203 protein-coding genes and 24 pseudogenes (1 of these 227 cut by a window edge) are annotated in these 230686 nt (G+C 57.0%); 130 read left to right on the top strand and 97 right to left on the bottom strand.

The window, feature by feature from the left end; all coding sequences use genetic code 11:
* The 6 genes and pseudogenes from AGR7B_RS24825 to AGR7B_RS24800 all read left to right on the top strand — a co-directional run.
* Positions 1 to 657, top strand: the 3' portion of a protein-coding gene (locus AGR7B_RS24825; RefSeq protein WP_080858382.1) for an aldo/keto reductase. The gene continues 396 nt to the left of window position 1, outside the view; the window shows 657 of its 1053 coding nt (coding positions 397–1053); its start codon lies beyond the left edge, outside the window; its stop codon occupies positions 655 to 657.
* Positions 658 to 674: 17 nt separating this feature from the next.
* Positions 675 to 1721, top strand: a complete 1047-nt coding sequence (locus AGR7B_RS24820) for an aldo/keto reductase (RefSeq protein ID WP_080858381.1) — start codon at positions 675 to 677, stop codon at positions 1719 to 1721.
* Positions 1718 to 2215, top strand: coding sequence for a hypothetical protein (locus AGR7B_RS24815; RefSeq protein WP_080858380.1), 498 nt, complete (start codon positions 1718 to 1720; stop codon positions 2213 to 2215). The genes AGR7B_RS24820 and AGR7B_RS24815 overlap by 4 nt, the downstream gene beginning before the upstream one ends.
* Positions 2187 to 3062, top strand: coding sequence for an N-acyl homoserine lactonase family protein (locus AGR7B_RS24810; protein ID WP_080858379.1), 876 nt, complete (start codon positions 2187 to 2189; stop codon positions 3060 to 3062). Before AGR7B_RS24815 ends, AGR7B_RS24810 begins: the two co-directional genes overlap by 29 nt.
* A gap of 1 nt (position 3063) precedes the next feature.
* Positions 3064 to 4332, top strand: coding sequence for a 3-oxo-isoapionate-4-phosphate decarboxylase OiaX (gene oiaX, locus AGR7B_RS24805; RefSeq protein WP_080858378.1), 1269 nt, complete (start codon positions 3064 to 3066; stop codon positions 4330 to 4332).
* 88 nt (positions 4333 to 4420) lie between these two features.
* Positions 4421 to 5191 (top strand): annotated as a pseudogene (locus tag AGR7B_RS24800) (transposase); the annotation flags it as partial.
* Between the two features lie 214 nt (positions 5192 to 5405).
* Here AGR7B_RS24800 and AGR7B_RS24795 read toward each other — a convergent pair.
* Positions 5406 to 6698 (bottom strand): annotated as a pseudogene (locus AGR7B_RS24795) (IS110 family RNA-guided transposase).
* A gap of 143 nt (positions 6699 to 6841) precedes the next feature.
* Here AGR7B_RS24795 and AGR7B_RS25755 point away from each other — a divergent pair.
* A pseudogene (locus tag AGR7B_RS25755) lies at positions 6842 to 7127 on the top strand (integrase core domain-containing protein); the annotation flags it as partial.
* Positions 7128 to 7337: 210 nt separating this feature from the next.
* Here the strand turns inward: AGR7B_RS25755 and AGR7B_RS24785 are convergent.
* Entirely contained in the window at positions 7338 to 8129 is a 792-nt protein-coding gene (locus AGR7B_RS24785; protein WP_080858377.1) for an SDR family NAD(P)-dependent oxidoreductase, read from the bottom strand.
* A gap of 138 nt (positions 8130 to 8267) precedes the next feature.
* Between AGR7B_RS24785 and AGR7B_RS24780 the strand changes: the two genes are divergently transcribed.
* Both AGR7B_RS24780 and AGR7B_RS24775 read left to right on the top strand, forming a co-directional pair.
* On the top strand, positions 8268 to 9605 hold the full coding sequence (locus AGR7B_RS24780; protein WP_080858482.1) for a four-carbon acid sugar kinase family protein: 1338 nt from the start codon (positions 8268 to 8270) through the stop codon (positions 9603 to 9605).
* Positions 9606 to 9622: 17 nt separating this feature from the next.
* The gene (locus AGR7B_RS24775; protein WP_121490465.1) at positions 9623 to 10501 is read left to right on the top strand and encodes a beta-keto acid cleavage family enzyme; all 879 of its coding nucleotides are present in this window, start codon (positions 9623 to 9625) and stop codon (positions 10499 to 10501) included.
* 415 nt (positions 10502 to 10916) lie between these two features.
* Here the strand turns inward: AGR7B_RS24775 and AGR7B_RS26070 are convergent, their stop codons facing one another.
* Both AGR7B_RS26070 and AGR7B_RS24770 read right to left on the bottom strand, forming a co-directional pair.
* Entirely contained in the window at positions 10917 to 11123 is a 207-nt protein-coding gene (locus tag AGR7B_RS26070) for a hypothetical protein (protein WP_162934271.1), read from the bottom strand.
* 37 nt (positions 11124 to 11160) lie between these two features.
* Entirely contained in the window at positions 11161 to 11700 is a 540-nt protein-coding gene (locus AGR7B_RS24770; protein ID WP_080858376.1) for a hypothetical protein, read from the bottom strand.
* A 213-nt stretch (positions 11701 to 11913) separates the two neighbouring features.
* On the opposite strand from AGR7B_RS24770, the gene AGR7B_RS24765 reads away from it, so the two are divergent.
* The 3 genes from AGR7B_RS24765 to AGR7B_RS24755 all read left to right on the top strand — a co-directional run bounded on the left by AGR7B_RS24765 (position 11914) and on the right by AGR7B_RS24755 (position 14838).
* The gene (locus AGR7B_RS24765; RefSeq protein WP_080858375.1) at positions 11914 to 13107 is read left to right on the top strand and encodes an MFS transporter; all 1194 of its coding nucleotides are present in this window, start codon (positions 11914 to 11916) and stop codon (positions 13105 to 13107) included.
* A gap of 31 nt (positions 13108 to 13138) precedes the next feature.
* On the top strand, positions 13139 to 13984 hold the full coding sequence (locus AGR7B_RS24760; protein WP_080858374.1) for an SDR family NAD(P)-dependent oxidoreductase: 846 nt from the start codon (positions 13139 to 13141) through the stop codon (positions 13982 to 13984).
* Between the two features lie 134 nt (positions 13985 to 14118).
* Positions 14119 to 14838, top strand: coding sequence for a GntR family transcriptional regulator (locus AGR7B_RS24755; RefSeq protein ID WP_080858373.1), 720 nt, complete (start codon positions 14119 to 14121; stop codon positions 14836 to 14838).
* A 469-nt stretch (positions 14839 to 15307) separates the two neighbouring features.
* Here the strand turns inward: AGR7B_RS24755 and AGR7B_RS26385 are convergent.
* From AGR7B_RS26385 to AGR7B_RS24720, 8 genes and pseudogenes are all read right to left on the bottom strand, one after another.
* Positions 15308 to 15618: pseudogene (locus tag AGR7B_RS26385) on the bottom strand (autotransporter outer membrane beta-barrel domain-containing protein); the annotation flags it as partial.
* 48 nt (positions 15619 to 15666) lie between these two features.
* Positions 15667 to 15840 (bottom strand): annotated as a pseudogene (locus AGR7B_RS26380) (NTP transferase domain-containing protein); the annotation flags it as partial.
* A complete protein-coding gene (locus AGR7B_RS24745) occupies positions 15833 to 16762 on the bottom strand; it encodes an XdhC family protein (RefSeq protein ID WP_080858480.1) in 930 nt (309 codons plus the stop codon). The gene AGR7B_RS24745 and the pseudogene AGR7B_RS26380, both read right to left, overlap by 8 nt.
* A 41-nt stretch (positions 16763 to 16803) precedes the next feature.
* Positions 16804 to 19008 (bottom strand): aldehyde oxidoreductase molybdenum-binding subunit PaoC, encoded by a 2205-nt coding sequence (gene paoC, locus AGR7B_RS24740; protein WP_080858479.1) that lies wholly within the window; start codon positions 19006 to 19008, stop codon positions 16804 to 16806.
* A 5-nt stretch (positions 19009 to 19013) separates the two neighbouring features.
* Positions 19014 to 19964, bottom strand: a complete 951-nt coding sequence (locus AGR7B_RS24735; RefSeq protein WP_080858372.1) for an FAD binding domain-containing protein — start codon at positions 19962 to 19964, stop codon at positions 19014 to 19016.
* Positions 19961 to 20608, bottom strand: coding sequence for an aldehyde dehydrogenase iron-sulfur subunit PaoA (gene paoA, locus AGR7B_RS24730; protein WP_080858371.1), 648 nt, complete (start codon positions 20606 to 20608; stop codon positions 19961 to 19963). The genes AGR7B_RS24735 and paoA overlap by 4 nt, the downstream gene beginning before the upstream one ends.
* A gap of 442 nt (positions 20609 to 21050) precedes the next feature.
* Positions 21051 to 21425 carry a VOC family protein gene (locus tag AGR7B_RS24725; RefSeq protein WP_080858370.1) on the bottom strand — a complete coding sequence of 125 codons (375 nt, stop codon included), beginning with the start codon at positions 21423 to 21425 and terminating at the stop codon, positions 21051 to 21053.
* 39 nt (positions 21426 to 21464) lie between these two features.
* A complete protein-coding gene (locus AGR7B_RS24720; protein WP_121490463.1) occupies positions 21465 to 22271 on the bottom strand; it encodes an AraC family transcriptional regulator in 807 nt (268 codons plus the stop codon).
* Positions 22272 to 22703: 432 nt separating this feature from the next.
* On the opposite strand from AGR7B_RS24720, the pseudogene AGR7B_RS25740 reads away from it, so the two are divergent.
* The 6 genes and pseudogenes from AGR7B_RS25740 to repC form a co-directional block, all read left to right on the top strand.
* Positions 22704 to 23322: pseudogene (locus tag AGR7B_RS25740) on the top strand (FUSC family protein); the annotation flags it as partial.
* Between the two features lie 50 nt (positions 23323 to 23372).
* Positions 23373 to 23600, top strand: coding sequence for a diguanylate cyclase (locus AGR7B_RS26585; RefSeq protein ID WP_208616067.1), 228 nt, complete (start codon positions 23373 to 23375; stop codon positions 23598 to 23600).
* 916 nt (positions 23601 to 24516) lie between these two features.
* Positions 24517 to 25302, top strand: coding sequence for an SDR family NAD(P)-dependent oxidoreductase (locus AGR7B_RS24700; RefSeq protein WP_080858367.1), 786 nt, complete (start codon positions 24517 to 24519; stop codon positions 25300 to 25302).
* Positions 25303 to 26348: 1046 nt separating this feature from the next.
* A complete protein-coding gene (gene repA / locus AGR7B_RS24690; protein WP_080858365.1) occupies positions 26349 to 27632 on the top strand; it encodes a plasmid partitioning protein RepA in 1284 nt (427 codons plus the stop codon).
* The gene (gene repB, locus AGR7B_RS24685; RefSeq protein WP_080858364.1) at positions 27629 to 28654 is read left to right on the top strand and encodes a plasmid partitioning protein RepB; all 1026 of its coding nucleotides are present in this window, start codon (positions 27629 to 27631) and stop codon (positions 28652 to 28654) included. Before repA ends, repB begins: the two co-directional genes overlap by 4 nt.
* Before the next feature lie 201 nt (positions 28655 to 28855).
* On the top strand, positions 28856 to 30070 hold the full coding sequence (repC, locus tag AGR7B_RS24680; protein WP_080858363.1) for a plasmid replication protein RepC: 1215 nt from the start codon (positions 28856 to 28858) through the stop codon (positions 30068 to 30070).
* A 174-nt stretch (positions 30071 to 30244) separates the two neighbouring features.
* On the opposite strand, the pseudogene AGR7B_RS24675 reads toward repC, so the two are convergent.
* Positions 30245 to 31312 (bottom strand): annotated as a pseudogene (locus tag AGR7B_RS24675) (nucleotidyltransferase family protein).
* Positions 31313 to 31541: 229 nt separating this feature from the next.
* On the opposite strand from AGR7B_RS24675, the pseudogene AGR7B_RS26580 reads away from it, so the two are divergent.
* Positions 31542 to 32139: pseudogene (locus AGR7B_RS26580) on the top strand (Tn3 family transposase); the annotation flags it as partial.
* Positions 32140 to 32278: 139 nt separating this feature from the next.
* Here the strand turns inward: AGR7B_RS26580 and AGR7B_RS26370 are convergent.
* The 7 genes and pseudogenes from AGR7B_RS26370 to AGR7B_RS24635 all read right to left on the bottom strand — a co-directional run.
* Positions 32279 to 32736: pseudogene (locus tag AGR7B_RS26370) on the bottom strand (formyltetrahydrofolate deformylase); the annotation flags it as partial.
* A gap of 628 nt (positions 32737 to 33364) precedes the next feature.
* Positions 33365 to 33928 (bottom strand): hypothetical protein, encoded by a 564-nt coding sequence (locus tag AGR7B_RS24660; protein ID WP_425352637.1) that lies wholly within the window; start codon positions 33926 to 33928, stop codon positions 33365 to 33367.
* Between the two features lie 47 nt (positions 33929 to 33975).
* Positions 33976 to 34194, bottom strand: a complete 219-nt coding sequence (locus tag AGR7B_RS24655; protein ID WP_080858361.1) for a hypothetical protein — start codon at positions 34192 to 34194, stop codon at positions 33976 to 33978.
* Positions 34195 to 34906: 712 nt separating this feature from the next.
* Entirely contained in the window at positions 34907 to 36064 is a 1158-nt protein-coding gene (locus AGR7B_RS24650) for a site-specific integrase (protein ID WP_162934267.1), read from the bottom strand.
* Positions 36064 to 36351 carry a DUF7673 family protein gene (locus AGR7B_RS24645; protein ID WP_080858360.1) on the bottom strand — a complete coding sequence of 96 codons (288 nt, stop codon included), beginning with the start codon at positions 36349 to 36351 and terminating at the stop codon, positions 36064 to 36066. Before AGR7B_RS24645 ends, AGR7B_RS24650 begins: the two co-directional genes overlap by 1 nt.
* Before the next feature lie 34 nt (positions 36352 to 36385).
* Entirely contained in the window at positions 36386 to 36787 is a 402-nt protein-coding gene (locus AGR7B_RS24640) for a type II toxin-antitoxin system VapC family toxin (protein WP_080858359.1), read from the bottom strand.
* Positions 36784 to 37041, bottom strand: coding sequence for a type II toxin-antitoxin system VapB family antitoxin (locus tag AGR7B_RS24635; RefSeq protein WP_080858358.1), 258 nt, complete (start codon positions 37039 to 37041; stop codon positions 36784 to 36786). Before AGR7B_RS24635 ends, AGR7B_RS24640 begins: the two co-directional genes overlap by 4 nt.
* Positions 37042 to 37227: 186 nt before the next feature.
* On the opposite strand from AGR7B_RS24635, the gene AGR7B_RS24630 reads away from it, so the two are divergent.
* Entirely contained in the window at positions 37228 to 38370 is a 1143-nt protein-coding gene (locus AGR7B_RS24630; protein WP_080858357.1) for an RHE_PE00001 family protein, read from the top strand.
* Between the two features lie 7 nt (positions 38371 to 38377).
* On the opposite strand, the gene AGR7B_RS24625 is transcribed toward AGR7B_RS24630, so the two are convergent.
* Entirely contained in the window at positions 38378 to 40441 is a 2064-nt protein-coding gene (locus AGR7B_RS24625) for an ATP-binding protein (RefSeq protein WP_162934266.1), read from the bottom strand.
* 203 nt (positions 40442 to 40644) lie between these two features.
* Positions 40645 to 43311 (bottom strand): patatin-like phospholipase domain-containing protein, encoded by a 2667-nt coding sequence (locus AGR7B_RS24620; protein WP_162934265.1) that lies wholly within the window; start codon positions 43309 to 43311, stop codon positions 40645 to 40647.
* 241 nt (positions 43312 to 43552) lie between these two features.
* On the opposite strand from AGR7B_RS24620, the gene AGR7B_RS24615 reads away from it, so the two are divergent.
* Complete coding sequence (locus tag AGR7B_RS24615) at positions 43553 to 45169, top strand: TIR domain-containing anti-phage reverse transcriptase (protein WP_245317794.1); 1617 nt, start codon at positions 43553 to 43555, stop codon at positions 45167 to 45169.
* 294 nt (positions 45170 to 45463) lie between these two features.
* Here the strand turns inward: AGR7B_RS24615 and AGR7B_RS24605 are convergent, their stop codons facing one another.
* The 10 genes from AGR7B_RS24605 to AGR7B_RS24560 form a co-directional block, all read right to left on the bottom strand.
* Positions 45464 to 46573 carry a nucleotide kinase domain-containing protein gene (locus AGR7B_RS24605; protein WP_080858352.1) on the bottom strand — a complete coding sequence of 370 codons (1110 nt, stop codon included), beginning with the start codon at positions 46571 to 46573 and terminating at the stop codon, positions 45464 to 45466.
* Complete coding sequence (locus AGR7B_RS24600) at positions 46570 to 47520, bottom strand: TylF/MycF/NovP-related O-methyltransferase (RefSeq protein ID WP_080858351.1); 951 nt, start codon at positions 47518 to 47520, stop codon at positions 46570 to 46572. Before AGR7B_RS24600 ends, AGR7B_RS24605 begins: the two co-directional genes overlap by 4 nt.
* Positions 47510 to 49114 carry a thymidylate synthase gene (locus tag AGR7B_RS24595; protein WP_080858350.1) on the bottom strand — a complete coding sequence of 535 codons (1605 nt, stop codon included), beginning with the start codon at positions 49112 to 49114 and terminating at the stop codon, positions 47510 to 47512. Before AGR7B_RS24595 ends, AGR7B_RS24600 begins: the two co-directional genes overlap by 11 nt.
* A 400-nt stretch (positions 49115 to 49514) precedes the next feature.
* A complete protein-coding gene (locus AGR7B_RS24590; RefSeq protein WP_080858349.1) occupies positions 49515 to 50165 on the bottom strand; it encodes an Nmad2 family putative nucleotide modification protein in 651 nt (216 codons plus the stop codon).
* Positions 50165 to 50659 carry a TIR domain-containing protein gene (locus AGR7B_RS24585; RefSeq protein WP_080858348.1) on the bottom strand — a complete coding sequence of 165 codons (495 nt, stop codon included), beginning with the start codon at positions 50657 to 50659 and terminating at the stop codon, positions 50165 to 50167. Before AGR7B_RS24585 ends, AGR7B_RS24590 begins: the two co-directional genes overlap by 1 nt.
* A gap of 382 nt (positions 50660 to 51041) precedes the next feature.
* Positions 51042 to 51923, bottom strand: a complete 882-nt coding sequence (locus AGR7B_RS24580; protein WP_080858347.1) for a RusA family crossover junction endodeoxyribonuclease — start codon at positions 51921 to 51923, stop codon at positions 51042 to 51044.
* 99 nt (positions 51924 to 52022) lie between these two features.
* The gene (locus AGR7B_RS24575; protein WP_080858346.1) at positions 52023 to 52601 is read right to left on the bottom strand and encodes a poly-gamma-glutamate hydrolase family protein; all 579 of its coding nucleotides are present in this window, start codon (positions 52599 to 52601) and stop codon (positions 52023 to 52025) included.
* Positions 52602 to 52964: 363 nt separating this feature from the next.
* Complete coding sequence (locus AGR7B_RS26055; protein WP_080858345.1) at positions 52965 to 55325, bottom strand: hypothetical protein; 2361 nt, start codon at positions 55323 to 55325, stop codon at positions 52965 to 52967.
* Positions 55326 to 55474: 149 nt separating this feature from the next.
* Positions 55475 to 56053, bottom strand: a complete 579-nt coding sequence (locus tag AGR7B_RS24565) for a PIN domain-containing protein (RefSeq protein WP_064263091.1) — start codon at positions 56051 to 56053, stop codon at positions 55475 to 55477.
* Positions 56043 to 56489, bottom strand: coding sequence for a MerR family transcriptional regulator (locus AGR7B_RS24560; protein ID WP_064263090.1), 447 nt, complete (start codon positions 56487 to 56489; stop codon positions 56043 to 56045). Before AGR7B_RS24560 ends, AGR7B_RS24565 begins: the two co-directional genes overlap by 11 nt.
* A gap of 687 nt (positions 56490 to 57176) precedes the next feature.
* On the opposite strand from AGR7B_RS24560, the gene AGR7B_RS24555 reads away from it, so the two are divergent.
* The 5 genes and pseudogenes from AGR7B_RS24555 to AGR7B_RS24535 all read left to right on the top strand — a co-directional run.
* Positions 57177 to 57404 carry a hypothetical protein gene (locus tag AGR7B_RS24555; protein WP_045534684.1) on the top strand — a complete coding sequence of 76 codons (228 nt, stop codon included), beginning with the start codon at positions 57177 to 57179 and terminating at the stop codon, positions 57402 to 57404.
* 292 nt (positions 57405 to 57696) lie between these two features.
* On the top strand, positions 57697 to 57906 hold the full coding sequence (locus AGR7B_RS24550; protein WP_003519970.1) for a cold-shock protein: 210 nt from the start codon (positions 57697 to 57699) through the stop codon (positions 57904 to 57906).
* Between the two features lie 127 nt (positions 57907 to 58033).
* Positions 58034 to 58261, top strand: a complete 228-nt coding sequence (locus tag AGR7B_RS24545) for a hypothetical protein (RefSeq protein WP_034499643.1) — start codon at positions 58034 to 58036, stop codon at positions 58259 to 58261.
* 180 nt (positions 58262 to 58441) lie between these two features.
* Entirely contained in the window at positions 58442 to 58717 is a 276-nt protein-coding gene (locus AGR7B_RS24540) for a hypothetical protein (protein WP_080858344.1), read from the top strand.
* 121 nt (positions 58718 to 58838) lie between these two features.
* Positions 58839 to 59277 (top strand): annotated as a pseudogene (locus tag AGR7B_RS24535) (oxidoreductase); the annotation flags it as partial.
* Positions 59278 to 59581: 304 nt separating this feature from the next.
* Here the strand turns inward: AGR7B_RS24535 and AGR7B_RS24530 are convergent.
* On the bottom strand, positions 59582 to 59902 hold the full coding sequence (locus tag AGR7B_RS24530) for a hypothetical protein (RefSeq protein WP_035265084.1): 321 nt from the start codon (positions 59900 to 59902) through the stop codon (positions 59582 to 59584).
* Between the two features lie 13 nt (positions 59903 to 59915).
* Positions 59916 to 60203: a hypothetical protein gene (locus AGR7B_RS24525; protein WP_035265086.1), complete on the bottom strand. Its 288-nt coding sequence runs from the start codon at positions 60201 to 60203 to the stop codon at positions 59916 to 59918.
* Positions 60204 to 60506: 303 nt separating this feature from the next.
* Between AGR7B_RS24525 and AGR7B_RS24520 the strand changes: the two genes are divergently transcribed.
* From AGR7B_RS24520 to AGR7B_RS24495, 6 genes and pseudogenes are all read left to right on the top strand, one after another.
* Positions 60507 to 60848, top strand: coding sequence for a hypothetical protein (locus tag AGR7B_RS24520; RefSeq protein WP_003519959.1), 342 nt, complete (start codon positions 60507 to 60509; stop codon positions 60846 to 60848).
* Between the two features lie 145 nt (positions 60849 to 60993).
* Positions 60994 to 61275, top strand: coding sequence for a hypothetical protein (locus AGR7B_RS24515; protein ID WP_035265088.1), 282 nt, complete (start codon positions 60994 to 60996; stop codon positions 61273 to 61275).
* Positions 61276 to 61421: 146 nt separating this feature from the next.
* On the top strand, positions 61422 to 61787 hold the full coding sequence (locus tag AGR7B_RS24510; protein WP_080858343.1) for a response regulator: 366 nt from the start codon (positions 61422 to 61424) through the stop codon (positions 61785 to 61787).
* A gap of 248 nt (positions 61788 to 62035) precedes the next feature.
* Positions 62036 to 62165: pseudogene (locus tag AGR7B_RS26575) on the top strand (IS110 family RNA-guided transposase); the annotation flags it as partial.
* Positions 62166 to 62586: 421 nt separating this feature from the next.
* On the top strand, positions 62587 to 62841 hold the full coding sequence (locus tag AGR7B_RS24500; RefSeq protein ID WP_078053837.1) for a type II toxin-antitoxin system Phd/YefM family antitoxin: 255 nt from the start codon (positions 62587 to 62589) through the stop codon (positions 62839 to 62841).
* On the top strand, positions 62838 to 63260 hold the full coding sequence (locus AGR7B_RS24495) for a type II toxin-antitoxin system VapC family toxin (RefSeq protein WP_078053807.1): 423 nt from the start codon (positions 62838 to 62840) through the stop codon (positions 63258 to 63260). The genes AGR7B_RS24500 and AGR7B_RS24495 overlap by 4 nt, the downstream gene beginning before the upstream one ends.
* Positions 63261 to 63430: 170 nt before the next feature.
* Here the strand turns inward: AGR7B_RS24495 and AGR7B_RS24490 are convergent, their stop codons facing one another.
* Positions 63431 to 64321, bottom strand: a complete 891-nt coding sequence (locus AGR7B_RS24490; RefSeq protein ID WP_078053806.1) for a LysR family transcriptional regulator — start codon at positions 64319 to 64321, stop codon at positions 63431 to 63433.
* Positions 64322 to 64433: 112 nt separating this feature from the next.
* On the opposite strand from AGR7B_RS24490, the gene AGR7B_RS24485 reads away from it, so the two are divergent.
* The gene (locus AGR7B_RS24485; protein WP_078053805.1) at positions 64434 to 65606 is read left to right on the top strand and encodes an L-talarate/galactarate dehydratase; all 1173 of its coding nucleotides are present in this window, start codon (positions 64434 to 64436) and stop codon (positions 65604 to 65606) included.
* Between the two features lie 10 nt (positions 65607 to 65616).
* Here AGR7B_RS24485 and AGR7B_RS24480 read toward each other — a convergent pair whose 3' ends face one another.
* Positions 65617 to 66642, bottom strand: coding sequence for a LacI family DNA-binding transcriptional regulator (locus tag AGR7B_RS24480; RefSeq protein WP_080821247.1), 1026 nt, complete (start codon positions 66640 to 66642; stop codon positions 65617 to 65619).
* A 237-nt stretch (positions 66643 to 66879) separates the two neighbouring features.
* On the opposite strand from AGR7B_RS24480, the gene AGR7B_RS24475 reads away from it, so the two are divergent.
* The 4 genes from AGR7B_RS24475 to AGR7B_RS24460 all read left to right on the top strand — a co-directional run bounded on the left by AGR7B_RS24475 (position 66880) and on the right by AGR7B_RS24460 (position 70755).
* Complete coding sequence (locus AGR7B_RS24475; protein WP_080821248.1) at positions 66880 to 67860, top strand: Bug family tripartite tricarboxylate transporter substrate binding protein; 981 nt, start codon at positions 66880 to 66882, stop codon at positions 67858 to 67860.
* A 73-nt stretch (positions 67861 to 67933) separates the two neighbouring features.
* Positions 67934 to 68413 (top strand): tripartite tricarboxylate transporter TctB family protein, encoded by a 480-nt coding sequence (locus tag AGR7B_RS24470; protein WP_080855003.1) that lies wholly within the window; start codon positions 67934 to 67936, stop codon positions 68411 to 68413.
* A 38-nt stretch (positions 68414 to 68451) separates the two neighbouring features.
* Entirely contained in the window at positions 68452 to 69951 is a 1500-nt protein-coding gene (locus tag AGR7B_RS24465; protein ID WP_080855004.1) for a tripartite tricarboxylate transporter permease, read from the top strand.
* Between the two features lie 144 nt (positions 69952 to 70095).
* Entirely contained in the window at positions 70096 to 70755 is a 660-nt protein-coding gene (locus tag AGR7B_RS24460) for a DUF2161 domain-containing phosphodiesterase (RefSeq protein WP_078053800.1), read from the top strand.
* A gap of 498 nt (positions 70756 to 71253) precedes the next feature.
* Here the strand turns inward: AGR7B_RS24460 and AGR7B_RS24455 are convergent.
* Positions 71254 to 71478: pseudogene (locus AGR7B_RS24455) on the bottom strand (glutathione S-transferase N-terminal domain-containing protein); the annotation flags it as partial.
* 352 nt (positions 71479 to 71830) lie between these two features.
* Here AGR7B_RS24455 and AGR7B_RS24450 point away from each other — a divergent pair.
* On the top strand, positions 71831 to 72292 hold the full coding sequence (locus AGR7B_RS24450; RefSeq protein ID WP_080858342.1) for a DUF4126 family protein: 462 nt from the start codon (positions 71831 to 71833) through the stop codon (positions 72290 to 72292).
* A complete protein-coding gene (locus tag AGR7B_RS24445) occupies positions 72289 to 73656 on the top strand; it encodes an FAD-containing oxidoreductase (protein WP_078053797.1) in 1368 nt (455 codons plus the stop codon). The genes AGR7B_RS24450 and AGR7B_RS24445 overlap by 4 nt, the downstream gene beginning before the upstream one ends.
* Before the next feature lie 304 nt (positions 73657 to 73960).
* Here AGR7B_RS24445 and AGR7B_RS24440 read toward each other — a convergent pair whose 3' ends face one another.
* On the bottom strand, positions 73961 to 74854 hold the full coding sequence (locus AGR7B_RS24440; RefSeq protein WP_080858341.1) for a LysR family transcriptional regulator: 894 nt from the start codon (positions 74852 to 74854) through the stop codon (positions 73961 to 73963).
* A gap of 120 nt (positions 74855 to 74974) precedes the next feature.
* On the opposite strand from AGR7B_RS24440, the gene AGR7B_RS24435 reads away from it, so the two are divergent.
* From AGR7B_RS24435 to AGR7B_RS24420, 5 genes and pseudogenes are all read left to right on the top strand, one after another.
* Entirely contained in the window at positions 74975 to 75586 is a 612-nt protein-coding gene (locus AGR7B_RS24435) for a glutathione S-transferase family protein (RefSeq protein WP_080821278.1), read from the top strand.
* 54 nt (positions 75587 to 75640) lie between these two features.
* Positions 75641 to 77242 (top strand): annotated as a pseudogene (locus AGR7B_RS24430) (FAD-binding oxidoreductase); the annotation flags it as partial.
* 251 nt (positions 77243 to 77493) lie between these two features.
* Positions 77494 to 77694 carry a 2Fe-2S iron-sulfur cluster-binding protein gene (locus AGR7B_RS26495; RefSeq protein WP_342065058.1) on the top strand — a complete coding sequence of 67 codons (201 nt, stop codon included), beginning with the start codon at positions 77494 to 77496 and terminating at the stop codon, positions 77692 to 77694.
* Between the two features lie 502 nt (positions 77695 to 78196).
* Positions 78197 to 78505: a type II toxin-antitoxin system RelB/DinJ family antitoxin gene (locus AGR7B_RS24425; protein WP_078053757.1), complete on the top strand. Its 309-nt coding sequence runs from the start codon at positions 78197 to 78199 to the stop codon at positions 78503 to 78505.
* Entirely contained in the window at positions 78502 to 78795 is a 294-nt protein-coding gene (locus AGR7B_RS24420) for a type II toxin-antitoxin system RelE/ParE family toxin (RefSeq protein ID WP_078053756.1), read from the top strand. Before AGR7B_RS24425 ends, AGR7B_RS24420 begins: the two co-directional genes overlap by 4 nt.
* Positions 78796 to 79066: 271 nt before the next feature.
* Here AGR7B_RS24420 and AGR7B_RS24415 read toward each other — a convergent pair whose 3' ends face one another.
* Positions 79067 to 82645: an autotransporter outer membrane beta-barrel domain-containing protein gene (locus tag AGR7B_RS24415; RefSeq protein WP_080858340.1), complete on the bottom strand. Its 3579-nt coding sequence runs from the start codon at positions 82643 to 82645 to the stop codon at positions 79067 to 79069.
* Positions 82646 to 82986: 341 nt separating this feature from the next.
* Between AGR7B_RS24415 and AGR7B_RS24410 the strand changes: the two genes are divergently transcribed.
* Positions 82987 to 83229 carry a hypothetical protein gene (locus tag AGR7B_RS24410; protein WP_078053834.1) on the top strand — a complete coding sequence of 81 codons (243 nt, stop codon included), beginning with the start codon at positions 82987 to 82989 and terminating at the stop codon, positions 83227 to 83229.
* Between the two features lie 479 nt (positions 83230 to 83708).
* Entirely contained in the window at positions 83709 to 84527 is an 819-nt protein-coding gene (locus AGR7B_RS24405; protein WP_080858339.1) for an alpha/beta fold hydrolase, read from the top strand.
* Between the two features lie 66 nt (positions 84528 to 84593).
* Here AGR7B_RS24405 and AGR7B_RS24400 read toward each other — a convergent pair whose 3' ends face one another.
* Together AGR7B_RS24400 and AGR7B_RS24395 are read right to left on the bottom strand one after the other, a co-directional pair.
* Positions 84594 to 85298, bottom strand: coding sequence for an anti-sigma factor (locus AGR7B_RS24400; RefSeq protein ID WP_080858338.1), 705 nt, complete (start codon positions 85296 to 85298; stop codon positions 84594 to 84596).
* Complete coding sequence (locus tag AGR7B_RS24395) at positions 85295 to 85840, bottom strand: sigma-70 family RNA polymerase sigma factor (RefSeq protein WP_080858337.1); 546 nt, start codon at positions 85838 to 85840, stop codon at positions 85295 to 85297. The genes AGR7B_RS24400 and AGR7B_RS24395 overlap by 4 nt, the downstream gene beginning before the upstream one ends.
* Before the next feature lie 204 nt (positions 85841 to 86044).
* Between AGR7B_RS24395 and AGR7B_RS24390 the strand changes: the two genes are divergently transcribed.
* Positions 86045 to 86833 carry a DUF4394 domain-containing protein gene (locus AGR7B_RS24390; RefSeq protein ID WP_080858336.1) on the top strand — a complete coding sequence of 263 codons (789 nt, stop codon included), beginning with the start codon at positions 86045 to 86047 and terminating at the stop codon, positions 86831 to 86833.
* Positions 86834 to 87204: 371 nt separating this feature from the next.
* Here AGR7B_RS24390 and AGR7B_RS24385 read toward each other — a convergent pair whose 3' ends face one another.
* From AGR7B_RS24385 to AGR7B_RS24365, 5 genes are all read right to left on the bottom strand, one after another.
* Positions 87205 to 89520 (bottom strand): hypothetical protein, encoded by a 2316-nt coding sequence (locus AGR7B_RS24385; protein WP_080858335.1) that lies wholly within the window; start codon positions 89518 to 89520, stop codon positions 87205 to 87207.
* 171 nt (positions 89521 to 89691) lie between these two features.
* Complete coding sequence (locus AGR7B_RS24380; protein WP_080858334.1) at positions 89692 to 90819, bottom strand: Fic family protein; 1128 nt, start codon at positions 90817 to 90819, stop codon at positions 89692 to 89694.
* A 266-nt stretch (positions 90820 to 91085) separates the two neighbouring features.
* The gene (locus AGR7B_RS26360; RefSeq protein WP_080858333.1) at positions 91086 to 91469 is read right to left on the bottom strand and encodes a type II toxin-antitoxin system VapC family toxin; all 384 of its coding nucleotides are present in this window, start codon (positions 91467 to 91469) and stop codon (positions 91086 to 91088) included.
* Positions 91466 to 91666 carry a type II toxin-antitoxin system VapB family antitoxin gene (locus AGR7B_RS24370; RefSeq protein ID WP_080858476.1) on the bottom strand — a complete coding sequence of 67 codons (201 nt, stop codon included), beginning with the start codon at positions 91664 to 91666 and terminating at the stop codon, positions 91466 to 91468. The genes AGR7B_RS26360 and AGR7B_RS24370 overlap by 4 nt, the downstream gene beginning before the upstream one ends.
* Positions 91667 to 91878: 212 nt before the next feature.
* Positions 91879 to 93135, bottom strand: a complete 1257-nt coding sequence (locus AGR7B_RS24365) for an MFS transporter (RefSeq protein WP_245317792.1) — start codon at positions 93133 to 93135, stop codon at positions 91879 to 91881.
* A 472-nt stretch (positions 93136 to 93607) separates the two neighbouring features.
* On the opposite strand from AGR7B_RS24365, the gene AGR7B_RS24360 reads away from it, so the two are divergent.
* The 3 genes and pseudogenes from AGR7B_RS24360 to AGR7B_RS24350 all read left to right on the top strand — a co-directional run.
* Positions 93608 to 95329 (top strand): sensor histidine kinase, encoded by a 1722-nt coding sequence (locus AGR7B_RS24360; protein ID WP_245317768.1) that lies wholly within the window; start codon positions 93608 to 93610, stop codon positions 95327 to 95329.
* Complete coding sequence (locus AGR7B_RS24355) at positions 95326 to 96639, top strand: sigma-54-dependent transcriptional regulator (RefSeq protein WP_080858330.1); 1314 nt, start codon at positions 95326 to 95328, stop codon at positions 96637 to 96639. Before AGR7B_RS24360 ends, AGR7B_RS24355 begins: the two co-directional genes overlap by 4 nt.
* A 191-nt stretch (positions 96640 to 96830) precedes the next feature.
* Positions 96831 to 97055: pseudogene (locus tag AGR7B_RS24350) on the top strand (DUF4172 domain-containing protein); the annotation flags it as partial.
* Positions 97056 to 97412: 357 nt separating this feature from the next.
* On the opposite strand, the pseudogene AGR7B_RS26570 reads toward AGR7B_RS24350, so the two are convergent.
* The 3 genes and pseudogenes from AGR7B_RS26570 to AGR7B_RS24330 form a co-directional block, all read right to left on the bottom strand.
* Positions 97413 to 97643 (bottom strand): annotated as a pseudogene (locus tag AGR7B_RS26570) (RES domain-containing protein); the annotation flags it as partial.
* A 182-nt stretch (positions 97644 to 97825) separates the two neighbouring features.
* The gene (locus AGR7B_RS24335) at positions 97826 to 98044 is read right to left on the bottom strand and encodes a hypothetical protein (protein WP_162934263.1); all 219 of its coding nucleotides are present in this window, start codon (positions 98042 to 98044) and stop codon (positions 97826 to 97828) included.
* An 898-nt stretch (positions 98045 to 98942) separates the two neighbouring features.
* Positions 98943 to 99293, bottom strand: a complete 351-nt coding sequence (locus tag AGR7B_RS24330) for a MarR family transcriptional regulator (RefSeq protein ID WP_080855390.1) — start codon at positions 99291 to 99293, stop codon at positions 98943 to 98945.
* A 98-nt stretch (positions 99294 to 99391) separates the two neighbouring features.
* On the opposite strand from AGR7B_RS24330, the gene AGR7B_RS24325 reads away from it, so the two are divergent.
* From AGR7B_RS24325 to AGR7B_RS26600, 21 genes and pseudogenes are all read left to right on the top strand, one after another.
* Positions 99392 to 99931: a hypothetical protein gene (locus tag AGR7B_RS24325; RefSeq protein ID WP_080858326.1), complete on the top strand. Its 540-nt coding sequence runs from the start codon at positions 99392 to 99394 to the stop codon at positions 99929 to 99931.
* 2 nt (positions 99932 to 99933) lie between these two features.
* A complete protein-coding gene (locus AGR7B_RS24320) occupies positions 99934 to 100608 on the top strand; it encodes a lytic transglycosylase domain-containing protein (RefSeq protein WP_080858325.1) in 675 nt (224 codons plus the stop codon).
* Entirely contained in the window at positions 100605 to 100904 is a 300-nt protein-coding gene (locus AGR7B_RS24315; RefSeq protein WP_080858324.1) for a TrbC/VirB2 family protein, read from the top strand. The genes AGR7B_RS24320 and AGR7B_RS24315 overlap by 4 nt, the downstream gene beginning before the upstream one ends.
* Positions 100905 to 100910: 6 nt before the next feature.
* Complete coding sequence (locus tag AGR7B_RS24310) at positions 100911 to 101249, top strand: VirB3 family type IV secretion system protein (RefSeq protein ID WP_080858323.1); 339 nt, start codon at positions 100911 to 100913, stop codon at positions 101247 to 101249.
* The gene (locus AGR7B_RS24305) at positions 101242 to 103608 is read left to right on the top strand and encodes a VirB4 family type IV secretion/conjugal transfer ATPase (RefSeq protein WP_080858322.1); all 2367 of its coding nucleotides are present in this window, start codon (positions 101242 to 101244) and stop codon (positions 103606 to 103608) included. Before AGR7B_RS24310 ends, AGR7B_RS24305 begins: the two co-directional genes overlap by 8 nt.
* 32 nt (positions 103609 to 103640) lie before the next feature.
* Positions 103641 to 104306, top strand: a complete 666-nt coding sequence (gene virB5, locus AGR7B_RS24300) for a P-type DNA transfer protein VirB5 (RefSeq protein WP_121490475.1) — start codon at positions 103641 to 103643, stop codon at positions 104304 to 104306.
* Positions 104303 to 104533 (top strand): EexN family lipoprotein, encoded by a 231-nt coding sequence (locus AGR7B_RS24295; protein WP_080858320.1) that lies wholly within the window; start codon positions 104303 to 104305, stop codon positions 104531 to 104533. Before virB5 ends, AGR7B_RS24295 begins: the two co-directional genes overlap by 4 nt.
* A gap of 3 nt (positions 104534 to 104536) precedes the next feature.
* Positions 104537 to 105469, top strand: coding sequence for a TrbL/VirB6 family protein (locus AGR7B_RS24290; RefSeq protein ID WP_080858319.1), 933 nt, complete (start codon positions 104537 to 104539; stop codon positions 105467 to 105469).
* A gap of 39 nt (positions 105470 to 105508) precedes the next feature.
* A complete protein-coding gene (locus AGR7B_RS24285) occupies positions 105509 to 105790 on the top strand; it encodes a hypothetical protein (RefSeq protein ID WP_080858318.1) in 282 nt (93 codons plus the stop codon).
* Position 105791: 1 nt separating this feature from the next.
* Positions 105792 to 106463: a VirB8 family type IV secretion system protein gene (locus AGR7B_RS24280; RefSeq protein WP_080858317.1), complete on the top strand. Its 672-nt coding sequence runs from the start codon at positions 105792 to 105794 to the stop codon at positions 106461 to 106463.
* Positions 106460 to 107317 (top strand): P-type conjugative transfer protein VirB9, encoded by an 858-nt coding sequence (gene virB9, locus AGR7B_RS24275; RefSeq protein ID WP_080858316.1) that lies wholly within the window; start codon positions 106460 to 106462, stop codon positions 107315 to 107317. Before AGR7B_RS24280 ends, virB9 begins: the two co-directional genes overlap by 4 nt.
* A gap of 8 nt (positions 107318 to 107325) precedes the next feature.
* Complete coding sequence (virB10, locus tag AGR7B_RS24270; protein WP_080858315.1) at positions 107326 to 108501, top strand: type IV secretion system protein VirB10; 1176 nt, start codon at positions 107326 to 107328, stop codon at positions 108499 to 108501.
* 8 nt (positions 108502 to 108509) lie between these two features.
* Positions 108510 to 109511 carry a P-type DNA transfer ATPase VirB11 gene (virB11, locus tag AGR7B_RS24265; RefSeq protein WP_080858314.1) on the top strand — a complete coding sequence of 334 codons (1002 nt, stop codon included), beginning with the start codon at positions 108510 to 108512 and terminating at the stop codon, positions 109509 to 109511.
* Between the two features lie 787 nt (positions 109512 to 110298).
* Positions 110299 to 110997 (top strand): hypothetical protein, encoded by a 699-nt coding sequence (locus AGR7B_RS24260; protein ID WP_245317764.1) that lies wholly within the window; start codon positions 110299 to 110301, stop codon positions 110995 to 110997.
* Positions 110994 to 111581 (top strand): RES family NAD+ phosphorylase, encoded by a 588-nt coding sequence (locus AGR7B_RS24255; RefSeq protein ID WP_080858313.1) that lies wholly within the window; start codon positions 110994 to 110996, stop codon positions 111579 to 111581. The genes AGR7B_RS24260 and AGR7B_RS24255 overlap by 4 nt, the downstream gene beginning before the upstream one ends.
* A 534-nt stretch (positions 111582 to 112115) precedes the next feature.
* Complete coding sequence (locus AGR7B_RS24250; RefSeq protein WP_080855036.1) at positions 112116 to 112376, top strand: hypothetical protein; 261 nt, start codon at positions 112116 to 112118, stop codon at positions 112374 to 112376.
* A 475-nt stretch (positions 112377 to 112851) separates the two neighbouring features.
* Positions 112852 to 114990 (top strand): ParB/RepB/Spo0J family partition protein, encoded by a 2139-nt coding sequence (locus AGR7B_RS24245; protein WP_080858312.1) that lies wholly within the window; start codon positions 112852 to 112854, stop codon positions 114988 to 114990.
* 83 nt (positions 114991 to 115073) lie between these two features.
* Positions 115074 to 115319 (top strand): hypothetical protein, encoded by a 246-nt coding sequence (locus AGR7B_RS24240; RefSeq protein ID WP_080858311.1) that lies wholly within the window; start codon positions 115074 to 115076, stop codon positions 115317 to 115319.
* A complete protein-coding gene (locus AGR7B_RS24235) occupies positions 115316 to 115495 on the top strand; it encodes a hypothetical protein (protein WP_080858310.1) in 180 nt (59 codons plus the stop codon). Before AGR7B_RS24240 ends, AGR7B_RS24235 begins: the two co-directional genes overlap by 4 nt.
* A gap of 242 nt (positions 115496 to 115737) precedes the next feature.
* Entirely contained in the window at positions 115738 to 116160 is a 423-nt protein-coding gene (locus AGR7B_RS24230) for an antirestriction protein (RefSeq protein ID WP_080858309.1), read from the top strand.
* A pseudogene (locus AGR7B_RS26600) lies at positions 116160 to 116567 on the top strand (DUF5983 family protein). Before AGR7B_RS24230 ends, AGR7B_RS26600 begins: the two are co-directional and overlap by 1 nt.
* A 26-nt stretch (positions 116568 to 116593) precedes the next feature.
* Here the strand turns inward: AGR7B_RS26600 and AGR7B_RS24220 are convergent.
* Together AGR7B_RS24220 and AGR7B_RS24215 are read right to left on the bottom strand one after the other, a co-directional pair.
* Positions 116594 to 116895 (bottom strand): annotated as a pseudogene (locus AGR7B_RS24220) (type II toxin-antitoxin system RelE/ParE family toxin).
* Positions 116895 to 117176 (bottom strand): type II toxin-antitoxin system Phd/YefM family antitoxin, encoded by a 282-nt coding sequence (locus tag AGR7B_RS24215; protein WP_080858308.1) that lies wholly within the window; start codon positions 117174 to 117176, stop codon positions 116895 to 116897. The pseudogene AGR7B_RS24220 and the gene AGR7B_RS24215 overlap by 1 nt, the downstream one beginning before the upstream one ends.
* 250 nt (positions 117177 to 117426) lie before the next feature.
* On the opposite strand from AGR7B_RS24215, the gene AGR7B_RS24210 reads away from it, so the two are divergent.
* The 3 genes from AGR7B_RS24210 to AGR7B_RS24200 all read left to right on the top strand — a co-directional run bounded on the left by AGR7B_RS24210 (position 117427) and on the right by AGR7B_RS24200 (position 120425).
* The gene (locus tag AGR7B_RS24210; RefSeq protein ID WP_080858307.1) at positions 117427 to 118629 is read left to right on the top strand and encodes a DUF932 domain-containing protein; all 1203 of its coding nucleotides are present in this window, start codon (positions 117427 to 117429) and stop codon (positions 118627 to 118629) included.
* Between the two features lie 81 nt (positions 118630 to 118710).
* Positions 118711 to 119337 (top strand): hypothetical protein, encoded by a 627-nt coding sequence (locus tag AGR7B_RS24205; RefSeq protein WP_080858306.1) that lies wholly within the window; start codon positions 118711 to 118713, stop codon positions 119335 to 119337.
* An 86-nt stretch (positions 119338 to 119423) separates the two neighbouring features.
* Entirely contained in the window at positions 119424 to 120425 is a 1002-nt protein-coding gene (locus tag AGR7B_RS24200; protein ID WP_080858305.1) for a hypothetical protein, read from the top strand.
* A 128-nt stretch (positions 120426 to 120553) separates the two neighbouring features.
* Here the strand turns inward: AGR7B_RS24200 and AGR7B_RS24195 are convergent, their stop codons facing one another.
* From AGR7B_RS24195 to AGR7B_RS24185, 3 genes are all read right to left on the bottom strand, one after another.
* On the bottom strand, positions 120554 to 120763 hold the full coding sequence (locus tag AGR7B_RS24195; RefSeq protein WP_080858304.1) for a hypothetical protein: 210 nt from the start codon (positions 120761 to 120763) through the stop codon (positions 120554 to 120556).
* A gap of 92 nt (positions 120764 to 120855) precedes the next feature.
* Entirely contained in the window at positions 120856 to 122046 is a 1191-nt protein-coding gene (locus tag AGR7B_RS24190; protein WP_080858303.1) for a DUF1173 domain-containing protein, read from the bottom strand.
* 125 nt (positions 122047 to 122171) lie between these two features.
* Positions 122172 to 123392, bottom strand: coding sequence for an ATP-binding protein (locus AGR7B_RS24185; RefSeq protein WP_080858302.1), 1221 nt, complete (start codon positions 123390 to 123392; stop codon positions 122172 to 122174).
* A 237-nt stretch (positions 123393 to 123629) separates the two neighbouring features.
* On the opposite strand from AGR7B_RS24185, the gene AGR7B_RS24180 reads away from it, so the two are divergent.
* The 4 genes from AGR7B_RS24180 (at position 123630) to AGR7B_RS24160 (ending at position 131315) form a co-directional block, all read left to right on the top strand.
* Positions 123630 to 128093 (top strand): strawberry notch family protein, encoded by a 4464-nt coding sequence (locus AGR7B_RS24180; RefSeq protein WP_080858301.1) that lies wholly within the window; start codon positions 123630 to 123632, stop codon positions 128091 to 128093.
* Entirely contained in the window at positions 128090 to 129151 is a 1062-nt protein-coding gene (locus AGR7B_RS24175) for a DUF7146 domain-containing protein (RefSeq protein ID WP_080858300.1), read from the top strand. The genes AGR7B_RS24180 and AGR7B_RS24175 overlap by 4 nt, the downstream gene beginning before the upstream one ends.
* Positions 129152 to 129479: 328 nt before the next feature.
* Entirely contained in the window at positions 129480 to 130421 is a 942-nt protein-coding gene (locus tag AGR7B_RS24165) for a DUF2493 domain-containing protein (protein WP_080858298.1), read from the top strand.
* A gap of 177 nt (positions 130422 to 130598) precedes the next feature.
* Positions 130599 to 131315, top strand: a complete 717-nt coding sequence (locus tag AGR7B_RS24160) for a hypothetical protein (RefSeq protein WP_162934262.1) — start codon at positions 130599 to 130601, stop codon at positions 131313 to 131315.
* Between the two features lie 5 nt (positions 131316 to 131320).
* Here AGR7B_RS24160 and AGR7B_RS26345 read toward each other — a convergent pair.
* The 3 genes and pseudogenes from AGR7B_RS26345 to AGR7B_RS24145 all read right to left on the bottom strand — a co-directional run.
* Positions 131321 to 131524: pseudogene (locus AGR7B_RS26345) on the bottom strand (PIN domain-containing protein); the annotation flags it as partial.
* A gap of 231 nt (positions 131525 to 131755) precedes the next feature.
* Positions 131756 to 132052, bottom strand: a complete 297-nt coding sequence (locus tag AGR7B_RS24150; RefSeq protein WP_080858296.1) for a type II toxin-antitoxin system RelE/ParE family toxin — start codon at positions 132050 to 132052, stop codon at positions 131756 to 131758.
* A complete protein-coding gene (locus AGR7B_RS24145) occupies positions 132049 to 132309 on the bottom strand; it encodes a type II toxin-antitoxin system ParD family antitoxin (RefSeq protein WP_080858295.1) in 261 nt (86 codons plus the stop codon). The genes AGR7B_RS24150 and AGR7B_RS24145 overlap by 4 nt, the downstream gene beginning before the upstream one ends.
* Positions 132310 to 132555: 246 nt before the next feature.
* On the opposite strand from AGR7B_RS24145, the gene AGR7B_RS24140 reads away from it, so the two are divergent.
* From AGR7B_RS24140 to AGR7B_RS24115, 6 genes and pseudogenes are all read left to right on the top strand, one after another.
* Positions 132556 to 132822, top strand: coding sequence for a type II toxin-antitoxin system Phd/YefM family antitoxin (locus AGR7B_RS24140; protein ID WP_080858294.1), 267 nt, complete (start codon positions 132556 to 132558; stop codon positions 132820 to 132822).
* A pseudogene (locus tag AGR7B_RS24135) lies at positions 132819 to 133216 on the top strand (type II toxin-antitoxin system VapC family toxin). The gene AGR7B_RS24140 and the pseudogene AGR7B_RS24135 overlap by 4 nt, the downstream one beginning before the upstream one ends.
* 619 nt (positions 133217 to 133835) lie before the next feature.
* On the top strand, positions 133836 to 134159 hold the full coding sequence (locus AGR7B_RS24125; protein WP_080855056.1) for a DUF736 domain-containing protein: 324 nt from the start codon (positions 133836 to 133838) through the stop codon (positions 134157 to 134159).
* Positions 134160 to 134505: 346 nt separating this feature from the next.
* Positions 134506 to 134670, top strand: coding sequence for a hypothetical protein (locus tag AGR7B_RS26045; protein ID WP_162854308.1), 165 nt, complete (start codon positions 134506 to 134508; stop codon positions 134668 to 134670).
* A gap of 127 nt (positions 134671 to 134797) precedes the next feature.
* On the top strand, positions 134798 to 135067 hold the full coding sequence (locus tag AGR7B_RS24120) for a type II toxin-antitoxin system prevent-host-death family antitoxin (protein WP_080858293.1): 270 nt from the start codon (positions 134798 to 134800) through the stop codon (positions 135065 to 135067).
* Positions 135064 to 135477 carry a hypothetical protein gene (locus AGR7B_RS24115; protein WP_080858292.1) on the top strand — a complete coding sequence of 138 codons (414 nt, stop codon included), beginning with the start codon at positions 135064 to 135066 and terminating at the stop codon, positions 135475 to 135477. Before AGR7B_RS24120 ends, AGR7B_RS24115 begins: the two co-directional genes overlap by 4 nt.
* On the opposite strand, the gene AGR7B_RS24110 is transcribed toward AGR7B_RS24115, so the two are convergent.
* The 5 genes from AGR7B_RS24110 to AGR7B_RS24090 all read right to left on the bottom strand — a co-directional run bounded on the left by AGR7B_RS24110 (position 135461) and on the right by AGR7B_RS24090 (position 139522).
* A complete protein-coding gene (locus AGR7B_RS24110) occupies positions 135461 to 135724 on the bottom strand; it encodes a WGR domain-containing protein (protein ID WP_080858291.1) in 264 nt (87 codons plus the stop codon). The genes AGR7B_RS24115 and AGR7B_RS24110 overlap by 17 nt on opposite strands.
* A 678-nt stretch (positions 135725 to 136402) precedes the next feature.
* Complete coding sequence (locus tag AGR7B_RS26040) at positions 136403 to 136801, bottom strand: hypothetical protein (protein WP_162934261.1); 399 nt, start codon at positions 136799 to 136801, stop codon at positions 136403 to 136405.
* Between the two features lie 294 nt (positions 136802 to 137095).
* Entirely contained in the window at positions 137096 to 139015 is a 1920-nt protein-coding gene (gene traG / locus AGR7B_RS24100; protein ID WP_080858290.1) for a Ti-type conjugative transfer system protein TraG, read from the bottom strand.
* Positions 139006 to 139245 carry a conjugal transfer protein TraD gene (locus AGR7B_RS24095; RefSeq protein ID WP_080858289.1) on the bottom strand — a complete coding sequence of 80 codons (240 nt, stop codon included), beginning with the start codon at positions 139243 to 139245 and terminating at the stop codon, positions 139006 to 139008. The genes traG and AGR7B_RS24095 overlap by 10 nt, the downstream gene beginning before the upstream one ends.
* Entirely contained in the window at positions 139235 to 139522 is a 288-nt protein-coding gene (locus AGR7B_RS24090; protein ID WP_080858288.1) for a TraC family protein, read from the bottom strand. The genes AGR7B_RS24095 and AGR7B_RS24090 overlap by 11 nt, the downstream gene beginning before the upstream one ends.
* 223 nt (positions 139523 to 139745) lie before the next feature.
* On the opposite strand from AGR7B_RS24090, the gene traA reads away from it, so the two are divergent.
* Complete coding sequence (traA, locus tag AGR7B_RS24085) at positions 139746 to 144383, top strand: Ti-type conjugative transfer relaxase TraA (protein ID WP_080858287.1); 4638 nt, start codon at positions 139746 to 139748, stop codon at positions 144381 to 144383.
* Between the two features lie 208 nt (positions 144384 to 144591).
* Here the strand turns inward: traA and rctB are convergent, their stop codons facing one another.
* On the bottom strand, positions 144592 to 144939 hold the full coding sequence (gene rctB, locus AGR7B_RS24080; RefSeq protein WP_080858286.1) for an SMa0974 family conjugal transfer regulator: 348 nt from the start codon (positions 144937 to 144939) through the stop codon (positions 144592 to 144594).
* A 432-nt stretch (positions 144940 to 145371) separates the two neighbouring features.
* Positions 145372 to 145686 carry a helix-turn-helix domain-containing protein gene (locus tag AGR7B_RS24075; protein WP_080858285.1) on the bottom strand — a complete coding sequence of 105 codons (315 nt, stop codon included), beginning with the start codon at positions 145684 to 145686 and terminating at the stop codon, positions 145372 to 145374.
* Positions 145687 to 145958: 272 nt separating this feature from the next.
* Between AGR7B_RS24075 and AGR7B_RS24070 the strand changes: the two genes are divergently transcribed.
* The gene (locus AGR7B_RS24070; RefSeq protein WP_080858284.1) at positions 145959 to 146216 is read left to right on the top strand and encodes a FitA-like ribbon-helix-helix domain-containing protein; all 258 of its coding nucleotides are present in this window, start codon (positions 145959 to 145961) and stop codon (positions 146214 to 146216) included.
* A pseudogene (locus AGR7B_RS24065) lies at positions 146213 to 146635 on the top strand (PIN domain-containing protein). Before AGR7B_RS24070 ends, AGR7B_RS24065 begins: the two are co-directional and overlap by 4 nt.
* A gap of 77 nt (positions 146636 to 146712) precedes the next feature.
* Here the strand turns inward: AGR7B_RS24065 and AGR7B_RS24060 are convergent.
* A complete protein-coding gene (locus tag AGR7B_RS24060) occupies positions 146713 to 147633 on the bottom strand; it encodes a LysR family transcriptional regulator (RefSeq protein WP_080858283.1) in 921 nt (306 codons plus the stop codon).
* Between the two features lie 258 nt (positions 147634 to 147891).
* Between AGR7B_RS24060 and AGR7B_RS24055 the strand changes: the two genes are divergently transcribed.
* The 5 genes from AGR7B_RS24055 to AGR7B_RS24040 all read left to right on the top strand — a co-directional run bounded on the left by AGR7B_RS24055 (position 147892) and on the right by AGR7B_RS24040 (position 151719).
* Entirely contained in the window at positions 147892 to 148806 is a 915-nt protein-coding gene (locus AGR7B_RS24055; protein WP_080858474.1) for a nucleotidyltransferase and HEPN domain-containing protein, read from the top strand.
* 103 nt (positions 148807 to 148909) lie between these two features.
* Positions 148910 to 149386 carry an NUDIX hydrolase gene (locus tag AGR7B_RS24050; RefSeq protein ID WP_080858282.1) on the top strand — a complete coding sequence of 159 codons (477 nt, stop codon included), beginning with the start codon at positions 148910 to 148912 and terminating at the stop codon, positions 149384 to 149386.
* Between the two features lie 373 nt (positions 149387 to 149759).
* A complete protein-coding gene (locus tag AGR7B_RS26340) occupies positions 149760 to 149957 on the top strand; it encodes a hypothetical protein (RefSeq protein WP_245317759.1) in 198 nt (65 codons plus the stop codon).
* A 6-nt stretch (positions 149958 to 149963) separates the two neighbouring features.
* Complete coding sequence (locus AGR7B_RS24045) at positions 149964 to 150572, top strand: alpha/beta hydrolase family protein (protein WP_342587599.1); 609 nt, start codon at positions 149964 to 149966, stop codon at positions 150570 to 150572.
* 44 nt (positions 150573 to 150616) lie between these two features.
* A protein-coding gene (locus AGR7B_RS24040) for an IS3 family transposase (protein ID WP_121490460.1) occupies positions 150617 to 151719 on the top strand; the annotation gives its coding sequence in 2 pieces (ribosomal slippage) (positions 150617 to 150878 and positions 150878 to 151719; 1104 coding nt in all).
* Between the two features lie 95 nt (positions 151720 to 151814).
* On the opposite strand, the gene AGR7B_RS26565 is transcribed toward AGR7B_RS24040, so the two are convergent.
* From AGR7B_RS26565 to AGR7B_RS24010, 6 genes are all read right to left on the bottom strand, one after another.
* Positions 151815 to 151928 carry a transposase gene (locus AGR7B_RS26565; protein ID WP_425352638.1) on the bottom strand — a complete coding sequence of 38 codons (114 nt, stop codon included), beginning with the start codon at positions 151926 to 151928 and terminating at the stop codon, positions 151815 to 151817.
* A gap of 339 nt (positions 151929 to 152267) precedes the next feature.
* On the bottom strand, positions 152268 to 156728 hold the full coding sequence (locus AGR7B_RS24035) for a tetratricopeptide repeat protein (protein ID WP_121490459.1): 4461 nt from the start codon (positions 156726 to 156728) through the stop codon (positions 152268 to 152270).
* Positions 156728 to 157861 carry an ATP-binding protein gene (locus AGR7B_RS24025; RefSeq protein ID WP_162934260.1) on the bottom strand — a complete coding sequence of 378 codons (1134 nt, stop codon included), beginning with the start codon at positions 157859 to 157861 and terminating at the stop codon, positions 156728 to 156730. The genes AGR7B_RS24035 and AGR7B_RS24025 overlap by 1 nt, the downstream gene beginning before the upstream one ends.
* 380 nt (positions 157862 to 158241) lie before the next feature.
* Positions 158242 to 158952, bottom strand: a complete 711-nt coding sequence (locus AGR7B_RS24020) for an autoinducer binding domain-containing protein (protein ID WP_080858278.1) — start codon at positions 158950 to 158952, stop codon at positions 158242 to 158244.
* Entirely contained in the window at positions 158949 to 159713 is a 765-nt protein-coding gene (locus tag AGR7B_RS24015; RefSeq protein ID WP_080858473.1) for an acyl-homoserine-lactone synthase, read from the bottom strand. Before AGR7B_RS24015 ends, AGR7B_RS24020 begins: the two co-directional genes overlap by 4 nt.
* Positions 159714 to 159869: 156 nt before the next feature.
* On the bottom strand, positions 159870 to 160589 hold the full coding sequence (locus tag AGR7B_RS24010; RefSeq protein ID WP_080858277.1) for a helix-turn-helix transcriptional regulator: 720 nt from the start codon (positions 160587 to 160589) through the stop codon (positions 159870 to 159872).
* Positions 160590 to 161399: 810 nt separating this feature from the next.
* Between AGR7B_RS24010 and AGR7B_RS24000 the strand changes: the two genes are divergently transcribed.
* On the top strand, positions 161400 to 162134 hold the full coding sequence (locus tag AGR7B_RS24000) for a response regulator transcription factor (RefSeq protein WP_080858275.1): 735 nt from the start codon (positions 161400 to 161402) through the stop codon (positions 162132 to 162134).
* Positions 162124 to 163524, top strand: coding sequence for an amidohydrolase family protein (locus AGR7B_RS23995; protein WP_080858274.1), 1401 nt, complete (start codon positions 162124 to 162126; stop codon positions 163522 to 163524). The genes AGR7B_RS24000 and AGR7B_RS23995 overlap by 11 nt, the downstream gene beginning before the upstream one ends.
* Here AGR7B_RS23995 and AGR7B_RS23990 read toward each other — a convergent pair whose 3' ends face one another.
* From AGR7B_RS23990 to AGR7B_RS23940, 11 genes are all read right to left on the bottom strand, one after another.
* Positions 163525 to 164865 (bottom strand): MmgE/PrpD family protein, encoded by a 1341-nt coding sequence (locus AGR7B_RS23990; RefSeq protein ID WP_080858273.1) that lies wholly within the window; start codon positions 164863 to 164865, stop codon positions 163525 to 163527. It lies immediately after the preceding gene.
* Between the two features lie 11 nt (positions 164866 to 164876).
* A complete protein-coding gene (locus AGR7B_RS23985; protein ID WP_080858272.1) occupies positions 164877 to 165971 on the bottom strand; it encodes an ornithine cyclodeaminase in 1095 nt (364 codons plus the stop codon).
* A 121-nt stretch (positions 165972 to 166092) separates the two neighbouring features.
* Entirely contained in the window at positions 166093 to 167466 is a 1374-nt protein-coding gene (locus AGR7B_RS23980) for an MmgE/PrpD family protein (protein ID WP_080858271.1), read from the bottom strand.
* A gap of 16 nt (positions 167467 to 167482) precedes the next feature.
* On the bottom strand, positions 167483 to 168436 hold the full coding sequence (locus AGR7B_RS23975) for a carbon-nitrogen hydrolase family protein (protein ID WP_080858270.1): 954 nt from the start codon (positions 168434 to 168436) through the stop codon (positions 167483 to 167485).
* Positions 168433 to 169083, bottom strand: coding sequence for an RraA family protein (locus tag AGR7B_RS23970; RefSeq protein ID WP_080858269.1), 651 nt, complete (start codon positions 169081 to 169083; stop codon positions 168433 to 168435). The genes AGR7B_RS23975 and AGR7B_RS23970 overlap by 4 nt, the downstream gene beginning before the upstream one ends.
* A gap of 32 nt (positions 169084 to 169115) precedes the next feature.
* Positions 169116 to 169982, bottom strand: coding sequence for a TauD/TfdA dioxygenase family protein (locus AGR7B_RS23965; RefSeq protein WP_080858268.1), 867 nt, complete (start codon positions 169980 to 169982; stop codon positions 169116 to 169118).
* 110 nt (positions 169983 to 170092) lie between these two features.
* Positions 170093 to 171172, bottom strand: a complete 1080-nt coding sequence (locus AGR7B_RS23960) for an ABC transporter ATP-binding protein (protein ID WP_208616064.1) — start codon at positions 171170 to 171172, stop codon at positions 170093 to 170095.
* Positions 171169 to 171972 (bottom strand): ABC transporter permease, encoded by an 804-nt coding sequence (locus AGR7B_RS23955; RefSeq protein ID WP_080858266.1) that lies wholly within the window; start codon positions 171970 to 171972, stop codon positions 171169 to 171171. Before AGR7B_RS23955 ends, AGR7B_RS23960 begins: the two co-directional genes overlap by 4 nt.
* Positions 171973 to 171981: 9 nt before the next feature.
* Entirely contained in the window at positions 171982 to 172866 is an 885-nt protein-coding gene (locus AGR7B_RS23950; RefSeq protein WP_080858265.1) for an ABC transporter permease, read from the bottom strand.
* 10 nt (positions 172867 to 172876) lie between these two features.
* Complete coding sequence (locus AGR7B_RS23945; protein WP_080858264.1) at positions 172877 to 173917, bottom strand: ABC transporter substrate-binding protein; 1041 nt, start codon at positions 173915 to 173917, stop codon at positions 172877 to 172879.
* Between the two features lie 74 nt (positions 173918 to 173991).
* Positions 173992 to 174381: a Y4oE-related protein gene (locus tag AGR7B_RS23940; RefSeq protein WP_080858263.1), complete on the bottom strand. Its 390-nt coding sequence runs from the start codon at positions 174379 to 174381 to the stop codon at positions 173992 to 173994.
* 378 nt (positions 174382 to 174759) lie between these two features.
* Here AGR7B_RS23940 and AGR7B_RS23935 point away from each other — a divergent pair.
* Positions 174760 to 175618: pseudogene (locus AGR7B_RS23935) on the top strand (IS5 family transposase).
* 1 nt (position 175619) lies between these two features.
* On the opposite strand, the gene AGR7B_RS23930 reads toward AGR7B_RS23935, so the two are convergent.
* A complete protein-coding gene (locus AGR7B_RS23930) occupies positions 175620 to 176408 on the bottom strand; it encodes an SDR family oxidoreductase (RefSeq protein WP_080858262.1) in 789 nt (262 codons plus the stop codon).
* A 331-nt stretch (positions 176409 to 176739) separates the two neighbouring features.
* On the opposite strand from AGR7B_RS23930, the gene AGR7B_RS23925 reads away from it, so the two are divergent.
* Positions 176740 to 177654, top strand: a complete 915-nt coding sequence (locus AGR7B_RS23925) for an alpha/beta hydrolase (protein ID WP_080858261.1) — start codon at positions 176740 to 176742, stop codon at positions 177652 to 177654.
* Between the two features lie 594 nt (positions 177655 to 178248).
* On the opposite strand, the gene AGR7B_RS23920 is transcribed toward AGR7B_RS23925, so the two are convergent.
* The 6 genes from AGR7B_RS23920 to AGR7B_RS23895 form a co-directional block, all read right to left on the bottom strand.
* Positions 178249 to 179034, bottom strand: coding sequence for an SDR family oxidoreductase (locus AGR7B_RS23920; protein WP_080858260.1), 786 nt, complete (start codon positions 179032 to 179034; stop codon positions 178249 to 178251).
* 39 nt (positions 179035 to 179073) lie between these two features.
* Positions 179074 to 180024: a sugar-binding transcriptional regulator gene (locus AGR7B_RS23915; RefSeq protein WP_080858259.1), complete on the bottom strand. Its 951-nt coding sequence runs from the start codon at positions 180022 to 180024 to the stop codon at positions 179074 to 179076.
* 22 nt (positions 180025 to 180046) lie between these two features.
* A complete protein-coding gene (locus tag AGR7B_RS23910; RefSeq protein WP_080858472.1) occupies positions 180047 to 181516 on the bottom strand; it encodes an FGGY family carbohydrate kinase in 1470 nt (489 codons plus the stop codon).
* Positions 181517 to 181597: 81 nt separating this feature from the next.
* The gene (locus AGR7B_RS23905) at positions 181598 to 182566 is read right to left on the bottom strand and encodes a transketolase family protein (RefSeq protein ID WP_080858258.1); all 969 of its coding nucleotides are present in this window, start codon (positions 182564 to 182566) and stop codon (positions 181598 to 181600) included.
* Positions 182566 to 183375 carry a transketolase gene (locus AGR7B_RS23900; protein ID WP_080858257.1) on the bottom strand — a complete coding sequence of 270 codons (810 nt, stop codon included), beginning with the start codon at positions 183373 to 183375 and terminating at the stop codon, positions 182566 to 182568. The genes AGR7B_RS23905 and AGR7B_RS23900 overlap by 1 nt, the downstream gene beginning before the upstream one ends.
* A gap of 435 nt (positions 183376 to 183810) precedes the next feature.
* Positions 183811 to 184863 (bottom strand): IS110 family RNA-guided transposase, encoded by a 1053-nt coding sequence (locus AGR7B_RS23895; RefSeq protein WP_080858174.1) that lies wholly within the window; start codon positions 184861 to 184863, stop codon positions 183811 to 183813.
* Between the two features lie 154 nt (positions 184864 to 185017).
* On the opposite strand from AGR7B_RS23895, the gene AGR7B_RS23890 reads away from it, so the two are divergent.
* From AGR7B_RS23890 to AGR7B_RS23860, 7 genes and pseudogenes are all read left to right on the top strand, one after another.
* Complete coding sequence (locus AGR7B_RS23890) at positions 185018 to 186031, top strand: sugar ABC transporter substrate-binding protein (RefSeq protein ID WP_080858256.1); 1014 nt, start codon at positions 185018 to 185020, stop codon at positions 186029 to 186031.
* Positions 186032 to 186066: 35 nt separating this feature from the next.
* Positions 186067 to 187095, top strand: a complete 1029-nt coding sequence (locus AGR7B_RS23885) for an ABC transporter permease (protein ID WP_080858255.1) — start codon at positions 186067 to 186069, stop codon at positions 187093 to 187095.
* A gap of 13 nt (positions 187096 to 187108) precedes the next feature.
* Positions 187109 to 188647, top strand: coding sequence for a sugar ABC transporter ATP-binding protein (locus tag AGR7B_RS23880; protein WP_080858254.1), 1539 nt, complete (start codon positions 187109 to 187111; stop codon positions 188645 to 188647).
* Positions 188644 to 189639 carry an ABC transporter permease gene (locus AGR7B_RS23875; RefSeq protein WP_080858253.1) on the top strand — a complete coding sequence of 332 codons (996 nt, stop codon included), beginning with the start codon at positions 188644 to 188646 and terminating at the stop codon, positions 189637 to 189639. Before AGR7B_RS23880 ends, AGR7B_RS23875 begins: the two co-directional genes overlap by 4 nt.
* A gap of 23 nt (positions 189640 to 189662) precedes the next feature.
* Positions 189663 to 191126, top strand: a complete 1464-nt coding sequence (pepD, locus tag AGR7B_RS23870) for a beta-Ala-His dipeptidase (protein WP_162934259.1) — start codon at positions 189663 to 189665, stop codon at positions 191124 to 191126.
* 571 nt (positions 191127 to 191697) lie between these two features.
* Positions 191698 to 192112, top strand: a pseudogene (locus AGR7B_RS26335) (lysozyme family protein); the annotation flags it as partial.
* Between the two features lie 19 nt (positions 192113 to 192131).
* Positions 192132 to 192365: pseudogene (locus AGR7B_RS23860) on the top strand (VirB4 family type IV secretion/conjugal transfer ATPase); the annotation flags it as partial.
* A 124-nt stretch (positions 192366 to 192489) separates the two neighbouring features.
* Here AGR7B_RS23860 and AGR7B_RS23855 read toward each other — a convergent pair.
* Positions 192490 to 193309 (bottom strand): annotated as a pseudogene (locus AGR7B_RS23855) (IS5 family transposase).
* A gap of 207 nt (positions 193310 to 193516) precedes the next feature.
* Positions 193517 to 194548, bottom strand: a complete 1032-nt coding sequence (locus AGR7B_RS23850; RefSeq protein WP_080858252.1) for a LacI family DNA-binding transcriptional regulator — start codon at positions 194546 to 194548, stop codon at positions 193517 to 193519.
* A gap of 159 nt (positions 194549 to 194707) precedes the next feature.
* Here AGR7B_RS23850 and AGR7B_RS23845 point away from each other — a divergent pair, with 159 nt between their 5' ends.
* Genes AGR7B_RS23845 through folD form a run of 6 tightly spaced genes read left to right on the top strand, consistent with a single transcriptional unit; the run spans position 194708 to position 200015 of the window.
* Positions 194708 to 195790: a fatty acid desaturase family protein gene (locus AGR7B_RS23845; RefSeq protein WP_080858251.1), complete on the top strand. Its 1083-nt coding sequence runs from the start codon at positions 194708 to 194710 to the stop codon at positions 195788 to 195790.
* A gap of 24 nt (positions 195791 to 195814) precedes the next feature.
* On the top strand, positions 195815 to 196129 hold the full coding sequence (locus AGR7B_RS23840) for a MocE family 2Fe-2S type ferredoxin (RefSeq protein WP_080858250.1): 315 nt from the start codon (positions 195815 to 195817) through the stop codon (positions 196127 to 196129).
* Between the two features lie 10 nt (positions 196130 to 196139).
* Positions 196140 to 197363: an NAD(P)/FAD-dependent oxidoreductase gene (locus tag AGR7B_RS23835; RefSeq protein ID WP_080858249.1), complete on the top strand. Its 1224-nt coding sequence runs from the start codon at positions 196140 to 196142 to the stop codon at positions 197361 to 197363.
* Positions 197364 to 197383: 20 nt separating this feature from the next.
* Positions 197384 to 198181, top strand: coding sequence for a 3-methyl-2-oxobutanoate hydroxymethyltransferase (locus tag AGR7B_RS23830; protein WP_080858248.1), 798 nt, complete (start codon positions 197384 to 197386; stop codon positions 198179 to 198181).
* A gap of 43 nt (positions 198182 to 198224) precedes the next feature.
* Positions 198225 to 199109 carry a formyltetrahydrofolate deformylase gene (gene purU, locus AGR7B_RS23825; RefSeq protein WP_080858247.1) on the top strand — a complete coding sequence of 295 codons (885 nt, stop codon included), beginning with the start codon at positions 198225 to 198227 and terminating at the stop codon, positions 199107 to 199109.
* A 6-nt stretch (positions 199110 to 199115) separates the two neighbouring features.
* Entirely contained in the window at positions 199116 to 200015 is a 900-nt protein-coding gene (folD, locus tag AGR7B_RS23820) for a bifunctional methylenetetrahydrofolate dehydrogenase/methenyltetrahydrofolate cyclohydrolase FolD (protein WP_080858470.1), read from the top strand.
* A 71-nt stretch (positions 200016 to 200086) separates the two neighbouring features.
* On the opposite strand, the gene AGR7B_RS23815 is transcribed toward folD, so the two are convergent.
* Complete coding sequence (locus AGR7B_RS23815) at positions 200087 to 201022, bottom strand: IS110 family RNA-guided transposase (RefSeq protein WP_080858469.1); 936 nt, start codon at positions 201020 to 201022, stop codon at positions 200087 to 200089.
* Positions 201023 to 201535: 513 nt separating this feature from the next.
* On the opposite strand from AGR7B_RS23815, the gene AGR7B_RS23810 reads away from it, so the two are divergent.
* The 12 genes from AGR7B_RS23810 (at position 201536) to AGR7B_RS23755 (ending at position 214116) form a co-directional block, all read left to right on the top strand.
* A complete protein-coding gene (locus tag AGR7B_RS23810) occupies positions 201536 to 202477 on the top strand; it encodes a sugar ABC transporter substrate-binding protein (RefSeq protein ID WP_080858468.1) in 942 nt (313 codons plus the stop codon).
* Positions 202478 to 202875: 398 nt separating this feature from the next.
* A complete protein-coding gene (locus AGR7B_RS23805) occupies positions 202876 to 203892 on the top strand; it encodes an ABC transporter permease (protein ID WP_080858246.1) in 1017 nt (338 codons plus the stop codon).
* 334 nt (positions 203893 to 204226) lie between these two features.
* Positions 204227 to 204910 carry a GntR family transcriptional regulator gene (locus AGR7B_RS23800; RefSeq protein ID WP_080858245.1) on the top strand — a complete coding sequence of 228 codons (684 nt, stop codon included), beginning with the start codon at positions 204227 to 204229 and terminating at the stop codon, positions 204908 to 204910.
* 91 nt (positions 204911 to 205001) lie between these two features.
* Complete coding sequence (locus AGR7B_RS23795) at positions 205002 to 205889, top strand: NAD(P)-dependent oxidoreductase (protein WP_080858244.1); 888 nt, start codon at positions 205002 to 205004, stop codon at positions 205887 to 205889.
* A gap of 96 nt (positions 205890 to 205985) precedes the next feature.
* On the top strand, positions 205986 to 206414 hold the full coding sequence (locus AGR7B_RS23790; protein ID WP_183232588.1) for a carboxymuconolactone decarboxylase family protein: 429 nt from the start codon (positions 205986 to 205988) through the stop codon (positions 206412 to 206414).
* A 77-nt stretch (positions 206415 to 206491) separates the two neighbouring features.
* Positions 206492 to 206875 carry a hypothetical protein gene (locus tag AGR7B_RS23785; RefSeq protein WP_080858242.1) on the top strand — a complete coding sequence of 128 codons (384 nt, stop codon included), beginning with the start codon at positions 206492 to 206494 and terminating at the stop codon, positions 206873 to 206875.
* Complete coding sequence (locus AGR7B_RS23780; RefSeq protein WP_080858241.1) at positions 206872 to 207768, top strand: alpha/beta fold hydrolase; 897 nt, start codon at positions 206872 to 206874, stop codon at positions 207766 to 207768. The genes AGR7B_RS23785 and AGR7B_RS23780 overlap by 4 nt, the downstream gene beginning before the upstream one ends.
* Positions 207769 to 207794: 26 nt before the next feature.
* Entirely contained in the window at positions 207795 to 208961 is a 1167-nt protein-coding gene (locus tag AGR7B_RS23775) for an ABC transporter substrate-binding protein (protein WP_080858240.1), read from the top strand.
* A gap of 86 nt (positions 208962 to 209047) precedes the next feature.
* Positions 209048 to 210601: a sugar ABC transporter ATP-binding protein gene (locus AGR7B_RS23770; protein ID WP_080858239.1), complete on the top strand. Its 1554-nt coding sequence runs from the start codon at positions 209048 to 209050 to the stop codon at positions 210599 to 210601.
* Positions 210598 to 211572 carry an ABC transporter permease gene (locus AGR7B_RS23765; RefSeq protein ID WP_080858238.1) on the top strand — a complete coding sequence of 325 codons (975 nt, stop codon included), beginning with the start codon at positions 210598 to 210600 and terminating at the stop codon, positions 211570 to 211572. The genes AGR7B_RS23770 and AGR7B_RS23765 overlap by 4 nt, the downstream gene beginning before the upstream one ends.
* 12 nt (positions 211573 to 211584) lie before the next feature.
* On the top strand, positions 211585 to 212604 hold the full coding sequence (locus tag AGR7B_RS23760) for an ABC transporter permease (RefSeq protein WP_080858237.1): 1020 nt from the start codon (positions 211585 to 211587) through the stop codon (positions 212602 to 212604).
* 24 nt (positions 212605 to 212628) lie between these two features.
* Positions 212629 to 214116, top strand: coding sequence for an NAD-dependent succinate-semialdehyde dehydrogenase (locus AGR7B_RS23755; RefSeq protein ID WP_080858236.1), 1488 nt, complete (start codon positions 212629 to 212631; stop codon positions 214114 to 214116).
* A 536-nt stretch (positions 214117 to 214652) separates the two neighbouring features.
* Here the strand turns inward: AGR7B_RS23755 and AGR7B_RS23750 are convergent.
* The 4 genes from AGR7B_RS23750 to AGR7B_RS23735 all read right to left on the bottom strand — a co-directional run bounded on the left by AGR7B_RS23750 (position 214653) and on the right by AGR7B_RS23735 (position 218883).
* Positions 214653 to 215528, bottom strand: coding sequence for an N-acyl homoserine lactonase family protein (locus tag AGR7B_RS23750; RefSeq protein WP_236762430.1), 876 nt, complete (start codon positions 215526 to 215528; stop codon positions 214653 to 214655).
* 18 nt (positions 215529 to 215546) lie between these two features.
* On the bottom strand, positions 215547 to 216032 hold the full coding sequence (locus tag AGR7B_RS23745) for a hypothetical protein (RefSeq protein WP_080858234.1): 486 nt from the start codon (positions 216030 to 216032) through the stop codon (positions 215547 to 215549).
* Entirely contained in the window at positions 216029 to 217666 is a 1638-nt protein-coding gene (locus AGR7B_RS23740; RefSeq protein WP_236762429.1) for a GMC family oxidoreductase, read from the bottom strand. The genes AGR7B_RS23745 and AGR7B_RS23740 overlap by 4 nt, the downstream gene beginning before the upstream one ends.
* A 110-nt stretch (positions 217667 to 217776) precedes the next feature.
* On the bottom strand, positions 217777 to 218883 hold the full coding sequence (locus AGR7B_RS23735) for an NAD(P)-dependent alcohol dehydrogenase (RefSeq protein ID WP_080858232.1): 1107 nt from the start codon (positions 218881 to 218883) through the stop codon (positions 217777 to 217779).
* 290 nt (positions 218884 to 219173) lie between these two features.
* Here AGR7B_RS23735 and AGR7B_RS23730 point away from each other — a divergent pair, with 290 nt between their 5' ends.
* Positions 219174 to 220283 (top strand): alcohol dehydrogenase catalytic domain-containing protein, encoded by a 1110-nt coding sequence (locus AGR7B_RS23730; RefSeq protein ID WP_208616063.1) that lies wholly within the window; start codon positions 219174 to 219176, stop codon positions 220281 to 220283.
* A 284-nt stretch (positions 220284 to 220567) separates the two neighbouring features.
* On the opposite strand, the gene AGR7B_RS26330 is transcribed toward AGR7B_RS23730, so the two are convergent.
* Positions 220568 to 220924 (bottom strand): histidine phosphatase family protein, encoded by a 357-nt coding sequence (locus tag AGR7B_RS26330; RefSeq protein WP_245317756.1) that lies wholly within the window; start codon positions 220922 to 220924, stop codon positions 220568 to 220570.
* 261 nt (positions 220925 to 221185) lie between these two features.
* On the opposite strand from AGR7B_RS26330, the gene AGR7B_RS23720 reads away from it, so the two are divergent.
* The 8 genes from AGR7B_RS23720 (at position 221186) to AGR7B_RS23685 (ending at position 230546) form a co-directional block, all read left to right on the top strand.
* Complete coding sequence (locus AGR7B_RS23720) at positions 221186 to 222274, top strand: ABC transporter substrate-binding protein (RefSeq protein ID WP_080858231.1); 1089 nt, start codon at positions 221186 to 221188, stop codon at positions 222272 to 222274.
* A 56-nt stretch (positions 222275 to 222330) separates the two neighbouring features.
* Complete coding sequence (locus AGR7B_RS23715; RefSeq protein ID WP_208616062.1) at positions 222331 to 223860, top strand: sugar ABC transporter ATP-binding protein; 1530 nt, start codon at positions 222331 to 222333, stop codon at positions 223858 to 223860.
* A 9-nt stretch (positions 223861 to 223869) separates the two neighbouring features.
* A complete protein-coding gene (locus AGR7B_RS23710) occupies positions 223870 to 224811 on the top strand; it encodes an ABC transporter permease (RefSeq protein ID WP_080858229.1) in 942 nt (313 codons plus the stop codon).
* A 5-nt stretch (positions 224812 to 224816) separates the two neighbouring features.
* Positions 224817 to 225815, top strand: a complete 999-nt coding sequence (locus AGR7B_RS23705; protein WP_080858228.1) for an ABC transporter permease — start codon at positions 224817 to 224819, stop codon at positions 225813 to 225815.
* Positions 225816 to 225879: 64 nt separating this feature from the next.
* Entirely contained in the window at positions 225880 to 226983 is a 1104-nt protein-coding gene (locus AGR7B_RS23700) for an NAD(P)-dependent alcohol dehydrogenase (RefSeq protein WP_080858466.1), read from the top strand.
* A gap of 12 nt (positions 226984 to 226995) precedes the next feature.
* On the top strand, positions 226996 to 227307 hold the full coding sequence (locus tag AGR7B_RS23695; RefSeq protein WP_080858227.1) for a putative quinol monooxygenase: 312 nt from the start codon (positions 226996 to 226998) through the stop codon (positions 227305 to 227307).
* Positions 227308 to 227384: 77 nt separating this feature from the next.
* Positions 227385 to 228650, top strand: coding sequence for an NAD(P)/FAD-dependent oxidoreductase (locus tag AGR7B_RS23690; RefSeq protein WP_080858226.1), 1266 nt, complete (start codon positions 227385 to 227387; stop codon positions 228648 to 228650).
* A gap of 51 nt (positions 228651 to 228701) precedes the next feature.
* Positions 228702 to 230546: a methyl-accepting chemotaxis protein gene (locus AGR7B_RS23685; protein WP_162934258.1), complete on the top strand. Its 1845-nt coding sequence runs from the start codon at positions 228702 to 228704 to the stop codon at positions 230544 to 230546.
* The last annotated feature ends 140 nt before the right edge of the window (positions 230547 to 230686 follow it).

Genomic DNA, 230686 nt, shown 5'->3' with positions numbered 1-230686 from the left:
CAGCAGCGGTTGGGCGTGGACGGCGTCGACATCCTTTTCTTGCACGACGTCAGCAGCGAATGGCATCGCGATGACTACGATCGCTATCTCGGACAACTCCGGGGAAGTGGCTATCGTGCTTGTGACGAGTTGAGGAGTAGCGGTGCAGTCAAGGCTATTGGCTTGGGTGTCAACGAAACAGCTTCAGTTCTGCAGGTAGCCTCGGAATTCGATCTCGATTGCTCTATGGTCGCCGGGAGATACACGCTGCTGAACCACCAGCCATTGTACGACTTCTTCCCGGAAGTGGAGCGCCGCGGCATCTCGATAATCGCCGGCGGCATCTATAATTCCGGCGTACTGGCCGAGGGTAGCAAGGGCGATGCAGCCGTACGCACCTACGACTGCGTCACGGCCCCGCCGGAAATCCTAGCCCGTGTCGAAAAGCTCGAAGCGGTCTGCGCGGAGTTCGGCGTATCGCTTCCGACCGCGGCTACCCAGTTTGTCTACAACCATCCCGCCGTAACAGCCGTGGTCCAGGGCGCTCTCTCTCCCAAGCACGTTGAAAGCAACGTCGCGGCGATTTCCGAAAAAATCCCGCCAGCGTTCTGGACCGCCCTCAAGGATCGCGGCCTGATACCGGCTGAATCGATAACCGCAGCCCTCTCCGCTGCCTGAACTTGCAAGGTGATATAATGGCAAACTTGCCTCTCCGCCCCCTTGGGCAGACCAAAGTCAACGTGACATCGCTGGGCCTCGGTACCGTACCGCTGGCAGGCTTCAACGCCGACGTTTCCTACGAGGAATTCGAGAAGACCGTCCAGACCGCCTTCGACGCAGGCATCCGTTATTTCGATTGCGCTCCAATGTATGGTTTCGGCAAGGCCGAGCACTTCCTTGGACACGCGCTTCGTGTCAGAAAGCTTCGCGAGCAGGTTGTCGTCAGCACTAAGGTCGGACGCGTCCTCAAGCCGGCGAGCAAAACAAAACCACTTGAAACCGTGTATGGCATTGACTGGGTCGACCCCTTACCCTTCCTGGACACCTATGATTACACCTATGACGGTGTCATGCGTGCGTTTGAAGATAGCCAGCAGCGGCTGGGTCTCGACTACGTCGACGTCCTTCTCGTCCACGACGTCGGGACGGCGTGGCATGGCGACCAAAGCGAGTTTTACTGGAACCAACTCAGGGCATCCGGCTACAAGGCGCTAGACGAACTCCGGTCGAGCGGCAGCGTTTCCGCGATCGGCCTCGGCGTCAACGAGACGGCGTCGGTCGTACAGGTAGCCAAGGAATTCAAGATCGACTGCTCCCTGATCGCGGGCCGCTACACGCTCCTGAACCATGCACCGCTGCAGTCGGACTTTGACGAGCTTCTAAAGCGCAAGGTTTCCGTCATCGCAGGAGGCATCTTCAATTCCGGTGTTCTGGCATCGGGCACGAAGGGAGTCACCCCTACTTACGATTACGGAAAGGTGCCGGCCGAAGTTCTCGATCGTGTGAAGCGTATCGAAGCGGTTTGCGATCAGTTCGCAGTCAACCTGCCCGCTGCGGCGATGCAGTTCGTGTATGCGCACCCTGCCGTCGCGACGTTGGTCATGGGAGCAAAGAACCCACAGGAAGTCGCGACTAACACGAAGGCCATCCAGGCTAAGATTCCGTCGGAGTTCTGGGCCGCCCTTCGGGACTCCGGCGCTATTCCGGAAAACGCTCCTCTTCCGACTGGAGACGCCAAATGACCTATGGCAGCATGGAGGCATCCACCTCTTTTAGCTGCCAAGAAGTCGACGGATCAGTCGCTGACATTCGTTGGCGGCTGAAACGTCTGCTTGAGGACTACGCGGCGGTGCTGTCTCGCCTGTCCTTAGCCCATCTGAGCCAAAACGCAGACGGCATGCGTCTTCTGGAAAGTCAGCTGTTCGACACCGCGCGTCGAGACCTGGCCGAAAGCGATGACACCTTTTTCTGGCTGGCGAGCAAGAGCCTGGTGCACCACCCGGTCCGCCACATTGGCTTTGCCCGCGGTTTGTTAAAACGCGCCGTCGAAAAGATAGACGGAGCCGCCCGTGATCAAGTCGAGCCGCTCAGTCTGCTGAGGCTCGCCTCGGACGAACTGAAAGCGGCCTCGGTGTTAGCTGGTCATCCGTTGTTCGACACCAGCACATGCTGCGCAAATCACTTCCACCCCACACTGGAGCCTAAGAATGAGCGATCCTTCAATCTGGGTGCTTGAATACGCCCGTAGCCCCGTCCACCCGGTCAGCGCCGTGTTCTATGGGTCGCACAATCAGGGCACCATGAACCTGCCGTTCAGTTACGTCCTGATAAAAAGCGGCGACGTGGTCGCGCTTGTTGACGTAGGATACGACGAAAGCGACTTTGGTGGCACCATCGCGCAGTCCATCGGAGTGACGCACTACACGCCGCCACAGAAGGTTCTGTCGGAGTGCGGCGTCTCTCCGGATCAGATCACGCACATATTCGTCACCCATGGACACTTCGACCACATGGGCGGATTGCGTTTCTTCAAAAACGCGAAAGTCTTCATTCAGAAGAAAGAGCTCGAATCCTGGATGTGGATTCTCGCCAAGGGCCGTCGCTACCGAACGCTTGCTGCGGGACTGAATCCCGCGGACGTTCTCCACCTTGCTGAAATCAACCTCGAGGGACGCCTCACCCTTGTTGAGGGTGTCCTGGAGAACGCCGTACCCGGCATCGATCTCTATCCGGCTTTCAACACGCATACCGCGGGTTGCCAGTACGTTGTCGTGCGAAGCGACAAGGCAGGAAAACTGGTGCTCTCGGGCGACGTCATTTATACCTACAAAAACCTGATCGGAGGCGATCCCTCCGATCCATGCCTAGTGCCCCCGGGGTTGGCTAATGGAAGCCAGACGACGCTGATCGAATGCGCCGACGAGATGCTGGGACATGTCGACGGCAATCACGGTCAGATCATTCCGATGCACGAGGAACGGCTCGGCGAACTATTCCCGTCCCGCACGACAAGCTACGGGCTCAAGGTAGTAGAAGTGCTACTTGGCGCTAACGAACAAAGCCGCGTGGAATTCAGGTACTGACATGACAGTCTCCAACGACATCATAATGACCTACCTCATCGAGACCGACGGTAGTATTGATGACCTCGCGACGAAAATCGCAAGCGATCAGTCGACAGGCACGTTCGTCCCACTCCCGGGCGAGACGGTCGAACTCAAGGCACGGGTGGCGGCGAAAGTTCTGGAGATACGCGAGGTCGCACCAGCGACTGTCCCGTCGTTCCCTCAGGAGAAATCAGCTGGCACCGTCTACAAGAGAGCGGAAGTCGACATCGCATTTCCGTTCGAGGCGATCGGTTACGATCTGGCTGCGTTGATGACGATAGTGATCGGTGGCGTATACTCGATCCGTGGATTCACCGGGATCAGAGTAGTCGGCATGTCCTTGCCCGATGGGTTCACCAAAGCATACCCTGGACCTCAGTTCGGCGTTCGAGGAAGCCGCGCCCTCACCGAGGTCTTCGATAGACCTCTCATCGGTACGATTATCAAACCAGCGCTCGGTCTGCGACCGAATGAGACCGCCGAAATCGTCAAGGAGTTGATAGAGTCCGGAGTGGATTTCATAAAGGATGACGAGAAGCTCTGCAGCCCGCCTTACTCGTCTGTCGAGCAGCGGGTGAAGGCTATCATGCCGCTCATCAAAGACCATGAGCAGCGAACCGGGAAGAAGGTGATGTACGCATTCAATATCAATCACATCGACCTCGATGAGATGATGCGTAACCACGACATCGTGGCGGCCGAAGGTGGGAACGCGGCAGTCATTAATATCAATTCCATCGGACAGGGTGCGTTTCTTGCCCTGCGCAAGCGATCAAAACTTGCATTGCACGCCCACCGGAACGGCTGGGACATCTTGACCAGGCATCCTGGTCTTGGGATGAGCTTCTCGGTTTATCAGCAGTTCTGGCGTTTACTCGGTGTCGACCAATTCCAGATCAACGGCATCGGCTCCAAGTATTGGGAGCCGGACGACTCTTTCGTCGAATCCTTCCATAAGCTGACCGAAAACCATCCGGACGAGCTCGAGCACCCCATGCCGGTCGTCTGTTCGGGACAGTGGGGCGGCCAGGCTCCCGAGACGTATGCCCGTACCGGGCAGACCCTCGATCACCTCTATCTCTGTGGCGGGGGTGTCGTCAGCCATCCAGGTGGCCCTGCCGCGGGCGTGAGGGCTGTTCAGCAGGCTTGGCAGGCGACACGTGAGGGTGTCGCCTTGGACGAGTATGCGAAGACGCATCGGGAATTACGTGAAGCTTTGGACAAATTCGGGAAGGCTGGTGGTTAGATGGCAGTGACGTACCCCCAATAAATTAGGCCATTTAGAACTGGAATTTTCCACTTATGATCCCTGTTGGGAAGAAGAGGAGAATTCGATGAAGGCCTCGAAGTTTTCGGAAGCGCAGATCGCATTTGTTTTGAAGCAGGCAGAGGATGGCACGCCGATCGGCGAGGTCTGCCGCAAGGCAGGAATTTCGGACGCGACCTTTTACAATTGGCGCAAAAAATACGCGGGCTTGATGCCCTCGGAGAGCGGCTGCGACAGCTTGAGGAAGAGAATGCCAAGCTGAAGCGAATTGTTGCCGACATGTCGCTGGACAAGGCCATGAGGCCTGCCCGCAAGCGCAAGCTTGTCGACACGATCAAGGCGGACTGGAAGGTTTCGATCCGGCGTGCATGCTCGGTGCTGAAAGTCGACCGGTCGCTCTATGTCTACAAGTCCAGGCGTGGCGAGCAGGCCGAGCTGAAGCTGAAGATCAAGGATATCTGCCAGACGCGGGTACGCTACGGCTACAGGCGTGTGCATATCCTTATCAAGCGTGAAGGCTGGCCCGTGAACCCGAAGCGAATCTATCGTCTTTACAAGGAGATGGACCTCCAGCTCCGCAACAAGGTTCCCAAGCGCCGGGTCAAGGCGAAGCTGCGGGCTGACCGCACGGAGCCGACCCATTCCAACCATGTCTGGGCGATGGATTTCGTTCATGACCGACTGGCCACTGGTCGCAAGATCAGGTTTCTGACGGTCGTCGACACTTACTCGCGCTTCTCGCCGGCGGTCGATGCCCGCTTCAGTTACAAGGGGGAGGATTCAGACACTGGAGCGGGTCTGCCGGCAGGTCGGATATCCGACGACCATTCGCGTCGATAGCGTCCTATGTGGGCAAGCAAAACGGGAACAGGCCAACAGGTCTCCGTGCATCAGCAACTACCGATGCATCCATAAGATTGCTCCAGATGGTTTCCACCGTCAATGGGATCGTTCCCTGCCATAGCAAACACAGGATCCATCGGCATGTCACACCGTGGTCCTCACCGTCCTTAAGATGGGATACGTGCCCAGGTGGAAGGCCCGAACATTATCTACAGGGTCGCAATCGCGCCCTCACGGCACTTGCAGAGAGGGGTCCTTCCACCTGGTCTCCGGTCGTTCAACGAACGGCCGGTATTCTGTCTGTGTCTTGATGACCGCGTGAGCGACGCGTGCCATCTTGGCAGTAAGAGCTGTCATCGCCTTACGTCTGCGATCTGGATCATTGGCGTTGCCAGCCATGTATCTTCCAAGCTTGTCGCGGAAGCTGTTATCACGTTGGCGGGATGCGACTTGGGCGGCCATCCAGAAAGTCCGGCGGAGGCGAGCGTTTCCGTACTTCGATAATTTGGTCCGGCCTCGGGAGGTGCCCGACTGCGAGGTCGCAAGATCGAGGCCGCAAAACTTCCAAAACTGCCGATGGTGCCGGAAACGGCGCAAGTCACCTGCTTCCGCCAAAATGGTCAAAGCGTTAATGGGTCCTATCCCGGGGATCTTGCACAGGAGCCGATAGTCCTGATGGTCTGCCAGCAGCGACTGAGCGATTGCTCGATGCGGTTGCGTTCACGGATCAGGCTTCGCCCCTGGCCAATAATCATGCGGAACATGCTGATCGCGGCGGCCTCTTCGGCTATAGGCAGTGCTACCGATGAGCAGGCTGTCTCGAAGATATCATTGATTAATCGTGCTTTTGAGACTTTACGGCCAACGAGCGACCACGCTTCCGCAACAAACGCCTCGCGTCCGAGTGAAGTGATGCTGGTTGGTGTCGGGAAGCGTTCGATCAAAGCCAAAAACCAGTCCGACCGGCTATTGCCAGCAAAGTGGGCGATCTCGGGAAAATAGAGTGGCAGGTAGTGGTTCAGGATGCGGTGCCAGGTCTGGGTCTTGGCTTTGGAGATGACTTCGTGCGTCTTCGACAGTTCCTGCAAATCGTTGATGCCAGCTTCAAGTGGATCTACGTAAACCTGGGTGGCACCGATCCGCAGCATGTGCAGGATAACCTGCGCATCTTTCGGATCGTTCTTGTCCCAGCCGTTATGCAGTGCCTCCCGCGTTCTGGCCAAAGCAACTGAAGAGATCAGGCGCAACTGGAAACCTGCCACAAGCAGCTTATGCGCTAGGGTACGATGATAATTGCCGGTCGCTTCAAAGCCGACGACGATTGGTCGTGCCATGGAAACGAGTTCCGCGACCAGACGGTCATAGTCATCCTTGGTGGCCATAACCGTCATACGACGGCGCCGGCCACCCTCAGGCCGCTCGATAAGGACTTCCTGACGGTGCTTCGACATATCGATCGCTACCAGCACGCCGCTTGTGGGAGTAGAAAGATATTTGGTCATGGCTTGTCGCCTCCAAAGCGTTGTCTCGACAACTTCACTTTAGAGACCTGTCGGTCGGCCATGACCACCCAGTACGGCGCGCTGCGCTACGCGTGGCTTCGCGCGCCGTCGGCAATGTCAGAGCAAGATTCCCGATGTGCTATGGCAGTGAATTTATCTCCCGGGACCTTGACCTCTGGGCTTACCACAAGGGTGTCGTGCTCGACTTCTCGCGGCCTGGCAAGCCGACGGACAACAGCTACATCGAGAGTTTCAATGGCAAGTTCCGCGCCGAGTGCCTGAACGCTCACTGGTTCATGACCCTTGACGACGCGCGGGCAAAGATGGAGGATTGGCGTAGACTATAACGAGTTCCGGCCACACAGCGCCATCGGCAACAAGGTGCCGATTTCGCTCATGAACGGCTCATCGGCACCAACGCCGACATGAGCCATAACCCCGGAAAAATCCAGCTCCCGCTGGCCCAAATTCGGGGAGCACGTCAAAAAACCGCTGGAGCGAACTAAAACTGGATAAAACTTGGGGGCAAGGTCACCGTGCGCAAAAAGGAAAGCCACCGCTTTTGACACCCTCAAAGGACGGCGAATGCGATGGCCTTGTCGTCGCAGTGTCGTGCCAGCAGCACCTCGGCGTATTCTGCTACTTTTCTTCGCCGATCTTTTTTGCCGTTTTGGGGTCGAACGGGAAGAGAAGTCCAGCAGCGAGGAATCCGCCATCGACGTTCAGCGTATGACCCGTGATATAACGAGCCTCGTCACTTGCTAGGAACACTGCTGCATCAGCAATTTCCGACGGCTCGCCGTAACGGCGCTGCGGAACCAGCCTGTGGTACGCGTCACGCGTTTCCAGCGTGTGCATGGTTTTGGAGACTTCGGTCAGGATCGGGCCCGGTGCGATCGCGTTGACGTTGATGCCGTAGTCGGCGAGTTCGACAGCCATAACTTTGTTCAGAAGTTCTACACCCGCCTTCGAAGCACCATAGGCAGAGCGACCGACACCGCCCTTTTGGCCTGACAGCGAAGCGATGTTGATGATCTTGCCGCTCTTCTGGTCTGTCATCTTCCTGGCGACGGCCTGCGACATGATGAACGTGCCAGTCAGATTGATCCGAACAACTCGTTCAAACTCTTCACGCGAGCTCTCAAGGAACAGCGTGGTCGCGCCGATGCCGGCGTTATTGACCAGAATGTCGATCTTTCCAAAGCTTTCAAGGGCGCTCGACACGACCTTTTCGACGTCTGCGTCCGATGAAATGTCGCCGGCTACAGCAATTGCCGACGATCCAATCTCTTTCGCTGCGCTGACCGCGGCCGCTTCGTCACGATCGCAAATGACAACCTGGGCTCCTTCCTTCGCGAAAGCGATCGCAATGGCGTGACCGATCCCACGAGCGGCACCCGTCACAATGGCTGTTTTTCCTGAAAGTCGCATGATTTCCTCCCAATCTTTGAGAACACAAGATCATAGGTATGATGTATGACCTTGACCCGTTATGTGCTCCCTTCTAATGTGCTGTCAAGAGGCGGCTTAGAGCCGATTTCAGTCGAAGGCCCTTTGGAGGAGAAACAGATGAACATGAGGAAGCCCCTGGTGGGCTTTTATGGCGATGACTTCACGGGATCGTCGGAGAACCTGGCGCAGTTCCATCGGAACGGCTTGCGAACACGCCTTTACCTGAGAGTCCCGGAGATCGAGGTGCTGAAGACGGCGGCGGAAACGCTTGATGTGGTGGGCTTTGCTGGAACCGCGCGAGCGCTTGACCCGGTCGCCATGCGAGCCGAAGTGGAGCCGGCTTTCAACGCGCTAAAGGCTCTCGGCTGCAATTTCCTTCAGTTCAAGATTTGCTCGACGTTCGACTCAGCGCCTGCGATTGGAAACTTCGGTCTAGCCGCGGAACAGTTCACCGACGGTGGGCGGGCGTACGATATCGCGGTGTTGGCCGCCACTCCGGACTTTGGTCGCTATACGGCGTTCGGAAGTCACTTCGCTCGTTTCGGAAACGACGTCGTCAGGCTCGACCGGCACCCGAGCATGTCGAACCATCCGCGGACGCCGATGAAAGAGTCCGACCTCAAGGAACACCTGGCAAGCCTATGTTCTCTCAAATTCGGGAACATCTTCGTGCCGGAAATTCGGGACCCCAGAGTTCTCAAGGCTCGGATTGCGGAATTGTTCGCTACCAAGATAGGTGCAATTTTCGACGGCGTGGAGAACGACGACCTGCAGTTGGTCGTGGCGGAGTTGTGGGCTCACAGTCGACAGAAGCCTATGTTTGCGCTCGCTGCCCAAGGTCTCGCGCAGCTGCTTGGGAAACATCTCGCTGCCGAAATGCAGACGGGTGACCTGCAGACAGTGCATACAGAAGTCGCGCCTGCATCCAACCTCCTTGTCCTCTCCGGCAGCTGCGCGATCCAGACAGGTAAACAGATCGACGTTGCATCTCAAGCTGGCTGGGCGACCATCAAACTCGATCCATCGAAACTCGTCGACCAGCGTGCGATCGAAAGCATCATTGATTCAGTTCTCCCGAAGGTGTCCGAGCAATTGTCCAGCGGTCGACCGACCATCGTCTACACCGCTCGCGGTGACGCCATGGCCCGAGACTCGTTCGAGGATATTCCTGCTGATCAGATAGGCGACACTTATGCGCGGCTCATGGTGCGGGTGCGGAAAGCGACGTCCGTTCCTCGCGTCGTACTCGCAGGGGGAGATAGCTCCAGCTATACGGTCCGTTCCAGCGGGGCGGAGGCGCTTACCATCAAAGTGTTCGACGAAGTCCAGCACGGCCATTTGTGCGAGCTGATCGGCGGCGATGGCGGGCTGGACGGCCTCGAAATCTTGCTGAAGGGCGGCCAGATCGGCAAGGACGATTATTTCCTGCGCGTGCTCAGCGGCACGAAGCACTGACGTTATTGGAGGCATTGATGAAGAAGTTCATTCTCGAGGGGCGCATCAACGAATACGCGATGCGCGACCAAAACAAGCATGTTCCCTGGACGTCCGATGAGATCGCGGAGACGGCGGCACGTATCCGCGAAGAAGGCGCAGCAATCCTTCACTTCCACGCACGCACCGTGGACGGCAAGCCGCTGAACACGTTCGAAGCTTATGAAGAGATCATCACGAAGGTTCGAGCCAAATCGGACATTCTGATCCTGCCTACGCTGGGATTCATTTCGAACGACTCGGACGCGAAGGCCCGCATCGACACCGTCGTAAGGCTGGCTGGTACACCTGGGTGTAAGCCCGATATCGCACCGATCGATACCGGGACCGCTAACCTCGAAATTTACGATCCAACCACGAAGCAGGTATCTTTCGTCGACCGGGTCTATCAAAATACGACCGACAGCCTCCTCCATTACGCCCGGGAGCTCAAGCGGGTGAACGTAAAACCGAAGATGGTCTCTTGGTCGGTCGGATTTACCCGGCGTGCCCTGATGTTGATGGAAATGGGTATCATTGACGAACCGGGCTACATGCTCTTCCACCTGACCGACGGCCAGGTCATTACGGGGCACCCTGCGACTATCGAAGGGCTTAAGGCGCATCTGGCGTTCCTGCCGGCCGACCGACACATCGAGTGGACGGTCAACGCCCTTGGTGGAAACCTATTTGCGATGACCGACACCGTCGCTCGACTGGGCGGTCACATGGCAATCGGGATCGGCGACTACCCCTACCCCGAGCTGTCGCACCCAACGAACGAAGAGCTGATCCGCGAAACGGTCAAGGTCATCAAGTCGTCAGGCCGCGAGATGGCGACGCCTGATGATGTTCGGGAAATGTTGAGCCTTAATTAGAAGCACCGACGGCATCCCGCCCTCGTGCCGGGATGCCCACCTTTTCGGAAGTCTCTCGCGCTGAATCAGCGGCTTCAGAGAGCTCGCATCTCGATGAGGGTCGGCCAAATGCCCTCGCAAGTTGTCGCCACGTCGAACTGAGTGGCCGTCGCCTCCAATGACGAAACCACGATCCCACGTACCGTCGACCACGTATCGGCGAGCTTCCGAACCATTTCACTGACGCTCATTAGCCGTTCCGTCACGGGCACGCCGCGCGCCCATTGAAAGACATAGATTGTGTTTTTCAGCTCTAAACCAAGACGATGTGCGCCTTCAAGGATGAGGTCGCTGCCGTTTCCGGCGGACCATTTGCGGTTGGCGATAGCGCAGCTAGAACGATGTTTTCAAAATCCATCCCTAGTAGCTGCCGGCCTTAGACCTTACCGATGACGTCCGGCAACTGGTTTCGAGAACCGTCATCTTCGAAAAGCGCGTCCGGCGTGACGTGAAGATCGAGATTGGCCGCAAAGCTTTTGATCGCTTCATCACTAACGCTGCCAAGTCGACGACCGTCAGAGCGAAGGTCGCCAGCGGCCGCTAATTTATTTCCTTCATCGCAGCCGAGACGTTGAGAAGACACTCAGATGGGTCCCGAACCGCCAGCTTGTGGTCCTCGCCTATCCAGCCTGCAGCAGTGAGCTGGACCATAACGTCGCGACGTTTCGAGGAGACAAACGACGTGGGAACACGGCATCAGTGACGGCACGCATTCCCGGGAGTTTGTCGATTGTAGCGGGTGTCGTCCTGTCGAAGGGCGTCTTGAGGAATTCCGGCGCTCCAGCCGAACCATAAACATGCGCAACCAGCGCAGAACAGACGATGCCTGTGTCGGCCACCGCGGCGAGCCGTGGCGGCAACACAGAGAGAGCGGCGGCATCGAGCTTGGAGTAATCTCGTCCCACCTCAATCTGAGCCAACCTCGCCGCATGTGCTGCAACATCGGCGTCCGGATGCCGCAAAACACGAACGCGCGCGATATCATGAGGGAAACAGCGAGATAACAAGAGCGTACTCACACCAGCGTCGATAGCATTGATGAATGTCGGCGGAGCCAAGCAAATCAGTGCGTGACTAAAACGTCCAGACGTCATGCTCGTGATGATTTTCGATGCCGCCGCGCCTTTCAAACTGGTGCCGACAGCATTGAGCGTCAGCATAATGTCGCCTAGCCTCAGGTTGGCGACTTCAGGCAGAAACACGTCCGATGGCGACCATGGTGAGCAGGATTCATCGAACCGTGCAATTCCATTCACTTCTATCGTGGCGCTGAATGCTCTATCTTTAGTTCATCAAAAAAGCGCCTACGCAACCTGCTTGCAATAACGCGTCGCGGAAATCTCTCGACGCGAACGAGTACGTTTGGAGTTCACATGTCCGCCGTTCCAGCCTCAACCAGTTCAGGAAACAAAAGTGTCACCCTTCCCCAGCTCGCTTTGGCTATCGGCGGCCTCATACTCGGGACGGGTGAATTCACGACGATGGGCCTGCTTCCCGATATCGCCAATGCGGTGTCGGTGTCCGTTCCTGAGGCTGGCAACTTCATCAGCGCCTACGCCCTCGGTGTTGTCGTCGGCTCCCCGGTCCTTGCGGTAGCGATGGCGCGGATGGATCGGCGCAAGCTGCTGATGATCATCACAATGATCATGTTCGCGAGCAACGGGGCAACCGCCCTTGCCTCTCAGTATTGGTCGGTTTCGCTCGCCCGCTTCCTCGCTGGCCTGCCGCATGGTGCCTACTACGGCACCGCATCCATCGTTGCCGCCTCCATCGTTCCACGAGAGCTGCGCGCCCAGTCGATCGGCCGGGTGATGCTCGGACTTGCCGCCGCCAATTTCATCGGCGTCCCGGTAGCGACCGCGCTGGGGCAGTATCTCGGATGGCGCGCGACGTTCGTTACCGTTTCCCTGGCAAGCGCGCTTGTTACCCCGCTGATCTGGGCAATGGTCCCGAGCGTCGAAGCCGACCCCGAGACGTCACCGGGTAGAGAACTCGCGGGCCTGATGCGTCTGCAGGTTTGGTTGACACTTGGCACAGCCGCGATCGGCTTCGGTGGCATGTTCGCAGTCTACAGCTACATCACGCCCGCGATCACGGAACTGGCGCTCCAACCCGAGGCCTACGTGCCCGCATACTTGGCCCTCTGGGGCTTCGGAATGGTTCTGGGCAGCCAGATCGGGAGCTTTTTCACAGACAAGTGGCAGAGCGGCACAATCGTGGTCCTATTGATCTGGAACATCATGTTCCTTGGTCTTTTCGCCTTCACGGCCTCCAACCCGATCGCGTCAGCCGCAACACTGTTCTTCATCGGCATCGGCTTCGGTCTCGTCCCGGCCCTCCAGGCGCGTCTAATGGACGTCGCGCCGAAAGCCCAGTCCCTCGCCGCAGCGATGAACCATTCGGCCTTCAATCTGTCGAATGCTATCGGAGCCTGGACCGGAGGTCTCGCCATTGCCGCCGGCTACGGGTGGGCATCGACGGGCCTGGTTGCCGCAGGGCTGGCGCTGCTCGGCCTTCTCTTTTTCGTCGTGGCGCTCGTCTCCGAGAAGCTGCGCAACCCTGCATGACGCCCTGCGTCGTCTCTATTGGAGTGAAAAGATGACAAAGAGAATGAACAACGTGCTCGCCGCTGGCCGGGTAGCCGTTATCACGGGAGCCGCCAAAGGCATCGGGGAAGCATTGGCGCAGGCCTTGTCGAAGCGCGGCATGGAACTCGCCCTCTTCGACAGCGATGGCGAAGCGCTCGAAGAGCTTGCGAAGTCCCTCAAGAGAAAGCCGCTGTTGGTCGTCGGCGACGTCACCAGCGTCACTGACCTTTGCAGGTTGCGGGACGAGACGGTGGATCGGTTCGGCGACATCGCGCTTCTCGTGAACAACGCGGGCATCTCAGCTGGCGCAGGCCCATGGGGCGACCCGGAGGCATGGAGACGTCAACTAGACGTGAATTTCGGCGGCATCCTGTCGGCGCAGCACCTCTTCGTTCCCCAACTGCTGTCAGCGGATCAACCGTCCGCGATCGTTAACCTCGGCTCAAAGGAGGGTATTACCACCCCTCCGGGGAACGCCGCATACTCGGTAGCCAAGGCGGCTGTGAAGGTGCTGACTGAGCAGCTCTCGCATGAGCTCTTGAAGGAAACGAACGGGCGCGTCTCCGCGCACCTGCTTGTCCCCGGTTACACCTGGACCCCCATGAACGCCGCCCATAAGCCTGAAGGCTCGGCAAAACCAGACGAGGCATGGACGTCGGCCGAACTCGTGGACTACTTCCTTGATCGCTTGCTCAAGGACGATTTCTACATCATTTGCCCGGACAACGTCGTTACAACCGAGATGGACGCGAAACGCATTCGGTGGTCGACGAGCGACATGATCGAAAACCGTCCCGCTCTGTCGCGATGGCATCCGGATTGGATGGATCGGTTTGCGGAGTGGATGCGGAGCTGAAGCAGCTCGCGCCCGATAGTTTGAAGGATATCAGACCCGGCCTAGTGCCGGGTATTTTCCTATCCGTGTTGACTGACGAGCTTTTGAAGGGCAACTCTCTACGAGAGGATTCATAACAATTGAGGAACCTGCCGATGGCGTCCCAGCCCCGTGCCGCTCGATCTGTCCAGAAAGACGTCGACGACGTAACTGTTTTGACGGGGGAGAAGGTTAGCCAGGCGGAACGCGCCTACATCGAGCTCAAGCGACTAATTCTCGACAATGAGCTGCCGGCAGGCTCGCATCTCCTCGAGGCCGAAGCTAGCGAGCGCCTCGGCATGAGCCGCACGCCCACCCGCGAGGCGATGCTGCGTCTGCAGACGGAAGGGCTCGTCGAAATTCGATCCCGGCACGGAATGCGGGTCCTGCCTCTTTCGTCACGAGACGTCCGCGAGATGTACGAGATTCTGACCGGGTTGGAATCAATCGCGGCATACGCGGTGGCCAAGCGCGGTGTCTCCGACGCGGAGTTGAAGAACCTTCGCGCGGCCATCGACGCAATGGACGCCGCTCTCGCCATCGACGATCTGACGGCTTGGGCAAAGGCAGACGAGCGGTTTCATGCTCAACTGGTTTCTCTTAGCGAAAACCAGAGGCTGATCGCCGTAGTGAACCAGTTCGTTGAACAGGCCCACCGCGCGCGGATGCTGACGTTGAAACTCAGGCCGAAACCCTTGCAATCGAACCGCGATCACGAGGCACTTATCGACGCCCTCGTTCAAAAGGACTCCGAGAAAGCCAGGCAAATTCATCACGATCACCGAGAACGTGCGAAGCAGACGATCATCGAATTGCTTGAGCGCTTGGGATTCTAAGGATAGCCCCAGTCCTGGGAGCTTTTCGGCATAGTGGGTTTCGTCCTTCCGTTTGCGGAGCGTGATGCGAGGGATCGGCTTACCGATAGATGCTCGGGTCGTCGTGGTATAACGCTGGTGTCATCAGGCACCGCTCCCGGTCGGAACAGGAATCGTGATACCCGACATTGTCAAACTGATCGACATATCCCTCTAAGGACCGTGCGAGGATGAACGTTCTACTTTTGAGCGACCTTCCGAACGGATCGCCGGCATTCAGCACGGCCACGATTGGTTGTGGAAATTCCATTATCCGCGCCAAAATCGTCCCGGCCGTCTGGCTGACGGTCAGGTCTATTGCGAAGCCGTCTTTGGAAACATAGACACCATTACCGATTGTCCCAGTCGCCGTGCCTGAGGATGTGACCGTTGTAGAACCTGTACGGGTATTGATGACATATATACCGTCAATGCCGGTGATACTGCCGTCCCAGAAACGATTGCCGACACGTTGCTGCAAGGTTGGCAGTCTGTTCAGACCCAGCAATGCTCGGGGGGGTATGCCTCGTAGGTCGGAACACCGGCCTGATAAAGCGGAGCAGTCGGCGTCGGATTCGACACGGTCAATTGCGAACGCAAATACCAGTTGCCATCATTCGGTGACGAAGTGCCCCCCTGATAAAGCTGATAGGCGTAGGCGCCTGCAACGACCACCTGCCTGTCGCCGACCGTGTAGTCGCCAATGAGCGAGAAAACACCGTTGGAAGCACCATTCAATTCGATGATACGGATATCCTCGATCACAGAACGGATTTCGTCATCCAGATGTCCAGTCACTACGACCACGTTGTCACAGGCTGACCCACTCGCCGCTAGAACTGATCTCCGAATGAGCGGGATGCCATCGAATGTTGCCAACAGCTTGTGCGAGCCACCGGCGCGAGTCGATCTCCCTGCAGCAAGGACGAGCACGGCAATGGTGAGACGTCCGCTGGTTTGATCACCCCGCGTATATTCATGCATACGTGGCCAGTCTGGAAGCGGCGACATCGGCCAGGACTGACAATGCCAGCGACGTTGTATCCCTGGTCGGTCCGAACAATCCGATCGGCGCCTTGATGCGTTCTATCTCAGCTTTCGAAAACCCCGCGTGCCGCAGACGCTCCACACGCTTCCGATGGGTGCGCGTGCTTCCAAGCGCGCCAATGTAAAAAGCCTTCGAACACAGTGCACGTCTCAGGATCCGCTCCTCCGCGTCAAGATCGTGGTGCAGAAGCGCGATGGCGGTGAATGGGTCGATCGCTGGATAAGGGCCATCGCATGTTTCGCCGTTGCCCAAGACTGTCACGTCGTGTCCCGCCGCCTCCGCGATTCTTGCGACCACCAGTGCCTCGGCACCATGACCAGACACCACGATTCTGGTCCTCGGGCGGTAAACTGTCTCGAACCGTCCACACATCCAACGCGCCCGTGAAGGTGGTTCCATGCTGGCAACTGTCTGGCTGTTCGGGCAATACCGCAGTGCGGCAGGCCGACGATGTCGTACTTCGTTTATAACACCTTCCAGCGCCTTGACGTCGCGCAGCACGTGAATGGCAACCGTGATCCGCCCTCCGCAAGGAAGAACGATATCGAAGAACGGCGAGCCATCGCCATAGACCACGGTCCGGTCGCGGCCTTCAGCCATAGCCAGGATCGCTTCCGAGGCGACCGCCGCTTCTACGCATCCGCCGGAAACATAACCGCAGAAGCTACCATTTGCTGCCACAGCGACGTGCGCCCCAAGAGCGCGGGCGGCCCCTCCCCGGATTTCGACGAGCGTTGCGAGCGCTGCCCCGCCGTGCCGAAATGAGGCGATCGCGAACTCCAGGATGTCCAAAGGATCGTCGGTAGTCGACGATCTCCTCGGAACCCGCATTTCCGTCGTATCCAGCATCACGTTCATAGACCTTATTCCTGTCAAAGCCAGCCTGACGCCGAGCATGGTTACGCAAGGTCAGGCAAGCCGCCGATCAGCTTGTCCAAGGTCATTGGATAGTTCCGGAGGCGGATACCCGTCGCATTGTGGATCGCGTTCGCGATCGCTGCCGAGACGCCGCATAGTCCGAGTTCGCCAATGCCCTTCGCCTTCATCGGCGAGGAAATCGGATCGGTCTCATCCATAAACACGACGTCCTGGTGCGGGATGTCGGCATGCACCGGCACCTCGTAGCTAGCCAGGTCATGGTTGACGAAGAACCCCCGACGGGTATCAACCGCAAGTTCCTCCGACAACGCCAGACCAGCACCCATCGTCATCGCACCTATCACCTGGCTGCGCGCCGTGATCGGATTAAGGATGCGGCCGGCGGCACATACCGCAAGCATGCGGCGGATTCGACTCTCGCCCGTAGCCGCATCGACGCCCACCTCCACGAAATGCGCTCCGAAGGTCGACTGCTGATGGCTGTCCGAAAGCTTCTCCCACTCGACCTTGTCCTCGGCCACCAGTCCTTCGGCGCCCGCCGCTTCGGCAAGAGGAACCGAGCGCGAACCGGAGAGGACCCGCCCGCCCTCGAAGACGACGTCCTGTTCATTGAACCCGAGTTTCTGGACAATAGCGTCCCGAAGCTTGACACAGGCTGCATAGACGCCAGAAGTAGAACAGTTCGCGCCGAACTGTCCGCCAGAGCCTGCGGATACGGGAAAACGAGAATCTCCAAGCTGGACCGCGACCTTGCCGATCGGTAGCCCCATCATTTCCGCAGCGGTTTGGGCTATGATCGTGTAGCTGCCGGTTCCGATATCGGTCATGTCGGTCTCGACGGTGACGATCCCTTCCCTGTCCAGACGCACGCGTGCACCCGATGGGACCAGGAGGTTGTTGCGGAATGCGGCCGCCACACCGAAACCGATCATCCAGTTGCCTTCGCGACGAGAACCAGGACGAGCTCGTCCATGCCAGCCGAAACGTTCCGCTCCAAGCTTGAGACAACCGACGAAATCGCGATGCGAAAACGGGCGCTCTGGCTTCTCCGGATCCACCTGCGTGTCGTTGAGGATACGGAACTGCACCGGATCAATGCCGAGCTTTTCGGCCATTTCGTCGATGGCGATCTCGAGCGCCATCAGTCCCGGCGCCTCGCCGGGCGCGCGCATGGCGTTGCCCTCGGGAAGGTGCAGCGTCGCCAGCCGCATCGCCGTCATGCGGTTCTTGCCCGCATAAAGAAGCCGCGTCTGCATGGCAGCCGTTTCAAGCTGGCCATCGGGTTGGTCGCCGGACCAGCTTTCATGGGCGATTGCTGTTATTTTTCCATCGCGAGCCGCACCAATGCGAATGCGCTGGATCGTCGCTGGACGATGCGTCGTGTTGTTGACGAGGAACGGCCTCGGTAGCGCGACCTTTACGGGCTGCTTTGCTGCCTTCGCACCGAACGCGGCCAGAACCGCGTCGACGCGCAGGAACAGCTTGCCACCGAAGCCGCCGCCGATGAACGGCGACATGAGGTGGATTTTCTCCTTGTCGACACCAAGCGTCGTTGCGAGGTCGGACCGCCACCAGTCGATCATCTGGCTGGACGTCCACACCGTCAGCTTATCACCGTCCCAGGCAGCTATGGATGCGTGCGGCTCCATCATCGAATGCGACTGATCCGGGGTCGTGTAGGTCTCGTCCAACGTCACTTGGGCGGACTTGAACGCACCTTCGAAATCTCCAACGGCGGTATCTGGTGGAGCACCGCCTGCGTCTTTCGGCTTTACCGCCGAATCCCTCGCATCGGCGAGATCATACGTACCCTGCTCTTGCGTGTAATCGACCTTCACGAGACCTGCTGCCGCTCGGGCCTGTTCGAAGGTCTCGGCGACGATCACAGCGATTGCCTGGTGGTAATGCTGGATCTCATCACCACCGAAGAGTTTGGCAGTATTGAACTTGCCTTTTTCGCGTTTGCCGACATCAAGTGTCGTCACCACAGCAAGTACGCCCGGCGCGCGTTTGGCAGCATCGACATTCATCGAGATGATGCGGCCCCTGGCGATGGTCGATCCCACGGGATAACCGTAGGCGTAAGGCATGTTCGGATCATGCCACTCATAGGCGTACATCGCCCGCCCAGTCGTCTTGAGCTCGCCGTCGATGCGGTGGATAGGCTGGCCGACTATCTTCAGCTGGTCGATCGGATTGGTGGTTGCTGGTGTATCGAACTTCATGGCGATCATCCTCTCGCTTCGGCGATCACGGCGCCGAGTGTGCGCTCAACGAGATCGATCTTGAACTTGTTCTGCTCGGTAGGATGAGCGTCGGCGAGGAGAGCCTTCGCTGCGACCTTTACTCCCCTGGCGAGTTCTGCGTCGGCAGCTTCGAGGCGCCACGGCTTGTGAGCGACGCCACCAACTGCCACCCGCCCCGTGCCGTCCGGCTGAATGACTGCACCGACAGAGACCAGGGCAAACGCGTAGGAAGCGCGGTCGCGGACCTTGCGATAGATATGCTTTCCTCCGATCGCCGGCGGTAGCACCACTGCGGTAATGAACTCGCCCTTCTCCAGGACCGTTTCGATTTCGGGCGTATCGCCGGGCAAGCGATAGAAGTCGGCGATCTGGATTGTTCGGCGGCTGCCATCCGGCTTTACGGTCTCGACGAGCGCATCGAGTGCGCGCATGGCGATCGCCATGTCGCTCGGATGCGTTGCGATACAGGCGTCGCTCACCCCCACCACGGCGTGCTGGCGACTGAAGCCGCCGATGGCGGAACAGCCACTTCCCGGCGAGCGCTTGTTGCAGGGCTGTGCGGTGTCATAGAAATATGGACAGCGTGTGCGCTGCAAGAGGTTACCTGCGGTCGTCGCCTTGTTGCGAAGCTGGCCCGAAGCGCCAGCGAGCAAGGCGCGTGACAGGAGCCCATAGTCGCGCCTGACGGTTAGGTCGGCGGCAAGGTCGGTGTTGCGAACCAGCGCTCCAATGCGCAGTCCACCCTCAGACGTCTTTTCTATCGTGTCGAGCCCGAGACCATTCACGTCGATCAGATGTGACGGCGTCTCGATCTCGAGCTTCATCAGGTCGAGAAGATTGGTGCCACCGGCAATAAACTTTGCCTCGGAGTTCGAGGCGGCCGCCTTGGTTGCAGCCTCAATAGATGGGGCCTTTTCGTAGGTGAAGGCTTTCATGCTTTTGTCCCCGCGACTTCGACGATGGCCTCGACGATGTTGGAATAGGCGCCGCAACGACAGATGTTGCCGCTCATCCGCTCGCGAATTTCCGCTTCGCTGATCGAGGTCTGCGCATTGAGATCTCCGGTGACGTGGCTCGGGATGTTCGCCCTGATCTCCTCGAGCACCGCCACGGAGGAACAGATTTGCCCTGGCGTACAGTAGCCACACTGGAAGCCGTCATACTTGACGAACGCAGCCTGCATCGCGTGCAGATTGCCGGGTTGTCCGAGACCCTCGATCGTCGTCACTTCGTCGCCGTCGTGCATCACGGCCAGCGAAAGGCACGAGTTGATGCGGCGTCCACCGACCATCACCGTGCACGCCCCACACTGACCGTGATCGCACCCCTTCTTGGTGCCGGTCAGGTGAAGATGCTCGCGCAGAGCGTCGAGAAGGGTCGTCCGATTATCAACCTCTAGGTCGCGGATTTGCCCGTTGACCTTCAGCGATACGCTTGACGTGTGATTCATGGTTTCTCCTGCGGACTGGGCTGCCGTTGCCCTGGTGACAGTGGTGGCAGCGACGGTGGCGGCAGAAGAGATAAGTAAATTCCGGCGTGAAAGTTCAAATTGACTGGTGCCTGGCATGATCAGTTCCACTTCATCGGTTGGAGAAACCAAAGGTCTCGTATCACCGGAGCGAGATCGCGGATCACTATAAACGGATGATCGGGAGTGGGAGTTCCCCAATAGATCTTCTAGACAGGGCGCCTAAATCAGCTACCGGTTGGGACTTACGTCCCTTCCTGCGGCGCTTTGTGGGGAATCCCAGGTCGGTTGCTATGCCATTCAAGATACGCCTGACGTCGCGTAGCAGCACTGTGATCTGTTCCTGCCGCAAGACAAAGTCGCATAGCCGCCAAAATCATCAATCAGGTTTGGGAAGCTACATACCGACGACATGCTGACTGCATGTATTCTCTCTATTACTGAGGCTGGGAATGCAAAACCTCCGATACCGTATTTTAGAGGCGATCCAGACCGACGCTACTCGCCCGCTCACCTTCCAGTCCGTGATCACCAGGGGCGACGCAGAGCAACCTCATTTCAGCTGATGCGTCCGCGCGGAAAGTTTGTTTCCGTCGGGGTCGCGAAGATATGCGACGAACGCGCCGTTCGATCGCTCCGTGGGCGGGCTCTCGATTGCCATGCCGCCATGTGTGACACCAGCGGCATGCCATGCCACGACATGGTCGGGCGTCGCCGCCGCAATACCGATCGTTCCACCATTGGCAGCGGTCGCCGGCTTCCCGTCGATCGGTTTCGTTATCATCAACCGCCCTCCTTCGTGCACGTAGATCAGTCGACCTCTCGCATCCATCTCGCCGGGCTTGCCCCCTAGGGCAACAAAGGTTGCATCGTAGAATTTTCTGGATCGTTCCAGGTCGTTACTGCCGACCATGACGTGGGTGAACATGCTTTATCCCCTTTCAGGTGATAGCTGAATTTCACAATGCTATCGCTCGAAGTTACCTAAATATCTGGCTGGCGATGTGCCAAGTGCTTTCTTGAACATGGTAATAAATGCAGACACGGATTCATATCCAAGGTCGCCCGAAGCCTGCTGAACTGTCGACCCGGCCGCAAGGCTCCGGATTGCGACGATCAATTGTAGCTGCTGTCGCCAACGACCGAATGTAAGGCCGGTCTGGTGCTGGACGAGACGTGCGAGCGAATTCTCACTCATCCCGACCCGCCTTGCCCATAGCGCCATCGTACTGCGATCGGCGGGATCGTCGGCCAGCTCCGATGCAATTCGCACAAGCCGGGGCTCATCTGTAAGCGGGAGATGAAGATGCTCTATCGGCATCCGCGGCAATGCCGACAGAAGCAATGTTGCCATGAGTTCTGAATCTGCGGTCACTGCTGCGGGCTGATTAGCCATCTCAATGATAAGTTCCCGGATGAGCGGGGATAGAGACAGTGTGCAGCACCGGTCCGGCAGATCGGCGGCGCCCGGCTCGATGAACAGAAAAAACAAACGGGCGTTGGCGGTTGCCACGTTGCTATGCGGCATGCCGCCTGGAACCCAGACGCCGCAATGGGGCGGCACCATCCACATCCCGCTTGGAACGCGACAAGTCACGCCGCCCCGTGAGGCCATGACAAGCTGCCCTTTTTGGTGGCGGTGTTCAGGTGCCTCCCGTTCGTTCTGGGATACGTCGATCCTCACAGCGTGCACGCGCGCCGCGGACTTTTCTAGGTCGTGGTCGCCCAGGGCTGCAGAAAGGGATAAGGGCGGATGGTGGAATTTAGTCATCATTTGAGAGGATATCTAAATTCATCAACAGGCTTTGTCGATAGAGTCATCTCAGATAATTCGGAGAATGACGATGTCAGTGCAACATCATGAGCCTGGATACTGGTCTGATATCTTTCAGACAGAAATTCGATTGCCTCAGACGTGCGATTCCAAGCATTGCATCATGCCTTCAGACAACGTGGGGCGCAGGGTCAGCCGCATAGCTATCGCACAAATGGCCGTGAAAGCCTTCCTTGAGAGAGTTGGCGTTTGGTTTGCCCGCCGATCATGGACACCGTCGGTCGTTTCAAGCGCTGATCTGTCTGATGCTTATATGCATGCATGCTTAGCGACACCGTTTTTTTGCTATGTCTCGCCCGAACTCTACGGACTGACCACCTCCATGGGTGACAGAGGCGCGACGCAGGTCGACGCTCACACGGTGGATGACTTATGAGCGTTCGAACCTTTGTTACCCCCGGGAACGGGATCTTTTCATTGAAGACATTCCTGGCGGCAATGCTCGCTTATTACCTCGCAATAAGGTTCGATCTGCCGCGACCGTTTTGGGCCGTTTCAACCGTCTACATCGTTGCTCATCCCCTCTCGGGCGCCATCTCATCAAAATCGTTCTATCGACTGCTGGGAACGCTGATTGGGGGCGGCGCGACCATCATCATGGTCCCAAATCTCGTGAACTCACCCCCCACTGCTTTCCGCAGCGATTATCTTCTGGGTTTCGGGATGCACCTTCATCAGCCTTCTTGACCGCACACCCCGCAGCTATGTTTCCCTGCTGGCCGGATACACCGTGCTTCTCGCAGGATTGCCACTTGTCACGGCGCCGGGAAGCACGTTTGACACTGTCGTTGCGCGGGTCGAGGAGATCGGACTTGCGATCCTGTGTGCCTCGATCGTCAGCCACGTTGCTTTTCCAGTCCATGTCGGCACTGCACTGCTCGGGCGGATCGATGCTTGGATGGCAAGGGCGCAGGCGCTCCTTGCGGCAACTGCAACCGCCAAGCCGGATCAAGCCCGAAACAGAGCGGGGGCCACCGCCTTACATTGTGATTTGCTATCGGCAAGTTTTTGATCGGGCAGTTGTTGGCAACCCATGACCGAATGACTGGAATTTTCAACAAGGTGACGTTCAGTGAGCGCGTACCAAAAATGATCGCCACATCGAGACGCGGTGACCAGATCGTGCTCTTGCTTATCCTTGATTTGGATAGTTTCAAGGCGGTCAACGATCATCGGGGACATTCGGCAGGCGACCTCATATTGCAGGAGTTTTTACGCCAAGTGAGTTCCGAACTAGGAAAAAGTGACTGCATTAGGCGCCGGCGGTGACGAATTCGGCGTCGCTTTGAATGCTCACACGATCTCTTCCGCTAAAAGGCTCGCCGAGGAACTTCAGCAGCGTTTCGTTGCTATCCTTGAGCAACGCGCTCATGTGGTGACCTGCAGCACTGGGGCTGTCATCGTGCCCCTGACATCATCGTTCGAATTCCAGGTTTGATGAAGGAAGCCGACCAATTGATTTATGCAGCAGAACGTGACGGTAAAACCGCATGAAGATGGCGATCACAGGTCAAGTCCCGCGGACCAAATTTACTCCGCCGGCACTGGATAACTTTGATGATAGATCGGGCCTGTAGGCGACGCAACACCTGAAACGCTAAATAATTGAAAGAATTTGCTAAAATCAGCTTGTAAGCTACCGAAAGATCGCTAGATGAGGCGACGCCTTTTCCAACGACGCCTTGGTACTGCTCGGGCAAATGAGGCTGGCAGGACGACGATCATCCGCCAGATTCGAGGCAGGCGGAAGACGCATCGCGGATAAGACTGGCCGTAAGATCGAGGCGAGCACGTCTCATTAGCGCCAAAGGCTCCGCCTTGAAAGCAGACCGAACAATCGAGTAGGGCTTTTGATTTGATAAGCACCTGAAACGTCAATTTTTCACCATATAATATTCAAAAGAAAGTGTTTTAAGGACCTCACGGGGAGAAGCGAAACCGCAGGCGGGTTTATGAATGAATATTGATCACTGCTGCATTGAGCGACGTTCACCGCAGAAATAGAACTTTTCGACATATAAGATGATCACCGGCCATTTCGACAAATCTCCGAAAAATCGCTGATAGCCGAATCCAGAGCGCGTGGTTCTTGAGTTGGATGGCGGATTATAGCGAATGCGCTACGGCATCGTCTAACCAAGACGTGAGCGACCTCTAGGAATCTGAATTAGGAAAGGAAATTATAATGTCCAACCCATTTGCTATGGTCACCGGGGGCTCAGCTGGTATTGGTCTGGAGATTGCCAGGCTCCTAGCCCGCGACGGCAATGATCTGCTGATCTCTGGGTCCAGCGACAAGGTCTACGAGGCCGCTGATGAACTCGGCAAGTTGGGAGTCCTTGTCACACCGGTGAAGTCTGATCTCTCAACGCCAGCGGGCACCCAGATCTTGCTCGACGCCGCCAATATAAGCGGACGGGCCATCGATTTTTTGATCCTCAACGCGGGGATCGCTACAGGAGGTGCTGCGTTTGTCGATATGCCGGTCGGAAGACATCTGAGGCTTATCGGGCTCAACATCGTCTCACCGGTAACGACAGCTCATGCGATCGTACCTCAGATGATAGCCAGGGGCCATGGCCGGATCATGCTGGTCAGTTCCCTCTCGGCCTTTTCGCCGACGCCTTTCGAAGGAGTTTACGGCCCGTCCAAGGCTTTCTTGACGTCGTTCGGACATGGATTGCGAGAGGAGCTAGCTGGCACTGGCGTGCAACTTACCATTTTTCAGCCTGGCGCCACCGCTACCGAGTTTCATGCTAGGGCAGGCATGGACAAGACCGAATTTGGCGACAATACGTGGAAAGACAACCCGGCCGACATTGCCCGTCAGGCTTATGAGGCCCTGCTACGAGGCGACAACGTCGTGCCCGGCGACAATGGCATCCTCGCACAAAAAGAAGCGGAACTGCGAAAGTTGCCTGAAGAAGAAAAGGCGCGGCGTCACGCCAGAAGAACAAGACCGTCGTTTTGATGTTTTGCTCTCCGTCTGGACACGCCTGCTGATTGCGCGGTGCCCAGCCTAAAGAGGCTACTGGTGTGGCTTGCTCTTCGCCTCGTGCTTTCGATCGATTTGCCGCGAGGCTCGCACGGTTGACGGGGCGCACTTAGAGTCAATCACGACTTGGTCTGCATCACGGTAGAGCGAAGGCTGTGAGATACCTCGGCGACCTCGGTTTTTGGTCTGCGGTATACACAGCCTCATCGCGTATGTGGTAGATCGTCCGTCCTGCGGTAAAGTGCATCCCGTTCCTGCCTCATGAGCGAAGAAGCAGTTCCATCTCCCTTGGAGTTTTTTGAGAACGATGAAATCCCCAGCCTGCGTGGACTTGGAACAATTCGCCGAATGGCACGTCAGACCTCGGAATTACTTCATGCCGACGTGATGGAGGAGACAATCATTACGGCATCCCGAACGGGTGCAGCCATCAAATCACCGGAACCTGGCCTTTGGTATGTCGCGATAACCGATGAGGCCGTAGACGTAAACGCTACGCTCCAAGAATTCGGACTTGCGCGCCCAATCGTGTATCGCCTAACGAGTTTAAAACAGCGCGGACTTGCGCACCATATAGCCCGTTAATACTCTCCATACGGGGCAAGGAGTCGTCTTACCGACTTATGTGGGACGATGTCGTTGTTTTCGTTATCTACGACCTGCAGGAGTTAGGACTGCGGCGGCTATACGCGGTCTCGATGCGACCCTCTTTTCACGAACAGAGGATTAGCAGGAAATCCGCACATCTTAGAACCGGGCGGCAGTTGGTGAATCCTATAAATTCGCATTTGGATGAATCGCGCGTTTTCAAATTCTCTATGGCGCGCTGAGCGTGCTTCCTAAAAATCTTTGCCCTGTGCGATTGACCCTAAAATAAAATGAGATTTCTGCGTTGAGGGAATATTATTAACAGTCTGAAAAATAACGGTAAATATTAAGTCGCCGTTCAACCATTCCGCTCCCTGGCGATGGGTTCGCTAAGACTTTGTTAACCCTAAACGGCTGGACGTAAGGCTAGAATCATGTTGTATCTTTGGCGGGCAATGGTCGGCAAACCGAAGACTGCCCGCCAAGGGGGCAATATGGCGATAGCGAGACAGGCAGAAACGACGAGCAGTCCGAAAGAAGACGCAGGCGGAAAGATCATGCGCCATGCGGGCCTGCTGTCGCAGCAGTTGCAGCAGCTTCGCACGCGTATGTATCCTCCCAAATCGGAGAAGAGCCTGCGACCGTTCCTGACGAACGAGGTCTCCAAGCTGACCTCGATACCCGATTCGACCTTGAAGCTCATGTCGAGCGAAGGGCGCGGACCGATACCCGGCCGATTGGAAAATAATCATCGTGTCTACACACTCGCCCAGATCAACGAGTTGCGCGAGCTTTTTGCGGCCCAGAAGCCAGCCGAAGCACTGAGGTTTCTTCCGCGGCGTCGCGAGGGCGAGCATCTGCAGGTCGTGGCCATCGCGAACTTCAAGGGTGGTAGCGCCAAGACGACGACCTGCGTCCATCTCACTCATTATCTTGCATTGCAGGGTTACCGCGTTCTTGCCCTCGACCTTGACCCGCAGGCATCGTTGTCCGCATTGTTTGGCGCCCAGCCCGAATTCGATGTCGGGGCGAACGAAACGATCTATGCAGCTCTTCGTTACGACGATGCTGAACGTCGGCCGATCCGCGACATCATCCGCAAGACCTACTTCGAAGGCATTGATCTGATCCCCGGCAATCTCGAAGTAATGGAGTATGAGCACGAGACGCCACGGGTGCTCGCACAAAAATCAGGTTCAGGCGCGATTTTCTTCGAGCGGCTGAAACTTGCTCTTGCCGAGGTCGAGCAGGACTATGACGTCGTCATTCTCGACACGCCCCCATCGCTAGGGTTCCTGACGCTCAGCGCGATCTACGCTGCGACCAGTATGATCATTACGGTCCATCCTGCGATGCTTGACGTCGCTTCCATGAGCCAGTTCCTGCTGATGATGGGGGATTTGATCAGCGTGCTGAACGAGAGCGGTGCGCAACTCGACCAGGACTTCATACGCTATCTCGTCACCCGCCACGACCCCAACGACGCGCCGCAATCTCAGGTCGTCGCGATGATGCGCCATCTGTTCGGGACTGACGTCCTACTTCCTACCTTGATCGAAAGCACGGCTGTTGAGGCTGCCGGGCTCGCGAAGCGCTCGATCTACGAGCTTGAAATGGGCCAGATTGGACGTGATACCCACAAGCGCGCCCGGGAAGCCGTCGATGCTGTGAACGAGGCAATACTGAAATTGATCAATAGTAGCTGGGGGCGGACATGACCAAGTCGTCGCGCAAGTCCATCGTTGCGAATTTTGGCCTGTTGTCGGCCGAACTTGAAAACAAGCTGTCAGCAGAAACGTCCGCTGTCCCGCAACAGCCGGCTGCCCCGACCCGCGTCGGTTCCGGTGTCATCGGTGCTGCACACAGGGCCATCGATGACATCAAATCTGAACGTGATCGTCTGAAGGCGCTCGTAGAATCCGGTGGAGGCGCAATCAGGGAGCTCGATCCATCGAGGGTTGATCCGTCGCCCTTTCCGGATCGTCTTCCAGATGACGGCGCAGAAGATTTCGAAGCCTTCCGCAACTCCATTCAGTCGGAAGGCCAGAAGGTCCCGATCCAGGTCCGCAAGTCTCCCTCATCGCCGGAGCGTTACCAGGTTGTTTATGGACACCGCCGTCTGCGGGCTGCGAGGGAGCTTGGCATCCCCGTCAGGGCGATCGAAGTCGAAATCTCTGATGTCGAGCTTGTCATCGCTCAGGGCATTGAGAATGCCGACCGTCAGGATCTGACATGGATCGAGCGGGCCCTGTTTGCGCGCCGCATGGATGAGGCCGGGGTAAAGCCTCGCGATATCTATGCTGCTCTCTCCATCGATGACGCAGAACTGGCCCGGATGCGGGCAGTCTATCGCAGCGTGCCGTCAGACATAATCGAGGCGATCGGACGTGCCCCGAAGGTCGGGCGTCCGCGATGGGCTGAGTTTGCGAAGGCTTTTTCGGAAAATTCCGGGGCGATGGACAATCTTCACGGCGTGCTATCGCAAGCTGTGGAAAAGCGGATGAACTCCGATCAAAGATTTCTGGCTGTCCTGGACGTCCTGAAGCCCAAGGCTTCGCCGAAAACGTCCCCACGAGTAATCGTAAACGGTGAAGGCCGGCAACTGGGCAACTACGTTGCGTCTTCGAAGGATATTCGCATTTCTGCGGAAACGACGACTGGAGCAGAATTCCTGAAATTCATTGAAGCTGAACTGCCGGCTCTTGCGGAGCGGTTCACGCGCGAAAGACTAAAAGGTTAGGACGAAGCCAAAGGACAAGCTTCGCAGCATTTGCAAAGGAAGGGAACGAGCAAAAGAAAAAGGCCCCCTAGACGTTGCCGTCATGGAAGCCCTTCTCGATGTGTGACAACTTGAGAATCGCATTTCCATGAATCCTAGTCAAGAGTGTTTGGCACCGTTTCGGTGAGCGTTTTCCTTTTGCCTTTTTGAAGAGGCAGGACAATGGAAGATGGACAGGTAACGACGCCCTTTGGGCGGCGGCCGGTGACGCTTGCGCTGGTGAGGAGGCAGATTGCTACCGCCAGGATCAAGCAGGGCGCTTCAGCCGATAAATGGAAGGTTTTCCGGGACGCTTCGGAAGCGAGAGAGGTGTTGGGGCTACAGGATCGTAGTCTTGCCGTACTTGACGCGCTTTTGAGCTTCTATCCCGAAAACGAACTTCGCCAGGATGCTCAGCTGGTGGTGTTTCCGTCGAACATTCAGCTCTCGATCCGCGCGCACGGTATTGCGGGCGCCACCTTGCGTCGTCATCTGGCATTACTGATCGAAGCGGGACTTATTGTTCGAAAAGACAGCGCCAATGGTAAGCGATACGCCCGAAAGGATGATGACGGATCAATCGAACATGCCTTCGGATTTGATATCTCACCGCTTTTGATGCGTGCCGAAGAACTGGCCTGTCTTGCTCAGCAGGTCGCCGCAGAACGAATTATCTTCCGAAGGGCAAAGGAGAACCTTACAATAAGCCGGCGCGATATTCGCAAGCTGATTACAGCGGCGGTTGAAGAGGGCGCGCCGGGTGACTGGGATTGGATCGAGACGCGGTATCTGGAGCTCGTAAGACGTATTCCTCGCAGACCAAGCCTCGCAGACCTCCAGAATCTGGGGCGTGAGATGGACGTTTTGCGGCACGACATTATCAAGCTGCTGAATTCCGATCATTTTTCATCAAAAATGACTAGCAATGATGCTCAAATTGAGCGTCACATACAGAATTCAAATACCAATCACCCTAATGAACTTGAACCAAGCTCAAGAAACGAGCTGGGAGCGAAGCCCACGCCGGAAAATCAGACTGAACACCTGCCGATAAAAACGTTTCCCATAGGTCTTGTACTGCGGGCCTGCCCGGAGATTTCAAATTATGGGCCTGAAGGACAAATCCGAAATTGGCGAGAGTTGATGACGGCGGCCGTGGTCGTCAGATCCATGCTGGGAGTGAGCCCTTCTGCATATCAGGAGGCGTGCGAAGTGATGGGGGCAGAAAATGCGGCAGTGATGATCGCATGCATCCTGGAGCGTTGCGGGCATATCAATTCGCCCGGTGGGTACCTCAGGGACCTGACCAACAGGGCGAGGCGTGGCGAGTTCTCCCTCGGTCCCGTGCTCATGGCTTTGCTGCGAGCGGCAGGCCATCCAGTGAAAGCGGCCGGATGAGAGCGATTAATAACGTCCAGTGGCGTGGCTGCGATTTATCGGTCAGGCTCAAAGGTTAACGTGTCACTTAATAGATCTGAGATTTGTGGACAGCCCTCTTTCCCAACCTTGAGGCCAGAAGAACATCATGAGTAAATCGAATGTCAGCGACGAGAGTAAGCGCGAGACGGCGCGTCAGATCATGCGGGCCTTTTCTCTTTCATCGGCCGGTAGAATGCCGAACGTGCGATGGACCGCCGGTTGATACTGCCTCTGGACGGCATCAACACCCGCTGTGATCGCTTTTCGCCAAGAGGGGTCTCTATCCCATGCTTCGCGAAGAGCATCTGCTAGATCACGACCAGCCCCGGTTTCTTGCAATGCCTCGAACAGCATTCCGGCCTGACGCAAGTCCTTTTCCTTCTTTGCCCTTCCGCCGGCATCATCCTGACGTCTGCCAGCCAGGATCAGTTTGTGAACGGCGAACTTAAATGGATCGGGGACCACGACCGAAACACCGGCACTATGCAACAAAATCGTTTCCACCGGATCACGGATCAGGAAATCCATGTATCGGAGAGGTTCGGCAGACGCACCGGCGAGGGCAGGCATTTGCGCCGGTTGATCCGCGTATTCTTCCGATCCCCGGTTTGTCGTCAGGAACTCTACCCGGTAACCAGACGAGTTACGGAAGGCATTGAAGCAGGAGGAGCCGGAGACATGAGGCACGGCGCGGAATGACGAATCGATGGATTGAAGGAGATCGGCAATCGGTGGAATTGAATCCTCGATCTCGCTTGAAATAGCGTAATCTTGTGTCAGGCCCGTGTCACCTGTCAGGATCGCGGCCATGGGCAGCCGGATACCGAGATGGGCGGCTTAACGTTGAAACGCGACTGTGCCGACGAGGATACCACGGAGCCGGAATAAACCGGCCGATACCAACGCCTCAACAACTGTGCCTGTGAAGCGATCCGGAGCAATTAGACCCGCTTGGCGGATCAACGCCGCCACAATCTTTCGCCGGTTCTGATAATCGGCCTTTTTGCCCCTGAAGGTTTCAACTCGGTTTGTGATCTCATCATCATCGGCAGGGCCGACATAGCGCCGCTTTTGACCACCTTTGCCGTCCGGCTGGTCGAAATACCAGTATGAGCGTTTGTCGACTTTGACCAAAACAAAGCGACCAGTGGGTGGGAAATCAGCCGACCACTGCGCATCAAAAGTACGTTGCTGCAGCTCCGCGACCATCGTCCGGAACATGAGGTCGATTTTCTTAGTTTGAGCCGTCCTATAACATTTCCACAAATCTAGTATAGTCAATCGATTTGCGCAAGGTGAACACCCTGAATACGGCAGAGGTCACTCGTCACCTCCCCTCCCCTAAAAGCCCTTGTAAATGGCTCTATTGCAGATATTTCAGGGAATCAGCAAAGTCCGCTCTCTCCACGTGACCTGATCTTCGAGATTCTGGGCGAGCCTCCCGTGTTGTCTTCGCAAGGCAGTGTTGGATCAACGATTGCTTTCTTGCCTCTATGGTCTTGGCACCAATGCCGGTCTCTGGCCGGTGCCACCATCGATGCGAGCTATGAGGAGCTTCTTTATGTGCAACGCCGCTTCATTCACCCGGGTGCTTTGCGGGAAGCCTGCGCTCGGTTCGCGAACGCCAAGCTTGCAATTCGCAATGCGGCGATCTGGGGTGATGCCAGAACGGCCTGCGTATTGGTTTCCGTGAAGTTTGGTGCTTGGGATCTCAACCTGATGACCGAATAGCATTCCGTTATGGCGGGCGCGGCGTCATGATCTACCGGCATGTCGAAAAGCGCGCGGTCTGTGTCTATCCCGAGCTCAAACGATGCTCGTTATCGGAAGTCGCATCGATGATAGAAAGGGGGTTCTCTTTATTGCACTGATCTGGAAATCCAGCGGCAATATGTCGATAGCCATGGCCAGAGTGCCGTAGGCTTTGCCTTTTGCCGATTGCTCGGATTGAACGCGCCCCGCGCCTGAAGGCAATCGCTCTGCAGAAGCTCGCACTACCCTACGTGGGGTTCCGGACAAGATTGCCGCACCTGCTTCCCATTCTTTCCGAAGCGTAAGAGCCGGGACCGGGGGAAACACCACGGTTCGGCTGCCATTCAGGAATACACGACGGTGAATATGGGCGTGGATGGCACGCGCCAGCACCTGCGCCTCCACGTCGCGGCCAAGCGACACGTAATCCTCGGCCGACTGGGCATGGGTGATGCGCACGGTATCCTGCTCGATGATCGGTCCCTCATCCAGATCGGCAGTCACATAATGCGCCGTCGCGCCGATCAGCTTCACACCGCGCTGATAGGCCTGCTTGTAAGGGTTGGCCCCTTGAAGGAAGGCAGGAAGGAGTGGTGGATATTGATGATCCTGCCCGACATCGCCTCGCACATCCTGTCGGAAAGCACCTGCATGTAACGCGCCAGCACGATGAGTTCCGTAGCCGAGCTTTCCACGATCTCCATGATCCGAGCTTCGGCCTGCGGCTTGTTCTCTTTCGTCACCGGAATGTGGTGGAACGGAATATCGTGATTGACGACGACCTTCTGATAATCGAAATGGTTGGAAACCACACCGACAATATCGATCGGCAGCGCCCCGATGCGCCAGCGGTATAGCAGATCATTGAGGCAATGGCCGAAGCGCGACACCATCAAAAGAACCTTCATCCGCTCTGCCTGATCGTGCAGCGCCACCTCCATGCCGAACTTTTCCGAGATGGGCGCCAGCCCGGCCATCAAGGCATCGCGTGTCGCACCCTCCTCGGAATTTCCCGCTATACGGTTATGTACGCGGAGCAGATCGCGAACCACCGGCGTAGAGGCGATGCGCGAGTTCCCGGGTCGGGGAAGGCTCGCTGCTGTGCTTGAAATACTCCGGCGATCAGAGCCAACTGCCAGAAGGTCCTTGGATATACACACCATGATCATGACGTTATCGATCAGCCTGAGCAACAGCGTGGACGGATTATTCCCTCGCAATGATTTGAGTTCCGATCAGTTGTTAACATTGAGGAGAATGCCGAGATGGTGCGCGGTAAAATTTTTCAGGTGCGGCCAGGGCAGGGACTTTCGGCAAATAGACGCCACGGCCCGATCCGCGTCTCCCGGAATTCCTCGCCTGTTCCGTCGACATTTCAGCTACTTTTGGTAGAGGTATCGTTACAGCGTCCCTTTTCTGTGAGGCTGACTATAGATCCTGTCAGCTGACAGGATTTATTCCTCGACAGTTGGACGACTAGAATGTTCGCTCGCTCTTTACCTTTTATCGCGTAGTCCGAAACTAGAAGAACTGGAAAGGCATAGACATCATTGAAAGGGTTTGACGATCGTGTAATCCCGAATTTGCGAGGCAAAACCCTGTCAGCTGACAGGATTGATTTTCGGGTAATTGCTGACACTCCATTCTACAGGCCGCCACAAATCTCGCCGACGCCGCCTCAATTGCCGGGATAGTCGGGGGATGCATGCAATGGAGAACGCCAATGAGCGCGGTGGCCAGCACCGGGCCGACGCCGGTGACCTTGCACATTCTGTCGTGGCGCTTTCGCAGGCCGGGCGTCGCCTTGAGCAGATCGCGCATGGCGCGGTCGAGAGTGGCGATGTCCGTGTCGATGATGCGCAGGCGTACCTCCAGCATGTCGCGCACCAGCGGCTCTTCGATGGTATCGAGCTGGCTCGTCAGACCGCTCTTTTCGGCGACCAGCCTGCGCCGGTGGGCCGCCAACGCGCTCAGGCGACTGCGCACGGGATTTGGTTCATATGGAGTGAGGTGAGCGTGTACCGTTGCCAGATAGCGGGCGATCACGGCAGCGTCGATCATATCGGTCTTTGCCAGCTGCCCCATGGCTTTGGCAAAATTGCGAACCCTTGCGGGCGGCAGGATATGGACCTTCAGGCCTGCCGCATCAGGCTGTCGGCCAGCCTGCGCTCATAACCGCCGGACGCCTCCAGTCCGACGACGACCGGTCCGAGCCCCAGAAGGCGGCTCGCGAGAGCGCCGATCTGTGTCGGCGAACTGCCGGTACTCCAGCGCTTGCCGGCCGGATAGACGAAAACATCGAAGCGGGCTTTGGAAACGTCGATGCCGACGAAGAGAAGTTCCGGTATCATGGCCTTGCTCCCAGGCTTGTGGTGCGGGCGAAAGCCCGATCAACCGTTCGGGGTCAAAGGGAGCAGGCAGGGCCTTGCTTGATCTCGGCTGCGTAAACCAGTCCGGAAATACGGCCGCCTGCCTGCATAGGCCGGGATGCGCATCCCGGCCTATGCATCAAGTAAACCACAATACGTCCACACAAGCCTGGTATACGAATCCATCAATGGATACGCTCAAGAGAGCGCCCTCCCCGCGTTGCTGGGCATTTTGCACCTGCTCCGAAATGCCCCTACCCTCTTCCCCTCGGCCACGTGAGGCCACTATAGCTTCCTTGCAAGATCTTTCCCGCGGGGTTCAAGACCATATAAGGCCCGTCGAGTAAGGGGAAAACTCACCCATAGTGAGAGGACTTACGGCAGAAAGTCTTGACGATCCGCCGCTGCGTTGTTGGTCGTCTTCCGCTTCAAGAGGAGTTATCCAGAAACTCTTTTGTCCCTGCCCTGTCTGAGAGGTCTCGGCACTGAGCTCGCGCTTTAAGTACAGGGTGCCATTTGCGCGCAATCAGGCACCTTTGCTCGATGCACCCTCTTATTCAGTTGAGAGCGCGTCCATATCCTGTAGTTTGCCGTGCGGACAAAAATTCATCGAAAGAGTGAGGCGGTTTTCGGCAAATTGACGCAATTGTCTGTGGGAAGGCAGAGGATGTAGATCATAGTTGCCGAAGCGCAATCAAAGCAGCCTAGCAGCCCGGCCGTTGCGCCGCGCGGCATTGTTATAATAGCTCGATGCCTGCTGGACAGACCGATGGCGAGACTGGTCCATCGCTTCAGTAAGTGGGATACCCCGATTAGCGGCTTCAGTCAGGTATCCGGATCGCAACCCGTGTGCTGAAAACTCCCGCGGATCCAACCCCGCCTTGGCCACCCGTTGCTTAACGATATCGTTGACCGCTTTCGGATCGAGCGCCCGCAGGCTGACATTACCCCAGCGGTCAATCGCCCGAAACACACTGCCGCTGTCGATTCTCGCAGCCTCGAGCCAGGCATTCAGCGCGTCCACCGGCCGACCGTTCAGGTAGACGATCTCGTCCTGATCGGCTCCCGAGTTTTTCGTACGGCCGAGATTAATAGCGAGGCAGGGGAGGGGACTCCCGTCCTCAGAACTAACCGGTTCCTCGTTCGTGAGCTGTTCCTTGCGTAGAGTGGCTACTTCGCTGCGTCGGCGCCCGCCGGACGCAAACGCGACCATCAGGATTGCCCGGTCCCTGATATCGCGAAGATCGGAGCCGCCGCAGGTGGCCAGCAATTTCGCCAACACGTCACCGGTGACAGCCTTGGCGCTCTTGCGGCGGCGTTGCCGCGGTACGGCACGAACGGCCAGCCGAATGGCTGATTTCAGGGCAGGGGAGGCGAAGTAGCCGTCCAGACCTCGCCATCGGGTCAGTGTCGACCAACTGGCAAGCCGCCGGCGGACAGTGTCGGGCGCATGCGGCCCTGTCGTTTTCAGAAATCCCTGATCACGCAGCGATTGATCGACGTCCAGCGGCATGCCGTGAAAAGCGTCCTCCCGGCGCCGTTCTGGATCCCACAAATGGTGAGCGACGAATTTTAGAAGTAGTGCCTCGGGCGCCGGCCAGGGAAGGGTGTCGCCGGTGGACGCCAGCGACCATGCCTGCAGGTAGGCGAGATCGGATGTCAACGCCCTGAGGGTATTGTCGCCCATGCCTTCATTGACAAGGTGCCGTAGTGTTTCGACATCCCGATCCGTCAGGAGCTCGGCAAGCTCATCGCGGCGTTCGATCGGCAAGACGGCGGCAATGGTATCCAGTTCTGCGGCGCGGCGGTCAACGGCGGATCGTGGCGTTGTCGATGCACGCTGGACCTTCATTATATAGCCTCGATCTGCGGTCGCCAGCGCGCGATGATTTTTTCGATCTCGCCGCGATAGGCGTCAGGGTAGACGAGGTCTTTTTCCCGGGCGAGAAAGGTGAAGATCGTTACCATGTCCTCGGCAACATCACGATCGACATTGGCAAGGTCGGTCAGATCGAAACCGCCGTGCACCCCGGCGTTCCACCAGGCGAGCAGGAAATTGGCCACTCTATGGCCCTGGCCGGTATCCTGATGGGCGACATTCAGCAGATTTTCGAGGGCAAATCTGACGTGATCTTCCATAAAATCCTCTTGGGCTCGGTGTGGTGGCTTCTTCTCACATGGCGGATGCCGGGTGAATTTTCAGGTCGGTCTTGTTAAAATCGTTGCCCTTGAACAGCAACGGGGCTTTGACGACAATGGCGACCGCATAGGAAAAGCAATCACCCATGTTGAGCGCGGCAGAATGGCGGCCTTTGCCGAAGCGGTCGAACGCGCGTTCCGCTTCGCGATAATGTGCGTCATCGAAGGGAACGGCGGTGACGTTTGGCAATTGAACAAGCTGATCGATGATGTTTGAAGCGTTGGGAAATCCCTTGCCGGTCAGCACCATGCGCGCCTCCAGCAGCGTCGGCCAGCCGATCGCCACCGCTTCCCGTTCCAGTAACGGCGTGAAGCGTTCGGCTTCCGGCTCTGCGAGCGCCATCGTAAGAATGACCGACGTATCGACGGCGATCATCGCGGCAACCCGTTCTCGTCGTAAAGATCGTCATGCGCCGACGTGACGCCGGCCGCAACGGTCCGCCGGCCTTCGGCCATCAAGTCCGACAGAATATCGATTGGCGCTCGGGCAGACTGTTGGCGCAGCTCCCGGTCATAGCGTTCAAGCGCCAGTTCAACCAGCCGGTTGATCGGCTGACCGGTGCGGTGTGCAAGCGCATGAGCCAAGTCTCTCGCCTTGGCGCTGCGGACGGAAAGCTGTGGTTCTGACACGTTGGTGCTCCAGCTCGAAATAGTGGCTTTAATATAGTCTCGGGGAACATAGATGGCAAGAAAATCACTATTTGATGGCTAACTTCCGATAAGGGATACTTATCGATGATTACAATAGCAACCAGCAATCATACCATGTGACGAACCGAAATAATTGTATAGAGTTCCTTTAAAACATCGTTTACCATAATATCAATGGCTTACGATGTTTCCAAAATCAGCATGAGTGACTTGATGCGGCCGGCTTTCGACGCGGCCGTCGCGCTCACCCGTCTCGACGAGCGCATCGCGCGTTCGCCGGTCGGGCAGGGCTGGATCGAACGCCAAAACTTTGCCGATGCCTGCGCCTCGCTCTGGATCGATGGTGAACTTGTCCACCTTGAGGACCTCGTCCTCCACGACGCCTTTCGCGATACCCGCACCCCCACCCACGAACTCACCATCGCCCGCGACGTGCTGCGCACCCGCCGGCGGATTTCGGGGCAGTCGCCTGATTGGGCATTATCGCCGGAAGGCATTCGCACGCTCCGGCAGACATCGGAGATCACGTCGACCGGCGCGACCGAGGCAGCGGAGACGGCCAGCGTCGTGCGGCCGGCGGTCGCCGTCGACCCGGAAGGGGAGGGGGACGATGGTGATCGGGCGGAGAATTTCCCCGATGTCGACTATGCCGCCATCGATGCGCTGTTGGCCCGATCGGAGGCGGCGATAGAGCACGCGAGGCGTCCTGGGCGTGCTGATACCCGAGAACGAGATCCTCTCGTCTATGACCTTGACTGGGATGAGGATGCCCGGCTCGACGAATGGCGGGGCGTGCTGCACCAGGCCGAACACCTACCGACGGTGCTGCAGGCGATCATAGCCCTCGATGCCTGGAACGAGCTTTCCGTCCTGCAGCACGCGCCCTGGCTCGGCCGCTTGTTTTGCGCTTCCATCCTGCGGCAGGCCGGTATCACATCAGGTGCCCGTCTTGCCGCCATCAATCTTGGCCTGAAAACCATTCCGGTCGATCGGCGTCGGCATCGCGATCGCGAGACACGGCTGCTGGCCATCGCCCACGGCCTGGTCGCCGCCGCCGAGATCGGCCTCAAGGAGCACGACCGCCTGGCACTGGCGAAATCGATGATGGACCGCAAGCTGAAGGGGCGCCGGACGTCGTCAAAATTGCCGGAGCTGGTCGAGCTGGTGATGGCAAAGCCGCTGGTGTCGGCCGGGATGGTGGCGAAGACGCTGAAGGTCACGCCGCAGGCGGCGCGGCGGATCGTTTTGGAGCTGGGCCTCAGGGAGATGACGGGCAGGGGGAGGTTTCGGGCGTGGGGCGTGCTTTAGCCCTCATCTACGCTTTGCCCATTAGATTGAGTTTATCGAAGAAAACACGGTTTCGCTTCTTTGCATCCGTGAGCAGCTTCCCGTAATCGATCACCTCGAAGTAGACTGAATGGTTCTTGTGATAACCGTAGTAGCTGAGGCCGTCTGGTGTGCCCTGCGCATCTCGGTCGAGTAGGACCGAGCGCAAAGACGGCGTGATATCGCAAATTATATACGCGAAAGTCGGGACTTTTTCGTAGGCGAGCGCGATCGGGCGTCCCTTCTCGTCCTTGACCTGGCCCTTACGAATATCGCGGATCTGATCGAGAACCTGCTGAAGAGGATTTTCTTGGTCTGAATAGTCATCTCGTTGCGGTCGCTTGAACTCAACGACCACCAAGCTGTTAACCGGCTGCTGGCCTTCCTCACCTTCGGTAAAGGAAATTTTACGGTCAAATATGAACAAGTCGGGTCTGAGGGAAGACGTAGATTGATAATCGTCGAGCCGCTTCAGAGGTTTGTCCGATGATAGGAACCAATGATACGTCAATCTTTCATCGATCATCCAAAGATTGTGTTGTGAGTACAGGGTATCTCTGTCGGTGGACCGCATCGGAAAAAGAAGATTGTGAACCGCTTCTTCCAATGGATACTTCTCGCTCTTCCGATCGGCCGAAAGGGCCTTATCGAAAAGCTCGATGACAATTTTTCTATGCATGACATACTGAGCAAGAGCACTGGCGCCCAGTTCGTTGGATTGCTCCAGAAACTCGGCCAAGCGATCCCGATATCCATCGTAGTCTTTCAGCTTCGCTGCCTCGACCAAGATTTTGCCGCTCTCCCGTTTGAGCGCCACCTCTCGACGATGTAGTTCACGGTGCAATGCGAACTCGATATCTGTCTTAGTGGCGTTTGGAGCAATGTCGCGAATGAAGGACGGCAGGTAGCGCAACAGAGGCTTGTACTGTGGGGCGTCTGTCTGGACGAAGGTCATCACTCGCTGGGTTTTGATCTCGTTCAACGTCGCGATCAGGTACGCTAGATCGTGCTCGATGAAATCGATTGATGCATCCCTGATTTCCGACCGTCGGATTTCCCCCGTGACCACACCGAGGAGCTCTTCCTCGGTGTCCTCGCTCATTTCGAAGTCAGTACGGAAGTTGTTCACCTTGTCGTTAAGATAATCACCTTGAACGACAGCTAGGTAGGCGAAACTTTTTCCGTCGACATTCTGCAATTTCGTCGAAAGGTTGGGTACAAACTTGTCAAGCATTTCAGATAGGACGCCGCGCGAATTCGCCGCGTAGATCAACTTGTGCCGGGTGGCACGCGGTGCGGTTAGTCGGAAGCCGTGAATCGTGAATGTCCTGTCACGGATCGTGAAGGTGCTGTCGGAAGCATATTTCTCGAAGTGATCTCGATAAACTTTGTTCAGGGATGTCTTGAAACTGCCATCGATGATATCGACAGCCGGACAATCTCGATTCATCAGCACGAGGATAAAATGCTCGGCGAGGCGAAGGGCCAACTGGTCGACATCGCGAGGGCAATCCTCATCGTAGGGACGCCTGAAATTTTCTAGGCGAACGACGGTCTGCACCTCGACAGACCCGGCTTCGGTAAGGGAAGCGAACTCAGGATCGTATTCAAAATCGAACGTAAACGCCCGCCTCCACCGTGATAGCTCACCGCCATCATTTGCTTGAAAAACACTGGCGACGTGAACGCGATCAAATGCTTTGAGCCACATGAAGCGCCCAAGGCCTTTTCCACCGCGGTCGTACTTGTGCTCGGAGTACGCGGTGTTGAAGGACTCGAAATTCTCGTCGTCGAATCCGACCCCCGTATCGGTGATGACGAAACTCTTGACGGCTGAAACCTCGTCTTTGAACAGGCCGGGATCCTCACGTTCGATTTCAATCGTGATGCGGTGATCCCGATCGACGTTCGAGTCTTGGATTGCTTGAAATGAATTCATCACCGCTTCGAAGAGCGGCAAAAGTGATTTCCACTTGGGGAGGGGCGTCTGCCTGATCTGGTTCCGCAAATTTGTGCGGAGCATGCCGGCTTGCGTTGGCTTTATCTGGTCCACTATCAACACCCCCGAATTAGGATGTGGCCTTCTAACAGGTGGAGGCTTTTTTTTCTACATTGCCGGCAAGCAGAGCACGTTTCATTGCCTATACCACCTGGCATTTTCACCGACCTGTAGGATCGGCTGCGAGATCTGGGGTAAACACCGCCATACCGGATGTTGACAGCCTCGGCGTATTGTATCCCGTTAAGGGCCGAACGTCACAAAGCCTTTTCAAGTTTTCCCGCCGTTAGTGGGTCCAGAAAGCTGAATCCAAGACCGAGGAACCATTCTTCTAGGTCGACATTGTTTCCGTCCGGAAATCCAGTAATGGCAGGCAGGAACATCTTGTCTCCGACGTGCTCGCCTAAAGCGCGGTAGGCCTCGAACTGAACTTCCGTGAAGAACTGGTTTGCGGTTGAGTGGTGCGGGAACGCTGGTTCGTCAAACTTGTAACGCCTGATAAATTCACCCTCGTTGCCTGTGAGTGAGAGCTTCAAATAAATCAGATATCCTATTTCCTCGCTGCGATCCCCGGCTCCAGAAGGGTATCGAATCCGGCAAAAGCGAAAGTGAGATCGGCTCAATCCGTTTTCGCCTCTGCGGAGGTCATCGAGGTTGGCGTCGATAATGATTCCATGATCAATGTAAGCCAAGCGCTGCAGATTGGTCAGCGCGTGGAAGGTCATCTGGCTGTCGTTCTCTCCATCGACCGCCACGATGAAACGGCAGCGACGTCGCAGCAATTCATAAACGCCCAGATTTTCGATATGCCCACCATCGGAGATATTTAAGAAAGCGCCATTTTCGTCAGCGGAGGCGAAGAGTTCCTTTTGGAGATTCCAGATGTTGGGAAACAACTTGAGATGAGCTTTGGAACGCGGATTCTTCAGCCAAAGGCTTAGCCGAAGATTTAATAGAGTCAGCCAGAAGCTTCCGTAACGATTAGTCTTCAGTCCCATTTGTGGTGATACCGCCGCACCGGAGAGCGCCATCACGGTCGCAAGATCCAGTTGCTTTCCGTTGACGCTTTCCCAGGCTGCCATCCCCGAATGCCCAATTAAATTGGCCCCCGCGCTCACGGGTGTAAACGAGAAAAGATCAGCTTGCCGTCCGCGCATTTCAGGCGTTTTCGAATTGGGTACGTTCAAGGCGCAGTTGATTATCGGAAACATAGCTCGCTCGGCTTGGAAATCGGTCAGCTTCATTGGAAGCGCGGGTTCTGCCTCCGCGTCCAGGAGAAAAGCCTTTGCAAGTTTTGTTCGGTAGTAGTGGTGCAAGGACGTCGAGTTCACGCTGAACGTCAAGAACAGGACGGCGCCGGTCGCAACGATTGGGACCATGATTAGCAAAATCTGACCGTAGTCTTGTCCGCCGTTCAAAATCTGAAAGAAAAACCCTTCGCCCAGCACGATGAATATGATCGTGAAGACGCTCATGAGCGCAGGACGAATTCGACTAAAACCTATGAAGAGCGCACATCCGACCGACAGGGCAGCGCCCAATATAAGCAGGAATACAAAGGCATAGCCCAAAAGCAGTGAGCGGTCGGGGACCAGTGTCTCCCTAGCCCAAGTCGCCCAACCGTTCGCAGCTTGGGTGAGTGCCCACAACGGTGCAAGCAAGAGAATCGCGCATATCCAAGGGTTTAATTCATTGAGCAGTTGACGAAAAGTTGTCAGGAGGCTTCGACCAAGCTGTAGTAATATCGCCCAAACACAAAATCCGATGAGGCAGCTGCGCGCGAGAGTCATGTTGAGGTCCGCCGGGACGAATTGAGCCACGACAATCTGTGCGTTAGCTATGAGGGATATCAGCAGAACAAGTAGAAGAAGGTTGATGAAGATCCCCTGAGCCTGGAACATCGCGACGGAAAACCTTTCCCAGGCGCCTCCGGAAAGGAAGCTGGCGCCGTGGCGGAGGCGCTGCAGCAGGAGTGATTCCCCTTCTTCACGCTTGAATGGAAGATCGGATGCCCGAAGCGATACTTTCGAATCGACATTCGGAGATCCGAGTAATTGCGTGAGAAAGGAGCCGGAGTATCCTCCTCCGGACACCGTCGAGAGATAGTCGAACTGCGGTAGCAGGTTCCTTCGCGCCAATGAGACGAGGACGCCCATGGCGAACGTCGCGCTCCTAATGCCTCCACCCGACAGAGCTAGTCCCGACGACCATTCCTCGTCCTTGACCTTATAGAAGTTGCGGCGCTTTTTGATGAACTCCCTTTCGCTCAAGCTTAATTGCTGCAGCTCGGCCGCATATTCCTCCGTTCTGGGCCTAACCACGGCCACGGACGAGGGCTCGCCCATCGGCTTCCATATCGCTTGCTTCAGCGTGGCGATTTGGTCCGACATTTCCTCCTTGATCGCGTCGCCGCCCGGGCGCGAAATTGCGCTCGCGTCAAACCATTCCGCACCTACGATTTTCGCGAGAAGACCGTCTAATGCTAGCAGCTTTCCTTGCACCGTCCGCAACTCTTCCCGGAAGACGTCGCTGCTGTCCAAGGCCCTAAGTTCTCCGGAATTCGCTTTCGCGTGCCACTTCGCGGTGAATGGTCGAACATGGGTGTTGAGGACGTGCCAAATGATAGTCTCAAAAGTGTAGGCGCCAGCGGCAGCCTGTGTCAGTGCCCGAGCGGTAGCAAACAGACTATACACGCTGTCAAGGGCGGCCTTCTCGTCGCCTTCAGTGTACCCCAGCGGCTGTGTAGTGATCCGAGAGATCAACTCGACATGCAGTGAATATGCGGCGGTGCCGTCTCTTTCAGCGAACACTTCCCACTCGCGATGCCCGTAAGCCGCAAGGAACTTGGCATCAAAAAGCGAATCGCTTCCACTCCAGTCGGATAAGGCGTCACGCCACATCACTCTCCCGATTTCGTTCGTCATTGAAGGCCTGTCCATCCTCTAAAATACCATTGGATAACAACATCGATTCTGAACCCATCGCAACCAATCCTTCTTGACGGTCGGAAAATGATTGATGTTTTTTCTCCAAAATGAATAAGCAGCCTTGCGTGACCGGAGCGGATCGTGAGCGGATCAAAATTACCCGTAGGGAAGTTGCACAAGCGCTTGACAAGATTGCCAGCTTTGAGGATCCTCAGTGTGAGGCTTGACCCTCTAGTTGGTGCCGGTGAATTCACGGCAACTCGCTGAAACGTCAGTACACAACCGCGCGGGCCGGGCGATTGCTCAAACGTTGCGCCACGGGATGGTAAAGAGCGAGGGTCAAGCCTTGAATGTCGTCGCTTCCTTCCTCGACGACCCCATCCTCCCGTTGAAGCTCGCTCACTCTGTGCAGGACGTCGCGGCCGCGCTAGGTCTGGATGCGGGTAAGTTCTTTTATGTCGTCCAAAACGCTGACAACGGCAGCTACTACAAGCAGTTTCAAATTCCCAAGAAGAAAGGAGGAATGCGGGACATCGCGAAGCCCGTAAGGGGCCTGGCCCTGGCGCAGGATCGCTTAGCCGCTATACTTGCCCAAAAATACACCCCAAAGCAATTCGTTAAGGGCTACGTAAAGGGTGAATCATTTCTGACTAACGCGCGATACCACGAGCGCCAGAGATGGATTCTCAATATCGACATCAAGGATTTCTTCCCCTCGATCAATTTCGCGCGCGTGCGGGGCCTTTTTATGTCAAGTTACTTCGGTTTCAATGACCGGGTAGCGACCATCCTAGCGAGGATCACGACGTTTAACGATGGGCTCCCGCAAGGGGCTACGACCTCTCCTATCATCGCCAATCTAATCGCGCACAATCTGGACAAAAAGCTTTTGTCGATAGCGATCAGTGAGAGGCTTCTTTATTCCCGATATGCCGATGACATAACGTTCTCTTCGAACCAACGGGCTGTTCCTGCCTCTGTAATCAAGGCGTGGGAGCCTCTGCATGGTGAGCGCACAATTGAACTGGGGAATGCCGTACGTGAGGCCTTTCGATCAGCTCGATTCGAGATAAACGAGGAAAAAACAAGAATCCTGTTTTCGAGTGAGCGTCAGGAGGTAACCGGCCTGATTGTGAACCGAAAAGCAAATGTCTGGAGACGAGATATTGCTCTATTGCGGATGAAGCTCCATTCCGCTCGCGTGCACGGGGCCCAAAAAGCAGCTAAGCTCTGGCTCAAGAATACGGACAATCCCGACCATTTTTGGCGTCATATCGAAGGCTGGTTGGCTTACATATCTCAAGTTCGGGGACAGGACGACCCCGTCACGGCCAAGCTTTGCAAAATGGCGGTCCTCAGCGGCCTGAGCGGTGCTGAGTGGATTGAAAGTTATGCAGATATGGTTCGAGAATTCGACGTCTTCTTATCTCATGCTACAGAAGACAAGCCGATTGTATTAAAGCTAAAGACCAAGCTGGAGAGCCTCGGCTTAAAGGTCTTTTTTGATGCGGATAGCATTAAATGGGGCGACTCTATCGTTGAAAAAATCAATCATGGGCTTCTTAAGTCAAGCTTTTTTGTTCCATTCCTGTCCGACACCTTTTCCGCGAAAGGATGGACCAACAAGGAGCTGAATTCTGCAATAGCGATGAACATAAGCCGAAAAGGCCGAATATTGCCGATCTGCGAATCCAGCTTTTCCATTGCGGACAACTATCCGCTCTTGAATGAAATTCTTTATAAGAGATGGCCCGCGGACACAGCTGAGGAGGCTACGTTCGTCACTACCGTCGCAGACGAGATTCTGAAGATCGTCCAGGATGAGCAGAAAAAGCCTAATGATCTTAGTGGCTGACCAGCGGTTCGGGACATTCTATAGGCAAGATAATCAGCAAGGTAGGGCGTTTCTCAGAATGCTTGACTTGGACGACGTCGGACACCCTATGCGCGTCGGCAGCAAAAAAATCGGCCGGATGCTTCGTGACCATCCTGGCGAAAATTTTGTTGCCGACTTCCCCTAACGCTGTCACCAGAGCTAGCTTATAAGCGCGGACAAGGAGGGGAGCAGGTTACTGAATGCTGCAACCGGTCGGGGTGTTGTTGAAATGGGGCCATTCATCCGAAACGGGTTGTATCCAGTCGAAGTGCGTTAAGCAAAAAGATCGGCAATGGCCAAGTCTTCTCGACCAGCTTTGGGAGATTTGGACGACGCGACCGTCGTCCGCTTGCCGTCTCGCGCGTCCGACATAGGTTTTGGCGCGCGAACAACACCTGACGAAGGAAGTTGCCATTTCGGAGGGAAAAACAGCTCTATATCCCCCCCAGATCCAGAATATTTTGCTTTAATCCGGCTGCGCGCGCTGGTCAGTTCGGGAACCGCCTCGCGGCAATATTTGTCGAGTTCGCAGAACAGGCCCTGGCAGTCGATGCCATGCAGCCTGCGGCCGAACAAACCTCGGAAGGGCAGCCCCAGGCGTCGGAATTCCTCCTCCTGCCGATCCACCATCCAAAGGATGGTGTCCGCGGGCGAGTAGTCTCCAAGGTTTGTGAAGGCCTTCTTCAAGCCACGCAGCGCACCTGGGCCCGCCTGGGTATAGTCATTCTCGCTGAAGTCGAGCAGTTCGGAGTAATTGAGGTCGATCGCGGTCTGGTAAGCCATGAACGGCCCCATCAATGGAAAGCTTTGCAATAGTTCGACCACGGCCTCCAGTGATGGTGCCTGTAGTACCCGTTCGGCACAGGCGTGATCGAGGAACATGTGCTTGAACAGCGCCACGTGGTTGCGGTGCTTCTCGTCGAAACCGAACGCCTTGTTGGCGCAAAGGATAAACGCACCGGTGTAGAGGCCGCCGTTCTGCGCCTTGACCCGATCGAGAGCCTGCTCGAATTCGCCTGAGCGCAGATGATCAAGGCGCGGTGCTCCGCCGAGTTCGGAGGTCACGGATCCCCATGTGGTGATGTTGCTGAAGGTGCGGAAGGCGGTGATCTGGAATACCCGGTCACGGGCGGTGGTTTCGGCGTCCTGGCCGTACGCCACGTCCTTGATCATGAACTGGGAGACCCGGTCAGCCGCCCGAAAAACGTTGCAGAACTTATAGACTTGCAGGATTGGGTCGGGAGTCCAGGGCTGGCTCTGTCCGGCCAGTCTTGCCTCAAAGGCGGCTTGTCTCCGTGAGGCGAACGTCCAATACAGCTCGTAAACACCCTTGCGTATTTCGGGCGGCGTGCGTCGGATGACGTAAGTCGGGAACTCGTTCATAGCTGCCTCAAGAATACACCGGTGCCGTGCAGGTTGAAGTATCGCGTGTCGGCCGCAAGTCTTTTCGCGGCTATCCTCTCACCAATAGTGTCAATGTGACGATCGTGTCCCGTCCAATGGTCAAAAACGATCGCACCCCCGATTTGGGTCCGGTCCGCTATGACACGGATGATCGCCTCTGCCGACGTGAAATTGTCGGTATCCACGAAAGAAAGCACCAGATCTTCTGCAGCAAGGCGTGACACGGTCTCCACCACGTCACCCTCGACCACCTCCACGTTGCGCCCGGCGAAGACGGCTCTGACCATGTCCACATCGAGGAACACGCAATCGGGATGGTGATACATGTCGAGCGGGCTGCGCTTATCCGGGAAACCGTTGAACGTATCGAACCCATACACTTTCCAGTCGGCCCCGAGCGCCTCAATGAAGCGCGAGATCAGCATGGTGGTGCCGCCCTTGAACATGCCGAACTCCGCCACGCAACCCTTCAGGCCCCGGCGGCACGCGTTCTGCAGGCACTGGTAGATGTGGACGAGGCAGTGTTGATAGCCATTGGCAAAGGACGGAATGAACAGATCGCGCTTGATCTCGTTAAAAACAGGATCGCTGAATTCAAAGTGCGAGAAGCCGCTGATCAGGATTTTCGTCTTGGCCGGCAGCGTTAAAGCGATGGCTTCGAGTATTGGCTCCTTCCCTGCGTCCTCGGCGATGACGAGGATGTCTGGAGAGTGGGTGGATAGGTCTATGAGCGGTTTGACCGACGCTCCGCCTTCCCCGGCAAAAATGCCTATCAGCTCGGCAGCACCTGAGGTGAGAACCGGGTCCGCCGCAATGTCGAAGGCAGCCGCAGACCAGCCCGCAATGGCCACTCGCGAACCCGGCTGGCGCTCGGTCACGGCCTCGCGCAGCTTTGCCTTGAGTTTTGCGAGGTTTTCAGGACTCATATGAGGCTCCGAATTGAAGAAAGGCATTCAGAGCCTGCCTGTTGCCGTGAATAAGCAGTGCGAGTAGTTCAGCCGCGTATTCCGAAAGGGTTCTCACCAATTCGAGCCTTTCCTCAAGTGGAGCGTGTTCTTCGGCCCTGCGCCAGCAAGACTCAAAAGCCGAATTCACGTCTTTGATTATCTCGACGAGGAGGCGAGTGGGTGGCTTCAATTCTAGCCAGTCGATCAAGGTGTTGAAGTTCTCCTCGTGACCGCTGAGCGGGACGGGCGCGTCTGTCGGCAGCAGCGCGCCAGCAGGAAGGCTCTCGGCGAGGAAAAGGCGGTATTTCTCCACGTAGACGAGCAAGTCCACGGCGGTATCCAGGCCCGTCTCGCCGGTGAGGCTCGCACCGGTCGCGCACAGTGCGTCGAGTCGGTCCACCTTGCGGGCAATGTTCGGCTGGATGCTGACCAGCTCGCCTCGTTTTTTCCAGGCTCCGCCATAAGCGCGATCCTTCTCCGCATGCAGTCTTTTGACGGCCGCCTTGAAGTCGCCAACCATGTCGGCGCTACTGCGCGACCGCGCCGCAAGGAAGTCGGCAATGGGTCGCTGCGGGACCGTTTGCAGAAGACTGGGATACATGCGGCCGTACCGCTCGTAAAGCGCGGCCACATAGTCGCAGGCAGGCAACTGCGCCAGTTCACTGGCCAATCGCCCTTCGTCCCACAGAGTGTGCGCTTGGGCGACATGGACCAGCGTCAGGCCGCTGTCGAGCAACAGGTCGCCCACGTGTCCGAAGCTTCCAAGTGGCGCGTCAGGTCGCGCGGAAATCTCGGCCTCGATCGAAAACCAGCGGTCGAGCTTCGGCTGGAAGTCATCCCAGGACGTCGCGAACACCGCCCGATCTACGCCGAAATCGTAAGGCGAAAGCCCCTGGAAGCCAGCCACCATTTGTCCGCCGCGGTCGAAGTGGTCGGAATAGAGGTGAAACGACATAGCGAGATAGTCTGCCTGCCCGACCTCCGCATTCAACCAGTAGGCCAGCATCTCATGCAGAATGCTCCATTCGAACGCGTTGGCTCCCGAAAAACCCCACCACACGTCGTTGCTGCGCAGCGCCGCGGACATATGCAAGCGATCTTCGCGGATGATCCAGCCAAGCCAGTTATTGCAGGGGATGTCTTTGGATTGAGCGTAGTCAAGCGCGGGGTCAAACAGAGTCATGACAGCCTGGCGGCTCGTACGATCAGCTAGCAAAAGCCTTCGCACCGCGTCTATCTGGTCGACGCTACCCCAACGTCGCAGGCGCGGGCCATAGGCGCCCCTCCATGTTTCACCGTCATCAGAAAACAGTGGTGCGCGCGGGAGGTATTTCTTGAGCCAGACGATGTCATTTCTGCCCGCCAGCACCCACATGCTTTCCGCGAATTGCGCAACAATGTCGTTATGGCGTTTCGGGACAAACAAGTAACGCTCAAGCGGCCGTTCAAGTCGCGTATTCCTTGCAATAAGCTCTTTCGTCTGGCGCTCTTTGACAATGACGTCCGCTCCATTGAGCAAAAGCTCCTGAACGCTACAGACCGAAGCAAAACTGATGTTTCGATAGGACGGCATGTCGATTGCGTCATTTCACTTGTTGGAACGGAATTGTATCGACGAGAACGCGAGGAATCAGGTAACGCCCGAAACCCTAGGTTAGATTAGGCAACAGGAAAGTAAAGGTTCACGCTTGTCCCAGTTCTCTCACCTGCCAAGCAAAACGAACTTACCCACAAGTTCCTCGATGCTGATGATTTTTGGCCTACCATAAGAAGAGTATGAACTAAGTCTGCCCAGGAACCGAAGTCTTCCGGTCGCGCAGAGATCATGGCCTATACGGGCCAAACCGGCGATCCGGTTCTTCGAGCGGCTGACGATCAGGCCGCACTGATACCCCGTAGCCGTCAACTGCGAGGGCGATTGTATTATAGTTCTCAAAAAAGACTGCAACACTCTAGGCGTGGTGACTGCGCGTTCAGATCATGCGCTGGAGCGTCGGTGAGAAACGCTTAGCGCTTGACGCGAAATCACAAGGATCGGCAAGGACCTGGTTAGGATGCGCAGTAATCTCGGGAGCGAGCCAATCTATGAGCGGCTTGCCCTCGACAGCATCGAATTTACGATAGTCTCGCGGATTTCGAGAATACTTTAGCGCGTCACGGACTGTTTGCGGCATTACTGGAGCAGACGCGCCAAAATAAACGAACTGATTGGATAACAGCACTCGGTTGATCCGCGTGTCATGCGCGGTATTGAGCGGGCATTGGGTGCCGTCCACCTGACTGTGAACTGAATCCTCCTGAAGCCATGGGGAAGCAGGTTCGTCGCGATGGTAAATATTGTCACCAACCTGTTTCTTCGGCGTCCCGTTGCGCACTGGACGCCGAGTGGTGAAATCAGGATGCGACCAATATTCGTCAAAAGTGGTCGTACTTGTGACGATCATCGCGAAGACACAGCGCATAGCGGGTTTGATCTTGACGCCAGTTAACCCAATGATCCAGTCGCCATCGACAGCCTTCTCACGGATCTTCGGTTTGCAGCACGCCAAGCTACAAAGCCCGCCAAATGGATTGGGGGCAAAACCTAGGTCATAACTCACCGCATAGACATAAATGCTCATCATCAGGCAGCGCAGTTACTGCGGGGAGTATTGTTGGCAGGCTCGCGCGGGCCGCCGTCTGGTTTCTCAAACGGATCGCATTTGCCTTCGATTGCATCGATCACGCTCTCCGAGTTCCAACTGACCAGTGCATCGCCATACTTATTGAAGGCATCAGGCACGTCATTTTCGGTGCCGCCACGCTCATAAACGCCAACAATTCGCTTACCGAGCTCGTTCGCCTTCTTAATTTCCCAGTCGACCCAAGGACGCTGGTGTGTATCTTTGCCGATCAGCACCACAACAGTGGATGCCCAAGACATTTTCATGCGCAACAGGCGCTTGAGCGTGCGGTCCGGAATGCGCCCTTCATCCAGACGGCGTTGATTAGCCGGCTTGGCGCGAATCGAACTGTTGCGAATCTCGTAACCAGATCGCGCGAGCATACGCGTGAGCCCTGTAACACGCGCATCATCCGCATGGTGATGGCTGATGAAGATGTGACGCCGACCGGCCATTGGAAGCTTTCCTATCACAGAAGATCTATTGCTTAGATTGCTAACACCAGACGAAGTTTTGACGCAATGTACTTACTTTGTTCCTGTTTTGCAACTATCGTGTGCAGAAAGCGGCCTCGACGTCTGAACGATGCACTGGCCGACGTGCGGAAGCGCGAGAAACAGGTCAGGTGTAGGATTCGCCGATTCTTGGCCCGATGTCACCGGTAAGGGTGCCATTCAGTCAATGAGCGGTGCGGATTATGCACAACTGCTTAGAATAACATGAATTTAGTCCGCCAATGTGCACTGCTCGTTGCCTTGGCTTTTCGCGATACGCGGAAGTGAGCTTAGCCGCCCCCCGCATGACTACTTCACCTCGTCCCACCGCAGATCAGTACTATCAGGTGAGAGTCTCGATCATCCGATCATGCGAGTCTTTCATTTCGCGTAGAAGATCTTCGATCTTCCGGAACGCGCCTGCATCGCTCTCGCTCCATTTTGCGCGCTCTGCCTGCCATTCGCGACGCGGATGCATCGGAAACTCGCCTTCAATACGGCTACGATGAAAACCTCGTGCAGAAGTCGAGACGTGGCGGCCTATCTGGTAAGCTCGCCGCCGGTTCGCGCCAGCCTTTCGTGCTTCTGCGCGAATTCTTCGCTGGGTCGAACTCATCAGCTCGATAATGGACAGCCCGGCATAGTGGTTGGAATCCGAAACAGTCTGTGCATGCCCATCGGTCCAGAACACGCGCCCGTGCGGATACCAGAGTCCGTCCGGCATCTCATAGAACTCCTGTGGCTTGAGCAAGAAGTCGTCCGGCGAACTTCTTGCCGCAACGGTAAACGAGGGCTGGCCGTACCCATCGATCCAGCTGATGGCAAGCGCCTGCACCTGCGTGTCATCGATCATGATGCCGTTGGGACCTTTGAGGCCGTCAAGGATTGCCTTTGCGTAATTGTCGAGGTCGGCGGTTTCGTCCGTCTCTAGCGTGGTTTGCACGTCCACATGCAACGTGATCTCAAGATTGACCGCATTCGCGTAGAGCCACCGGTTGGTTAGCGCGGCTTGGATCGCGGCGCGAAACTCTCCCCGCTGGACTGCACCATTGCCGTATGGCACCGGCGCGAATTGGAAATGGTGCTGCCATTCGCCAAACATTGGGTTGATGCCCGCCAAAACCCCCTTGCGCTCCATTGCGAGCGGATCGTCAAAAGTGAAAGCCTGCGTCTCCAGAGCTTCCTGGGCGTTGGGCTTTGCGGCGTCGGTCCGATCATTATCCATGTTGTGCTCTTTTCCTCACGCTTGGAACAGTAAAGCCAGCCGGCCTTCGTGGCAGCGAAACCGCCCATTAAACCGAAGAAAGAATTCGGAAAGTGGCTTCTACAACGCTGATCGAACGGCCGCGACAAATTTGTTGTAGGCGGTCGCATCCCGCTTCATCATCACTCGAAGCCCGGCATGGATTTCGAGTTGCACGCCCGCGCGGGCGCTTCCGCGGTTGCAGATATTCTCCGGTTCCATACCGCCATATGCGCCGTCTGTCACGACTTCGCTGTTGAAGCCGGCGCCTTGCAGGGCTTCGTGGATACGGCTGCGCAGTGCCTCGTCGCGTCCGCCTATCTGCAGGGATCGGGCGTCCCCATCCAGACCATGAATGGTGACCACTTTTTCGCAAGGCTCGATCAGCGCCACTGCGCGCTCCTCGTCAAAGCGGTGAGAGGTGATGTGCAGAACCTTGTTGCCGTTTTTCTTGAGACCTCTCAGAGCATAAAAATTATGGTCATTTCCGGCGATGGAATCTGCGAGTTCGGCTGTTAGAAATTCGATCCCGCCGCCATGTGGCGCGACAATTGCCACCTTGCTGCCGTCGGCGTGGCGCGCGGTTACGCTGTAATCGACTTCTTCCCGTTCTTTCAGGCGGAGCTCTTCGAAGCTCCTGTATTCATCCTTGTGCGTCACTGTTCCCTCTCGCTGGCGCCACTTTCCGTCCTGTTAGGGAGGTCATACCATTAAAAGCATCGGATTTGACGCTATCATCATCCGCATAACCTGCGGGCGGCGCGAACGACGCACGCTGAATCGACATGTATAAAGACCTCCGCTAGCGTAGACAGTAGACTTGGAGCTGCCTGTCAGCTTCCGCGGCGAATTACAGCCAAGCTAAATTCTTGGCTCGCCTAGAGAATCTATTACAGAGAAAATTTGAAATAACAGGGGCGTTGGTTCTAATCCCTTCAAGAGCTAGAGACGACGGCAGTCGCGCGACGCATGCGGGCATTTTACGTTCATGCCTGCAATGGGCTGAGAGACTAAACCATCACACTATGCGGCCTCCCACACTTGATTGAGGATCCGGGCCGCCAATGCTGCTTTGTCCTGTGGCAGAAAGCGCCCATAGTGCTGCTGCACGACGTCTGGCGTGTCTTGGATGGCATAACTTGCCTGCTCGTAGGATCCAGTCTGCTTCAGGATGTGAGTAGCGAGCACGTCTCGGACATTGTGAGGACCATGAGGAAGGAGCCCCTTGATGGCGCCGCGGCCGGTATACGGATTGTAAATGCCATAGCGCTGAATCACCAACCGCCAGGCCTCGTAAAACGTCGTCTGATTGTAAGCGGCGTCAATGCTGGTCGTCTTAACTGTCTTGACGAACAGCGTGCCGGGATCGGATGCGCGACCCAAGAGCACCTTCCGATGCCGTTCGATATAGGCATTGAGGTAGGTGTAGAGATCAAGAAGATCCGGCAGCACCAGGCGAAATGGCTTCTGCCCGAAAAAGGAGGAGCCCGAATTCTTGAAAGCGTTGGATGGGATGAAGACTTCCCACCCACGCTCGCGTTCGTTCCAGCGCAGTTCACCGCACTTCATGTCTTCGAGCCGGCGTTCCGCCGTGGGGAACTGTCCGCGTGGGCAGACCAGCAGTTGCCGAAGGTTTTTCTGCCTGAGGCCGAGATGTAAGCCAAGCCTCAGCATAAGAAACGAACGGACGGCCTCAGCGGCCGCTCTCGGGTAGCGGTGCTCGTCGGGCATCCGCTTCAAGATCTCCTCGGTGATCTTCCGGTATTCAGCGAGCGGGCTCTGCGCTTCCAGCACGCACATGATCGGCTCGAATGGATCGCGGTGGACCCGCATCACCCGCTGGATTTCTTTTGAACGGTTGGCGGCATGGCGATGGAAGTTTTCGCATGCGCCATGCCAGTCCCGACGAGCAGACTCGATCTCGTCTGTCGTGAGCAGTCCTTCGATTGGCTTCACGTTGCGCAGGAGTTCGGGATGTTGGCGAATCCAGCCGACTTCAGCGCGAGTAAGGGCCATGGCCACCATCAGCATGTCGTCTTCCCATTTAGTAAAGAAGCCGCGACGGCGCTCGCGCCACTGCAGATACCAATCCCACACGCCCGGGAAGATCAGGAGGCCGAAGGTAAGTTGATTGAGCGGCACGCCTCGGCCTTTGACAACCCCGTTCGGGGATGCCGCAAGTGCCCCAAACATCAGGCCGAGATGTTCGATTTTCTGGCTGGCTGTCTCCTCATTCCAGACGCCATTTCTGCGGAAGCCGATCTCGGTGAGAGTCGACGTTTTGAAGCGGATGAGATCTGCCATCTCCATCGCAAGCCGAGGGGGTGCATCGACGACGCCGGAGAGCAGGTCTGGATCCTCGAACGCCTCGGTCGAACACCCTTTTTTGTCCTCATCTCGCAGCCAGCTAGAAGCCGCTGGTCGAGGGGTGAGTGCACTCCCGCCATATGTGATCCCGGGGAACCGGATTGCGTAGCGCTGCTTCGTCGCTGCCGCTTGGAAACGCCTGTAATCGGTCGATCCCGAGATAATGACGCGCCGGACCCATTCCAGGATCTCTTCGCGCTTCGAAAAAGGCAGGCTGCCGAAGTCGTCGGGAAGATGCCAGGCAAGCCGGCGCCGCTCCGCCGGGCTGATGTCTTCCAGATCGTGGCCATATAAGGACCTGGACTGATGTGGCAGTTTCGCTTTGAAGTAGCCGTTCGGCAGGCCGTATCTGCGCTCAATGCGGCCGAGGATGTCGAAGCTTGCGACCGAGCGAGGTACACGCTGGCCCTCTATCCACGAAAGCAAGGTTTTTGCATCAAAAGATTCGTCTATCCGAACGACCGCTCTATGGAGTTGCCAGTAACTCTCGCCAAAGCGACGCATTTGATAGGCGAGGGCATCTTTGAATGAACTAGGATCTTCGTTCGCCTCGAACAAAGGTTCTGGTTTGTCAGAAACGCGCCTCGGCTTAGGGCCGGGGCGGCCAGTTAAACGGGAGCTGCCGACCTCTTCAACTCCGTGATGCTGGTCCATCGGGGAGGGGGCAAACTTGTTCGTGGCACGAGCTTTGGGTCTCGCTTGCGGTCTTTTACCTTTCTTGGCGTCGTCTTCTACAGGCGGCTCCTTCAGCCAGCGCATGATCGCATCCAGTGCTGGTCGCAGTTGCTTCTTCAACGCTGTCGTCAGCGCTTCATCGATCCCGCAATCGTGTGCGATCTGCCGCCAGTCATAGCGGTTGTTTGCAAGAGCCGGCGTCGTTCGAAACGCGATTAACGCCAGAAGGTAGGCGCGGAGGTTGTCCACTACCCAATCCGGCGCAACGGGAACAATGCGGACATCGCAGTAGGTCGAGATCTTTTTCTGGAAATGGCGTTTGGAAAGGTCTTCGTTTGGCATGTGTCATCCCATATTTTCTCGGGGCCTCAGGCCGAGGGCGTGCGGAATTAGGGGCAGACGGTTAAGAAACCGTAAAGTTCATAAGGACGACCCTATGACCCAAGAATGTTGTCGGGCGGTCTCGTCAATTTTTCAAGGATTGCGCGGGCTCACGTCAATCCGGTTATGTTCCGGCGAAGCATCCCTGAAAACTTCTTCAACCCGCCTTGATGAAGCGCGTCGACGAACGCCTCAACCGATGGGATCGACTTTCGCAGATTATGTCTCGCACTTTTGACACTGGAGATTAGCGCTTCCGGAAACGCCGCATGGAGATCGGTGAGGAAATCATCTGGCGACTTGCTGGTCACACCATGGGCGAGAAGGTTTCTTGCGGGAAAGTCCTTCAGGTTCCAGGTGACGATGACGGAGGCTTTGCCCGCGATGGCTGCCGCGAGGACATGTCGATCGTCGGGATCCGGTAGCGTGAGATCTGCAATAAGCGGGCGATGGTCCCCGACCGCTGCCTCCGGGAGGACCGCGTTCATCCGGTCGCGCGTAGCTTCCAGGCGGTCGATGGACAAACCTGGTGTGTTGACGGCGAGATTGCGCATCCACTCATCATGTATATCATCGGTCCAGCGCGCCTCGACGAGACCGTCGAAGGCGCATTGGATCAGAATGTTGCGGAGGTGGAAGGGGTAGAGGACGCAGGCGTCGTAGACCGCGACGGGCGGATTAGAGGCCATAGGTCTCGATCAGGTCCTCTGTGTCCTCGGCAAGGGCCTCCATTGCCGTCTGTCGTTTGTCGAGCTTCGACTTCAACGCGAGCACATCCTTCAGGAGGGCGCGGCGGTGTTTGCCGACGTAGCGGAATGGCAGATCGCCCCGGTCCATGCGCAAGACGACGAGCGGACGAGAGATGCCGAGGATGGCTGAAGCGTCACTTGGGCTCACTTCCTGGTCCTCGGCCAGCACTGCAACGCGCTCCCCGCGCAGCATATGCGCCAGAAGGGCTTCGACAGCTGCGGCGGCCGAGGGTGGTATCGGGAGCGTGCGCGCCTTGCCGCCTGCATCACGAACGTGGAGTTCCAGCCTGTCGCCGGCAACCAGCTTTGGCAAGGGCGTAGCAATTTTTCGATCGCAATCTGACAGTCTGGCGAAATGAACAATTTGGCTGGCCATGGGATATCTCCTTAGCCATGAAATATAGCGAAAAAGACCTCTATCTGCAATAACTGAAAGTGTGGGTTGGTTGCGATGGCGGTGATGGGGCGGTTCTACGGAACGCCGGTTCGATTCCGATCAAGGCGAAGACGCTCGCAAGGCATCTTGCTCGAGCTAACTGTGGTTCATTCGCAACGACGGCTCTGCGCCTTCGAAGCAGTCGTTGTTCGTTATCCACGGATAAAGCTGCTTTGCCCCCTTCATTCCAGACGTAAGCATAGCAATTACACGCTCCCTAAAGCAGTCTTTTCGCTTATCAGGCCTTCAACGATCGTTAAGGGATGGGAAATTGACTGGCAGGTTTCGGGCGACGGCGGCGGGAAAGCTGCATCCCACCGGGCCAGCGAGCTTTGGGCGGCAGTGCACTTACATCGCCACTCCTTCATTCCTGCCGCTCCTCAGGAGTGAACATCGCGTGTATCGATGGAGGGTCAAATTAGCCCTCGTTCTTTGATATTAACGGTTTTACAGAACGCAAATATCTGTACGGGTTGGCTTCGAAGCTATCCCGCCCCCAAATGACCTTAATTGAAGGATTGCTAAACAGGCGAGCGAGCCTCATCATCGTGACCTCGGCAGCAATTGCAACGGGCGCTGCCGCCGGGGGCTTTAATGCCCGCGCCCGCAATCTGAAAGGAGGACACCATGTCTTCCAGCGTTCACGCCGTCGATTTCGATCCCGGCAGCAATCGTATTCTCAACCAGATGCTTCATAAGGCCGGATATGTAACGGCGAGGATGAAACCGCTGTCAGGAGCGCTTTCAAGTCAATCGCGCACTGTGTTGCTCCGGTTCATGTCCGGAGTCATTCGCCAGCGAGACGATGGTTTTCCGTCGGGACCGGAGTCCATTTCTGCTTTCGGACGACCGTGACTCCATAGGTGAACCTCGTGTCTGGTTACGCTCCCAGCTCCGTTTCCGCAGTCGAGGCTGTGAAACGGCTTAGGAACTACAACTAAATGCTGAGAATATTGGTGAGAAAAAACTAAAAGTTGACAATCGCATATGAGCGACCTATATGTTGATTGTCGATATTTGCTTGCTTAGCTTTGGTTATCGCGCGTCTGGCACCGTGCCCTGAACGAGCCTTTTCTCTCAAAAATCGCTATCGCATCTGCAGCGCCGCAGGCGTTGTGGTCCTCTTATTGCTATGAAAGGGTTCATCATGACCACTGGCACAGTTAAATGGTTCAATTCCACGAAGGGCTTTGGCTTCATCCAGCCTGACAATGGCGGCACCGACGCGTTCGTGCATATCTCGGCCGTCGAGCGCGCCGGAATGCGCGAACTCATTGAAGGCCAGAAGATCGGCTACGACCTTGAGCGCGATAACAAGTCGGGCAAGATGTCGGCTTGCAACCTCCAGGCCGCTTAATCATCCCGGTATCCGCTCTCCGTTGACCACGGATGTACTGGCACTGGCGAGAGCATGATACCAGCAAGGTCAGGCAGATTGCCTGACCTTTTTTTGTTGCCACGGCGGCGTTCAATCTGGAAAAGCCATGTCACAGACACACAGCAAATCCCGGCAGAAGGCGGAGATTGCCTTCGCCAATACTCAATCGCAATTCTTCGCGCGTAACAGCGCCGTCGAGGAACTCGATTCCCTCGTTCTGGCCCGCGAGGAAAAGACGAGGCGGCTTCGTGAAGCGCGACTTGCGAAAGAATTGAAGGACCGTGAGGCGACGACAGCCTCTCTTCTCACGAAACGACGGGCCAAGACGGTCTGATCTGCCCAGGAAGAGTGGGGCGCGGACGGATAAAACACGACGAGGCCGCCCGCAATCGGCGGTACGCCAATCGCAAGGCAAGGCGGTTATAGCAAATGGCTTGGTCACGTGAGATCATCAATCAGGCTCTGTCCGCAGTTTCTTTCAAACCGTTGCACTCCGCAACCGAAAGGGATACCTATGGCAGACAGTATCGGCGAACTTCAGGCACTCAACACGGCATGGCAGATCGCAATCCAGGAAATCCTGCGGATGGTGATCCGAGACATGTATCATGCGGCCGGAGAGGAAGCCTTTCTGGCGAACATCAAGCGGATCGAAGAGGCCGCCGTCGACAGCATTTATGCAGACCTGCGGCTACGCGGGACGAATGAATGGACGGAAGCGCTTGTCAAGGATAATGCGAGTAACCTTGTAACCACGCTGCTGACATCGTTCACATATGATCGAATCTAGTGGAAGATCGGGCCGTGAGCCGCATCGCTGCTGTTTCGTATGAGCATGTTGATAAGTTCGCCTTTGCGCGCGGCAAGTCGCTGGCGAGCGTCTGCTTTCAGGAATTATATGGGAGGCTCACGGCCCTAACGTCCGAACGGACGCCTATGGCGGCAAGATGGAAAACCGCGCGCGTCTGATACTCGAGGTCACGGCCACGGTGGTGCAGGAAATCGGCGGCGAGCGCACGGGTGTGCCGGATTTCGCCAGTTTCGCCTACAAATAGTATTTCCTGTAGCGGTCCCCAGACGCAATACGAGTATATCATCAATCGACTTGATGTTCTCGGCATCACCTGCATTCACGTCGTTGAAGGCGCGACGGGCCGCCCGCGCGACGTCGCACCCTTCGAATACGGATCGCTCCGCCGCCGCTTCAGCAGGACATATATCGCCAATAATCGCTGTGACCTCGACCTTGCGACGCCGCATCGGGCCCATGGCAAGGCAGATCTGATCGCCTTCGGACGCCCGTTCGTCGCCAATCCGAATCTCGTCGAACGACTGCAAAGCGACCCCGGCTGAGATCCGGTCATGCTGTATGGCGGCGGCGCTGCGGGTTATATCGATTATCCCGCTTCATCGGGACTTCCGGCAGTGAGCCATCAGGGGGCGTACTTCGGGGGAGCTCCTGCGATATCGATCATCATCAATCTCCGATAATTCCCAAGGCTGCGTAGCCGGATGCCGCGCCATATCAAAAAATCTCTGGCCACCGTCGCCTCAAAGGACACCTGTCCGCACCCATGATCCATAGCACAGAGTGAAAACAGAGAGCATCAAGTTTTGTGATGGGGTTGATGAAATCAAGGGCGGAGTCTGCAGGCTATTTTTCGTCGGGGAAAAATCTTATGAGCTGTGTCTTCGTAAGCGTATCTCGACTCGCTGTATCAGAGGAGATGCAATGTTCAATATTTGCGCGTAAATCTGCCGGCACTTCTGGTCCGCCGGCTTTCAAGAGCTTGTCGCTCATCGCGAGAAGAGTCGCCAGTTCCACACCGCATCGAGACGCAGACATAACTACTCCTCCGGCCGGACTGGATCGCATTTCTTCAAGGTCTTTGCTGCCGGTATAAAGCGTCAACAAATACCAGATCAGAAAGAAAGCGGACCAAAGCACCATACTTCCAAGAACATACGCGCGCACAGGTGTTTCCCCGCTATCTGCCGAACCCCGGAAGACCTTGGATTGCATATCTCGGGAGTGGTCTGCGAGATGGCACACGTTCCCGTTTCTGTACCCCGAACAGGAACAGCATCTCTCCTTTGAGTTTGGAAGGGTCGGTCATTCCACCCTGAAAAAGATCGATTATCTTGCGGGTGGCCTTGTTGAATGACCGGTCGTCAGCCGAGCGCGTGTCGATTTCAAAGCCGGCATCTGACAACAGGGACAGCAACATATTCAGATCGTGAGACGAAATCGGGCCGTATTCTTGTGTGGAAGACATCGTGTCCTCCTTTCGTTGGGGCCAAGGGATTTCACCTTGAAGCGGTAACGCCCTTTAAAAAAGCTACCGAAGGAACGAGCCTGCGCGTTTTGAGGTTCATTAGCAAGGGAATTCCAATGTGCTAGAACGCAGCCGCCGCTCAATAATGACCAGCGAATGGCTGGTGAACTTCGCTGGAGCTTTCCAAAACCGTATTCGCTTGCGTCTTAAGCTATTCAGGCGCACTGTAAGGCGTCGGTAGCGATGTCACGGGCACTACTGGTTGAGGGTCGGTTACCCTAGCCCCAACGAGAGGAGGACATTATGTCTTCCCACCCCAGTTTTGCAGCCATCTCCCCCAAAGAGATGGAGATGATCCAGTCAGTTTTGAAGAGTGCGGGCTATAACGCCACATTGCTGGGCAATGACCAGCGACAATTCAACACGGCCGCGTTTCTTGTAATGAGACTGTTTCTTGCGGGAGAAACATCTGCCGATGCTCTCGCAGCACAATTGAAACGCCGTCTTGGGAATGCGGACTCACTCAATCAATCCTACCAATCACGGCCTGTCCTTGAGACCATCAGAAGTGTCCCGCGCAACACGATATACGTCCTCAGCTTTTTCAGGAAGGCCAGTGGTCGATCAATTGGGGCTAATGAATAGCCCTGGAAGAGCGAAGCCGGCGCGCTATAGGCAATCTCTTTGTTAATCCTTCTCAGGGGGTCGAAATCCACTTAGTGGAGAGCGATGACGGTCAAGGATAAACGTTGCGGCGCGGTGTGAATGTGTCAGGAAAGAGTTTAAGGGTATGAAAGAAAGAACGACATACAAAGAAATCACCTTCGCGAATCCGTTCGTATTGGATGGATTAGTAGTACCTTTGGAAGCTGGAACATATCGTCTGGTCGTTGATGAACAGCTCATTGAAGGTCTCAGTTTTCCTTCGTATCAACCCGTCGCAACACACCTTGAGATACCTGCTATCTCCGCACAATTAGTGAAGCGCCAGTTTTTGCAGGTGTCCGCGGAGGAAATAGAAGTGGCGCTGCAAAAGGATATCGAATCGCAATGCGGTGAGTCAGACCAGTGATCAACGTTTCACAAGTTGGCCGGCGATTGCGCTGGTCAGTTATGGGCAAGCGGTAATACAACGCCAATTGCGCCGCTTAGTTTTCTCCAGCAGAAATCTATCTCTGGCGTAGCACGGGCGAGCGCAGAACGAGTAGGGATATTCCTGTGTTACGCGCCTTCAGAGGCAAGAAGCTGATAGTGGTAGAGCGGCGTCCGTCGTTGACGGCGGCGTGCCATGCGCAACTTACTGCCGCCGGAGCCACCGTTGCAGGCCCTGTTTCTTCTGTCGAGCAAGTCTTGAACCTGTTGGAAGCCGGCGATGTCGACGGGGCAATTATTGACGTCAAAGTTGACGTAGAAATGATGTTACGCTTAGCCATGCTACTGGAATCAATGGCGACGCCGTTCGTTTTCGCATCTTTCATCGATGTGAACTCGGAAGGCTACTCTTTTGGTGGTGATAGGAAGCATCTCCGCAAGATAGCCGACGTTCTTTTTGGCTCGCCTGGACCGGCGTCAACCCTCCATTAACGTGGTCCCGTTGCATAGATGGTGTGGTTGATGGTACACGCACCCCGCACGTTCTTGTCAGAGGATGGCCGGATTAAACCCAACGGGTGAAAGGACGGCGGCATGACATCCAACACTATGAGTGGGAGCGATTTCGCGAAGAACGTTTTCCAAGATTCATGGAGCTTCGCTTTCCGGAGAGGTCAGGTTTCGGCGGAAGCTATCCCGGCAGCATTTCCTAGTTTGTATCCGGGCAGGGCGTTTCGATAGTCGTAATGGAGGCTTGCGGGATGGCTCATTACTGGTCACGCGAACTGCCGAAACTCGGCCATGAAGTACGGCTGATAACACCACAGTATGTGTCCATTCGTAAAGCGCGAGAAGAACGATGCTGTGGATCGCACTATGACCTCTATGACAAACCGGAGCCGGTCGAAAAAGCGTTGGCGAAACTGATCCCTTTCTACACGGAAAATCTCTGAGCATGGCCAAATTGCCGCCATGTTACAACGGCGGCCCCTCTGCATGCGTAAACGAGCGGCATCAGACGTCTGTTTGGAGGTCTGGTAACTGAACGACAGCTATCCGATAAATGCGTCCAACACCGGACACTCCGCTCCCGGCCTCAAACCGGCCACTCCGGCAAGCAAACTGTTGCCCGGATCGGCAAGATGCTGCCAATAAAACCCACTAAACTGCGGGTCGGTGGTTCGACTCCCTTCAAGAGCTTAAAAGGCTGGCAGCCACGCGGCGCAAGAAAGGGATTGCGAGATTAAAATGAAAGCGTTATATGTAGATACGTTCCTACATGGAGGCGACTATGGCTACGACTAACTTGACCAGCCGCGAACTGAATCACGATGTTGGCAGAGCGAAAAAAGCTGCTGAGGCAGGGCCTGTCGTCATCACCGATCGAGGCAGACCTTCGCATGTGTTGATGACGTACCGTGAGTTTGAGCGTCTGACAGGTAAGCGTCACAATCTTGTCGATGCGCTTTCAATGCCAGGATTGTCGAATATCGATTTCGATCTGTCTCGGTCGGTCATTGCAACTCGCGAAGTTGATCTCTCTTGAAATACTTGCTCGACACAAACGTTGTCTCCGAGCTCCGTAAAGTGGGTGACGGTAAGGCTGATCTGAACGTGACGACTTGGTTAGGTGCCAAGGATTCTCGTGATCTGTATATTTCTGCCATAACAATTTTAGAGCTTGAGCGCGGGATACTCAGCATCCAGCGCCGTGACATCGAGCAGGGCTCTCGCTTACGAACCTGGATGGATAGCCGAGTTCGACCGGAGTTCGCTGAGCGCATGATCTCTATCGATGAAGCAATTGCGACGCGATGTGCTCACTTGCATATTCCGGATCGCCGCAATGAAGCAGATGCACTCATTGCTGCGACAGCGATCGTGCATGGACTAGTGGTTGTCACACGCAACATTCATGATTTCCAAGGTACAGGCGTTGTTCTCGTAGACCCATGGCGTGCCTAAAGACCGGCATGCGGGGCGCCTTGAAATTGTTTCTGCGAGCTCGGCAGGAACCTCATTGAGTTTTCGAAATGCAGAGGTCGGCCGTTCAGATTATATCAAGGCGATGGCTTCGAGAAACAAGCTCGATACCTCAAAAGATATGTATTTTAACCTGTTGCTGGAGATGAAGGTCATAACGTAATATGCCCAAGGGTAGCGATGTTGCGTACTTCCGGCAGCAAAGGATTGCGGTTGTGGGGACTCCAAATGGCGTGAAGCTCTGCAACACATTCTTCTCGCAAATCCAAGGATCGAAAGATCACATCATCGAAGCAGGCGTTTTGGGTGCCGGCCGGAACTAGCGCCAGGCCGATGCCGGCGCTGACCAGTGAGAGGATGGCCTGAGAATGGGTCATGCTTTGAACGACGCGGGGGGCAATACCGTTCTGCTCCATCAGTCTGGTCAGCTTGTCGTGCAGATAGCGTGCAGGCGGGGAAAACATGATGAAGGGCTCACCATTGAGCGCATCCAGCGCAGGTCGGCGTTTTGCGGCAAGCGGATGCGCGCGAGGGATGGCGAGCATCATGGGTTCGCGCGCAACGCACAGGCTTTCCAGATGATGATTGCCGGTAAGCGGGCGGGAAAGTCCGAGATCGATATCGCCGGCATTGATCGCTTGAAGCTGCTCGGCCGTTTCCATCTGCACCAGTTCGAGTTCGACCTGAGGTACGGCAGTACGCGCCCGACTGATGAACCTCGGCAGGAAACTATAGGTGCTGGCGCCGACAAAGGCGATTTTCACTGCCCCCGCACTCCCGCGTGCTGCCCTTCTTGTCGCGGTTACCGCTGCATCCCCCTGTTCAAGCAGTTTCCGGGCCTCCGCCAGAAACGCTACCCCTGCCGGCGTCAGGACGACGCTGCGGCTGGTTCTCTCGAAGAGTGTGACGTCGAGTTCCTGCTCCAGCAGCTTGATCTGCCGGCTGAGTGGAGGCTGGGTCATATTCAAACGCCGGGCCGCGCGGCTGAAATTCAGCTCGGCGGCGATGGCGACAAATGAACGGACCTGTCCCAAATCAAGCATCTATTCAATCCTGGTATCAATATCCAACAGAAAACAACTTGGACTTAAATTGATTGCCGCGATATCAGTCAAGACGAGGGCCGCTCGGCGGGTGAAAATCAGAGAGGCGAAGATGGATACGCAGCCAGCAAAAACCGGCCACCGGCAACAGGCCCTCGGCGCAGACAGCATTGCCTGGATAAAGCTTTCCTCGATCTTCCTGCCGCTGAAGGCGCCGATAAGCGATGCAAAGGTTTTGACCGGCAGGCAGAGGCCTTTGACCGAAGTCGCTTTTCTCTTTGCGGAAATAGAGACGAAGCACGGCCATAGCGGCATTGGGTTCAGCTATTCCAAGCGTGCCGGTGGTCCGGGTCAATATGAACACGCCAAGGAGATCGCGAGCGTCCTTATCGGCGAAGACCCGAACGACATTGGCAAGCTGTGGAACAAGCTTTGCTGGGCCGGAGCGTCGGTCGGTCGCAGCGGGCTTGCCGTCCAGGCGATAGCAGCCTTCGATGTGGCCTTGTGGGACCTCAAGGCGAAACGTGCAGGCCTGCCGCTTGCCAAGTTGCTCGGCGCCCACCGCGATTCCGTGCAATGCTATAACACATCAGGTGGCTTCCTGTCGTCGCCGATTGAGGAAGTTCTCGATAATGTCGAGCGCTCGATTGCTGCGGGCATAGGTGGGATCAAGATCAAGGTCGGTCAGCCCGATATGGCTGTCGATCTCAAACGCGTCGCGGCGGTGCATGAGCGCCTCGGCGGCAGGGTGGCGATGATGGTTGATGCGAACCAGCAGTGGGATCGCCCCACCGCTATGCGTTTCGGCCGTCTCATGGAGCCCTATAATCTGACATGGATCGAAGAGCCGCTCGATGCCTATGATGTCGAAGGCCATGCGGCGCTCGCCGCAACGCTCGATACACCGATCGCAACCGGCGAAATGCTGGCGAGCGTTCTGGAGCATATCTCGTTGATTGAGAATAAATCCGTCGATTTCATCCAGCCCGATGCGCCGCGCGTTGGGGGCATCACGCAATTCCTGAAAATCTGCGCGCTGGCAGAGTCCAGGAAGCTGCAGCTTGCGCCCCATTTCGCCATGGAAATCCACCTCCATCTGGCGGCCGCCTACGAGCTTGAGCCTTGGGTGGAGCATTTCGACTGGCTCGATCCGCTTTTCAACGAGCGGCTGGAGATCAGGGATGGCCGCATGCTGGTGCCAAGCCGGCCAGGTCTTGGCATTACGCTTTCGGAACAGGCCGATCACTGGACGCGGGCCACGGCGGAATTTGGCAAGCGGCCGTAAGCGCGCTGCGTCAGGCGGTGCCGCGGGCAACGATGTGGAAATCGATATTGATCATGGCCTCCACATTCCCGTCGCCTTCTATCTTTCTGAGAATGGAGCGCGCTGCCTTGGTGCCGATGTCACGGCGATCGATACGGATCGTTGTCAATGGCGGGTGTGTGTAGGGAGCAAAGTCAAAATCGCCGAAACCGATAACGGCGAGCTGATCGGGTATGCTGCAGCCGCGTGCATTTGCTTCCGCTAGGGCGCCGTGGGCGACGACGTCCGATGAACAGAATACGCCGAGCGTGCCCTGCCCACTGTCCAGAAGCTGCGCCATCGCCAATCTTCCGTCCCGAAAGGTAGAGGGTGAATTCATTTCCAGCGCTGGTAACTCGACATCCGCGACCCCTCTGAGGCGACCGACGAAACCGTCGCGGCGCTGAACGGCGCGGGGATCGTTGGCACCGATCTGGGCATAGCGGTCGTAGCCCTTGACCAGCAGATGCTCGGCCGCCAGAGCGCCAACCGCCGCATGCGAGAAGCCGACCGCAGTGTCGAGCGGTGAGGGGGTGGAATCCCATATCTCGACAATCGGCAGGCCCGCGCCTGTCAACATGGCGCGTGTCCCTTTAAGATGCGTGATGCCGGTGAGGACGATGCCATCGGGACGGCGTGCCAAAATCGCGCGTGTCAGTTCCAGCTCGCGGGCATTGTCATAACCGGAAAGGCCAAGCAGCAGTTGATAGCCGGCGGCGACGAGTTCAGCGTTAAGCCCCTCGATAGTCTCGGCAAAGATCGTGCTGGAAACGGTTGGGACGATCGCAGCGATCAGCCGGGTGCGCCGGGAAGCAAGGCCGCCAGCCAACAGATTAGGCACATAACCCGTTTTTGCGATCACCCGCTCAATCACCTCCAGCGTGCGGGGCTTGACCAGAGCGGGAGTATTGATCGCCCGGGAAACCGTGACCGGCGAAACGCCCGCGAGCTTTGCAATGTCGGCGAGCGTGACCGGCCCGCCTGGTGCGATATAACTGCTTTTCTCGTGGTCGGCCATTTTTCATTCCCCTCAAAATGATTTACGCTTTCATTTTGAGCTTAATCAAGATGTTCGTCTAAAGTATTGTGGTGATTCAAGTTAATATGTTGAAACTTAATGATTAAAAAAACACCGTCTGCGGTTGCGGAAGAGATTTTTGGGGCTAAAATGAAAGCGCTTCCATTTCTTCGGGAGGAGGGTTTCGAAGGGTGGTGAGCAGTGCTGGCGGGAAGCCAGAAAAGTGGAGGAATTACTATGAACCTCAAGCGTTTCATGACGTTTGCGGCTGTCACAGCCGCAATATCCGCAATCGGTCTCCAGTCCAGTTTTGCCGAAGACTATCCGTCCAAGACGGTGACCGTCATTGTTCCTTTTGCCGCAGGCGGCAATACGGATACATTCGGCCGCCTTGTGGCTGAAGAATTGGACAAGAGGCTGGGACAACGTTTCATCGTTGAAAACAAGCCCGGTGCCGGCGGCAATATCGGCCTTGGCGACCTCGCGCGGTCAAAGCCTGATGGCTATACGATCGGTATGGGAACGGTCAGTTCCAACGCGATCAACCAGACGCTCTACAAGACCCTGCCTTATGACAAGGAAAAGGGATTTGCGCCGATTTCGCTGATTGCAAGCCTGCCGAACGTGCTGGTTGTCAATCCCGATAAGATAAAGGCGAATTCCGTCAAGGAGTTGATCGCCTTCCTGAAGGCGGAGCCGGGCAAGCACACTTACGCCTCTTCCGGCGTCGGGACGTCCATCCATCTTGCGGGCGAGCTTCTGGCCACCAAGGCCGATCTCAAGATCACGCATGTGCCTTACAAAGGCAGCAGCCAGGCCATTCTCGACGTTGTTGGTGGCCATGTGGACATGATGTTCGATAATATTCCGACCGCTGCCCAGCAGGTGAAGGCCGGCAAGGTCAAGGCGCTCGCCGTCACCAGCCTGGAAAAAGCCAGCTTGCTGCCCGACGTGCCGACCATGGCAAGCGTCATTCCCGGTTTCGAGGCGACCTCCTGGCATGGCCTGTTTGCGCCTCCCGGCACCCCGCCGGAAATCGTCGAAAAGCTCAGCAAGGAAGTCCAGGAGATCATCGCGGATCCGGCGATAAAAGCGAAACTCGAAGCAATGGGTGTGACGCCGGTCGGCAATACGTCGGTCGAATTCCAGGCGTTCATCGACAAGGAAACGACGAAGTGGGCCGAGGTCATCAAGGCCGCGAACGTCCCGCCGCAGTGATGCAGGCTGCCGGCCGGTATGATTTCCTTCGATGTCATTCCGGCCGGCACATTTCCACAGCGAGTATAGTGCCATGCTGAAGATAAAAAACGGTCGCGACTTCGCCGGCGGCGTGACGATGATTTTTGCCGGCCTGTTATTCATCTGGTTCGGTCGCAATCTGGAGGTCGGGAACTCGTTCCAGATGGGCCCCGGTTATTTCCCGACCATGCTCAGCCTGATCTTGATGACGCTTGGCGCGTTCATCCTCATCCAGTCGCTGATGGTAGGCGCTGAGGAAGGTGAGACCGAAACCTGGAACTGGAAGGCCTATTTTCTGGTGATCCTCGCTCCCGTCGGCTTCGGTCTCGTGCTGGCGGGGCTTGGCCTTGCACCCACGATGTTCCTGCTCATTGTCGGGGCATCGGCGGCCAGTCGTTATGTCAACTGGCGTCATTCCATCCTGTTGGGCCTGTTCCTGGCGGGCTGCTCCGCCCTGCTTTTCACCAAGCTCCTCGCGCTCCCTCTCCAGGCTTTCGGACCGTGGATCCCCTTCATCGGTGACTTTTTCTAGGGCTCGCCAGTCAGCCCCGAAACCGGATTGGATTACTTATGGACATCTTCTCTAACCTCTGGCTCGGCGCATCCACCGCTTTCCTGCCGATGAACCTGCTTTACGGCTTCATCGGCTGTCTTCTGGGAACTGCGATCGGGGTGTTGCCGGGGCTTGGGCCGACGGCCACGATCGCGATGCTCTTGCCGATCACCTTCGGCTTGCCGCCGGAATCCGCCCTCATCATGCTGGCTGGTATCTTTTATGGCGCGCAATATGGTGGCTCGACAACGGCCATTCTCATCAATCTGCCAGGGGAAAGCTCTTCGGTCGTCACCGTGATCGACGGTTACCAGATGGCGCGCAACGGCCGCGCGGGGGCAGCGCTCGCAACCGCAGCCCTCGGCTCCTTCTTTGCCGGCACGGTGGCGACCATCCTGCTTGCGGTTGCCGCGCCGCCACTTGCCGCAGTCGCGCTCAACTTCGGGCCAGCCGAATATTTCTCCCTTATGGTTCTGGGGCTTGTCGCCTCCGTCGCGCTGGCAAGCGGTTCGCTGCTCAAGGCCTTCGCCATGATCGTCTTCGGCCTGCTGCTTGGCACTGTCGGCACGGATGTCGAAAGTGGTACACCACGCTATGTCTTCGATATTCCCGAACTCTATGATGGATTGAATTTCGTTGCCGTCAGCATGGGCATATTCGGTATTTGTGAAATCCTGCGCAATCTGGAAAACGAGCAGGAGCGTTCGGTTGGCGTCAAGCGTGTGACGGGACTGATGCTGACGAAAGACGATTTCCGGCGAATTTGTGCGCCCGTTTTGCGTGGCACCGCACTTGGGTCCTTCCTCGGTGTTCTGCCGGGCGGTGGGGCTATGCTGGCCTCCTTCGCCGCCTATGCTGTGGAAAAACGGGTTTCTCCCAACCGGGTCGAGTTCGGCAAGGGTGCGATCGAAGGGGTTGCTGCCCCTGAAGCCGCCAACAATGCCGGCGCGCAAACATCGTTCATTCCCATGCTCACCCTCGGCATTCCCGGAAACCCGGTCATGGCGTTGATGGTCGGTGCGATGATAATCCAGGGCATCACGCCCGGCCCGAATGTGATCTCCGAGGAGCCGAGCCTGTTCTGGGGCATGATCGTCTCCATGTGGTCGGGTAATCTCATGCTCGTCATTCTGAACCTGCCGCTGATCGGGCTTTGGGTCCGGATGCTGACCGTGCCTTACCACCTTTTATTTCCGGCGATCATTGGCTTCTGCTGCATCGGCGCTTACAGCATCAACAACAGCGTTTTTGATGTCTTCGTCATGGCAGGTTTCAGCATTGTCGGTTTTGCATTGAGCAAGATGCGTTTCGAACCGGCGCCTTTGCTGCTCGGCTTCATTTTGGGGCCGATGCTGGAGGAAAATCTGCGCCGTGCGATGCTGATCAGCCAGGGCGATCCGACGATCTTTCTGCGCAGCCCGCTTAGCCTGTCGCTGTTGATCTTTGCGGTTGCGGTGCTGGCGCTGGTACTGTCGCCGAGCATCAGCCGCAAACGGGAGGAAGCGTTCACCGAATAGTGAGATTATAACAATCCCATCAGGTCGCTCGGCGACTATCTTGCTGCGGACGATCCGAAGCCGCGTGGCGACGGCCATGAAGGTTGTCCTGTGTGGGGGTATCGATGTATCTGGGGGCGGATACTCATTTGAACCTGCAGGCACATGGAAACATCGCTTTATCTGCCCATCAAAGGCTTTCTTGAAAAGGCGGGTTACACCGTCAAGGGCGAAGTTGGCGGTTGCGACCTTGTCGGTTTGAGCGATGGCGATCCGCCGGTTGTCGTGATTTGCGAGCTGAAACTGAGTTTCAATCTGGAACTCATTTTGCAGGCCGTTGATCGCGCGGCTATCGCCGATGAAGTCTGGATCGCGGCTCGGGTCTCGGCCAGGGGTAAAGGCCGCGAGGCCGACAGGCGTTACCGCGACCTTTGCCGCAGGCTCGGGATCGGCATGCTCGGTATCGCCGATACCGGCGAGGTCAGCATGATCGTTGGTTCGATATCGCCGATGCCGCGAACCAATCCGAAACGGCGGTCGCGGCTCATGCGTGAACACCGGAAACGACGCGGCGATCCAACAGCAGGCGGAAGCACCCGCGCGCCGATCATGACCGCGTATCGCCAGCAGGCGCTTGGCTGCGCTTTGGCGCTGTCGTCAGGGCCGATGCGTGTGCGTCAGGTCAGGTCCAGCATTCCGGATGCAGGGAAGATCCTGCTTGCGAATGTTTATGGCTGGTTTGAGCGGCTCGATCGAGGAGTGTATGGCCTGACGCCGGCCGGATGTGAAGCCTTGCAGCGATGGCCGCAGCAGGACTGCATTTGAGGCCGCGGTTTCACACCACTCCATTCAGATCTTCGGCGTCGGCTTGCGTCCCCGACTCACCTTTTGGGGGTGCTCTTTCCGCATTTGTTCCACCAGGCCGTCAATGCTTCCATGGCAGGACCAAGCCCTCTGGCCTTAAGCGGCCATCGGTTCGATGTCTTCTTCATTCAAATGTTCGACGGTCCACTTCATGATCAGTGGTAGGGGGACCACCGCCACGCCGCTTCTTACTGAAAAGGCGAAGCTGATTTACCAGAGAGGCGCTTGGCTGGCCGGAAAGGCGCAGAATAGCAGCGTTGCTATCATCTTTTTTGTGACAGTTGAGGCAAGCCGGAATATTCGTGCCGAATCTCCGTGGCTTGTTCGGCTCATCTACAACGATTGTGGAATAGCAGGGGCGTCAGTTTGAGTCTTTTCAGAATCCGGACCGGCTGCACAACAGACAAAGCGATGGCGCCTCGCCGGCATAAGTCAACCAGCTACCTTTCGGAATGATTAGATGACGATCACCAGCATCTGAGAGATTGCGAAATTGCGCTCACGGTCAATCAGAACGGGTGGCCCCTTGAAAGCGACCGGCTGCTTTTCCACCCCGAAATCCATAATGCCTTCAACCGCATCGACATCGTGTTCATCCCAGGAACTCCCACAATGGGCCAGAGTTCCGCGAATGAAGAGACCTCGAAACGGAACTGGCCAATAATAAAGGTCGAAGTCGCTTATGTTGTACTCCATTGGTCATGCAAACCACTAACGGGGCTGGTTATTGCTGGTCCCCAAAATGCATTGAGAGCGAACATGGAGCTCAACTGAGCGCTGACCCTTTGTAAGCTGGGGGCCGTGTGATCTCGTTCTCTGCGTCGATTCCGCACCGCTATCGACCGAACTGCTCGGGAATGGTACGCTTAAGACTTACCGGGCCTAGGACACGGCATGTGGATCAATAGGGGCATGATCAACGCTGACAGCCTTCCTCCGGAGTGATGCCTCCGGACGTGTACGGTAGCCCCGCTATATCTCTGCCCATTAGGCGCCGCGGCACGTTCTTGATTTGCGCAACTTTCTGGGGACCCGCATGCTCATTCTTTTCACAATTGTCATAGGATTCGTTGCCGGTCTACGCGCCATGACCGCTCCCGCCGTAGTTGCCTGGAGTGCCTATCTCGGATGGTTCGATATTTCACAAAGCAGTCTCTCCTTCATGGGGTCGATCTGGGCCGTGGCGATTTTTACCGTGCTTGCCATCATCGAACTCATCACCGACCAGCTTCCCAGCACGCCTTCACGCAAAGTGCCCATGCAGTTCGGAGCACGTATCGCGGCGGGCGCTCTCAGCGGTGCGACGATCGCCGCAACTGAGGGCATGGTGGTTGTTGGGCTCCTCGCGGGTGTCGTCGGCGCTGTGATCGGAACATTTGGCGGTGCGGCTGGTCGCGGCTATCTCGCCAACCGGTTCGGCCGTGATCTCCCCGCCGCCCTCATCGAAGATGCGGTCGCCATTGCACTTGCACTGCTCGCCGCGACGGCCGTGTCATGAGGGAGTACGACGCGATCTTCATTGGAGCAGGACAGGCCGGACCGTTCCTCGCCGCCCGCATGGCCGCGATGGGCCGCAAGGTAGTCCTGATCGAACGGAAGTTTCTTGGCGGAACCTGCGTAAATGCCGGATGCATGCCGACAAAGGCCCTGGTCGCCAGTGCCAAGACCGCCGAGGTCGCCCGGCGTGCATCGGAATTCGGCGTCAAGATTGATGGCGAGCCCATCGTGGACATGTCGGCCGTGGCAGCCCGCGCCAGGAAGGTGACCCTAGACGCGAGAAGCGGTCTGGCGGCTTGGTTCGACAGTCTCGAGACGATGGATGTGGTCTATGGCCACGCCAAATTCGTCGCCGCGAAGGCGGTATCCGTGGAAGGGAAGCGCTACACCGCCCCGCAGATTTTCATCAATGTGGGCGCGCGGCCGCATATCCCCGATGTTCCGGGCCTCGCCGACGTGCCTTATCTCACGAGCACGTCGATGATCGCGCTTGAGGAATTGCCGAAGCATCTGGTCATTCTCGGTGGCAGTTATATTGGATTGGAATTCGCCCAGATGTATCGGCGCTTCGGCGCGGAGGTCACTGTCATCGAGCGCGGGCAGCACCTGGCGGCTCGGGAGGACACGGATATCTCGCAAGCCATCGCGGATGTACTGACAAAGGATGGCATCCAGATTCTTCGGGGCCACAATCTGCTATCCATTGCCAGAGACGGCGCAGACGTGGTCGTGCGGACTGATCAGGGCGAAGTTCGTGGCAGCCATGTCCTGGTCGCCGTCGGACGTCAGCCGAATACCGACGATCTCGGGCTCGATCTCGCAGGCGTCGAGACCGATCGGCGCGGCTTCATCACCGTCGATGAGCGTCTGCAGACGACTGCCGACGGTGTCTGGGCACTTGGCGACTGCAATGGGCGAGGGGCCTTCACCCACACATCCTACAATGATTTCGAGATCGCGGCGGCGAACCTCCTCGACGGCGGCGACCGCAAGGTGACCGACCGCATCCTCGGCTATGGCCTCTACATCGATCCACCGCTCGGGCGTGTTGGCATGACAGAGCGCCAGGCGAAAGAGGCCGGCCACCGGATCAAGGTCTCGACCCGTCCCATGAGCCGCGTCGGCCGCGCCGTCGAGAAGGGCGAGACGCTCGGCCTCCTCAAACTCGTGGCCGATGCCGACACCGACCAGGTACTCGGTGCCGCCTTTCTCGGGGTGGGGGGTGACGAGGCGGTCTATGGCGTTCTCGATGCCATGAACATGGAAGCCACGACCGAAAAACTTAGATGGGCCGTACCGATCCATCCGACCGTCGGCGAACTGGTGCCGACGTTGATCGGCGACCTCAGGGAACCTGACGCTTAGCCAGGACCGAACAACATTGAAGCAGTCTGCCAATCTCATTGTTAGGGAAACAGTCCCACCCACTGCAGACCCAGTTCGTGGGGCGGAAATCTTGATTGTGGGTCGTACCTGTTTGGGCGGCAGCCATTTACAATGGGCCCAGAGAATTGGCAGGCTGCTTACTGCCTCTAAAGCAACCGTGACGTTAAACCAAGCTCTTGCTTAGCCTGCCGATCTCGTGCTGAGGGAGTTTGTAATAACAGCGTCGGTGGTTTTGATCCCATCAAGGCGTTCACAAAACCTTTGTATGTGGGAAAGCCCTACCCTATCTCAACAATTCCCTCAGTCGCGGAGTTGCGAAGTCGAGGAACGTTCTGAGTTTGAGCGGCATCAGGCCCTCCGATATGTGGAGGAGATGAACCGGCGACGCCTTCGGTTCAAAAGTCTCCAACAGCGGCACCAGCAAGCCGGCATCGACTGCTCGCTTCGCCTGATAAGCCATGACACGTGTTATCCCGAGACCGGCGGCTGCAGCATCGACCGCCGCTTCTGCCGTGTTGACGGAAAGGCGCGTCCGGATCGGCACTTCGACTTCCTTTGCCCCGTCGCGGAACGTCCATGACCGCGTTGACAGTACTCCGTTGAAGGCGATGCAATCATGGTCCTTGAGGTCGTGAGGATTTGAGGGAAGGGAGTGCCGCTTCAGATAGTCGGGATTGCCATAGGTCGTGGTGCGGATCGAACCCAGACGGATCGCGATCAGGCTGCTGTCTGAAAGCGCGCTGATGCGCAGAGCAACATCGATATGTTCGTCAGCGAGACTGACCGTCCGATCGCTCAGCGTCAGGTGAATGTTGATATCCGGATAGGCCTTCAGGAAGTCCGTGATCACCGGCAGCACATGCAAGCGGCCGAAGACAATCGGCGCCGTCATGGTCAGATCACCCTTCGGCGCCGCATATTCTCCTTTGGCACGGCGTTCGGCGTCTTCCACTCGCTCGAGAATCTCGCGTGCTGCCGCGACATAACTCTCCCCGGCCTCTGTAAGCAGAATCCGGCGGCTGGTGCGAGTGATCAGGCGCACGCCGAGATGAGCCTCCAATTCGGCGATCTTGCGGCTGACTGTCGGGAGCGGCGAGTGCATTGCGCGTGACGCGGCGGAAAGGCTGCCATGCTCCACGACAGAGAGCAGCACCGCCATGGAATCAAGCCGATCCATATATGCCTTCCATAAAACGAGAGGATGACTCCAGAAATGGAGCTCTACTACGAAAAGATGGATGCCGCTACCTTTCTGCCATCGCCGGATGATGGTGTCCGGATCTCAAGGGAGCCAGCGATGAAACTCTATCACTTTCCACTTTCGGGTCATGCGCACCGCGCCCGCCTCTTCCTTTCTCTGCTCAACGTGAAAGCTGAGATTGTCGACGTTGATCTGGCGCATGGCGAGCACAAGACGCCCGAGTTCCTGAAGCTCAACCCGTTCGGGCAGGTGCCGGTGCTCGAAGATGGCGATGTCGTCGTCAACGATTCCAATGCCATCCTGGTCTATGTCGCCACGAAGTTCGGACGCAAAGACTGGCTGCCGGATGATCTGGCTTCCACCGCGAAGATCCAGAAGTGGCTATCCGTCGCGGCCGGAGAGATTGCCTATGGCCCATGCGCGGCGCGATTGGTTACGGTCTTCGGGGCAGATTTCCGGGCCGAGGAGGTGATCGCACGCGCTCACCGGGTTCTTGCCCTCATCAATGCGGAGCTTGATGATCACCCCTTCATGACAGGCGAAACGCCGACGATCGCGGATGTCGCACTCTACAGCTACATCGCTGGCGCGCCGGAAGGCAATGTCGACCTGGCAGCGCATCCGCATGTTCTCCAGTGGCTGGCGCGGATCGAAGCTTTGCCCGGTTTCGTCCCTTTCCCCAAAACGCCGGTCGGCCTCGCAGCCTGAGACAATCTTGCGGCCGGGACCTTGGTTCCGGCTGCCTTCCCAAAGGAGAGGCCGATGCCTGCTGAAGAATCCTCACCATCGTCACCATGGCATGCGGGTGAACTGCAGTTGCAGCGGCACGCCGGCGTGGTCGAGCAGATGGACCCCATCGGCCGCAGGGTCCTGCGCACCTTTATGCTCGATCAGCACCGGGAGTTCTATTCGCTGCTGCCCTTCATCGTGATCGGATCTGTCGATCGTGATGGCATGCCATGGGCGACGATCCGCAGCGGACGGCCAGGCTTTCTGCATTCGCCCGATCCTCTGACGCTGGATATTAATGCCGCGAGCGATCCGGATGATCCGGCCGAAGCCGGCATCATCGATGGGGAACCGATCGGTCTGGTTGGCGTCGATCTAATAACGCGCCGACGCAATCGGCTAAATGGTACTGTCATCCGCAGCGGCAACGAACGCTTTTCCGTTTCAGTCGGGCAGAGCTTCGGCAACTGTCCGCGCTACATCCAAAATCGGCAGTTCAGCTTTGTGCGCGATCCGGCTTTGCCGAGGCGGTCCGAGGTGCTGGTTTCAAATGGACTGGACGCAGACGCACGGGGTCTCATCACAGCTGCCGACACCCTCTTCGTTGCCTCATATGTGGAGCGCGAGGGTGAGGGACGGCAGGTGGATGTCTCCCATCGGGGCGGCCGACGCGGTTTCGTCCGCGTGGATGCCGATGGTGGCCTGACCATACCGGATTTCAATGGAAATCAGTTTTTCAACACGCTTGGTAACTTCATCATCAATTCGCGCGCCGGACTTCTGTTCGTGGATCACGAGACGGGCGACATGCTGCAGATCACCGGCCGCGTCGACGTCATTTTGGATTCACCCGAAATTGCCGCCTTCGAGGGCGCCGAGCGTCTGTGGCATGTCATGCCAGAGAAGGTGGTGATGCGCAAAGACGCCTTGCCGCTGCGGTGGAGCTTGATCGAAGGCGGTATGTCACCGAACAGTTTGATGACAGGCGGATGGAGTGAGGCCGCTAGCCGCTTAAAGATAGCAGCCCAGCCAAAGACGTGGCGGCGCTTCCGCGTGCAGAAGGCCATTCGGGAGAGTTCCACCGTCCGTTCGCTTCACCTTGCACCAGTCGATGAAGAAGCTGTCATTCCCCACCTTGCGGGCCAGCATCTGCCGATCAGAATGAGGGACGGGGCGGACTCGCTTCGTCGGAGCTATACAATATCCAGTGCTCCATTGGATGGCTTCTACAGATTGAGCGTGAAGAGTCAGGGTAGGGCATCAACGCTCTTGCACGCACTGCGTGAAGGCGACGAGATCGAGGCACTGCCACCGGTCGGAGCGTTTACCATCGACGCGATGGAACGGAACCGGCCGGCCGTTCTCCTCGCTGCTGGCATCGGGATCACGCCGTTGCTGTCCATGCTGCGCCACGTTGTCCAAACTGGCGACAGGACGCGCTATCGGCGGGGAATCTGGTTGTTCCGGTCGTCGCATGTCTCTGCTGAAAGAGCGTTTGATCGCGAAATCGGCGAACTGGTTGAGCGCAGCGAAGGGACAATTCGAGATATCCGGGTGCTCGGAGCGCCCGATGTCGAGGACGAAGGTCTTTTTGATGCAGTCGGTCGCGTCGACATGACGCTGTTGAACGCACATCTGCCATTTAACGACTATGATTTCTATATCTGCGGACCATCTTCCTTCATGCAATCCATATATGACGGGCTGCGCGGACTAAATATCCCAGACGGTCGGATACATGCAGAGCAGTTTGGCCCTTCCGGCCTGAAGCGAGATCCAGGTGCTTACTCGTCCTCTCTGCCGCGCAAGCCTGCAGCCAAGGCACCGATCCGCGTCGTCTTCACTCGGTCGGGAAAAGAGACACTCTGGCAGCCAGGCGGGGGGCGTTGCTGGAAGTCGCCGAGCAGCTCGGACTCAGTCCGGTCTTCGGCTGCCGAGCAGGCAATTGCGGCGATTGCCGAACGAAGATTGTCAAGGGTGCCGTCAGCTATCAATCAGAGCCTGGCTGTGCCGTAGCAGCTGGAGAGGCACTAATCTGCTGTTCGGTACCTGCACAAATGGATGAGGCTTTAAAGCTCGAACTGTAATGGCTGGCCGGATCGGTACGCGCGTTTTCCTATCCCCGCCGTGTAGGCGAGGTGAGTGAGAATATTCTCTGAGAAACACTGAATTGCTGCGTTACCGCTTCCGGATCCTGGCGCTGGGGGATGTGCTTATGCACTGAAGCACTTGCATCGATCTCACAAGTCCATGATTTGATCCTCTGAGACTTAGTCCGTCGCTACGGCGGGTCGTCGTTCCATGCTCTTCAAGGAGGCAAGATGGGCCGCTTTCCGCAGTGCCTTGGGTTCAATACTTGTCGGTGTTCACCGGAGCAAAAGTTGCATAATTTAACGCAACATTACAACCCACGCTCCGCTTGCATGCACCGTCTGTATTTTCAATAGCTTGGCGGACTAACTCTCGGGGCGAGGGTTCTGATCCCTTCAAGAGCATTTGAGCGCCGAGAGCGGATTATTCCGGCACAAAACTGCATCTGGAAATCGTCATTCAATTGCATTACTATCTCTGAAAATGTAGGAGATAGTCATGGCTGCAAACGCTCTTGTCCAAACACGCATTGATGCCGAAGTTCGGGATCGGGCTTCGGCCGTGCTTGAAAGCATGGGGCTCACGGTATCTGATGCGGTTCGTATTATGCTCACCCGGACTGCTAACGAAGGGGCGCTACCTCTTGAACTTCTTTCTGGGAGTGAAACACACGATGCCTGGTTTCGGACCAAGGTGCTCGAAGCGTTAAATGATACTCGGTCGGATTTAACAGACGACGAGGCCGAGGCGCACTTTGCCAAACGCCGAGCGGCGGCCCGCCTTAAAGTGGGTTCGACAGAATCGTGAAGCTTACTTGGTCGGCGTTTGCGCTATCGGATCGCGACGCCATCTTCACGTATATTGAGGCAGATAATCCTGCGGCCGCTATTCTCATCGATGAGCGGATAGTATCCGCCGCCCGTCGCTTGCTCGACTTTCCTGCCAGTGGGCGCTTGGGTAGAATCGCCGGTACACGCGAACTCGTCATCAATGGTACACCTTACGTCGCCGCCTACGCCACTACCGAGACGACAGTTCGAATTCTTCGCGTACTCCATGGCGCGCAGGAATGGCCAGAATATCTGCTGCAAAACTGATCAACCACAGTCGAACCGGACCGACCAGTATCAACACTGCCGATCGATCCCGCGGCGTTTCGTATGGTCCGTTGTGCAAGCGCGCAATCGGCCCGTCAGCGTAGCGCGATCTAAACCCACCCTGATGAACTGCTCGCGATGACCAGAATTATCGGCTTCCGGGGCAGGTTGGGGGTATCCGGCCGATCTATGAATTTTCGATCACGGGTGCCGCTATCGTCGACGTTCATTACATCGGCGCGTCCTGGAATGGTCCGATACCGTCAGCCTTTTACCACTTCACGCGTAGGCCCACCTGTCCCCTGACGGAGTAACTGTCGCCGAAGTCATTCAGGCTGGTCTGAACCAGAGCTTCGCCATAGATCGAATACTTGTCGTCGTCCCAGCTATAGGTTCCCCCGATCCCCAGACCGCCCCATACACGATCATTGCGGCTGGCGAAGCTCACTCCCTCGACATTGACACTCGTCCCTTCAAGAAACTCATAGTAGAGATTGCCAATGCCGTGGACGTGGGTGCGATTGAGCAGTCCCTCGTCGTTCCGCCACGAGCTTTCGTGGTCGAGGGTCACACCGAGACGGCCTTGCAGGCTTTCTCCACGGTCGAGGCTGACACGGGCGCCGAATGTATCGGTAAACGCGTCGAAGTCGACATTGGAATAGACCAGCTGGGCCTGCGGCGTGATGGACCAGGCTGGATCGATGGCAATGCGCTTGCCGCTTTCCAACGACAGTGTGTAGCCAAAACCGCCATTGTTGTCGGTGAGGTTTGTACGGGCAAGGAGAGAGTCGAGATCGCTCGTGTACCAGGTCATCTGAGCCTGACCGTCCAGATAGAAACCGCTCTCGCCATACCAGGTCAATGTCCCGCCAAGACCGTAACCGTCCGTGCTGATCTCCCCATCGCCGTAAACAGAACCGGTGTCGGTTTTGCCATGGGCGTAATGGATTGTGAACCCGCCAATCAGCTTGCCGCTTTCCGCTTCTGTAAACAGCCCATCAATACCGGCCTGAAGTTTGAAGATATTCTGCTCGGACTTGGTGCCGGAGGTCGAGAAACGCGGTTCGATGCTGTTATGCACACCTTCAATGCGGCCCCATACACCGTTTCCTTCGATCGCAACGCCTGCTTGTTCGGGAGTGGGATAAGGTGTGCCGACAGAAGCGCCATTACCGGCCCAGAAACGATTACCGACACGTTGCTGCAAGGTTGGCACGCCGTTCAGACCCCGCAATGCCCGGGGGTATGCCTCGTAGGTCGGAACACCGGCCTGATAAAGCGGAGCAGTCGGCGTCGGATTCGACACGGTCAATTGCGAACGCAAATACCAGTTGCCATCATTCGGTGATGAAGTGCCCCCTTGATAAAGCTGATAGGCGTAGGCACCTGCAACGACCGCTTGCCTGTCACCCACCGTGTAGTCGCCAATGAGCGAGAAAACACCGTTGGAAGCACCGTTCACTTCGATGATACGGATACCTTCACTGGTCTGCGCACCCGTGCCACCGACATTGTTGACGCCGACATTTGTCGTGCCCGATGTGTCGCCATTGACGATGACCATATCCGTATTGGAGTTGTCATCACCAAGGGCAACATCGAACAGCATCTGTCCGCCATTGCCGCTATAATTTCCACCGATGATGACGACATCGCCGACAGCATCGTCCACCGTGGTGATGGTTCCGGCGTTGGCCACATCGCCGCTGAACGAATAGAACCCGGTTCCGTTGCCCGTTCCGACTAAATTGGACGTTGAATCAATCGTCATATTGCCGTCGAAGGCGAGTGATGCCATGCCGTCAAGTGTGGAATTGTTGTTCAGGAACACACCGGTCGTTGCTTCGTCCGGCTCGCCGACATGCCATGTGCCGTCGTCGATCGACAGATTGGCACCATCCAGATTGACAACTTCCCAATTGATGATCCTGCCGCCATTCGTGGTCGCTTTCACACCGCGAAGCGTAAGCGTATCGATCATGCCGTCGGCAACCGAGGTATCATCGCCGCCGTCGAGCACCTGAGAACCATCATAGGCCGATGCGCTTACCATCGCTGTATCGGAACCGTCCTGACCGTAGAAGCCGCCAGCCAGAGTGCCGCCCGTCCAGGTGAACGTATCATTGCCTTCATGGTTTGTGACACCGTCGTTGCTTCGAGCGTCGTCTCTGTCGTCACCGTAGATATTACCGATATAGGTTCCCCTAGCCAGATTGAAGGTGTCATCGCCGAGGCCGAGGACCGCATCACCGGTTACGGTGCCAGCGCTGTTAACGACGACATTCCCGCCAATCGTGTCCGATGCAATCGGGTTACCCGCAACACCGCCGTCACGAATGGCTATTCCGGACGTTGCCGTGACCGTTGCGGAAGCTGCGATATCTATTGTCGAGCCGTTCGCTGCAATCGTTTGGATACCCGCGCCCGCACCGCCACTCACCCTACCACCGACGCTGACCAGCGAGGCGCCCGTACCCCTATTCGACGCCAGAATGCCGGTTCTGCCAGCAATAGAACCCGCCGTTTGTCTTACGGTCAGATCGGTGGCGCTGCTGGCATTACGCGAATAGACACCGTAGTCACCGGAGGCGATCACATCGCCGGAAAGTGTAACCGTTGTTGTGCCGGTTCCCGCATTGTCTGCGAAAACACCATAGGTGCCGCCTTTGACCGTTCCGGAAGTCTGGCTTACAACAATACTGTCCGCTGTGGCCGCGTTATAAGCGTAAAGTCCAGCGCGTACGATTGCCGTGGCATCGCCGGAACTGATGATCGTCGTTGAGCCGCTACCCTGATTATTGGCATACATGCCGAACCAATTGCCGGAGATCGATCCCGCGGTCTGGGTAAGAATGATATCTGTCCCGGCTGTGGAATTGTAGGCATAGACACCAAATGTGTCGTTATTTGCCGCGCCAGTCTGGGTCTGGTTGATGATCCCGGCTGTCGTGATCGATATGGCGCCGGCCGCCCAATTATCGGCGCGGATGCCATGTGTATAACCGGTTATCGTGCTGCCGGCTGCCTGGGAAATCGTGATGCCTGTCGCGTTAGCGAAATTTTGCGCCCATATACCGTTTTCGGCTGCACCGTCCACATCGCCGGCGACACTAATTGCGGTCACCCCAAATCCACGATTGGTTGTGGAAATTCCGTTATCCGCGCCAAAAATCGTCCCGCCCGTCTGGCTGACGGTCAGGTCTGTTGCGAAACCGTCGTGGGAAACATAGACACCATTACCGATTGTCCCAATCGCCGTGCCTGAGGATGTGATCGTTGTGGGACCTGTACCGGTATTGATGACATAGATACCGTCAACGCCGGTGATGCTACCGTTCGATGTTATTTCAACCGCGCCGAAAACATCATTGATCGCCAAAATACCCTGCCCACCAGAGGACGTTATGGAGGACGCATTTCCGTCCGTTATGGCGATCCCTCCGATGGTCTCGACTCTGATGGCTTCCCCAGAGGCTGACAAACCAAATCCTGGTTGTGTGACAACCGTTACGGGCGCGGAGGAAAAGATCACCGCCGACGGATCGCTCCCTGTGGCAGCGCCGGAACAGCTCCAGGTTCCAGGGCCAGCGGGATCGCAGCTACCTGCCAGCGATGGCGAAGACCAGAGGAGCACCGATGTAACTGCCGCCGCCGAAATGACGGACAAACTTTCAAATGACAGTACCAAACGCGCTTCACAAGGCGCTATGCCACCGACGATCCTCTTACACTTCCCCACTCGGCCGCCACGGATGAGCATGTTATTTGCTCGATTTGTATCAGAATTATCTAAGAAAGACCCACCCCCGTTAGATGGACGCTTCTTGAAAAATGCTCCAGGTGCGGTCATTCACGGTCCCCATCTTCCGTCCCGATAAAGCTGAAGAGTGCTTCTCGCGGAACCATCTCCCCGAATCGAATTCGCCCAATGGTTGTTCCAGATGATTGAGATCTATATATTACTAAAATATAATCAACGGTGAATTCGAAGTTGCGCAGCCGTTAGAAAACTGGACCGACGCAGCCGAAATGGTTGGTGTTCCGCATCCAGCGGCTACCTAGCGTATTAATTTAGGGTGTCGTGGGTCCACACTACTCTCTGCAGCGTTAACCATATAGGGAACCGCCATCCCAAATCCGCTTCGGTTATGTTAACCCTTGGTAAACAGGGGCGATAGACGGACCAACGACGTGAGCTTTGTGTTGGAGAAACACTGGGAGCGGCTGCTTAAGGAAATCGCGGCCTGCGAAATGGCAGTTCGAGAGATCGAAACCGATCTCCGCCTCAGGGCAATGTCGAACGACGCTGACGACAGAGAGCTGACCTTTCTGCGGCGACTCAAAAATGAAAAGGTCGAACTGCTTTATCGTTGCCAAAACCTGAGAGAAGCGTTCATTGCGTTGCTAGGCGATAACGATATCGCCGCCGAGTAGTTTCTGGGTCGAGATCGCAGGCAAACCCAGTGAACTTTACCTAAAACGCGATTTGCAGCAGTATTCCTCCCCACAAGTCGCAAATACGGCCTCGGTCACCGGAAATGCGCCGCCGAAGCGTTCTGACAAGCCGACCTTTTCGCTGTGCTTAGTCCGTAGGCGCGATGGGGCTGGGTAGATACGCTTATTGCGGAACCAGAGACGGCTCTCCTATCGATGACGTAACGTCCCAAGTCTGGGATCACCACAGGTTTGCCCTCAATACTTGAGCAAATCAGTGCGTGAAACCTATGTGCCTGATTTAGTGCATCACGCGGTGGCCACTGGTTCGATTCCGCTCAAGAGCTTAGACCGTGATTTGAGACGCGAGTCAAAGTGTACAGTGCTGCTTCGTGGCAGGTCAGCTCAAGTCAAAAGTTTCGAAGGAACTCTATGTGTTTTGCAAGCTTTACCGATGACATCATCAAGGGAGTCACCAGATGGTACTCATCGAAGCAAAAGATGGCACGAAACTGCACGTCAAGGATATGGGCGAAGGCCGTCCGGTCATTCTTATCCACGGCTGGCCGCTGACCGGCGATATGTTTGAATACCAGACGGTGGCTCTGCTGGAAGCAGGCTTCCGGGTCATCACATATGACCGTCGGGGATTCGGCCAGTCTGGACATCCGGCGAGCGGCTACAACTATGATACCTTCGCCGATGACCTTGCCGCTGTCATCGATGGCCTAGAACTCCAGAGTGTTTCGCTTGTCGGCTTTTCCATGGGCGGTGGCGAAATTGCTCGCTATCTCACGAGGTACGGCGCGTCGAAAGTATCAAAAGCAGTTCTCGTCGCATCAGTTGCCGGTTATCTTCTCAAGGACGAGAGCAACCCTGATGGCGTTGATGCCAGCGTCTTTGAAGGCATGAAGAAGGATATCCGCAAGGATCGCTTCGACTTCCTGCAAAGCTTTGCCAAGACGTTCTACGGCGTCGGCTTCGTGACCAGCCCGGTAAGCCAAGGCATTCTGGACTGGTCCTTTGTTCTCGGTGTTATGGCAAGCCCGAAGGCCACAATCGATTGCGTTGACGCATTCGGCAAGACGGACTTCCGGCCAGATTTCGCGGCGTTTACAATCCCCACGCTGGTCATCCACGGCACGGGCGACAAGACGGTGCCAATCGATCCAACAGGCCGAGCGGCTGCGAACGGTATCGCCGGAGCAAAGCTCATCGAGTATGACGGAGAACCTCATGGCCTGTTTGCGACTGCTCCTGATCGCCTGAACCAGGACCTGATCGAGTTTCTTGCCTGATGACAGGGTGGGCGCATCCAAGCATGCGCCCACTGTCTCAATAATCGGACGTCATTTCAAAATATGTCAGCGCGGAAACCTCGCCAATCCCTTCGCCAAGATCGGGCCAGTGGGACGACCTGTTGGCGATCCACCCGCCTGTTCGAGCGTGATCTCGTATAGCTGATTGTCACGCGGGGTTGGCAATGCGGGCCCGTCAAGGCGAGCCGAGCGAACGCCTTCCAGCAATCCAAGCGAAACAGGCCCCATTTCCCGCGACGGAAGCGTCCAGACCTCTATCGCTTTATCGTTCGGCACGGCAAAATCGGCCAGCATCCGTATCGTCGCCCGCTCGTTTCCAAAGTCCTCGACGACAGCCTGAACCTCTCCGGCCTCATTGATCAGAACGGCGACGACAAGCGGCTCTATCGTGCGAGTGAGGCTGTATCCAAGACCGATCGCAAGCAACAACGCAGCTGCAAATGACGAGAGTGCCGCAATCTTCCAGCCTTTGCTGTTATTATCATTCGCAACCGTGGACACAGGAGTGTCGCTTTTCGCATGCTGCGCAGGCAGCGCTGATTCAATGCGATGCCAAAGAGCCTCGTCGACGGTTGCCGGTGTAACTGCTGTGTCGAGCGGCAGAAAACGCTCGCGGCTTGCGGCAATCGCGGCCTTCAGTTCGGGATCACGCTCCATGGCTTCCTCGATTTCCGCGGCGGAGGCGCTCTCGGCCAAACCCAGTACATACTCATCGGCGAGGTGCGCTATGTCCGTGCGATCATAGGTCATGCCATGCACTCCCGAAGCGTCACAAGCCCGCGCCTGATCCAGGATTTCACGGTCCCAAGCGGAATTCGCAGTCTGCCGGCGATCTCCCCGTGTGAATACCCGCCAACATAGGCCATAAGAATCCCGTGCCGCTTCGTTTCATCGAGCGATCCGAGGCATTCGTGCAGCCGGGATTGCCGGTCCAGCCGGTGCCACGCTGCCATGATTGTGTCTGCTTGCTCGGCTTCCTGAAGCGTTTCGACCTCTGCGACCGAATGTTCACGCCTGCCATCCCGCAGGAGATTGAGCGCCCTGTTTCGAACGATGGCATAAATCCATCCCCGCGCGGAGCCACGGTCGGCACTGTATTGATAAGCGTGGGTCCATATTCGGATAAAGGCTTCTTGGACCACCTCTTCGGCAAGCTCGCGACGCCTGACGATGCGTTGCGCCACAGCGACCAGCCGCCCGGCCTCCTGATCGAAAATGCGTCGCAGTGCCAATCGGTCGCCCTTGGCGCAGGCGGCAAGCGCCTTATCCAGATCATCCGGCCCAGAGCCCATCAATATCCTTATCCTCCCTTGATGCCGCGGTTGAACATCGTCAGCCTTCTGGAACTATACCCATCCAGGCAGCGAATGAATGCACCCTGAAAATTATTTTTCTCACCTGCATCCAAACGCATCCTTTGCGGTGTCTTCAACAAAGAAGGGTCAAAAGCCGAGTGCCTGACGCCTTCTTGAACGTTGAACGCACGGGAGAAAGACATGAAGACCATTCGTTTCGCACTGATCGCCTCCGCAGCCTTCGCCGCCATGGCATCGACAGCCTTTTCGGCACCCGTTCTTGGGCTGACGGGCGACAAGACACTCGTCATGTTCGATACTGAAAAGCCCGCGGTGACAAAGACCATGGAAGTAACCGGCGTCGACAAGCTCGTCGGCATCGACTACCGCCCCGGCAACAAGACGGTCATCGGCGTTACCCCGGATCATCGCATCGTCACCGTCAATCTCGAAAGCGGTGCAGCCACCGATCTGGCGAAAATGGACAAGATGCTGACGATGACGGAGGCGCCGGTCGTCGTTGACTTCAACCCGATGGCTGATCGTCTTCGTTTCATGAGTGGCACCACCAACCACCGTGTTCACCCCGATACCGGTGCAGTCACGGTAGACGGAACGCTAGCCTTCGAGGATGGTGACATGCACAAGGGCGAGGTGCCCAACATTGTCGCAGCCGCCTACACCAACTCCATCGGCAAGCCAGAAAAGACCGCGATGTTCAATATCGACGCGACCATCGGTGCTCTGGTCCAGCAGACCAAGCCGAATGACGGCACTTTGAAGGCGATCGGCAAGCTTGGGCTTAAAGATAAACCCGCCACCTATGCCTTCGATATCCAGGGCATGGAAGGCGGCGAGAATACCGCCTATCTCGCTGCAAACAAAATGCTTTACACCGTCAATCTCGAAACGGGTGCCGCAGCGGAAGTCGGTGCTATTACAGGCACGGACAACGAAGTTCGCGACATCGCTGTTCTTCCCGCTATGTGAAACAGGAAGACGGACGGAGGCATCTAGCAGCAATTTGCCGCCGTCCGCGCTTCCGTTTTGGAGGCCTAATGTTTGCGAGAGCGATCCAGATGTCTGATTATTATTGCTTTTCCGACGGCGAAGGCGATTGGGCGTTGCTGCGGTATGCAAGCCTAGTTGGGGCGGCAGGATCGATGGTTGTCATTTCTTGAGTCGCGGAAGCCTCTGAAGTTGCGGAGTTATAGTTCGAGGTCCCAATTATGAGGTTGGCGCCGTAATGCCTCTTTCGAATCTATAGCTCGCAGTGCAATTAGTAACAAAGCAGTTCGCTGGATCGTGGATCTCTTCGCTGAACGCTGGCGGTGTTCATGACATCGCCAGCCCGGCACCCTTTACGCCGCCTCCCATACTTGGTTCAGTATTTTGGCCGCAAGTGCTGCTTTGTCTTGCGGCAAGAAACGCCCGTAGTGCTGTTGAACCATTTCCGGCGTATCCTGAATGGCATAGCTCGCCTGTTCATATGAGCCCGTGAGTTTGAGGATGTGCGTTGCCAACACGTCCCGAACATTGTGTGGGCCGTGCGGCAGCAAGCCACTGATTGCTCCGCGACCGGTATAAGGGTTATAGATACCATAGCGTTGGATGATGAGACGCCAAGCCTCGTAGAATGTCGTTTGATTATAGGCGGCGTCAGCGCTTGATAGCTTGACGGTTTTGACGAAGAAAGTACCCGGATCGGTAGCCTGACCGAGCAGAACCTTTCGATGACGTTCGATGTAGGCGTTGATGTAGTGATAAAGGTTGAGCAAGTCTGGCAGGATGAGTCTGAATGGCTTTGATCCGAAGAACGACGAGTTGGCGTTCTTAAAGGCGACCGACGGGATCAAAACTTCCCAGCCTCGCTCTCTGTCGTTCCACCGAATTTCTCCGCGCCGCATCTCTTCCAGACGCCTTTCGGACGTTGGGAAATGTCCGCGTGGGCAAAACAGCAGCTGTCGGAGGTTCTTCTGTCGCAACCCAAGATGAAGTCCTAGCCTCAACATGAGAAACGAGCGCACGGATTCTGCAGCAGCTCTCGGATAGCGGTCTTTGTCAGGCATGCGGAAAAGGATTTCGTCTGTGATCTTGCGGTATTCGGCAAGCGGGCTTGGTGCCTCAAGCACACACATGATCGGCTCAAATGGGTCTCGATGAACGCGCATCACCCGTTGGATTTCCCTGATGCGGTTCCTTGCGTGAGAATGGAACGCGTCGCAGCAAGCGTGCCAATCACGCCGGGCGAAGGCGATCTCCTTTTTCGTAACCAAGCCATTTACCGGCACCACGCGCTCGATGAGTTCGGGATGCTGCCTGATCCAACCGGTTTCCTCTCGGGTGAGCGACAACGAGATGCTGAGCATGTCCGCTTCCCAGGCCGTGTAGAAGCCGCGTCGTCGCTCCCGCCACTGTAGATACCAATCCCAGACACCCGGAAAAACCAAGAGTCCAAAGGTCAATGCGCTAAGCGGCACGCCTCGACCGGCGACTTCGCCCTCAGGTGACGCAGCAAGAGCACCAAACATCAACCCAAGATGTTCGAGCTTCTGAGATGCCGTTTCCTCGCCCCAAACTCCATTGCGCTTGAAGCCGACTGCCGTCAGGGTCGCGGTCTTGAACGACATTAGATTGGCCATTTCGAGCGCAAGTTGGGCAGGTGCGTCGATTACGCCGGAAAGCATATCGGGGTCTTCCAGCTCGTCTTTACATTCATCGACCACCTTACGGGGTGACGTCATCGGTCTGCGAGAACCGCCGTACGTTACGCCAGGAAAGCGGATGGCATAACGTTGTTTCGTCGCCAGCGCCTGATAACGACGATAGTCCGTCGCACCGGTTAGAATAACCCGCCTTACCCATTCAAGGATTTCCGCACGCTTTTCCTCCGGCAGTAAGTTGAAATCATCCGGCAGATGCCATGCCAGACGTCGGCGCTCCGCGGGAGATACGTCGTCACCAACGTCATATCCGGCCCCGGCGCGAGACTGATGTGGCAGCTTTTCCTTGAAGTAACCGAGTGGCAGTCGGTACCGGCGTTCTATTCGATTGAGGATTTCCAAGTTTGCCACGCTGCGTGGCACTTTCGTTCCCTTCAACCAGCTCAACAACGTTGTTGCTTCAAGCGCATCTCCTTCTCGGAAAATGGCGCGATGCAAATGGTAATAGCTCTCGCCGAAACGGTCGATATGAAATTGGAGAGCCGCCTGAAACGACACCGGTTCGTCGTAAGTCTCGAAAAGCGGTTCCGGGAACTCTTCGATGGGCTTGGGTTTCGGGCCGGGCTTTGATCGATAACCGGGTTTTGCCGCGTCAGAAGCTTGTTTGCTTGAGAGACCTTTTACGCGGCTCCGTGTTTCTGCTCCTTTGCGTGCGGCCGAGGGCCTTTTATGGCTTCGCCCGGTTTCAGCGAGCCACCGTGAGATCGCATCGAAACCGTACTGGCCGACCCTCCTGAGTTCTGCTGATATTTGCTCAAGACCGCATGCGAGTGAGATTTCTTCCCAATTGACGTGCCTGCCGAGCATTGGAGCAGGCATCTGGTCATCGATGAGACCGATCATATATTCTGAAATTGCTCGAACTTGTCTTGCGTCTGTGAGTGGTGCCAACTTCATGTCGCAGAAGCTGGAAATCTTGCGCCGAAAGACGATTGCCGATTGATCTATGCTCATTCAGGTTTCCCTTGCAGATTACAGCCCAGCCTGGGCGCGGCTTGCTAAGGGAATGAGGTTAATGAGGTATTAATACGCTGATTGAATTTATGCGACTACGCCGAAGTGATGTGTTGCTTTCCGGAGGAAGAGCCATCGCGACTTCTAACGCCTCTAACTGAGCTCCTCTCGTCAATTGGTTCTCCGAAAATCCACAATCAGCTCATAGGATGTGCTGCGGCCTCCTGCTTCCCCTTTCCGTAGAATGCCTTTCTCCAACAGGTCTGCAATGTCGCGGGACGCCGTATCTTGAGATGCGTTCGTCAGCTTCGCCCACTTCGTTGATGTGAGCTTGCCTTCGAAATTGCCCTCTAGCAACCTGTTGAGGACCTTAGCTTGTCGCGGATTAAGATCATGCACAGCATGCTTTTGCCAAAAGTCATTTTTCAGCAAGACGTTATCGAGAGTTGCGAGCGCACCTTCAACCGCGTTGCCCAAACGATCCAAGAACCACTCGACCCAGCTTGTTATGTTGAGAGATTCGTTACTAGTGACTAATTGCAGGGCTTCATAATAGCCCGTTCGCGACTTCTCAATAGCGGCGGACATGGAGTAAAGTCTCTGTGCCCCGCCACCGCTTTGTGCAAGTATCATGTCTGCGATTGCACGGGTGATGCGACCGTTGCCATCCCCGAATGGATGGATGGCTACGAACCAAAGGTGGGCGACAGCCGCTTTTACGAGAGGATCGAGATCATGCGTTTTGTTGAACCATTCGAGGAAGGTCGACATCTCACGCTCCAAGCAATCTGCCGGCGGCGCGACATAGTGAACTTTCTCGTATCCGAATGCGCTTGACACGATTTCCATACGACCGCCTGAGTCGTCACGCCAATTTCCGACACGCAGCTTGTGGCCCCATTCGTTTCGTCCGGTCGGAAACAGCGCTGCATGCCATTGAAATAGCCGCTCTGCCGTCAGTGAGTGTGAGCAATTGATCGTAGCGTCGAGAGTGATATGGACAATACCTTCAACAGACCTGTTCGGGGTCACGAAACCATCGATGTTGATACCAAGCCGTCGGGCTAACGATGACCGGACCTGCTGTTCATCCAGACGCTCCCCTTCGATCGCCGACGATTTGACAACGTCGTCCGTCAGCGCCTGCAGGAACGTTGCTTCCCGTATACGAAACCCGAGGCTCTCGACGCGGCCGATGAGGCGCCCTTGATCAAGGCGTACGGCTGACACTTTCGACGCCAAGCGCTCGAGCTTCCAGTGGAACTTCGGCCATTGAGAGGATTGCCAGATATACGCCATAGTTCATAGTACGCTCCGAATGCGGAGAATAGCAAGCTTAATCTCCGCAATTATGCGGACGTTATAGTGCTTAATCTCCGCACGACGCTCAGATCAATGATGCTAGCGGTCGCCATGGGATCAAGAGACTGGTCGATCTTATTCAAATCGTTCCCACGAATTGCTGTGTTAATACACTCTCCCACTCGGGGAAAATTGATTATCAGGGTCGCTGGTTCATATCCCTTCAAGAGCGGAATTGCACTCAAGGGTTCGTAACTTCATTTCTAATGAGGAGTATGCGGAGAGGGATAAAGCGCCGCGCCAACCTTCCGAGCGGCGGCCGCAAGGCGCTTATCCCTCGTCCACAAGCTGGATCGTCGGTCCAGGAGAGTTGAAGTCAACAAATGTGCATCAGTATAGCCGATCCCCATGCTGAATATCGACTGGCGATCAATGACTGTCATTACCTCTGCATGGGTTGCGACTACTGCTTCACGCTGAGCTGTGAGAAATGCTAATACCGCATCCCGTTCTCGCAGACTACCCAAGGCCAGTTCACCTACAACGAAAGGGTGGCAAAGCAGCTGATCATCTCCGATGATTTTGACTAGCTCCGGCTCTACGTGTCGGAAATGATCAATCCAGATTGAACTGTCGACAAGGATCACTTCCCCACGTCGCTCCGGCGGCGAGGCGCTGCGTCAGCGTCAGGCATAGTGCCTCCAAGAGCGATTAGCCGCTTGCCAGACTCGACTCGCACCAAAGTCTCTAGTGCTTGACGCACAAGAGCCGCCGTTTCCTTCGTGCCCGTTAGGGACTTCGCTCTTTCCATAAGGCTGTCGTCGAGATTGATGGTTGATCGCATAACTAGCTCCAAAACGTTGATATGCAAATAGCACCAATTGGTGCAGAAATCTACGCCCATAAAGCCCGCATTTTTTTATGCCTATTGCAGTCGCGGTTCGAATCCCTTCAAAGGCAGGGGAAGAGAATTCACGTAATCCCATCTTGCGGTGCCCGGATGGCAATCGGTAAGGCCCCCGAGGTGAGTCGAGGGGGGGCTGCCCCCCCTCGACCTTAGTCTTCGATGATCTCGCTCTGCTTGCTGGTGTCACGCATGAACAAGTAGACGATGAGTGACACGCCGATCATGGCGGTTACATACCAGTAGAAGCCCTGTTCCCAACCGGCGCTCTTAAAGCGCAGTGCAACGAACTCCGCTGTGCCGCCGAAGAGCGTGTTGGCGAGCGCATAGGGAAGAGCAACGCCGAGCGCGCGGATATGGGCGGGGAAGAGCTCTGCTTTTACCACGGCATTGATCGAGGTGTAGCCCGTCACGATCACCAGAGCGGCCATGACCAGCAGTCCGGCAATCAGCGGGTCCCTCGTTTGTTCTAGGGCCGAGAAGATTGGATAGGTGAAGAGTACGCCCGCCACTCCGAATGCGATCATCAGCGGCTTGCGCCCGATCTTGTCGGACAGTCCGCCCGCAAGCGGCTGCAACAGCATGAAGATGAGAAGCGTAACCGCATTGATCTCGCTCGCCACCTCGCGGGAGAAGCCGGACGTGTTGACCAGGAATTTCTGCATGTAGATTGAGTAGGCATAGAAAGCCAAGGTGCCGCCTGCAGTCAGCAACATGACAAGGGCGGTCTCTTTCGGATGCTTGGTCAGAAGCTGCCAGAAGCCAGACTTCGGCTTGCCTTCTGCCTTGGCGTTTTTGAAGCTTTCAGTTTCCGCGAGACCACGACGCAGCCAGAAGACCACGACGGCGAGTGCTGCACCGACAAAGAACGGAATGCGCCAACCCCAGGCGTTGAGGGCTTCCGGGCTCATGACGTTCTGCAAAATGATGAGGACGGCGATGGCCAGAAGCTGGCCCGAGATCAGGGTGACGTACTGGAAGGAAGAAAAGAAGCCGCGGCGTTCCTTGCCGGCCATTTCGGAGAGATAGGTGGCAGAGGCGCCATATTCGCCGCCGACGGAGAGGCCCTGCAACAGACGGGCGATCACCAGAAGCGTAGGTGCCAGAACGCCAATCGTGTTGTAATCCGGTGTAAGGGCAATGATCAGCGAACCAAGGCACATGAGGGTCACGGAAAGCGCCAGTCCGGACTTGCGGCCATGGCGGTCGGCATAAAGACCCATGATCCATGCGCCGACGGGGCGCATCACGAAGCCGACGGCGAAGACGGCTGCGGAATTCAGGAGCTGTGCGGTCTGATCGCCTGCGGGAAAGAAATGCGGTGCGAAGTAGAGCGCAAACGCGGCATAGACGTACCAGTCGAACCATTCGACGAGATTGCCCGTCGAACCGCCGATAATCGATTTCAGGCGCTGCTTGCGGTCTGGCGACTGCGCGACAGCCTGATTTGCTGCTCCCTGGGTGACAGTATTTCTAGTCTCGATCAACACACTCAGACCCTCCCTTGGTCAAGTTTCACAAAGACGCCCGTGCCATTTTTTAAGGCACGAGCAAGATCGTGACGCGCGGCTTGAGCTTGGAGTCTTCCCTCCGAATGACCAGCGAGCTCCACAGAGAGCGTCTTTGCCGATCGGCACATGACCGTTCATTTAAAGCTTTTAGGACATCCTCCCGACGGCGCGTCCTCTTCCTGCAATGTGAGGGAGGGCAGGTCATCGTGTGAAGGATTGATTGAATTTCGATCAAGATATTGAAGTTAATATGTTTAATCGGTTTCTTCGTAAGACCTGAGGCGAAATCTGTGCTGATTTTTGCATGGCGTTTTGATTGAGCGTGCAATATCCTGCACAGATGTTTCTGAAACCTCGCCTACAGATCTCAGTGCTTTTGCTGATCGTGCTGGCCGTCACCGCTCTCGTCTGGAGCGGAGCGTCCCTTTGGTCGCGTCGGCAAGCGTCGGAGCAGCTGGCGGAGGAGGCTGCGCTGCTGGTGCGTCAGCACAGCCTGTTGATCGACAGCGAGCTTGCCCGTTTTCGGCTGATGCCGATCGTTCTGGGCGAATATGGCGATCTCGTCGATGTTCTCTCGACCAGGAATGCTCAGACGGCAGCGCGGCTCAGCGAGAAATTCGGTTCTCTCGGGCGAGAGACCGGAGCCTCCTATATCTATCTGATCAATCGCGACGGCGTTGCCGTGGCCGCTTCCAATGCCCGCGATGACAGCAGCTTCGTCGGGCAGAATTTCGGCTTCCGTCCCTATTTCACCGGCGCAATGCGGGAGGGGAAGGCGGAGTATTATGGCGCGGGCCTGCTCACCCGCCAGGCAGGCTTGTTTCTGGCGCGGCGCGTCGGCCGAAGCGATGCCGCGTCCGGCGTCGTCGTCGTCAAATATGAGTTCGGCGCGCTTTCCGCCATCTGGGCCGGTGATCCGGGGCGCGCACTGATCGTCGATGCCAACGGCATCATTCTGGCGGCACCTGACAAAGACCAGATTCTCACAACCCTTGCTCCTTTGCCCACCGCCGTTCGTCAGCGGATCGATGCGGTCGGCCAGTATGGCGATGCAAAGCTCGAGCCCGGCCACTATCGCGTTGCGGGACCGGATCGGATCGAGACGGCGCAGGGCGCGGAGATGATTTATGCTGCACTTCCCATCGTCGGAACGGATCTTCTCATCCTGCATCTTCTCGACACGCGACAAGCGCGTATCGCCGCGGACCGGCGAGCGACGTTTGCCACGCTTGCCATCCTGCCGCTTTTGCTTCTCGCCGGCTTCGCTGTCTGGTGGCAGGCCAATCGTACTGCAAGGCGCGCTGCGGAGCGGCGTAGCCTGGAGGCGGCGGTCGCTGAAAGAACGGCGCAGCTGCGTGAAGAAATGGGCTATCGGGCAATTGCCGATCAGCGTTATCGGGAGGCGCGCGAGGAACTGGCGCAGGCCAATCGGCTCGCTTCCGTCGGCTCCATTACCGCTGGCCTCATGCATGAAATCAATCAGCCGGTTGCTACCATCCGTACCCTTTCGGAAAATGCGCTCCACCATCTTGCCGCCAGTCGCAGCGAACGCGTTCGCGACAGCCTCGGTACGATGATTGCGATGACGGAGCGGATCGGCACGCTGACGCAGGAAATGCGCGGTTTCTCACGCAAGGGAGAGGGGCAAATCGGCGAAGAACCCTTGGACGGTATTATCGCGGGCGCGATGCTGTTGATGGAAGACCGGATTCGGAAGGCTGGCATTCGCCTGACCCTGCCGCCAAGTGGTCAACCAAGCGTGCTTGGCAAGCGTGTGCCGCTCGAACAGGTTCTGGTCAATCTGTTGCAGAACGCCATGGACGCGCTGGAGGGACACGCCGATCCGGAGATTGCGATAACGGTGGAGCATCACGAGGACATGATTTGCCTGACGGTTGCCGATAACGGCGCGGGCATCGATCCGCAGCTCGGCAAGCAAGTCTTTCAGCCCTTCGTGACCGGCAAGGTAAATGGTCTCGGGCTTGGTCTTGGCATTGCCCGGGATATCATGAGCGATCTTGGCGGCGCTCTCACCATCACGGCGTCGGCGCTTGGGGGCGCGGCCTTTACCGTTACCATGAGGGCGGCATGACGCAGAATGCACCAGAGAAGATCCTGCTCGTCGAAGACAACGTCGCCTTTCGTGCAGCGTTGGCGGACAGTTTTGCCATCGCCGGCTTGGAGGTGGAGGTGCATGACGATGGCAAATCGGCGCTTGCCAGCCTCTCCACCACGCTGCCCGGTGCCATCGTCACCGATCTTCGCATGCCGCGCCTCGATGGCAACGACCTGTTCGACGCAATCCTTGCCCGCGATCGCGAATTGCCGGTCATCCTCATGACAGGGCATGGCGATATCGCCATGGCAGTCGCCGCCTTGAAGCGGGGCGCATTCGATTTCGTGGCAAAGCCGTTCATGACGGACCATCTAGTCGCCTCCGTCCGGCGCGCGCTGGAAACCCGCCGTCTGGTCGTGGACAATCGGCGGCTGCGTCAGGCGGCTCTCGAGGCGGAACTGACATCGCCGCTGCTCGGCCAGACGCCCGCTATGGTGCAGTTGCGGGACTTGATTGAACGGGTCGCCCCGACGGACGTCAATGTGCTTATCGAAGGCGAGACCGGGACGGGCAAGGAGTTGATTGCAAGGCTATTACACCAGGGAAGCCCGCGTCGCGCGCGTCCATTCATCCGCGTCGATTGCGCGTCTATTTCGGATGCGATGGTTGACGAGACACTCTTCGGCACGCGCCTTCGTCGCGGGCTGATTGCCGAGGCCCAGCGTGGAACGCTGTTTTTGGATGGGGCGGAAATCATGTCTTCCCTGATGCAGGGGCGGATGCTAGGCGTGGTGGAAAGCCGTGAAATGCCCAATCCAAGCGGCGGGACGACGCCCGTCGATGTCAGGATCGTTACTACCTTGGCGAGGAGACACCTTGCCGGTGACGATGAAAAGGCAGACTTGCGGCAGGATCTTCTGTATCACCTCCAGACCGTGCGCATCGGTGTGCCGCCACTGCGCCAACGGCAGGGGGACATCGCCATCCTGTTCCATGTGTTTTTGGTTGATGCAGCGCGTCGCCATGGGCTCCCCAGTCAGCAGATCGATGCCGAGATGGAGGCGTTTCTCCTGACCAATGAATGGCCGGGAAATATCCGCGAATTGCGCAACTATGCAACGCAGGTCGCGCTTGGTCTTGCCTCACCGCACCCCCAAGCGTCAACGAGGTTGGGTCTGGTTGAACAGATGGATGCGTTTGAGGCAACCGTTTTGACCCAGGCACTCCAACGACATGGGGGTGACGCATCGGCCGTCGCAGAGGCGCTGAAGCTTCCCCGACGAAGCCTCTATGCCCGGTTGCAGCGCTTAGGAATTCATCCCGCCTTCTTCCGAAAGCCGCGTTGAGGCATCAACTACTCTCTGGGCTTTTGGTTTTATTTTCCTAGGCCGTGTCCTCATAAACGGGGTTCATCTTATTGAAGGTTTGTGATTCAATCTCGTTGAAAGGAGATTGCCATGCGCCGTTACGAATTGAGGGACGAAGAATGGGCTATATTTTACCGCTGCTGCCGAACAATAGCCGTGGAGTTGAACCCTTTCGTGGCCAGTTCAACGAGCGGCAGGAAAAGGTAGTCGCGCGCATCTTCAAGGAAGGTACGGCAGGCTTCAAGGGGGGGCTAAGTGCCGAAAACTACATTTCGATCACAGATACATCCCGCGCTACAGCAACACGCGACCTTCAGCAGCTCGTGGAGATCGGTGCACTGACGCGCACGGGTGAACGTCGGCATACCCGGTGCTCGCTGTCATTGCAGAAATAAATTGCTGCCAGTCGAATGAACTCCTGTGGGAGGTTCGCATAATCTGCTTTAGTCGGCAGGCATATATCCCCTTAGGCTGCCGTCATTACAGTACGAGGTGATATCGACGCGCGCGGCAAATGCAACAACCTGCCGCATTTCTCCGTCCGAGTAGATCGGGATATTGCTGATCTCGAGCAGATGAGTCTTCGCGATGCGATCTCCGAACAGGAGCACTGCCTGCTGTGGATCACAACGTTTAGACGTCCAGATCAGGCCATGTGCGTCCGGTCTGCTTTGGTGAACAGCCGATGCCCACTGAGCAGTGATGTAATAGTCAGTGGCCGTTGTATCGATGAGGTCTGCCCTGCGGATGCCTCATTTGGCGAGATCAGGTGCGAACAGGGGTATCAGAACAAGATCACGCTTCAGCTCGATGACCGAATGGGCAAGCGGCTTAATATTGTTGGCGCCAACAGTTTTGTTCCGCTCGTCGATCGGCACATCGTGAAAGATCGTCTCATGAACCGCGCATTCGGAGTCGGTCGCGAGATATTGCGTTGGGATAGGATCGCTGCCCAGGAATAACGGCGCAAACCGGCTGGGACGGCCCTTGCCGGGATTAAAAGAGCGGCTTCCGAAACGCCGATCATGAACTCTGTGAAGTCTCGTCCCGCCTTGATCTCGTGTGAGTTCGAGGCGGGGAAGGGGAGAGGGAGGGAGGTGAGGAAATCATCCGGCGATATTTTCCAGCTGATGGGCTGCCGCCGACACCACCACGTTGCCGTCTTTCAGGGCATCGACCGGCGCTTGCCGGCAAGCCACCTATTCGGGGAGATAAACCAGAATGCCAATTGCCAGCCGGACTTTTTCTCACCAAGCAGGGCGAGCACTCTGGCAACGGTTTCAATCGGCTGCCCTTCCTCAAACTCGAAGGCCGGGAAATACTCGGCGCCGCCATGCCTGATCGAGAAGACCTTGGCCTCCATCTTCCACCGCGAGGCGGTCATGCTCTTGTTCTTGGAACCATGTCCGGCCACTTCCGCCAGATCCTTGCTGGTAAAGCTTGGCCACTCCCCAAAAAACACGCTCTCGCCTTCGCATTGCTGTCATACAGCAGCCTCTCGACGTCGGCATTGGGAGACGGGCGCATATAGACCGAAACCAGCGCGTCGATCGCGTCAGCGGTCAGTTTGCTTTGCCGGGCTTCGACGATCGCCGGCACATACTCGATGATATCGCGAATGGTGTCTCGCACGACTTGATTTGGTGTGTGTCGACCAGAACGACCATCATGTCATCGACATCGGTTCCCGGCATCGAGTGCATCGCACTTGCCATCGCCTTGCGCAGTTTCGCGCCGATGGAAGACGCACGCTGTTTTTCTACCGATTTACGTTTCAGCGGCGCCCACCCACATCTGATGTTTTCTCGTGCGAAGCAGAGTCCATCTCGATACTACGGGATGTTTCGCTTAACTAGCGCTATAACTCTATCACCGGAGGGTTGTTTTCAAGTGCGCTCCCATTTGGGTCGGCAGAGGGCGAACGTCACAGCAAAAAATAGGGTCACTGGTTAATCAGGGCCCTGTAAGATGTGAAAGTCAATAACCTCCAGAGGGGAACAGCTGACACGATGGCACTGGGAGAGGCCATCAAGTGCATCAGCTACGTCCAAAATGCCCGCGGCAGGGGCATTTTCACCGATTTTCTTCTGAACGAAGACTGTCAACCTTTAGCATAGATCGCGACGCCTGCCCCTCACCGACTTCGCGAGAGGCCTGATTTGTACGAGAGGCCGCTTTTCCCCTGAGAATAGCTGCCATGGATGCCGGTATTTCGAAGAGATTTGATTCGCGTCAATATCGGATTGTGGCGCAAAAAAGTTAGTTTATCCGCGAAGTTGTAATCAGCTTTCGAACGTACTCAGCTTTTTCAGGAGGTCTTCGGATATCTCGAACTGGCGCGCGGTCCCCCGACCCATGGAATTCGTTCCCATGGTTTCATTCAGCATGCCCCGCTTGACGAGAAGATCGACAGTCTCCTTTGCGCCGCTCCGCGTCAGTGCAGTAATTTCAACAATATTGGAAAGGGTTAGCTTCTGGTGAGCCTGGCTCATCGTGTAAAGGATCGTCATCATGCCGATCTCCTTTAGCCGCGCCTGTGGCGTTTCGTCTTCCAGTGGATGATCGAGAATCTCGTGGAGGATCAGTCCGGAGAAGGCGAGGTTGTGCAATTGTGTCTTGAGCGCTCTTGTCATGTTATTTAACTGTGTTATATAAGTTATTAAAATTGCGTTGCGCTCCTGCCGGACATTGTTGCCGTAGCGCGCTGTCGTTGTTCCGAAGGGGCAAGTCCATGAAAAACCTTCTGCTGAATAGTCTGCTGTCTGTTTCCTTGATGCTGCCATCCTATCTGATTTCCGGCAGCAATGCGCGTGCTGATGATTGGGGATGCCAGGTAATCCTGTGCCTTTCCAATCCCGGCGGACCGACCCAGTATACCGAATGCAGGCCCCCGATCCAGAAACTCTGGCGCGCACTTGCCAAGGGTCATTCGTTTCCAACCTGCAGCGGCGTAGGGTTTCACAGTTCCCGGCCCGGCTATGAGCCATATTATTGCGATGAGGGCTATCGGCTTTCAGGCAGTTACGGTCCGCGCGATGAACAGGCGACCTGCGTTTCAACCTCGCTTCAGCGTGTGAGCCCTTCGCTTTGCTCTTTCAGCCGTGACAATGATGGCAGCAACTCCGGCTCGGTCCTGTCTGCACGGTGGCAGGGCCAGGATGGCCAGCTTCAGTGCATGGGTTACCCGATCACGCGTCCGAACGTCCGATCGCAGCCGCACTATATCGATGTCACTATTGATGGCGTCGGCAAGCAGCGTGTCTGGTACTGAGCATGGGCGCCACATTGGTCGATATGGCGCAGATTTGTGCGCCAATGGTCCAGGTGGAAACGCTGGCCGCCGTCGTCAGCCTGGAGAGCCGGTTCATTCCTTTCAATATCCGCATCAGTAGCGGCATGCCGCTTCCCGCGCAGCCCGCCAGTAAGGCCGAGGCGATTGAGGTGGCGACGTCCCTGATCGCTGAGCATCAGGACATCCAGATCGGACTCGGCGGTATCGGCGTGGAGGAACTTCGAAAGTTAAACCTCTCCGTTTCCGACGCCTTCGACCCGTGCCTGAACCTCAAGGCGACAGCCACGCTTCTCGATGGCTATTACCGTCTTGCACTGCGTTTTGGCGCTAATCCGCAGCGCGCCGAGACGGTGATGCTCCAGTCCTGGTACGGGCGGGACGACCCTTCGGTCGGCGAGATGGTCCGGTATGACGAGCAGGTGCGCAACGAGGTGAGGCGCCTCTCTCCGAAGATCGCGTCGCTCGGGATCGGCGGACCGGTTGGGCCAATGACTCGCGAGGACGCCACCGAGGAGCAGGCTCAAAACCAACCGGCATTGCCAGTCGCCAAACAAGTCACGCAGACCGAAGAAACCGCATCATGGAACGTGTTCCGTTCCAGACGGCACTCTTCTGTTCTCATTTTCCAGCATGACCCATCGGAGCAGAGTGAATGATCTCCAGAACCAGCCTTCGTCCCTATGCCGCCGCCACGCTCATGGCCGTCGTTATTGTCGCTTGCTTCGTCGAACCGGCCTTTGCCCAATCCGCCGGCATCGAAACCGTGCTGCAGAACATCGTCACCATGCTCACCGGCAATATCGCCCGCCTGCTGGCGATCATCGCCGTGATCATCATCTGCATCGCCTGGATGTTCGGCTACATGGATCTGAGAAAGGCCGGTTTCTGGATCATCGGTATCGGCGGTATTTTCGGGGCGACCGAGCTGGTCAACACCATCGTCGGCAGCTGACCATCAATGGCGCGCGCTCCCGTCCTCGAGGAAGACACGCTGTTCCTGGCATGTACCCGGCCGGCCATGATTGCCGGCGTGACCATGGAAGCGATGGGCATCAACATCATGCTGACCACCGTCCTCTATATTACCGCGGGATCGATCGCGTACGCCCTTGTCGGCGTCATCTTCCATCTCGTGTTCCGGGCGCTCGTCAAGCACGACCACAACATGTTCCGCATCCTGCTTGCCTGGGTCGGGACCCGTGGCCGCTCGCGCAACGCGGCCTATTGGGGCGGCGCGACACTCTCGCCGTTGAAGCTAATCCGGCGCTACGACGAAAGGGATCTGAGCTTTGCCTAGCCTTGCGACGTTACGGTCCCGCGAACTCGGGCCGGAGACCTTCATCCCCTATGTGCGCCATGTCGATGAGACCACTATCGCGCTCGATTCCCGCGCGCTGATGACCGTGCTCGTACTCGAAGGTGTTTCCTTCGAAACCGCCGATGTTCTGGATCTCAACGGGCTGCACCGCAGCCTCAACACGCTCTATCGCAATATTGCCGACGAGCGGTTGGCGCTCTGGACGCATGTCATCCGCCGGCGCGACAACGACTATCCTGAAGGGCACTTCGCCAATCGTTTTTCCGATGGTCTCAATGCCAGATACCGCGAGCGGATGGTGCGCGAGGATCTGTTCCGCAACGATCTCTATCTCACCCTTGTCTGGTCTCCGAGCCGCGATCCCGCCGAAAAGGCAGCCAATCTCCTTTCCCGTCTGCGCAAAGCGCGCCGGTCCGGCATGGAGCTGGACGAAGCGGCACTCAAGCACCTGCAGGACAAGGTTATCGACGTCGCTGCCGGGCTGAAGCGCTTCGCCCCTCGTGTTCTGTCTCTCAATGAGCGCGACGGGATCCTGTTCTCCGAGCCGAACGAGTTTCTTCATCAACTTGTCGGCGGGCGGCGTGAACCCGTGCCCCTGACGGAGGGGCGGATTTCATCGGCGATCTATTCGGACCGGGTGATCTTTGGCCGGGAGACCGTCGAGATCCGCCATGAGGCGGAAACCCGTTATGCCGGCATGTTCGGCTTCAAGGAATATCCTGCAACCACGCGCAGTGGCATGCTCGACGGTATCCTGACCGCCCCGTTCGAACTCGTCCTGACGCAATCCTTCGCCTTTACCTCGAAGGCGGACGCCCGCACGATCATGGGCCGCAAACAGAACCAGATGGTCAGCGCGGCCGACAAGGCCGCCTCGCAGATCGAGGAGCTCGGCGAGGCGATGGACGATCTCGAATCCAACCGCTTTGTGATGGGCGAGCACCACCTCGGCCTTGCCGTCTTTGCCCCGACCGTCAAGGAACTGACCGACCATATGGCGAAGGCACGTGCGCATCTGACCAGCGGCGGCGCGGTTGTCGCCCGCGAGGATCTCGGGCTCGAGGCTGCCTGGTGGGCGCAACTGCCGGGCAATCTCCGCTATCGCGCGCGCTCGGGTGCGATTACGTCCCGCAACTTTGCGGCATTTTCTCCCTATCATTCCTACCCGACCGGCCAGAAGGACGGCAATGAATGGGGGCCGGCGGTCGCCATGGTGAAAACCGCTTCCGGCTCACCGTTTTATTTCAGTTTCCATCACAGCGATCTCGGCAACACCTTTGTCTGCGGCCCATCGGGCGCCGGCAAGACGGTGCTCCTCAACTTCATGCTCTCACAGCTCGAGAAGCATGATCCGCATATGGTCTTCTTCGACAAGGACCGGGGCGCCGACCTGTTCGTTCGCGCCGCCGGCGGCACCTATCTGCCGCTCAGGAACGGCGTGCCGACCGGCTGCGCGCCGCTGAAGGCGCTTGATCTGACGCCAGAGAACAGGATATTTCTCACGCGCTGGATCGGCAAGCTGGCGGGAGCGGCGACACGGGAACTGAATGTCAGCGAGCTGCGCGATATCGCCTCAGCCGTTGACGGTCTGGCGGACCTTCCCGTCGAGCGCCGCTCCATCGGCGCCCTGCGCACCTTCCTCAACAATACCGATCCAGAGGGCATCGCCTCGCGCCTGCGGCGCTGGGAAAGGGGAGGGCCACTCGGCTGGGTCTTCGACAACGATCTGGATGATATCGGGATCGGCGCCAGGTTCATCGGCTATGACATGACCGACTTCCTCGACAATGAGGAGATTCGCACGCCGCTTATGGCCTATTTGTTCTACCGTATCGAGCAGCTGATCGATGGACGCCGCATCATCATCGTTATCGATGAGTTCTGGAAGGCGCTGCAGGACGAGGGTTTCCGCGATCTCGCCCAGAACAAGCTCAAGACGATCCGCAAGCAAAACGGTCTCATGCTGTTTGCAACCCAGAGCCCGCGCGACGCCATCGTCTCACCGATCGCCCACACGATCATCGAACAATGCCCGACACAAATCTTCCTGCCCAATCCGCGCGGCGACCACGCCGACTATGTCAACGGCTTCAAGCTAACCGAGCGCGAATTCGAATTGATTTCCCGCGAGCTTTCGCTCGAAAGCCGGCGCTTCATCGTCAAGCAGGGCCACAACAGCGTGGTTGCCGAGCTCAATCTCAACGGTTTCGACGACGAGCTGGCGATCCTGTCGGGCCGGACAGTGAATGTGGAACTGGCGGACGCCATCCGCGCCGAACTCGGCGAAGAACGCGGGGACTGGTTGACCGTGTTCCAGCAAAGAAGGAGGACATCATGATCCACAACGGCAGGACAAGGTTCTTCCTGGCGATGGCCACGCTATTGGCGTCAGCCGGTCTCGCTGATGCCCAGGGTATTCCGGTCAACGACCAGTTGGCGATCGCCAAGCAGATCGAGAGCATCGCTCAGCTCAAGTCCCAGCTCGATGCGCTGAACCAGCAGATTGCGCAGGCGCAGCAGCTTTACGGCTCGCTGAACAAGATCACCAACATGGCCGATGTCGCCAGCCTGCTCAACGATTCCTCGATCCGCAAGGCGCTCCCGCAAAACTTCAATGCCATCGAAAGCCTGTTCAAGGGATCCGGGAGCGGCGTGTTCGGCGACTCCGCTTCTAAATTTCTCGAAGGCAATTCCACCTACCGCACCCATGCCAACGACTTTTACGCGCAGGAACTCTCACGCGTCCAGAACAAGAACGCCGGACAATTAAGTCTCGGCCAGCAGATCTATGACGCCGCCACCAAGCGCATCGACGGCATCGATGAACTTCGTCAGAAGATTTCCAGTGCTGCCGATGCCAAGGATATCGCCGATCTGCAGGCCCGTCTGCAGGCTGAAACCGCCTTCCTGCAAACCGATGTCCTTCGCATGCAGGGCCTGCAGATGGTCCAGCAGGCGCAGGTGCAGGTCGACGAGCAACGCAAGGCCGAAGACTGGCGCCAGCGCATGGACACCATGGGAGCGGCGCTCAAATGAAATGGTTGGTGTTTGGAGCGATACTGCTTCCGTTATCGGCCTGCTCTCCTGAAGAGAAGGTCTACACCGTCGATAAACTGGTCGCCGACGAGGTCTTGCTGACGAAGATCATCGGCGAGTGCCGAAACAATCCCGGTGAGCTACGCGATACCGCCAATTGCCGCAATGCCGAAGCCGCCGATGGCAGGCTCCGCCTTGAACGCATGCGCAAGTCGCTCGGAGGCTGAGCCATGTATGAGGTGTTCAGTTTCGTCGACGGTCAGTTCAAGACGCCGCTCGAAAACTTCATTTCCACCGGCACCTCGAACATCGCCAGCTGGGTCAGCGGCCCGCTGACGGCCGCGCTCACCCTCTATGTCGTCCTCTATGGCTATCTCGTGCTGCGCGGCTCGGTGCAGGAGCCGATCCTCGAATTCGCCTTCCGGGCGATGAAGCTCGCCATCATCGTCATGCTGGTGCGCAACGCCAGCGACTACCAGACCTACGTCACCAACATCTTTTTCGACACCCTGCCAAAGGAAATATCGCAGGCGCTGAACTCAGGGACCGCGCCGAGCGCCTCTACCTTCGACAGCCTGCTGGATAAGGGCCAGAAATGCGCCTACGAAATATGGTCACGTGCCTCCTGGCCGGTTGATATCGTCACCGGCGTCGGCGGCATGCTGGTGATCGGCGCGAGCTTCCTTGTTGCCGCGATCGGCTACATCGTCTCGCTCTATGCCCGTCTGGCGCTGGCGATCATCCTGGCGATCGGGCCGATCTTCATCGCGCTTGCCATGTTTCAGTCGACGCGCAGGTTCACTGAATCCTGGATCGGTCAGCTTGCGAACTTCGTCATCCTGCAGGTGCTGGTCGTGGCGATCGGCTCGCTGCTGATCACCTGCATCGACACGACCTTTACCGCAATCGAGGGCTATAGCGACGTCCTGATGCGGCCGATCGCACTCTGCGCCATCTGCATCGCCGCTCTCTATGTCTTCTACCAACTACCCGGCATTGCCTCGGCGCTCGCCGCCGGCGGCGCATCGCTGACCTACGGTTATGGCGCGGCGCGGGACGCGCATGAAAGCACGCTCGCCTGGGCAGCCTCGCACACGGTCAGGGCGGCCGGCCGCGGAACACGCGCCGTTGGCCGCCGGTTGACTGCGAACCGGGCGGAATGACCGCCTCGATATCAAGGACATTGGACAGGTTATTTTTAGATGATCCGCATCCTCTTGCCACTATTGCTGAGCGCCAGCCTTTCCGGTTGCGCCTCGATTTCCTACCCGCTGCCCAAATGTGATGGCTATTCCAGACGTCCGCTGAACCGCTCCATGTGGCAGTGGGAGGATAAGGGGAAGCTGCAGAAGCCTGGCAGCGAGAACGCTCAGAACCCGGTAAGCCGTGGGGTGCCTTACGCCGAAGAACTGGCCTCCGTGACGCCGGCAGCGTTTGCACATTTCGATGTCGCAGGCTCCTACCGGCCATGCGAGGGCAACTGAGATGGCGAACACCGACAACCTCAAGAGCTATTTCGACAGGGCGCGTCGCTTCGATCAGGATCGGCTGATCCAGGTCGAGCGTTCTGCCCGCATCGCCTGGTTTGTCGCGATCGCGGCCAGCATCCTTGCTGTCGTCTCCGTCTTTGCGATCGCCGGGCTTACGCCTCTGAAGACGGTCGAGCCGTTCGTCGTGCGGGTCGACAATTCGACCGGGATCGTCGACGTCGTCTCCGCGTTGACCTCGACCGCCGGTACCTATGACGAGGCCGTCACGAAATATTTCGCGGCCAGATATGTGCGCGCCCGCGAAGGCTATGTCTGGAGCGAGGGGGAGGAGAACTTTCGGACGGTAGCGCTTTTGTCGACCCAGCCGGAACAGACCCGCTTTGCGGTGGCCTACCGTGGCAGCAATCCGGATTCACCGCAGAATATCTATGGCCGGAGCGCGACCTCGCGGATCAACATCGTTTCGATCTCGCTCATCAACGCCAATGTGGCTTCCGTTCGATACATGCGCACCGTCACGCGCGGTGACGACCTGCGCACCACGCATTGGGTGGCGACGCTTACCTTCTCCTATGTCAACGCTCCGATGTCTTCCACCGACCGGCTGGTCAATCCTCTGGGCTTCGTCGTCAGCGAATATCGCGCCGATCCGGAGGCCATCAATTGAGACAGAGATTTCTATCCGTTCTAGTCCTGATCGTCGGTTTTTCCTCGACAGCGTCGGCCCTGGAGATCCCGCGCGGTGCGTCGCAGGACAGCCGCGTCCGCTTCATCGACTACCAGCCCTACAACATCACGCGAGTCGTCGGCACGCTGCGTTCATCGGTGCAGGTGGAGTTCGCCGCCGACGAGGAGATCGCCCATGTCGCGCTCGGCAACAGCGTCGCGTGGGAGGTGGCGCCTGCCGGCAATATCCTGTTCCTCAAGCCGCGTGAAAACCAGCCGGTGACCAACATCTCCGTCGTAACGACCAGACGGGACGGTTCGACGCGTAGCTACCAGATGGAGTTGACGGTCCGGGATGGCAGCGTTGAGGCCGGGCAGAACACTTATTTCTATGTGAAATACCGCTATCCGGCCGATGAAGCGAAGCGCCGGAGAGAGGTCGCAGCCGCTCGCGCCCAAGCCGCGCAGGCCGGCGAAGCCGATCGCGTTCTCTCCCTTCACGAGGCCTATGGACCCCGCAACTGGCGGTATTCCGCTCAAGGTGCGCAAGCGCTCGAACCGCAGGCCGTCTACGACAATGGCAAGGTCACGACCTTTGTCTTTGTCGGCAATCAGGAAATGCCGGCGATCTACATGGAGAATTCAGATGGCAGCGAAAGCCTGGTTCCAAAATCCGTCGACGGCAATCTGGTGCTGGTCCACGCAATCAGCCGCAAATTCATTCTGCGGCGGGGCGGAGATGTCCTTTGCATCTTCAACGAGGCCTACGATCGCGTCGGCATCAATCCCGAGACGAATACGACGTCACCGTCGGTCGAGCGCGTTGTCAAGACCGCCCCCGGCACGACGCAATAGGAGGTGTCATGGCTGACGAGGAAATCACCCAGATCCCCGGCGAACGCGCTGAAACATCGACCGGCCGGCGGATCGACAACAACCCTATCCTCAAGCGGGGCGCGGTCGCCGTGGCCATCGTTGCTTTTGTTGCCTTTGCCCTCTGGTCGATGCGCGGAAACAACAAGCCGGCGGATGGCGTGCAGCCGGAGCGTGTGGTCATCCGCCAGACATCGGATTTCGAGCCGGCAAAGGAGCCGGTTCAGCCAGTGACAACGCCGGCTGAAGTCCAGCTTCCGACACCCGTCATCGCCGAGAAAGCGCCCACCGACGACGACAAGCTGCTCGATGCTGCGCGCCGCGCGCCCGTGATGGCCTATGGTGCGGAAAAGACGCCGACCGCCAGGCGGCAGCAGGATGATGCCAGTACCGATCTCAACTCGAATTATGTCCCGCTCGCAAACACACCGGGCAGCTTTGCGGGGCAGGGGGAAAACGAGGATCAGCGCTTCAACCGTATGCTGACCCCGGCGCAATTGCAGGGATCGCGCGCCGGCACGCTCGGCAACCGCGATTTCATCGTCGCCATGGGAACCTCCATCCCTTGTGTGCTCGAGACGGCGCTTTCTTCCGATCAGCCGGGATTCACCAGTTGCGTCATCAATCGCGATGTTCTGTCCGACAACGGCCGCGTCGTGCTGATGGAAAAGGGCACGCAGGTCGTCGGCGAATATCGTGGTGGACTGCGCCGAGGACAAAAACGTCTGTTTGTCCTCTGGAACCGCGCGAAAACGCCAAAGGGCGTGATCATTACGCTCGCATCGCCAGCGACAGACGCTTTGGGCCGCGCCGGCATGGACGGCTACGTCGACACGCATTGGTGGGAACGGTTCGGCAGCGCCATCCTGCTGTCGATCGTTGGCGATGTGACATCCTATGCCAACAGCCAGTTGCGCGATAGCGACGTCGATGCACAGAACACCACCAGCGCCGGTCAGCAGGCCGCGGCGATTGCCGTTGAACAATCGATCAATATTCCGCCGACCTTGATGAAACATCAGGGAGGGCTGGTCTCGATCTTCGTGGCGCGCGATCTCGATTTTTCCAGCGTCTACCGGCTGCGCGTGACCGAACCGTACAACCGCGTCTATGACCGCGCCGTTCTCGGCGACTTTGCCCCGGACTCGAAGCTTGTTACGAAGTAGGTGCTACGATGACTGAAGCCGCAGATTCCGGTGTTGTGCGTGAATTGCTGCTGCCGCTCTCGCCGTTCCTTCGCGACAAGGCGCTCTATGAAGTCATTGTCAACAGGCCCGGCAAGGTCGTGACCGAAGGAGCGAACGGATGGCAGGTCCACGATATACCGGAACTTGCCTATGACCGGCTGATGCGCCTTGCTCGGGCGGTAGCGAGCTATTCCAATCAATCGATCGATGAAACCCGGCCGATCCTGTCGGCAACCCTGCCCGACGACGAGCGAATCCAGATCGTGATCCCGCCTGCGACGACCAGGGGAACCGTCAGCGTCACCATCCGCAAACCGTCCTCGGTGTCGCTCGGCCTTGACGATCTTGACCAGGGGGGACTGTTCGCCGGGGTGGTCCGCACACAAGAGAATAGCGGGCAGCCGGACCAACGATTGTTGGAACTTCATCGTGCCGGCGCTCACAAGCAGTTCCTTCGGGAAGCAGTGCTGGCGCGGAAAAACATCATCATTTCCGGGGCCACTGGGTCGGGCAAGACGACGCTGTCCAAGGCGTTGATCCAGTATATTCCGGATACTGAACGTATCATTTCTATCGAGGATACGCCGGAACTGATCATCCCGCAGCCCAACCACGTCCGTCTCTTCTATTCGAAGGGTGGCCAGGGGACCGCGAAGATCGGCGCCAAGGACCTTCTCGAATCCTGCCTGCGGATGCGCCCGGACCGGATCCTGCTGCAGGAGCTTCGAGACGGAACGGCGTTTTACTATATTCGCAACGTGAATTCCGGGCATCCCGGCTCGATAACCACAGTCCATGCCGACTCTGCGCGCCTTGCCTTCGAGCAATTAACCTTGTTGGTGAAAGAGTCGGAAGGTGGTGGCGACCTCGAACGGTACGACATACGCGAAATGCTGACGATCGCGATCGATATCATCGTCCAGTGCAAACGGATCGATGGACGGTTTCGGGTGACCGAGATCTATTTTCGTGATGCCGAAGAGACCTAACCAGCACCTCAACTATGCAAATTATGTTCTTGTATCAGCCGTTCTTCTAGCGCAGGTTCAAATCCTGCCCCCGCAACCAGTTCCAGCATAATTCGCTCGTCGTTGCGATTTGATAAGATAAAGGCCGCCGAAGGGCGGCTTTCGCGTTCGGGAGGCCGGGGGCGGAGCGCAAGGTCAGGCAATCCTCGAGAATCCTATGGGCCGGTTTAACCCGACGCCCGTGCGTAGTGCGAGGCAGGCCGCGACGAAAAGCGTTCCTGCGGTATCCAACCCGCGCATGGGAGATTGATCGACCGTCGCCAAAGCGGCTCCGCCCTCGACCCAACGGCATTGTCACGACAACATAACCGCCTCGCCCTCGGCATGGCGTTAGGATTTTTGCATCTTCCCACTTGAAAAAGGACATGGGAGGATTCCGCCCCCTCCCGCAAACGGCGCCACATACGCGAAATGCTGACGATCGCGATCGATATCATCGTCCAGTGCAAACGGATCGATGGACGGTTTCGGGTGACCGAGATATATTTTCGTGACGCGCTTGTGTCCCACGCTGGGGTTGATCAGAGGGCACCGATATAGTCTCATTCACGTGTCGTTTGGCGTTGCAGCACCCCGAGAATGGCGTCACCGATGCTGAATTGTCGCGCTTTACCTCGCACCAGGCATTTTTCCCCATAGGCTATCCCACAAAAGACCGTTGAGGCCGCCAAGCCAAGCCGGATTGTTCTAAGTTGTCATAGTTGACAAAGTTGCTTCAAATAGCCATCTTCTCTTCAGGAGAACCGCCATGGCCCAGAAGACCCAGTCCAAGACGTCGAAAACCAGCGCTAAGACCCCGAACGGCATCATGACAATGTTTGTTCTTGATGCGAACCCTTTCGAGGAGGTTGCCGGATTCCAGTTGCCCGCGGGCGCACGGCTTGCCGTCGTGACCTCGAAACCGGAAATGGCGAGCTCTATCGCCCGGACCGTCGGAAAGCGCTTTCGCGGCAATAGCATGGTCGTTCGAAGAGCGCGCCAGCTTGCCAAGGCCAAAGAAAGCGCCGAGACGACCAGCACGGTCAACAAGGCGGCTTTCGAGCCGGACGCACGCAGCCTGGCGGTGCTTCAGGGCGTTCGGATTGCACAGAACGATCTGAAGGCAGCGGGCGGTGCCTACGATCTGGAGCAGGTCAGAATGCTCCTGCATGGGGTCTCCCGTCAGGCTGTCGACAAGCGTGTGCAAGAAGGAAGTTTGCTCGCCGTCCCCGGCCCAAGCAACAGGCGCTGCTACCCGACGCTTCAGTTCAACCGAAACGGTAGTGTGGTGGCAGGTCTCAAGGAGGTACAGGATGCGCTTCCCGTTGAAAGCCCCTGGGCTGTGCTAAATTTCCTCGCGCGGCCGGATGATCGTCTGGATGGGCGCAAGCCGATCGACCTTCTGCGAGAAGGGAGCCTTTCGTTGGTTCTCGAAGCGGCGAACCGCTATGGTGAGCAGGGCGCGTGACCGTCCCATTTTCACCGTTAGACCTGCATGGCCGTCGTCCAAATATCGTTTCACTCCCCGCAGGGAGTGAAACCCATCGATTCTACACGGCTATATACGAACCCATCTTCTTTGACCAATCTAGCACCGGCCGCTTTAACGCTCCCGATGGCTCTTACGGCGTGCTCTATGTCGCGAAGCTCGTCAACGGAGCGTTTGCCGAGACGTTCTTGCGCTCGCCAGGAAACACGCTGATCGACGGTGGCTTTTTGAAACGCAAGGGATATGTCCGGCTTAAAACTGTGTCGTCGCTGAAGCTGATCGATCTGACCGGTCCGGTCCTTGCGATTGTTGGAGCGACGGCGGAAATCCCGCATTCGGGGCTTCCCTATTATGCGGCTCAAGCCTGGTCAAAGGCGCTGTTCGATCATCCTGTTGGGGCAGATGGAATTGCCTATCATGCGCGCCACGATGATACAGAGATTTGCTATGCGATCTTCGATCGCGCGGGACCAGCTATCGTAGAAACAGCCCGCGAACTGGATCTCGACCAGGATTGGTTCTGGGAGACCGGTGCTCGATATGCGGTCGGTCTAGCACCATAGACCAATATCTCGAATTCATTCGACAGCGAATGGGAAAACTGCGCTTTGTGCTCGTCTGCTTTCGGAGACGATGGGAGCAAGATGATCGCTGTTGTCGCGGCGTGCCCCCCAGCCCAAGACTTATGACATTGGTCCTGAAACTCCCACGCCGGCTTGATCCCCACTCGTGCCATTGGTGCGAAGGGCTGGGAGCGGGGGAAATTGTGGCTGGGGCGAGAGAGCTGGAGAGAAATGGCGGGCCAACTCGCCAGGTCTTGGACACGAGAACAGCCCAACAGTCCTCGGCGCGCTGCTTTATTGCAACAGCGCGGATTCTCGCAAGACCATCCTGTCTATCGATTTTTGGTTCTTGCCGGACGTTTTGTCAGCGTCGGCGTCACCGGTCTTGCCATTCAATTGCTTGTGGGGTTTTTGATAAACAAGTTTTCGGGCCGGTGAATCGAGGAAGGATGGAAAGGTACTTCAGCGACATCAATACCGGTCGTTGAGCATCGACGTATGATGATATTTCGTAAGGAGAGGTGATATTTTATCATGCCGGAATTAACGCGCGCCAGGCTCTACAATCTTGTCTGGACCAAACCGCTGAGAACAATCGCTCAGGAATACGGCCTTGACCCGATCCATTTGGCCAAGGCCTGTGACGCCTATGACGTAGCCCGGCCTCCGGCGGGTTATTGGCAGAAGATGGAGCACGGCAAGTCTGTTCAGAGGCCGCCACTCTCAAATAGGACGTTTGGCCCCGAAGATATCCCGGAATTGAAACAACGAAATGTCAAGAACGACAAAAAGTGATGAGATGAAACGGTTCTCTCAAACACGTCACCGATAACGCAGAGCACAGCGGCATAGAAATGACCGCCGCCAAGGTCTGTCGGCCTCCAGCTTGAACCCAATCGGGCATTGATAAGAATGACGCCGAACTGGTGGTTACGGTGCTTCGGGGCGCCCATATAGGCTTTCCGGTGAAATGCTCTTCCAAACCAGGGACGCACTTGCCACAATCCCTGAGTTCACCCTTCGGTTCGGCGTACCGGTAGAATGACGCGCTTGATCGAGCTTCTTGCAAAGATCAAAACGGACGTATCACATTGCGCCATGACCCTCTCTGGCCGCCTGACTGGTCCTTTGCGGGGCCGGTGATGCAGCAGATGCCCGCGGAAAGCGGTAAGTGTGACGGATGCGGCCGGAGGGAGAGGGGGGAAGGGGAGTTCGTGGCGGATTGTGGTTGTCGGAGAAGGCTCCGGCCGATCCGCCACGGAGAAACGATATGGCACAGGCCATCCAGAAAATTACGCTCAATGCCGGGCGAGATATCCCGTTCAACAAGCTCGTTTTAAGCCAGCAGAACGTTCGCAAGATCAAGGCGGGCGTTTCGATCGAGGAGCTCGCCGAAGACATCGCTCATCGCGGACTGCTGACCAGCCTCAACGTCCGCGCCGAGACCGATGCCGACGGCAACGAGACCGGAATTTACCGCATCCCGGCCGGCGGTCGCCGTTATCGCGCGCTGGAACTGCTGGTCAGCCAGAAGAAGCTGTCGAAGACGGCTGCTGTTCCATGCATCGTCAGTAAAGGCGAAACGCCCGAAGTCGAGGACTCGCTTGCAGAAAACATCAAGCGTGTCGACCTTCATCCGCTGGACGAGTTCCGGGCGATCAAGACACTGCGCGAACAGGGGCTCGACGAGGAGGAGATCGCCGCACGCCTCCACATCTCGGTTGCAACGGTGAAGCAGCGTTTGCGGCTGGCGTCGGTCTCGCCGCGGCTTCTGGAGCTCTACGCGAATGACGAGATGAAGCTCGGCCAGGTCATGGCGTTTTCGATCACCAATGACCACGCTCGGCAGGAACAGGTTTGGGATACGGTCTCAAGGTCGTATAGTCAGGATGCCAACTACATCCGTCGCATGTTGACAGAAACTGCGGTCCGGGCCTCCGATCGCCGCGCCACCTATGTCGGCATCGACGTCTACGAGTCTGCCGGTGGCGTGGTCATGCGCGACCTGTTTGAACCGGACAATGGTGGATGGTTGCAGGATCCGGCGCTGCTCGAGCAACTCGTGATCGAAAGGCTGACCGCATACGCGGAAGCGCTCAGGGTCGAAGAAGGCTGGAAGTGGGTCGAAGCGGCGTTCGACTTTTCTTACGGTCACGCCTCCGGCCTTCGCCGTTTCTACGGCAAACAGGCGGAATACACCGAGGAAGAACTCGCCCGTCATGATGCCCTGAAGACGGAATACGACAAGCTTGACGCCGAATATGCCGAGACGGAAGACTATTCCGAAGAAACCGAGGCCCGACTTGAGGAACTTGGCAATGAACTGGATACGTTGAACGACCGGCCCTATGTCTTCGATCCGGACGACGTCGCGCGCGGCGGCGCCTTCATCTCGCTCGCTGTCAACGGCGAATTGAAGATCGAACGCGGTTTCGTCCGGCCCGAGGATGAGCCGGTTGTCGAGGCGGATGGCGGTGACGGCGATAGCCTTGGCGGACACGATACCATTTCGGGGTCTGCGAATGGTGGCGTCTCGATTAACGGCAAGCCTGCCGGCGTCGAGGAGCCGGAAGACGATGATGGCAAGCTTCGCCCGCTTTCCGATCGTGTGGTCGAAGATCTTACGGCCGCTCGCACTGTTGCCCTTCGCAATGCGCTGGCGAACGACCCGGTGATGGCCTTCATAGCCGCTCTCCATGTCGCGGTCCTCAAGATCTTCTACAGATACGGGGCAGACTCGTGCCTGGAGATCACGCTGCAGCATACCACATTCGGCCAGACTCAGGGGCTTGTGGACACGGTGTGGGCGAAGGAGATCGAACAGCGACAGGAATCCTGGGGCCACGATCTCCCCGCGAACGCCGACGAGGTCTGGGACTATCTGATCACGCTCGATGAAACCAGCCGCATGGCGCTGTTTGCCCATTGCGTCTCACTGTCGGTGAATACCACGGTTCAGGCGTGGAACCGGCGGACCAAGGAAAACGTCCATGCACGACAGCTTGCCGGTTCGCTCGGCTTCGGCATGGTGGAAGCGGGTTGGACGCCGACCGTCGACAACTACCTCGGGCGTGTGACCAAGGCGCATATCCTGCAGGCTGTCCGCGAAGCGAAGGGCGAACAGTCAGTGCAACTCATCGATCACCTGAAGAAGCCGGACATGGCGCGCGAGGCTGCCCGGCTGCTGGAGGGCAGCGGATGGCTCCCTGAAGTGCTGCGGCGTCCGGTCACCGAACCCATGGAGGTTGCCGAGGTCGATGTGACGGCGACGGATGACGTTGGCGAAGCCAGTGCCGTCGAAAATACTGACGTCGATCTGCCGGCCTTCCTGACCGAAGGCGAAGATGTGGAGGAAGTGTCCACCGATCCGGTCAGCGACGACGGCGAGCATCTGGAAGCTGCAGAATAACCGCGTGCGGATCACCAACATATAGCCCTGGGCCCGGTTATCACGCCGGGCCCCTTCTATTTTTCTGGACATTGGAGACAAGCATGTCCGTCATGAATATCTTTGAGCATGCGCAATTTGGCGAGCTGTTTCGATACCGCGACTTTGTCCCGCAGCCCCCTGCGAATGACGTGGAGGCATTCGGTGCGAGCAGCTTTCTGATCTACCCCGCGGATGACAGGCAGGATGCCGAGCGCTGGCTTGAGGAGAGCCGGTACATCAATGCGCGCTTGGAGGACGTCGGTGCCGATGAGATATGCGCGGATCATGTCGAGGGGCGGGCCGCATGATGCGCAATGGTATCCACGAGGAAATCGAGCGGATCGCTGATGAAGCGGGGTGGGAAAGTTTCACGCTCCTACTGCTGATCAGCCGTTGGGCCGAAGAGAAGGATTTGTTGCGAAGCCTTCTCGAATACCTTGCCGGTCTTGCGGCCGAAGAGGAAGACGAGAACGAGGCAGAGTGATCTGACGGTGGTTTTGCCGCCCCCTTTCATCATCCTGCCAATAACCCGGCTCCGGGAGGAGACCGGGCTATTTGTTTTGCCCGACCGTCATTGCCAAACGTCTGCATCTCCCCTGCTACACGGCTGGCAGGCCGGTGGCCGCAGTTGGCCTGAAGGGGAAGAGGGCGGTCGCGAGAGGGGCGAACCGGGTGTCAGAGAGGGCTGCCCGGCCTGAAACCATTCGCCTCTCTGGAGAACGATCGATGTCAGAATTCGAAACCAACTCCCAAACCGCCACCATCGTTCCTGACGAGCGCCGCCTGGAATTCCTCCCCATCCTGTTCGGGCGCTCGCTGCTAATCATCGGGGAGAACACCGTTTACAGTCTTATGGAAAGGCTGAGTCCCCTCGATTACCACGGCGGGTTCTGGGACTTCTATGAGCATGAGGGCAAGCCGCTGTTTCTGGCGCCGCGATCCAGATCGCGTTTTCGGATCACGGGTGAGATTACCGGGTTTCAGGGGGAGGTTTCTGCGGAAGCGGCGGGGATTATCGCCACGCTTTTTGCTTTCTCGCATCTCTCGTTCCGGCACCCGTCGGACCACCTCTCGGAAGGTTACGGTCGCCTCTACGTCTATTCGGTCGAGCATCCCGAAGTCTCCGAGATTTTTCAGGCGATCGACTGATGTGCGATGTCTGCCCGCCTCGGTTGACGCGGCTATCCAGCAATCTGAGTGGATCGATCCGGACGGTGTGCCGCCCGGACGAGCCATCCCGCAATCCGAAAAGGTCGAAGCCGATGACGACACTGGAAAGCCACACATTCGTGACCATCTCGACAGGGCATGTGAGTGCCGCAACCGCAAAGATGCTCGACAGAAAACCCTGTGCGGAATGGCCCTGCGTTGGAGGGAGCTATGCCGACTATGGCTGGTTCTTCTACGCCCATGACGAAAACGCCGGCGAAGGGGACCAGCAGATTCCCGACGATCTCTTTGCCGTCATGACATAGGCGCGTCAAAAGGGGTTCAGCTATGTCCTGCTCGACCGCGATGCTGAACAGGTCGATGACCTGCCTTGGCACGATTGGTGACACCGGTGTGTCGGCGCCCGGGCTATTCAGCGCAGCAACTGCCGTTCGAGAAAGGACTGCGTGTTGTGCCGACCATCGGCGACGCAATCGCCGATCACATCCTCTCCGATGGTGCGATAGATCATCCGCCAGGGCTTGTGATGCGGAGACCGGTCAATTCCTTCGGAACATTCCCCCGGGTGGGTAAATCTTCCAGCCCCAGACAAGCTTCCTCGGTTTCGACGAGAATCCGTTCAGCGGTCTGGATGCCACCGCGGCTGGCAGGCAAGCGGTAGCGATCGTCGAGATCCTGTTCCGCGTCATCAATAAACAGCTCTTCATACGGCATCAGGCATCGGGCTTCGCCAGGCGCGCACGAAGGCGCGCGAACGTTTCTTTCGCGGAGCGAACCTTCCCGTTCTCGACCTGCTTGTTCGTCAACGCCAGCACCTTCAAAAGCGCCAGCGTTTCCTGCATTTCTTCATATTGCGTGATGTGCTGAAGTACCGCTTTCGCTTCGCCGTGCACTGTGATCACCACTGGCTGCCGGTCATCAACGAGCTGGCGAATAACTTTCGGAGCATGCGCCTTGAGGTAGCCGATAGGCTTTACCTGTTCCGACAGTTTCATCGATGCGATCTCCCTTTGACCAGAATATATAGGCCGTCAAATGCCCGCCCGGAAGCGATGATTGCCAAGTCGCAAAAGGAGGAGGCGGGCTGTTTGCGGAGTGGCGGTTGCCGGAGGGCCAGAGAGAGGGCTTTCGCAATCGCTTGCATCGCGGTGCCAGCCCGACGGTGATGTCACCCATTCTTCCCCCACCAGCCCGGTTGGCCGCCAGAGCGGCCAACCGGGCTCTTTCGTTTCAGGAGACTTCATCATGAACACTATGATTTCCAGTCCCTCTCGGACCCAACGACCGGCGTTGTCCGGTTTCAAGGTCGACATCTCCCGCGGCGAGCGCATTGGGCGCGTATCGTCAGAATGGTTCTCGCGTCCGGACGACGAGCGCTATCTGTCGCTTTCCGATCTTCATCGCGCGGTCAGCGCCAGAACCGAGCAAGCGCGTGTACGCACCGTCGAGACCGCCGATATCCGCGTCGAGGCGACTTGCGACAATGCCGAGCGCTTGTCCCTGATCGTCCCCGGCGGGCGTGAACCGCTGGCGCCGACACATTGGAGCTACGGGCAGCTTTGCAGCCTGGTCGGCGCGCCCGCAAGCTACATGCGCCAACTGCCCGCGCCACTCGCCGCGATCAATCTTCAGCATGGGCTCCTCAACCACAATGCCGAAATGGTGAAGACCCTGGAGATGGACGACGGCCGCCTCGAACTGTGGGCGGTCACCGGTCCCGAATACGGCCGGATCTGGGACAAGGATCTGGTCGCCGCGATCATGGACATTGCCGGCAATGGGACGGGCGACACCATCTGGAAAGTCCCTGGCCTGCTCGACTGGTCGACCATGATCCACAATCCCTTTGTCGATATCACGAAGGATACGACCACGCTTTATGCAAGCGACCGCGACATCTTCGTCTTTCTGTGCGACGACGCCCACCCGATCGAAGCAGGCCGTCTGCCGAACGGTGAACCCGATCTCTATTTCCGGGGCTTCTATGCCTGGAACTCCGAGGTGGGAAGCAAAACCCTTGGAATTGCGAGCTTTTACCTGCGGGCAGTGTGTGCCAACAGGAATTTGTGGGGCACCGAAAATTTTGAGGAAATCACCATCCGCCACTCGAAATTCGCTGCACAGCGCTTCGCCCACGAGGCCGCTCCGGCACTGACAAACTTCGCAAACTCCTCGCCGGCACCTTTCATCGCCGGCATTCGGGCCGCCCGTGAACGTATCGTTGCCCGCAATGATGAGGATCGGCAGACATTCCTGCGCCGCCGGGGTTTCGCCAAGGCCGAAACGGGCAAGATCATCGAGACGGTTTTGTCCGAGGAGGGCAGGCCGCCCGAGAGCATTTTTGACTTTGTGCAAGGCATTACCGCGCTGGCGCGGGGAAAGTCCCACCAGGACACCCGGCTCGAACTCGAAGGCAAGGCGAAGAAACTGCTCGAAAGCGCCAACTGATCACGGTGATCCAACGGAATCTTCATCCATCCCTTTCATCGCCTGGCCGTCGCGCCGGGCTTTCTGTTCTGGAGAACCGAAATGACAGATTTTTCATTCCACGCGGAGGTCGCGGCAGAAGCCATCGAAAAAGTCGGCCGCCTGTTCAACGCCACGATTGACGATATTCTGGGCGAGTTGCTGCAAAACGCACGGCGCGGCGGCGCGACAAAGATGATGATCGACCAGATTGACGATCCGCGTTTCGGCAAAGCCGTGCGCATCGCTGACAACGGCGCCGGTCTCGAAGATCCTCGGTCGCTCTTCTCCCTGGGACACAGCGGCTGGTCCGAAACCCTTTCCCGATCAGAAGATGCGGCCGGCATGGGGTTCTTTGCCCTTGCCAATCGAGGCGCCACGATCATCGCCCGGCGGAAGGGCTCCTCGGGCTCGTGGCTCGTCCAGGCGACTGCAGACGCCTTTCATGGCAGGCAACCCGTCAACGTCGGGTCTGGGCCGCAAGATCATCTGGGCGTGACCGTTATCTTTCCCGAAACAGGAAACGAGAACGTCGCTGGGGCCGTCCAGCATGCGGCCCGCTTTTATCCCATCCCGGTGGAATTCAACGGCGCGGCCGTCATCCGGATCGATGACCGCAAGGTTTCCTTCGAAGGGATGCCGTGCGCTGATGATACCGCCGCGGGATCTGACCCTGACCTCGCGGGTTAACAGCGACGGTCGCATCAGCATTCCGCATTTTCTCAAAAGGACCCGGCCATCGCGCCGGGTTTTGACGTTCATGGAAAGGAACTGTCATGACCACTCTGGAAGCCAGAATTTATACCTATCCGCCTATCCCGCTCGCCGACATCAGCCCGCTCGAAATGCTGATCCTCACCAATGTGCTCGAATGCAGCGAGACAGACACGGGCCTTGTGCTCTTCACCGATTTCGGGTCGACCAATCCGATCCGCGTCGCGCGTAGCGAACTGATCGACGCATTTCGCGCCTCGGCGCAATTTGCCAAGGAGCCGGTCAATGTCTTCATCGCCAGCCGTGTCCTCGCCCTTCTGCCGGCCGGCGGAAACGCGGTCGAGGAGGATGTGATGATCGACGTCGATCTCGGCGAGTTCCCATGGCAGTTCGTCGTCCAGGGTATCGTGGTGCGATCGGCGGATTTGGGCGAGGTCACGGTGATTCAATGGACGAACCATCCCTTGCAACGCCCCGAATCATACGGCGCCGGCGTTTCGCTGATTACCGCCAGGGCCATCCATCATGCGAGCAGCGAAGATCTTCTCGCCCGCTTCAGGCTCCAGGATCAGGTGCTTCCGTCTGCTGCCTCGCCATCGGCCCCTTCGGAGAGCAACAGCGCCTTGGCCGGTATTGCTGCAAGCGATCCGTTCACGGTGAAGGAGTTTGAGGCGGCGCTCTGCATCTGGGAGGCCATGCTGTATTTCCGCGGGCTTCATCAGGACGGGCGGCCGGTCCCGGACACGATCGTCCGCATGTCGCAAATCTGGGATGCCGTTGGATGGCAGGCCATGCGGTCCCATGTTCGCGCGCTCGTGCCCTTCGCACTCGACGTCTATGACGGCCTGTTCGAGGACTTTGAGGAAGAAGGGTTCACCTTCGATTTCGACTTTGCGCCGGCCTTCGTCGAGGCGCTGCACTGGTCCGACGAAGGAGCCTACCGCGAGGGCGAACGGCAAGAGTTTCTCGAAGACGTGATGGTGGCCGTGAGGCGCCATCGGCAAGATGTCGTCGCGCAAAACGCATCCGGCTTCAATCCGGACCTTGGCCGGGCTGGCTTGTGAGGACGAACGAATGTGGTTCTGTTCCAGGCAACCATCGAGATTCTTGTCGATGTTGATCATGAGGCCGAAGCCTGTGACTGCGTCGCTGAGACTTTACGCAAGCTGCTTGCCGAAACTGATCTATGACGTCAGGCGCTGAGATCGGGGATGTTCAGGGGCGCGCCAGCGTCCGACGGCTGCTCGGCCGTGCTTGCGTCAATCACGCCAGCCATTTCATTGGCGGCGACCTGATTGCTTGCCGCTTTCAGGTCGATTGCGCCCCAGATCGAGTTTGGTTGCGTGGATTGGCGACGCCGGTTCTTGAACTCGACGACAAACGGCTTTTTCTCTGGCTTCATGGTGTTCCGGCTGACTGTAGCGGATGAATTTCTCCGTAACAGGTGCTCTTATTCGCCGTGTCCTGTCAACGGCCGGTGGCGCAGAACCCGGATCAAGGGAGCGGGGGTATTTCGCCGTCCGCCACACGCCAGACCCACGGACTGATCTCCGGGCGCATTTCGATCATGTCGGCGAGCGCACGTTCATAGTCGTCGCCGGCGCCTGGAGGGACGATGAACATTGCGACGGGTGCCGGCTTCTGCTCGGGCATGATCACCGACACGATCGGCGCATCGCGCGGCAGGTTGAAACGCAGCCCTTTGACGGTCTTCCGCTTCAGGTGACCGAGCTTCTCCAGCAGCCTGAGTTCGTGAATGTCCTCGAACGGCAGCCAGTGATCGTTGACCACCATCAGTGCGACCTCTTCGACGGATGCGATGCCGGCGGCGGAAATGCCGAAGGTGGCGATGACGATCAGATGGAACGTCTCGCTCGATCGCCACAGTTCGAGTTCGGTCTCATAACGCGCCGCCAGTCGCCGCCATGCTCCGTCCTCGATCATCAGTGGGAACGGTGTGTGTCGCACGACGATTTTCTGGCCTTCGCGCGCCGGGGAAAATTCCTTCACTTCGGCTACGATCATCATCAACTTCCGCGGCCCGGACTTCGTCGCCTGCACGCCCTTGAGCGCCGCCGCGCGTCGGGCCGCGATGCCATCCTTGTCCTCCGGCTGGAATACTTCCGGCACGTAGAGCACGTCGATAAGAGGGGCACCTCTCGCCGACATCTGTGAGGCGGCATTGATGAGACTGGAGCGAACCCGGCCCCAGCCGCGCCTGCCTTTCCAGGTTGAACGCCATTCCGTCAATTCGCCAGCTTCCCAGAGATAGTGAAGCATCGCCCTGAGCGACAGCTTTCGAGCCTCACTGCGGATGCCGGCCTCTGATGATTCTGCCGGTGCACCTGGCGCAGCACGCGGTCCCCGTTTCGTCAGCGAAAAATCCAGTTTCAGGTCGGTCTTGCCGCTGGCGTCGACCTGGATCGCATTGCCGATCAGCGGGCCAAGGCCGGAAAGCTCGTAGGGCGGCTCAAAGGAGGGGCATGCAGGATCATGGTCTCGCCCCGATAGCGGCATCCGCTTGATGAGATACTGGTCCTCGACGCGGGCGATGTACATTGGCACGGACGGATTTTTGCACATGCACATTGGTCGCAAATGCTGCTCGTAGGCTTGCGCGAGAAAACCCTGCAATTCAGGACCGGTTTCCTCGATGACATGATCTCCGATTGCGAATTTCCGCATCCCTGCTCTCCTATGTCTGTCGGCGAAACTATCCGACCATTGACCATTTTACTATTTTAAAACAGTCAGTAAAATAGGAGTGCCATTGCTACTCGCGTAGTGAGAAGCCTATTCCTTATACCCGGCTATCGCCAGAGACAGGAGAGCGGAGCTGCGGCGAACCGGTCGCCGAAGGGAACGACATCGGTATTGTCGTAAAGAACGATGCCAAAAGCGAATTTCTCTCCGCATGCTTGCGCCAGCGTTTTCAGTCCTCCAAAGTCACTGGCCCTGACGGTGGCGCTTGCCTTCACTTCGATTCCAACGATCATACCATCATCTCGTTCGAGCACGACATCGACCTCGCGCATTTGCTGGTCCCGAAAATGGTAGGGAGTGAGCCACAAATCCGAGCCCGTCATGAGTTTCAGGATTTCGGAGAACACGAAGCTCTCCAGTAGGGCACCAAATGCGCTGCGATCGGCCTTAACCCTATCAAAAGTCAATCCCCGGGTCGCGGCCAGCACGCCAGAATCGAGAAAATGCAGTTTAGGGGTCCTGGCGATCCGTTTCAGTGCATTGGTATACCAGGGTTGCACAGTGGCAATCAGGAACACCTGCTCGAGGAGACCGACATACCGCTGCCCGGTCTTGTGGCTGACGTTGATGCTCGACCCGAACTGCGAGTAGTTGACCAGTTGTCCTGAATGTTCGGCGAGCAGCCGCACAAACTTCGGGAGTTCGGTCAGCTTCTCGACATCCGCAATGTCCCTTAAGTCGCGCGTCAGAACCGAAGTCAGATAGGATCGTGCCCAATCCTGGCGCCGTCGTTCACTTTCTCTGGCAATCGCCTCCGGAAATCCGCCGAGCAGAACGAGCTTCACGAGATCATCTCCGACGATCGCGTTTTGATCGCCCTGCAGCTTTCCCTCGAACAGACGATGCAGAAACGTCGAAGTCACGCCTTCGACTTCTGCGCGGGCGAGCGGCAACATCCGAATGGTTTCCATGCGGCCGGCCAGGCTGTCGGCCACACGAGGCAGCGTAAGCACGTTGGCAGAGCCGGTCAGCAGGAAGCGGCCGGGGCGATAATCCTCATCGACCGTCTTCTTGATTGCAAGCAACAGATCGGGTGCACGCTGGATTTCGTCGATGATAGTCCGGTCAAGACCGCGGATGAAGCCGGCGGGATCTGACTGGGCGGCGGCAAGCACCGTCTGGTCGTCGAGGGTGATATAGATGCGGCTTGCCTCATCCATCTTCCGCACCAGCGTGGTCTTGCCCGCTCGACGCGGCCCGACGACCAGGACCACTGGCGTATCCGAAAGGGCTTCCTCGACCCTGCGTCTTATAAACCGATTGTACATGCCCATTTCCGATTCTTTGAAAATTGGAACTATCAAGAATGATAATTGGAAGTCAACTTTTTGTTGATTGGAGGTCGATAGTGGGTTGAAGGTTGCTTGCATTCTACAAGTTGTTGGGTTTTGGGCAAATTGTTCGCTGCCACAAGAGAGGGAGAGAGGGGCCGGAAAGGGGAGCCTGCCGGGGCTTGGAAAGCGTCCGGGTGGGCTTGTCCTTTCCCGCTCTCGACAGGATCTCCCATGAACGTGATCTCGACCCCTGCCGCAAACGCGGTCGCCACTTCGCGCGTTTCCGCCAGCCGTGCGGACAGTATTCTCAACGCCAGCCATGAGCTTCTTCCGTTTCTCGAACGCGGCCATGCCATCGGCGCAGCCGATCTTCGTACCATCCTGACGAACGCCTTCGGCGGCTCGGATGCTGCAGGCTTCTGGTCCTGGAAAGACGCCTATGAAGCGGCGGAAGCCGCGCAGGTCCTGTTCCTGCGCAAGTTCGGTTCGGCGATTGCCGCCCGCGCGAACGCGCCGCAGACAGCGCTCACCATGTTGACCAAGGTCGCGGGCCTGGTCCCGACCCACACCCGGCGCTCCGAGGAAAGCCAGCAACTCCAGCAGTTTTCCACGCCGATGCCGCTCGCCTATATCGCTGCCCGCGCAGCCGGCATCATACCCGGCGACATGGTACTGGAACCGTCGGCGGGCACCGGGCTCATGGCGATCTTCGCGGAACTCGCCCGCGCGCGCCTCGCGCTCAACGAATATGCCCCGCTCCGCAACGGTCTTCTGGAACGCCTCTTTCCGGGTTCGCAGGCCACGCAGCACGATGCCGCGCATATCGACGACTATCTTGATCGCGCGGTTCGACCGACCGTCGTTTTGATGAACCCGCCGTTTTCCGCCGGCGTTCATGTCGAAGGCCGCATGACTGAGGCCGCATGGCGTCATCTCGCCTCCGCCTTCGCGCGGCTTGCTCCCGGCGGCCGACTGGTGACGATCACCGGTTCCAGCCTTTCTCCCGACAATCCCAAATGGCGCGACGCCTTCGTCCGGCTTCAGGGCCGCGGTACGGTTCTGTTCAGTGCTGCGATCGATGGTTCCGTCTATGCCCGCCACGGGACGACGATGGAAACCCGCCTGACGGTCATCGACAAGATCGCTGCCGCCGATCCGGAAAAGCTCGTTGCATCGCAGGGTGTGGCCCCCGATCTGGAAACATTGCTCACCTGGATCTCCGGCCTTCCGCCTCGCTCACCCTCCACCGCGCCGAATTCCATCGGCACGCTGTCCAACGGAACCTCAAGCGCCTGCGCGGCGAAGATGGCCGCCCGCAAAGCCGCCGGCACCATGCGTCCCGCGGCAGTGATGGCCCCGGCAAACCGCCCTTCAGCCGGTCATGCGCGGCGGCCTCTCCCCTCGGCTGCATCCAGGATCGACGATGAAGTCGTCGAGCTCTCCTACGAATTGCGCGACGGAACGATAAACGCCCGCGCCGATGTCACCGATGGCATCTACGAGCCCTACCGGTTACAGGCGATCCGCATACCGGACGCAAAACCGCACCCGGACAAGCTGGTCGAATCCGTCGCCATGGCCTCGGTCGCGCCGCCCAAACCGAGCTATCGCCCGCATCTGCCGAAGAGCATCGTCATTGGCGGGGATCTCTCCGACGCCCAGCTCGAAAGCGTGATCTATGCCGGCGAAGCCCATTCCGGCTACCTTGCCGGCCATTGGTCGGTCGATGCCAGTTTCGACAATCTGCAGGCCGTCACCCCGGAGACGGAAGGCGCTGTCCGCCTTCGTCGCGGCTGGTTTCTCGGCGACGGCACGGGAGCCGGCAAAGGGCGACAGGCTGCCGGTATCATATTGGACAACTGGCTCAAGGGTCGCCGCCGCCATCTGTGGATCTCGAAATCCGAAACCCTGATCGAAGATGCCCAGCGTGACTGGTCAGCACTCGGCCAGGAAAAGCTACTGATCACGCCATTGTCACGCTTCCGCCAGGGCAAGCCGATCAAGCTCGATGAAGGCATCCTGTTCGTCACCTTCGCCACATTGCGTACCGACGAGCGCGAGGGTAAGCGATCGCGCGTGCAGCAGATCGTCGACTGGCTGGGTCAAGAGACGGAGAGCGGCGAAGCCACGACAGGGAACGCAAAAGGTTTCAAGGGCGTCATCGTCTTCGATGAAGGCCATGCGATGGCCAACGCCGCAGGCGGCAAATCCGATCGCGGCGAGAAGTCTGCCTCGCAGCAGGGGCGCGCCGGTCTTCGCCTCCAGCGTGCTCTTCCCGATGCCCGCGTCGTCTACGTTTCCGCGACCGGCGCATCCGAGGTCGAGTCGCTCGCCTATGCCGAACGCCTCGGTCTCTGGGGCGGCGCGGACTTCCCCTTCTCGACCCGGTCCGAGTTCATCGCGGCAATCGAGGACGGCGGCGTGGCGACGATGGAAGTGCTTGCGCGCGACCTGAAGGCCATGGGGTTATATGCCTCCAGATCCCTGTCCTTCGAAGGTGTCGAATACGACATTCTCGAACACGAACTGACCGAGGAGCAGGTCCGCATCTACGACTCCTATGCCGAAGCGTACCAGGTCATTCACAATCATCTTGATCAAGCGCTGGAGGCTTCCGGCATCACGTCAAGTGGCGGCACCCTCAACAAAAATGCAAAGGCGGCCGCGCGCTCGGCCTTCGAAAGCACCAAGCAGCGCTTCTTCAACCATCTCCTGACGTCGATGAAGACGCCGGCGCTGATGAGTGCGATCAAGGCGGATGTGGCGGAAGGCCATGCTGCAATTGTCCAGATCATTTCCACCGGCCAGTCCCTGATCGAGCGCCGCCTCGCCGAAATCCCGACCGAGGAATGGCATGACATTCAGGTGGATGTCACGCCGCGTGAGATCGTCGCCGAATACCTCAATCATTCCTTCCCGACCCAGTTGTTCGAGGAATATTCCGACGCCGAAGGCAATCTCCTGTCGCGCCCGGTCTATGACGCCGACGGCAATCCGGTCCTGTGCCGCGAAGCCATCATCCGCCGTGACGATCTGCTCGAACGGCTCGGCAGCCTGCCGGCGATCCCGACTGCGCTCGACCAGATCGTCCAGCGATTTGGTACGGAACATGTGGCCGAGATCACAGGTCGCATGCGCCGCATCGTCCGACGCGATGATGGCGGAGCGCTCGACCGCTTCGCCATCGAAAGCCGGCCGGGCGGCGCCAATCTCGACGAGACCCGCGCCTTCATGGACGACGAGAAGCCGATCCTGATCTTCTCCGAAGCCGGCGGCACGGGGCGCTCCTACCATGCCGATCTCGGCGCGAAGAACCAGCGATTGCGTCTGCACAATCTGCTTGAAGCCGGCTGGCGGGCAGACGTCGCCATTCAGGGGCTTGGTCGCAGCCATCGCACCAACCAGGCGCAGCCTCCGCGATTCCGGATGGTCGCCACCAATGTGAAGGCTGAGCGACGCTTCCTCTCGACCATCGCCCGGCGTCTCGACACGCTCGGGGCGATCACGCGCGGGCAACGCCAAACCGGCGGGCAGGGGATGTTCAGGAGCGAGGACAACCTCGAATCGCAGTACGCGCGCGATGCGCTGCGGCAGTTTTACAAGCTCGTTCATGCCGGCGGTATCGAAGGCTGCTCGCTGGAAAAATTCGAGGCGATCACCGGCCTGTCGCTGACGGCGGAAGAGGGCGGCCTGAAGGACGAGCTGCCGCCGATCCATACGTTCCTGAACCGTATGCTCGCGCTCACCATCGCCATGCAGAACCTGCTGTTCGATGCGTTCGAACAATTGCTGGCGGCCCGCATCGAGGGTGCGATCGCCGCCGGTGTCTACGACAAGGGGCTCGAGACGCTGACGGCCGACCGGATGACAGTGAAGGACCGGCGGCTGGTCTATACCCATCCGGTCACCGGCGCGCAGTCGCATCTGCTGACCATCGAGCGTATGGATCGCAACAGGCCGATGCTGCTTGCCGATGCTTTGAAGCTTGCTGCGCGCGATCCGCACGCTGTTCTGATGATCAACGGCAAGTCTGGCCGCCCGGCGGTGCAGGTTCCGACCCGATCGGTCATGCTCGACGACGGTTCCATCCAGCCGCGTGTCGCGCTTATCCGGCCGATGGACGAGATCCGCTTCGAAATGCGCCAGCTCGTGGAAACGAACTGGGAAGAGGCGGACGAACAGAACTTCTCGGCCGCATGGGAAGCGGAAGTCGCCAGTCTCGCCGAATTCTCCATATCGACCATACATGTGGTCTCGGGTCTCCTGCTGCCGATCTGGAAACTGCTGCCGCAGGATTATTGCCGGGTCTATCGTCTCCAGACCGATGAGGGAGAGCGTATCGTCGGACGTCTGGTCTCCCCGGAGGGCCTGACGCGGCTTTGCCGCAACTTCGGGCTCGACCAGACGGAGGTCGTCACCGCTGCTGAAGTCTGGCAGTCGCTACTCGGCGGCTTCTCTGTGGTCGCGCTTGACGGCAACATGACGCTCAGGCGGGTGCGGGTGATGAACGATTATCGTGTCGAACTCACCGGCTTTGCCGACGGCATGCGCGACAGGCTGCGATCCATGGGCCTGTTCTCCGAGATGATCGCCTGGAAGGTCCGGTTTTTCGTCCCTACGTCAGATGAGGGACCGGCGGTCCTTTCCCGCCTCATAGAGCGGCATCGCATCGTCGACGTCGCCGGTCGGGGATGATCGCCATGTTGTCCGCGTCCGAAATGGCGGAACGTCTCGCGCAGGACGCCGAGGCGGTCTGCCGTCATTATCTCTCCGCCGGTCGAAGGGCCGGCAATTACTGGGTCGTTGGCGATGTCGCTAACAGCAAGGGCAAGTCGCTCTATGTCCATCTCTCCGGCCCTCGCAAGGGAAAGTGGGTCGATGCGGCGACGGCTCAATATGGCGATCTGCTCGATCTCGTGCGGGAAACCTGCGGGCTGGTCGATTTCCGCGACGTGGCCGATGAGGCGCGGCGGTTCCTCAGTCTTTCCCAACCCGCCCTGGCGGCGCCCCACAGGGGCGACGCCCATGCCGATCCGCCGGTCGACAGACCGGCAACCGAGCGCGCGCAGAGCCTGTTTCGGATGACGCAGCCGCTTGCCGGCACGCTGGCTGACAGCTATCTGCGTCAGCGCGGCATCTTGCGGGCGGCTCTGCATCCCGCGCTCCGGTTTCATCCATCGTGCTACTATCGCAATCTTGTGACGGGAAGGACCAGCAGTTACCCGGCGCTGATCGCAGCCGTCACCGATCGCTTCGGAACGATCACCGGCGTGCATCGCACCTATCTCGATCGCTCAGGGCTCGATCCGGGCAGCATTGGCAAGGCGCAGGTGGACACGCCCCGGCGCGCGCTTGGCGGCCTGCTCGGGAATGCCGTGCGCTTCCGCTTTCCGTTTCATGTCCCCGTGCCGGTGATGGTCGCCGGCGAAGGCCTCGAAAGCATTCTTTCGCTCATCGCTGTGATGCCCGACATGCCGATGGTCTCGGCATTGACCGCCAATCACCTTGCCGCTTTCCGGCCACCGGACGGGTGCGAGCGCCTCTACATTGCCGCCGACGCGGATGCCGCCGGCCGGCACGGCATCGAGGGATTGAGCCGCCAGGCGCAGGCGCTCGGCATCCTGCCGCTCGTGCTCACCCCGCAGCTCGGCGATTTCAACGAGGACCTGCGCCAACTCGGACCGGACCGGCTGATCGTCAATCTGCGTGCTCAGCTCGCCCCGGAAGATGCCCAGGTCTTCCTGTCCGCGTGATCGGGCCATGATGGGGAGGCGAGGGCGCGGCGGCGTGGTTGGGAAGGCCGGTGCCCTGTCGGTCGCCGCCCGGATGGGCGCGCCTGCGGGCCTGCCGGGAGGCGACCCTTACCATGCGGCGGGCGGGCCTTCAGCGGGTCGGGCAGGGTTCTTCCCCTGACTGGCCGCACGGCGGCCCGTCATTCCTCGCGGGGCAAGAACCCTTTCCTCCTCCGCCCGGCGCTTCGCTGGGCCGCGGCGCAGAGCGCCGCGGTTCCGGCCCGCCTCCGCATGGACAGGGATCGCCGTCAGGCCGCGAGAGGCGTGACCCAAACCGACGGAGACCATCATGACCCTCATCCTTCCCAACGACGACACTTTCGAGCCGCACCACGCATCCTCCCCAACCGACCGCTTCATCTACGAGATGCAGCTCTATGGCCATCGCCGCTTCCAGGACGAGCCGGACCCGCGACCGCTTCCCGAAGAGCCGGTTGTCCAGTCGGCACTAACCGCGATCTTCGACGCTCTCTACGAGATGCTCGGCGACACGCGGCTGGAACCCGATCTCGAAGACCTGCTCTGGTCGGTTCCCAACCTCTTCCACCGCGCCGGCGAGCGCATCCAGCGTGAGCTTCAACGCAACGAAGATGCGCAGCGTACCGGCCAGCGCGAACAGGATGGATCGGAAGTCAAGAGCGTCGAACTCGAACGCCATATCGCCGAAGGCATCACCCTTCTGGAGCGCCGCAACGCCTTCGAGTTCATGCGCGATGTTGCCGCCGACCTGTTCGAGGCGCAGACTGGATCGACTTGGCGCCCGCGCACAGGCTCCAAGGTCAGCCACGCCAACATGACCGCGGCGATGATCGACTCCCGAGATTTTCTTTCCGCCCGCCGGCGCGCCGAGACCGATGTGCTGATCCCGACCGGGACCAGGATCGCTGTTGGCGGCGGCATGGATTACAACGATCATGAGCGGATTTGGGCCGCACTCGACAAGGCCCATGCCAAGTATCCCGATCTGGTCTTGATGCATGGCGGTTCGCCGAAGGGAGCAGAGCGCATCGCCGCTAGCTGGGCCGAAGCCCGCAAGGTGACGCAAATCGCCTTCAAGCCGGACTGGATGAAACACGCCAAGGCGGCCCCGTTCCGCCGCAACGATGCCATGCTCTCGGTCATGCCGGCGGGTGTGATCGTCTTTCCCGGTTCCGGGATTACCGACAATCTTGCCGACAAGGCCCGCCGGTTCGGCATCCCGGTCTGGCGCTTCGGCGGAGACGGTGCGTAAACGGTCCCTTCGGAGGCCGCACGGCCCATTCGCAGCGGCCTCTGAAATATTCCCGGGCCATCGTGTGGCCCGGTGCTGTCGACTTATCGCGCGCAAGGAAGGTCGACGTTGCCCCTGAAGGCATCAGGTATGGTTGATGTAGCACCTGCGGATGTTATAGTTCGATCAGGATATCGTATGACTGACGAGGGTGCCATGCCGAACTCTGTTTCATCGTTTGAACAGCGACACTCGTCTCTTCGTCGAGCGGAGATATTCGTCATGTTTCCATTCCGCACAGCCGTCGTGCTGGGCGCTCTTGGGTGTGTTAATTTCGCGCTCGTTTTCAATCGGCAGGAAAGTCCACTCTGGCTGGCGACTACGGCAACGGTCGGCATGTGGGTTCTTGTACTGGCGAGTATTCTTCGCTCAGTAATTGCCCTGACGACCTCGCCGGACGGCCGCTATAACCGTGGTGCGAGCATAGCTGCGGTGTTGATCGGCAAGTTCATATCGGCTCTGCCCGAACTCAAGCGCAGGTATCTTGAGACTCGGTTCGAGAATCCGGCATCATCAATACGCTTCCGTTTTCCGTGGCAGATGATGCATAGCGCTGTCTCGCCGTCGCTCCGATGCATCGAGGTCCTGCTTCTCGCGGTGGGGGCAACGCCTTTCGTGCTGATCCTTCTCGCCTTCCGCTTGATTGTTGGCAATACCGATCTATGGGGATCGGCACTCGGACAGCCTGCTTTTGCGATTATTATCGCTCTCGGATGGATGACCGTTATTCTGAGCGCTATCGCGGTCTTGTTTGTTGTGATCGACGCGATGTTTCTGCTCTTTGCCGAGGGCATCAAGCCGGATTTCGCGAACAGGGCACACAGAATAGGACGCTGGTTAAGCTCTCTCCGTTGACGGCTTCATTCAGTCGACCGGTCTCCAACGCGCAGTCCGTCTACGCGATCGAACTCAACGAGATTGTTGGTAACGAGCATCAGGCCACGGGCCTTGGCCTAACCTGCTATCAAGACGTCGTAGGGGCCGATAGGCGTTTCCTTTGCGGCGAGCGCCGCCCGGATTTCCCCCGTGACAAAAGCGTCCCGTTGATCGAAATCGCTGATCGGCGGCCAAGCGGCGCAATGACCGATTCGTGTCGAGACGATATGAGATCACGGAAACACCGTATTAAGGCTCCGGCCGGTCCTGTGGTTTTCGCTGCTCGCGCCCACCTTCCATGAAATCGTCGCTCACGCCGCGCGTCATCGCTGCTTGCAGGGATGACCACGCTTCATCACGCTCGACTTCCGGCGGTTGGTCCGGCAAATTTTGCCGATTGAATTCTTCGGGCACCAGCCTTAGCTTTCAAAGAGTATTGCGGCATAGTCCATTGATCCATGTAGAACGTGGACGATGACCACCTGTTCAGCTTCCACTCGATAGAAAATCAGGTAACTGCCATGGACCCTGCGGCGAATGCCGTGCTGTTCATATCGAGGTACCAAGGGAAAGGCTTTTGTCGAGGCCGCAATCGTCAGGCATTTCTGTTCCAGCTCATCAATGAATGACAACGCACGGGATGGATTGTCCTTCGCGATATAGTCACCGATCTGCTGCAAATCCGCCTTCGCTTCAGTCGTAAAACGGACCTTCATTCGCCCGTGTCCGGAAGCATGGCTTTGTACCGCTCACGCAACCCGTCAAAAACATCTTCTGCGGCGTGTGTACGGCCAGCGTCGGCATCTGCAATGCCCCGCATGATGGAAGCGTCGAGTGCGGCAAGGTGCGTCTCTCGATCTTGAACGAGCCGCACGCCTTCGCGCAGAACTTCGCTCTTCGAGCCGTACCGGCCCGAGTCAACGAGCTTCTGGACGTAGTTTTCAAGCTGCTTGCCAAGGTCAGCGCTGATCATGTGAATTTCTCCATCGGTCACAATAGTCCCATCATAGTCCGATTATCAACTATTATCAACTAAAAGCCTCTATGTCCTCTTTTGGATTCACTTCGAAGTGACTGGCGAACATGACGTGCCGGGAATGTCATAGGAGGGTGGTTGGCAGGGGTCGGGTAAAGCGTCATGTCCTGCACATAATGTGCCCTCAAGTCTTGCATTTCCGGTGATTTGTGTACACATTTCTTGCTCAAATGGAGCCTTGTTATGCCTCAATCCCGGCAACAGACATCTTCCCTCCGTCGTGTCGGTGTGCGTGAGTTTCGCGGCAACCTGACGTCCTTCTTGAAACAGGTCGAGGATGGTCAGCGGTTTGTTCTCACCTCCCATCATAAGGTCGTCGCGGAAATCGGGCCGCCATCAAAGGATATTATCGTTCGCAAGCCCGGCGCGTTGCGCGGGAAGATTAAAGTCGCCGAAGACTTCGACACCCTGCCAGCGGACGTTCTGGCCTCGATAGAAGACGAGGCGTGAGGCTACTTCTCGATACGCATGACTTGTTGTGGTGGCTGAACGACAATGAAAAGCGGGGAAACCATACGCGTAGCCTTATCGGGATCCTGAGAATGACGTCCTCGTCAGCTCGGTTTCCCTTTGGGAAATCACCGTGAAGCTGCGGATCGGCAAGCTCGATGCCGATATAGAAGAGATTCTTGCGATCCTGCCGAAACACGGTTCCGATCGGCTGGATATCACGGATGCGCATCTTATCGCTCTTGCTGCTCTTCCGTTTCATCGCCGCGATCCCTTCGATCATCTCCTCATGGCCTAGGCCGTGGCAGCGGAGGCGCATTTCGTTTCGCAGAATCGGAATGTTCCGCTTTACGGCATTCCGTTAGTGACTTGCTCGGATCCTGTCGCTTTGTGATCTCCGACGGGCCTGGGCACCGTCGATGAAGCCGCTCCAGTTCGCTCGGTACTGCTGGCTTGCCGGTAGGCAGCGTGCCAGAGAGCTTACTGTCCGGATGAACGAGCGATAACCGGGCAAGCTGGCAAAGATCGCGCATCGGATATCGGGCGCGCGCAGCGCCACCAGATGTTGCCGCACGGTCGGCAAGGGGCAAGACGGTCGCGGTGCCGATCGTTCCGCCCCCGAAGGCATGGCGAGGTGGGAGCCTCATCGCATGTCTTTTGAATCGGGAGCAGTCGCCAGGAGGTGGCGTTGAAGCGGATAGTGGCGAAGGCGCGCACGCGAGGGGTGCGGCGGTATCGCACAGCGCCGGACCGGGTAGCCATGATGGTTTGTTGCCCTTCGGTTGCCCCGAACCATTCCCGTTGTATGTCGCTCGTATAGACGACCGCCTGCTTTTGCGGCCAACCCCTGAAGGGGTAAGACTCGCCCGAAATTTTTGCAAAATTCTATTTCGGTTTCTTGTCTTGGCAGAAAATACAATTTTGCAAAATTTTCTGGCGAGCTGACCGCAGCAGGCGGCCGTCTCTTCGTGCGCCATCGGGAATGGTCCCGAGCAACCGAAGGAGACAATACCATGGCCACCACGATCGCAACCCTGACACAGAAGACCGACGGCAGCCTCGAAGGCGTTTTCGCCACTATCCGGGTCAACGCACCGATCGCCATCGTCCCGAACGCCCAGAAGGCAAGCGAGGAAGCGCCCGACTTCCGCGTCATCCACCGCCGGACCGGCTTCGAGATCGGCGCAGGCTGGAACCGCATCGCCCGTCAGACCGGCGAGGAATACCTCTCGGTGAAGCTGGAGGCGCCCGAGATCGGGGTGATCTTCGGCAATCTCGCTCAGGCACCCGGCGGCGATCCGGCGAAGAAGGTGATCCTCTGGAACAACCCGAACTGAGCGGCAAGTAGCCCGCCCCGAGCGATCGGGGCCGGCTTCGGCATTTTGGCGCTGACCGGTTCCCGTGGTCATTGGAGCGGAAGCGGGCATCGAGCCCGCTTCCGCTCCTCTTCGGTGCCAAACAAACCAAACTTTGTCTGCTCAGTCCATCCAAGGGTGCCATGGCGACCCGAATGCCTCAAGGACGAGCGGTTCCCCCAATTTTCAGCCGCAGCCCCTGCGGGACCGCGTCAGAAAATCGGCTCCCCCACTCGCCGCCTCCGGCGGTCGCGTTCCGCGCTCCTTGACACCTCCGGCCCGCCATGACCGCGGGCGGCGTCTTTCACAAACATCAAGGAGATGACCAATGTCGATCGATCAGCACATCGAGGAACTGCGCGCTGAGCTGCGAAACGCCGTCCATCGCAACGAGCGCCGCTGGATCGAGAAGGAACTGGCAAAGGCACTGGCAGAGCGTGAGATGCTCTGGGCCGCGCAGGCAGCCTTCCTCAAGAACGAGCCGCCCTTTTAGGGCGGCATTCTGTGTTCACTTTCGCGGAAAACGTTGGTGGTGCGGCGGCGCTTTCAAATACCGACATTTGCGCAAACGCTGTGAATGCTGTAAATTACAGCAATTACAACAATGACAGGAGATCACCATGCCCCGTTCCAGTGGTTCCTATTCGACCAGTGACCTGTCGCGCAAGTCCGGCGACATCATCGCTGAAGCACTGCGCCACCCCGTTACCATCACCCAGCGCAATAAGCCGCGTCTCGTGTTGCTCAACATCGACGACTACGAGCGGCTGATGCGCCAGTCGGATGTTCGTGACGTTGGCACGATCGAGACAATGTCCGAAAGCCTGTTCGATGAGTTTCATGAGGCAGTCGAGTCCTATGCGCTGGAGGACGAGAAGGGGCGGCCATGAGCTACGACGACATCCAGACCGCAACCGTTCTCCGCTACCCTTACTTATGGGCGCGGCAGGCGCGGGCGGGTGAAACCGAAGGGCGCAAGGACCGGCCTGTCGCCGTCGGAGTGCGTATCGCTCGCCCGGAGGGCGATCTTGCGCTTTTCTTTCCGATCACGACCAAAGAGCCGGAACAATCGCGGTTCGCGGCCGAAATTCCCGACATCGAGAAGCGCCGTGCCGGTCTCGACGCTGACCGGCGCCTCTGGATCATTCTCGACGAATTCAACAGTGACCGGATCGGGAAGTCCTTCTATCTGGAGCCGGAACCGCCGATCGGACGTTTCAGCAGGGCCTTCTTCCTGCCGCTGCTGCGCGAGTTCATCGCCCGGCGCAAAGCCCTCACGGAGATCAGTCGCTTTCGGTAGGATCGGCACTGCGATAACCGCGGCGGCGTTTCGTCCGGGCAAGGCGTCCAAATGCCTGCCACGCCTCATCCTCTCCGCCGAAGGTTTCGATCTTCGACTGGCCGTTCGTGCCGATCCGACCCCAGTTGCGGATGACCGATACGCCGCCAAATAGCGTCGGCTGGATCGCGAGCACATAGAAACGCCGCATGTTCTGTGACGGATCGATGCGGCGAAGATGAATTGTTCCCGTATCCTTATTTTCCATGGCCGGAGTCTCGCTTCCTTTGGGAGACCCGTCCAACGACTTCTTTGAATCGATCCGCCCCGACCGATTCATTGCGGTGATGATTGGTGGGTTCGATCCGGTGCCTTCGGTCAAGAAGGGTTGGGCGAGACCCCTTGCGGGGCGCGGCTCTACTCACGCCCGAAGGGGCGCTCCCGGAGCCCGCACGCGGTCTCCGCGCATCCGCGTGACGATCCTCTCGCGGTATAATACGGACCAGTAGGCAACTGGACCGTTTGCAGCTCCGTCGCCACCCCCCAAAAAAAGAAAAAAGGGCGGTGCCAGAAAATCGGCTTTCCCGCTCGCCGGCGGTCGCTCCGCGACCCCTGACCCTCTGGGTCAAAATATGACTGCTTTCTTTCTCTCGTCATGCGGACAGAGCGTGTTCGGTACACGCTGATCCTTGCACTGCGTTTGTGCTGGAGTTAGACTCGCGAAAAAAAGAAAGTAAATCTTGCCGCCACGTTCCGCCGGGCGCTTGCCGGGCTGTTTGCAACAAGAGGCGCATCGATGACCGCTGAACCTTCCTCATCCACCCGGTCGTTGAGGAGCCACACCCAAATCCCCTTGGGCGTATCGTATGGTTCGCGGTGAGGTTGCCCTTTGCCATTCCAGGCGTCGTCGTTGGGGGCTGCTCTACAGCACATGGTATCTGGCCTTTTATGTGCTCTGCATGTTTCGCCCCTTCACTGGAATGATGCTGCTCGCAGCGATCGTCATGCTGCCAATGTCGATCGTCGTCCTGCGCATCCCGAAGCTGCCCGTGGAATGCCGTTCTGGGCATTTGGCCTGATGGGGCTTGGCTTCGTCGCGCTTGCGCTCGGTTACACGCTCTTTGTCGACTGGATCACCCGCCTGGGGCCGAGGATCCCTTCGAACGCTATCGTCGGCGCCCGAGGTGACCGCCTTGTGGATCACTTTTTTGGCGAGGATAAAATACCAGTGATTGTCGCTACGACGATAAGTGCGCCGGCTTGGATCAGCACCCAAAAATCCGGCTCGTAGATCACGCACCAAAGGGCGGCAATCAAGCAAACCAGCACGCTGAAGATCAGGCATTCACCTGTCACCGAAGATGCTTTCCTCACTGAGACAGAAGCAGATAAAGCGTGATTGCAATTGCCAGCAGACCGGCAAAGGTAAATGCGAGTTCCGTCAAAATCCTTTCTTGTTCAAATTCTTTAAAGGCAGGCTTGGCCGTTTGTACAGGGTGCCTCCACGGGTCTCGCGGCCGGGCAGCATCTCTCTGCAGTATCCTTCTCTCAGTCCCTTCGAATGGCTGAACTGGCGGAAATAAAACAGTCTGCTATTCCGAAACTCCCGGAGTGCCCGCCGCCGAGCATGCCTGAGCATTTACGGGCCGAGCTTGACGAAACGATTGGCCTTGGCGGCCGCATCCATGTCCTTTCGCCGGAAGTAGATCGCGCGACCGCAGCGGATGGGGCTATGCCCCTGCACGATGATGATCTGCTCGTCCTTGCGCATCGACTGGGTGATCTCGTGCGGCATGATCAGCGGCCGACGCTGGAAATTCACATTCTCCGATTTGCGCGACGCGCTGTTCTTCATGTCCCAGCCGATATTGCGGGAGCTTCCCTTTACCTCGACCGTCATCTCGCCGCATTGCGCCGAGACGTTGCGCGCCGTGTCGAGCGCCTTGATCGCCGCGTAGCTCGCAAAAGCGCATCCGTCGATCCATGACGTGGCCCCGTCTTTTCCGAAATGCCGCTCAAGCTGGCCGACGGACTGGTACATGAGCATCATCGAAATCCCGTATTTGCGGCCGCGGTCGCGCGCCTCTTCGAGAAGGCGCATGTAGCCGAGCAGGTCGACCTCATCGAGCATGAACAGTGCCCGCCGCTTGAATCCGCCATCGGCTTGGATCATCGCATTGATCAGAGCGCCGATAATCACCCGGCCGATGCCTGGATAGGACCGCAGGATTGATGCCGGGATATTCAAGAACACATCCTTTTTACCGGTGATGATATCACTCGATTTGAAGGCATTGCCGCAGACCAGCGCCGCATAGTTGTCGAGCGACAGCCATTGGGTGTCCTTCGACGCCGTCGAGTAGACGCCCGAGAACGTCTGCTCGGTCATGTTGGTGAAGACGCCGAGCGTCTCGCGGATGAAGGCGGACGCGGAATGCTCCTGAATGTCACGCAGCATCGCCAGCACCGACGGCTCTGGTTCGGATACGATCTGGCGCAGGCTGCGCAGGTTTCGCCGCCCAGTATAATCCGGCGACAGCATGACGTGGGCGAGCAATCCCGTCAGCAGATTGTGCGCCTGACTCTGGAAGTAGGAGCCGGTCGAGCTTTCGAAGCGAACGCTCTCCGACAGCAGCATCTGGGCGACGCCGACGATGTCCTCTTCCTTCTGTTTCGATGTCTCGATGCCGTCGAGCACGTTGAAGCCCATGATCGGATTGGTCGGGTCGAGCACCATGACCTCACGGCCGAGTACGCGGGTGCGGTGTTCGACGACCATCGGTGCGACTTCGGTCGAGGGATCGAGGCAGATCAGCGGCCCGGTATAGCGCAGCGCCGTCGGCACGACATTGCTGGTCGTCTTGTATCCGCCCGATCCGGCGAAGAAGAGCATATGGGTGGAATCGAAATCTTGGTTGTAGGTGAGGAGCGGGGCTTTGCCGCCTTGTCCCCAGGTTGAGCGATCGTTCGGATCGAAAGGCAGCTCATGGACGATTTCCTTGTCGACACGGTAGCGCTCGCCGACGACGATCTCGCCGTCTGCCGGAAAGAGTTTTCCGGCGGCAGACATCGAAAGCCAGTCCGCATCGCCGAAGGTCGCGCGCCGCGCCCGCTTGACCTGTTCGGGAACGACGGTGGAAATGCGGGCCGAGGCTGCAACCGCCATGAAGCCGCACAAGGCTCCGACCACGGCAACCATGTCGAGATAGGAAAGTGCATAGTCCCAGCTCACGACACCGCGCCCGACGGACGGCGCGAGGCGCCCGTATTCCCGCAAGGCGTAAAAGCCGACAACGCCGAGAAAGCACAGGAGGCTCACCATGGCGATCGGTCGCCGGCGGTGCATGGGCAAGGCCGAGACCGTCAACAGGCCGGCGAGCGGCCCGAACAGAAGCGCCGGTAACGGAGTGGCACGCAGAAACCAATATGCCGTTTTGCCGGACATGCCGGTCGCCAATCCCTTCCACCGCCAGCCGACGATATAGACTGAGATCGCCGTGACAACGATCGGCACGAAGACGAGCAACAGGCTAGGATGCAGTTTTCCCTTCAATTCCATTCCAGCATCTCCCCGGCGCGCGCGGTCTCGCCCTTGAGTTCTGGGGCCTTGAATGCCTCTTCGCCAATATCGCGAAGCCGCCGGTGTTCGGGAGAGCCTGTTGTCACGCGCGCGAGCTCAAGTAGACCACCGAGCAAGAAGGCCCGGTCGGCCTTCGACAGGCCTGCCTTGACGACAATGCCGCCGAGCAGGAATTTCTCTCTTGCCCCCTGTTTGCGGTCAGCCGTCATTTGAAACCGCCTCCGGCGTTCCAGTCTCACTATCTGCCGGTCGACGTGCCGGAGCGGCTGCGCCATCAGAGCCTTTCTTTTCCTCTTTGCGAAATCGCGCGGCGATGTCCTCAAAAATGCGATCGACCTCCTCGTCAGCGATCTCCATCTCCGCCAGACCCGCCTTCGTGGCAGCCCGGGCGAAGCGCTCGGCGGATTTAACTATCAGAGAACGCCTGCGTTCACGCAGCTTCTCGATCTGCGCATCGATATCCAGAATGGATGATTTTGAGGCCATCTACGTATCCTTCTCCGTCGCGACAATCTTGGGACTTATCGTTTATACTGACTAGAATAAGATAGTAAAATAAGCTACCTTGCACAAGTCCCCAAAAACGTCGACGCCGGAATTCTTAGCTGGGCCGTCTTCCGGAAAAGCGGCATCGGCCCTTCGGTCCGATCAGTTTGAGGGCGCAATATACGTCGCTCGCGCGACGTGCTTGGAAGGTCTGGAGACGACGATGGCGATCATGTTCGTCAGGGCGCAGGTGATCGGAAGGGGAGCGGGACGCAGCATCGTCTCGGCCGCCGCCTATCGTCATCGTGCCCGGATGATGGACGAACAGGTCGGCACCTCCTTCAGCTACAGAGGCGGGGCGTCCGAACTGGTGCACGAAGAGCTGGCGCTGCCGGATCAGATCCCGGCCTGGCTGAAAAGTGCGATCGACGGAAAATCTGTCGCCGGTGCCAGTGAGGCTCTGTGGAATGCGGTCGATGTCTTCGAGAAGCGGGCGGACGCGCAGCTCGCTCGCGAGCTGATCATCGCATTGCCGGAAGAGCTGACGCGGGCCGAAAACATCGCACTCGTTCGCGAATTCGTGGCGGACAATTTTACGTCGAAAGGCATGGTCGCCGATTGGGTGTTTCACGACAAGGACGGCAATCCGCATATCCACCTGATGACGGCGCTGCGGCCTCTGACCGAGGAGGGGTTTGGGCCGAAAAAGGTGCCGGTCCTCGGCGAGGATGGCGAACCTTTGCGCGTTGTCACGCCCGACCGTCCGAACGGCAAGATCGTCTACAAGCTCTGGGCCGGCGACAAGGAGACCATGAAGACGTGGAAGATCGCCTGGGCGGATACGGCCAACCGGCATCTGGCGCTCGCCTGCCACGAGATCCGCCTCGATGGTCGTTCCTATGCCGAGCAGGGCCTCGACGGCATCGCGCAAACGCATCTCGGGCCGGAAAAGGCAGCGCTCGCCCGCAAGGGGATCGAGATGTATTTTGCTCCCGGCGATCTTGCGCGTCGGCAGGAGATGGCCGACCGGCTGCTGGCCAATCCGGAGCTTTTGCTGAAGCAGCTCGCCAACGAACGGTCCACCTTCGATGAGAGGGATATCGCCAGGGCGCTGCATCGCTATGTCGACGATCCCGTCGATTTCGCGAATATCCGGGCGCGACTGATGGCGTCCGATGATCTCGTGCTGCTGAAGCCGCAGCAGATCGACGCCGAAACCGGCAAGGCGGCGGAGCCTGCAGTCTTCACCACCCGCGAAATTTTGCGCATCGAGTACGACATGGCGCGGTCGGCGAATGTCTTGTCGAAGCGTCCGGGTTTTGCTGTCTCGGCGGATGCTGTCGCTGCGGCGATCAGGAAGGTCGAGACAGAGGATCCGCAAAAGCCCTTTCGCCTTGGTCCCCAGCAGGTTGATGCGGTCCGTCATGTCACCGGCGACAGTGGCATTGCTGCCGTTGTCGGTTTGGCTGGCGCGGGCAAGTCGACATTGCTTGCCGCAGCCCGCGTTGCCTGGGAAAGCGAAGGCCGCCGGGTGATTGGTGCGGCACTGGCCGGCAAGGCGGCGGAGGGGCTGGAGGATAGTTCCGGTATCAGGTCGCGGACGCTTGCCTCCCTGGAATTGGCATGGGCCAGCGGCCGGGACCTGCTCGAACGCGGGAACGTGTTTGTGATCGACGAAGCCGGAATGATCTCTTCGCAACAGATGGGGCGGTTGCTGAAGGTTGCCGAAGATGCTGGCGCCAAGGTCGTTCTGGTCGGCGACGCCATGCAGTTGCAGCCGATCCAGGCGGGAGCGGCGTTTCGGGCGATCAGTGATCGAATCGGTTTTGCCGAACTTGCCGGTGTGCGTCGTCAGCGGCAGGAATGGGCGCGCGATGCCTCCCGTCTCTTCGCGCGCGGCAATGTCAGGGATGGTCTCGACGCCTATGCGCAGCAGGGTCGCATTACCGAAGCCGAAACACGCGCGGAAATCGTCGAACGCATCGTCGCGGATTGGACCGATGCCAGACGGAACCTCCTTCAGAATACCACCGATAGAGGAGATGCGCCCCGGCTTCGCGGCGACGAACTGCTCGTGCTGGCGCATACCAATGAGGACGTGAAACGTCTCAATGAATCCCTGCGCAAGGTGATGATAGAGGAGGGCGCGCTGACCGGCGCCCGCGCGTTCCAGACGGCGCGCGGAGTTCGCGAGTTTGCCGCCGGCGACCGGATCATCTTCCTGGAAAACGCTCGTTTCCTTGAACCGCGTGCGCGCCATCTCGGTCCGCAATATGTGAAGAACGGCATGCTCGGCACGGTCGTTTCCACCGGTGACAAACGCGGTGGACCATTGCTCTCGATCCGTCTCGACAATGGCCGGGACGTCGTGATCAGCGAGAGCAGCTATCGCAATGTCGATCACGGCTACGCTGCGACGATCCACAAGTCGCAGGGCGCTACCGTCGACCGGACATTCGTTCTCGCCACAGGCATGATGGACCAGCATCTGACCTATGTGTCGATGACGCGCCATCGTGATCAGGCAACTCTCTATGCAGCGCGCGAGGATTTTGAACTGAGGCCGGAATGGGGACGAAAGCCACGTGCCGATCACGCGGCCGGTGTCACCGGCGAATTGGTCGAAACCGGCGAGGCAAAATTCCGGCCGCAGGACGAGGACGCGAAAGAAAGCCCCTATGCCGATGTGAAAACCGACGACGGTGTTGTCCATCGGCTCTGGGGTGTCAGCCTGCCAAAGGCGCTGGAGGAGGGCGGTATTTCGGAGGGTGATACCGTCACGCTACGCAAGGATGGCGTCGAGAGGGTTAAGGTCAAGGTGACCGTCGTCGATGAGCAGACTGGCGAGAAGCGAGCCGAGGAGCGGGAGGTCGAGCGCAATATCTGGACCGCGGAATTGAAGGAAACTGCCGATGCCCGCGAGCAGCGCATCGAACAGGAGAGCCATCGGCCGGAACTGTTCAGTCAGCTTGTCGACCGTCTTGGCCGGTCTGGCGCCAAGACCACGACACTCGATTTCGAAAGTGAGGAGGGTTACCGGGGGCACGCGGAAGATTTTGCACGGCGGCGTGGCATTGATACGCTTGCCGGGATCGCGGCCGGGATAGGAGAGGGCGTTTCGGGGCGGCTGGCGTGGATTGCGGAAAAGCGGGGGCAGGTGGCGAAGCTCTGGGAGAGGGCGAGCGTTGCGCTCGGTTTCGCGATCGAGCGCGAACGGCGTATCGCGTACAATGAAGACCGCACCGAAATCCCGGCACCGGAAATCCCGACAACCGGACAATATCTGATCCCGCCCACAACTAGGTTCGCCCGAGGCGTCGATGAGGATGCGCGACGCGCGCAACTTGCTTCGGAGCGATGGAAGGAGCGGGATGCGATCCTTGGGCCGGTGCTGGAAAAAATCTATCGTGATCCGGATGCTGCGCTTGCCCGTTTGAATGCGTTGGCTTCGGACGCGACCAACGAACCGCGTAAACTTGCAGACGACCTGGCCGCAGCGCCTGACAGGCTTGGGCGCCTCCGGGGCTCCGACCTTATGGTCGACGGCCGTGCCGCTCGTGACGAGCGCAAGACGGCCACCGCCGCGCTGTCGGAATTGGTGCCGATGGCCCGCGCCCATGCGACGGAATTCCGCCGGCAGGCTGAGCGCTTCGGTATCCGCGAGGAGCAACGACGCGCGCATATGTCTCTGTCGATCCCGATGCTGTCGAAGCCGGCAATGGCGCGCCTTGTCGAAATCGAAGAGATCCGCGAACGGGGCGGGGGCGATGCCTACAAGACCGCTTTCGCCTATGCTGTCGAGGACCGCCAATTGGTCCAGGAGGTCAAGGCCGTCACCGACGCCCTGACCGCACGCTTCGGCCGGAGTGCCTTCACCACGAAAGCCGATGCGGTTGCCGAGCGCAACATGGCCGAGCGCATGCCGGAGGATCTCGCACCGGAACGCCGGGAGAAACTCCTCCGCCTGTTCACCGTCGTCAGGCGATTTTCAGAGGAACAGCATTTGGCCGAAAAACAGGACCGTTCGAAGATCGTTGCCGGCGCGAGCGTCGAGGTCGGGCAGGAAGCGATACCCATGCTGCCGATGCTCGCCGCCGTGACCGAGTTCAAGACGCCGGTTGAAGACGAAGCGCGCATCCGGGCTGGCGCGGTCGCGCATTATCGTCACCATCGTGCCGCGCTTGCCGATACCGCGGCGCTCATCTGGCGCGACCCTGCAGGTGCGGTCGCAAAGATCGAGGAGCTTGTCGGAAAAGGCTTTGCCGGCGAGCGGATCGCCGCGGCGGTCAGCAACGATCCTGCCGCCTATGGTGTGCTTCGTGGCTCCGACCGCATGATGGACAGGATGCTCGCCGCCGGTCGCGAACGAAAGGAGGCGGTTCAGGCTGTTCCGGAAGCCGCCAGCCGCGTGCGTTCGCTCGGTGCGTCGTGGGCCATTGCCCTGGATACGGAGACTCGAGCCGTCACCGAGGAGCGCCGGCGCATGGTGGTCGTCGTTCCCGGTCTGTCACAGGCGGCCGAGGATGCGCTCCGGACATTGGTGGCGGATGTCAGAAAGCAAAAGAAGGACAAGGGAGAGAACATCAGGCGGGATGTCGCTGCGCGCTCGCTCGACCCGCGCATCATCAGGGAGTTTGCCGCCGTCAGCCGGGCGCTCGACGAGCGTTTCGGCAGGAACGCCATCCTGCGTGGCGAGAAGGATGTCGTCAATCGCGTCTCACCGGCGCAACGCCGCGCCTTCGAAGCAATGCGCGAGCGTCTGCTGATCCTGCAGCAGGTGGTAAGAACGACAAGTAGTCAGCAGATTATTGCTGAACGCCAGCGGCAGGCCATCGATCGCACGTGTGGCTTCACTCGATAGCGATTTGGAAGGGACGAAAGGATTGGGGGCATCTTGAGCCGGGGACTTTTTTGCGGGCTATCAATCAGCGTTCGTTCGAGAATCGATCGAGCTGGTATGCAAGACTTAGGAGGAGGGCTCTGGAATTGTGACCTTGTTTACCCCCACAGGGATAAGTGGCTGCCTCATTCCTCAAATCTTTCTTCTGAACCCGCAGAGCGATGGGCTTTTATCCTGCTGTGCCATGGGGCCGTTGCTGATGGTCGTCAAAAAACGGAGTGTTTTTCGTATTCAGCCATTCTATTGATTTTACGGAACCAGACGTGAATTTAGTGAGGCTGCCCTCAATCAGTGTGCGAATGCCGTAAAACGTAACGAGATCGCGCGCGGAAACGCGAAAAATAAGACCGTTGTCGGTTATTCGGATGGTCGCATGGCCATCCTCGAACTGCAGAAGCCTGTCGGTTTCATGGGTGATGATCGATAGGCAGAAATTGAGGCTCTGCGAGCAGAATTCTTCGACCACGCTCGGTGGCTGCTCCAAGGCAACGAAGGTTTCGGCAACGTTTTTATACATTTGTGTCCTCTATCTGCTGAACCGTTTTTCAGTACGGACAGGAAACGTTACGGGCTCACGGATCGTGTGTGGCCAACTCAGGCGCAGGAAGGTTTCTTTTATTGGGTACGGGTGTTTGACTTTGACGCGCTTGTTTCCAACCGCTCTCGGACACGCACGCACCTCATCATATCAATGCTTTCAGATGAGCAGACGCATGATAATCACCAACCTGGCGCGGATGGCAGGATGCATCTGCTCCCTGCAGCATGAAATACCCTCAAAGCGGTACCCACATATGATGGTGTTGCGGTGGCGGTTTGAGTACGTAGTACGTGGTCCTGATAGAGATTCTGACGAACGTCCGTGCAAAATCTCTTCTCCAGTGGCGGGCGCAAATAATGACGGTGAGACAAGGGGCGCCAAGACTAAAAATCGTCGGTGTTGTTCCTCTTACATTTTGATTTTTGGCGGAGGAGCCGATGGTCCATTGGTGTCTTTGGGAACGAAGCCAAGCGTGAAACCGAAGAGTTTCCCAATCTTGTGGAGTGTATCGACGGTCGGATTTGCCTTTCCGGTCTCAATCTCGGCGATCTGCCGTTTCGTGACACCGGTGAGTTCGGCAAATTTTTCCTGGGTCAGCCCAAGTGATTTTCTTATATCTAGAACCGCTTCGGGCAGCCTGAGCTCTGCCGTGGCCGCACGTTCTCGAATATGTTGCCGCTGAAGCCGGATTTCTTCGCGTGTAAGCTGCTTCATCCTGGGCATGGCTTATCCGTGGGCTCCTTCCGCGTTCGTTGCGATTGTGGTGAAACGCCACTCGCCTTGTCAGAAGGTTTCGATTGTTAGGCCCTTTTGGTTCCTTATAGGGGTTTCATAACCGCATAGTGCGAATTATAAAACCCCTATAAGGGTCTATTTTGCCTAGTCGCATCCTCGTGTCGGGAATGAAATAACAGGGAGCAACGCGGTTAGCCGACGATGATTTTCTATTTACCCATCGCACCGGCAAAGCCCTCACGTTTTAAGGATATCGAGTTATGCCGTCCATCACGATACGAAATGTCCCGGACGAGGTGTACCGCGCCATCCGCGTTGGGGCCGCCATGCACGGTCGTAGCGCTGAAGCTGAAATACACACTATTCTGGAGCAAGCCGCCAGGCCACAGGGGCGTTTGAAGCTCGGCACGCTGCTGACGTCGATTGCCTGCGATGCCGAAGGATTGACAGGCGCAGAATCGGAATTCTTTAACCAGCTTCGTGATAAAACCCCGGCCGACCCGTTGAGTTTTGAATGATCGTTGTCGATACCAACGCGATTTCCGAACTGTGGAAGGTTGAGTCAGATTCCAGCGTGCTGACCTGGATCGACTCACAAATGGTCGAGACCCTTTATCTGTCCACGATTACCATCGCCGAATTACGATTCGGCCTAACAACGATGCCGGAAGGCAAGCGACGTACTATTTATCAGGATCGTTTGGAACGGGAGGTTCTGCCAGTTTTCACCGGACGAATTCTATCCTTCGACCTTGATGCCTCCCAAGCCTATGCTTAACTGATGGCACGGGTGAAGGAAGCCGGTAGGGCCATAGGCAAGGCAGATGGCTATATCGCCGCCGCGGCCGCCGTGCGCGGCCTGATAGTTGCCACGCGAGACACCAGTCCGTTCGAAGCCGCTGGCCTGAGGGTCATCAATCCCTGGAATGTCGTGTAATGATGCGCACCACTGCAGGCTGGCCATCTCCCGAAAGATTTGTGCGCATTTCAAAGGGAAGAGGCGTTTGACGACCCTTAGTTGCGGTGGTGTTTGCGAACGGCCGCTTTTGCAATCTGGGTGGCGAGCTGTCGCCCGATGTCGATAACGTCATCACGATTGGCTGTCGGGTCCTGACTGCTCCAGGCCAGCCCAAGTCCAATGCGCAGGTCGATCTCCTCGACCTGCTTCAGCCGAAAGTTCCTATTCGGAAGGTTTGCTGCCCATTCGGGAACGAAGCCGACGCCCACGCCTGCTGAAACGAGTGCGATCAGTGAAAGCGTATCATCGCAGGTGTAGGCGATTCGGTCGGAAAGAGCGTGTTCGCGAAACGTATCGAGGAAATACCGCTCGGTGTAAGACAGGTTCGAGCGTGAGAAGGAAATGATCTTCTGGCGGCGCAAGTCGTCCAGCGTAATATTTGATGCCTCAGAAAGAGGGTTGTCTTTTGATACGGCCAGTAGATATCGCTCCTCGGTAATGGCTTGCCATCTTAACGCGCCGTTGTTCTCCAATGGCCGAACAAAGCCGACATTGACCTGACCACGCTCGATGTCGCGCACAATGGATTCCGTTGTGCCATTGCGTATATGAATGCGAATATCCGGGTAGCGTCGACCGATCCTTGCGAGGAAATCAGGCAACAGGCCGAAGGTCGCTGGGTGGATGGTGCCGATTGTGATCTTGGTGGCTGCCTTGCCCGCAATCGCCTGGACGACCGCGCAGCTTTCATCGACATCGCGAAGAAGCCGGACACAGCGCTCGTAAAAAACAGAGCCTGCGGGTGTCAACTGAACACGGCGTGTGGAGCGTATGAGAAGCGGAACACCCAGCTCCTTTTCGATGGCCTGGACCTGAGCCGTGACCGCTGGCTGGGCGAGGTTGAGCCGGATGGAAGCGCGCCCGAAATGCAGTTCCTCTGCCACGGCCACGAACGTGCTCATTTGGCGCAAATCCATTACCGTTCCTTCTGCCGGAGAGGTCTCTCGATGCCATCATGCCTCTCATCTGCCGAAGAATAGTGCCTTAGGTCACTTCGGTCCAGATGCAGTATTGATAAATAAACGCGATTAATGATTGCCACGATAGCTCAAGGTCGGCATACTATCGGATTGAAAAGGCATCAAATTCGTGACCGCAACTGTGAGAATGTGGAGTAGCCACGGTGAATGTGTCACGGCTAGAGTGTTCTTTCAGAAGAATCGATGGTGAAGGCGATGAAATCGGATATCGGACATCTTCCGCAGGCAAAGCAGCGCGAACTGGAAAAGGTCGTACGGATCATCCATGAAGAGTTCGCCGGCATTGTCGAGCGCTCGAAGTCCGAGGCCAAGAAGGATGGGCGGATTTATAAAATCATCCTGTTCGGTTCTTATGCCCGCGGTACATGGGTGGATGAGCCGCATACGTCGAAAGGGTACCGTTCGGATTTCGATATCCTTGTCATTGTCAGCAACAAGGAACTGGCCGACCCAAAATACTGGGACAAGGCAACCGATCGGCTGATGTGGGACAAGGAGATCGAGACACCCGTCGGTCTCATCGTGCATGGCGCCCGCGAGATCAGCAATTTTTTGCGTGACGGCCAGTACTTCTTCGTCGATCTCGCTCGTGAAGGTGTCGTCCTCTACGAATTCGATGACCGGCCGCTGGCTGAACCGAAACCACTCAGCCCTGCCGATGCGCTGAGGGTGGCGGAGGAGCATTTTGAAAAGCAGTTTAGGAATGCGGTCGATTTTCTTAAAGGTTCAAAATTTTTCGTTCGGGAAGAAAATCTCAATCTCGCGACTTTCAATCTCCATCAGTCGGTGGAGACGGCCTACTCCTGCTATCTCCTGACGCTGACCAATTACTCTCCAGCCTCGCACAACCTCAAATTCCTGCGCGGACTTTCGGAGGATCGTGATCGCAGGCTCGTCGACATCTGGCCACGCGACCAGCAGCGGTTTACCGCATGGTACAACATTCTCAATGAAGCGTATGTCAAGGCGCGATATTCGAAGCACTTCGAGATCAACGAGGAAGCACTTGCATGGCTCCAGGAGCGGACGGCAGAGCTTCATGTTCTGATCGAGGCGCTATGCAGGGAGCATATCGGGAAACTGCAGCAGGCGGTGAAGAACGGCAATTGAGGCCAGGCTGCTTCGCGCCGCCATATCTGACGTTGGGCGCGATTGCCGACCTTATATTCTATAGACTGACAAATCCAACGGATCACTTTGGTGGAGAAGGCTGATGATCGAAATTCCAATCCGTTGTGTTGCTGTATCGGTCGTCGTCATCCGCAAAAGAACTGTTCGACATGAGGTGCTGCTTTTACGCAGAAATCACACGTTGATTGGTGAGTGGTGCCAGGTAGTCGGCGGCATCGAGGACGGCGAAAAGGCTTGGGAAACTGCGTTACGAGAGGTCAGTGAAGAGACGGGCCTCATCTGCGACTTTCTCTATTCCGCAGATATATCGGAACAATTTTATGAGGTTGATCGCAATGTCATCAGTATGCTGCCCGTCTTCGTCGGTATTGTGGATGCCGAGCGGCCAGTTTTTCTCAATGACGAACACAGTGAATTTCAGTGGGTATCATTCGCGGAGGCGACAGAAATGGTGCCGTTCGCAGGGCAGCGACATGTCTTAAAACATGTAGAGGCAGAATTCGTGAATCGGGAGCCTATTCGGCATCTTCTCATCCATGAGGCATCGCGGAAAATTTAAATTTCTGCGACGCTCAAGGTCCGCTTAGAGCCCAGAGGTGTTTGCCGCTCTGCCGTCATTTTGGTTGTTCAGTCATCACTAAAATTTCCCGAAAGCTGCCGCTTGCCTGCATCGGCCGGATTTCTCTCTGGGGGTGGGAAGGGGGCTATCGGGTTTCGGTGGGCAGGCTGGTTAGCAGCGCGATTTATTGACATTCCAAGCTTTGGAACAGATGGTGATGCCATGTATAAAAAGCGTCTTTACAGAGGATTACCGGCACTGCCTTCGGGTGGTGTCATTGTGTTGAGCAGTAGTTAACTGATTCATCAAGACCCCGCCGATATGCGGGGTGCTCTTGCCGGCTCCTCGCATAAAACCCCCGAGGATGAATTCAATGGCATTTGATAAAACAGTCTCATTCAAATCCGACGCGCAGACGATCATTGGAACTGTTCGCGACGCGAATTCCCACGAAAACCCTGTTTTTCTGCTCCTTCATGGCTTTGCCGGCACCCGGAATGAACTTGTTATACCGTCGGTTGGGATTGGTATTTTCGAACATGTCGCGGCGAGGTTGGCTGATCTTCGATAGTCTTCTCTGCGAATAGATTTTCGTGGCTGGGGCGACAGTGGCGGCTCGGTCGAAGAAACAAGTTACTCGACGCAGGTTGATGACTGTCTAGCCGCCATGGAGTTCATCGCCGCTCAGCCGAATCTGGGGAATGGCAAAGTCATCTTACTGGGTTGGAGCCAAGGTGGACTAGTGGCTGCAGTAGCAGCGGGGAAAACTAATCGGCCGTTCGGGGTGGCGCTTTGGGCCGCTGTAGGAGAACCGAGTGTATCTTTTCCCCGATTGATTGGCCAGGACGCCTATCTGCAAGGTTTGAGCAGCGAGAGAGCAACAAAGCTTACATTGCCTTGGGGGGCGTCCGTCACACTAGGTCATCAGTTCTTCCTAGACGTTTCAACTTTTGATCCTCTGGGTGGTCTATCTCAATTCGCAGGGCCCGCGTTTATTGCGGAGGGCACGCTTGACGATACAATACCCGTGGGAACAGCCGCGAAGTTCGCTGCGGCTCATCCCGGCGAGAACGTTATCTGGGAGTATCCCATGGGTCATGCGTTCAACACGGCTTCTGGGGTTGAGACCTTGGATAGACTTGTTGACGCTGATCTGAACCCTTCAAACTGGACCGTTTTTGGTTAGAGTTTTCCGGTGCATTTTCCTGGCTGGGAAAGGAACGGAAGACGATGAAAGCATCACAGTTTTCGGACGCACAGAAGGCGTTCATTCTGAAGCAGGGTGATGAAGGAGTGTCGGTTGCGGAGATCTGCCGGAAGGCGGGGATCAGCCAGGCGACCTATTTCAACTGGAAGAAAAAATACGCGGGCATGCTGCCGCCGGAGATGAAGAAGCTGAAGCAGCTCGAGGACGAGAATGCGCGGTTGAAGAAGATCGTCGCGGACCTGACGCTGGACCGTGAGATGTTGCAGGATGTCATTCGGCGAAAGCTCTAAGGCCTGCTCGGAAACGCGAGATGGTGAAAGGCATGTGCCGGGATTGGATGATCTCGATCCGGCGTGCCTGCAAGGTCCTGAGGTTCGACACGTCGACCTACCATTACAAATCCCGCCGCACCGGACAGGCCCCACTCGAACGACGCATCAAGGAGATTTGCGAGACGCGAGTGCGGTATGGCTATCGGCGTGTCCATGTCCACCTGCTGCGCGATGGATGGAAGATCAACATGAAGAAGACACGCAGGATTTACAGCGAGTTAGGTCTTCAGCTGCGCAACAAGCATCCCAAGCGCCGGGTGAAGGCCAAGCTTCGGGACGATCGCCAGGAAGCTGTCGGTCCGAACGATGTCTGGGCGATGGACTTCGTTCACGACCAGCTCGCGACTGGCAAGAAGCTGCGTATCCTAACCGTGGTCGATACGCACTCGCGTTACTGCCCAGCCGCCGACGCCCGCTTCACCTATCGAGGCGAAGACGTGGTCCAGACCTTGGAAGGCATCTGCAGGAAGACCGGCTATTCGAAGACGATAAGGGTGGATAACGGCAGTGAGTTCATCTCTCGTGATCTCGACCTGTGGGCCTATGCCAACAACGTCACGCTGGACTTCTCACGGCCTGGCAAACCGACCGACAACGGCTTCATCGAGGCGTTCAACAGCAAGCTCAGAGCGGAATGCCTGAACGCTCATTGGTTCCTGACCCTTGCGGATTCGCGCGAAAAGTTGGAGACTTGGCGTCGATACTATAACGAGGAACGTCCTCACTCGGCGATCGGATATAACGTCCCGATTGACCTGCATAATCCCGGTGGCACAACCAGCCAGCCATCGTGATCAAAGCCGGAAAACTCTAACTCCCGGCGATCCAAAGTTTGGTCCCAGAGCAAGAAAACCCAAGACTCTCCAAAATCCCGGAGGAAACTTGGGGCTCACGTCACTAGCTCCTCACGCCAACAGAACAACTGGCTGACATGGATACCAGCCGTGCGGGCAATCTCGGAGATCACCGCATCAGGCTCAAGGCAGGCGGCGACGCTCCACAGATGTGATGACTTCGATCGGATGCTTCGTCATAGGACTATCCCCAGTGTTACCACTAGGACTTCCGACGTTCAGCGCCACCTCACAAGACGGCTTTCACCGTGGGCTTACGCTACAAGGCCTGAACGGCCTCAGCTTGTCGCTTCGGTTAAACCGTTTGCGCGGCAAGTTTGCTGCAAGAACTACCAAAGGTATCCTATCGACCTGCTTTTAAGCCGATTTCATCAGCGCCCCCAGCGCCACCCTTCGTCCGAAATGACCTGAGGCGCAGGCCGCTCAACAATCACGCCATCCGCCACCAAGCGTCCTCACAGCTTAGCTAACCCGTGCCCTGAGGTGAATTATAACTTTCGTGGCCTTCCCCGTCGGGATTCGGCAACCTTTAAAGCGGTCTGCCTTCTGTTGTTATAGGGCAAAGTCAAACGCTCGTAGATAATTTGAGCAGGTTGCCGCACCTCGGGATTTGCATCAAGTAAATGATTTTCACCTTTAACGAAAGCCACGAGAGCCACATAGATCGGCGCCGTTCGATCCGCGAACCCGAATTCTCGGAACCAATCGATCAAACGTTCGCCATACCCTCTCTCCTTGGCCAATTGAAGGAAGCGCTCGGTGTCATCAGTGAAGTCCATTTTTTCGGTCTGGAGTTCGCCATTAAGAGCTATGCCGAGATGTTGTGTTGCGCTACCAAAGTTATCCTGCGCGAGCTCTAGCCCCGCATCCACCAAAGCTTTTCCCAAGAAGGGCAAATCTTCCACTTCCTGCCGAATAGACAAGGCTTCCAACGTCCGACCAGTTAAAAGATAAAGCCAGATTAGATTACTGCTCGCGGCGGAATGGTTACGCTCAGCAGCCAGTTTATAAAGTGACTCGGCACGACCAACATCTGACCTCATGTCGAGTAGTGCGTTGGCTAGACGGACACGCACTTGGTCAACGACGTCGCCCTCCGGAAAGTCTTCCTTCTCTGCTAGTTTTAGGCCCTGTTCATAAGCGGCTATCCTGCCGGTAGTGTCGTTTGCTTGACCAAGGGAAAGGCCTTTGAACAGAAGCGCCCTTATGGCTGCGTGTCGCAACTCCGCGTGCTGCTCATTTAAATACCGGTCGATGACGTCGTCATAAATTGCAACTTCGGCCGCGTAATCACCCATCTGCCCAAGCGTAATGCCTTTGTTGAAAAGCGCTCGGGCCACTTGTTCGCGCAATTCCAGTTCACTATCGTTGCCGTAGTGGCTAATTATCTGATTATAAGTTGCGATCTCCGCTGGAGAGTCGCCAACCTGCCCCAACGTGACGGCCTTGTTGAACATTGCTCTAGCGACATGTAAACGGAAATCTAGTTCGTTCTCATCAGCGTAACTGCTGACGATATCGTCGTAAATGGCGATTTCGTCGAAGAAGTTGCCCATCTGCCCAAGAGCAATTGCTTTATAGATCAAGGTGGCGACGATCTTCTCATGCCATGGTGCCAGCCGGTCTCCTGAATAACGGTTGATTATCTCGTCGTAAATGGTCACCTCCTCGGCAAATTCTCCCAGTTGCCCAAGTGCATTGCCCTTGTTGAGCAGCGCCGTGACGACTTGATCCCGAAAAGTCACCTGTTCTTCCCGGGAATATCGATTGATGACACCGTCAAATATCCCGATCGCGCCTGAATGGTCACCCATTTGGCCTAGCGTAATCCCTTTGTATATCAATGCGTTTGCAACTTGCTCCCGCAATGCAACATTTCCATCACTGGAATATCGGCTGATAACATCATCATAGATGGCAATCTCCATGTCAGGTTTTCCCATCTTTCCAAGGGTAATACCCTTGTAAATCAGGGCTCGGGCCGCATGTTCACGGAATTCTGGCTCTTTATTGTTTCCGTAGCTGCTCGCTACATCATCATAGATGGCAATTTCTGACAGGTCGTCGCCCATTTTACCAACGGCGACGCCCTTGTGAATCATTGCCCGCACGGCGTACTCAGACACGGCGGTTTCTTCGTCATCGCCATAACGTCTTTTGATATCATCATAGATGGACGTCGCTTCCGTCAGCTTCCCCATTTGATCAAGAGCGATACCCTTGTGCAGGAGCGCTCTGGCAACCTCTTCGCGCAACTCGGCCTCGCCATCGCCGGAGTATCGATCAACTATTTCTTCATATATGGCGATCTCCGCCGCCGAATTATTCATTTGGCCGAGGGCGATACCCTTATTGAACAGTGCCCGAGCAGTCTGCTCCTTCAATTCGGCCCGCCCGTCATTTGCATGACGATCGATGATGTCATCATAAATGGCAATCGCCGCCGCCGGATCGCCCATCTGTGCAACGGCAATGCCTTTGTTGATCGAGGCTCTCACGAATTGCTCTAGAAATGCCGGCTCCGTGTCGTTGGCATAGCGATCGATGACGTCATCATAAATAGCGATCTCTGTCGCGTGCTCATTCATTTGACCGAGAGCAACACCTTTGTTGAGCAAGGCTTTGGCGACCTGCTCACGCAAGGCCGGCTGCGGATCGTCAGTGAAGCGGTTGATGAGATCGTCATAGAGAACGATTGCCGCCTTTGGATCTCCCATTTTGCTAAGGACAACACCTTTGTTAAATATGGCTCTGGCGACATTTTCGCGAAGTACCGCTTGATCATCATTCGCATAGCGCTTGATGAGATCGTCATAGATAGCAATCGCTGCTGCAGGATTACCCAACTTGTCGGAAACAAAACCTTTGTTGATCAAAGCTCCGGCAACTCGCTCGCGCATATTTGGTTGTTCATCATCCGAATAGCGGTTGATGAGATCGTCATAGACTATAATCGCCTCAGCGCTACTGCCCATTTGACCAAGAGCAACAGCCTTATTGAACAACGTCAACGCAACCTGTTCGCGCAGACTTGGATACCCGTCATGCATATAGCGATTGAGGATATCGTCATAAATGACAATGGACACCTCAAGGTCACCTGTCTGACCAAGTGCTACGCCTTTGTTCAACATTGCTCCTGCAACCTGTTCCCGTAGCATCGCATGTTCATCATTGGCATAGTGCGTGACGACATCGTCATAGGAAGCAACCTCTGCTACATGATTGCCCATTTTGCCCAGAGCCATGCCCTTATAGATCATTGCTTTCGCGGCCTGCCCTCGCAGAGCAGGTTGATCATCAGTCCCATAGCGGCTGAAGACATCATCGAAGACGGCAACAGCGGCGACCATGTTGCCCATTCTATCAAGGTCAATACCTTTGAGAATCATGGCTTTGGCAGCCTTTTCACGCAGGGCCGGTCGTTCATCATCCCCATAGATGGTGATGATATCATCATAGACGGCTATCGCTGCTGCGGTGTTACCCCCCCGTCGGAGGGATAAGGCTTCATTGAGCAAAGACACTACTTCACCCAAGATTGCTTCACCTACAGATTCACCCATGTTTTTCGCTACGGCTTGGGCTCCGCTCACGCTTAAGGTCACTGGTGAGTTTGCCAGCCGATCAGAAGAATTTTCTGTCACGGACTGACGCGTGACTGCTTCCTTCATTGCAAATGCAAAATCGGCGGACCAATTCTTTGCCGCGCCTAACGAAGCCGCTCGGTCTGCAATTTTGCTTAATTCGCTTGATGAATAAAAGCTCGTCAAAAATCCCACTAGCCAGCGCATTTTTTGCTTCGTGCGCCTAGTGCCGTGACGCATCAGATACCAGATGTTGAGGAAACGTTCGGCGATCTGATGGCCGCCATAGGAACCAGACATCTGTCTTTGCTCGATTAAGCCATCCTTGCGAAACTTTATGAGAAGTGGAGACAGAGTTGTTGAAGCGATGTTTGTGATCTGGGAAAGATCACGGGTTGTTACGGGGTCCCAGTGCAACGCGATTGCATCAATTACGGCGCGCTGTTGCGGGGTCTGATATTCCTCTACCCTCGCTTTGTAGTAAGGTGTCACTTGATCAAGGAGAGCATTCAGATCGGCCATAGCCTCCTCAGTCTCGGCGATCTCCAAAAGTCGGTAAATGAGCGTAAGAATACGCGGATTGCCGCCGGTCAAGTTGTGCAGTGTTTTCAATCTTTCCGGTTGGGCGTTGAGCACTTCCAAGACATGAATACCATGTTCGCGACGGCGTCCTGCAAGGGCACGCATGCAGCTCTCTGTTTCACGCTCGTTCAGCGGCTCGAGATAGTGAGGTTGAAAGAACTCATAAAATGCGGCTTCACGTTCTGCACTTTCCTGAAGGGAATGAGTTGCCGCGCCGATCATTATGGGACCGTTCCGCGCTTGCAAATGTCGACGCAACGTCCATTTATCATTGGAAGGGAGAGCATTCAATATAAGGTCAAGATTGTCTACGAGTAATACTGCGCGTCGACCAAGCCGCGCTATTTCTTCTTTGAACTGCTCGCCTGAACCGCGGGAGTCGCGCCAGATGTCGGTGGTTAAGGCGTTGTCTATACGATTGGCGAGATCATCCTCTCCTGCTAGCTCCGCCCACTCCGCTAACGCTTCACCACAATTCCGCCAGAAATCACCAAGTGTGAGTACATTGTACTGCTCTTCTCTAAACCGCAGAGGTATATAGAGGGCTGAGAGGTCGGAAGATTGATTTATACAGATGGCAACTCGCCGCAAGAGTGTCGTTTTTCCCATCCCCCTCGACCCGACAAGAATGTGATGGTGTCCGATACCCTCGGGATCAGTTGCACGCAGTCGACGAATGAGAGCGTCAAATACATCTTGTCGCGCAATGAAATTGGAAACAAATTCATTGTCGCTCAAATTAGATTGATTGTAGATAGCAGGACTGGGCGGTTTGATCATCAGGCTTCGTACTCCAGCCAATATTTGCGGATTAGACCTGAGCGGAACGCGTACTTGTCGCCCAACTTCGTGATTAGGCCATCGTTGTAGAGCATAGCTAGGATGTCCATCACTTGGCGTTTTGTTGACGTTTTGTACAACCCGGTAGCATGGGCTATCAGTGTCACCTGTGTTTCCCCCTGCGGTGTGTTTGACAAGAGGCCGAGGAGGCTTTTCGCGATCGTCCGATCCTCCAAGGGAAGATTTTTGTCGACGTGCTCGCGCCAAACAGCAAATTCTGAGCGCCTGTTAGGTTGCAGAAGCTTCTGGAATGCTGCCTCAAAATCGCCTCTTGTCGCTTTTGGCAGGTCGTTGTCTCGCCCAGCAATCGACGGCCTGACTTCATTCGCTACCATCTTGAGATAGTATGGTGCCAGCCACCCTAGTTCCACAAACATTCCATCAAAATCCTCGTCGCTGGCCCTGAAAAGATGGTTGAACTGTTGCTGCACCCTTTCATCGCGCATGAATGACCGCGCTTCATCGGGCGTAAATGGTTCGATGATGTAGGTCTCAAAATCAACGAACGCACCCTCAAGGCCGTAGCGCCTTGCAATGGTGTCAAGTCCGATCGAGCCGGTGATAATCCACCGGACATTTTTATGGCGTTGTTGCAGGGCCCGTAACTTATAGGCAAATGCATTTGCCTCCTGCGGATCGTTCTCGGCCAAAGCAAGGAAGAAATAAGCAACCTCATCGATAAGAATCACAGTATTTTCCCGAGTTTCGTCCAGCGATCCGATCAGCACGCTTGCAAACTCGATCGGATCCATTTGGCCCAGCGCCGCCAGCGGCTTGTCGCCCCAATTTCCCTTGAGTATATTATTTAGTCGTTGAACGGCATGCGTAGTAATGCGCTCCTTAGCGGAGTGCTGGCCCTCGATGCGCACACAAAGCTCCCGGGCAAATTCGCTTGGTGTGCGAATGCCCTCAACGTCAACTTCAACCGCATGCCATCCCAACTCTCGCATGTCGCTAGCAAGTCGGTTAATGAGCCAAGTCTTTCCGATGCGACGAGGCGCAGGCATATGGACCGAAATACCGGCCTCCAACTTTCGCCTCAACTGAGCGCGTTCAATCTCACGATTATGCATAGGGGAATCCCTTAAATTTATTTATTTATGAATTTATTTGGATTGAGATAAATGTCAATGGCGAAACTGGAGCGAAAGTTACCGACTCTCTCTCTCTTTTCTACCGACTCGGCAGTACTGAAGCTGCAGCGGTTACTTTAGGGGATCGAACCCGCTCAATTAGCTTGCCGTAGACATGAACTTGAGACGATTTGGCGTCGTTCGTCCGGTTTTGTTGTCGGAGAGACGCTCAATCCTACGTAGCGGAGCATGTGAAGCCGACCTACATGCGACTTACGATATCGCTTCATTATTCCACTTCACCAACAGCCATTTACCTATGGATGCAGAGCTTCCTTTGTTTCAGGTCATCGTAGCGTCGTCTTTAGATCTGCGTTGGCTCAGATCAGTTTCAGCCTTGTGGCTAATGCAGTTGTCTGCGGGAGGGTGACGGTCTTAAGTTTCCGTCGAATGTTCTTCATATGAAAATTGACAGTATGGTGTGTCATGTTCTCAAGCAGCGCTATCTCCTGGGTCGTTTTTCCTTCGGCGGCCCATTTGAGAACCATGGACTGTCGTGCCGTCAATTCGATAGCCGGTGACCTGATCGACGCCGCCTCGGTTGCCTCCACGCACCTGTGGAGTAACGCCACAGCGTTTGCACTCAAGACGGGCTGCAGTTGGTATTTGGGGGGCAACGTTACATCACCGGTGAACAGTGAGAGGGTGAACAAATCGCTGAATGGTGCCGTCACGGGCATGCATATGCCTGCCCTTATGCCCGCCTCGTCGGCACTGGAATAAAATGCCTGAAGCTGTCCGCGTACGCCTTTTCCCTCATTCTCAATATCAACGAAAAATGGTGCCATTATTTCTCGGGCTCGAATGAGGATTGGGTCGATTCCGTCAAAATGCTCCTGCGCATATTTGTCCAGCCACACCTCCGGGGCATTGGAAAAGATGGCGTTTCCCAATCCGGGGTGACGGACGGTCACCACGTGATAATAGTCAAACCCAAGCTCACGGGTGAGATGATCCAGCAGTTCGGCCGTCGCTTGGCTGGTTTTCATCATGGACGTCGTATCGATCAATTTGCGCAGCCAGATTTTCATCTCAGGTCTTTTCGCCCCGCCGTTGAGCGGCACGTCTGGCTACGAGCTGCATTGCAGGTCCAGAAGTTCTTCGTTCTTCTGAGAGGCTTGATAGGATCCGAGCTTCGAGGCGTTTGCCAGTCAGTCGCTTCCGTCCGGTCGGGCAAAATGCGGCTGTACAGAGGTTGCGCGACGCGAAGGACTGTTCGCATTTGTTGAAGCGTTTCGGCTGAAACGGTGAATACGCCGCAACACACCGGGAGCCGGCCGTAACCATCGGCACGGCCAATCTCCTTCACTCTCAATCCCGCTCGCCGGTATACCCTCTCCATTGGCGGCTCGTAATTCGACACGAGTGTTTTGATGCCGTGCGCGAAGGAGCATTCGAACAGGGCCAGCAAAAGGAGCCCAAACGCTCTAGATGGGCTGAGCGCCGGTTGAGACGCTCTGAGGAGGTCGATATCAAGGCACATTCGTGTGCCTTCCCATGCGATTAGGGACACCAGATCCTTTCCTGCCAACGTTCGACTGAACACATCATGCAGCAATGTCGGCCCTGTCGTCGGCATGAGCCGCACCGCGCCATAGAGATGATGCCCGTCCTCGTCACACCAGACCAGGTAGACAGCGCCCAGCCCGTCATAAGCGTCCCGTTCAAGGCCGTGACGCACATCGACCCGCCAGCCAAGACAATCGTGAAACACTCGTTTCCGCAGCCGGAACGACTGCTCCAGCAGGCCTGCATATAGGTCATATTGATAGGGTTGGATAAGAAGGAACACGAGCCGACCTCCGATCATCTGTCGGAACAGGATGCACGTAAATCCCGCGTTGCCCATTGCTACAGATGGGCACAATCAATTGAGGTATTGTGCCGAAAGTTGAAGGTCTATGGTTGTTGTGCCACGAGGGTGAAAGTCTGGGTTCGTGCTGCTACCTCAGATGTTGATCAGCCTGAACTTCATCGCCTGGACCGCGGCGGATGAAATAGTCGCGCATCCGAGCTTTAACCGGCCCGACTTGAGGTAGCTTCTTGCCGTATGCTCGGAAATCCCTAGAATGAGCGCGATATCCTTGTGGTCTTTTCCTCGCGCTACCCAGGACAGGCACTCCCGCTCGCGTGCGCTAAGACCCGGAATGGGGTCTTCTCCCTTGTGGATTTCGTTGATCGCCTTCATGTGGATCTGATAGGCGATTTCGATCCAGTCTGACCGATTAACTGCAACGAGTCTGTCCCAGTATTTCGCGGATCGTGCCGCGCTGACGGAAAAAATCGCGCGGCGGCCTACCCTGTCCGTAACGGGGATGGAATAACCAAACTCTCCGACGCCATGTCGCCAGGCATCGTCAAAGAAATCCGCAATTTCGGGCGTCATTTCGAACTCACGCCAATCGAATGGAAGCTGCCGTAAAAAGCCCTGCTGTACGACCGGATCGACCTGGACATATCTTTTCAGGAAATACTGCGCGATCCACTCTGGACTGTAAGTTGACTGAACAAACGGTGCATCAAGATCGCTGATCACAGTTGCGGTGAGATGATAGGTGACGAAATCGACGTCGTAAATTTCCTGAACACATAAAAGAGCCTCATAGACTGTGGGGGCATCTGTGATTGTCTCGATAGCCTTGGCGAGATTCGCAGATACTGTTTTCATGCGGTAACCCTTTCCGATGTGCGGTGAGATTCCATGACGCAGACGAGAGGCATCTCTTTACCCATGTGCGTTCGACGACAAAGTGCCGACGTTCTGGACGGCCTAACTTCATCGTGATTTTGCCGCTCGCCTCTCGGTGGAAGCGTGGCTGGCTGTTCCGCCTCTTGACCTACCGCGCGACTAAAGGCGCGACTTTGGCGGAACGGTCGCTTCGAAACCGATGCTGACATATCCCCCAGCTTTGATCAGCCTGTCGCTCCGACGCCATTGGCTTGTCAGAACGCGTTCCGGTCGAGCGTCGTGGTCTGGCAGCAGCATCTTGCCGATGCCGACGGTGCAACGTTCGATCGTACCGCAGCGACGGCGCGGCAATCAGGATGCTTTGGTGAGCTGGTGGAAGAATCTGGTTCGACAGCACAAATCGGCTTGCTGCGGAGGCATTGCTCGCTGTCAGGATGATGCGATGATATTTCAAGGATAATGACGCCACGCTTGCGATTTTGTCGCCATACGTTGGATAGGAAGCCAGTCCGTTCCCGATCTCTTTCCTCTTCGATCTGATCAAATGTCCACCTCACAATGCTTGTCTTGTGAACTGCCAACCTGTGTCGGCAGCCACTGTCTCCTCCGATACCAAAAGCTAAATTTAACACATGTCACAATGCGCCGCGTTTGACGACTACTACTTATAGTAGTCGATTTCAGAGAGAAAATGAGGGAAATTGATACATTGATCGTTAAAAAGGGTGGTTCAGCGCGGGGAATAATTTCCCTGCTTTCAGGCCTTGCAGCCAGCGTAGAGGACATTTAATGAAAAAATTGATCCTGATCGGTTCGGTCGACGCGGACTTCTTTCTCCTCCTGTCGCATATTCTGCAAGTTGAGGGTTATCAGGTTCTGATGGCCAGAGGCGTTGAAGAGATGTCCCATCTTGCCGACGATCCCAAGGTCAGAGCCGTACTGCTTGACTGCCGGCCTGATCCCTTTCCCGCCGTTGAGGTGTGCGCAAGGATCAAGGGAAATCATCGCACTGCGGGCGTCCCCGTTCTTGCAATCATCGGTGCGGGTGCCGAGGGGCAATACGTGGACATGCAGCGCGCTGGCGCCGACGAATGTCTCGTGCGTCCTTTTGCGCCGATCAAGCTGCTTGAATACCTGCGCAAGTCTGCGCTCAATCGGACACCGCCTCAAGCGCGAACAGGTCAGTTATCCTATGGCGGCATCGAGATCGATTTCGAGCATCACCGCGTCTCCAGAGGCGGTCACAACATCCATCTGGGACCACTGGAATTTGCTGTCTTGTACTTCCTGATGGAGCGACCGGCAGAGATTTGCCATCGTGAGGACCTCATGAGCGCTGTGTGGCCCCGGCTGCATCACGTCGAGGAGCGCACCCTGAACGTTCACATAGGCCGATTGCGAAAGAGACTGAACAAGAATGGGCTTCCCGATGTGATCCGCACCGTCCGCGGTGTCGGATATATCCTGGAATCCCCTGCGCTCGAGGCACCAGCAACTTTGGAAGGCGATCAAAATGTCCCATAATCGGCTCGACAGGATCATCCTTGGTGCTTCGGTGATAACGGGAGATGGAACCACGTTTCACGAAAATGCGTCCATTGGGATAGGTGAGGGCAAAATTGTGTTCGTCCAGCCAGGGAACATGTCCGTCAATCCTATCGGGGTCGACGTCATTGACGCCCATGGCTACACGGTCATTCCCGGCGTGATCAACGCGCATGCCCATGGCTGCATCAGCGGCCCATCAATGCCAAGCGGGTCATGCCCCATCGACAGGGAGGTTATTCTCTGGAACCGGAACAGGCATCTCCTTGAGGGGACGACAACGTTATTGAATGTATGCGGTCTGGCGTTGCCTGACGAGGCCTTTGCGGGCGATGCCCATCCGCTTGATGTCCAAATCTCCACAGCGCACACACCTTCTAATATCGAAGCGGCACTCGCAATTGACGGCGGCGGCCTCACCGAACGGCATCGACATGCATCGCTCGATGATGCTTTGTCTCAGGGAGCAAAAGCGCTTGGCGAGGTTGGCGGGGGGCAGACGCTGGGCGGCGGGGCGCAGGAATATCGGTTCATTCCCGAGGCCATGAAGCGGGCGACGGGACGGGACGTCTCACCTCTGGTTTCTCGTCAGTTGCGAAATGCGGTGGTGGGCCGATACCTTAGAGTCGAGGATGGAGTCACCGATGGGGAATTGCAGGCGATTCTCGATGAAGCTGGTCTGTCCGATGTCTGCAGCGCGCAAGTCTGCCGTCAGGTCATTCTTGCCTCCGTGATGCCGTCGGTCGCTCTCGCGCTCAGAGGCTTTGAGGAAGTGGCCCGAGAAGCCGCGCGTGTTGGCTTCCCGGCGGTTTTTCATAATTCGGCGCCGTCGGTCGAACGCCTGATCGAAGTCGCCGGAAAATACCCGAACGCAAACATCGTCGCAGGTCATTCGAACCATCCCATGTTTCTGCCGGATGAATCCGTATCGTTCGCGCGCGAGCTGCGAAGGCGTGGCGTTACCATTGATGTCTCAACGCTCGACAGCATCCAGACACGCTGGCGGAATAACCCGGCGAATTTCGATGCCCTGATCGAGGCCGGATGCGTCGATACGATTTCGACAGACTATGCCGGCGGACATTGGGACAGCATCCTCGTGGCAATCCAGCGCATTGTCCGCAAAACGCAGATGTCACCGGCTGCAGCTGTCGCTTTGGCGACCGGCAACGTCGCACGCACCTTTGCTCAACTGGCAGGCGACCGTGGCCTGATCGAGAAGGGCAGGCGCGCGGATCTCGTGATCGTTGATAGCGTCAATCTGGGCCGCGTCCGCCACGTCATCGTTCATGGCAAGGTTGTGGTCTGGAATGGAGCGATTGGTGGGAAGGGGTGGGGTGCTTCGGCGGCCGAGCGAGTGGGCCGATAATCACAGGTCGGCCGAAATCTCTTGCAGGAACGGCAGAGGGTCGCCGGATTTGAGATGATCAATCGCCCTGTCGAAAGCCTCCTCGCGCGCCGCAGTCATTTTCCCGCTGCAGACCTCATGAAACTTCTTCTTGAGTTCGTCCCAAAGCATCGGCCGGCCGACATCCCCACGTGGCGTCGCGGTGGCGGACGTTATTTCGCCTGAAGGCGTGGTCAACATCACCCGCGCCAAGGTTTCTGCCGGAAATTTCTGGTCGATCTGGTCATCAACCGTCAAGGTAACGGCGCCGGCAAGGGAGCAGATGTCTCTGTCTTCGAGAAGCTGCTCATCGATGGGTGCGAGAGCGGAGGCACCGCGGCGGACCGCTGCGGCCAGACAAAACGGCAAACTGTATTGCGCCTCAACAAGAGTTTTCGGCATCACCTTGTTTTGCAGCCGCTGAGCCCATTCAAACGTGTGGACTTCAATTGAAAGCACGTCTTTCGGCTTGAGTTTCCGGCTTCGCATGAGGTCCAGCGTTGCATCGATGGCCGGATGGATATAGCGGCAGCATGAATACGGCTTGAAATAGGTTCCCAGTATTTCCCAGGTCAGGCCCAGCCCGTTATCGATACGATCTCTGTCAAAATGAGAGGCGTGATCGAGAATGTCTTCTGGACCCGTAAACCCTTTTTCGGCGAGTTCGAGTGCGGTGAGGCCAGTGACGACACTCCACGGGATACCCTCTTTCGCATGATTTCCGGTGAGCTTCGAATAGCCGGAACTTCCATTTGCGGCCTGATTGGGAGCCCATACGCCATTGATCGCGAAGGCGTGGGTGAGATGATCCCGGCTTTTGTTGAGGATACTTCCCGCTGCAGCGACAGCGCCGTAGCCGGCCCAGAGGCCGCTCTGGCGGCTTTTTATGTTATCAGGATTTTGTGCGGCGGCGATCCTGATGGCGATCTCGTAGCCGGCGACTATCGCAGCGACGACGTCCTCCGGGTCGACTGCGCTGTCCGCGCAGGCGGCGAGAACAGCAGGGATCACCGCGGCACCTGGATGTCCGCGCGCTGCACGATGGCCATCATCGAAATCAAGGGCGCATACAGAAGCCGAATTGGCAAAGGCGGAACCGACGGTCGATAAGCGGTCTCCCGAAAACCAGAGAGGTGCGGGTCCGGGGCCGAAAATTCGGGTTGCAACCAATCTGGCGCTGGTCGATCCGGTGGTATTTTGACCGGCGAGGGCGCATACCACGGCGTCGAACAGACAGGCCAGCGCCTTGTTCGTGACCTCCACCGGCGCGGCATGGAAAACGCGGTCGACAATGCATTCGGCGAGAAGCGTCGTCAAATACATGGGAGCATCTCTTACTGGGTTGCTTCTGCAACCGGCGCTCCGCTGGCGTCATTTGTGATGCCGGACAAAGCCTCATAAACATGGGCGGCCACATAAAGGTCTAGCATGGGAAGGCCCACACAGGTGATGTGGACCGGTTTTTCGTACCCGACTTCTGACGAATCCAGGATCGTCGTGATTGAGCCGATCCCGAGCAGGGATCCCAACTGCTCCAGCGTTGTCCCCTTTCGCGAGAAGTGAAGCGCTAGGCTTTGGGAACCACGGCGCGACACCATCGCCACATCGTCACATAGAACGCGACCGCACCGCAGGGCCCGTTCCAGATGTGCGGGCGGGGTCTCATCTCCACCGAGATGAAGGACGGCCGCGTCGCCGATCTCGCTGGCGTCAAAAACGGGCGCTTTGGCGTTTGATGCCGTAATCACAAAATCGCATCGACCGAGTTCGCGGTTGTCCAAAACAGCCTTGATGTCGAAGGTCACCTTCTCTCCGAGCGATCGCGCGAGCCGTATGGCAGAGTCACCTGTCCGGCTACGGACAAGGACCTCGCGAACCTTCTCCCCATGGCATCGATCGAGCGCCAGAATAATCTTCTCGGCAATTGGCCCGGCGCCAAACAGGAAGACAGACATATCCCGACGGGGCGCCAGCAATCGCTCAAGAACAAGCGTCGTATAACTCGCCGTCCGGGCGGCGGAGATGTCGGTTCCATCCAGCAGGCACAGAGGAACGAGGGTAAACTTGTCCATGAGGACAATTGTGGACCGCGAGCGTGGAAGACCAAGCTCCCGATTGAGGGCGTTTGCGCCAACGATTTTCACCGCCCCGTAGCGGCTGTTGACGCTTGAAAGGCAAGACAGCTTCCAGCCGAGGCGCTCCTCAAGCAAACCTGCATCCTTGATCAAGGGATGCCCGTCATTCTCCTCGGGCGTGATGGAAAGCACCGATTTCGTGCCGTACGCGGAGCCTCTGGCCATGTCGTCCCATGCTTTGCCGGCGACCGCATGGACGATCTTTCCATCAAGCAGATCTCCATCCCTGGCGATCTCGGTCGCGGAGTAACACGGTATGTCTGACAGGCTTGGACTGATAAATCCTTCGCTCATGCGTGATCCTCCTCGAACATCGAACGAGATGATTTCAGCAGGAATCGGCGGGAAATAAAGCCAAGATTAGCTATCTTTTATGCAACAATATGCATTGCGGTTACATGGGACTGTCCGCAGATTAACATGAGAATCCAGGTGCGCGGATCGTATCGAGCAGAAACCGCAGGTCGTCTCTCAATTCAAGCTGCTTGAGGAACTGCAGCATGTCCAGCGTTCCGTTTCCGGTTAAGTGCTCCGCCGACAGGCGCAAAAACTTCTCCTCCAGGAATGAAGGCGCGAGCGGGTTGGCAGCATCGCCTTTTGCGACCTCGACGGCGGTCTCCACGACCCGACCGCCGAGCAGTTGAAGACAAACCCTTGCCGCGTGGTGGTGATGCGCGCGATCGGCCGACCTCAGAGGAAAGAGCCGGATTTTTGCCGTCAGCTCGCGCACTGTTCGATCTGCAAAACGCGATGGTGCGAACCATCCCGGACCGGCCGCATGCCCGAGCACGCCCATCGCGATTGCAAACGGTGCGCTGAACTGTGCTGCCCAGATATCGCGGGGTTCGGGATCATTAAATGGAGGACGGCAGACAATCTCTGGAGCGAAGACCTCGATCTCCCTGACGTCATGACCGGTTTCTTCAATCGCTCCGAGGGCGAAAGCCTCAACAGCAGCTTCGACGCTGCTCTGAATAATCCTGCAGCAGCTGAACGCCTTGAAGCCGACGTCTCGTATCTCGTAGCGCATATCGGGACCGATCTTCAGCCGCGACAGGTCGGCGCCGTCGGCGCCCGCCATCCGCCAGAAACCGGTATCCCCTTCGAAAACGTCGAGCGGTCCCTCAAATCCGGCACGCGCAAGAAACGCTGCATTGACACCGCCCATTGCCGCGGTCGCAAAATTGTTCTTCGCCATTGTCGGTGTGGTCCCGTAAACCGTCTTCATGACTGAAGCGACAGGGGCATTGACAGCTGCGATGGCCAAGGCATGGGCCGCTTGCCGACGATCGAGTTTCAGCAGTTTCGCCGATGCGGCGGCTGCGCCGAATATTTGCCAGGTGCCGTGGCCATGGACTGTCTTACGCGGCGTGTCGTTGACGATCGACATACCAATACGGCACCCTACCTCATATCCGGCGACGATTGCAGCAATCAGGTCGCGCCCCGTAGAGCCCGAGCGGTTGGCAACTGCAAGCGCGGCAGCAATCACTGTCGCCCCGGGATGGCCCTTCCAGTAGATGTCATCGAGGTCGAGGGCGTTGCCCAAAGTCGCGTAATGAAATGCCTGCCACGCGGGGTCCGGAAAGGGCGCCGAGGTGGAGCCTCCGGCGATATCCGCTAAAAGCCGTTCCAGACCCGAAGCGACCGGGGTTTGATGACCGCCAAAAAAGCACCCGAGCGAGTCCATCAGGCAGAGCTTTGCTTTCTCTACCACGTCGGACGGAAGGTTCTCGAAAGTCGTATTCACGAGGTAGTCGGCAAGGGTGAGCGTTGCGGGGGCAGTCATGATGCTCTCTCCACTGTCATAAAGAGCCAGGCAGGTCTGTCTTGCTGCGGCAAGTCGAACATAGCCCATCGCAGGCAGCATGATCGACTGCCAAATGTTGAGGTGCTGGTCCCGGCGTTTCAGCGAGACATGCCCGGGATGCTGCGGTCGAAAACTGCTGACGATGACGCGCCATCGGAATAAGCCGGCGCACATCATGTATTCGCTGGCTGTCCAGCCGTGCTGTCGCAATGCCCATCCCGTCCGAGGCGCGGGCGATGACTTGCCCCCAGGGATCGCAAACCAGCGAGTTGCCGAAACACTGCCGGGTCTCGCCACCGGCCGCGAGGTAACCGCCCCATTGGCCGCACGCGGCGAAATAGACCTGGAACTCGATGGCGCGTGCCCTGCACAGGACCTCCCAGTGATCCTTTCCGGTCTGCATCGTGAAGGCAGCCGGCAGAATGACGAGATCGACCTTGTTTTCGGCAAGTTGATCGAACAGCCGGGAAAACCGAAGGTCGTAGCAGATTGCGGCGCCGATCCGGAGGCCGCAAGCGTCATAGACGAGCAGGTCGTGCCCCGGCGCGACTGTGGCGGACTCGCGATAGGCTTTTCCGTCGGGCGCCACAATGTCGAAAAGATGAATCTTGCGGTAGCGGCCAGCCTCCTTCCCTTCGGGATCGAACACAACGGTGGTGTTGTATATACGCTCTTCCCCGGGAACACGCTCAAGCATGCTCCCTGCGTGGAGCCATAATCCGTGCCGGCAGGCAAATTCCTGTGCCATCCGGTAAGCCGCACCGCCAGGCATATAGTCTGCTGCTGCGAGTTTTTCCGCGGCGGTACCGCCCGACCAGTCGAAATGTTCCGGCAGGACAATAAGATCCGGCACCTCCTCCTTGACGGCCTTGAGCATCAGAGCCTGCGCCTGACGCAGATTTGCCCGACGGTCCGGCTGGGAGTTCATTTGAATGAGCGATATTTTCATTGGGAGTGCCCCTCATCATACGTGAAGATTGAATGGCCTGCCGCAAGATGGGCTCGCAGCCGTGCGGACCGTTCCTGACGCTTCAGCGCAGCCTCACCCAGGCTGCGCATCAGTGAACGGTCTGCGACGAAGATGCCGGAGTTGTCGGCGAGCACCGCGAAACCGGGAAGGACCGCCGTGCCGCCGCAGGCGACGGGAACGTTGATGGAACCACCAATGCGGAATGTCCGGTTCGTGGTTTTTGCCGAGACGCCGTGACACCAGACCGGCAGACCCGATGCGACAATTTCCTCGACGTCAGTGCACGGGCCGTCGACAATGATGGCAGCGGCGCCGCGCGCCTTTGCCGCCGTCGCGACACCGCCGCCGACACATGCGATGTCATCCCCGTCGATCCTCGAGATGACGAGAACGTCGCCGGGCTGGAGAAGGTCGATCGCCTTGTAGATCACAACGCCGTCGCGGCCCGGGGCCGCGACGGTGAGGGCTTGACCGGCGACCTTCACGGAGCAGACCGGGCGGATGCTCGTGCTGAGAAAGCCGAGATGTTCGGTATGTCCGATGGTTGCGGTCTCAACATCGCGCAGCAGGGCGCAGAGGTCCGTTGGGAGAGGGGGCTCTCCCGGTTTTGTCCGATACTGTTCCATGAGTTAAGTCGCTTTGCTAGCGTCAGAAATTATCAGACCGGGCGTTCGCCGGCGGTCGTGGTCCGGTGCATGATCCGGATCGTGTTCGGATCGAAGGAATCCCGACGATGCATGGTGCAGCGATTGTCCCACATCATGATGTCGCCTTTCGTCCATTTCTGGACAAAAACCTCCTTCGTATCCGTCGTAAGGCGCCAAAGGCGCGTCAGCAGATCGTCGCTTTCATCAAGCGGCATGCCGACAATCCAGGCGCCCTCAGCCGTTCCTCCAAGATAAAGCGCTTTGCGCCCGGTTTCGGCATGGGTTCGCACCAGCGGGTGGACGATACCGCTCCACTCACGGAAGTCGCTGGTCCTCGGCTCGCGCTTGCCAAGCCGCAGCTTGCCGGTCTTGTCGTAGACATTCTGAAGGAATATCTGCCGACCGTCGATTTCCTTTCGCACCTCATCAGGCAAGGTGTCATAGGCGTGATAGGTGGAGAGAAAATAGGTGTCTCCGCCTTCCGCTGGAACTTCCACGGCTCGCAGAATGGCGCCGGCGGGCGGACGTTCGTAGAACCAGGTGTCAGTGTGCCAGGTCGCCTCGCTGTTGCCCATGGCCCCTGATGGCTTGCCGTCCTTCATGGTATTGGCGATCACCAGGATTTCCTTGTGCTTGGGATGTCCGCCTTCCTGCAATTGCTTGGGGTGGATCACGAACTCCCCGAAATGACGGGAAAAGTCGACTTGCTGCTGGTCTGTTATATTGGCACTCCGGAAGCGAAGCACGCCATAGTGGAGCCAATATTTGCGAACCTCTGCAATGTCCTGTTCGTCATAGTCGTTGAAGTCGAAGCCAACGATATCCGCACAAACGTTGCTTCCGTCCTGGACCGCTGAAATCCTTCGGGTATTGAGCATATTTCTGTTCCTTCCTTGGATAGTTTTTCTCTGCAAGGGAAGAGTAACGCGATCGATCGACCCGTCTCCAATATCAATTTGAGTTCATTGATATGGGTTGACGATCAATCCTAGCTTTCGAGAAGCTGCACCGCGTCGGGATTGATGGAGAGAACGACCGATTGCCCAACGCTCAAGTCCGGCAGTCTCGTCGAGCGGACAAGCGACTTGAGCACCGTCCCGTTTGACAGGGTAACAAAGCATTCCCGGTAGGCGCCGAGATTGACGATCCGGGTCAGGTTCCCGTCGATCCTGTTGACTGGGGAGGGCACTCCCTCTCCCACAGGCGTCAGACGGACGGCCTCGGGACGCAGGCAACAGTAGTGGATGGAGCCTGGATTTTCTGGCGACGCGGCCGTCAGGGTAAGACCGTCTTCGAGCACGACAATTGTCGATCCCCCTTCCGCTCCCAAGGACGCAACCGGCAGAAGATTCGACTTTCCGATAAAGTCGGCAACGAAACGCGATCGGGGATGATCATAGATATCATCGGGCTTGCCCTCCTGGGCCACGAGACCGCCATGCATGACCACGATGCGATCGGACATTGCCATCGCTTCGTCCTGGTCGTGGGTAACATAGATGAAGGTCATACCTAGCTCTTCCTGTATCTCCTTGAGCTCGATACGCATGGCCTCGCGCAGTTTGAGGTCGAGATTGGACAGAGGTTCATCGAGCAGAAGCAGCGACGGTTTCGGCGCGATCGCCCGGGCAAGCGCCGTCCTTTGTTGCTGGCCGCCGGACAGCTCTTTCGGATACCTCTGTTCAAACCCCTCAAGATGCACGCGTCTAAGCGCCGATCGCACCTCGGTCTCGGTCTCGGCGCGCGGAGTACCCTTCATCTTGAGGCCGAAGGCGACATTCTCGGCGACCGTCATGTGAGGGAATAGGGCGTAGTTTTGAAAAACCAGTCCAATTCCGCGCTTCTCCGGCGGAACGCCCAACTGGCTCCGTCCCCTGATCCTGATGTCCCCACCGGAAGGATCGGAAAAGCCGGCGATCATGTTCAGGGTGGTTGTCTTGCCGCACCCGGACGGACCCAGAATGCTGACGAATTCTCCGGCCGGAATGGAAAGATCGATATTGTCGACGACCCGATTGGATCCATAGCTCTTGGAAACCGCGATCAGTTCTATGTCCATTGTGCTCATTTGCTTCCACCATGTATTTGTGTCGAAAAACCGCCGATCCGCTCAAACAGGAAGACGGCTGCAAGAATAAAAAGGAGGGAGGTGACGTTGACCGCGGCCAACACCGGGTCGAGGCTGTATTCAAGGTGATTGATGACCGTGATGGGCAGTGTCGTCTCGCCAGGCCGGACAAGGAAGACCGACAACGGAATATTGTTAAAGGACAGAATGAAGGCGAAGGTCATTCCTGAAAACAGGCCGGGTTTGATCAAAGGCAGCAGGATGTAGCGGATGCGCTGCAGCCTGTTTGCGCCTAAAACACGGGCGGCAAGGTCAAGCCTCTTGTCGACATTGAACATCGCTCCTGCGATCATCCTCACGACGAATGGCAGGGTGAGGATGACGTGGGCCATGATCAGGCCCGGCGTGCCAAGGAGAGTGTGAAATCCGGTCGACGATAGGAACAGAACGAGTGCTACCCCCTTGACGATTTGCGGCACGGAGAGGGGAGACAACAGGAAGGACATGATTGCGGCATGGCCCGGGCACTTCTCGTAGGCGACGGCAAAAGCGGCGAGCAGCCCGAACAGCCCGCTGAGAACGGTGACGATCAATGCGAGTTCGACACTCAGCAAAAATGGGTCAATCCAGCGACTGGACATGAGGGCGCCGTACCATTTTGTCGTCCAGAGCGATGGCGAAAAGACAATCCTCGCCGTCGGACTGACGGAAGCCACAAGCACGACCAGCAGCGGCAGCGTGATGAATGCGAGGATGAGTCCAAGCGAGATCCTGAACGTCATCGATAAAAACCTGTTCACGACCGTCTCCTACAGGTGCAGTTTATTGTGGAGCCGCGCCTCAATGCGCGAGCCGATGAAGACGGCGACGAGCATTGCCACAAGCAACACATTCGCCATCACGGCCGCGAACGGCCAGTCGATGTAGAAAAGCACTTGCTCGTAGACCATCGTTGCCAGAACCTTGAAACCCGCGCCGCCAAGCAGCGCTGGTGTCGCGTAAGCGCTGGCCGCCATTGTGAAGGCAATAAGCAGGGAACTGACGATCCCCGGAACGGAAAGCGGCAGAACAATGTGGCGCAGCACGGCTGGCCGGGAAGCCCCCAGAACCTGCGCGGCCTTTTCAAGATTGGGGTTGATGCCTTGCAGGCTCGTCATCAGGGAGAGAACGCCAAAAGGCAGAACGACATGCGTCAGACCGGCGACGACGCCAAACATGCTTCTCGACAACGGCAGCGGTTCGGAGATCAACCCCGCCCACAGGAGCATCGAGTTTACAAAACCCCGGTCCTCCAGGATCACGAGCCATCCATAGGTGCGCAGGACAACACCGGCGAGTTCCGGCGCAATCGCAAGGGCGAAGACAACCATGCGCCATGGGGACGTCGCACGAGCCAGATAATAAGCAAGCGGATACGCCATGACAGTGACGCAAATCGCGACGAGTCCCGACATCAGCATCGTGCGCCCGAGACCAGCCATCATAAGATCGTCAGCAAAGAACCTTTGATAATTGGCAATAGTCCACTGCTGGCCGTCGCTCCCATGGAAACTAATTCCAATCATCATACCCATTGGCAGAGCGAAGAAGAGCAAAAGGACGGTTGAAGGGGGAACCAGCGAGGCATAGGGCCTGAGTGTAAATCCCCGATGGCGGCTTGGTTTGATTGGCGACTGGAGTTCGATTGTTGTCATGATCGCCCCCTTATCGCCCTGCCGCGATCACTTCGCGCTCCCAGCGCGCACCCCATTCGGGCAACTTGGCTGCAAGACCTGAAAGGTCGGGGAGAAGAAGTGTCTTGAGATCTGCTTCGGTTGTGATTTGACGCGCGCGGACGGCAACGGGCACCTCAATATCGGTGCGGGCGCTGCCGACGTTATAGCCGGTCACCCACGCTTCCTGGCTCGATTTTTCAAGGAAAAAATTGACGAACCTGTATGCCAACTCCTTGTTGCGAGCGCCAACCGGCACATTCAAGGTTGCGACGAGGGGGATGGTCCCCTCCGCCGGCCTCACATAGTCAACCGGCAGGCCGCTATCGACGAGGAGTTGTGCACGCCCGTTCCAGAACGGCATCGCCCAGACCTCGCCCTCCTTCATGTGATTTTCCATGATCGAAGAGGACTGCTCGAAGCCCATCGATTGCCTGGCGAGTCTACCCATGGCCTCGAAACCGGGGTCAACGTTGTCCATGAGATCGCCACCATTCGTGACAGACATGATCTGCATGAGATATGCCGCCATGATGTTCTGGAAAGTCGGAAGGATCACCTTTCCCTTTAGTTCTTCATCAAAGAACGCCGACCAGGAGACGGGCGCTTTCGCGAGCTTGTCCTTGCGCCAGAGAAGAGAAAGATACTGGACCTCGTGGACGGCTCCGCAGGCACCGGCGATGCCGCTGATCTCCGGATTCAGTTTCGCGATGTTCGGTACGGTTTGCGGTGAGAATTTTTCAAGAAGGTTATCGCGACACCCGTCGAGCGATTGAGAGGCAGTCATGACGACGACGTCAAAGCCAGGCCGGCCGCGTGTCGCCTTGATTTTCGCGTAATCTTGCGACGCGGACCCCACGGCGTCATAAACAACCTTCACATTGAACTCTTTTTCGAAGGGTTCAATGATCCGGCTGCGGATAATGTCTTCGTAGGGTCCGCCGTAGCTGTTGACGATCAACTGCTCGGAACTCGCCTTGTCGTCCATAGTCAGTGTTACACTTAATGTAACAAACAGGATTTTCCATTTCATCGTTCACCCTCACGTTTGTCTGATTGACTGGCGTTTCGGAGACTTTGCGAAAGAATTGCGTCCCAGTTCCAATATTAGTTTTCGATGATTGATCGAATTTGACGAATAATAGTGCTCCCGATATCGTTCAAGTGAAGCAGGCGATCAACATCGCCGCGTCTGCCGTTTGGAGACAGGAGATCGGTTCCTTCAGGGAAGAGCGGCCCCGGGTTGGAGGCCGTGGGTAGCACGAGAGAAAAGACAGGCGAGGCCTTGCGAAGGTCGCAAAACACGCCGAACCAGAAACGGTACCGGATCTCATCGCTTTGGGTACGCGCTTCGATGGCGCACCACGCCGCAACTGTCGCGGCCTGCAGGCTATATTGATCGCGCAGCACTTCGAAGGCGACAGCAGCATGTATTCCGTCGCAAACATCGACGGGTGCAAAGGGCAGGGATGGCAATGCAGAAGATTGTTCCGACATGACGACTCTCCATTGAGAGTCCGGCCGAGTTTCGAAGTCGCTTGTGGCCGGACATTGCCTTGGCGACCCTCGCCGTCCGGATGCACATCGACTGTCATGTCGGTTCACAGGATATATTAATCCGGCGGCAGGGTGAAGCCAGTTTGTGTCAAACGGCCTACCTTACCTGGGAAGACCAGCCGCGCGTCATCGCTCTATAAGCACTCGCGACAACATCGGTCAGATGGCATGACCAAATGTAACGGTAAATTGCCAAAACCCATATAGATAAATAATATAAGAAAATTGGATATCGGCTAAGAGACTGACTGAAAATGGGTTGAGTGAAATCAATCGTTTGTGATTATGTTTGTTTGCTTAGGACGAACGGAGACCACAATGGGCTGGACTGATTTCAACCGTCGGCAATATGCCCGACGTGCAAGACGGTATGCAAGCAGTCTGACGGACCGGGAATGGGGGGGTGATTTCACCTTGCCTGCCCGGCCCGAGGCGGTTGGGCAGGCCGCGCCGCACCGATCTTCGCGAGGTCGTGAATGCGTTGCTTTACATTGCTCGACAGGTCGTCAGTGGCGGATGCTGCCGAAGGATTTTCCGCCCTTTACGACGTTCAGGCTTATTTCTACGAATGGCGAGCCATTGGATTATGGGGCCGGATCAGCCACCGGCTTGTGATGGAAACGCGTGAGTTGGAAGGCAGACAGGCCTCCCCATCTGCTGGGGTGATCGACAACCAGGGCGTTAAAACCATCGAAAGCGGGGGAGTTGCCGGCTATGACGCCGGTAAGAAACTCAAGGGTCGCAAGCGGCACATCGTCGTTGACACGCTCAGATTGATGGTTGGGCTCGTGGTTCACAGCGCCGATATCCAGGATCGCGACGGCGCACCTGCTGCTCTCAAAACCATTCTCAAGCGCTGGCCTTGGCTGAGACACATCTTCGCCGATGGCGGCTATGTCGGACCAAAACTGAGGGGCGCATTGCAGAAGGTCGCGGCGTTCACGCTTGAGGTCGTCAAACGGACCGATAAGGCCAAGGATTTCGAAGTCCTGCTACGCCGCTGGGTCGTGGAGCGCACCTTCGCATGGCTTGGCAGAGATGCCGACGTTTGGCAAAAGATTGGGAGAAATCGATCGCCTCAGCCGAAGCCTGGATCGTCATCGCCCACGTCCGCATACTGACAAGACGCCTCGCAAGATATTATGTTTATTGGATTCTTTTCGAGGCAGTCTCTTAGATTACCAGCAGCAGAAGCCACCATCGACGAGTAAATCCACACCGGTCACATAGCTGGCTGCATCGGATAAGAGAAATACCGCCGGCCCCACCATCTCATCGACTGACGCCATCCGTTGCATAGGTGTCTGCTCCTCAAAGAACTTCGTCTGATGGACCATTTCAGGCCGCGTGTTCATCGGCGTTGCCGTATAGCCCGGGGAAATCGTATTGACGCGGATACCTCGACCAACCCATTCCATGGCCATTGATTTCGACATGTGGATTACGCCTGCCTTTGATGCGTTGTAATGCGCTTGGTTGAGCCCACGATTCACGATGACGCCTGACATGGACGCGATGTTCACTATTGCCCCCTTGCCGTTTTTCAGCATCGCGTTCGCCTCAGCCTGGCAAGATAGAAAAATCCCCATGAGATTAATATCCATCAGAGTCTGATACTGTTCCTCTTCCATTTCCTCGGCAGGATTCGCATTGGCGATTCCAGCAGCATTGACAGCTAACGTCAGCGGGCCAATGTCCAATTCAGTCTTTCTTACCACGTCGGCCATGGATAGTTTGTCCGTCACATCGGCTGAGATCTGAAAAGACTTGCTCCCAGTGCGGGCAATCCATTCCGCAGTCTGAGCTAGTCCATCGTCGACACGTCTATCGAGCAACGCCACGCTCACTCCACATTGCGAGAGCCCAATCGCAATTCTCTGTCCGATGCCGCTTCCCGCTCCCGTGACAAGGGCTACGTTTCCGGAGAGATCAAACAACTTTGAAGTATTCAAGGAGATGTCGGTCATTCGGGTGTCCTTCAGTTTGAGAGCGCATTAGAACAGCTGTCAAACGATGTGCATAAATATGCTTAAAAGAAAATTGGTTCAAATATGGCAACTTTCGAACGAGAAACTACCAAATTCTCGGCCGTCAAACGGAGAAATTAGTCTCCTTACGCAAAAATATCTTGCATTGAATATGTATGCAGGTACATTCAGCGCATGGTTGCGAGAAAAAAGCCTTGTTTCGATTGGGCGTCCACTGCTTCGGTCTTTACCGCCTTTGCGGTAGGCGTGGGCGGTGTCGGACGGATAATGGATGCCGATCTTCGCAGAACCGAAACATTGGAGGAAAAGAATGGCCGATATTTTCGATCACGAGGGCAAGCCTGTAAGGCATGGCAGAGCCCGGGTTAACGGCATCCGAATGCACTACGTCACGTCAGGGCAGGGGCAGCCCCTGCTGCTTCTTCACGGCACCCCGAAAACTTCGTACTATTGGGCTAAGTTGATGCCGCTGCTGACGGAGCACTTTACTGTTGTTGCGCCTGATCTACGAGGATTTGGATACACAGACAAACCTCCTGCTGAGGAGGGATACGACTCCCTTACCAATGCAAGCGACATGGCTCAACTGATGACACAACTGGGCTTTGAAAGGTTCCATCTCCATGGCGAGGATCGCGGCGCGGAATTTGCCTATGTTCTTGCCGCGAGCGAAAGGAAACGGGTTCTTTCTCTTTCGTTCTGTGAAATGATGCTATCGGGCCTTGGGCTTGAAGAGTTCTCCTTCTTCACACCCGAAAACATCACAGCTCAGTATCGGCAGCACGGTGTGTGGAACTGGCATCTGCCGTTCTTTTGGATTCCGCATATCCCGGAGATGCTAATAACGGGACGAGAAAGGGAGTTTTGGGAGCACTGGATTAAGGCTGAAACCTGGAACCCAACGGCGATTGATGATACCGCAATTGGCGAATGGGTAGCGCGTTTGACCGCGCCAGGGGGGCTTCGGGGCTGCCTCGAAACTTATCGAGCCGGTCTCAAAAATGCCGAGATCAATCGGCGCTTATCGAAGACCAAGCTTGATCTTCCCGTAATGACCGTGGGAGCCCCGGAGTTTTTTGGTCCTATGGTGCGGGAACAAATGCTCAATGTCGCGAACAATGTGGAGAGGTCGGAGGTTTTTGAAGAATGCGGTCACAGCCTCGCCTGGGAAGCTGAGCATCGACTGGCATTAAGTCTGCGTGATTTCATGCTCAAGGATCGGTGACCTAACGACGTATTGCGGCTTGCTCCCGCCATACCTAGCTCGGCCGCAGAGCGTGCAGGGCTCGTCTTTTGTTGGAAAATGGAGACGCAGTCCGACAGCCCGGGCGAACCGGAATAAAAACACCAGACCAGCGGTTTACTATTATGCTGATCCATGTGACGGTCATGCGTTGGGACGATTTAGCTGGTCTGTTTCTGAAAGCTTCACGATAACTTTTTCGCCCGCGAGTTGCCCGCCCACACAGCCCAGGGCGATGGAGTTCCGCCGCGGAATGTGGTTGCTCAAGTCGATCAAACCAAGCGATTAAACGACGTAACCGATTGGAAGGCAGTCGACGTGTCGCCCTTCCGCATATAGATCTTTAGTATAAGGGCTTCCGCAACTGGTTGTCGAATTCGGGAGCAGGCCACTGATACCGATCATGGAATTCTGCCTGGCAAAAACTCCTCAAGCTGGTTGGACGTCGATACCCGCGAACTAAAACGGATGCCCTGATGGGCGCTCACCGGGAACTTAAGGATTTTCGGAGGTGCGAAATCATTAGCGAACGAGTTACGCTGCCGCGCTCCAGGAGGAGACGGCAGCGTTCATTCGCTAGGACATGATCAGGCCGCCATCAACGTTGATCGTCTGCCCCGTAATATAGGCCGCATCTGCAGAAGCGAGGAATGCGACCAGTGCGGCGACTTCGGCGGGCGTGCCAGCCCGGCCCATCGGGATACCCTCAACCCATTCCGCCATGAGTTCGCCGGGCCCGTAATCGCCAAGCATCTTGCCCCAGACACGGTCGTTGTAATCCCACATTTCGGTGTGGATGATGCCTGGACAAATCGCGTTGACGGTAATGCCCTCGCGGGCAAGTTCTTTTGCAAGACTTTGCGAAAGTCCGACGACGCCGAACTTCGATGCGGCATAGTGCGGAGTATAGATAAATCCTTGCCGGGCCTGTCCGGACGCGGTGTTGATAAGACGGCCCTTGATGCCGCTCGCGCGAAAGCGGCGGATTGCCTCCTGGCAGCAAAGGAAGACGCCCTTCGTGTTCACGTCGAGGTTTAGGTCCCATTCACGCTCGGTGAGGTTCTCCACCTTGGCGATAGTGATCACGCCAGCGTTCTGTACCGACACCGAGACTGCGCCAAGCTTGGCCTCGGCTTCGCCAAAGGCTTCTTGCACAGCTTTCGCATCCGTAACATCCAGGCTGATCCCAAGGACGTTGGCGCCAGTCTCCCTGGCGAGGGCTTCAGCAGCCTCGGTGGTATTCTGATCGATTGCCGCGATGGCGACCTTCGCGCCTTCTTCAGCAAAGCGCTTGGCGACACCACGTCCGATGCCCTTGTTCCCTCCGGTCACGAAGACTGTCTGGCCTGCGAAACGATTCATGGTTTTCCTCCATAATGCGCAACAGGCCGACGGTTGGAATCAAGCCGTGAGCCTTGCTGCTGTGAATTTGTCTGTTACGAGAAGGTCGATGACGCCAAGTTTCAGAGCGCCTGCGATCGCTTGTGTTTTCGATTCCCCGCCGGCGAGCGCCATCACGCGGTCGGTTCTGCGGAGCTCCTCCAGAGTTATCCCGATCACACGGTCGTTCAGCGGCGTCTCGACAGGCTTTCCATCCTTGTCGTAGAAGCGGTACGAGATTTCGCCCACCGCACCAGCATCCTGCAACATTGCCATTTCCTGACGTGAGAAGGTGTTTCCTGACCGGGCGAGCAACTCCGATGGCTCCACGGCGCCAATACCGACGATCGCGAGGGTCAGCCGTCCGAAAAGGTCCATTGTCTCTCGCACCACTGGGTCTGCAAGCATGACCAGCTTCGCTTCTCGCGAGGATGTAATCCCTTGCACCAGCAGCAGACGGGGTTCGCCGCTGGTCAGTCGTGCGAGGCGCGCTGTCAATTGCGTGGCGTGGGTTTGAACGGAAGCGTCGCCCATACCGCCGAGAATCTGTGCGACGTATTTGGCTTTGCCATTCTTGAGCGGATGGATATTGTCCACCATGCGCAATATGGTCTGACTCCAGCTGGACACCCCGACGATCTCGTCTTGTTGGAATGTGATTTCCAGAAAGTGCGCGGCGGCCTCGCCAATACGGGCCATGATTGCCCCATCGCGATCTTCCGAACAGTCGACGACGATTGCTTCCGTCAGGCCGTATCGTTCGCGGAGCGCTGTCTCCAGGTCCGCGAAAGTACCTGCGGGAGGTATGACTGTTGTCCTGACAATTCCTTCCTGCTCTGCCCGCTTCAGCATGCGTGACACCGTAGCTTGCGACATCCGCATTGTTTCCGCGATCTTCGACTGACGCTTCCCCTCGACGTAGTACATCTGCGCTATGCGCGCGATCAGTCGCAGTTCGTTTACGCGGCCCATGTGAATCTCCAATCATGAATTTTTATTCACTTGTAATTGAAGACGGGCGAACGGTCGAGCGATAGATTGCATCCTGCCATACGCTCAAACGAGTTGCTGAGTCTGATAGATGGGGTGCCAAGGTGGTAACGGGCCGCGGCAGGGCAGCTATCGCAGCGAGATCAGGCCAGACGCCGAGAGCGATGCCGGCGAGATATGCTGCGCCCAGTGCCGAAGCTTCCGGAGCGTCGCATTGTATGATTTCGTGGTTCAGCGTGTCCGAAACACATTGCATGAGGAAGGTGTTCTTGCTCGGGCCGCCGTCCGCGTAGAGTCGTCCCGAAGGTGTCGGTGACTGCGAGGACATGGCCTTGAAGACGTCGTGAACCTGAAACGCAATAGAATCTGTCGCTGCACGGGCCATCTGTGCTCGACTTGTATTGAAGGTGATTCCAGTGAAAGTCGCGCGAGCATCCGAATGCCAGTACGGAGCTCCCAGGCCAACAAAAGCAGGAACGAAGCCTGGACCGCCCGGTTCTGCGGTCGCAGCAAGTTCGATCAGCGACTGTACATCTGCCAAGTCCAGCATTTCGGCCATCCACGGCAAGGAGGCGGCAGAAACTAGTATGTTGCCTTCAAAGGCATAGGTTGCTTGCCCACCGATCGACCATGCAATGGTGGTGGTAATTCCCTGCTGAGGCGCAATGAAGCGCGGCAGGGTCGTCATGACCGAAGACCCAGTACCAAAGGTCACTTTGCCGTCGCCAGGGTTAAAAGCGCCGTGACCAAATAAGGCGGCGTGGCTGTCGCCTATTGCGGATGCGATCGGGATGCCATTCCTGAGGCCTGGTATGTTTTTTGTGACCCCGAACAGCGACGAACTATCCTGGACCTCTGGCAATGCCGGTTTCGCCACGCCGAACAGGTCGCAGAGTTCGTCACTCCACGTCTGTCGTTTGAGATCGTAGAGTTGGCTTCGGGCGGCATTTGCGGAATCACAGGCGTAGACCGTACCTCCGGTGAAGCAGTGAATGAGCCACGCGTCGATTGTGCCGAGGCGGACGTTGCGGCCAGCGGGTGCGCGGTCCAGCAGCCACCTCATCTTCGGGCCGGGGAACATCGGATCAATCGGCAGCCCGGTGATGGCCTGGACACGTTCTGAGTATCCAAGCGAGACTAGGTCCGCACATGCAGATGCGGTGCGGCGGCATTGCCAGCTAACGACAGGCCCCAACGCTTCGCCCGTCACCGCGTCCCACATGGTTACGGATTCGCGCTGATTGGAAATCGCGATGCCAATAATGTCGACATCGGGACCCGATTGAAGGCAGGCCGAAATCGCTTCGAGCACTGATTCCCAAAGACGGGAAGGGCTCTGCTCAACCCATCCAGGCTGTGGGTGTTCGATCCCTACTGCGGAGACGCCGCGCGACAGGATCTCTCCATCGGTCGAGACCAGTACAGCTTTCGAATTGGTAGTGCCCTGATCGATGGCAAGGATGGCAGTATTCATGACGGCTCCGGTATGCAGAAACTGGGGCGCGGCGAATGGGAGGTCTTGCCGCGCCCGCGCACGAAATCTGTTCACGCAGGCTTATGCCCGGGAAGTTTTTCGTGCAATCAAGGCCGTGGCAGCTTCCGCTATGGCTTTGGGAGACATGCCGAACTCGTCCAGCAGGAATTCCGCAGAACCGGTCGGTGCAAAGATGCCGGGAACACCGAGAATCTTCATCGGCACAGGTGCTTCTGCAACCACGACTTCGGCGATCGCAGATCCGAGACCTCCGTAGATCGAATGCTCTTCCGCGGTCAGGATGGCGCCGGTGTCGCGAGACGCGGAGACAACCGCTTCCACGTCTATGGGCCGGACCGTTGCCATATTGAGAACACGTGCTTCGATGCCCTGTTCGGCAAGAATGGCGGCAGCCTTTATCATACGATGGGTAAGAGTACCGTTGGCTATGAGCGTAACCGCGTCCCCGTCGCGCAGAAGGTTGGCCTTTCCGAGCGCAAACTTGTGGTCAGCCGGAAGAAGATCCGGAACGCCAACACGCGAAAGACGCAGGAAAACGGGGCCTTCGTAGCTGGCGGCCCACTCTACCGCCGCAGCTGTCTCGATCGAATCGCATGGCGCGACGACGGGAAGATTCGGCAGAACTCTTGTCCATGCGAAATCTTCGACGGAGTGATGGGTTGGCCCCAGTTCGCCGTAAGCCATACCGGAGGAAATTCCGATGAGTTTAACGTTGGCGTTCGAGTATGCGATATCGGCTTTGATCTGCTCGAGGGACCTGCCGGTAAGAAAGCAAGCGGCACCACAAACGAATGGAAGGAGGCCGCCATTGGCAAGACCAGCGCCAACGCCGACCATGTTCTGTTCAGCAATACCGACGTTAACGAGACGTTCCGGCCACTTCGATTTGAAGCCGCCAAGCTTGGACGAACCGACGGAGTCGTTACAGACAGCGACTATCCTAGGGTTCTCGGTTCCCAGGCGTTCCAGAACGCCGACAAATGCGTCGCGGCAGTCATGGAGCTTGGCGGTCGGTGTTACGGCGTTCATCAAATGGCCTCCGAAAGGTCGGCTACTGCAATCTTGTATTGCTCGGAATTGGGCACCTTGTGGTGCCAGTCAACGGTGTCCTGCATGAACGATATGCCTTGACCCTTGTTGGTGTGTGCGACGATGCAATGAGGATGGTTTCCGCGCTTCTCGAGTGCAGGCACGATTTCGTCCATGGCGTTGCCATTGATCTCGGTAACATCCCACCCGAAGGCCTCCAGCTTGGAAGGGAAGGGTGCGAGATTATTCGTATCCCTCAACGAAGCTCCCTGCTGGAATCGATTATGATCGATGATGAGGGTGAGATTGTCGAGGCCGAACTGGGCAGCAGAGGCAATCGCCTCCCAGTTGGAACCTTCCTGCATCTCGCCATCTCCGGTCATAACGTACGTGTGGTACTTCGCACCGGTCAGTTTTGCTGCTTTTGCCATTCCAACCGCAACCGGAAGACCATGGCCGAGCGGGCCAGTATTCGTCTCCACTCCGGGAACCTTATTGCAATTTGGATGTCCATTGAGGCGTGAGTGCGGCTTCAAGAACGTTGAAATCTCGTCCTCGGGGATAAAGCCCCGCTTCGCCAGCGTCACGTATAGTGCTAGGGCCACATGGCCTTTCGAAAGCACGAACCTATCGCGATCGGGGTTCGTCGGCTCTTGCGGGAAAACCCGCAATACGCGGAAATAAAGCGCTGTCAGGATGTCGATAGCGGACATTTCCCCACCGATGTGGCCTGCCCCGGCTTCGAAGACCGCTTTCAAGTCGCGGAGTCGTATCTCCCCAGCGATGCGGTCGAGATCGTTAGGCTGCATGTGAACCTCGCAATGCATAAATATTCACTACATAAAATAATTGCACGATTGGGAGATAAGTCAAGTAGTTTTGCGGCCGGGGCTCTGGTCGCGTCGATTTCAAATGAATAATTATTCTTCTTGCGTTGAATATTCTATTCGGATTACATCAGTCCCACTGCAAAGAGCAGGTGGAGGAGTTCAAATGAAAAAATGTATGGTCCGCCTCGTCCGTGCAAGGGTACGCGACATCGTAAATGACGATTCCAGTTGCATAAATGTATCCGGCCTCTCGCGAGTGGGCTGCGGTTGCAGCCAGGCCATGATGAGATCCGCACATGCCGTTCCCAATAAATGGTTCGGGCACGAAGCCCGCTTTTTTGCACAGGACTTACGGCATGTTGATCCACTGTTTCGTCATCACTATTCTCGAGCCTTGCAATCGAGCCAGGAGCGTCAGGTGAAGGCAGGGTCCCTGCGTTCGTAGAGCGCTCCAGGCTTGGTCAGGACGACCCAGACAATCCGGGCCATTTTAGCGGCAAGTGCGACTACAGCTTTGTTGGGGTGCATTCGTGCCTGAAGGCCATTCAGCCAGTTCCCCAATCGATCTCGTGTTCGGTCGAGGTGCCGAAAGCAGGATCGTGCTCCATGAACAAGGAGCTTGCGCACATAGCGGTTTCCCCGCTTACTGATGCCGAGAAGCTTCTGCTTTCCTCCGGTCGAGTATTCCCGTGGCACAAGGCCAAGCCACGCTGCCAGATCGCGAGCTTTCTGGAATTGTCGGCCGTTGCCAACCGCGGCAAGAAGTGCGGTGGCTCCCAACGCTCCGATCCCAGGGATCGTCATGAGCCGTCGTGCGACATCCTCGCGACTGGCGATCGCCTCGATCTCGCGTGTGACGTCACCAATGCGCTGTTCCAATTGGCGCAGATCGGCAAACAGGTCTGCGAGCAGCTTACGCATTGCCGACGAGAGATCGTTGGATTGATCTTCGACAGCGTGCGGCAGGTCGACCTTGAATAGGCCTGCGCCTTGGCGCAGGGCGATCCCGTATTCGAGGCAGAAAGCTCGCATCTGATTGATCAGACGCGTTCGCGTTCCGATCATCTGATCCCGGATCCTGTGCAAAGCCTGAAGATCGGCTTGTTCCTCGCTCTTGAGTGCAGCAAATCGCATTGTTGGACGTGTGGCAGCTTCAGCGATCGCTTCCGCGTCGATGATGTCGCTCTTGTTCGACTTCACGTAGGGCTTCACGAACTGCGCGGGGATCAAGCGCACCTTATGTCCAAGCGCCTGTATCTTCCTGGCAATCCACTGAGATCCGGCGCACGACTCCATACCCACGATCGCCGGTGCTGCGCGCTCGAAGAACTGTAGCAGCGTGTCGCGTCGGAAACGAACCTTTTGCACTGGCACGCCATCGCTCCCGAGGCCGACAACGTGAAAGATGTTCTTGCCAATATCAATTCCGTAGACAGCCGCTGGGCGCGGCATATTGCGCTGTGGCATTGCAACCTCCTTCGGTTTGGCCGCCTCATGATGCGGCAGGAGGACGAGGCGGACCATCCCATTAATAGTTAATTCTCATTCCGCATCTTTCATTGGCGCTGATGCGTTTTCGCGTCGCAAGATCTTGGCTTTGGCAGGGTCTGCAGCCTTGGCCATGACGATGCATTCCGCGGTGATGGCGGGCGGGCTCGACAAGAGCGAAATCCAGCTTGTCACCGTCATCCAGACCAATACCAACCCGTATATGCTGCAGTGGGCGGCAGGCTCGCAGGCATTTGCCGACTCGGTCGGTCTGCCTCTGAAAACAATCGTGTCGAACGGTGACTCCCAGCAGCAGCTGGCGCAAATCCAGGCGACGATTGCCGCGGGTAAAAAGGTTGTACTCACCATAAACCCGATCAACAGCGCCGATGTGCCTGCGATCGTTAAGGCGGTCACACGTTCGGGTGGCTTTATTACGACCCAGTGGAACAAGCCGGAAGGCTACAATCCGTGGGACGTTTCGCCTAACTACGTCGCCCATCTCACATATGACGGTTACTCGGCAGGCAAGTGGACCGGCAAGGCGCTCTTCACCGCAATGGGCGGCAAGGGTGGCATCATCGCGTTCAAGGGTGTCCTCGATAGCCCGCCTTCCAAGCAGCGCTATGACGGCATGAATGAAGCCCTCAAGGACTTTCCGGACGTCAAAATCCTCGACACCCAGGCGGCTGGCTGGGATCGCCAGAAGGCCTACGACATTACCAAGACCCTGCTCACCAAGTATGGTGACCAGATCAAGGGCGTTTGGGCTGCCAGCGACTCCATGACCCTCGGCGCTTATGCTGCTTTCCAGGATGCCGGCCGCCTTGGGGATGTGAAATTCTCGGGTAACGACAATACGGAGGAAGCGCTTAAACTGATCGACAGCGGCCCGAACTTCGTCGATACCTACTCATCCGATGGCTACTACAATGGCGCTTTGGGCCTAGCGATGGCTTATGAAGCTGCCACCGGCAAGCTGGACGTATCCAAGTTGACCAACGATCAGCGTGCAGGCAATTACTCGCAGTTCGGCGTCGACAAGACCAATGTTAAGCAGCAGCTCAAGACTCCCAAAGCGGAGGAGATCATGGCCGAGATCAACAAAGGTCTGTTCGCCCGCTTCGTTGGTCCTGAGCTGAAGTAGTCGGCGGCGCGGCATTAAAGAAAGGCGAGAGAGTCATGGCACACTCCGATAATCTCATATCCAATGGCCAAGGTGCTCTGGCGTCCGCTGGATTGAAGCCCAGCTTGAGGAAGGCGAAGAAGGAATGGCTTGGCCCTCTCGTCGCTCTTGCGGTGGTGATTGTCATCCTGTCGGTGCTCCGGCCATCTACCTTCCTCACGTGGGAGAATTTCCGAGCCATCACTGACCAAGCCTCAATCCCGCTCATTCTCGCGATGGGCGCGTCATTCGTCCTCCTCATGGGATGCATCGACCTGTCGATTGAAGGAGTGATGGCGACCGCGGCCCTGATTTTCGTCCTTCTTTCAGCCAACAGCGTCAGCTCGCTGGATCTCGGGATAGGGGCGCCGTTGATCGCGCTTCTCGCGGGAGCCGTGATGGGGCTGCTGACTGGTCTTATTCACACCGTGTTCCGTGTCCCGTCCTTCATGGTGTCCCTTGGAATGTGGTTCATCGGCCTCGGTATCGCGACCGTGCTTTTCGGAGACTCCGTTCCACAGCTCACCGGCGAACTGACGCGCTCCTGGGCAAGTGCTTCGCCGTTCGGCGTCTCAAACGCTTTCGTTGTCGCCGTAATTTTTGTCTTCCTGGCCAAGTTTGTTAGCGACAACACGTCAATGGGACGCTTCACCTATGCGGTTGGCGCCGATGAAAGCATTGCGTCACTGAATGCGGTCCCGGTCAACAGATACAAGGTCTACGTTTTTGCTCTCGCGGGCTTCTGCAGCGCACTGGCGGGTGTGATCGGCAGCAGCCGACTGGGCGTCGGCGTTGTCGACCTCGGCAGCGGACAGCTTTTCCAAACGATTGCCGCTGTCGTCATCGGCGGAACGTTGCTATCCGGAGGCAGGGGAGGGGTCATTAACTCTGTCTGTGGCGTACTGCTCGTGGTCGTTATCAATAATGGACTAATCCTCATGGGCGTTAGTCCGGTGTTCCAGCGCGCCGTCTCTGGACTTGTCATTGTCCTAGCCGTCGTTGCCACTGCCTTCAACCAGCGTTCGCGCCTTCGGATCGTCAAATAAAAGGAGACCGGCCATGCAAGAGGCAGTTCCATTCTCTCTTCGCAACGTGTCGAAGAGTTTCGGACCAGTCAGGGCGCTCAACGACGTCAGTCTCAGTGTAAGAGCCAATGAGGTTCTCGGTCTGATTGGAGAAAACGGTGCTGGGAAGTCCAGCCTTCTCAAGGTTCTTTCTGGCACTTACCAGCCGGATGCTGGAGACATTCTGGTCGGAGGTCAGAAGCGGATATTTAGCAATCCTGCTGCTGCGGCCTCTGCCGGAGTAGGCGTCGTACATCAGGAGCAGTCGCTCGTGACGAACCTTTCGGTCGCGGAGAACATCCTGATGTCGACCCGGGCAACGAAGGCCGGCAACAAAGACGGCAAGGTTCGCTTTGGCATCTACAACTGGCGCAAGATCAATGACGACGCTGCTGAAATCCTGACGCGTATTGGTTCGACAATTGACCCTAAATCGAAGGTGGAAGACTTGTCTTTTGCAGATCGACAGATGGTCGAAATCGCCAAGGCCCTGCAGATTACCAGGCAGCCGGGCGTGCAGCCGATCATCGTCCTCGACGAGCCGACGTCGGTTCTCGAAGACAACGATATCCAGCAGCTTGAACACGAAGTTCGACGTCTGAAGGAAATAGGATCTGTTATCTTTGTCTCCCATCGTCTCGATGAGGTGATGAAGTTTTGCGACCGGGTCTGTGTGATGCGGAACGGAGAAGTTGTTGGCGAGCGTCTTAGAAGCGAAGTTGATGAAGACGAATTGTTCCGACTGATGACGGGACGACACGCCGAGACGATTTCGCGCGAACGTAAAAAATCGTTCAATGAAAGTGCAGTGGTCGTCGATCTTCAGGGTCTCGAGGCAAAAGGGAAGTTTTCCGGAATCTCCTTGAAAGTTCGAAGCGGTGAGATTCATGCTCTCGTGGGCACGAACCATTCTGGTCGCGAAGAAGTCTGCCGAGCAGTCTTCGGTGCTGATGAATTCGACGCTGGAACAATCCGCTACAATGGAAGAATCGTCTCCCGCCCGAGCTTGCGGGGAAGCGCCTATGGCGGGATCGCTTACCTCCCATCCGAGCGAAAGGTCGAGAGCATGGTGGTTGGAATGACAGTTGCCGAGAACCTCCATCTGACTCATCGAGGTGAACGTGCATCTGCCCTTTTCGTGAATCCGGCTGCTCGGCATGACAAAACACAAGAATGGATTTCGAAGCTTAATATTCGACCTCCAATTCCGAACGCAGACATCGCGTCTCTCAGTGGTGGCAACCAGCAGAAGGTTGTTCTTGCAAAGTGGCTCAGGGATCCGAACCTTTCCCTACTCATTCTGGACCACCCGACCCGAGGCATCGATCCTGGGGCGCGCGAGGATGTCAGTGCACAGGTCTTCACCGCTTGCAAAAAGGGAGCTGCAGTTCTGTTGATCGCTGACACGCTCGAAGAAGCGATTTCTTTGGCTGACACAATCACCGTGATGCGCGACGGCGAGATCACGGCCACGTTCGACCTCAACTCTGGTTCGATCCCAACCCATGCCGAACTTGTGGGGAAAATGATATGACAATGGAGGTTCCCGACGTGAATTCGCCAACGGACATGCCGAAAGTCAGGATCGGTGCGGCAAATCTCAAGGCCTTCGCACCCTTCATCGTCCTGCTGATTCTTCTTGGCATCATCTCTGTTTTTCAGCCGAATTTTATCGGTGGCGTGGGTCTTGAGATCCTTGCCTATCAGGCGATCCCGATCCTGTTGCTGGGTTTGGGCCAGTTCGGCGTAATCCAACTCGGCCGCATCGATCTCTCGAGTGCGACCGTCGCGGTGCTCGCCTCCGTCTCGGTTGCCCAGCTTCTCGGGCCGCTTGGCATGTTCGCTCCGATTGCCACGATCGGCATCGGTGCAGCGGCCGGGTTCGTCAACGGCATGGTCATCAGCTATTTTCAGGTTCCATCCTTCGCCGTCACGCTCGGCGCTATCGGTGTCTGGCAGTCGCTTTCGCTTGTGATCGCCAACGAGACCACTGTCTACGTTTCAGCAAACGGGGCGTACATCGACTGGCTTGACAGCCTCCAGATCGGTGGCTACTCGGCAGCCGTGTTCATCGGGCTGGCGTTGGCGATTGTGGCGTGGGCCGTCATGCGCTGGACGCGTTTCGGTACATTCGTGAAGGCCATGGGCCTGAACGAGCGCGCAGCGATCATGTCCGGACTTCCGACCGCTGTCGTCACGGTAGCCATCTTTACCATCTCCGGCGCGTTCGCAGCACTTGCGGGGATCGTCCTGACCGCGCAGCAGGGTACTGCTTCGGCGTCCGGTCTCGGCGTCGGGCTGCTTCTGCCGTCAATTGCTGCGACGATCTGCGGCGGCGTAGCCTTGACGGGCGGCGTCGGGAGCGCGCTCAACGTCATCGTTGGATCGATGATCATCGCACTAATTCCTGTTGGGAGCTCCGTGGTCGGTATCGACCCGCGCTACCAGCAGATCGTTTACGGGGTGGTGGTCATCCTTGCAGTCATCCTGACGATCGACCGCACCAAACTGAAATTCGTGAAATAGCAAGTATCGGACGGGAGGATTCCGTGACAACCTTAGAACAGCTCGAACCCAAGGAAGTGTTCAACCATTTCGCCGCTCTTTCGGCCATCCCGCGGGGTTCGCAAAACGAGAAGCATGTTAGTGACTACATCGTCAGGTTCGCCAGGGCGCGCGGTCTCGAAGCCCGCCAGGACAAGATGTACAACGTACTGGTGAAGAAGCCGGGTACGCCGGGCTACGAAAACGCTCCAGCTCTCATTCTTCATGGCCACATGGATATGGTTTGTGAGAAGGACCCAGGCGTTGAGCACGACTTCGCCAAGGACGGGATCAAGCTGGTGATCGACGGCGATTACATCAGGGCGGATGGGACGTCTCTCGGCGCGGACAACGGCATCGGGTGCTCCTTCATTCTGGCGCTGCTGGATTCAAAGGATATCGCTCACCCGCCTCTGGAAGCGGTCATGACCGTCATGGAGGAAATGGGCAAGGTAGGGGCATCCGAGTTCGACGTTTCCCAACTCAAGGGAACGCGGATGGTTGACTTCAACTGGGTAACCGACGCGCAGATTCTTGCGGGTTGCGCAGGCGACATTTCCGGCGTCCTAACTGTTGATGCCGAATGGATGACCACTCCCACGGACACACAAGCACTCTCGCTCAGCATCGGTGGATTGCTCGGAGGACATTGCGAGTTTGACATCCATCTTGAGCGTGCCAACGGTATCGTTGTTCTGGCTCGCGTCCTGAATTCGTTGGCAAAGACATATGAAGTGCAGATTGCCAGCTTCAAAGGCGGCGCACAGAACAACGTTATCCCAGCCCATGGTGAACTCGTTCTCGTCATTCAGCGGGCCGATAAAGCTCCGATTCTGGAGGTCATCAAGAAGCTGGAGGCGACACTTAAGAGCGAGTTTTCAGTGGCAGACCCTGGTCTGACGTTGACAGTAACGGAAGCGGAACTTCCATCCCGGGTCTTTTCGCGGACAGCGACACGTCGCGCTGGCCGCATAGCAGTTCTCCTGCCCAATGGCGTCATCAGCATGAGCAGGTCCATCGATGGCCTCGTTGAGAGTTCCAGCAACCTGGGGACTGTGCGTGCAACGGACGATGGACTAGCTTTCACCTGCACGATTACGGCGGGAGTGTCCTCACGCAAGCATGATATCTTCGAGCGTATGCGTGCACTCGCGGAAATCGCGGGCGGCAGAACTGAATTTGAACAATTCGGACTGGATGCGCCCGAGTTCCCGCCAATATCAAACTCGAAATCTGTTCCGGCTGCTGTTGCTGCATTCAAGGCAGTCCACGGCCGCGAACCCGAAGTTTTAGTGTCCTCATGTAGCCTGGAACTTGGTTTTTTCGTTAAACGCATCCCAAACCTGGATACTGTCGGTATTGGCACCGAACTGCTGCATCTGCACTCGACGAAGGAATGCGTGAGCCATCCGTCCGTGGCGCGCTCGTGGAAAGTGATCCGTGAGTTTGTGAGTGGTCTGAAGGACTGATCCCACCCTGCGCGCACCCGGCGGGCGAGGAGTACTCGCCCGCCGATATCGATTCCTGCCCCGGAATTGCGACATTCAGGTACTCGCGTGTGCCAGGGGATTGGCGATCTTTTTCCCTTTCATGATGATGTTCGCTGGCTTGCCAGAGCTCGTTGGATTATTGAAGGAGGTGGCGTTATTCTTGAAGGCGAACTCCGAAAAAGTGTGATCGCACTATTCCTGTAGTTCATGGGCCTCTTACCCACAACGGTCGCAGGATGCTTGCCCAATCTTCGCCCGATGACGAAGTCCGATCACGCCGGACATTTTACACAGCAATGTTCCTGACTTTGCAGGTATAGCAACGCGATGGCGATGTCTGACCACCTACACTCTTCGGCCACAGGTGTTTGCGCCGTTTGGCGGGATAGCCGAGTGATCCATATGGTGAGGGGATCAGTTCCATTATGGAGTTCGGGCACTCATTTCGCAGAGCTTGCCCAAGACGATGAATTTCCGATCGCCGCGGATGATGTTCCGGCGATGTATTCGTGCGTGAGTAAGTTCGCGACGCTGGTATCAACGCACGCCAGTTTCCAACGCCTTTGACCAATGCCGGAACCTCAAGGCGACCGCCATGTTTCTCGATGGCTATTACCGTCTCGCCTTGCGTTTCGGTGCTGATCCCGCGCGGGCCGAAACCGTTATGCTCCAATCCTGGAACGGGCGGGATGGTCCTTCGGTCGGCGAGATGGCCGGGTATGACGAGCAGGTGCGGAAGGAGGCAAACGGCTTTCTCCGGAGTTCGCGTCGCTTGCGATTGGCGGAGCGGCCTGCCCGATTACCCGCGAGGACGCCGCCGAGGATCAGTCTCAAGATCAACGGGCCCAGCCAGTTCCCACACAAGTCACCCAAACCCAAGAGACCGCATCAAGGGACGTGTTCCTTTTCAGACGGCCTCTTCTGCTCTTGTTTTTCAGAATGACCGATCGAAGCTGAGTGAGTGATTTCCAGTAGCAGCCTTAGCGCGACGGGATCCTGTTCTCTGAGCCGAGCGAGTTTCTTCACCAGCTTGTCGGTGGGCGCCGTGAGCCTTTGCCCCTGACGGAGGGACGGATTTCATCGGCGATCTATTCGGACCGGGTGATCTTCGGCCGCGAGACCGTCGAGATCCGCCATGAGGCGGAAACCCGTTATGCCCGCATGTTCGGCTTCAAGGAATATCCGGCGACCACGCGCAGGGGCATGCTTGACCGTATCCGGCCCGGCCTGGACCCTGCCTTGGCGACCTTCGCCGTCCGGATGCCAGTCTTGTCATGCTTGATACAGCATAGGTCAATACTAACCTAGGTGAAGCTGTTTTAGAGCCCGACTCGAAAAGAATTCAATAAACGTAATACCTCGCCAGGCGTCGGGTAAGGATGCGGATGTGAGCGATGATGATCCACGCTTCGGCCGAAACGATGATTTCTCCCAGTCCTTGGCCAGTCGGCGGCATCTGCCAAGCCATGCGAAGTTCGCTCCACGACCCAGCGACGTGGCAGTACTTCGAAGCTCTTGGCCTTATCGGTTCGCTTGGCGATCTCGATGGTAAAGGTTGCGACCCTTTGCAAAGCACCTCTCAGTTTTGGACCGGCATATCCCCTATCGGCGAAGATATGTCTGAGCCAAGGTCAGCGGTTGGAGTATGGTTTTGAGGACGGCGGTTGCGCCGTCGCGATCCTGGATGTCGGCGCTATGAACCATGAGGCCGGCCATCAATCCCAGCGTATCGACGACGATGTGACGCTTGCGCCCTTTCCGCATCATAGCCCGCAATTCCTCCGCTTTCGGTGGTTTTCACGCTCTGGCTGTCGATCACGCCCGCAGACGGTGAGGCTTGCCGCCCTTCCACCTCGCTCGCCTCCATCGCAAGATGATGGTTGATCCGACCCCACAACCCGTTGCCCGCCATTCGTAGAAATAGGCCTGCACTGTCGTAAACGGTGGAAAGTCCTTTGGCAGCATTCGCCACTGACGACCTGTCGAGCAATGTAAAGCAGCGCATTTACAACCTCGCGAAGACCGGTGCTACGTGGCCTGCCGAAACGCCTGGGTCCAGGCAGGCAAGGCGAGATCAAGCCCCATTCCCGGTCCGTCAGGTCACTTGCATAGCGGCGCGCGCGTCGGGCATATTGCCGACGGGTTAAATCAGTCCAACCCATTGTGGTCTCCGTTCGTCCTAAGCAAAAAAACAGAATGACAAATGACTGATTTCACTCAACTCTTTCTCGGTCAGGCTCTTAGTGTTCATATATCTCCCAGCATTCGGACCGGGAAGAAATGAGGTAGCCAGCAAAGATTTATCCCTGCAGCTAGGGCGCAACTCTTCACAAAAATCTAGCGGCGAAAAAGGTCGTTTTATCCGCCATTTAGATGTTTTCAGGGGTGAAGATATCAAATGGCAGGAAAGTCTGGCTAGGCACGGCATCCTCTCCCTTTTCGATCGAAGAGACCATTAGTGAAACGAGTTCTCTGCAAAGGAGGGCTAGCGGCGTGTTGATCGCCATCGTCACTACTTCCTCGGCAAGGCCCGCCTTTGATTCTGGAGTCAGCTCGTTGACTATAAGCTGGACCTTTCCTGCATAACCTTCCTCGCGGATCGCAGAAATTGCTCCCTCCATGCCACCACCTGCCACGTAGAGGCCAACGAGGTCCGCGTGTTGAGCAAGAAGATTGGCCGTGGCCTCGTGAGTGATCTCGGCAGTGTCGTGATTGACCAGCGTATCCAGGACCTCAAAGTCTTGCCCTCTTTCCCGGAAAAAGGAGCGGAAGCCTGCTTCCCGCAGCTCGTGGCCATGAAAGCGGTGGCTACCGACGAAAATCGCAACCTTGCCGGGCTGCTTGGCTCCTCGCGTAATCATCCAGGCCGCCGTCCGTCCAACTTTCATGTTGTTAAGCCCGATGTAACCTTGGCGCACGTCAACGGCGAAGTCCGAAAGCAAGCAGAACAAGGGAATGTTGCGGGCCTTCAGGTCTTCTACCGCCGAAGTCGTGGCAGGATAGTCAGGGGCTACGACGGCAAGCGCCCGATTGCGTGCGGAAAGCTGGTGCAACATTGCGGTCATTGCCGCCGATGTCTGCGTATTAATGAATTCAATCTGCGGCACGATGCGTGCGAAGGTGCAAGCATTGCAGGCAATTTCGATCTCTCGGGCGAAATTCTGATAGAACCCTTGAGTGGGACGTTGGAAACTAAAGCCCAAACGATACTGCGGCAGATCCTCGAAGACACGCTGCCGGATGAGTCCCATAGCGTGATAGCCGATCGCGTTGGCAGCCTCGTAAACCCGGCGCGCCGTTTCTTCCCGTACCTTGTGACGGCCGTTCAGGACACGGTCCACTGTTGCGACACTTACGCCGGCTGCCTTCGCAAGATCAGAAATCCTTGGTCTCGACGCCATTTCTCTTTCCATTCTTGATGTTTTTCTCTCATGTCTTGATGAGATCGTGTGAGGCATTTTGACGTAATATATCACTGATATATTGAGCGATGCAATCACCACCGTTAGGATCATCATCGCTGAAGGAAGGCTTAGACGGGCCAGCAGGAGAAGAGAGCGATGAAGCCGACGAAGAGGGATTATAGTCTTCTTGGACATGACGCCGAGACGGCGGTGAGCAACGGACTGGCGGCCGCGGAATGGTATCATACAGATATTCCCCGCAAGGACATGAAGAGGCTGATGCAGCGCAGTGACGCGCCAGCCCTGCGCGATACAGCGATTTGGCTAGGTGCAATGATTGTATCGGGCGCGCTTGGAGCATGGTTTTGGGGCGGCTGGGTGGCGCTGCCATTCTTTCTTGTCTATGGCGTCCTGTACGGTTCAGCTTCTGATAGTCGGTGGCATGAATGCGGCCACGGCACGGCGTTCAAGACAATGTGGATGAACAACGTTGTCTACCAGATTGCCTCTTTCATGATCATGCGCAATCCCGTCACCTGGCGCTGGAGCCATACCCGCCACCATACGGACACGATCATTGTCGGCCGGGACCCGGAGATTGCTGTCATGCGTCCGCCGGACCTTTTGCGGCTGGTGTTGAATGTCTTCGGGATTCTCGACGTCTGGCATGCCGTCATTGATATGGTTCGCAATGCGGCTGGTGTAATGAATGAAGCGGAAAAGAGCTTCGTGCCGGAAACGGAGCAGTCCAAAGCAATAGTCGTCGCCCGCATCTGGCTCGTGATCTATCTCGCGACGATCGGCAGTTGTTTCTATTTCGGCTCTCTGCTGCCGGCAATGCTCATCGGCTTGCCACGTCTTTACGGTGCTTGGCACCATGTTCTTACTGGCCTTCTACAACATGGCGGCCTTGCCGATAACGTGATCGACCATCGCCTCAACAGCCGCACGGTCTACATGAACCCCATCAGCCGCTTTATTTACTGGAACATGAACTACCATGTGGAACATCATATGTTCCCGATGGTCCCCTACCATGCGCTGCCGCTGCTGCACGATATGATCAAGTACGACCTGCCCGCGCCGAACACGTCAATTTGGGATGGCTACAAGGAAATGATACCTGCCTTCCTGCGACAACTTCGCAACGAGGACTATTTTCTGAAGCGTGCGCTGCCCCAAACCGCGCGCCCTTACAAGGAAGAGTTTCATTCCGACAGGGCCTTCGCTGCTGAGTAAACACGATTTGTATTGGAGGAGACCATGAATAACACCTGGATCGAAGTTTGCCCGGCTGGGAGTATCGATGAGGAGGACCTTATCCGTTTTGATCACGGGGGGCGGACTTTTGCGATCTACCGCAGTCCGGAAGACACCTATCATGCGACGGACGGATTGTGTACTCACGAGAATATCCATCTGGCAGATGGCCTCGTGATGGCTGACATCGTTGAATGTCCAAAGCATAACGGTCGCTTCAATTACAGGACCGGTCAAGCAAAGGGCGCGCCTGTATGCGTTGACCTGAAGACCTATCCGGTCAAGGTCGAGAATGGCACGGTTTTCATCTGTCTTTAGGAAGTTTGACATGACCAGTTTTGTCATCGTCGGTGCGGGCGAATGTGGCGCACGTGCCGCCTTCGCGCTGCGAGAGAAGGGGTTCGACGGCTCCCTGATCCTAATAGGCAGCGAACTGCATCTGCCCTACGAGCGTCCGACGCTCTCCAAGGATTTCCTTGCCGATGGAGGCGACACGAAATTGGTCGCCGAGCCGGAGCGTTACATCGACGCGGGTATCGACCTGCTGCTCGGCCGCACGGTGCTTCAGATCGAGCGCTGCGCGAAGCGCGTACTTTTAGCAGATGGCACTGTTGTTCCATACGACAAGCTGCTCCTGGCGACCGGCGCGAGCGCGCGCTCTCTGCCCGGCATCTACTTCGGTGAGCGCGTCCTCGCCCTGCGCGGTCGAGACGATGCGGCGCGAATTCGTGCACATCTTGTTGAGGGCTCTCGGATCGCCATCATTGGTGGTGGCTTCATCGGTCTTGAACTCGCGGCCAGCGCACGCAAGCGTGGCGCGGATGTCACGCTGATGGAGGGATCGTCGCGTGTTTTAACACGTGGCGTGCCAGAACAAATCGCCGAGGTCATCGCTCGGCGGCACGACGAGGAAGGCGTTAAGATCCTCTGCGGCGTCAGGGTCACGGCGACAGAGGAGCGTGCTAACGGGGTGCGCATCTCGCTTGAAGACGGACGTGTCGTCGATGCCGATCTGCTGATAGTTGGCGTTGGAGCGGTGCCAAATGCAAACTTGGCAGAAACTGCCGGCCTGCTGGTGGAAAACGGGATAGCTGTTGACGAACATTTGCGCACTTCTGACCCGGACATATTCGCGGCTGGAGATTGCGCCTCCTGTCCACTGATGCTTTACGACGGCCGCCGTATCAGACTCGAATCCTGGCGCAACGCACAGGAGCAGGGGCAGCTTGCAGCAACCAACATGCTGGGCGGCGGGATCGCTCACGCTGCAGTGCCGTGGTTCTGGTCGGATCAATACGACATGACATTGCAAATCGCAGGTCTTGCTGACGGCGCCGTCAGCATTGTCCGCCGGGATTTGGCCGGGGACGCATTCATCCTTTTCCATCTCGATGCCGGCGGCCGGTTAATTGCGGCGAGCGGTCTCGGCCCAGGAAACAAGGTCGCACGTGATATCAGGCTCGCCGAAATGTTGATTGCAGCACGTATTCATCCCAATCCCGACGAGCTTGCCTCGCCGGACGCAAAGCTTAAAAACATGCTCGCCGCCTGAATAGCGGTCCGGAGGACACCATGAAGACAAATAGACCCACGGTTGCCGACATCCAGAACATGAAGGGTAAACGACAACTGACCATGTTGCGGGTGGTCACCCTGGAAGAGGCGGCGGCGGCTGAGCAGGCGGGTATAGACCTCGTTTCAGTACCCCCTGCTTTGCTGGGGCCGGCGTTTCGGGAGGCTGCACCCACGGTTTTCGCTTTTCCTGGGCTTGAGTACGGCGACTTCATCACCGCTGATGACTACTTGCGAGGGGCGTTTCAGGCAATGCGGGCAGGTGGTGATGCCATTTATTGTGCGGCAGGTCTCTCTACAGTCCGCCGCCTCCGCGAAGAGGGTATTCCCGTTTGCGGCCACGTTGGCCTCGTACCTTCGAAGGCCACCTGGACCGGCGGGTTTCGCGCCGTCGGGAAGACCGCAGAAAGTGCCCTGGAGGTTTATCGTCAGGTGAAGGCGTTGGAGGAGGCCGGAGCTTTCGCAGCCGAGATCGAGGTCGTTCCGGGTGCGGTAGCCGCAGCAATCAGCGCGCGCACTTCGCTCGTCATGCTGTCAATGGGTGCCGGTGCAGGCTGTGATGCACAATACCTCTTCGCCGACGACGTGCTTGGCCAAAACCGTGGTCATGTCCCTCGTCATGCCAAGGTATATTGCAACTTTGCGGCCGAATTCGATCGACTTCAGCAGCAACGTATTGCTGCCTTCCGGGAATACGCGGCTGATGTACGTTCAGGAGTTTATCCCGCAGTAAAGCACAACGTCGACATCGCAACCGAGCAACTGGATATCTTTCTTGATGCGTTGAACGCCGGCTGACAATCGCCGGTGAGAACTTATCCGTTTTTTATTGGGAAGAGACATGAAATCCTACGTGCTCACAATTACGTGTAATTCCACGCGCGGTATAGTTGCTGCCGTAACTAGCTATCTGGCGGGGAAAGGTTGCAACATTGTCGATTCGTCGCAGTTTGACGATCTTGAAACCGGGCTGTTCTTCATGCGTCTGACGTTCCTCAGTCAGGAGAACGTTTCGGAAGCAGAAGTCAGATCCGGTTTTGCCGCTGTCGCCGAACCCTTCAAAATGGACTATCGCTTCACCGACAGCAGCGAGCGCATGAAGGTTTTGTTGATGGTGTCACGCTTCGGCCATTGCCTCAACGACCTCCTCTATCGGTGGAAGATCGGTGCCCTGCCTATTGAAATCGTCGGTGTCGTTTCCAACCACTTCGATTATCAAAAGCTCGTGGTCAACCACGATATACCTTTCCACCACATCAAGGTGACAAAGGAAAATAAACCCCAGGCCGAGGCCCGTCTGATGGAGGTGGTCGAACAGTGCGGAGCAGAACTCATCGTGCTCGCACGATACATGCAGGTTCTTTCCGACGCCATATGCAAGAAAATGTCTGGTCGAATTATCAACATCCATCACTCCTTTCTACCGTCGTTCAAGGGAGCAAATCCATACAAGCAGGCGTATGAGCGCGGGGTTAAGCTGATTGGCGCAACGGCCCACTATGTTACAGAAGACCTGGACGAGGGCCCCATCATTGAGCAGGATGTCGCCCGTATCACCCACGCGCAATCGGCAGACGACTACGTTTCGATCGGCCGTGACGTTGAAAGCCAGGTACTCGCCCGCGCCCTGCATGCGCATATACATCGTCGCGTTTTTCCCAATGGCAACAAGACGGTTGTCTTCCCGCCGAGTCCAGGTTCCTACAAGTCAGATCGGATGGGGTGATTCATGGTGGCGACCGTTATCGATGGAAAGCAGATTGCTGCGTCAGTCATTGAAGAGGTGAAAGCTGCTTGCGCGGCGTTGGAGAGAGATTGCGGCGTCAAGACAGGGTTGGCGGTGATCCTGGTAGGGAGCGACCCCGCTAGTCAAACATATGTCGCTTCCAAGAGCCGCATCGCCAAAGAGTGCGGCTTCAACTCTCTTCAGCACACCTTACCCGAGCACACCACTCAGGAAGAGCTGGCGGCGCTCATCGAAAAGCTGAACCGCGACAACTTGGTCCACGGCATACTGGTGCAATTGCCCCTGCCAAAACACTTGAACTCCGACCGTATCGTTCAGTCAATCCATCCGGAGAAAGACGTCGATGGTCTACATGCCCTCAATGCCGGCAAGGTGATGACGGGCAATCTCGAGGATGCTCTTGTTTCCTGTACGCCTGCGGGCGCGATGATCCTGGTACGACGCGTCCATGGTGACGACTTGTCTGGCCTCAATGCCGTGGTGATTGGACGCTCGAATCTTTTCGGCAAACCGATGTCTGCGCTGTTGTTGGCAGCCAACGCCACAGTTACAACTGCCCACTCTCGTACGAAGGATCTGCCCGCGATCTGTCGCAACGCGGATATTCTCGTCGCCGCAATAGGTCGGCCGCTAATGGTCGAAGCGGGTTGGCTTAAACCCGGAGCCACCGTCATAGATGTGGGCATCAACCGTATCGCCGCTGCGGACTCCGGCGGTGGGAAGATGCAACTCGTCGGAGATGTATCTTTTCACGATGCCACCGAAATTGCCGGCGCCATCACACCTGTTCCTGGCGGTGTTGGACCGATGACCATTGCGATGCTGATGGCCAATACCGTCATTGCTGCTTCCCGCAAAACCGGTAAGGCCTCGCCAAGGTTCTGAATACCCTTTCGCAAACAGGGACTGTTCCTCGTGGTGACCGGAGGAAGCGCTGGCAACGGTATTGGTGGATATTATTCCCAGGGTGGCCTGAAGGTGGTTTTATCCCTGAGCATGGCGTTTGCGATGACGAGCAGTTTGCGGGCGATGGCGATGATCATGACCTTGAACGGTTTGCCTTTGGCCTGCATGGCCTGAACCATGCGGGCGAATGGCGACTTTAACCGGTAGGCCACCAGCGCCGCTATGTAGAGGGCATCGCGCACACGCTTTCGTCCGCCGCGGATATGGCGCTGGCCGCGGTGAATGCCGCTATCGGCATTGAAGGGGGCAAGGCCTGCAAGCGCCGCCATGCCGCCGGGCGAACTGTCGCCCAGTTCCGGCATGTGGGCCATCAGGGTGAACGCCGTGATCTGGCCAATGTCGGGGATCGAGCGAAGTCTGATGTTTTGCTCGTTCAGCGTCACATTTGTCCGCACATGCGACTGGCATTGTTGTTCGTTCGCGGCGATTTCCGTATCGAGCCAGCCGAGGTGGCGCGCGATGCTGTCGCGCTCCGACGGCTCGGCTGTATGAAGGCGCAGCCGTTCCTGCTGGCGCATGGCAACAAGCTGATCACGGCGCGTGTGCAGGCTTTCCAGCTGCTGACGGGCCGGGTCGGGTGGTGTCGTAACGGGTGGTGAAAGTGTTTCGCCCATGCGTGCCAAAAGTCGCGCATCGATGGTATCGGTTTTGGCAAGCTGGCCGGTGGCTCTTGCAAAGTCGCGGGCTCTCGCCGGATTGACCCGGCAATAGGGCCGCTGCCACCTCTCGAGCGCCGCGCACAACAGCCGGTCATAACGTCCGGTCGCCTCCAGAATGATCTGCGCCTCGCGTCCATCAAGGGTGGCAAGCCATTCATCGATGGCGGTGCCGGTATTGGCGATGCGGACGGCTTTTTGTGTCGCGGCATCGAAAAGATCCAGATGTGCCTTTGAGACGTCGCATCCGATGTAAACAGGGTGTACCATGGCAAGCCTCATCCTGTGCTACGAGGTCCGCGCTCACGGCCTCCATCAACTGTTCAGGTTGGGATCATCAAGAGCGGGCGGAGGTCCAAAAGCCAGCAGGCGGTCTCTAACAACCAGGATTCCGACGGCCTTCCGCCCGCACTCTACATAGCACAAATCCAATACACAGGATTCCGGTCCCGGAATTTGGCGTGGGCAGGGCGGAGCCCGGACGCAACATCTTTCCAACGGAATCGACCCTGCCGAGGCCGTGGAGATTGAGAGATTCTATCATCTGCCCAGCGTTCTTTCTTTCAGCGCTGATAGATCGGAGCAATCAATTGGCGTTGACGCACCCCCTGTTAGTGGGAAACTCTCCTCTCATTGGCGGAGGGAGACCGCCTTTTGGAGGAGATCACGATTTCAGAAATTCCAAGGCAAGGATTGCAGATCCTTGTCAGCGAAAGACTATTGCCCAAAAATTGGTCTGTACCAGCGATACACAAGTCTTATTCCGTGGAGGAGAAACTAGAGATGAGAAAGCACATACTTTTCGCGACTTTCGCCAGCATGCTAGCGACTACGGCGTCCGCTGAAACGATCGGCGTTTCTATGGCGCTATTCGACGACAACTTCCTGACAGTACTGCGTAACGGTATGACCGATTACGCTAAAATCCAGGGCGACGTCACGCTGCAAATCGAGGATGCGCAAAACGACGTTGGGAAGCAGCTCAGTCAGGTTCAAAATTTTGTCGCCACAGGCGTGGATGCCATCATCGTCAATCCTGTCGACACGGATGCAACAGTCGCACTCTCTCAGGCTGCCGCAACGGCGGGCATTCCGTTGATTTACGTCAATCGGCAACCGGTTAACGTTGACCAGCTTCCGGAAAAGCAGGCTTTCGTTGCTTCCGATGAAACGGAATCAGGGACGCTTGAAACCAAAGAGGTGTGTCGCCTCTTGAAGGCGAACGGAAAAAAAGAAGCAAGCATTGTCGTCATGATGGGCGAACTTTCAAACCAGGCTGCCCGGATGCGCACAAAGGACATCAAGGACGTGATCGCTACGCCAGATTGTAGCTTTATCAAGATCGTTGAAGAGCAGACCGCCAATTGGTCCCGCACACAGGGAGCCGACCTGATGACTAACTGGTTGTCCGCCGGTGTGCAGTTTGATGCTGTCATTGCCAACAACGATGAAATGGCCATTGGCGCGATTCAGTCTCTGAAAGCCGCTGGTCGAAACATGGACGACGTCATTGTTGCTGGTATTGATGCGACACAGGATGCTCTCGCGTCAATGGCGGCAGGGGACCTTGATGTCACTGTTTTTCAGAACGCGGCGGGTCAAGGGAAGGGGGCAGTTGATGCTGCACTTAAAATTGCTCGCGGCGATCAAGTCGAGAAAAAGGGCTACGTGCCTTTCGAACTCGTAACACCAGAAAATCTCAAGGATTACCAGGCCAGGAACTGAACTCATTCAGATTCGACGGAGCCAGGATTTGGCTCCGTCTATTACCGTTTCATCGAGCACGTAAAGCCATGCTGAGACCGGCCGAAATTGCGACGGTGGTACCAATGGAGGGTAAGGCCAGGCCACACCGGAACGCAGTGAGGCCATTGGAAGCAGGGGGACTTTTCCATCATTCACGAGATGGGCGACCTGTTCGCGATATCGACGAGTTCACCGGCGCACAGAGGCTTCACGTTCGGATGATTTGATCCCGATCTTCGGAACTCCTTTAATGAGTGACGGCATCCTCGTCATGCATGGTGGAATGTCTCCGGAAGTCCTCACCCGCTAAAGCCGTTCAAGTCAAAAACATGGACCTTGCCGCGCGCTAGCCGTGGTTAAGATGGAGAAATATCACCATGAACATTATGACGCAGTCCATTCAAAACATCACGGGGTCACGGCGTCGCGTGCCATCAGAGTGGACAATTTTCTTGGTCCTTATTGCTATCTTGTTAACGTTTGAATTGCTTGGGTGGGTTCTGCAGGGGCAGAGCTTTCTTGCCAATACGCAACGACTTTCAATCATCATTTTGCAGGTGTCAGTGATTGGAATTATCGCGATGGGGGTGACACAGGTTATCATTGCCGACGGAATGGACCTCAGTTCTGGTTCGATCGTCGGAGCTACCGCCATGATTTCAATGAGCCTCGCTCAAAGCAGTTCGTTCGACAGGGCTCTGTATCACAGTTTAACCGATCTTCCCGTCATTATACCGATTATCGCAGGTTTGCTGGTGGGTGCCGCGTGTGGAGCAGTCAATGGATTGCTGATTGCCTACTGCAGAATACCTGCGTTTATCGCCACACTCGGGATGATGGTGACTGCTCGCGGTTTTGCCAAATGGTATACCAAGGGTCAGCCGATTAGTTTCCCTACCGAGAGCTTCGCGACAATCGGCAAAGGACTCGCGCCGGTCCTTATTTTTCTCGCGATAGCAGCTCTCATGCACGTCGCTCTGCGTTACACCCGTTACGGTAAGTTTACCTACGCAATTGGCGCTAATCGGCAAGCAGCACGTGTGTCCGGCATCAACGTCGAGCGGCATTTGGTCAAAGTCTATACCATCGCCGGCCTCCTGTCTGCTCTCGCCGGGATCGTAGTCGCCTCCCGTGGGCTTACAGCTCAACCAGGGATGGGAACCGGCTACGAACTTGATGCTATTGCGATGGCTGTTATTGGAGGCGTCTCGCTTTCGGGCGGACGCGGATCCATTCCCGGCACGATGATCGGTATGGTCATTTTTGGTGTTATTATTTCGGGTTTCACGTTCCTCCGCCTTGATGCGTATTATCAGGAGATGATCAAGGGAATGATCATTGTTGTTGCGGTAGTCGCGGACGTTCATCGGCAACGCAAAAGGGTAAAGGCCTAGGTTGGGGAGGAGCGATCTCCTGGCTGAGGCCACCGCGGGCCTGTAACGCGGTGCGCGGCACAGTGATAGACTGACTGCACGGCTCAACACCGCGTGGTTGTTTCTCAAGAATTGCCGAAGTATAATCCCTCACTGACGCCGACGTGGGCGCCAATCCGGAGCCGACATGCCCCGTATGCATTCAGCGCTACCCCAACCGGTACTCTTCAATTTGCGCTTTGCCGGTTCTCTCATGCTCGGATCATCAGTTATCAGACAATCCTGATTGATATCTCGGCTGAAAGTCGCCATATGTATTTATGATCTCATATGGCAAGGCGAACCGGTGACACAAATGCAGTCAGATTTACAGATAGCGCGACAGAGCGCGACGTTGCGCGTGAAAGTCGAGGAGACATTGCGCCAAGCGATTGCAACTGGCAGATTCAAGCCAGGACAACGACTTGTAGAGCGGGAGCTGTGCGAAATCCTCGGCGTTGGAAGGACTTCAGTCCGCGAAGCACTGCGGCAGCTGGAGGCGGAAGGAATTATCACCAGCTATCCCCACAGGGGGCCGGTCGTGAGTACTATAACCTACGAGGAGGCGGCCCAGCTCTATACGGTACGAGCCCTGCTCGAAGGATTCGCTGGTCAACAGTTTGCGGAGAATGGCACTCCGGCCGAAATTGCTACGCTTCTGGCTGCAGTTGCCGAATTCGAGGCTGCTGCAGAAAGCGGTGTAGGAAGTCGTCTGATAGACGCAAAGAACGCGTTCTACGACTGTCTGATGGACGGAAGCAAGAATGTCTTCGTAAGACAGATGCTTGTATCATTGCATAACAGAATCAACCTCTTGCGTATGACGTCTATGACACAACCCGGCCGTCTGGCGCATAGTATCGCCGAAATAAAAGACATCGCCGACGCGATCAAGAATCGTAACGGGCCACTAGCCGCAGCGGCCTGCAAGTTTCATATCGATCAGGCCGCAAAGGTGGCGCTCGACTACCTGCGAAAACACGCAACGAATGAATCGTAAAAATAGATATTGACAGATTGTCTGATAATCCGTTTATTTACCTCTGAGAGAAAGACGGGCACCTCTAGCCCGCTTGCATCCGGAGGAAGAATTGTCAGCGACAGTCCAAAATACGCGTGTAGCCTTCATAGGGCTGGGCGCGATGGGCCTACCCATGGCTCAACACCTTGTATCTGCAGGTTTCGACGTTTCCGGATTTGATCTATCGGAAGCCGCGAGGGGGAATCTGGCCGCAGCGGGCGGTCGAGCAGGCGCCAGCGTCGCCGATACAATGATTGGCGCCGGCTTTGTGATTACGATGCTTCCTAACGGCAAAATCGTCCGCGAGGCGATCCTTGGAGCAGGCGCCTGTGACGGCCTCACGGGAAACGCGATCATCATAGACATGAGTTCATCAGCGCCCAATGACACGAAAGCGCTCTCTCGTGAACTCGCTTCCAGAAATCTCAAATTGGTTGACGCGCCGGTGTCGGGTGGGGTCAAGCGTGCCGTTTCCGGAACGTTGACGATCATGGCAGGAGGAGCAGACGAGGATATCGATCAAGCTGAGCCTCTTCTTAAAGCTGTCGGTCAGCAAATATTTCGAACCGGACCTGTCGGGTCTGGTCATGCCATGAAGGCGATCAACAATTTCGTGTCGGGTGCCGGTGTACTCGCAGCCATCGAGGCGGTCGTTCTCGGACGAAGCTTTGGCCTTGAGGCTGAAACAGTCGTAGATATTCTGAACTCTTCATCAGGAAAGAACAACGCAACTGAGGTGAAGATGAAACAGTTCGTCTTGTCCGAGACGTTCGGTTCCGGTTTCGCCCTCGGCCTGATGGCAAAGGATATACGGATCGCGGCCGATTTGGCCCAAAACCTTGGCCTTCGCCTTGAAGCACTTGCTACCACGGCAAACACTTGGGACGAAGCGCAGAGAGAACTTGGCGCCTCTGAAGACCACACCGGGATCATTAAGTACATCACGCAACACGCGTGAACGTGCAGTGGGCGCTGCCTCGATATCCACTTGCCTTGGCGGATTGTCTGATAATCTGTCAATTTTATTTAACGACTAGCTATGGAGCGTTGACCAATGAGCGCAACGGAAACGGCGAAATTGAAGGTGGGTGGTAGCGTGCGTCCTGCCCCGTCCGAGGAATTTTCGAGAGGATTGGCCACGCGTCGAGAAGTCATGGGCGACGCCTACGTGGATGCCGCTCTCGACAGGGCGACCGACTTTACCTGGCCGATGCAGCAACTCGTGACGGAATATTGCTGGGACAACATCTGGAACCGTCCCGGGCTCGATCGCAGATCGAGGTCGATCCTCAATCTTGGAATGATCTCGGTCCTGAACCGCCCCCATGAGCTCAAGGGTCATGTACGCGGCGCCCTCAATAACGGTCTTTCCAAGCAGGAAATTCAGGAAATCTTTCTTCAGGTCGCAATCTATGTCGGCGTTCCCGCCGGTATCGACAGCTTCCGACACGCCCAGGATGTTTTCAACGAGATGGGCATCTAAATCGCCGCCACCGAGGAATGGTGGCATTGTCTGAAGGCGCGGGTTTGCGGCGCCAGTTAACCAGGGAGGAGCCAAAGGTGGCTATCGATCTCGATAAGTTCAAGAAACTTGCGCAGGAGGACTTCGAGTTCAAGCGCGAAACCCGTTATCTAAACGGCATCATCAAATGTGTCTTTGCGTCCCGCGATGTGGCACTTCACTTCGAAGATGGCAAGCTGCTGAAAGTCGAAGAAGCAGGCTACGACGACGACAAATGCACGATCGTCATTCGCGGCACGGGTGAGCAGTGGGAAGCTCTGCTCCAGCACAAACCGCTTCCTTTTTACCAGTGCCTGCAGTCATCCAACATCAAGCACGGCCTCTTCCTCAGCAACAACAACGAAACCTTCGCGTATCTGCCTGCTCTCAATCGCATGACGACACTGATGCGCAACGCTCGTCCGGAAGGAGTAGCAGCATGACCAAGCACGATCCGATTACTGGCCGCTACATCTATCTCACGATCGATGGCATCGAATATCGCGTCTACTACGAAGAAGCAGGTCAGGGTATTCCGCTCCTGGTCGGTCACACCGCCGGTTCCGATGGCCGCCAGTACAGACACTTGCTCTGCGATGGGGAAGTGACGAAAAACTTCCGGGTGATCGCTTTCGATCTGCCGTATCACGGCAAGTCGCTTCCCCCTTATGGCGTTCGCTGGTGGGAGAAGGAATACAACATGACGAAGAAGTTCATGATGGAATTCCAGCTTGTGTTCTCGAAAGCGCTCGGCCTCGATCGCCCTGTTTACATGGGTAGCTCAATGGGCGGTCATCTCGCCATTGACCTCGCCTCGAATCACCCCGACAATTTCCGTGCGACGATTTCGGTCGAAGGCGCCCTGCGTTCGGCTGCAGAATATGTCGACGTTGGCATGGCGGGGATTCGCAAGGAATTCGACAATCCCAATGTCAACCGTACCTCAATTGGCGCGGCGATGCTGCTGAACATCTCCCCCTATTCGCCCGAGGCCAACGTCCGGGAAATCCAGTGGGAGTACAGTTGCGGCGGGCCTGGCATCTTCGCTGGCGACCTCTACTACTATTATTACGACCACAACGTTTCGCCGGAAGAAGCAAGCAGGATCGATACGTCGAAGTGCATGCTCTACTTCCTGACAGGCGAATACGATCCCAACACGTCACCGGCCGACACCAAAATCGCCGCTGACCTCGTTAAGGGTTCCAAGTTCTGGACGATGGAAAAACTCGGTCACTTCCCCGTCACCGAGGACTACACGCAGTTCCGCAAGTACCTGCTGCCGATCCTCGAGGAGATTCAGCAGTCATCCGCGACGCCGGCGAAGGTCGCCTGATAGCGGTTTTTGGGAGGAGCATGTCAATGAAGGGCATTTTGAAAACAACTTTTGGGGCGCTGATTACCGTCAGTGCCCTAGCGCCCGCTGCTCGCGCCGACGGGGTAGATCAGTTGCCCCCAAGCGAGAAGAAAATCTACGAAATCGTCGATCCGCAGATTCCGCTGGGGGCAAGTGCATACAAGGACTTTAAACCAAAGAAAGGTCCGCCATGGAAGATCGGTTACGCCAGTAGTTACGCCGGAAACACATGGCGAGCCGCTGCTCTGGACGCAGTCATGAACGATCTTCTTCCAAGGTCCAAGGAAGCCGGTCTCGTGTCCGAAGTCGTGGTTACCCAGTCAGATCTGAAGGATGCCGTCCAGATTCAACAGATGCGGCAGATGGTGGACGATGGCGTCGATGCGATCATCATCTGCTGCTCCAACGTCACGGCGCTGAACCAGACGATTGAATATGCTTACAAGGCAGGCGTTCCTGTCTTCTCGTTTTCGGGCTACGTGACGTCGCCTTACGCAATTAACGGTGCTGCCAATCATGCACAGGGTGGCGGCGAGATGGCGAGCTGGCTTGCGGAAAAGATCGGAAAGAAGGGCAATGTTCTTCTCGTGTCCGGTATTCCCGGATTTGCGTCTTCGGACAGTTTCGACAAGGCTGCGAAGGAGGCGCTCGCCAAATATCCCGACATCAAGATCGTCGGAGAGGTCGCGGGAAAATGGACCGACCAGGTTGCCCAGGTTGAGGTCCAGAAGTTTCTTGCAACGAACCCAACCCAGATCGATGGAATCCTGACGCAGGGCGCCCAGGAGAATGGGGTTCTCAACGCTATGCTTCAGTCCGGTCGGGAGATGGTGCCGATCACGCTGGGCGGCGAGGCATCCGCTGCGTGCTACTGGAGACAAAACCCCGAGTTTGTCGACTCCAGCTTCCATATCTGGCCACCGCGACGCGAGATGCAGCAGATGTGGGAGATCATGCTCCGGACGCTCCAGGGGCAGGGCCCGAAAGTGCAGACGTTCCTTCGTCCGGTCCTGCCTTACACGATCGAGGACGTTCGGGCTGCGATCCCGGAAAACTGCGATCTCAACTCGACTGATTTCGTCGAGCCTAAAGCGGACGGCTGGTTCCCTGCCGCAGTCGCTGACCAGTATTTCGAGCGCCCGGCAGACCCCTGGAAGCCCGTTGCGAAATAAGATTGACCTGCCTGGCGGACGATCGCCGGGCAGGTCCCCCTGCATGGGAAAGGCTTCGCGTGGACGTTGGGAATGGAGGATTTCCGATGCAAAGTGAAATTACGATCAAGTTGATCGATGTCGCCAAATCGTTCGGCGAGACCAAGGCGCTAAAGAAATGTGACTTCGAAGCCAGGGCTGGAGAAGTCCATGCCATCGTCGGCGAGAACGGCAGTGGCAAGAGCACGATGGCGAAGATCATGTCTGGCGTATTGCACCCTGATTCGGGAAGTGTTTCCGTTCTTGGAGAGAGGGTGATGTCCCCGACCGACGCAAAGCGGATCGGATTGACGACGATCTTTCAGGAAGTTCTTGTTGCCGACGAAGCCACCGTACTTGAAAATCTGTTCGTCGGACGGGATGGTATCTTTCTCTCTCAACATGCCGGCAATCGACGCGCCGAAGCCGGCGAAATCCTGGGACGCCTTGTCGGAAGGCCCGTTGATCTCGACCAGGACGTCGGTGGATTGCCGCTCAGCATCAAGCAGTGGATCGTGATTGCGCGCGCCGTTCTGCGCAAGCCCAAAGTGCTGATCCTTGATGAATCTTCGGCGGCGCTTGATCTCGATTCAACGATTCGCTTGCACGCTGAAATTGATAGGTTGCGCGCAGAAGGGGCCACCATTCTGATCGTGACCCATCGCATCGCGGAGCTCGTCCGAATTGCTGACAGAGCAACGATCCTGCGTGACGGCGTCACAATAGGCACGCTCGAAAAGCACGAGATTATCGAAGAAAACCTTCTCGCCATGATGACGCCGGCTGATCGCCACGCAAGCGATGTGAAAGCCTACGCCGCCAAACGTGGAGTTCCTGTCGCCCCCCCGGTAATGAGCGTTAAGAACCTAGCCACTCATGCGTCCGTGGTGCCGTTCGATTTCGATCTCCCCAAAGGCGCGATCGTCGGTATTGCGGGCCTCGATGGGCAAGGACAGGATGCCTTTGTCCGCGCGGTCGCGGGTATCGTTCAGCCATTCGGCGGTGATGTTCAGATCCGGTCCCACGATACCGACAGAATGATGCCGATCAACACCCTTGAGGATGCAGCACGGGCCGGTGTCGCCTACGTGTCCGGCGATCGCAAGCGTGAAGGCATCATCCCTCAGCAAAGCATCTTCGAAAATCTTTCCATCGGGGTTTATCGAAAAAACCTGGGGCCGCTGGGGATCATCAGGAAAGCGAACCTCAAGCCTATGTTCAGGCGCGAGGTTGATCGGCTTCGGATCAAGATCGGAAGTCCCGCGCACAAGATCACGTCGTTGTCGGGTGGCAACCAGCAGAAGGTTCTGATTGGCCGCGCCTTCGCCAACGATCCAGCTGTCATCGTGCTAAACGACCCAGCCCGAGGGGTGGACCTCGGCACCAAACGCGATCTCTACCGCGAGCTTCGTCTGTTCACCGAGAAGGGTGGCAGCGTGATCTATCTTTCGAGCGAGATCGAGGAGTTCATCGGCTTCGCGGACCGCGTCGACGTCTTTTTTGGCGGTAGGCTGTTCCGCTCATTGGCAGGCGACGAAATTGCAGAGGAGCCGATCCTTTCTGCGATGTTCGGGAAATCGAAAAACGCTGCCGTTGATTTCGATCTGGAAAGGACCGCATGATGTCCGTCACCGCATTTCGCCAATTCACCCAGGATCGATCGCTTTACGTTCCCGTGGGCCTGTTCCTTGCTCTGCTGCTAGCCGTTGCGGTGCGCGGGCAGGGCTTGTTTACAAACAACGGGCTTGCGGGCGCACTACTGGTCGCGACGCCGCTGGTCCTGGCGGCACTCGCGATCACACCGATCGTGATGGCCGGCCGAGGAGCGGTCGATCTCTCCATTGGCCCTCTGATCGGCTTCATCAACGTTACCCTCATCACCTGGCTTGTGGGTAACGGCGTCACCAACCCCGTCATCGTCATATCATGGGCCGTTGGTCTTGGAGCAACTTTTCAACTGCTTCAGGCTCTGGTCATCATCTATGTTCGGGTGGCACCGATCATCGTCACGCTTTCCGGCTTTCTCGTACTCTCCGGATTGAACCTGATGGTGATGTCGCGCCCTGGGGGCGTGGCACCCGACTGGATGCTCACCTGGGGCGCAGGGACCGAAATCCTGTCACCGGTTCTGCTTCTGCTTGTTGCAGCCTATGCCCTGTGGGGTGTGTTACGGAGGACCACGTTTTACCGCAACCTACGCATGACAGGGGCCGACGAACGAATGGCCTACACGAGCGGTGTCCAGGTCGACGCTGTCCGCATTATCGCCCACATCGTTGGAGGAGCATTCGCAGGGCTCGCCGCCCTGAGCTACACCGCGTTGATTTCGTCCGGTGACCCGACACAGGGAAGTACCTATACGCTGCAAGCTGTTACAGCTCTTGTTCTGGGAGGGGCCAGCCTTTCGGGCGGGCGGGGCGGGGCCCTCGGTTCCACCCTTGGTGCCCTTAACATGTTCCTCATCTCGTACCTTCTGTCGACGTTCAACTTCGGCACCGTTTCCGGTTTCGTCACACAGATGGCATTCGGCCTGATCCTCGTGGGGTCGCTTCTTGTGAACGTCTTCGTCGTCAGCCGACGCGCTACGGTTTGAGGGAGTAGAAAAATGGTTGCCACAGTCATGAACACGCAAATTAAGTCAGTTGAGAAGTCCAACCCGTTCAAGGCTCACAAGAGCATCGCCATTGGCTTTGCACTCCTCGTTTCCCTTCTGGCGCTCGGCGCGCTGCTCGTCCCCGGTTTCATCTCCTCCCAGAATGCACGCTCCATCCTTCTGCTTGCAGCATTTCTTGGGCTGGCTTCGATCGGGCAGACACTATGCGCCCTGGTCGGCGCGCTCGACCTCTCAATCCCCTATATCATCGGAGGCGCGAATATCCTTCTGCCCAGCCTTATGGTTGCGGGGCTTCCCGCGCCCGTAGCGATGGTGATTGTGCTGCTCCTTGGAGCACTTGTAGGAGCCGCCAATGGCTCTCTCAGCTTCAGGCTCCAGGGCCAGGCTCTGATCATGTCGCTCGGCGTTGGTTTTGCTGCGGTTGGTGCCGTCCAGATATACACGTCGCTGGGATCGGCATTCGGCGGGACTGTGTTTGCTCCCGTACCGGCATGGCTCAGAAACATATCGGCATTCAACGGAAAGTTCTTCGGCCTGCCATTACCTCCGGTCATCATGATCTGGGCAGTCCTCGCCGTGATGCTGGGCTGGTTCATGCACAACACCTGGTTTGGTCGCAGCATCTATGCAGTTGGCGGAAGCAGGACCGCGGCAGCTCGCCTGGGAATCTCTGAATTCAAGGTCTGGACCATCATTCATAGCGTGAGCGGTGCCATGTCGGCGATCACAGGCATGCTTCTTCTTGGCTTTTCCGGCGGTGGCTTCGTCGGTGTCGGGGATCCATATCTGTTCACCACAGTGGCCGCGGTCGTCATCGGAGGAACGTCGCTTTTGGGCGGCGCTGGCGGTTATGGCGCTACAATGCTTGGCGTACTCGTACTGACTGTGCTGACCTCTCTACTGGTCGGCCTTGGACTGAGTTTTCCCGCCCAGCAGGCCGTGGTCGGTCTCCTCATCGTCCCGATGGTCGCCATCTACGCGCGCTCACCACACATCCGAAATCAGATTTAATCAATTCCACTGAAAGGAACACCCATGGCCATCTCCAGCACCCTTCTCGGCCGCCTGAAGGACCAGTCTCTCATACGCGAGGAAATGCTGGTGGGAGGAAAGTGGTTGAGCGAAGGGGAAAAAGGCACGCGCATCAACGTTATCAATCCGTCCACCACGGATACACTAGCCTCACTGCCCAGCGCTGGCCTTCAGGATGTCAGAACAGCGATTGAAGCCGCGAAGGCAGCACAGAAGAAATGGGCGAGGGTTTCAGCGAAAGAGCGCTCCTTTGTCATGAGGAAATTCTACGAGCAGGTCGTGGCAAATGCCGAGGACCTGGCTGTTATCCTGACGTCGGAAATGGGCAAGCCTCTCGCCGAAGCCCGTGGAGAAGTAGCGTACGGCGCTTCCTACATCGAATGGTTCGGCGAGGAAGCCAAGCGTGTCTACGGTGATACCATTCCGGGGCATCAGGCGGACAAGCGCCTGCTCGTCATCAAGCAGCCGGTAGGCGTCGTGGCTGCGATCGCGCCGTGGAATTTCCCATCGGCAATGGTATGCCGCAAGATCGCGCCGGCACTCGCCTCTGGCTGTGCAATCATCTTCAAGCCGGCCGCCGAAACACCTTTGTCGGCCCTCGCGCTCGCGATACTTGCTGAAAGGGCCGGAATTCCCGACGGATTGTTCAGCGTTCTTCCGACAGATAACGCGCGGATGTTCGGCGAAGAAGTCTGCTCAAATCCGGTTGTCAAGAAACTGACTTTCACCGGTTCGACTGAAGTGGGTCGGATTTTGATGGCTCAGGGCGCACAAAAGATCATGAAGTTAAGCCTTGAGCTTGGTGGCAACGCACCCTTCATCGTTTTTGACGACGCCGATGTCGACGAGGCCGTCGAAGGAGCAATGCTTTCCAAGTTCCGCAATGCCGGCCAGACCTGTGTGTGTGCCAACCGCCTTTACGTGCAAAGCGGGATCTACGAGAAGTTCGTGGAGAAGCTGGCAGCGCGGGTGGGCGCCCTTAAGGTTTTGGATGGTTTTGAGGACGACGCGACCATCGGGCCGCTGATCAACGACGATGCGGTAGAAAAGCTCTACAACCACATTGATGACGCTATTTCCAAGGGAGCAACCGTTGTTGTCGGCGGCGAACGCGACGCGCGCGGCGGAACGTTCGTTCAACCGACACTTCTTTCGGGTGCGAAAAAGAACATGAAAGTCGCACGGGAGGAAACGTTTGCGCCGTTGGCTCCGGTCTTCAAGTTCGAGACGGCCGACGAAGTCATCGAACTGGCAAACGACACAGAGTTCGGTCTGGCCGCATACTTTTATGCCAACGATCTCCGCAACGTCTGGAAAGTCACCGAAGCTCTGGAGTACGGCATGGTCGGTGTAAACACCGGTCTCATCTCGACAGAGGTGGCGCCGTTTGGCGGGGTCAAACAATCCGGCTTCGGCCGCGAAGGTTCGAAATACGGCATGGATGACTTTCTGTCCATGAAGTACGTCTGCATCGGCGGTATTCAGGCCTGATTTTTGCGCGGGTGGCGGGTTTTAACACTCGCCACCAAACAAGACACCCGTTCATAGAGGGGCCAATGGCAAACTTCAGAGAAAGCGAGTACACCTCGGTTCAAGATCGCGCCAGTCGCCTTCATGACGACGTTGAGCATCGCGATCAGGAATGGGCCGATCTCGCCGCTCAGGCAATTGTCGAAGGAAGAACTGTCCCGGAACGACAGGATGCGCTTGGGAGAAGACGATAGCGCGAACTTCGCGCAAAATTTCCCCCGATATGCAGAATGAACTTACGGGTCCGAGAGACCGTTTCGGGCCTAGTAGGTTAGGGGATCGTCAGTCCTGAGAGCAAAAGCCTGAATGTCGTTCGCGTTACGGTGGCATGCCGGGCGTCTCCGGTTCCATAAAATAAGGCAAAGTCCAGCTCGTCAGTTCCAAATCGCTTCTCTTCGAGACTCGACCAGATCCAGCCGATCTTCGAGTTCCCGTTCCGGGTAGGGGCCGTGAATACCACGGCCCTTACCCGGCGTCGCCTTGGGAGGCCTTAGCTTTCATACGTAGGACCGCTGGCCGTCGGCTAGCGCAACCTCGATCAGATAATGCCCGTTCTTAGTGATCCTGCTGGGGTAATATTTTGTCATGGCAGGTTCATGCGGTGTGAGGATTCGACTCATGTCGAACTGAACCGTTTTGAGGATATCGTGCGTGGCAAAGACGAGGTTCGTCTGGCTGCCGAAGGCAAGCCCCACCGGCAGGTAAACTGGATCTTCCGGGATGCCCCCGTGCATGTTGTCATGTCGATAGAGCAAGTCACCCGTATAAGTATAGACATCTTCGCTTGCACTCTTCCCATCGTTGCGGATGACGACATACTGCGATGCTGCGGTGTGGGTGTCACGCGCCAGCCTGACGTCGATTCCAGGAAAGAGATTGTCGACGTTTCCATCGATGCCGCGCATGCGTCCTTCACGTGCGAGTTGGACAGCATATAGCATGTCTCCCGTATCGGTCGCCGTCAGCAGCCAACGGAAGCGACGGTCGAGCGCCATGATTGAAACCCACGCTGCGAGCTCGTCCTGCTGGATATGGAATGTCGCGTTTGGGAAAAGCTCCAGACCACCCATATGGTCGAAATGAGCGTGCGTCAGTATGACGTCATCGACCTCTTCTGGAGCGCATCCCACCTCTGCTAGAATCTCTTTGGGCGGAAACCAGTTCTGCACGTTGAAGCGATCCATGAATTCTTTTCCATGCGAGGCGTAATTGACACCGCAGTCGAGAAGGATCGTTCTTCCATGCCCTTTCAGAAGGGTATAACAATAGGGTAGTTTCTCGTTTCCCACATTGTGGCGACCGTAAACCAGCGAGCTTGCCGGTGCATCCGGGACCCAGGCGAATTCAAGCATCCATATTGAATAATCTGACAAATTTTCCTCCCGCCCATTTCAATTAATTGCGGATTTATGAAGCGCGCAGCATGAGTGTTTGAAGTCCACCACCTCAAATCCCGGTAGGCATTTCGAAGCGCTTCGCAGTTCTTCCCAGGCTTCGCTGAGTGGCCCGAGCGGATCGCGCGCTGTTGCCAAAGCTGACAGCGTCTTGTCGATGTCACGCAGACTTATGGCAAGCAGTCGTCCTGCCTTGCCAAGATGGCGATGAAAGTGATTCGAGCGCGGCGTTGGCATCAGTGAACGGTACTGCTCGGTCCCGATCTCAACCAGAGACGCAGCAGCCTTCTGAACCTCCAGATCAAGAACGTGACGCGATTTGGTAATTGCCAGCAAAACCAGCAGTCCAGCCATGCGGTTCGCCGCACCGTGAAAGCTCTCGAAGCAGGCTTGAGCAGCGACGGCATAGGATGCAGTCTCGTCGTTGAGAATTTCGGCAACCCGTAACTGCGACGAAGAGCCAGTAACTCTCTTCATAATCATGCCGCGTCCTCACCGGATACGATTGCAGCAGGAAGCTGTCGCCCGAGAATGAGGTCAGCGGCTTTCTCTGCGATCATCAGAGTCGATGCGTTCGTATTCGCGGACGGCATCGAAGGCATGATCGAAGCATCACACACCCGCAAGTTTGTGAGCCCGTGAACACGAAGCTCCGCGTCAACGACGCTACCGGGCTTCGAACTGGGACCCATGCGGGCGGTTCCTATCATATGGTAGACCGTTGTTCCCTTCTGCCGTGCAAAGTGGAGCAGTTCCTCATCGCTGTCGAGGCTAGGCGACGGTGATGTCTCTTCGTCTATGTATTTAGCAAGAGCATTCGAACGGAATAACCTTCTTGCTAGGCGCATCCCACCGATCAGTGCCTTTTGGTCGACCTCATGGGAAAGGTAGTTGGGCTGGATCGCTGGGGATTCGAACGCGTTAGGGGATTTGATGTGTGAAGACCCGAGACTTTCGGGCCGCTCTTGCCAGACGCCGAGAGTGAGACCTGGATGCTTGTCAAGCAGGCCGACCACCCCCTCGCGAAAACTCGCGGGCGCGCAGGCAAATTCGAGGTCGGGCCTGGGAAGACCCGGTTCCGATTTCCAGAAGATGTGAACGAGAGACGGACTAACCGCCAAGATGCTTGGCTTGCCGAGCACCCAACGGGCGATCTGACCAAGAAGGGCAGGTCCTTGTGCCACGTCGTTGATCGTGCTGATATCCTTCACACGAGCCACCATGCGGACGGCGTAGTGATCCCTGAGATTATTCCCCACACCCTGAAGTTCGTGGAAAATGTCGACGCCGGCACGCTGCAGGACATCGGCGGGGCCAACCCCCGAAAGTTGAAGGAGCTTTGGCGTGTTCAAGGCACCGGCTGTGAGGATTACTTCGCGAGAGGCACGAACCTCCCGGAGCGATCCTCCTTGGCCTCCGGTGGCATATTTTACGCCGACTGCCTTCTTGCCTTCAAAGATGATCAATGTTGCCTGGCTGTCGGTCCGGACATCGACATTTCCACGTCGAGTGGCTTTTCGCAGAAAAGCCCGGGCGGAACTATGTCGGAACCCTTTGTAGATTGTGCGCTGGAAATATCCCGCGCCATCCTGTTTGGCTCCGTTATAATCAGGGTTGCGCGGAATACCGAGTTCGACCGCTGCGTCGATCAGAGCATCGCTGACAGGATGGTGCCAATCAAGGTCAGTAATAGGAAGTTCGCCGCTACGGCCTCGATATGTTTCGTCTGCTTCGCCGATGCGGCGTTCGGAGCGCTTGAAATAAGGAAGAACTTCATGGTAGCTCCAGCCTGGGTTTCCCTCCGCTGCCCAGTTGTCGTAATCAACCGCCTGGCCCCTCACATAGTTCAAGCCGTTGATCGAACTGGAACCACCCAATACACGTCCCTGCGGTAGGGAAAAACTCCGGTTGTTCGTGCCGGGATTGGGCTCCGATATAAAGTTCCAGGTCAGCTTCTTGCTGTAAATGTTCTTAATATAACCAGCGGGAATGTGGATCATCGGATTGATGTCCCGGGGGCCGGCTTCCAAGAGGCAGACTTTGAAACCCGCCTCGCTTAATCGATTGGTCATCACGCAGCCAGACGTTCCCCCGCCTACAACAACGTAGTCGAACATCTCTCCCCTACTTCGCGAGCTTGGCATCTCTCCTCCAGATATAAAGCTGCCTACCGGTCCACCCATGAAGCGTGGACCCTGAATCTCATTGAATGATCATCGAATGACGCCTAGTGGTTCATTCGCAGAATTGGCTTGATAACCTTGCCGCTCTCTGAATCGGCCATCGCTTCATTGATCTGGTCGAGATCGTAGAACTTGACGAGCTTGTCGAACGGGAACCGACCTTGTTGCCAATATGCAATTAACTCGGGGACAAACTTGGAAGGAATGCTCTGGCCCTCAACGACCCCCACGAGCGTGCGTCCGAAAAGGAAATTGCCGATATCGACAATGCCTTCTGTGCCAAGCGCTGACGATCCAACCAGACCGCAGGTGCCAGGGGTAGCGAGGCAGTCAACAGCTTGCCGGAAGACCCGAGGCGAACTGGTGCACTCGAGGCTGTAATCGACGCCGGCGGAAACTATTTCTTTTATCGCCTTGACGCTTTCAATCTTGCGCGCATTCACCGTATGCGTCGCGCCAAGCTCGATTGCAAGCTCAAGACGCTCGTCGTTTAGGTCGACGACAATGATGGTTGAACACTCCGCAATTTTTGCCGCCATCACGGCCGCCATTCCCACGGCTCCTGCGCCAAAAACAGCTATGGACGACCCGGGCTTCGGCTTCAGGCAGTTGAGAACGGCGCCCGCGCCAGTCTGAAGTCCGCAGCCGAGCGGGCCGATCAGTTCCAACGGAACATCCTTGGAAACTTTGACCGCATTGCGTTCGCTGGCGATTGCATAAGTGGCAAAAGATGATTGCTCGAAAAAGCAGCCGCTAATCTGCGTCCCGTGCGAATCGTGAAGCGGGCAAGATCCATCAGGCCTGGTGCCGCGGAAATTTCTGCCGAAAAAGTCCTCGCAATAGTACGGTGTTCCCGCCAGACACCTCTCGCATTTTCCGCAGTAAGCGTAGCTGAGGGCGACGTGGTCGCCGGGCTTGAGATCTTTGACATCGCTACCGACAGACTCAACGACCCCCGAGCCCTCGTGGCCTAGAACGACTGGCTGCGGTACGTCATATCCTTGGTCGCGGACGACCATGTCGGTATGGCAGACACCGGATGCCACAATGCGAACGAGAATCTCATCCGGACGGGGCTCGTCGATTCCAATACATTCCAGAACGAGAGGTTTCGCCGTCTCGCGCGAGATGGCGGCATACGCTTCTTTCATAAAATTGCTCCTCCGACGCGGCTTCGCGTAATCACGGCAACCTAGCGTATTATCAGACAATCAGTCAATTAATTTTGATATATCAACCCCGATTTCGTGTTTGACGCTTTTGTTGCTGACAAATAATCTCATTTTATTTCAATTAGTTATGAAGTCATGCTGGCCCACCTTGGACACCCAACCAAATGTCCGTCCTGTTTCAAGTGCAGCATTTCTTGACAGATTGACTGATAAAAACTAGCAATTCAAGGGCTTTTTCAGCGTAAGGTCTCATATGGAGGAGGAAGATAATGTTTGAAGCACCGCGGGCTTGGTCGAGCCAGTCGATGAAAGCTGCTCAGATTGCTGGAGTACGAGGGCAAGTATCTGTCGCCGAAGTGCGCATACCGGAACTGGGGCCGGATGACGCGCTTGTGCGGGTTGTTGCATCAGGAATTTGCCGGAGCGACTGGCACCTCTGGAACGGGGATTGGGAATGGGTCGGAATGAAGCTCCAACCCGGGGCGGTCCTCGGCCACGAAATTGGGGGGATCGTTGAGGCCGTTGGATCCAATGTCAGGGCAGTCCGACCCGGTCAGCGCGTGACAGTTCCTTTCAACCTGGCCTGTGGTCATTGCCATCATTGTTCGCGCGGCGAACAGAATATTTGCGACAACGCGGCGGTGCCTCACCTAATTCCCGGATCAGGCGGTTGGGCGCAATATATGAGGGCGCCAAATGCGAATCTCAATTGTGTTCCGCTTCCTGAAGGCGTCGATGAACTCACTGCCGCAGCTCTCGGCTGCAGGTACATGACGGCTTGGCGCGCGATCCAGGGGCGCGGCGCCCTGAAAGGTGGCGAATCTGTTGCGGTGTTTGGTTGTGGCGGAGTTGGGCAAGCTGCGATCGAGATAGCGGCTTCGCTCGGCGGTCGTGTCATTGCGGTGGATGTTGACGAGGCGAAACTATCACGAGCCCGCGAGATCGGCGCGCACGATGTCATCAATGCAAAAGGACTTGCTCCAGAGAACGTGGGAGAAGCTGTACGCCTGATCACTGAACGCGACGCCGGAGTTGATCTCGCTGTCGACGCACTCGGTAGCTCGGCAACCGTTCATGGCGCTCTTCACGCGCTGAGGAAGGGAGGCCGGCTCTCGCAAGTCGGTCTAACCTCTCAGGCAGAAAAGGGAATAGTAGCAATTCCCCTGGACATGATTGTTCTTAAGGAGCTGGAGATCCGTGGGAGCTTGGGCAATCCCCAAAGTGAATATGGGGACCTCCTTGGCCTTGTCGCATCGAAGAGGCTGAACCCAACAGCATTGGTCAGCCGAACGGTCTCACTCAACGATGTCGAGTCGGTGCTACATGATATGGACGCCTACAAGACGAGTGGTTACGTGGTCATCACCGACTTCAACTGACTCCATAAAGCGATCAGATCGCTGGGTTTTCCCCGGCGGGCATCAGTTTCCTCAACGGGGAAAGATCGCGACCGAGGTGATAGGCGACGGGATGTGCGGTTGGTAGCTCGATAGCAAGCACCTCTTCGACCGGTAAGCGTCCAATAACCCGGCGGATCCGAAGTATATTGCCATGGTAGAAAATAAGTACGCTATCACCACGGAGTACAAGCAAAATACATTGATTATCATGTAAGGCAAAAACCGCGCGCTGGCATCTCTGATGCTTTCGCCGCCTGGAGGCGCTACAGTATAGGAGCGCCTCCAGATATGTGCAGGTCGTCACCCCATCGCGAACGTGCTTCGTCTTTATTCATTCCCGAGAGCCCTCTATAGTCTCGCTCGTCGAAGGCGGCAGTCGTATGGGGCTTCAGGAGGGCTCTGTTCGTTTCGGTGAGGATAAGATGGCAGGTGTCAATGGCGCGGCTCAATCTGGAACTGAAGGTGCAGTCGAAGGTGATGCCGTTAATGCTGACCCACGCTCCCGCCATCCTGCTTTCCCGCGCGGCCAAATTCGTCAGCCGCACCTCCTTACCGCCAGTGAATTCATTTCGTTCGTCGCCGGCGCTTTGACCTTGTTGGACGAGTACCGATGTTGACATGCGCCTCAAATCCTTCGTCCAGAATCTTGTCTTATTGTCTTATCGCGAGAGAACCTGAAGTTAATGTCAGCAAAAACAACTGGATAACAAAGAATGCCGTCTGACATGAATTGAATGCTTCTATATCATTGACAGATTGTCTGATAATTTATAAACATTCAATCCGCCGTTCTGGGGAGAGTCCGGCGACGGCTGGAGATCAGGGGCTCTCAGAAACGCAGACAAAACTGGCCGCTCTGGTGGCAAGAGGAGGAGAATTCGATGAAAAGACGTACATTCCTGCAAGCGGGCAGTGCGCTGGTCGCCGCCAGCGCCTTTGGAGCGCCAGGCATTCTGCGGGCGCAGGACGCGATCACTCTATTGCCTGACACATGGCCTTCCGAAGGCGAAAATCCTGTAGTGGAAGCGGGAAAGTTCGCTAAGTCGGGCCCTTGGAAGATAGGCCATAGCCACTATGGCCTTGCAGGTTCAACGCACACCTACCAAACGGCATTTGAGGCTGAATACGAAATCACCAAAAACAAAGATCGTGTCGCCGACTATCAGTTCAGGAGCGCCGACCTCAATGCGTCCAAGCAAGTTGCAGATATTGAAGATCTTATCGCGCAGAAGGTGGACGCGATCATCATCGCGCCCCTGACGACGGGCTCCGCGGTTGAAGGCATCAGAAAGGCGAAAGCCGCAGGCATCCCCACGGTTGTCTATCTCGGCCGCGTCGACACCGAAGACTTCACCGTTCAGGTACAGGGCGATGACTTCTATTTCGGTCGCGTGATGGCCCAATTCCTGGTCGACAAGCTCGGCAACAAAGGCAAGGTATGGGTATTGCGCGGCGTCGCCGGTCATCCGATCGACGCTGACCGTTACGCTGGCGCCATGGAAGTATTCAGCAAGTCTGGCCTCCAGATCACGTCAACGCAGCATGGCAGTTGGTCGTACGAGGACTCCAAAAAGATCGCGGAAAGCCTCTATCTCTCGGACCCCGATGTAGCGGGTGTTTGGACCGATGGCGCAAACATGTCCCTTGGCGTGCTCGACGCTCTCCAAGAGGCAGGCGCTTCGACCATCCCTCCGATTACAGGCGAGGCCCTGAACGGTTGGATGCGCCGCTGGAACGACGAGAAGCTATCGTCGATCGGTCCGATCTGCCCGCCAGCCTTGTCCACAGCCGCGCTTCGCGCGTCGTTCGCATTGCTGGAGGGAAAGCCGATCCAGCGCAACTGGACCAACCGCCCGAAGCCGATTGTCGATGAGACGCTATCCGAGTTCTACCGCGCTGACCTGACCGACGCCTACTGGGCTCCGACGGAGATGCCGAACGAGAAGCTTCTTGAATATTTCAAGGCCTGACCGAAGCCGGGCGCGGACAGTCCGCGCCCGCATGTCACTCGAAAATGGAAATGTTCATGAGCATGCTTGTCGAGATGGTTGGTATCAACAAGTCGTTCGGCGCGACCAAGGTTCTGTCGGACGTCAGGTTTTCACTCGAGCGCGGCTCTGTGCACGCGCTCATGGGCGAGAACGGTGCGGGCAAATCAACGCTGATGCGTATCCTCGCGGGCGTCTATCAACCCACCGCGGGAAGCGTCCGTCTGCGGGGTGAGGCCGTCAGTTTTCGGTCGCCGAAGGAGGCCCGCCTCGCTGGGGTTTCCACGATCTTTCAGGAATTCACACTTATCCCCAACCTCACTGTCGCTGAAAACATGTTTCTCGGCCATGAGCCGCGTCGTGCCGATGGCTCGATTGACCGTGCGGAGGTCGTCCGGCGTTCAAGCCAGTTGCTTGCCGACGTGTTTCCGCAATTGGACGCGATGGCGATCGTGGAAACCTTGACTGTTGCGCAGCAACAGGCAGTGGAGATCGCAAAAGGGCTTACCTCCAACGCAGACGTTTTCATCTTCGATGAGCCGACCGCTGCTTTGAACTCAACGGACGTGGCCCACCTGTTCAAGGTGATCCGGGATCTGAAATCCCAGGGGAAAGCGGTCGTATATATCTCGCACCGCATGAACGAGGTTTTCGAACTTTGCGATACCATAACCGTCATGAAGGACGGGGCCTGGGTGAAGACCGCCAAGGCGAGGGACTTCAATCTCCATTCCCTGGTTGCAACTATGGTCGGGCGGGAATTGCAGAGCTTCTTTCCTTCAAGGTCTCGAGAGACCGGAGCCCCAATGCTCCAGGTTTCGGAGCTTCGTCTAGACGACAACCGTGACTCGGTCGAGTTCGCAGTGCGAAAGGGCGAGATTATCGGCCTGGCGGGTCTTGAAGGGCAGGGACAGCGTGAGATCATGCGAGCGGTGGTGGGTGTCGAGCCGGCCAAGGCGATAAGCGTCCGCCGTCGCGGCAGCGACGACCGGATGAGCGAGGTGGATGTGTCTTCGGGTGTCGCAAGCGCTATCTCGGCCGGTATTGGATTTATTCCAGAAGATCGCAAGCAGGAAGGCTTGTTTCTCCGGCTGCCGATCTACGACAACATCGCACTGGGTAAGCAACTAAACCGCAACATGGCGAGTGTCGCGTGGCGGTCTGCCTCCAAGGTGAGGGAGATAATCAGATCACTGCGCGTCGCCGCTGCTGATCCCGGCGCTCCGGTAGGAAAGCTATCGGGAGGCAATCAGCAAAAGGTACTTTTAGGGCGGTGGCTGTTGTCTGGTGTCGACATTCTCGTCATCGAAGAGCCAACGCGCGGTGTCGACGTCGGAGCAAAAGCCGAAATCTACAGACTTTTGCGGGACTTCAGCGATCAGGGCGGGGCGGTTATCGTCTCGTCGCGCGAGCATGCGGAACTGATCGGACTTTGTGACAACATCCTTGTGGTTCACGACAAGCAAGTCGTCGGGCAGATGCCTGCAGCTGACGCCACAGAGGAATCCATCCTGGGAACCGCACTTGGTTCGAACTCCGCGCACGAACCGCGCGCTGCGGTTCATTGAGGAGCAGATATGAATACCGTTGCAAACCTTCTGAAGGTGCCATACCGGGCAGGAGCGATCCGCCTGTCGATCGGGACGCTCCTCGTCCTTCTACTGGCATCCATAATATTGCTGCCTGGCTTTCTTGCCCCGGAAAATCTCTCAAACCTGCTGGCGCAGTCCACAGTGCTTGTCATTTCCGCACTCGGTCAAACGTTCGTCATTCTCACCGGGGGTCTGGACGTGTCGGTCGGGTCGATCATCAGCATGACAACGACGATTATGACGCTTGATTTGCCGGAAGCGGTACGCGTACTTCTCTGCATCGGCGCCGCCGTCGCGTTTGGTCTCGTGAACGGGTACGGGGTAGCCCGGCTCAACGTGCACCCGATCATTATGACCCTTGCGACGATGGGCATCGGCCAAGGTCTGGCACTTATCATCCTCCCGATTCCAGGCGGTCGCGTTCCTGACTGGCTCTCGGTGTCAGTTGCAGGCTCGGTCGGCCCAATACCGAATTCCCTGTTCTGGTTAATCGCCGCCACGGTCGCGGCAGCTTGGTTGCTCTATCGTAGACCTTTTGGCTTGTACCTCTTCGCATCAGGCGGCAATGACTTCAACGCCCGTATGAACGGCGTTCCGGTCGAAAGAACAGTCATAAAGGCGTACATCTTCTCGGCGCTGTTCGCGTGCGCGGCAGGCATGTTCCTGGCGGGCCGTCTGGCGTCAGGAGATCCCAAAGGCGGCGCGTCGTTCGGAATCGAATCAGTCACCGCTGCCGCACTCGGCGGTGTCCATCTAGCCGGCGGTATCGGCAGCATCCTCGGCACGGTCGTAGGCGCGGCAATTCTCGGTGTCGTCAACAACGTGATGAATCTCGCCAATGTCTCGGCATTTCTCCAGTCGGTCGTAAAGGGCCTTCTGCTGCTTGCACTTGTCGTGTCGCAACGCCGCAAAACGATCGGGCTCTGAAAGACATGGACCTCTCAATGACTTCATCAGATACAAAAAATGGCACGCCAGTCCGCCGTTCGACACCCAAACATCTCCTCTCGTGGGTGCTAGGGCTGCCCCCGGCATATTACGTCCTTGCCATTCTCATCGCCATCGCGCCCGCGGTGAGCGCGACCCTGATCAACCCGAATTACTGGTTCGTGATCCTGAAGCAATCGGCGCCGCTCGGCATTGCCGTTCTGGCCCAGTCACTCGTCATGCGGGTCCGGTCGATCGACCTGTCGGTTAGCGGCGTGTTCGCATTCTCGATCTACCTCGCCAGTTCCGGTTTGCTGAACAAATACCCTCCATTTGTCATCGTTCTGATGCCGATCGTCATCGGTCTCGCCGTCGGTTTGATCAACGGCGTCCTTGTAGCTTACATCCGCGCCTCTGCTGTCATCGCGACGTTGAGCGTGTCCGCGATCCTTATCGGAATCGTCCAGTACATGAGTGCCGGCCGCGCGCCCGGTTCAACGCCGAGTTGGCTTCGTGTTCTAACGAGCGGGAGTATTTTTGGACTGTCCTATTCGGTCATAGTCTGGATCGGGATTTCAATCATCGTCGCGCTGGCATTTCGTTTTCTGATTGTCGGCCGCTACTTCCGCGCCGTGGGTGACAACCCGCGCGCGGCGGAAACAACCGGGATTCCATTGGCTCGCACTATCTTCATTTCCCACACGCTGGCCGGAGCGCTGACCGGGATTGCCGCACTGGTTCAGGTGTCCGCACTCGCCGTCGGCACGATCAAGCCGGGCTTCGACACCTTTATGAACGCTCTCGCCGCGACAATCCTCGGCGGCGTCACGTTCGGAGTCGATCGGGGTGGCGTCGCGGGGCCGTTCGTAGCAGTCGTCGCCTTCAGTTTTCTGTTCGCAATGCTGACCGTCTTTGGAATCCAGGAGCCGGGCAAACTGATCGTTCAGGGCGCGATCATCGCCCTTGCCGCGATCATCTATGGAGCGCGCACCGGCCGGGTCTGAAACTGGTCAGATTACCGCTGAAGAGGTCATTCCCGTTGTAATCGGGAGAACGCAGGAGAAAGAAATGGTGAAGATCACAGCGGCGGTTGCCGTAAAGCCCAAAGCCCCACTCGAATTTCGTGAGCTTGAACTGGCGGATCCTGAGGGAAACGAAATTCTAGTTCGAACCGTTGCCACGGGTATCTGCCACACCGATCTGCTACTGCGCGACGGGATTTTCGGACCACCCGCTCCTGTCATACCCGGACACGAAGGTGTCGGCGTCATCGAGGCCGTCGGACCGGACGTTCAAGGCCTCAAGGTTGGTGACCACGTTGCGCTCAGCCAAAGTTCCTGTGGTTATTGCGCGGACTGCCGCCGCTCCCACCCGATGAACTGTGCGAACTACACGCAGTACAATCTGACAGGGCTTCGTCCGAACGGCAAGAAAGCTCTGTTATGCGATGAAATCGGAATAGGCAGCAACTTCGTGGGGCAGTCATCGTTCGCCACATATATTCTAGCAACAGAAAACAACGCCGCACTTCTTCCCAAGGAGAACTTCGACCTGACGAATGCAGCTCCCTTGGGTTGCGGCATGGCGACCGGCGCAGGTACCGTCATTAACGCCATGAAGCCAGAGATAGGCCAGACTATCGCCATTTTCGGTGCGGGAGCCGTCGGGATGGCGGCGGTGATGGCTGCCAAGGTCAGGCGATGCAGCAAAATCATCATCGTCGATCTCAACGAACAGCGACTCGCGATGGCGAGGGAGCTAGGGGCCACCCACACGATCAACGGAAGAGATCCGGATGTCGTTGAGCAGATTCATGCGCTGACGGATGGCGGGGCGGATTTTGCGATCGACGCCGTCGGCATCATCCCCGTGATTTTGAATTCAATCAAATGTACGCGTGCCGGCGGTCATGTGGTTCTCCTCGGTCTCGATGCGCTTGGCAAGGATATCCCGATTCCACTCGACCTCATGGTTTTTAACCGGAAGATTCAGGGAGCAATACTCGGCGACCAAATTCCGCAGCTGTTCATTCCGCAGATGGTCGAACTCAATCAGGCCGGGTTATTTCCCTTCCAGAAGCTGATCACGAAGTATCCGTTTGAGAAAATCAACGAAGCCATCGCCGATGCGGAAGCTGGTCGAGTGATCAAACCTGTTATCGTTTTCAATTAGGAGCCGATTTGCATGACATCTAGCAAGACAGAGGAACAGCACCTCATCGTCGAATTCAGGACCACGACGCAGAATCGGGATCGCGTGAAGGAGCTTCTTCAAGAGTTCATCGGACCAGCGCGCCAGGAGAGGGGTTGCCTATATTACGATCTCTATCAGCGTTCCGACGACCCCAATATCTTTTTCATACTGGACGGCTGGGCAAATGAGGCGGCGGCCGCTGGACATGGTGAGCATCCGAACGTCAAGCGTGTGCTTGAGCCGCTTCTTCCGTTACTGTCCAGTCCCCCGTCGATCATCGTCAACAACCGCATTAGTGACTGAATAGGCATTCACAGGTTTGTCGAAAGGCGCGCTCCTCGTCTGGAGCGCGTTTTTTTGAAAGTTCGGATGGGGATAACATGACTGAGCATCGGGTTGTTATTGTAGGAGGCGGCTTCGCTGGCCTCCAATTGGCAAAAGATCTCAAGGGGCCAGGAATCTCTATCACGATCATCGACAGGCGGAACCACCATCTGTTCCAGCCGCTTCTTTACCAGGTGGCTACAACGGTTCTTGCGACCTCGGAAATCGCTTGGCCAATTAGAGCGGTTTTCCGCAGGCGGAAGGATGTCACGACGCTGCTCGGCGAGGTGGTCGGTGTCGATGTCGATCGTCGGCTCGTTTCTCTGAAGGATGGTAACGCAATCGCATACGACACACTCGTTTTAGCGACCGGCGCTCGGCATGCATATTTCGGGCAAGATGAATGGGAGCGCTTCGCTCCTGGGCTGAAAGCGCTAGAAGACGCAACGACCATTCGTCGCCGGCTTCTTCTTGCTTTCGAGAGAGCGGAACTTGAAACCGATCCCGAAGCGCGAAACGCCTTGTTAACCTTTTCTATCATCGGCGCGGGGCCGACCGGTGTTGAAATGGCAGGGATCATCGCCGAACTGGCGCACAGAACGCTTGTCGAGGAATTCAGGAGCATCGACACAGCCGCCGCTCGGATTCTCCTCATCGAGGCAGGCCCCCGTGTCCTGCCAGTCTTTCCCGATTCCTTGTCGCGCTACGCCGAGCATTCACTTGCGAAGATGGGTGTCGAGGTTCGGACAGGACGGCCGGTGACGGCTTGTGACGAGGACGGGATAACGATTGGCGACGAGTTTGTGCCAAGCCGTACCATAATATGGGCGGCAGGCGTTCAGGCGTCCAAGGCTGCCGTGTGGGTGGGAACGGATAAAGATCGGGCAGGGCGGGCAATCGTACAGTCCGACCTGACAGTCGCGCAACGCCCTGAAATCTTTATTATCGGTGACACTGCCTTCGTAAAGACCGGCGAGGGAAATCCTGTTCCCGGCGTGGCACCGGCGGCAAAGCAGCAAGGCAAATACGTTGCGAAAGTCATACGGGCCCGTCTGAGCCGAAAACCGGCTCCCCCACATTTCAGGTATAAGCATCTCGGAAATCTCGCAACGATCGGCCCGAGCTCGGCTGTGATCGATTTCGGGAAGGTCCAGGTTAAGGGATCCCTTGCCTGGTGGATCTGGGGCCTCGTCCACATCTACTTCCTTATCGGAACAAGAAGCCGCATGGCGGTGGCGCTGAGCTGGCTCTGGGCATTCGTTTCCGGACACCATTCCGCTCGTCTAATTACTCAGAAGGAGACGTTGAAGGACGAAATCTAGCATCAGAATAACAGGCCGAACAACATGGGGAGAGTGTGGGAAATGTCGTTCATGCAACATATCAGCATCAAAGCTAAAATCGTGCTCTTGGTGGTTCCAATCTGTGCGGTCGGTCTCGCGGGACTGGGGTTTGTATCGCTCAAATTTCGAAGCGCTTCGCAAAGTTATGTAAGTTTCATCGCAGAAGACGGCGCTGCCGCCATCCACATGGCGCGTGCGAACCAGCACTTCACGGCGGTTAGCTACAACGCATACCAAATCCTCTCGTATGACACCAAGGATCCAAGCATCAAGAAATTTGCCCTCTCTTACGAGAACAATAAGGCGAAGCTTCTCTCGGAACTGCGGCTGGTCAAGCGCTTGGCACCAGACCACGTGCGTTCGATTGACGGTTTTATCGGGGCAGCGAACGATATTTTGCAGTTGACCAATCAGGCGGTACAGTCTGCCCTGAAAGGGGATTCTGTCGCGGCGACAGCGTCGTTGCGCAAGGCAGATGTGCTCATCGCCAATCAAATACTCGCTGTGAGAGATTGGTCCGATAAATTTACGCAGTCCGTCGATAACCAAAGTAGCGAACTTGCGGCCGATGCCGATACCACCAGTAAATACTCGCTTGTCGTCATCGGCTTGGCCTTCGCTGCTTTTCTATTTGCTTCTCTCATTGTCTCATCGCGATTTATTACCAAACCAATCGTCCGGCTGAGGGACAGCATGTTTGCGCTTGCACAAGGTGAGATGAGCACTGAGGTGCCGGGGGCTGATAGACGCGATGAGTTGGGGAACATGGCCCGCGCGGTTGCCGTTTTCAAAGCTAACGCAGTAGAGAGGGAGCGACTTGAACAAGAGGGTGAACTCACGAGACTTTCTGTCGAACAGGAGCGGCGCGCGCAGGAAGAGCGCAACGTTGCAAATTCCAGAGCGACGGATTTTGCCGTAAAAACCCTTGGTACAGCACTCCGACGCCTGGCTGAAGGTGACCTCCTTCACCGGGTGGAAACACCGTTTCGAGAAGACCTCGACGCACTCCGCTTTGACTACAATTCTTCGGCGGAGAAGCTGTTGGCCGCCCTGCTTTGCGTCAATGAAAATGCAGGTAGAATTGAGCTCAATTCTGGGGAGATCACCTCGGCAGCGCTCGACTTATCAAACAGAACTGAGCGACAGGCAGCGTTTCTCGAAGAGACCGCGAGCGCTGTAGCTCAGGTCACAGTGACGATAAAAGATAGCGCCGTCCGTGCCTCAGATGCCAAAGGTCGTGTTGCGCAAGCTCGGGCTGTTGCAGAAGCTTCTGGTGATGTGGTTCGGAATGCTGTGGAGGCGATGCGTAAGATTGAGACGTCGTCGCGAGAGATTACAAATATCATTGCGGTCATAGATGAGATCGCGTTTCAGACCAACCTTTTGGCTCTCAACGCTGGCGTGGAAGCATCCCGGGCTGGCGATGCTGGCCGCGGCTTTGCAGTCGTCGCACAAGAAGTTAGAGAACTGGCACAACGTTCTGCGACGGCGGCCAAGGAAATCAAGGAGCTCATTTCCAGCTCGGCGCTGCAGGTAGAAAAAGGAGTTGGTCTTGTTCACGCGACTGGGACGACCTTGAATCAAATCATTGCCGAGGTAGCCGAGATCGACAGCGACATTGCCTCGATCGCCGCCGCTGCCCAGGAACAATCGTCTTCGCTTCTAAACATCAATGATTCCGTTGCCTCCATTGATCGCGAAGTGCAGAAAAACGCATCCATGGCTGAGGAAACTGCTGCAGCGGGAACACAGCTTGGCTTGGAGGTTGAATCGCTTTGTAGCTTGCTGACCCAGTTCAGGATCGTGTTAGAGACACCAGATCGCGTGGATCAGGCTGATGACGATAGCTTGGCGCTCGCAAGCGCTCACGGCTGATAACACATAGTTGGTGCGGAATTACAGGGTGGCGATCAAGCAACGGGTTTTGGGCACGTGCGGGCCCACGGTTTAGAGTAAAACGCAACAGCCGACTAACCGCCTAGAAGTTCCATAAGATAGATTACGCGATCTTTGTC

The sequence above is a fragment of the Agrobacterium deltaense RV3 genome (assembly GCF_900013505.1).
GTDB classification, from domain to species: Bacteria; Pseudomonadota; Alphaproteobacteria; order Rhizobiales; family Rhizobiaceae; genus Agrobacterium; species Agrobacterium leguminum.
This window is presented reverse-complemented; position numbering and strand designations above follow the sequence as displayed.

Excerpts from the sequence above, each read along its gene's own strand:
- AGR7B_RS24820 (WP_080858381.1), top strand. The coding sequence starts at position 675 with ATGGCAAACTTGCCTCTCCGCCCCCTTGGGCAGACCAAAGTCAACGTG.
- AGR7B_RS24815 (WP_080858380.1), top strand. The coding sequence starts at position 1,718 with ATGACCTATGGCAGCATGGAGGCATCCACCTCTTTTAGCTGCCAAGAA.
- AGR7B_RS24810 (WP_080858379.1), top strand. The coding sequence starts at position 2,187 with ATGAGCGATCCTTCAATCTGGGTGCTTGAATACGCCCGTAGCCCCGTC.
- oiaX (WP_080858378.1), top strand. The coding sequence starts at position 3,064 with ATGACAGTCTCCAACGACATCATAATGACCTACCTCATCGAGACCGAC.
- AGR7B_RS24785 (WP_080858377.1), bottom strand. The coding sequence starts at position 8,129 with ATGCGACTTTCAGGAAAAACAGCCATTGTGACGGGTGCCGCTCGTGGG.
- AGR7B_RS24780 (WP_080858482.1), top strand. The coding sequence starts at position 8,268 with ATGAACATGAGGAAGCCCCTGGTGGGCTTTTATGGCGATGACTTCACG.
- AGR7B_RS24775 (WP_121490465.1), top strand. The coding sequence starts at position 9,623 with ATGAAGAAGTTCATTCTCGAGGGGCGCATCAACGAATACGCGATGCGC.
- AGR7B_RS24770 (WP_080858376.1), bottom strand. The coding sequence starts at position 11,700 with ATGCTGACGCTCAATGCTGTCGGCACCAGTTTGAAAGGCGCGGCGGCA.
- AGR7B_RS24765 (WP_080858375.1), top strand. The coding sequence starts at position 11,914 with ATGTCCGCCGTTCCAGCCTCAACCAGTTCAGGAAACAAAAGTGTCACC.
- AGR7B_RS24760 (WP_080858374.1), top strand. The coding sequence starts at position 13,139 with ATGACAAAGAGAATGAACAACGTGCTCGCCGCTGGCCGGGTAGCCGTT.
- AGR7B_RS24755 (WP_080858373.1), top strand. The coding sequence starts at position 14,119 with ATGGCGTCCCAGCCCCGTGCCGCTCGATCTGTCCAGAAAGACGTCGAC.
- AGR7B_RS24745 (WP_080858480.1), bottom strand. The coding sequence starts at position 16,762 with ATGAACGTGATGCTGGATACGACGGAAATGCGGGTTCCGAGGAGATCG.
- paoC (WP_080858479.1), bottom strand. The coding sequence starts at position 19,008 with ATGAAGTTCGATACACCAGCAACCACCAATCCGATCGACCAGCTGAAG.
- AGR7B_RS24735 (WP_080858372.1), bottom strand. The coding sequence starts at position 19,964 with ATGAAAGCCTTCACCTACGAAAAGGCCCCATCTATTGAGGCTGCAACC.
- AGR7B_RS24725 (WP_080858370.1), bottom strand. The coding sequence starts at position 21,425 with ATGTTCACCCACGTCATGGTCGGCAGTAACGACCTGGAACGATCCAGA.
- AGR7B_RS24720 (WP_121490463.1), bottom strand. The coding sequence starts at position 22,271 with ATGATGACTAAATTCCACCATCCGCCCTTATCCCTTTCTGCAGCCCTG.
- AGR7B_RS26585 (WP_208616067.1), top strand. The coding sequence starts at position 23,373 with ATGACTGGAATTTTCAACAAGGTGACGTTCAGTGAGCGCGTACCAAAA.
- AGR7B_RS24700 (WP_080858367.1), top strand. The coding sequence starts at position 24,517 with ATGTCCAACCCATTTGCTATGGTCACCGGGGGCTCAGCTGGTATTGGT.
- repA (WP_080858365.1), top strand. The coding sequence starts at position 26,349 with ATGTTGTATCTTTGGCGGGCAATGGTCGGCAAACCGAAGACTGCCCGC.
- repB (WP_080858364.1), top strand. The coding sequence starts at position 27,629 with ATGACCAAGTCGTCGCGCAAGTCCATCGTTGCGAATTTTGGCCTGTTG.
- repC (WP_080858363.1), top strand. The coding sequence starts at position 28,856 with ATGGAAGATGGACAGGTAACGACGCCCTTTGGGCGGCGGCCGGTGACG.
- AGR7B_RS24660 (WP_425352637.1), bottom strand. The coding sequence starts at position 33,928 with ATGGGGCAGCTGGCAAAGACCGATATGATCGACGCTGCCGTGATCGCC.
- AGR7B_RS24655 (WP_080858361.1), bottom strand. The coding sequence starts at position 34,194 with ATGATACCGGAACTTCTCTTCGTCGGCATCGACGTTTCCAAAGCCCGC.
- AGR7B_RS24650 (WP_162934267.1), bottom strand. The coding sequence starts at position 36,064 with ATGAAGGTCCAGCGTGCATCGACAACGCCACGATCCGCCGTTGACCGC.
- AGR7B_RS24645 (WP_080858360.1), bottom strand. The coding sequence starts at position 36,351 with ATGGAAGATCACGTCAGATTTGCCCTCGAAAATCTGCTGAATGTCGCC.
- AGR7B_RS24640 (WP_080858359.1), bottom strand. The coding sequence starts at position 36,787 with ATGATCGCCGTCGATACGTCGGTCATTCTTACGATGGCGCTCGCAGAG.
- AGR7B_RS24620 (WP_162934265.1), bottom strand. The coding sequence starts at position 43,311 with ATGACGAACGAAATCGGGAGAGTGATGTGGCGTGACGCCTTATCCGAC.
- AGR7B_RS24605 (WP_080858352.1), bottom strand. The coding sequence starts at position 46,573 with ATGAACGAGTTCCCGACTTACGTCATCCGACGCACGCCGCCCGAAATA.
- AGR7B_RS24600 (WP_080858351.1), bottom strand. The coding sequence starts at position 47,520 with ATGAGTCCTGAAAACCTCGCAAAACTCAAGGCAAAGCTGCGCGAGGCC.
- AGR7B_RS24595 (WP_080858350.1), bottom strand. The coding sequence starts at position 49,114 with ATGCCGTCCTATCGAAACATCAGTTTTGCTTCGGTCTGTAGCGTTCAG.
- AGR7B_RS24590 (WP_080858349.1), bottom strand. The coding sequence starts at position 50,165 with ATGATGAGCATTTATGTCTATGCGGTGAGTTATGACCTAGGTTTTGCC.
- AGR7B_RS24585 (WP_080858348.1), bottom strand. The coding sequence starts at position 50,659 with ATGGCCGGTCGGCGTCACATCTTCATCAGCCATCACCATGCGGATGAT.
- AGR7B_RS24580 (WP_080858347.1), bottom strand. The coding sequence starts at position 51,923 with ATGGATAATGATCGGACCGACGCCGCAAAGCCCAACGCCCAGGAAGCT.
- AGR7B_RS26055 (WP_080858345.1), bottom strand. The coding sequence starts at position 55,325 with ATGCCAAACGAAGACCTTTCCAAACGCCATTTCCAGAAAAAGATCTCG.
- AGR7B_RS24565 (WP_064263091.1), bottom strand. The coding sequence starts at position 56,053 with ATGGCCTCTAATCCGCCCGTCGCGGTCTACGACGCCTGCGTCCTCTAC.
- AGR7B_RS24560 (WP_064263090.1), bottom strand. The coding sequence starts at position 56,489 with ATGGCCAGCCAAATTGTTCATTTCGCCAGACTGTCAGATTGCGATCGA.
- AGR7B_RS24555 (WP_045534684.1), top strand. The coding sequence starts at position 57,177 with ATGTCTTCCAGCGTTCACGCCGTCGATTTCGATCCCGGCAGCAATCGT.
- AGR7B_RS24550 (WP_003519970.1), top strand. The coding sequence starts at position 57,697 with ATGACCACTGGCACAGTTAAATGGTTCAATTCCACGAAGGGCTTTGGC.
- AGR7B_RS24545 (WP_034499643.1), top strand. The coding sequence starts at position 58,034 with ATGTCACAGACACACAGCAAATCCCGGCAGAAGGCGGAGATTGCCTTC.
- AGR7B_RS24540 (WP_080858344.1), top strand. The coding sequence starts at position 58,442 with ATGGCAGACAGTATCGGCGAACTTCAGGCACTCAACACGGCATGGCAG.
- AGR7B_RS24525 (WP_035265086.1), bottom strand. The coding sequence starts at position 60,203 with ATGTCTTCCACACAAGAATACGGCCCGATTTCGTCTCACGATCTGAAT.
- AGR7B_RS24520 (WP_003519959.1), top strand. The coding sequence starts at position 60,507 with ATGTCTTCCCACCCCAGTTTTGCAGCCATCTCCCCCAAAGAGATGGAG.
- AGR7B_RS24515 (WP_035265088.1), top strand. The coding sequence starts at position 60,994 with ATGAAAGAAAGAACGACATACAAAGAAATCACCTTCGCGAATCCGTTC.
- AGR7B_RS24500 (WP_078053837.1), top strand. The coding sequence starts at position 62,587 with ATGGCTACGACTAACTTGACCAGCCGCGAACTGAATCACGATGTTGGC.
- AGR7B_RS24490 (WP_078053806.1), bottom strand. The coding sequence starts at position 64,321 with ATGCTTGATTTGGGACAGGTCCGTTCATTTGTCGCCATCGCCGCCGAG.
- AGR7B_RS24485 (WP_078053805.1), top strand. The coding sequence starts at position 64,434 with ATGGATACGCAGCCAGCAAAAACCGGCCACCGGCAACAGGCCCTCGGC.
- AGR7B_RS24480 (WP_080821247.1), bottom strand. The coding sequence starts at position 66,642 with ATGGCCGACCACGAGAAAAGCAGTTATATCGCACCAGGCGGGCCGGTC.
- AGR7B_RS24475 (WP_080821248.1), top strand. The coding sequence starts at position 66,880 with ATGAACCTCAAGCGTTTCATGACGTTTGCGGCTGTCACAGCCGCAATA.
- AGR7B_RS24470 (WP_080855003.1), top strand. The coding sequence starts at position 67,934 with ATGCTGAAGATAAAAAACGGTCGCGACTTCGCCGGCGGCGTGACGATG.
- AGR7B_RS24465 (WP_080855004.1), top strand. The coding sequence starts at position 68,452 with ATGGACATCTTCTCTAACCTCTGGCTCGGCGCATCCACCGCTTTCCTG.
- AGR7B_RS24460 (WP_078053800.1), top strand. The coding sequence starts at position 70,096 with ATGGAAACATCGCTTTATCTGCCCATCAAAGGCTTTCTTGAAAAGGCG.
- AGR7B_RS24450 (WP_080858342.1), top strand. The coding sequence starts at position 71,831 with ATGCTCATTCTTTTCACAATTGTCATAGGATTCGTTGCCGGTCTACGC.
- AGR7B_RS24445 (WP_078053797.1), top strand. The coding sequence starts at position 72,289 with ATGAGGGAGTACGACGCGATCTTCATTGGAGCAGGACAGGCCGGACCG.
- AGR7B_RS24440 (WP_080858341.1), bottom strand. The coding sequence starts at position 74,854 with ATGGATCGGCTTGATTCCATGGCGGTGCTGCTCTCTGTCGTGGAGCAT.
- AGR7B_RS24435 (WP_080821278.1), top strand. The coding sequence starts at position 74,975 with ATGAAACTCTATCACTTTCCACTTTCGGGTCATGCGCACCGCGCCCGC.
- AGR7B_RS24425 (WP_078053757.1), top strand. The coding sequence starts at position 78,197 with ATGGCTGCAAACGCTCTTGTCCAAACACGCATTGATGCCGAAGTTCGG.
- AGR7B_RS24415 (WP_080858340.1), bottom strand. The coding sequence starts at position 82,645 with ATGACCGCACCTGGAGCATTTTTCAAGAAGCGTCCATCTAACGGGGGT.
- AGR7B_RS24405 (WP_080858339.1), top strand. The coding sequence starts at position 83,709 with ATGGTACTCATCGAAGCAAAAGATGGCACGAAACTGCACGTCAAGGAT.
- AGR7B_RS24400 (WP_080858338.1), bottom strand. The coding sequence starts at position 85,298 with ATGACCTATGATCGCACGGACATAGCGCACCTCGCCGATGAGTATGTA.
- AGR7B_RS24395 (WP_080858337.1), bottom strand. The coding sequence starts at position 85,840 with ATGGGCTCTGGGCCGGATGATCTGGATAAGGCGCTTGCCGCCTGCGCC.
- AGR7B_RS24390 (WP_080858336.1), top strand. The coding sequence starts at position 86,045 with ATGAAGACCATTCGTTTCGCACTGATCGCCTCCGCAGCCTTCGCCGCC.
- AGR7B_RS24385 (WP_080858335.1), bottom strand. The coding sequence starts at position 89,520 with ATGAGCATAGATCAATCGGCAATCGTCTTTCGGCGCAAGATTTCCAGC.
- AGR7B_RS24380 (WP_080858334.1), bottom strand. The coding sequence starts at position 90,819 with ATGGCGTATATCTGGCAATCCTCTCAATGGCCGAAGTTCCACTGGAAG.
- AGR7B_RS24370 (WP_080858476.1), bottom strand. The coding sequence starts at position 91,666 with ATGCGATCAACCATCAATCTCGACGACAGCCTTATGGAAAGAGCGAAG.
- AGR7B_RS24355 (WP_080858330.1), top strand. The coding sequence starts at position 95,326 with ATGACGCAGAATGCACCAGAGAAGATCCTGCTCGTCGAAGACAACGTC.
- AGR7B_RS24335 (WP_162934263.1), bottom strand. The coding sequence starts at position 98,044 with ATGACCGCCTCGCGGTGGAAGATGGAGGCCAAGGTCTTCTCGATCAGG.
- AGR7B_RS24330 (WP_080855390.1), bottom strand. The coding sequence starts at position 99,293 with ATGACAAGAGCGCTCAAGACACAATTGCACAACCTCGCCTTCTCCGGA.
- AGR7B_RS24325 (WP_080858326.1), top strand. The coding sequence starts at position 99,392 with ATGAAAAACCTTCTGCTGAATAGTCTGCTGTCTGTTTCCTTGATGCTG.
- AGR7B_RS24320 (WP_080858325.1), top strand. The coding sequence starts at position 99,934 with ATGGGCGCCACATTGGTCGATATGGCGCAGATTTGTGCGCCAATGGTC.
- AGR7B_RS24315 (WP_080858324.1), top strand. The coding sequence starts at position 100,605 with ATGATCTCCAGAACCAGCCTTCGTCCCTATGCCGCCGCCACGCTCATG.
- AGR7B_RS24310 (WP_080858323.1), top strand. The coding sequence starts at position 100,911 with ATGGCGCGCGCTCCCGTCCTCGAGGAAGACACGCTGTTCCTGGCATGT.
- virB5 (WP_121490475.1), top strand. The coding sequence starts at position 103,641 with ATGGCCACGCTATTGGCGTCAGCCGGTCTCGCTGATGCCCAGGGTATT.
- AGR7B_RS24295 (WP_080858320.1), top strand. The coding sequence starts at position 104,303 with ATGAAATGGTTGGTGTTTGGAGCGATACTGCTTCCGTTATCGGCCTGC.
- AGR7B_RS24290 (WP_080858319.1), top strand. The coding sequence starts at position 104,537 with ATGTATGAGGTGTTCAGTTTCGTCGACGGTCAGTTCAAGACGCCGCTC.
- AGR7B_RS24285 (WP_080858318.1), top strand. The coding sequence starts at position 105,509 with ATGATCCGCATCCTCTTGCCACTATTGCTGAGCGCCAGCCTTTCCGGT.
- AGR7B_RS24280 (WP_080858317.1), top strand. The coding sequence starts at position 105,792 with ATGGCGAACACCGACAACCTCAAGAGCTATTTCGACAGGGCGCGTCGC.
- virB10 (WP_080858315.1), top strand. The coding sequence starts at position 107,326 with ATGGCTGACGAGGAAATCACCCAGATCCCCGGCGAACGCGCTGAAACA.
- virB11 (WP_080858314.1), top strand. The coding sequence starts at position 108,510 with ATGACTGAAGCCGCAGATTCCGGTGTTGTGCGTGAATTGCTGCTGCCG.
- AGR7B_RS24260 (WP_245317764.1), top strand. The coding sequence starts at position 110,299 with ATGGCCCAGAAGACCCAGTCCAAGACGTCGAAAACCAGCGCTAAGACC.
- AGR7B_RS24250 (WP_080855036.1), top strand. The coding sequence starts at position 112,116 with ATGCCGGAATTAACGCGCGCCAGGCTCTACAATCTTGTCTGGACCAAA.
- AGR7B_RS24245 (WP_080858312.1), top strand. The coding sequence starts at position 112,852 with ATGGCACAGGCCATCCAGAAAATTACGCTCAATGCCGGGCGAGATATC.
- AGR7B_RS24240 (WP_080858311.1), top strand. The coding sequence starts at position 115,074 with ATGTCCGTCATGAATATCTTTGAGCATGCGCAATTTGGCGAGCTGTTT.
- AGR7B_RS24235 (WP_080858310.1), top strand. The coding sequence starts at position 115,316 with ATGATGCGCAATGGTATCCACGAGGAAATCGAGCGGATCGCTGATGAA.
- AGR7B_RS24230 (WP_080858309.1), top strand. The coding sequence starts at position 115,738 with ATGTCAGAATTCGAAACCAACTCCCAAACCGCCACCATCGTTCCTGAC.
- AGR7B_RS24215 (WP_080858308.1), bottom strand. The coding sequence starts at position 117,176 with ATGAAACTGTCGGAACAGGTAAAGCCTATCGGCTACCTCAAGGCGCAT.
- AGR7B_RS24210 (WP_080858307.1), top strand. The coding sequence starts at position 117,427 with ATGAACACTATGATTTCCAGTCCCTCTCGGACCCAACGACCGGCGTTG.
- AGR7B_RS24205 (WP_080858306.1), top strand. The coding sequence starts at position 118,711 with ATGACAGATTTTTCATTCCACGCGGAGGTCGCGGCAGAAGCCATCGAA.
- AGR7B_RS24200 (WP_080858305.1), top strand. The coding sequence starts at position 119,424 with ATGACCACTCTGGAAGCCAGAATTTATACCTATCCGCCTATCCCGCTC.
- AGR7B_RS24195 (WP_080858304.1), bottom strand. The coding sequence starts at position 120,763 with ATGAAGCCAGAGAAAAAGCCGTTTGTCGTCGAGTTCAAGAACCGGCGT.
- AGR7B_RS24190 (WP_080858303.1), bottom strand. The coding sequence starts at position 122,046 with ATGCGGAAATTCGCAATCGGAGATCATGTCATCGAGGAAACCGGTCCT.
- AGR7B_RS24185 (WP_080858302.1), bottom strand. The coding sequence starts at position 123,392 with ATGTACAATCGGTTTATAAGACGCAGGGTCGAGGAAGCCCTTTCGGAT.
- AGR7B_RS24180 (WP_080858301.1), top strand. The coding sequence starts at position 123,630 with ATGAACGTGATCTCGACCCCTGCCGCAAACGCGGTCGCCACTTCGCGC.
- AGR7B_RS24175 (WP_080858300.1), top strand. The coding sequence starts at position 128,090 with ATGATCGCCATGTTGTCCGCGTCCGAAATGGCGGAACGTCTCGCGCAG.
- AGR7B_RS24165 (WP_080858298.1), top strand. The coding sequence starts at position 129,480 with ATGACCCTCATCCTTCCCAACGACGACACTTTCGAGCCGCACCACGCA.
- AGR7B_RS24160 (WP_162934262.1), top strand. The coding sequence starts at position 130,599 with ATGACTGACGAGGGTGCCATGCCGAACTCTGTTTCATCGTTTGAACAG.
- AGR7B_RS24150 (WP_080858296.1), bottom strand. The coding sequence starts at position 132,052 with ATGAAGGTCCGTTTTACGACTGAAGCGAAGGCGGATTTGCAGCAGATC.
- AGR7B_RS24145 (WP_080858295.1), bottom strand. The coding sequence starts at position 132,309 with ATGATCAGCGCTGACCTTGGCAAGCAGCTTGAAAACTACGTCCAGAAG.
- AGR7B_RS24140 (WP_080858294.1), top strand. The coding sequence starts at position 132,556 with ATGCCTCAATCCCGGCAACAGACATCTTCCCTCCGTCGTGTCGGTGTG.
- AGR7B_RS24125 (WP_080855056.1), top strand. The coding sequence starts at position 133,836 with ATGGCCACCACGATCGCAACCCTGACACAGAAGACCGACGGCAGCCTC.
- AGR7B_RS26045 (WP_162854308.1), top strand. The coding sequence starts at position 134,506 with ATGTCGATCGATCAGCACATCGAGGAACTGCGCGCTGAGCTGCGAAAC.
- AGR7B_RS24120 (WP_080858293.1), top strand. The coding sequence starts at position 134,798 with ATGCCCCGTTCCAGTGGTTCCTATTCGACCAGTGACCTGTCGCGCAAG.
- AGR7B_RS24115 (WP_080858292.1), top strand. The coding sequence starts at position 135,064 with ATGAGCTACGACGACATCCAGACCGCAACCGTTCTCCGCTACCCTTAC.
- AGR7B_RS24110 (WP_080858291.1), bottom strand. The coding sequence starts at position 135,724 with ATGGAAAATAAGGATACGGGAACAATTCATCTTCGCCGCATCGATCCG.
- AGR7B_RS26040 (WP_162934261.1), bottom strand. The coding sequence starts at position 136,801 with ATGCCTGATCTTCAGCGTGCTGGTTTGCTTGATTGCCGCCCTTTGGTG.
- traG (WP_080858290.1), bottom strand. The coding sequence starts at position 139,015 with ATGGAATTGAAGGGAAAACTGCATCCTAGCCTGTTGCTCGTCTTCGTG.
- AGR7B_RS24095 (WP_080858289.1), bottom strand. The coding sequence starts at position 139,245 with ATGACGGCTGACCGCAAACAGGGGGCAAGAGAGAAATTCCTGCTCGGC.
- AGR7B_RS24090 (WP_080858288.1), bottom strand. The coding sequence starts at position 139,522 with ATGGCCTCAAAATCATCCATTCTGGATATCGATGCGCAGATCGAGAAG.
- traA (WP_080858287.1), top strand. The coding sequence starts at position 139,746 with ATGGCGATCATGTTCGTCAGGGCGCAGGTGATCGGAAGGGGAGCGGGA.
- rctB (WP_080858286.1), bottom strand. The coding sequence starts at position 144,939 with ATGTATAAAAACGTTGCCGAAACCTTCGTTGCCTTGGAGCAGCCACCG.
- AGR7B_RS24075 (WP_080858285.1), bottom strand. The coding sequence starts at position 145,686 with ATGCCCAGGATGAAGCAGCTTACACGCGAAGAAATCCGGCTTCAGCGG.
- AGR7B_RS24070 (WP_080858284.1), top strand. The coding sequence starts at position 145,959 with ATGCCGTCCATCACGATACGAAATGTCCCGGACGAGGTGTACCGCGCC.
- AGR7B_RS24060 (WP_080858283.1), bottom strand. The coding sequence starts at position 147,633 with ATGGATTTGCGCCAAATGAGCACGTTCGTGGCCGTGGCAGAGGAACTG.
- AGR7B_RS24055 (WP_080858474.1), top strand. The coding sequence starts at position 147,892 with ATGAAATCGGATATCGGACATCTTCCGCAGGCAAAGCAGCGCGAACTG.
- AGR7B_RS24050 (WP_080858282.1), top strand. The coding sequence starts at position 148,910 with ATGATCGAAATTCCAATCCGTTGTGTTGCTGTATCGGTCGTCGTCATC.
- AGR7B_RS26340 (WP_245317759.1), top strand. The coding sequence starts at position 149,760 with ATGGCATTTGATAAAACAGTCTCATTCAAATCCGACGCGCAGACGATC.
- AGR7B_RS24035 (WP_121490459.1), bottom strand. The coding sequence starts at position 156,728 with ATGATCAAACCGCCCAGTCCTGCTATCTACAATCAATCTAATTTGAGC.
- AGR7B_RS24025 (WP_162934260.1), bottom strand. The coding sequence starts at position 157,861 with ATGCATAATCGTGAGATTGAACGCGCTCAGTTGAGGCGAAAGTTGGAG.
- AGR7B_RS24020 (WP_080858278.1), bottom strand. The coding sequence starts at position 158,952 with ATGAAAATCTGGCTGCGCAAATTGATCGATACGACGTCCATGATGAAA.
- AGR7B_RS24010 (WP_080858277.1), bottom strand. The coding sequence starts at position 160,589 with ATGAAAACAGTATCTGCGAATCTCGCCAAGGCTATCGAGACAATCACA.
- AGR7B_RS24000 (WP_080858275.1), top strand. The coding sequence starts at position 161,400 with ATGAAAAAATTGATCCTGATCGGTTCGGTCGACGCGGACTTCTTTCTC.
- AGR7B_RS23995 (WP_080858274.1), top strand. The coding sequence starts at position 162,124 with ATGTCCCATAATCGGCTCGACAGGATCATCCTTGGTGCTTCGGTGATA.
- AGR7B_RS23990 (WP_080858273.1), bottom strand. The coding sequence starts at position 164,865 with ATGTATTTGACGACGCTTCTCGCCGAATGCATTGTCGACCGCGTTTTC.
- AGR7B_RS23985 (WP_080858272.1), bottom strand. The coding sequence starts at position 165,971 with ATGAGCGAAGGATTTATCAGTCCAAGCCTGTCAGACATACCGTGTTAC.
- AGR7B_RS23980 (WP_080858271.1), bottom strand. The coding sequence starts at position 167,466 with ATGACTGCCCCCGCAACGCTCACCCTTGCCGACTACCTCGTGAATACG.
- AGR7B_RS23975 (WP_080858270.1), bottom strand. The coding sequence starts at position 168,436 with ATGAAAATATCGCTCATTCAAATGAACTCCCAGCCGGACCGTCGGGCA.
- AGR7B_RS23970 (WP_080858269.1), bottom strand. The coding sequence starts at position 169,083 with ATGGAACAGTATCGGACAAAACCGGGAGAGCCCCCTCTCCCAACGGAC.
- AGR7B_RS23965 (WP_080858268.1), bottom strand. The coding sequence starts at position 169,982 with ATGCTCAATACCCGAAGGATTTCAGCGGTCCAGGACGGAAGCAACGTT.
- AGR7B_RS23960 (WP_208616064.1), bottom strand. The coding sequence starts at position 171,172 with ATGAGCACAATGGACATAGAACTGATCGCGGTTTCCAAGAGCTATGGA.
- AGR7B_RS23950 (WP_080858265.1), bottom strand. The coding sequence starts at position 172,866 with ATGACAACAATCGAACTCCAGTCGCCAATCAAACCAAGCCGCCATCGG.
- AGR7B_RS23945 (WP_080858264.1), bottom strand. The coding sequence starts at position 173,917 with ATGAAATGGAAAATCCTGTTTGTTACATTAAGTGTAACACTGACTATG.
- AGR7B_RS23940 (WP_080858263.1), bottom strand. The coding sequence starts at position 174,381 with ATGTCGGAACAATCTTCTGCATTGCCATCCCTGCCCTTTGCACCCGTC.
- AGR7B_RS23930 (WP_080858262.1), bottom strand. The coding sequence starts at position 176,408 with ATGACCGACATCTCCTTGAATACTTCAAAGTTGTTTGATCTCTCCGGA.
- AGR7B_RS23925 (WP_080858261.1), top strand. The coding sequence starts at position 176,740 with ATGGCCGATATTTTCGATCACGAGGGCAAGCCTGTAAGGCATGGCAGA.
- AGR7B_RS23920 (WP_080858260.1), bottom strand. The coding sequence starts at position 179,034 with ATGAATCGTTTCGCAGGCCAGACAGTCTTCGTGACCGGAGGGAACAAG.
- AGR7B_RS23915 (WP_080858259.1), bottom strand. The coding sequence starts at position 180,024 with ATGGGCCGCGTAAACGAACTGCGACTGATCGCGCGCATAGCGCAGATG.
- AGR7B_RS23910 (WP_080858472.1), bottom strand. The coding sequence starts at position 181,516 with ATGAATACTGCCATCCTTGCCATCGATCAGGGCACTACCAATTCGAAA.
- AGR7B_RS23905 (WP_080858258.1), bottom strand. The coding sequence starts at position 182,566 with ATGAACGCCGTAACACCGACCGCCAAGCTCCATGACTGCCGCGACGCA.
- AGR7B_RS23900 (WP_080858257.1), bottom strand. The coding sequence starts at position 183,375 with ATGCAGCCTAACGATCTCGACCGCATCGCTGGGGAGATACGACTCCGC.
- AGR7B_RS23895 (WP_080858174.1), bottom strand. The coding sequence starts at position 184,863 with ATGCCACAGCGCAATATGCCGCGCCCAGCGGCTGTCTACGGAATTGAT.
- AGR7B_RS23890 (WP_080858256.1), top strand. The coding sequence starts at position 185,018 with ATGACGATGCATTCCGCGGTGATGGCGGGCGGGCTCGACAAGAGCGAA.
- AGR7B_RS23885 (WP_080858255.1), top strand. The coding sequence starts at position 186,067 with ATGGCACACTCCGATAATCTCATATCCAATGGCCAAGGTGCTCTGGCG.
- AGR7B_RS23880 (WP_080858254.1), top strand. The coding sequence starts at position 187,109 with ATGCAAGAGGCAGTTCCATTCTCTCTTCGCAACGTGTCGAAGAGTTTC.
- AGR7B_RS23875 (WP_080858253.1), top strand. The coding sequence starts at position 188,644 with ATGACAATGGAGGTTCCCGACGTGAATTCGCCAACGGACATGCCGAAA.
- AGR7B_RS23850 (WP_080858252.1), bottom strand. The coding sequence starts at position 194,548 with ATGGCGTCGAGACCAAGGATTTCTGATCTTGCGAAGGCAGCCGGCGTA.
- AGR7B_RS23845 (WP_080858251.1), top strand. The coding sequence starts at position 194,708 with ATGAAGCCGACGAAGAGGGATTATAGTCTTCTTGGACATGACGCCGAG.
- AGR7B_RS23840 (WP_080858250.1), top strand. The coding sequence starts at position 195,815 with ATGAATAACACCTGGATCGAAGTTTGCCCGGCTGGGAGTATCGATGAG.
- AGR7B_RS23835 (WP_080858249.1), top strand. The coding sequence starts at position 196,140 with ATGACCAGTTTTGTCATCGTCGGTGCGGGCGAATGTGGCGCACGTGCC.
- AGR7B_RS23830 (WP_080858248.1), top strand. The coding sequence starts at position 197,384 with ATGAAGACAAATAGACCCACGGTTGCCGACATCCAGAACATGAAGGGT.
- purU (WP_080858247.1), top strand. The coding sequence starts at position 198,225 with ATGAAATCCTACGTGCTCACAATTACGTGTAATTCCACGCGCGGTATA.
- AGR7B_RS23815 (WP_080858469.1), bottom strand. The coding sequence starts at position 201,022 with ATGGTACACCCTGTTTACATCGGATGCGACGTCTCAAAGGCACATCTG.
- AGR7B_RS23810 (WP_080858468.1), top strand. The coding sequence starts at position 201,536 with ATGAGAAAGCACATACTTTTCGCGACTTTCGCCAGCATGCTAGCGACT.
- AGR7B_RS23805 (WP_080858246.1), top strand. The coding sequence starts at position 202,876 with ATGAACATTATGACGCAGTCCATTCAAAACATCACGGGGTCACGGCGT.
- AGR7B_RS23800 (WP_080858245.1), top strand. The coding sequence starts at position 204,227 with ATGCAGTCAGATTTACAGATAGCGCGACAGAGCGCGACGTTGCGCGTG.
- AGR7B_RS23790 (WP_183232588.1), top strand. The coding sequence starts at position 205,986 with ATGAGCGCAACGGAAACGGCGAAATTGAAGGTGGGTGGTAGCGTGCGT.
- AGR7B_RS23780 (WP_080858241.1), top strand. The coding sequence starts at position 206,872 with ATGACCAAGCACGATCCGATTACTGGCCGCTACATCTATCTCACGATC.
- AGR7B_RS23775 (WP_080858240.1), top strand. The coding sequence starts at position 207,795 with ATGAAGGGCATTTTGAAAACAACTTTTGGGGCGCTGATTACCGTCAGT.
- AGR7B_RS23770 (WP_080858239.1), top strand. The coding sequence starts at position 209,048 with ATGCAAAGTGAAATTACGATCAAGTTGATCGATGTCGCCAAATCGTTC.
- AGR7B_RS23765 (WP_080858238.1), top strand. The coding sequence starts at position 210,598 with ATGATGTCCGTCACCGCATTTCGCCAATTCACCCAGGATCGATCGCTT.
- AGR7B_RS23760 (WP_080858237.1), top strand. The coding sequence starts at position 211,585 with ATGGTTGCCACAGTCATGAACACGCAAATTAAGTCAGTTGAGAAGTCC.
- AGR7B_RS23755 (WP_080858236.1), top strand. The coding sequence starts at position 212,629 with ATGGCCATCTCCAGCACCCTTCTCGGCCGCCTGAAGGACCAGTCTCTC.
- AGR7B_RS23745 (WP_080858234.1), bottom strand. The coding sequence starts at position 216,032 with ATGATTATGAAGAGAGTTACTGGCTCTTCGTCGCAGTTACGGGTTGCC.
- AGR7B_RS23740 (WP_236762429.1), bottom strand. The coding sequence starts at position 217,666 with ATGTTCGACTACGTTGTTGTAGGCGGGGGAACGTCTGGCTGCGTGATG.
- AGR7B_RS23735 (WP_080858232.1), bottom strand. The coding sequence starts at position 218,883 with ATGAAAGAAGCGTATGCCGCCATCTCGCGCGAGACGGCGAAACCTCTC.
- AGR7B_RS23730 (WP_208616063.1), top strand. The coding sequence starts at position 219,174 with ATGTTTGAAGCACCGCGGGCTTGGTCGAGCCAGTCGATGAAAGCTGCT.
- AGR7B_RS26330 (WP_245317756.1), bottom strand. The coding sequence starts at position 220,924 with ATGTCAACATCGGTACTCGTCCAACAAGGTCAAAGCGCCGGCGACGAA.
- AGR7B_RS23720 (WP_080858231.1), top strand. The coding sequence starts at position 221,186 with ATGAAAAGACGTACATTCCTGCAAGCGGGCAGTGCGCTGGTCGCCGCC.
- AGR7B_RS23715 (WP_208616062.1), top strand. The coding sequence starts at position 222,331 with ATGAGCATGCTTGTCGAGATGGTTGGTATCAACAAGTCGTTCGGCGCG.
- AGR7B_RS23710 (WP_080858229.1), top strand. The coding sequence starts at position 223,870 with ATGAATACCGTTGCAAACCTTCTGAAGGTGCCATACCGGGCAGGAGCG.
- AGR7B_RS23705 (WP_080858228.1), top strand. The coding sequence starts at position 224,817 with ATGGACCTCTCAATGACTTCATCAGATACAAAAAATGGCACGCCAGTC.
- AGR7B_RS23700 (WP_080858466.1), top strand. The coding sequence starts at position 225,880 with ATGGTGAAGATCACAGCGGCGGTTGCCGTAAAGCCCAAAGCCCCACTC.
- AGR7B_RS23695 (WP_080858227.1), top strand. The coding sequence starts at position 226,996 with ATGACATCTAGCAAGACAGAGGAACAGCACCTCATCGTCGAATTCAGG.
- AGR7B_RS23690 (WP_080858226.1), top strand. The coding sequence starts at position 227,385 with ATGACTGAGCATCGGGTTGTTATTGTAGGAGGCGGCTTCGCTGGCCTC.
- AGR7B_RS23685 (WP_162934258.1), top strand. The coding sequence starts at position 228,702 with ATGCAACATATCAGCATCAAAGCTAAAATCGTGCTCTTGGTGGTTCCA.